211 protein-coding genes and 1 riboswitch (2 of these 212 running past the window's edge) are annotated in these 230,686 nt (G+C 54.0%); of the genes, 45 read left to right on the top strand and 166 right to left on the bottom strand.

The window, feature by feature from the left end; genetic code table 11:
* The 7 genes from C7820_RS04615 to ggt form a co-directional block, all read right to left on the bottom strand.
* A protein-coding gene (locus tag C7820_RS04615; protein WP_116229938.1) for a cysteine hydrolase family protein crosses the window boundary here: on the bottom strand, positions 1–544 show its 5' portion. It extends 239 nt beyond the left edge of the window; 544 of the gene's 783 nt are visible here — the first part of the coding sequence; the start codon lies at positions 542–544; its stop codon lies off the left edge, out of view.
* Between the two features lie 51 nt (positions 545–595).
* Positions 596–1,474: an ABC transporter permease gene (locus C7820_RS04610; protein ID WP_116229937.1), complete on the bottom strand. Its 879-nt coding sequence runs from the start codon at positions 1,472–1,474 to the stop codon at positions 596–598.
* A gap of 91 nt (positions 1,475–1,565) precedes the next feature.
* Positions 1,566–2,378 carry an ABC transporter ATP-binding protein gene (locus C7820_RS04605; RefSeq protein WP_116229936.1) on the bottom strand — a complete coding sequence of 271 codons (813 nt, stop codon included), beginning with the start codon at positions 2,376–2,378 and terminating at the stop codon, positions 1,566–1,568.
* 230 nt (positions 2,379–2,608) lie between these two features.
* On the bottom strand, positions 2,609–3,313 hold the full coding sequence (locus C7820_RS04600) for an NAD(P)H-dependent oxidoreductase (RefSeq protein ID WP_116229935.1): 705 nt from the start codon (positions 3,311–3,313) through the stop codon (positions 2,609–2,611).
* Positions 3,314–3,368: 55 nt separating this feature from the next.
* A complete protein-coding gene (locus tag C7820_RS04595; RefSeq protein ID WP_116229934.1) occupies positions 3,369–4,736 on the bottom strand; it encodes an amidohydrolase family protein in 1,368 nt (455 codons plus the stop codon).
* Between the two features lie 36 nt (positions 4,737–4,772).
* Positions 4,773–6,452: a CocE/NonD family hydrolase gene (locus C7820_RS04590; RefSeq protein WP_116229933.1), complete on the bottom strand. Its 1,680-nt coding sequence runs from the start codon at positions 6,450–6,452 to the stop codon at positions 4,773–4,775.
* A 189-nt stretch (positions 6,453–6,641) separates the two neighbouring features.
* Positions 6,642–8,222 carry a gamma-glutamyltransferase gene (gene ggt / locus C7820_RS04585; protein ID WP_116229932.1) on the bottom strand — a complete coding sequence of 527 codons (1,581 nt, stop codon included), beginning with the start codon at positions 8,220–8,222 and terminating at the stop codon, positions 6,642–6,644.
* 268 nt (positions 8,223–8,490) lie between these two features.
* On the opposite strand from ggt, the gene chrB reads away from it, so the two are divergent.
* The 3 genes from chrB to C7820_RS04570 all read left to right on the top strand — a co-directional run bounded on the left by chrB (position 8,491) and on the right by C7820_RS04570 (position 11,368).
* The gene (gene chrB, locus C7820_RS04580; RefSeq protein WP_116229931.1) at positions 8,491–9,090 is read left to right on the top strand and encodes a chromate efflux transporter ChrB; all 600 of its coding nucleotides are present in this window, start codon (positions 8,491–8,493) and stop codon (positions 9,088–9,090) included.
* Positions 9,074–9,610, top strand: a complete 537-nt coding sequence (gene chrA, locus C7820_RS04575) for a chromate efflux transporter ChrA (protein ID WP_076171446.1) — start codon at positions 9,074–9,076, stop codon at positions 9,608–9,610. Before chrB ends, chrA begins: the two co-directional genes overlap by 17 nt.
* 171 nt (positions 9,611–9,781) lie before the next feature.
* Entirely contained in the window at positions 9,782–11,368 is a 1,587-nt protein-coding gene (locus C7820_RS04570) for a PucR family transcriptional regulator (protein WP_116229930.1), read from the top strand.
* Positions 11,369–11,930: 562 nt separating this feature from the next.
* Here the strand turns inward: C7820_RS04570 and C7820_RS04565 are convergent.
* The 9 genes from C7820_RS04565 to C7820_RS04525 form a co-directional block, all read right to left on the bottom strand.
* Positions 11,931–12,599, bottom strand: a complete 669-nt coding sequence (locus tag C7820_RS04565; RefSeq protein ID WP_116229929.1) for an SGNH/GDSL hydrolase family protein — start codon at positions 12,597–12,599, stop codon at positions 11,931–11,933.
* A 42-nt stretch (positions 12,600–12,641) separates the two neighbouring features.
* Positions 12,642–15,686, bottom strand: a complete 3,045-nt coding sequence (locus C7820_RS04560) for an alpha-mannosidase (RefSeq protein WP_116229928.1) — start codon at positions 15,684–15,686, stop codon at positions 12,642–12,644.
* Positions 15,679–15,882: a hypothetical protein gene (locus C7820_RS04555; protein WP_116229927.1), complete on the bottom strand. Its 204-nt coding sequence runs from the start codon at positions 15,880–15,882 to the stop codon at positions 15,679–15,681. Before C7820_RS04555 ends, C7820_RS04560 begins: the two co-directional genes overlap by 8 nt.
* A 5-nt stretch (positions 15,883–15,887) precedes the next feature.
* Entirely contained in the window at positions 15,888–16,739 is an 852-nt protein-coding gene (locus C7820_RS04550) for a sugar phosphate isomerase/epimerase family protein (protein WP_116229926.1), read from the bottom strand.
* 72 nt (positions 16,740–16,811) lie between these two features.
* Positions 16,812–18,437 carry a hypothetical protein gene (locus C7820_RS04545; RefSeq protein ID WP_116229925.1) on the bottom strand — a complete coding sequence of 542 codons (1,626 nt, stop codon included), beginning with the start codon at positions 18,435–18,437 and terminating at the stop codon, positions 16,812–16,814.
* A 67-nt stretch (positions 18,438–18,504) separates the two neighbouring features.
* Positions 18,505–20,130, bottom strand: a complete 1,626-nt coding sequence (locus tag C7820_RS04540) for a DUF4185 domain-containing protein (RefSeq protein WP_258875115.1) — start codon at positions 20,128–20,130, stop codon at positions 18,505–18,507.
* 61 nt (positions 20,131–20,191) lie between these two features.
* Positions 20,192–21,823, bottom strand: a complete 1,632-nt coding sequence (locus C7820_RS04535) for an extracellular solute-binding protein (protein WP_116229924.1) — start codon at positions 21,821–21,823, stop codon at positions 20,192–20,194.
* Between the two features lie 81 nt (positions 21,824–21,904).
* Positions 21,905–22,801, bottom strand: a complete 897-nt coding sequence (locus tag C7820_RS04530) for a carbohydrate ABC transporter permease (RefSeq protein ID WP_089547852.1) — start codon at positions 22,799–22,801, stop codon at positions 21,905–21,907.
* An 11-nt stretch (positions 22,802–22,812) separates the two neighbouring features.
* Entirely contained in the window at positions 22,813–23,730 is a 918-nt protein-coding gene (locus tag C7820_RS04525) for an ABC transporter permease (protein ID WP_397334093.1), read from the bottom strand.
* Between the two features lie 520 nt (positions 23,731–24,250).
* Between C7820_RS04525 and C7820_RS04520 the strand changes: the two genes are divergently transcribed.
* Complete coding sequence (locus tag C7820_RS04520; protein ID WP_116229922.1) at positions 24,251–25,333, top strand: GntR family transcriptional regulator; 1,083 nt, start codon at positions 24,251–24,253, stop codon at positions 25,331–25,333.
* A gap of 174 nt (positions 25,334–25,507) precedes the next feature.
* Here the strand turns inward: C7820_RS04520 and C7820_RS04515 are convergent, their stop codons facing one another.
* The 4 genes from C7820_RS04515 to C7820_RS04500 are packed head-to-tail and all read right to left on the bottom strand — an operon-like array spanning position 25,508 to position 30,799.
* Complete coding sequence (locus C7820_RS04515) at positions 25,508–27,286, bottom strand: glycoside hydrolase family 35 protein (RefSeq protein ID WP_116229921.1); 1,779 nt, start codon at positions 27,284–27,286, stop codon at positions 25,508–25,510.
* Between the two features lie 33 nt (positions 27,287–27,319).
* Positions 27,320–28,852 carry an extracellular solute-binding protein gene (locus C7820_RS04510; protein ID WP_116229920.1) on the bottom strand — a complete coding sequence of 511 codons (1,533 nt, stop codon included), beginning with the start codon at positions 28,850–28,852 and terminating at the stop codon, positions 27,320–27,322.
* A 39-nt stretch (positions 28,853–28,891) separates the two neighbouring features.
* A complete protein-coding gene (locus C7820_RS04505; RefSeq protein ID WP_116229919.1) occupies positions 28,892–29,779 on the bottom strand; it encodes a carbohydrate ABC transporter permease in 888 nt (295 codons plus the stop codon).
* Positions 29,780–29,809: 30 nt separating this feature from the next.
* Complete coding sequence (locus C7820_RS04500) at positions 29,810–30,799, bottom strand: ABC transporter permease (protein WP_258875113.1); 990 nt, start codon at positions 30,797–30,799, stop codon at positions 29,810–29,812.
* 410 nt (positions 30,800–31,209) lie between these two features.
* Between C7820_RS04500 and C7820_RS04495 the strand changes: the two genes are divergently transcribed.
* Entirely contained in the window at positions 31,210–33,549 is a 2,340-nt protein-coding gene (locus tag C7820_RS04495) for a helix-turn-helix transcriptional regulator (protein ID WP_116229918.1), read from the top strand.
* Between the two features lie 156 nt (positions 33,550–33,705).
* On the opposite strand, the gene C7820_RS04490 is transcribed toward C7820_RS04495, so the two are convergent.
* Entirely contained in the window at positions 33,706–34,596 is an 891-nt protein-coding gene (locus C7820_RS04490) for an aldo/keto reductase (RefSeq protein ID WP_089547858.1), read from the bottom strand.
* A gap of 192 nt (positions 34,597–34,788) precedes the next feature.
* Positions 34,789–35,277, bottom strand: a complete 489-nt coding sequence (locus C7820_RS04485; RefSeq protein ID WP_076171413.1) for a GNAT family N-acetyltransferase — start codon at positions 35,275–35,277, stop codon at positions 34,789–34,791.
* 186 nt (positions 35,278–35,463) lie between these two features.
* Between C7820_RS04485 and xerS the strand changes: the two genes are divergently transcribed.
* Entirely contained in the window at positions 35,464–36,546 is a 1,083-nt protein-coding gene (gene xerS / locus C7820_RS04480) for a tyrosine recombinase XerS (protein WP_116231627.1), read from the top strand.
* A gap of 97 nt (positions 36,547–36,643) precedes the next feature.
* Here xerS and mobB read toward each other — a convergent pair whose 3' ends face one another.
* The 7 genes from mobB to C7820_RS04445 form a co-directional block, all read right to left on the bottom strand.
* A complete protein-coding gene (gene mobB, locus C7820_RS04475) occupies positions 36,644–37,183 on the bottom strand; it encodes a molybdopterin-guanine dinucleotide biosynthesis protein B (protein ID WP_116229917.1) in 540 nt (179 codons plus the stop codon).
* A complete protein-coding gene (locus C7820_RS04470; protein WP_116229916.1) occupies positions 37,180–38,454 on the bottom strand; it encodes a molybdopterin molybdotransferase MoeA in 1,275 nt (424 codons plus the stop codon). The genes mobB and C7820_RS04470 overlap by 4 nt, the downstream gene beginning before the upstream one ends.
* 129 nt (positions 38,455–38,583) lie before the next feature.
* Positions 38,584–39,345 carry a DUF4247 domain-containing protein gene (locus C7820_RS04465; protein WP_076171407.1) on the bottom strand — a complete coding sequence of 254 codons (762 nt, stop codon included), beginning with the start codon at positions 39,343–39,345 and terminating at the stop codon, positions 38,584–38,586.
* Positions 39,346–39,359: 14 nt separating this feature from the next.
* Positions 39,360–39,866: a DUF4178 domain-containing protein gene (locus tag C7820_RS04460; RefSeq protein WP_116229915.1), complete on the bottom strand. Its 507-nt coding sequence runs from the start codon at positions 39,864–39,866 to the stop codon at positions 39,360–39,362.
* Between the two features lie 49 nt (positions 39,867–39,915).
* Complete coding sequence (locus C7820_RS04455; RefSeq protein ID WP_076171403.1) at positions 39,916–40,320, bottom strand: DUF350 domain-containing protein; 405 nt, start codon at positions 40,318–40,320, stop codon at positions 39,916–39,918.
* Positions 40,321–40,430: 110 nt separating this feature from the next.
* Positions 40,431–41,099, bottom strand: a complete 669-nt coding sequence (locus C7820_RS04450; protein WP_116229914.1) for a PspA/IM30 family protein — start codon at positions 41,097–41,099, stop codon at positions 40,431–40,433.
* Positions 41,100–41,343: 244 nt separating this feature from the next.
* Positions 41,344–42,366 carry an NADH:flavin oxidoreductase/NADH oxidase gene (locus tag C7820_RS04445; protein WP_116229913.1) on the bottom strand — a complete coding sequence of 341 codons (1,023 nt, stop codon included), beginning with the start codon at positions 42,364–42,366 and terminating at the stop codon, positions 41,344–41,346.
* 271 nt (positions 42,367–42,637) lie between these two features.
* Here C7820_RS04445 and C7820_RS04440 point away from each other — a divergent pair, with 271 nt between their 5' ends.
* Positions 42,638–43,480 carry a polysaccharide deacetylase family protein gene (locus C7820_RS04440; RefSeq protein WP_116229912.1) on the top strand — a complete coding sequence of 281 codons (843 nt, stop codon included), beginning with the start codon at positions 42,638–42,640 and terminating at the stop codon, positions 43,478–43,480.
* 72 nt (positions 43,481–43,552) lie between these two features.
* On the opposite strand, the gene C7820_RS04435 is transcribed toward C7820_RS04440, so the two are convergent.
* From C7820_RS04435 to C7820_RS04420, 4 genes are all read right to left on the bottom strand, one after another.
* A complete protein-coding gene (locus tag C7820_RS04435; protein ID WP_116229911.1) occupies positions 43,553–44,212 on the bottom strand; it encodes a 3D domain-containing protein in 660 nt (219 codons plus the stop codon).
* 3 nt (positions 44,213–44,215) lie between these two features.
* Positions 44,216–44,368, bottom strand: a riboswitch (cyclic di-AMP (ydaO/yuaA leader).
* A 238-nt stretch (positions 44,369–44,606) separates the two neighbouring features.
* Complete coding sequence (locus tag C7820_RS04430) at positions 44,607–45,329, bottom strand: amino acid ABC transporter ATP-binding protein (RefSeq protein WP_076171392.1); 723 nt, start codon at positions 45,327–45,329, stop codon at positions 44,607–44,609.
* Complete coding sequence (locus C7820_RS04425) at positions 45,316–45,975, bottom strand: amino acid ABC transporter permease (protein ID WP_116229910.1); 660 nt, start codon at positions 45,973–45,975, stop codon at positions 45,316–45,318. Before C7820_RS04425 ends, C7820_RS04430 begins: the two co-directional genes overlap by 14 nt.
* Positions 45,976–46,144: 169 nt before the next feature.
* The gene (locus C7820_RS04420; protein ID WP_089547867.1) at positions 46,145–46,954 is read right to left on the bottom strand and encodes a transporter substrate-binding domain-containing protein; all 810 of its coding nucleotides are present in this window, start codon (positions 46,952–46,954) and stop codon (positions 46,145–46,147) included.
* A gap of 468 nt (positions 46,955–47,422) precedes the next feature.
* Between C7820_RS04420 and C7820_RS04415 the strand changes: the two genes are divergently transcribed.
* The gene (locus C7820_RS04415) at positions 47,423–49,171 is read left to right on the top strand and encodes an alpha-glycosidase (protein WP_116229909.1); all 1,749 of its coding nucleotides are present in this window, start codon (positions 47,423–47,425) and stop codon (positions 49,169–49,171) included.
* Positions 49,172–49,283: 112 nt separating this feature from the next.
* Here the strand turns inward: C7820_RS04415 and glgA are convergent, their stop codons facing one another.
* Complete coding sequence (glgA, locus tag C7820_RS04410) at positions 49,284–50,714, bottom strand: glycogen synthase GlgA (RefSeq protein ID WP_116229908.1); 1,431 nt, start codon at positions 50,712–50,714, stop codon at positions 49,284–49,286.
* 12 nt (positions 50,715–50,726) lie between these two features.
* The gene (gene glgB / locus C7820_RS04405) at positions 50,727–52,832 is read right to left on the bottom strand and encodes a 1,4-alpha-glucan branching protein GlgB (protein WP_116231626.1); all 2,106 of its coding nucleotides are present in this window, start codon (positions 52,830–52,832) and stop codon (positions 50,727–50,729) included.
* Positions 52,833–53,028: 196 nt separating this feature from the next.
* On the opposite strand from glgB, the gene C7820_RS04400 reads away from it, so the two are divergent.
* Complete coding sequence (locus tag C7820_RS04400) at positions 53,029–54,249, top strand: glucose-1-phosphate adenylyltransferase (RefSeq protein ID WP_116229907.1); 1,221 nt, start codon at positions 53,029–53,031, stop codon at positions 54,247–54,249.
* A 72-nt stretch (positions 54,250–54,321) separates the two neighbouring features.
* Here C7820_RS04400 and C7820_RS04395 read toward each other — a convergent pair whose 3' ends face one another.
* The 5 genes from C7820_RS04395 to C7820_RS04375 all read right to left on the bottom strand — a co-directional run bounded on the left by C7820_RS04395 (position 54,322) and on the right by C7820_RS04375 (position 59,864).
* Positions 54,322–55,770, bottom strand: coding sequence for a sensor histidine kinase (locus tag C7820_RS04395; RefSeq protein ID WP_116229906.1), 1,449 nt, complete (start codon positions 55,768–55,770; stop codon positions 54,322–54,324).
* Positions 55,767–56,465, bottom strand: a complete 699-nt coding sequence (locus C7820_RS04390) for a response regulator transcription factor (protein WP_076171376.1) — start codon at positions 56,463–56,465, stop codon at positions 55,767–55,769. The genes C7820_RS04395 and C7820_RS04390 overlap by 4 nt, the downstream gene beginning before the upstream one ends.
* Positions 56,458–57,789 carry an FG-GAP repeat domain-containing protein gene (locus tag C7820_RS04385; protein ID WP_116229905.1) on the bottom strand — a complete coding sequence of 444 codons (1,332 nt, stop codon included), beginning with the start codon at positions 57,787–57,789 and terminating at the stop codon, positions 56,458–56,460. The genes C7820_RS04390 and C7820_RS04385 overlap by 8 nt, the downstream gene beginning before the upstream one ends.
* Before the next feature lie 44 nt (positions 57,790–57,833).
* Positions 57,834–58,559, bottom strand: a complete 726-nt coding sequence (locus tag C7820_RS04380) for a phosphonate ABC transporter ATP-binding protein (protein WP_116229904.1) — start codon at positions 58,557–58,559, stop codon at positions 57,834–57,836.
* 117 nt (positions 58,560–58,676) lie between these two features.
* On the bottom strand, positions 58,677–59,864 hold the full coding sequence (locus C7820_RS04375; protein WP_181908927.1) for an MFS transporter: 1,188 nt from the start codon (positions 59,862–59,864) through the stop codon (positions 58,677–58,679).
* 121 nt (positions 59,865–59,985) lie between these two features.
* Here C7820_RS04375 and C7820_RS04370 point away from each other — a divergent pair, with 121 nt between their 5' ends.
* Positions 59,986–60,903 carry an ArsR/SmtB family transcription factor gene (locus tag C7820_RS04370; protein ID WP_116229903.1) on the top strand — a complete coding sequence of 306 codons (918 nt, stop codon included), beginning with the start codon at positions 59,986–59,988 and terminating at the stop codon, positions 60,901–60,903.
* Between the two features lie 13 nt (positions 60,904–60,916).
* Positions 60,917–61,681 (top strand): HAD family hydrolase, encoded by a 765-nt coding sequence (locus tag C7820_RS04365; RefSeq protein WP_116229902.1) that lies wholly within the window; start codon positions 60,917–60,919, stop codon positions 61,679–61,681.
* 68 nt (positions 61,682–61,749) lie between these two features.
* Here C7820_RS04365 and C7820_RS04360 read toward each other — a convergent pair whose 3' ends face one another.
* The 3 genes from C7820_RS04360 to C7820_RS04350 all read right to left on the bottom strand — a co-directional run bounded on the left by C7820_RS04360 (position 61,750) and on the right by C7820_RS04350 (position 66,054).
* Positions 61,750–64,011, bottom strand: a complete 2,262-nt coding sequence (locus C7820_RS04360; protein ID WP_116229901.1) for a type IA DNA topoisomerase — start codon at positions 64,009–64,011, stop codon at positions 61,750–61,752.
* Between the two features lie 253 nt (positions 64,012–64,264).
* Entirely contained in the window at positions 64,265–65,086 is an 822-nt protein-coding gene (locus tag C7820_RS04355) for an ABC transporter permease (RefSeq protein WP_116229900.1), read from the bottom strand.
* A complete protein-coding gene (locus tag C7820_RS04350) occupies positions 65,083–66,054 on the bottom strand; it encodes an ATP-binding cassette domain-containing protein (protein ID WP_116229899.1) in 972 nt (323 codons plus the stop codon). The genes C7820_RS04355 and C7820_RS04350 overlap by 4 nt, the downstream gene beginning before the upstream one ends.
* Before the next feature lie 214 nt (positions 66,055–66,268).
* On the opposite strand from C7820_RS04350, the gene C7820_RS04345 reads away from it, so the two are divergent.
* Positions 66,269–67,054, top strand: coding sequence for a TioE family transcriptional regulator (locus C7820_RS04345; RefSeq protein WP_116229898.1), 786 nt, complete (start codon positions 66,269–66,271; stop codon positions 67,052–67,054).
* Positions 67,055–67,175: 121 nt separating this feature from the next.
* On the opposite strand, the gene C7820_RS04340 is transcribed toward C7820_RS04345, so the two are convergent.
* The 12 genes from C7820_RS04340 to pdhA all read right to left on the bottom strand — a co-directional run bounded on the left by C7820_RS04340 (position 67,176) and on the right by pdhA (position 80,396).
* Positions 67,176–67,619, bottom strand: coding sequence for a GNAT family N-acetyltransferase (locus tag C7820_RS04340; protein WP_116229897.1), 444 nt, complete (start codon positions 67,617–67,619; stop codon positions 67,176–67,178).
* Positions 67,620–67,729: 110 nt separating this feature from the next.
* Positions 67,730–69,217: a glutamate synthase subunit beta gene (locus C7820_RS04335; RefSeq protein ID WP_116229896.1), complete on the bottom strand. Its 1,488-nt coding sequence runs from the start codon at positions 69,215–69,217 to the stop codon at positions 67,730–67,732.
* 278 nt (positions 69,218–69,495) lie between these two features.
* The gene (locus C7820_RS04330; RefSeq protein WP_076171350.1) at positions 69,496–69,984 is read right to left on the bottom strand and encodes a dihydrofolate reductase; all 489 of its coding nucleotides are present in this window, start codon (positions 69,982–69,984) and stop codon (positions 69,496–69,498) included.
* 38 nt (positions 69,985–70,022) lie between these two features.
* Positions 70,023–70,817 (bottom strand): thymidylate synthase, encoded by a 795-nt coding sequence (gene thyA, locus C7820_RS04325; protein WP_116229895.1) that lies wholly within the window; start codon positions 70,815–70,817, stop codon positions 70,023–70,025.
* A 251-nt stretch (positions 70,818–71,068) separates the two neighbouring features.
* Positions 71,069–71,944, bottom strand: coding sequence for a carbohydrate ABC transporter permease (locus C7820_RS04320; RefSeq protein WP_116229894.1), 876 nt, complete (start codon positions 71,942–71,944; stop codon positions 71,069–71,071).
* A gap of 16 nt (positions 71,945–71,960) precedes the next feature.
* On the bottom strand, positions 71,961–72,848 hold the full coding sequence (locus C7820_RS04315; protein ID WP_116229893.1) for a carbohydrate ABC transporter permease: 888 nt from the start codon (positions 72,846–72,848) through the stop codon (positions 71,961–71,963).
* Between the two features lie 63 nt (positions 72,849–72,911).
* A complete protein-coding gene (locus tag C7820_RS04310; protein ID WP_244364426.1) occupies positions 72,912–74,186 on the bottom strand; it encodes an ABC transporter substrate-binding protein in 1,275 nt (424 codons plus the stop codon).
* A 164-nt stretch (positions 74,187–74,350) separates the two neighbouring features.
* Positions 74,351–75,220 carry an AraC family transcriptional regulator gene (locus C7820_RS04305; protein WP_181908926.1) on the bottom strand — a complete coding sequence of 290 codons (870 nt, stop codon included), beginning with the start codon at positions 75,218–75,220 and terminating at the stop codon, positions 74,351–74,353.
* Between the two features lie 296 nt (positions 75,221–75,516).
* The gene (lpdA, locus tag C7820_RS04300) at positions 75,517–76,938 is read right to left on the bottom strand and encodes a dihydrolipoyl dehydrogenase (RefSeq protein ID WP_116229890.1); all 1,422 of its coding nucleotides are present in this window, start codon (positions 76,936–76,938) and stop codon (positions 75,517–75,519) included.
* 3 nt (positions 76,939–76,941) lie between these two features.
* Positions 76,942–78,261: a dihydrolipoamide acetyltransferase family protein gene (locus C7820_RS04295; protein WP_116229889.1), complete on the bottom strand. Its 1,320-nt coding sequence runs from the start codon at positions 78,259–78,261 to the stop codon at positions 76,942–76,944.
* A gap of 32 nt (positions 78,262–78,293) precedes the next feature.
* Positions 78,294–79,274 (bottom strand): alpha-ketoacid dehydrogenase subunit beta, encoded by a 981-nt coding sequence (locus tag C7820_RS04290; protein WP_116229888.1) that lies wholly within the window; start codon positions 79,272–79,274, stop codon positions 78,294–78,296.
* 54 nt (positions 79,275–79,328) lie between these two features.
* Entirely contained in the window at positions 79,329–80,396 is a 1,068-nt protein-coding gene (pdhA, locus tag C7820_RS04285) for a pyruvate dehydrogenase (acetyl-transferring) E1 component subunit alpha (RefSeq protein ID WP_116229887.1), read from the bottom strand.
* Positions 80,397–80,655: 259 nt separating this feature from the next.
* Here pdhA and C7820_RS04280 point away from each other — a divergent pair, with 259 nt between their 5' ends.
* On the top strand, positions 80,656–81,387 hold the full coding sequence (locus C7820_RS04280) for an alpha/beta hydrolase (protein WP_116229886.1): 732 nt from the start codon (positions 80,656–80,658) through the stop codon (positions 81,385–81,387).
* 196 nt (positions 81,388–81,583) lie between these two features.
* Here C7820_RS04280 and C7820_RS04275 read toward each other — a convergent pair whose 3' ends face one another.
* Positions 81,584–82,048 carry a low molecular weight protein-tyrosine-phosphatase gene (locus tag C7820_RS04275; protein ID WP_116229885.1) on the bottom strand — a complete coding sequence of 155 codons (465 nt, stop codon included), beginning with the start codon at positions 82,046–82,048 and terminating at the stop codon, positions 81,584–81,586.
* Positions 82,049–82,069: 21 nt separating this feature from the next.
* Positions 82,070–82,723, bottom strand: coding sequence for a trimeric intracellular cation channel family protein (locus C7820_RS04270; protein WP_076171771.1), 654 nt, complete (start codon positions 82,721–82,723; stop codon positions 82,070–82,072).
* Between the two features lie 178 nt (positions 82,724–82,901).
* On the opposite strand from C7820_RS04270, the gene C7820_RS04265 reads away from it, so the two are divergent.
* Positions 82,902–83,543, top strand: coding sequence for a thiamine diphosphokinase (locus tag C7820_RS04265; RefSeq protein ID WP_116229884.1), 642 nt, complete (start codon positions 82,902–82,904; stop codon positions 83,541–83,543).
* A 276-nt stretch (positions 83,544–83,819) separates the two neighbouring features.
* Complete coding sequence (locus C7820_RS04260; RefSeq protein ID WP_116229883.1) at positions 83,820–84,338, top strand: C40 family peptidase; 519 nt, start codon at positions 83,820–83,822, stop codon at positions 84,336–84,338.
* A 43-nt stretch (positions 84,339–84,381) separates the two neighbouring features.
* Here C7820_RS04260 and C7820_RS04255 read toward each other — a convergent pair whose 3' ends face one another.
* The 22 genes from C7820_RS04255 to metH form a co-directional block, all read right to left on the bottom strand.
* On the bottom strand, positions 84,382–85,071 hold the full coding sequence (locus C7820_RS04255; protein WP_116229882.1) for a response regulator transcription factor: 690 nt from the start codon (positions 85,069–85,071) through the stop codon (positions 84,382–84,384).
* A gap of 147 nt (positions 85,072–85,218) precedes the next feature.
* Positions 85,219–86,250 carry a thiazole biosynthesis adenylyltransferase ThiF gene (locus tag C7820_RS04250; RefSeq protein ID WP_116229881.1) on the bottom strand — a complete coding sequence of 344 codons (1,032 nt, stop codon included), beginning with the start codon at positions 86,248–86,250 and terminating at the stop codon, positions 85,219–85,221.
* Between the two features lie 102 nt (positions 86,251–86,352).
* The gene (locus C7820_RS04245) at positions 86,353–87,906 is read right to left on the bottom strand and encodes an ABC-F family ATP-binding cassette domain-containing protein (RefSeq protein ID WP_116229880.1); all 1,554 of its coding nucleotides are present in this window, start codon (positions 87,904–87,906) and stop codon (positions 86,353–86,355) included.
* Between the two features lie 148 nt (positions 87,907–88,054).
* Positions 88,055–89,047: a hypothetical protein gene (locus C7820_RS04240; RefSeq protein ID WP_116229879.1), complete on the bottom strand. Its 993-nt coding sequence runs from the start codon at positions 89,045–89,047 to the stop codon at positions 88,055–88,057.
* Positions 89,034–89,588 (bottom strand): hypothetical protein, encoded by a 555-nt coding sequence (locus C7820_RS04235; protein ID WP_116229878.1) that lies wholly within the window; start codon positions 89,586–89,588, stop codon positions 89,034–89,036. Before C7820_RS04235 ends, C7820_RS04240 begins: the two co-directional genes overlap by 14 nt.
* Positions 89,581–89,994: a hypothetical protein gene (locus C7820_RS04230; RefSeq protein WP_116229877.1), complete on the bottom strand. Its 414-nt coding sequence runs from the start codon at positions 89,992–89,994 to the stop codon at positions 89,581–89,583. Before C7820_RS04230 ends, C7820_RS04235 begins: the two co-directional genes overlap by 8 nt.
* A gap of 29 nt (positions 89,995–90,023) precedes the next feature.
* Complete coding sequence (locus C7820_RS04225) at positions 90,024–90,506, bottom strand: ABC transporter permease (protein ID WP_116229876.1); 483 nt, start codon at positions 90,504–90,506, stop codon at positions 90,024–90,026.
* A gap of 14 nt (positions 90,507–90,520) precedes the next feature.
* Positions 90,521–92,596 carry a hypothetical protein gene (locus C7820_RS04220; RefSeq protein ID WP_116229875.1) on the bottom strand — a complete coding sequence of 692 codons (2,076 nt, stop codon included), beginning with the start codon at positions 92,594–92,596 and terminating at the stop codon, positions 90,521–90,523.
* Positions 92,586–94,493, bottom strand: coding sequence for an ATPase, T2SS/T4P/T4SS family (locus C7820_RS04215; protein ID WP_116229874.1), 1,908 nt, complete (start codon positions 94,491–94,493; stop codon positions 92,586–92,588). Before C7820_RS04215 ends, C7820_RS04220 begins: the two co-directional genes overlap by 11 nt.
* Entirely contained in the window at positions 94,494–95,339 is an 846-nt protein-coding gene (locus C7820_RS04210) for a P-loop NTPase family protein (RefSeq protein ID WP_116229873.1), read from the bottom strand.
* The gene (locus tag C7820_RS04205) at positions 95,336–96,049 is read right to left on the bottom strand and encodes a hypothetical protein (RefSeq protein ID WP_116229872.1); all 714 of its coding nucleotides are present in this window, start codon (positions 96,047–96,049) and stop codon (positions 95,336–95,338) included. Before C7820_RS04205 ends, C7820_RS04210 begins: the two co-directional genes overlap by 4 nt.
* An 82-nt stretch (positions 96,050–96,131) precedes the next feature.
* On the bottom strand, positions 96,132–97,160 hold the full coding sequence (locus tag C7820_RS04200; protein ID WP_116229871.1) for an SAF domain-containing protein: 1,029 nt from the start codon (positions 97,158–97,160) through the stop codon (positions 96,132–96,134).
* 34 nt (positions 97,161–97,194) lie between these two features.
* Complete coding sequence (locus tag C7820_RS04195) at positions 97,195–98,679, bottom strand: serine/threonine-protein kinase (protein WP_116229870.1); 1,485 nt, start codon at positions 98,677–98,679, stop codon at positions 97,195–97,197.
* 215 nt (positions 98,680–98,894) lie between these two features.
* Positions 98,895–99,965, bottom strand: a complete 1,071-nt coding sequence (locus tag C7820_RS04190; protein ID WP_116229869.1) for an SAM-dependent methyltransferase — start codon at positions 99,963–99,965, stop codon at positions 98,895–98,897.
* A gap of 7 nt (positions 99,966–99,972) precedes the next feature.
* Positions 99,973–100,746, bottom strand: coding sequence for an ABC transporter ATP-binding protein (locus tag C7820_RS04185; protein ID WP_116229868.1), 774 nt, complete (start codon positions 100,744–100,746; stop codon positions 99,973–99,975).
* Positions 100,743–101,063 carry a thioredoxin family protein gene (locus C7820_RS04180; protein ID WP_105442235.1) on the bottom strand — a complete coding sequence of 107 codons (321 nt, stop codon included), beginning with the start codon at positions 101,061–101,063 and terminating at the stop codon, positions 100,743–100,745. The genes C7820_RS04185 and C7820_RS04180 overlap by 4 nt, the downstream gene beginning before the upstream one ends.
* The gene (locus tag C7820_RS04175) at positions 101,060–101,401 is read right to left on the bottom strand and encodes a cyclic-phosphate processing receiver domain-containing protein (protein ID WP_116229867.1); all 342 of its coding nucleotides are present in this window, start codon (positions 101,399–101,401) and stop codon (positions 101,060–101,062) included. Before C7820_RS04175 ends, C7820_RS04180 begins: the two co-directional genes overlap by 4 nt.
* Positions 101,402–101,441: 40 nt before the next feature.
* Positions 101,442–102,299: a deoxyribonuclease IV gene (locus tag C7820_RS04170; RefSeq protein WP_116229866.1), complete on the bottom strand. Its 858-nt coding sequence runs from the start codon at positions 102,297–102,299 to the stop codon at positions 101,442–101,444.
* Positions 102,289–103,104 carry an Fpg/Nei family DNA glycosylase gene (locus C7820_RS04165; RefSeq protein ID WP_116229865.1) on the bottom strand — a complete coding sequence of 272 codons (816 nt, stop codon included), beginning with the start codon at positions 103,102–103,104 and terminating at the stop codon, positions 102,289–102,291. Before C7820_RS04165 ends, C7820_RS04170 begins: the two co-directional genes overlap by 11 nt.
* 73 nt (positions 103,105–103,177) lie before the next feature.
* The gene (locus tag C7820_RS04160) at positions 103,178–103,975 is read right to left on the bottom strand and encodes a TIGR01457 family HAD-type hydrolase (RefSeq protein ID WP_397334091.1); all 798 of its coding nucleotides are present in this window, start codon (positions 103,973–103,975) and stop codon (positions 103,178–103,180) included.
* Between the two features lie 452 nt (positions 103,976–104,427).
* The gene (gene rnz / locus C7820_RS04155; RefSeq protein ID WP_116229864.1) at positions 104,428–105,360 is read right to left on the bottom strand and encodes a ribonuclease Z; all 933 of its coding nucleotides are present in this window, start codon (positions 105,358–105,360) and stop codon (positions 104,428–104,430) included.
* A gap of 102 nt (positions 105,361–105,462) precedes the next feature.
* A complete protein-coding gene (gene metH, locus C7820_RS04150; protein WP_397334150.1) occupies positions 105,463–108,879 on the bottom strand; it encodes a methionine synthase in 3,417 nt (1,138 codons plus the stop codon).
* A gap of 205 nt (positions 108,880–109,084) precedes the next feature.
* On the opposite strand from metH, the gene C7820_RS04145 reads away from it, so the two are divergent.
* The gene (locus tag C7820_RS04145) at positions 109,085–109,624 is read left to right on the top strand and encodes a 1,2-dihydroxy-3-keto-5-methylthiopentene dioxygenase (protein WP_076171258.1); all 540 of its coding nucleotides are present in this window, start codon (positions 109,085–109,087) and stop codon (positions 109,622–109,624) included.
* A 91-nt stretch (positions 109,625–109,715) separates the two neighbouring features.
* On the opposite strand, the gene C7820_RS04140 is transcribed toward C7820_RS04145, so the two are convergent.
* From C7820_RS04140 to C7820_RS04120, 5 genes are all read right to left on the bottom strand, one after another.
* Positions 109,716–110,129: a FixH family protein gene (locus tag C7820_RS04140; protein WP_116229862.1), complete on the bottom strand. Its 414-nt coding sequence runs from the start codon at positions 110,127–110,129 to the stop codon at positions 109,716–109,718.
* 230 nt (positions 110,130–110,359) lie between these two features.
* Complete coding sequence (locus C7820_RS04135; protein ID WP_116229861.1) at positions 110,360–111,154, bottom strand: HAD family hydrolase; 795 nt, start codon at positions 111,152–111,154, stop codon at positions 110,360–110,362.
* A 39-nt stretch (positions 111,155–111,193) separates the two neighbouring features.
* The gene (locus C7820_RS04130; RefSeq protein ID WP_116229860.1) at positions 111,194–111,709 is read right to left on the bottom strand and encodes a hypothetical protein; all 516 of its coding nucleotides are present in this window, start codon (positions 111,707–111,709) and stop codon (positions 111,194–111,196) included.
* A gap of 252 nt (positions 111,710–111,961) precedes the next feature.
* Entirely contained in the window at positions 111,962–112,144 is a 183-nt protein-coding gene (locus tag C7820_RS04125; RefSeq protein ID WP_076171246.1) for a DUF896 domain-containing protein, read from the bottom strand.
* Positions 112,145–112,245: 101 nt separating this feature from the next.
* A complete protein-coding gene (locus tag C7820_RS04120; protein ID WP_116229859.1) occupies positions 112,246–112,626 on the bottom strand; it encodes a LysM peptidoglycan-binding domain-containing protein in 381 nt (126 codons plus the stop codon).
* A 239-nt stretch (positions 112,627–112,865) separates the two neighbouring features.
* On the opposite strand from C7820_RS04120, the gene lexA reads away from it, so the two are divergent.
* Entirely contained in the window at positions 112,866–113,492 is a 627-nt protein-coding gene (gene lexA / locus C7820_RS04115) for a transcriptional repressor LexA (protein WP_076171240.1), read from the top strand.
* A gap of 95 nt (positions 113,493–113,587) precedes the next feature.
* Here lexA and C7820_RS04110 read toward each other — a convergent pair whose 3' ends face one another.
* From C7820_RS04110 to catA, 6 genes are all read right to left on the bottom strand, one after another.
* A complete protein-coding gene (locus tag C7820_RS04110) occupies positions 113,588–114,778 on the bottom strand; it encodes a response regulator transcription factor (RefSeq protein ID WP_116229858.1) in 1,191 nt (396 codons plus the stop codon).
* The gene (locus C7820_RS04105; protein WP_116229857.1) at positions 114,753–116,582 is read right to left on the bottom strand and encodes a sensor histidine kinase; all 1,830 of its coding nucleotides are present in this window, start codon (positions 116,580–116,582) and stop codon (positions 114,753–114,755) included. Before C7820_RS04105 ends, C7820_RS04110 begins: the two co-directional genes overlap by 26 nt.
* Before the next feature lie 67 nt (positions 116,583–116,649).
* Positions 116,650–117,528: a carbohydrate ABC transporter permease gene (locus C7820_RS04100; RefSeq protein ID WP_116229856.1), complete on the bottom strand. Its 879-nt coding sequence runs from the start codon at positions 117,526–117,528 to the stop codon at positions 116,650–116,652.
* A gap of 15 nt (positions 117,529–117,543) precedes the next feature.
* The gene (locus tag C7820_RS04095) at positions 117,544–118,434 is read right to left on the bottom strand and encodes a carbohydrate ABC transporter permease (RefSeq protein ID WP_076171233.1); all 891 of its coding nucleotides are present in this window, start codon (positions 118,432–118,434) and stop codon (positions 117,544–117,546) included.
* Between the two features lie 127 nt (positions 118,435–118,561).
* Positions 118,562–119,914: an extracellular solute-binding protein gene (locus C7820_RS04090; RefSeq protein ID WP_116229855.1), complete on the bottom strand. Its 1,353-nt coding sequence runs from the start codon at positions 119,912–119,914 to the stop codon at positions 118,562–118,564.
* A gap of 227 nt (positions 119,915–120,141) precedes the next feature.
* Positions 120,142–120,792, bottom strand: coding sequence for a type A chloramphenicol O-acetyltransferase (gene catA, locus C7820_RS04085; protein WP_116229854.1), 651 nt, complete (start codon positions 120,790–120,792; stop codon positions 120,142–120,144).
* A gap of 220 nt (positions 120,793–121,012) precedes the next feature.
* Between catA and C7820_RS04080 the strand changes: the two genes are divergently transcribed.
* On the top strand, positions 121,013–121,396 hold the full coding sequence (locus C7820_RS04080; RefSeq protein WP_116229853.1) for a DUF1259 domain-containing protein: 384 nt from the start codon (positions 121,013–121,015) through the stop codon (positions 121,394–121,396).
* Between the two features lie 86 nt (positions 121,397–121,482).
* Here C7820_RS04080 and C7820_RS04075 read toward each other — a convergent pair whose 3' ends face one another.
* The 21 genes from C7820_RS04075 to C7820_RS03975 form a co-directional block, all read right to left on the bottom strand.
* On the bottom strand, positions 121,483–121,608 hold the full coding sequence (locus tag C7820_RS04075) for a sporulation protein YjcZ (protein WP_094596460.1): 126 nt from the start codon (positions 121,606–121,608) through the stop codon (positions 121,483–121,485).
* Positions 121,609–121,763: 155 nt separating this feature from the next.
* Positions 121,764–123,092 carry a type I glutamate--ammonia ligase gene (glnA, locus tag C7820_RS04070; protein ID WP_076171222.1) on the bottom strand — a complete coding sequence of 443 codons (1,329 nt, stop codon included), beginning with the start codon at positions 123,090–123,092 and terminating at the stop codon, positions 121,764–121,766.
* A 33-nt stretch (positions 123,093–123,125) separates the two neighbouring features.
* Positions 123,126–123,539 (bottom strand): MerR family transcriptional regulator, encoded by a 414-nt coding sequence (locus C7820_RS04065; protein ID WP_076171220.1) that lies wholly within the window; start codon positions 123,537–123,539, stop codon positions 123,126–123,128.
* 87 nt (positions 123,540–123,626) lie between these two features.
* A complete protein-coding gene (locus tag C7820_RS04060; protein ID WP_116229852.1) occupies positions 123,627–124,880 on the bottom strand; it encodes a methionine gamma-lyase family protein in 1,254 nt (417 codons plus the stop codon).
* Between the two features lie 22 nt (positions 124,881–124,902).
* Positions 124,903–126,207 carry a GTPase HflX gene (hflX, locus tag C7820_RS04055; protein WP_116229851.1) on the bottom strand — a complete coding sequence of 435 codons (1,305 nt, stop codon included), beginning with the start codon at positions 126,205–126,207 and terminating at the stop codon, positions 124,903–124,905.
* Positions 126,208–126,255: 48 nt separating this feature from the next.
* Positions 126,256–127,254 carry an AAA family ATPase gene (locus C7820_RS04050; protein ID WP_116229850.1) on the bottom strand — a complete coding sequence of 333 codons (999 nt, stop codon included), beginning with the start codon at positions 127,252–127,254 and terminating at the stop codon, positions 126,256–126,258.
* An 84-nt stretch (positions 127,255–127,338) separates the two neighbouring features.
* On the bottom strand, positions 127,339–127,995 hold the full coding sequence (locus C7820_RS04045; RefSeq protein ID WP_116229849.1) for a YdcF family protein: 657 nt from the start codon (positions 127,993–127,995) through the stop codon (positions 127,339–127,341).
* Positions 127,992–128,549 (bottom strand): ribonuclease FAU-1 family protein, encoded by a 558-nt coding sequence (locus C7820_RS04040; RefSeq protein ID WP_116229848.1) that lies wholly within the window; start codon positions 128,547–128,549, stop codon positions 127,992–127,994. Before C7820_RS04040 ends, C7820_RS04045 begins: the two co-directional genes overlap by 4 nt.
* A gap of 140 nt (positions 128,550–128,689) precedes the next feature.
* Entirely contained in the window at positions 128,690–131,389 is a 2,700-nt protein-coding gene (locus tag C7820_RS04035; RefSeq protein ID WP_116229847.1) for a penicillin-binding protein 1A, read from the bottom strand.
* 190 nt (positions 131,390–131,579) lie between these two features.
* Positions 131,580–131,819: an RNA chaperone Hfq gene (gene hfq, locus C7820_RS04030; RefSeq protein ID WP_076171204.1), complete on the bottom strand. Its 240-nt coding sequence runs from the start codon at positions 131,817–131,819 to the stop codon at positions 131,580–131,582.
* A gap of 19 nt (positions 131,820–131,838) precedes the next feature.
* Positions 131,839–132,819 (bottom strand): tRNA (adenosine(37)-N6)-dimethylallyltransferase MiaA, encoded by a 981-nt coding sequence (miaA, locus tag C7820_RS04025; protein WP_116231623.1) that lies wholly within the window; start codon positions 132,817–132,819, stop codon positions 131,839–131,841.
* Positions 132,809–133,600 (bottom strand): class I SAM-dependent methyltransferase, encoded by a 792-nt coding sequence (locus C7820_RS04020; RefSeq protein ID WP_116229846.1) that lies wholly within the window; start codon positions 133,598–133,600, stop codon positions 132,809–132,811. The genes miaA and C7820_RS04020 overlap by 11 nt, the downstream gene beginning before the upstream one ends.
* 138 nt (positions 133,601–133,738) lie before the next feature.
* Complete coding sequence (gene mutL, locus C7820_RS04015) at positions 133,739–135,829, bottom strand: DNA mismatch repair endonuclease MutL (RefSeq protein WP_116229845.1); 2,091 nt, start codon at positions 135,827–135,829, stop codon at positions 133,739–133,741.
* A 57-nt stretch (positions 135,830–135,886) separates the two neighbouring features.
* Positions 135,887–138,658, bottom strand: a complete 2,772-nt coding sequence (mutS, locus tag C7820_RS04010; protein WP_116229844.1) for a DNA mismatch repair protein MutS — start codon at positions 138,656–138,658, stop codon at positions 135,887–135,889.
* Between the two features lie 63 nt (positions 138,659–138,721).
* Complete coding sequence (locus tag C7820_RS04005; protein WP_258875112.1) at positions 138,722–139,981, bottom strand: putative amidoligase domain-containing protein; 1,260 nt, start codon at positions 139,979–139,981, stop codon at positions 138,722–138,724.
* Between the two features lie 114 nt (positions 139,982–140,095).
* Positions 140,096–140,656 (bottom strand): outer spore coat protein CotE, encoded by a 561-nt coding sequence (locus C7820_RS04000; RefSeq protein WP_116229842.1) that lies wholly within the window; start codon positions 140,654–140,656, stop codon positions 140,096–140,098.
* Positions 140,657–140,921: 265 nt separating this feature from the next.
* A complete protein-coding gene (locus tag C7820_RS03995) occupies positions 140,922–141,899 on the bottom strand; it encodes an aromatic acid exporter family protein (RefSeq protein ID WP_116229841.1) in 978 nt (325 codons plus the stop codon).
* 223 nt (positions 141,900–142,122) lie between these two features.
* Positions 142,123–142,968 (bottom strand): ABC transporter permease, encoded by an 846-nt coding sequence (locus C7820_RS03990; protein ID WP_116229840.1) that lies wholly within the window; start codon positions 142,966–142,968, stop codon positions 142,123–142,125.
* 26 nt (positions 142,969–142,994) lie between these two features.
* Entirely contained in the window at positions 142,995–143,765 is a 771-nt protein-coding gene (locus tag C7820_RS03985; RefSeq protein WP_116229839.1) for an ABC transporter ATP-binding protein, read from the bottom strand.
* 25 nt (positions 143,766–143,790) lie between these two features.
* Entirely contained in the window at positions 143,791–144,801 is a 1,011-nt protein-coding gene (locus tag C7820_RS03980) for an ABC transporter substrate-binding protein (RefSeq protein ID WP_116229838.1), read from the bottom strand.
* Positions 144,802–145,010: 209 nt separating this feature from the next.
* Entirely contained in the window at positions 145,011–146,528 is a 1,518-nt protein-coding gene (locus C7820_RS03975) for a carboxypeptidase M32 (RefSeq protein ID WP_116229837.1), read from the bottom strand.
* A gap of 123 nt (positions 146,529–146,651) precedes the next feature.
* Between C7820_RS03975 and C7820_RS03970 the strand changes: the two genes are divergently transcribed.
* The 6 genes from C7820_RS03970 (at position 146,652) to C7820_RS03945 (ending at position 150,382) form a co-directional block, all read left to right on the top strand.
* A complete protein-coding gene (locus C7820_RS03970; protein ID WP_181908925.1) occupies positions 146,652–146,975 on the top strand; it encodes an iron-sulfur cluster biosynthesis family protein in 324 nt (107 codons plus the stop codon).
* Between the two features lie 48 nt (positions 146,976–147,023).
* The gene (locus C7820_RS03965; protein ID WP_076171181.1) at positions 147,024–147,587 is read left to right on the top strand and encodes a beta-class carbonic anhydrase; all 564 of its coding nucleotides are present in this window, start codon (positions 147,024–147,026) and stop codon (positions 147,585–147,587) included.
* Positions 147,588–147,830: 243 nt separating this feature from the next.
* The gene (locus C7820_RS03960; RefSeq protein ID WP_116229835.1) at positions 147,831–148,397 is read left to right on the top strand and encodes a PadR family transcriptional regulator; all 567 of its coding nucleotides are present in this window, start codon (positions 147,831–147,833) and stop codon (positions 148,395–148,397) included.
* A gap of 132 nt (positions 148,398–148,529) precedes the next feature.
* Positions 148,530–148,967 (top strand): hypothetical protein, encoded by a 438-nt coding sequence (locus tag C7820_RS03955; protein ID WP_116229834.1) that lies wholly within the window; start codon positions 148,530–148,532, stop codon positions 148,965–148,967.
* Positions 148,968–148,972: 5 nt separating this feature from the next.
* Positions 148,973–149,269, top strand: a complete 297-nt coding sequence (locus C7820_RS03950; protein ID WP_076171759.1) for a YxcD family protein — start codon at positions 148,973–148,975, stop codon at positions 149,267–149,269.
* A gap of 168 nt (positions 149,270–149,437) precedes the next feature.
* Positions 149,438–150,382: a hypothetical protein gene (locus tag C7820_RS03945; protein ID WP_116229833.1), complete on the top strand. Its 945-nt coding sequence runs from the start codon at positions 149,438–149,440 to the stop codon at positions 150,380–150,382.
* Between the two features lie 112 nt (positions 150,383–150,494).
* Here C7820_RS03945 and pdxK read toward each other — a convergent pair whose 3' ends face one another.
* Positions 150,495–151,307 (bottom strand): pyridoxine/pyridoxal/pyridoxamine kinase, encoded by an 813-nt coding sequence (gene pdxK / locus C7820_RS03940; RefSeq protein ID WP_116229832.1) that lies wholly within the window; start codon positions 151,305–151,307, stop codon positions 150,495–150,497.
* A 332-nt stretch (positions 151,308–151,639) separates the two neighbouring features.
* Here pdxK and C7820_RS03935 point away from each other — a divergent pair, with 332 nt between their 5' ends.
* Positions 151,640–151,903 (top strand): hypothetical protein, encoded by a 264-nt coding sequence (locus tag C7820_RS03935; RefSeq protein ID WP_116229831.1) that lies wholly within the window; start codon positions 151,640–151,642, stop codon positions 151,901–151,903.
* A 100-nt stretch (positions 151,904–152,003) separates the two neighbouring features.
* Here C7820_RS03935 and C7820_RS03930 read toward each other — a convergent pair whose 3' ends face one another.
* The 5 genes from C7820_RS03930 to C7820_RS03910 form a co-directional block, all read right to left on the bottom strand.
* Positions 152,004–152,957 carry an aminoglycoside phosphotransferase family protein gene (locus C7820_RS03930; RefSeq protein WP_116229830.1) on the bottom strand — a complete coding sequence of 318 codons (954 nt, stop codon included), beginning with the start codon at positions 152,955–152,957 and terminating at the stop codon, positions 152,004–152,006.
* A gap of 43 nt (positions 152,958–153,000) precedes the next feature.
* Entirely contained in the window at positions 153,001–153,405 is a 405-nt protein-coding gene (locus tag C7820_RS03925; protein ID WP_116229829.1) for a CBS domain-containing protein, read from the bottom strand.
* Positions 153,406–153,716: 311 nt separating this feature from the next.
* The gene (locus C7820_RS03920) at positions 153,717–154,901 is read right to left on the bottom strand and encodes a hypothetical protein (RefSeq protein WP_116229828.1); all 1,185 of its coding nucleotides are present in this window, start codon (positions 154,899–154,901) and stop codon (positions 153,717–153,719) included.
* 239 nt (positions 154,902–155,140) lie between these two features.
* On the bottom strand, positions 155,141–156,295 hold the full coding sequence (locus C7820_RS03915; protein ID WP_116231622.1) for a serine hydrolase domain-containing protein: 1,155 nt from the start codon (positions 156,293–156,295) through the stop codon (positions 155,141–155,143).
* 158 nt (positions 156,296–156,453) lie between these two features.
* Positions 156,454–157,263: a helix-turn-helix domain-containing protein gene (locus tag C7820_RS03910; protein WP_258875111.1), complete on the bottom strand. Its 810-nt coding sequence runs from the start codon at positions 157,261–157,263 to the stop codon at positions 156,454–156,456.
* Positions 157,264–157,397: 134 nt separating this feature from the next.
* On the opposite strand from C7820_RS03910, the gene C7820_RS03905 reads away from it, so the two are divergent.
* Positions 157,398–158,207 carry a phytanoyl-CoA dioxygenase family protein gene (locus C7820_RS03905; RefSeq protein ID WP_116229826.1) on the top strand — a complete coding sequence of 270 codons (810 nt, stop codon included), beginning with the start codon at positions 157,398–157,400 and terminating at the stop codon, positions 158,205–158,207.
* Between the two features lie 216 nt (positions 158,208–158,423).
* On the opposite strand, the gene C7820_RS03900 is transcribed toward C7820_RS03905, so the two are convergent.
* From C7820_RS03900 to C7820_RS03890, 3 genes are all read right to left on the bottom strand, one after another.
* Positions 158,424–159,239: a VOC family protein gene (locus tag C7820_RS03900; protein WP_116229825.1), complete on the bottom strand. Its 816-nt coding sequence runs from the start codon at positions 159,237–159,239 to the stop codon at positions 158,424–158,426.
* Positions 159,226–160,047, bottom strand: a complete 822-nt coding sequence (locus C7820_RS03895; protein ID WP_116229824.1) for a VOC family protein — start codon at positions 160,045–160,047, stop codon at positions 159,226–159,228. The genes C7820_RS03900 and C7820_RS03895 overlap by 14 nt, the downstream gene beginning before the upstream one ends.
* Before the next feature lie 91 nt (positions 160,048–160,138).
* Positions 160,139–160,900: a sigma-70 family RNA polymerase sigma factor gene (locus C7820_RS03890; RefSeq protein WP_181908924.1), complete on the bottom strand. Its 762-nt coding sequence runs from the start codon at positions 160,898–160,900 to the stop codon at positions 160,139–160,141.
* A 273-nt stretch (positions 160,901–161,173) separates the two neighbouring features.
* Between C7820_RS03890 and hmpA the strand changes: the two genes are divergently transcribed.
* Positions 161,174–162,394, top strand: coding sequence for an NO-inducible flavohemoprotein (gene hmpA / locus C7820_RS03885; RefSeq protein WP_116229822.1), 1,221 nt, complete (start codon positions 161,174–161,176; stop codon positions 162,392–162,394).
* Positions 162,395–162,512: 118 nt separating this feature from the next.
* Here hmpA and C7820_RS03880 read toward each other — a convergent pair whose 3' ends face one another.
* From C7820_RS03880 to C7820_RS03870, 3 genes are all read right to left on the bottom strand, one after another.
* Entirely contained in the window at positions 162,513–163,523 is a 1,011-nt protein-coding gene (locus tag C7820_RS03880; RefSeq protein ID WP_116229821.1) for a phytanoyl-CoA dioxygenase family protein, read from the bottom strand.
* 104 nt (positions 163,524–163,627) lie between these two features.
* Positions 163,628–164,521, bottom strand: a complete 894-nt coding sequence (locus tag C7820_RS03875) for a helix-turn-helix transcriptional regulator (RefSeq protein ID WP_251676839.1) — start codon at positions 164,519–164,521, stop codon at positions 163,628–163,630.
* Between the two features lie 213 nt (positions 164,522–164,734).
* The gene (locus C7820_RS03870; protein ID WP_116229820.1) at positions 164,735–166,615 is read right to left on the bottom strand and encodes a beta-L-arabinofuranosidase domain-containing protein; all 1,881 of its coding nucleotides are present in this window, start codon (positions 166,613–166,615) and stop codon (positions 164,735–164,737) included.
* A 198-nt stretch (positions 166,616–166,813) separates the two neighbouring features.
* Between C7820_RS03870 and C7820_RS03865 the strand changes: the two genes are divergently transcribed.
* Positions 166,814–167,668, top strand: a complete 855-nt coding sequence (locus tag C7820_RS03865; protein ID WP_116229819.1) for a helix-turn-helix transcriptional regulator — start codon at positions 166,814–166,816, stop codon at positions 167,666–167,668.
* Positions 167,669–167,770: 102 nt separating this feature from the next.
* On the opposite strand, the gene C7820_RS03860 is transcribed toward C7820_RS03865, so the two are convergent.
* Positions 167,771–168,595 carry a sugar phosphate isomerase/epimerase family protein gene (locus C7820_RS03860; RefSeq protein WP_116229818.1) on the bottom strand — a complete coding sequence of 275 codons (825 nt, stop codon included), beginning with the start codon at positions 168,593–168,595 and terminating at the stop codon, positions 167,771–167,773.
* A 178-nt stretch (positions 168,596–168,773) separates the two neighbouring features.
* Complete coding sequence (locus C7820_RS03855; RefSeq protein WP_116229817.1) at positions 168,774–170,081, bottom strand: ADP-ribosylglycohydrolase family protein; 1,308 nt, start codon at positions 170,079–170,081, stop codon at positions 168,774–168,776.
* A gap of 56 nt (positions 170,082–170,137) precedes the next feature.
* Between C7820_RS03855 and C7820_RS03850 the strand changes: the two genes are divergently transcribed.
* Positions 170,138–171,070: an AraC family transcriptional regulator gene (locus tag C7820_RS03850; RefSeq protein ID WP_258875110.1), complete on the top strand. Its 933-nt coding sequence runs from the start codon at positions 170,138–170,140 to the stop codon at positions 171,068–171,070.
* Between the two features lie 180 nt (positions 171,071–171,250).
* Here C7820_RS03850 and C7820_RS03845 read toward each other — a convergent pair whose 3' ends face one another.
* Positions 171,251–171,646, bottom strand: coding sequence for a MarR family winged helix-turn-helix transcriptional regulator (locus C7820_RS03845; protein ID WP_116229816.1), 396 nt, complete (start codon positions 171,644–171,646; stop codon positions 171,251–171,253).
* A 103-nt stretch (positions 171,647–171,749) separates the two neighbouring features.
* Between C7820_RS03845 and C7820_RS03840 the strand changes: the two genes are divergently transcribed.
* On the top strand, positions 171,750–171,968 hold the full coding sequence (locus C7820_RS03840) for a hypothetical protein (protein WP_116229815.1): 219 nt from the start codon (positions 171,750–171,752) through the stop codon (positions 171,966–171,968).
* 90 nt (positions 171,969–172,058) lie between these two features.
* Here C7820_RS03840 and C7820_RS03835 read toward each other — a convergent pair whose 3' ends face one another.
* Positions 172,059–172,421, bottom strand: coding sequence for a DUF488 domain-containing protein (locus C7820_RS03835; protein ID WP_251676848.1), 363 nt, complete (start codon positions 172,419–172,421; stop codon positions 172,059–172,061).
* Positions 172,422–172,500: 79 nt separating this feature from the next.
* On the opposite strand from C7820_RS03835, the gene C7820_RS03830 reads away from it, so the two are divergent.
* The 3 genes from C7820_RS03830 (at position 172,501) to C7820_RS03820 (ending at position 175,216) form a co-directional block, all read left to right on the top strand.
* Positions 172,501–173,298, top strand: coding sequence for a lipase family protein (locus C7820_RS03830; protein ID WP_309545735.1), 798 nt, complete (start codon positions 172,501–172,503; stop codon positions 173,296–173,298).
* A gap of 148 nt (positions 173,299–173,446) precedes the next feature.
* Positions 173,447–174,037, top strand: coding sequence for a YjgB family protein (locus C7820_RS03825; RefSeq protein WP_116229813.1), 591 nt, complete (start codon positions 173,447–173,449; stop codon positions 174,035–174,037).
* Positions 174,038–174,253: 216 nt separating this feature from the next.
* Complete coding sequence (locus C7820_RS03820; RefSeq protein ID WP_116229812.1) at positions 174,254–175,216, top strand: serine hydrolase domain-containing protein; 963 nt, start codon at positions 174,254–174,256, stop codon at positions 175,214–175,216.
* Positions 175,217–175,332: 116 nt separating this feature from the next.
* Here C7820_RS03820 and C7820_RS03815 read toward each other — a convergent pair whose 3' ends face one another.
* Positions 175,333–176,799, bottom strand: a complete 1,467-nt coding sequence (locus C7820_RS03815; protein ID WP_116229811.1) for a sulfatase family protein — start codon at positions 176,797–176,799, stop codon at positions 175,333–175,335.
* Between the two features lie 212 nt (positions 176,800–177,011).
* Here C7820_RS03815 and C7820_RS03810 point away from each other — a divergent pair, with 212 nt between their 5' ends.
* The 4 genes from C7820_RS03810 (at position 177,012) to C7820_RS03795 (ending at position 180,180) form a co-directional block, all read left to right on the top strand.
* A complete protein-coding gene (locus tag C7820_RS03810) occupies positions 177,012–177,824 on the top strand; it encodes a helix-turn-helix domain-containing protein (RefSeq protein WP_116229810.1) in 813 nt (270 codons plus the stop codon).
* A 118-nt stretch (positions 177,825–177,942) separates the two neighbouring features.
* A complete protein-coding gene (locus tag C7820_RS03805; RefSeq protein WP_116229809.1) occupies positions 177,943–179,013 on the top strand; it encodes a YeeE/YedE family protein in 1,071 nt (356 codons plus the stop codon).
* Positions 179,014–179,060: 47 nt separating this feature from the next.
* Positions 179,061–179,288 (top strand): sulfurtransferase TusA family protein, encoded by a 228-nt coding sequence (locus C7820_RS03800; protein ID WP_116229808.1) that lies wholly within the window; start codon positions 179,061–179,063, stop codon positions 179,286–179,288.
* Positions 179,289–179,472: 184 nt separating this feature from the next.
* A complete protein-coding gene (locus tag C7820_RS03795; protein ID WP_116229807.1) occupies positions 179,473–180,180 on the top strand; it encodes a hypothetical protein in 708 nt (235 codons plus the stop codon).
* 103 nt (positions 180,181–180,283) lie between these two features.
* On the opposite strand, the gene C7820_RS03790 is transcribed toward C7820_RS03795, so the two are convergent.
* The 3 genes from C7820_RS03790 to C7820_RS03780 are packed head-to-tail and all read right to left on the bottom strand — an operon-like array spanning position 180,284 to position 184,584.
* Positions 180,284–181,297, bottom strand: coding sequence for a phosphotransferase (locus C7820_RS03790; protein ID WP_116229806.1), 1,014 nt, complete (start codon positions 181,295–181,297; stop codon positions 180,284–180,286).
* Positions 181,298–181,299: 2 nt separating this feature from the next.
* Positions 181,300–182,298 carry an SMI1/KNR4 family protein gene (locus C7820_RS34010; protein ID WP_309545734.1) on the bottom strand — a complete coding sequence of 333 codons (999 nt, stop codon included), beginning with the start codon at positions 182,296–182,298 and terminating at the stop codon, positions 181,300–181,302.
* A 39-nt stretch (positions 182,299–182,337) separates the two neighbouring features.
* Positions 182,338–184,584 (bottom strand): hypothetical protein, encoded by a 2,247-nt coding sequence (locus C7820_RS03780; RefSeq protein WP_116229805.1) that lies wholly within the window; start codon positions 184,582–184,584, stop codon positions 182,338–182,340.
* A 294-nt stretch (positions 184,585–184,878) separates the two neighbouring features.
* Here C7820_RS03780 and C7820_RS03775 point away from each other — a divergent pair, with 294 nt between their 5' ends.
* Complete coding sequence (locus C7820_RS03775; protein WP_076171102.1) at positions 184,879–185,082, top strand: hypothetical protein; 204 nt, start codon at positions 184,879–184,881, stop codon at positions 185,080–185,082.
* A gap of 113 nt (positions 185,083–185,195) precedes the next feature.
* Here C7820_RS03775 and C7820_RS03770 read toward each other — a convergent pair whose 3' ends face one another.
* Positions 185,196–185,729, bottom strand: coding sequence for a pyrophosphohydrolase domain-containing protein (locus tag C7820_RS03770; RefSeq protein ID WP_116229804.1), 534 nt, complete (start codon positions 185,727–185,729; stop codon positions 185,196–185,198).
* Between the two features lie 157 nt (positions 185,730–185,886).
* On the opposite strand from C7820_RS03770, the gene C7820_RS03765 reads away from it, so the two are divergent.
* Entirely contained in the window at positions 185,887–186,501 is a 615-nt protein-coding gene (locus tag C7820_RS03765) for a DUF1796 family putative cysteine peptidase (RefSeq protein WP_116229803.1), read from the top strand.
* A gap of 8 nt (positions 186,502–186,509) precedes the next feature.
* Here the strand turns inward: C7820_RS03765 and C7820_RS03760 are convergent, their stop codons facing one another.
* The 24 genes from C7820_RS03760 to C7820_RS03645 all read right to left on the bottom strand — a co-directional run bounded on the left by C7820_RS03760 (position 186,510) and on the right by C7820_RS03645 (position 214,455).
* Positions 186,510–187,034, bottom strand: coding sequence for a DinB family protein (locus tag C7820_RS03760; RefSeq protein ID WP_116229802.1), 525 nt, complete (start codon positions 187,032–187,034; stop codon positions 186,510–186,512).
* A gap of 349 nt (positions 187,035–187,383) precedes the next feature.
* Positions 187,384–188,304: an N-acetylglucosamine kinase gene (locus C7820_RS03755; RefSeq protein WP_116229801.1), complete on the bottom strand. Its 921-nt coding sequence runs from the start codon at positions 188,302–188,304 to the stop codon at positions 187,384–187,386.
* A gap of 22 nt (positions 188,305–188,326) precedes the next feature.
* Positions 188,327–189,466, bottom strand: coding sequence for an exo-beta-N-acetylmuramidase NamZ family protein (locus tag C7820_RS03750; protein WP_116229800.1), 1,140 nt, complete (start codon positions 189,464–189,466; stop codon positions 188,327–188,329).
* 99 nt (positions 189,467–189,565) lie between these two features.
* Positions 189,566–190,270, bottom strand: a complete 705-nt coding sequence (locus tag C7820_RS03745; protein ID WP_116229799.1) for a PIG-L deacetylase family protein — start codon at positions 190,268–190,270, stop codon at positions 189,566–189,568.
* 4 nt (positions 190,271–190,274) lie between these two features.
* Entirely contained in the window at positions 190,275–191,240 is a 966-nt protein-coding gene (locus C7820_RS03740) for a GNAT family N-acetyltransferase (protein WP_116231617.1), read from the bottom strand.
* Between the two features lie 28 nt (positions 191,241–191,268).
* Complete coding sequence (locus tag C7820_RS03735) at positions 191,269–192,471, bottom strand: anhydro-N-acetylmuramic acid kinase (protein WP_116229798.1); 1,203 nt, start codon at positions 192,469–192,471, stop codon at positions 191,269–191,271.
* Between the two features lies 1 nt (position 192,472).
* Positions 192,473–193,333: a carbohydrate ABC transporter permease gene (locus tag C7820_RS03730; protein WP_076171078.1), complete on the bottom strand. Its 861-nt coding sequence runs from the start codon at positions 193,331–193,333 to the stop codon at positions 192,473–192,475.
* Positions 193,334–193,465: 132 nt separating this feature from the next.
* Positions 193,466–194,368, bottom strand: a complete 903-nt coding sequence (locus C7820_RS03725) for a carbohydrate ABC transporter permease (RefSeq protein ID WP_076171075.1) — start codon at positions 194,366–194,368, stop codon at positions 193,466–193,468.
* A 90-nt stretch (positions 194,369–194,458) separates the two neighbouring features.
* Positions 194,459–195,880, bottom strand: a complete 1,422-nt coding sequence (locus C7820_RS03720) for an ABC transporter substrate-binding protein (RefSeq protein ID WP_116229797.1) — start codon at positions 195,878–195,880, stop codon at positions 194,459–194,461.
* Between the two features lie 34 nt (positions 195,881–195,914).
* Positions 195,915–196,829: an N-acetylmuramic acid 6-phosphate etherase gene (murQ, locus tag C7820_RS03715; protein WP_076171070.1), complete on the bottom strand. Its 915-nt coding sequence runs from the start codon at positions 196,827–196,829 to the stop codon at positions 195,915–195,917.
* Positions 196,830–197,374: 545 nt separating this feature from the next.
* Entirely contained in the window at positions 197,375–198,814 is a 1,440-nt protein-coding gene (locus C7820_RS03710; protein WP_116229796.1) for a DUF4179 domain-containing protein, read from the bottom strand.
* Positions 198,798–199,334, bottom strand: a complete 537-nt coding sequence (locus tag C7820_RS03705) for a sigma-70 family RNA polymerase sigma factor (RefSeq protein ID WP_116229795.1) — start codon at positions 199,332–199,334, stop codon at positions 198,798–198,800. The genes C7820_RS03710 and C7820_RS03705 overlap by 17 nt, the downstream gene beginning before the upstream one ends.
* 223 nt (positions 199,335–199,557) lie before the next feature.
* Positions 199,558–200,727 (bottom strand): sn-glycerol-1-phosphate dehydrogenase, encoded by a 1,170-nt coding sequence (locus C7820_RS03700; RefSeq protein WP_116229794.1) that lies wholly within the window; start codon positions 200,725–200,727, stop codon positions 199,558–199,560.
* Positions 200,724–201,530, bottom strand: coding sequence for an HAD-IIA family hydrolase (locus tag C7820_RS03695; RefSeq protein ID WP_116229793.1), 807 nt, complete (start codon positions 201,528–201,530; stop codon positions 200,724–200,726). Before C7820_RS03695 ends, C7820_RS03700 begins: the two co-directional genes overlap by 4 nt.
* A gap of 145 nt (positions 201,531–201,675) precedes the next feature.
* Positions 201,676–202,446 (bottom strand): DeoR/GlpR family DNA-binding transcription regulator, encoded by a 771-nt coding sequence (locus tag C7820_RS03690; RefSeq protein WP_089547963.1) that lies wholly within the window; start codon positions 202,444–202,446, stop codon positions 201,676–201,678.
* Positions 202,447–202,810: 364 nt separating this feature from the next.
* Positions 202,811–203,665, bottom strand: a complete 855-nt coding sequence (locus tag C7820_RS03685) for a hypothetical protein (RefSeq protein WP_076171054.1) — start codon at positions 203,663–203,665, stop codon at positions 202,811–202,813.
* 235 nt (positions 203,666–203,900) lie between these two features.
* Entirely contained in the window at positions 203,901–204,890 is a 990-nt protein-coding gene (locus C7820_RS03680; RefSeq protein ID WP_258875109.1) for a zinc-dependent alcohol dehydrogenase family protein, read from the bottom strand.
* 36 nt (positions 204,891–204,926) lie between these two features.
* Positions 204,927–207,521 (bottom strand): beta-mannosidase, encoded by a 2,595-nt coding sequence (locus C7820_RS03675; RefSeq protein ID WP_116229791.1) that lies wholly within the window; start codon positions 207,519–207,521, stop codon positions 204,927–204,929.
* 106 nt (positions 207,522–207,627) lie between these two features.
* Complete coding sequence (locus C7820_RS03670; RefSeq protein ID WP_116229790.1) at positions 207,628–208,701, bottom strand: BtaManbiosPhlase; 1,074 nt, start codon at positions 208,699–208,701, stop codon at positions 207,628–207,630.
* A 27-nt stretch (positions 208,702–208,728) separates the two neighbouring features.
* Positions 208,729–209,628 (bottom strand): MTP-1 family protein, encoded by a 900-nt coding sequence (locus tag C7820_RS03665; RefSeq protein WP_116231616.1) that lies wholly within the window; start codon positions 209,626–209,628, stop codon positions 208,729–208,731.
* Between the two features lie 87 nt (positions 209,629–209,715).
* Positions 209,716–211,395 (bottom strand): glycoside hydrolase family 13 protein, encoded by a 1,680-nt coding sequence (locus C7820_RS03660; protein ID WP_258875108.1) that lies wholly within the window; start codon positions 211,393–211,395, stop codon positions 209,716–209,718.
* A gap of 30 nt (positions 211,396–211,425) precedes the next feature.
* Entirely contained in the window at positions 211,426–212,265 is an 840-nt protein-coding gene (locus C7820_RS03655; RefSeq protein WP_116229789.1) for a carbohydrate ABC transporter permease, read from the bottom strand.
* Entirely contained in the window at positions 212,252–213,127 is an 876-nt protein-coding gene (locus C7820_RS03650; RefSeq protein WP_076171042.1) for a carbohydrate ABC transporter permease, read from the bottom strand. The genes C7820_RS03655 and C7820_RS03650 overlap by 14 nt, the downstream gene beginning before the upstream one ends.
* Before the next feature lie 14 nt (positions 213,128–213,141).
* Positions 213,142–214,455, bottom strand: coding sequence for an ABC transporter substrate-binding protein (locus C7820_RS03645; protein WP_116229788.1), 1,314 nt, complete (start codon positions 214,453–214,455; stop codon positions 213,142–213,144).
* 321 nt (positions 214,456–214,776) lie between these two features.
* Between C7820_RS03645 and C7820_RS03640 the strand changes: the two genes are divergently transcribed.
* Positions 214,777–215,847 (top strand): LacI family DNA-binding transcriptional regulator, encoded by a 1,071-nt coding sequence (locus C7820_RS03640; RefSeq protein WP_116229787.1) that lies wholly within the window; start codon positions 214,777–214,779, stop codon positions 215,845–215,847.
* A gap of 198 nt (positions 215,848–216,045) precedes the next feature.
* Here the strand turns inward: C7820_RS03640 and C7820_RS03635 are convergent, their stop codons facing one another.
* Positions 216,046–216,885, bottom strand: coding sequence for a helix-turn-helix transcriptional regulator (locus C7820_RS03635; RefSeq protein ID WP_116229786.1), 840 nt, complete (start codon positions 216,883–216,885; stop codon positions 216,046–216,048).
* Between the two features lie 128 nt (positions 216,886–217,013).
* On the opposite strand from C7820_RS03635, the gene C7820_RS03630 reads away from it, so the two are divergent.
* On the top strand, positions 217,014–218,012 hold the full coding sequence (locus tag C7820_RS03630) for a Gfo/Idh/MocA family protein (protein WP_036715234.1): 999 nt from the start codon (positions 217,014–217,016) through the stop codon (positions 218,010–218,012).
* Positions 218,013–218,053: 41 nt separating this feature from the next.
* Positions 218,054–218,992 carry an aldo/keto reductase gene (locus C7820_RS03625; protein WP_116229785.1) on the top strand — a complete coding sequence of 313 codons (939 nt, stop codon included), beginning with the start codon at positions 218,054–218,056 and terminating at the stop codon, positions 218,990–218,992.
* Between the two features lie 141 nt (positions 218,993–219,133).
* Here the strand turns inward: C7820_RS03625 and C7820_RS03620 are convergent, their stop codons facing one another.
* Genes C7820_RS03620 through C7820_RS03595 form a run of 6 tightly spaced genes read right to left on the bottom strand, consistent with a single transcriptional unit; the run spans position 219,134 to position 225,626 of the window.
* Positions 219,134–220,099 (bottom strand): carbon-nitrogen hydrolase family protein, encoded by a 966-nt coding sequence (locus tag C7820_RS03620; protein ID WP_116229784.1) that lies wholly within the window; start codon positions 220,097–220,099, stop codon positions 219,134–219,136.
* A 16-nt stretch (positions 220,100–220,115) separates the two neighbouring features.
* Positions 220,116–221,108: an ABC transporter ATP-binding protein gene (locus tag C7820_RS03615; RefSeq protein ID WP_116229783.1), complete on the bottom strand. Its 993-nt coding sequence runs from the start codon at positions 221,106–221,108 to the stop codon at positions 220,116–220,118.
* 13 nt (positions 221,109–221,121) lie between these two features.
* Positions 221,122–222,021, bottom strand: a complete 900-nt coding sequence (locus C7820_RS03610) for an ABC transporter permease (protein WP_116229782.1) — start codon at positions 222,019–222,021, stop codon at positions 221,122–221,124.
* Positions 222,022–222,035: 14 nt separating this feature from the next.
* Positions 222,036–222,980, bottom strand: coding sequence for an ABC transporter permease (locus C7820_RS03605; protein WP_116229781.1), 945 nt, complete (start codon positions 222,978–222,980; stop codon positions 222,036–222,038).
* 18 nt (positions 222,981–222,998) lie between these two features.
* Positions 222,999–224,618, bottom strand: a complete 1,620-nt coding sequence (locus C7820_RS03600; protein WP_116229780.1) for an ABC transporter substrate-binding protein — start codon at positions 224,616–224,618, stop codon at positions 222,999–223,001.
* Positions 224,619–224,648: 30 nt separating this feature from the next.
* Positions 224,649–225,626 (bottom strand): ABC transporter ATP-binding protein, encoded by a 978-nt coding sequence (locus tag C7820_RS03595; RefSeq protein ID WP_116229779.1) that lies wholly within the window; start codon positions 225,624–225,626, stop codon positions 224,649–224,651.
* Between the two features lie 376 nt (positions 225,627–226,002).
* Between C7820_RS03595 and C7820_RS03590 the strand changes: the two genes are divergently transcribed.
* Both C7820_RS03590 and C7820_RS03585 read left to right on the top strand, forming a co-directional pair.
* The gene (locus C7820_RS03590) at positions 226,003–227,397 is read left to right on the top strand and encodes an amidase (RefSeq protein ID WP_116229778.1); all 1,395 of its coding nucleotides are present in this window, start codon (positions 226,003–226,005) and stop codon (positions 227,395–227,397) included.
* 82 nt (positions 227,398–227,479) lie between these two features.
* Positions 227,480–227,737, top strand: coding sequence for a hypothetical protein (locus tag C7820_RS03585; protein WP_036715226.1), 258 nt, complete (start codon positions 227,480–227,482; stop codon positions 227,735–227,737).
* Positions 227,738–227,842: 105 nt separating this feature from the next.
* On the opposite strand, the gene C7820_RS03580 is transcribed toward C7820_RS03585, so the two are convergent.
* On the bottom strand, positions 227,843–228,811 hold the full coding sequence (locus tag C7820_RS03580) for a LysR family transcriptional regulator (RefSeq protein WP_116229777.1): 969 nt from the start codon (positions 228,809–228,811) through the stop codon (positions 227,843–227,845).
* Between the two features lie 209 nt (positions 228,812–229,020).
* On the opposite strand from C7820_RS03580, the gene C7820_RS03575 reads away from it, so the two are divergent.
* The gene (locus C7820_RS03575) at positions 229,021–229,665 is read left to right on the top strand and encodes a cysteine hydrolase family protein (protein ID WP_116229776.1); all 645 of its coding nucleotides are present in this window, start codon (positions 229,021–229,023) and stop codon (positions 229,663–229,665) included.
* A gap of 107 nt (positions 229,666–229,772) precedes the next feature.
* Here C7820_RS03575 and C7820_RS03570 read toward each other — a convergent pair whose 3' ends face one another.
* Positions 229,773–230,087, bottom strand: coding sequence for a hypothetical protein (locus C7820_RS03570; RefSeq protein ID WP_036715223.1), 315 nt, complete (start codon positions 230,085–230,087; stop codon positions 229,773–229,775).
* A gap of 246 nt (positions 230,088–230,333) precedes the next feature.
* Positions 230,334–230,686 carry the end of a glycoside hydrolase family 2 protein gene (locus C7820_RS03565; protein WP_036715222.1) on the bottom strand. The gene runs 1,399 nt beyond the window's last position, so 353 of the gene's 1,752 nt are visible here — the last part of the coding sequence; its start codon lies beyond the right edge, outside the window; its stop codon occupies positions 230,334–230,336.

The raw sequence follows: 230,686 nt of genomic DNA, 5'->3' as shown, positions 1-230,686 counted from the left end.
CCAAATTGCGGAGAATGCTGTCCAGCGGCGTATCCCAAAAACCACTGATACGGTATTTATCCACCCGGATATCCCCGGGCTCCGGCACCATCTGATCAATCAGCGCCGCGCCCCAGCTCCCCTGTTCCAGCACCTTGGAGCCTGTATCCGGCAGCGGGCTGCCGATCCCATGGCTGACACCGTCCGGATTGTATACGTGGAGCACCGAAGGGCTTAAGTTCATCCGGTCCTCCCGATTGCCCCAGTTGACCCACAGCACCGGAACCCCCAGTTCGCGAAGGGCCGGAAGCAGCCGCTGAAGCGGCTTGGCGGGGGCCAACAGCGGGGCGGTATTGACTCCGATAGAGTCCAACCACCCGCCCGGGCTGCAAAAATCGTTCTGCATATCAATGATGACGACGGCGGTTTTGGCGAGATCCAGCGTGATCCGCTGCGGCAGCGCAGGCAGGGTCACGGTGACGAGCGGTTTGGGATCGCTTCTGGACAAATCGGCCAGCTCCTTCGACACGTTCCAGTAATTTTTCGAATTCCCCAGTTTGTGCATGGAAACTCCCCTCCTTTGTTGCAAACTTGCCGCTCGACTTGGCGGATGCAGTTAGCCGGCGATGGCCGAGTCATGCCAGGAACGCAGAAGCCGGTTCGACAGGGCATTGATCAGCAGGAAAAAGACGATGCCGACCACCGCGGCTGACAAGCCGCAGGCGAACAAATACGCCGTCTGCATCCGGGTCGCTGCGACCGTAATCGCGTAACCGAGCCCGCCGTTCAGCCCGCCGATGCCCGCGATATACTCGCCGACGATGGCCCCGACGACCGACAGGGAGCAGGAGATTTTAAAGCCTGCCAAAATGTAGGGCAGTGCTGCCGGAAGTCTGAGCCTCCAGATCGTCTGCATCTTCGTGGCGTTGTACAGATAGAACAGATTCTTCATGTTCTGCTCGGTCGAGTTTAGCCCGATCAGCGTATTGGACAAAATCGGAAAGAAACTGATCAGAAAGGCGATAATAACGATGGCGTTCATGCCGGCCCCAAACCAGATGACGATGATGGGCGCAATCGCCACGATCGGGATCGTCTGCAAAATGATCGCGTAAGGGTACACGCTCCGTTCGACGGTTTTGGACAGCGCAAGCAAAATGGCAACGGCCACGCCGAGAATGGCGCTAAGGGCAAATCCCAAGACGGCCTCCATGATGGTCGTGCTCACTGACACCACCAGATTGTGCCCGTTCTGCGACACCGCTTGAACGATATCGGACGGCTTGGGCAGCAAGTACTCTGGGGTGCCGGTCAGCCGCAGTACCATTTCCCATACAAAGACGACGAAGACGAATACGCTCAGCGGTGGTACGACCCGAGACACCATTCTCCCCCAGACATGGCTGCCGCTGCCGACACTCCTCCTGACCACAGGCGCGGCCGGCGAAGCCTGTTTCGCCGCATCGGTAACCGCGCTCACTGCTGCTTTTTCCATGACCTCAACAACTCCTTTCGTTAGTGGCATGTTTCCATGGACCTCTAAATTTCCCATTATCCAGGAAAGCAAGCACCGGCTTATGCGAGCCTCAGTGATTCAGCACTTCGGTTATGCTGCGCACATATTTGCCGAACTCGGACGTGGTCCGGAATTCATCCGTACGCGGATACGGCGCCTCAATCGGCACGATATCGGAAATCTTCCCCGGCCGCGGCGTCATGACGACAACCCGGGTTGATAGAAACACCGCTTCGAACACGTTATGGGTAATGAAAAGCACGGTCATCTTCTGATCCTGGCGCCAAATGTCCAGCAGTTCATCCTGCAGCGTCTGGCGGGTAATTTCGTCGAGTGCCCCGAACGGTTCGTCCATCAGCAGCAGCTTCGGCCGGGCTATGAGCGCACGGGCGATCGACGCCCGCATCTTCATACCTCCCGAGAGCTGTCTCGGCAGTACTTTCCGGTAATCCTTGAGCCCAACCAACTCCAGCACGCGTTCGCCTTCTTCGTTGCGAGCCTTTTTCGGAACGCCACGGAGGGTGAGCGGCATCGTCACATTGTCCAGAAGCTTTGCCCAAGGCAGCAGGGTGTGCTCCTGGAATACAAAAGCGATTTCGTTCTGCTTCCGCGCTTCGCGAGGCGTCGTACCGAGGACCGAAAGCTGGCCGGTCGACGGCTCCGTCAAGCCGGCTATCATGTTAAACATGGTCGATTTTCCGCATCCCGACGGTCCGACAAAACAGAGGAACTCCCCCTCCCCCGCTCGCAGATTAACCTGCTGAACGGCAACCGTTCCATTCGGGTATACCTTGCCGATCTGGTCCATGCCGACCAAAAGCTCGGGAGCGCCGGGACTTCCGGGCGGCTGCGGATTGGCTGCGGTTTGCTGTGCTGTATACATTTCCAGCCCTCCTCTAATCCTTTATGTAATAATAAATAACATCTATGCCTATGCCGCTCAATGAATATCCGTTGATTTTGTGGTTAATTACAATAAAACGTAATTATTTTGGGTTCATTTACGAAAGATATGATCATGAATGTCATATTACCTAACACAAAAAAGCCCGGAATTCATCCGGACTTTCATGAAATACCTCGGCGATCGATGCCACCCTCTGCCGTTAACGGTTATTTCAAAAAACCTTGGGCCTTCAGAGCCTCCGCGCACAGCGCCACGCGCCGTCCGAGCCGGCCGGCCATCACCAGTTCGCGTTCATCCGGCTTGAGGCTGCTGTCAGGACCCGCCAATGTGGAAGCTCCGTAAGGAGAGCAGCCGATCGGATCGGCGGTCAAGTATTCCGGATTTTCGGAATAGGGCAGCCCGACCATGATCATGCCAAAATGAAACAGCGGCACCATCGACGTCAGCACATTCGCTTCGTGCCCGGTATGGATCGATCCGGTGCTTGTCAGCAGACCCGCCGGTTTGCCTTCCAGGCTCCCGTCGGCGCACAGGTCCCCGGCAAATTCCAGAAACAGCTTGACCTGCGCGGGCATGGATCCGTAATACGTCGGAAATCCCCAGACGATGCCGTCCGCCCATCTTAAGTCTTCGTTCGTGGCCACCGGTATGTCCTGCTGCCGGCGCATTGTTTCTTCGTATTTGGCGAAGCGGTCAACCGTCTTAAAACGGGTCTTCAGCTGCGAAGATTCACCCGGCTCCCCGGGGCGGTGCTTATCCTGATAAGGGGTCCGGTTACGCTCTGATTCCAGCTCAGGAATACGGCAGATTCGGACATCGGCTCCCGCCCTGCGCGCTCCATCAGCGGCCGCCCGCGCCATGTCCAGGACATGGCCGTATGCGCTGTAATAAAGCACCAATGTGCGGCTCATCCTCATACCTCCTCATTGCATAGTGGAAACGGAGCATGCCTTCAAACGGATCGAATCATAGCGTGAGCGCACGTTTCTGGACAAAGTCGACTCGTTCGCACGAGTCTTCCCAATAGCCCTGTAACAATGCGGAGCTCCATTTCTCCTTCGCCGGGGCTGCTTTCAGGCAGGTGCCGCCGCGCCATACCCAGCGGCGTTCCGGCAGCATGGTCAGCAGTTCCTCCGGCGTCCTGGCATCAAGCGCCACAAAATGGGCCGGGTTCCCCGGCAGGATCCCGTAACCGTCTGTGCCCGTTACCCTGGCCGGGTACTCGGTGATCATCCGCAGCACTTCGCGCATCTCGGCAGGACTGCCCATATGGGCGGCATAGGCAGTAACCAGGCCAATCAGCAGCAGGTCCCCCCTTCCGAACGGATGAAACGGGTCATGTATATTGTCTGAAGCCGCCGCCAGCGGAATGCCGGCCGCCAGCAGCTCCTTGACTCGGGTGACCCCCCTGCGCACCGGGAAGGCGTCATGCCGACCCTGCAGGTACAGATTTGCGCCGGGAAGCGTAACGGCGCCCATGCCTGCCTCGGCCATAAGTCCAATAATCATGGCGGCATCCTCGTCCTTCATGGCGGCTAAGGAGCATAAGTGCCCTGCCGTGACCTTTCCGCTCCAGCCGTATTCCATCGTGCGCCGGGCGATATGGATTGCCGTCCGCTGGTTCGGATCGTCGCTCTCGTCCGTATGCAGATCAATCGGGCAGCCCAGCTTATCGGCCAAGGCGAACAGCCTGTCGATGTCGGGTTCCGGGTTGGGGGAAAGATGAGGGGCGCCGCCCAATCCCGTCACGCCCATCGCAACCGATTCCTCGGCTGTATCCAGCGCCGCTTCACTGAGCTCAAAATAAGGGAGCAGCGGGAACAGCTGCAGCTCCGCATACGGCTTCAGCTCCTCTTTGACTTCGAGCGCAGCTTCGATGGTGCGCATCGCGACGTCTTTTCCATGCTTGACGTGGAAATCGAGATGGCTGCGCAGCACCACCGTTCCGTAAGAAATGGACTGCAGCGCCGAGCGCATGATGCGTGCTTTGATCTCCTCCTTGGAAAACCTCGGGGCGGCTGCGGCGTAATTGATGATCGCTTCGCCAAGCGTGCCGGAGACATTCCCGACCTGCGGGAGCGAAAAAGCTTTATCCAGATGCATATGGGCGTCCACGAAACCCGGCAGAACGATTTTTCCCTTTGCGTCGAGCACCAGACGCGCATCCGCAGAGGATCCGTTCCATTTGTCCAGGCATACCGCCTCAGGAGCCTCCACTTCACCGGTTTGGGCCGTCACCGACGTCCACTTTCCGCCGCCGATGGCCAGCGTGTACAGCGTCTCCTCCGATTGCAGCGGCAGGGAGGCGTTGAAGATCACCACTTCTTGTTCCATATCAATCCCGCTCCTTTCATCCTTTCATAGTCCGCTTTATTCCGAGGTGTCACCAAGAATCGGCAGCTGGAGCCACGAGGCGCCTCCACTGGCATCCACCGCCACTGTGGCAATCTGCAGCGCATCCGGCCCTTGGCGTGCGGCTTCCAGCAGCGGAATGCCGTTGGGGTGGCGAAGCAGCAGCGGGTATGCGCTGCCGCTCAGCTCCAGCCGGAGCATTGAACCGACCGGGAGCTCGGCGGCCAGCGGCCGCATCCGGATCGTCGCCGTCTCCCAGCCGCTGATGCCGCCGGATGCGCCGATCTCCGTGCGCCCTACGGACAGAAACCTCGCTTCGCCCGCTGGTGTGACCTCCGTGAGGATGGCCGTAAGGTCGGTAGGACCGTCCATCACCTGGCAGGAGACGGTTACTTCCGGGGCGCCGAGGATCCGCAGCGGCGCGCCGACAGGCTCCCCGGTATACACCAGGATTTCGAAGCGGTCCTGCTGGGCGCTCCGGTCCTGCGGCAGCACCGAGCGAAGCGGCATCGGCAGGCGCGCGTCGTAGACAAACACGTCCGCCGCCCGGCCGGGCTCCGCGCCTGCGCTCGCAGAGAGCCGACCGCCGCCGGAGGCCCCGTTCGCAGGCAGCTGTGTTCCGGTTAAATACCACCGGCTGTCACCCTCCACTCCGGCTGGATACGCTTCGGCTTCGACCCAGACGCCGCTGCCGGCTTCATAATAACGGACCGGCTGCCGCTCCTTCAGGGCTGATCCGCCTTCGCCTTTCAGCCAATAGTCGAACCAGGCCAGCTGTTCCAGGTGGATATCGCCGTCCGCCTTCGGTCCGTAGTCCGTTCCGCCTGCTTTGCGGCCCCACGGAATATGCGTCCATGGCCCGACCACCAAACGGTGGAAGCAGTCCGGCCTGCTCTCCTGTGCTTGCAGTGCATTGTAAGACTGCAGCGTACCTTCCAGCAGAAAATCGTACCAGCCCGCGATATGCAGCGCCGGAACCGGCTGTTCCTTGAAGGCGTCCAGCCAGTTCAGCCGGGACCAATACTCATCATACGCGGGATGGCCCAACCAATCGAAATAAGCGGGGAGGTAAGCTTCGAGCAGCGGGTGCCCCTGCGCCAATGGCAGTTGGGCCAGCACACCGGAAGGATCGCTCATCATGCGGGAGCACGCCGCTTCGGCTTCCGCGTCTCCCTTACTTCTCGCCGTATCCCTGGCCAGCTGATAGGCCCAGGGCAGGCAGCTCTGCAGATCGAAGCTGCCAAATGTGTACATCCAGCCGTGGTACAGGTCGGCCGCAGTCATCGCAGGCGCGATGGCAGCCAAATGCGGCGGATGCTGCGAAGCGGCAGCCCACTGCGTCGCTCCCTGGTAGGAAAAGCCGTACATGCCGACCTTTCCGCTGGCCCCTTCCAACCCGGCGGCCCATTCGACCGTGTCGTAGCCGTCTTCGGCCTCGCTCAAGAATGGCGTGAACTCTCCCTCCGAATCCCCGCGCCCCCGTACGTCCTGAATGACGACGATATACCCCCGCGCCGCATACCAAACGGGATGGGCGTATGTAACCGTTGAGGCGATTTTCCGGCCGTACGGCTGCCGCATCAGCAGTACCGGGTATGTTCCTTCCTCCGCCGGACGGTAAACGTCGGCATACAGCGTGATGCCGTCCCGCATGACGCAGGCTGCTTTCCTCTCCACTTTCACATGTCCGAATTCCACGGCTGTCCCCCCAGTGCGATCCTGTTTTTTCGTTAGATGTTACATTTTATAACAGACAATACAGGAGTCTACAACGGTTCAGAAGGCATCTTTGTGACGAAGCACAATAAATAGGCCGATGTTTGGACATCGGCCACAAGAAACCCGTTAACTATGTCATATTTCATAACTTCTTTATGAGATGGAGAACTACCAGCCGATCGCCGCTCCGTCGGAGCGGGGGTCCGAGCCCCCGATCCGAAAACCGTGAGCGTCCAGAAGGATCGCCTGCGCATGCCCGGTCAAGGCATCCCAGTCGCCGATCTTTCGAACCTCATGCCCCATGGCGGCCAGCCCGCCGAGCACCTGCTCCCCCACCCTGGCTTCCATCTTCAGTTCCGTGGAGGCTTCGCCCCATGTCCTTCCCCACACCCAGCGAGGTTCGTTAATCGCTTCCTGAGGGTCCATTCGGTAATCGACGATCCGGGTCAGAAGCGCCGTCTGCGTCTGCGGCTGTCCTTCTCCTCCCATCGAGCCGTAGAGCAAATAAGGCTTCTCGTCCTTGAGCGCAAGGGCAGGCATCAGGGTATGAAAAGTCCGTTTCCGCGGTTCAAGCCGGTTGGCGGAAGACTCGTCCAGGGAGAAAAACGAGCCGCGGTTCTGCAGCAGAATGCCCGTTTCCCCAGCGGTCACGCCCGATCCAAATTCAAAGTACAGGCTTTGGATAAAAGAAACGGCGTTGCCGTCCCCGTCCACCACGGCGGCATACGCCGTATCGCTGCCGAGCGGTTCGGCGGTGAGCGGAGCGGCCGAATCGCGGCTTATGCGTCCCGCCAATTCCCTGCAGTAGCCCTTATCCAGAAAGCGATCCACCGGAATATTTCGGAAATCCGGATCGGTGAGCTCAAGGTTGCGGTCGCGAAAAGCCAGCTTCACCGCCTCGACCAGTACGTGGTAAAATGCTACCGAACCGTGCGGAATACTGTTAAAATCAAAATGTTCGAGCATTTGGGCGATCACGATGCCCGTAAATCCTTGCGAATTCGGAGGAAGCTGATACAGCTCCAGATCGCGATAGGAACCGGTGAGCGGGGTAACCCAATTGCCCTCATGATCGGCGAAATCGTCCGCCAGCAGCAGCCCGCCGGACTTCCGGATGTATGACGTGATGTCCCGGGCTAATCCGCCCCGGTAAAATTCGTCCCGGCCATTCGACGCGATCCGGCGCAAACTTTGGGCCAAACCGCTTTGGATCCAGCGGGTGCCTGCCGGCGGGACACCGCCGCCTCGCAAATACGCTGCAGCCGTATAGGGATTTGCTGCCAGCACCCCGGCGCACAGCTTCGTATTGGCGTACTGGCTGCGGGATACCGGATAGCCCGCTCCGGCGTAGGCAATTGCCGGTTCGAGGACGTCCCCAAGCGGCAGGGTACCATACTCCCGCAGAATGGCGTTCCAGCTGTCCACCATGCCTGGCACGGTCAGTACGCTGCGGATCCCCCGCGTCGGGATGGCCTGCTCGCCGGCATATGCCTCCGGCGATGCCTTGTACCCCGAGCGGCCGCTTCCGTTGTAACCCCGGACTGCACCCTCTCCGGGACTGTACAACAACCAGAATGAGTCGCCGCCCAGCCCGGTCATATGCGGATACACGACCGCCAGGGTACTGCTGACGGCAACCGCAGCGTCGAAAGCATTCCCGCCCCTTTCCAGTATTCGGGCACCCGCGGCCGATGCCAGTGCATGGGGGCTGACCACCATCGTTTTCGTGCCGATTGAAGCCTGCCTCATCACTCATCCCTCCTGCATCCTTAAATTGTTAACTAAATTAACATGCAGCAGGATTTTTTGGCAATAACTACTTTTCATCCGGAAGGAAAACCGTTATAGTGTAAATTTAAATAACATCAATGCCGCACGGATGATCACCAGCTTCGGAAACGGTCCAACTCCCTTTCCCACGATGCCAGAGCTTTGCCTGTAGAATGCGACCCTCGCATACTACCCGAATCCGAGATGAAATATCAGAATAGTTGACAGACAAGGAAGGAAGTGCATCATGCTGAAAACATACGCAGAATTATCCCTCGCCATGTTCCGGACCGGAATTCTCGGGTATGGCGGCGGTCCGTCGACCGTCCCCCTCATCCGGCACGAGGCCGTCTCCCGGTACAGGTGGATGGCTGATGAGGAATTCGGGGAGGTGCTGGCCATCGCCAACACGCTGCCCGGTCCGATCGCGACCAAGTTGGCCGCCTATCTCGGCTACCGCCTGAAAGGAACGCTCGGTGCGCTGGTCGGGCTGCTCGCCCATATTCTACCCACTGCGGTTGCGATGATCGCCCTAGTCTCTTTCATTGACGTATTCAGTTCGTCCCGCATCATCCATGGCATGATCGAAGCGGTCGTTCCGGTCGTGGCCGTCATGCTGGGTCAAATGTGTTACGAGTTCGGCGAAAAGGCAGTCAAAGGCCTTGGCAAATATATGGCGCTCGCCTGCGGGGTCATCGCGTTTGTCCTGCTGGAGTGGGTGCAGCTGCACCCGGCGATCCTGATTGCGATCGCGCTTGCCTATGGCTCGGTATACTTTAAAGTTATGGGCAAGCTGAAAGAAACCCGCAAGCGGAAGGAGGAACGCCGCCATGGAGACATGGATTGAACTCCTCATCGGCTTCTTTCTAGCCAACGTATTCGGCTATGGCGGCGGCCCCTCCTCCATCCCGCTCATGTACCGGGAGATCGTGCCGCATTACCACTGGCTGTCGGGCGCCGAATTTTCCAACATGCTCGCTCTCGGCAATTCGCTCCCCGGACCGATCGCGACGAAGATCGCCGCTTACGTGGGCTATGATGCTGCCGGATGGATGGGGGTGCTTGCCGCCGAAGCAGCCACCGTCGTGCCGTCCGCCGTCGCCCTGATCGTATTGATGCGAATTTTGCAGAAATACAAGCAGTCCCAGGCCGTCAAGGGCATGACGCTGCTCGTGCAGCCTGTCATCGCCGTCATGATGCTGCAGCTCACCATTCAAAGCTCCAAAGAGTCGATACTCTCCATCGGCTGGATCCAATTCGGCGCTATCGCCCTCATCTCGTACTGGCTGATGCAGCGCCGCAAAGTTCATCCCGCGCTCGTCATCGTTGGCGCTTTTGTTTACGGAGGCATCTTTCTGGGAAGATAGTCCTCCCCTCCGTAGCCCTGAGCGAACCCGGACCACCGTCCGATTCTATCCCCTGTTGCAGTAACCGCCTTTCCCGATGATTGAATTCAATCCGGTACAGCCCTTTCCCAAGGGCTTACCTTGTACGTTTCGGGTTTCGACAGAGTTCAGTTGTGAAAGGATGATGACTGTATGTATTTGACCATCGAAGATGCACTCACCATTTACCCGCTTTCTGAAGGTAAACTGACCGCAGGCCGCAGCGGTTTGAACCGTATCGTCAAATCGGTCAACGTGATGGATGCACCAGATATTTCGGACTGGGTCCGGGAAGGGGATATCTTGTTCACGACGGCTTATTTGATCAAGGACAATCCCGCGGATGGAGTCCGCCTGCTGCAGAAGCTGGTTGACAAAGGGGCGGCGGGAATCGGGATCAAGCTTGGACGGTTCTGGGCTTCGGTACCCGACGAAATGCTGCAGGAAGCAGACCGCCTCGGTTTTCCCCTCATCGAGCTTCCCTTTCCGTTTACATTCTCGGATCAAATGAAAGGCTTGTTCAATGCCGAACTGCAAAAGAATACGCTCCTCCTGCAAAACGTCCTGGACAAACAAAAGGAGCTCATCCGCTTCGCCCTATCCCCTGTTGATACGGGCCGCCTGTTTGACCGGATCCGCGAGATTCTCGGCGTGCCTCTTGCCGTCACCGGCATGCGCGGCCAAACGCTTTTCAGCACCCTGACCACAGACGAAATGCAGCTGCTCAAAAAACGTCAGCTCAAAGATACGCCGCAGTGGCTCCGCTGCGAGCAGGGAAGACTGCTGTGCGTGCCCCTGAAAAGCCCCGGCCAGGAGCATGATTTTAACAGCCGGGCGATTTTCCGGCTTCCTCCCGGCATTCCGATGAAGGAGGAAGAAGGGCTGTACCACCAGGCGGCCGAAATTATCGGCTACCATTTGAACGCGGTCGAACGCAACGATCTCACCCAATCGACCCAGAACGAATTTGCGGCTATGCTGAAAAACTACCTCAAGCAGCAAGTCTCCGCCGAAGCGCTCGTTGCCTGTGCTTCCAGCCACGGCATCCCTTTCGGCAGCGATTCTTTCCAATGCGTGCTTACCACATGTGATCCCGAATACACCGGCCGGGCCGACCATCTGCTCAAGAGCGTCAAGCAGGAATTCCATTATCATCCGATGCTCAAGGATTTATCCCCTTTGCATTTTCAACTCGAAGACACCATTCTCTCGATCTTTCCTTCTGAGCTCCCGCGAAGCTCCGGCAAGCTGCCTCAGCTGTTGACACGTGTCTTTTTCGAGCTTGCCGCCAAAGCCGGCAGGCATCTGCGCATGACGGTGAGCCATATCAAAACCCGGCCCGATCAGTTGGAAGCGGCTTACCGTGAATGCCAGAACGCCCGCGACACGGCCGCCCGGCTCAACCTGGACGCTTTTGTCGTCGAGTTTGCCAACGTGGAAATCTCTTATATTTTCCAATCCGTCCCGGTTCATAAAATGCGGCAGTTCGTCGAAATGGCATTGGCCCCGCTTCAGGACCGAGCCCCAGACTCCGCCCAAGAGCTGCTGCGAACGCTGGAGCTGTATATGGCGAACAACGGACAGATCCACGAAACCGCCAAGCAGCTGTTTATACACCGCAACACCGCCGCCTACCGGCTCGAGAAAATCAGTGAGCTGCTCCAGGTCGACTTCAAGGATTATCACCACCTGCTGCGGCTAAAATTGGTCCTGATGTTCCGGGATATGCTGCGGACGTAAACGGAAGCAGGACGGTCAGAATGTCCAGCTGTCCCACAAGCAAGCACATTATAAATTCGCAACAAAGCATCCCCTTTGACCGGCCGCTCCGGTCAGGAGGATGCTTTTGCGATAAGGCGGTAAATGTCAGGAGCAAGCCGCCTTTTTTTCCGGTATAGATCCGCAGAAATGATGGATCAGGTAGGTATGGTCTAGATATGTATTGCTCACGGTTTCCTATTGTGAATTTTTCATATGTTGATTTTTTAATACGTTTAATCCGGTTAGTCCTCAGTGCTCGTTGCGTTCATGCGTCGGATCAAGCGGCTGAGCACGTTCCCCGTTGTTTCGTATTCTTCCTTTGTGATCGGTGCCAAAGAATCATGACCGTTGTAGCCGCCAGCAAATAAACCGGAGTGTATATGCAGGAAAAAGGCAAGCGTATGAAATACGCTCGCCCCTTTAATCTGTATTTATTGTGAATTTTTCATATATTGCTATATTAACACCTTAGTCGGCTTTGATCACTCGCAGCTGCTTGTTTCTAATCTATTCCTGTTTCGTATCCTGAAAGTTATCGAAGTCATGCCTCACCGCTCATCCGCTTCCAATCGAAGTCGATTGCCTGCAGGAAGGCTCGTGCGATCAGCATGTGGCCGGTCAGGCTCGGGTGCACCCGGTCCGATGCGATTGCAGTAGGGTGCACGTAGCCCAACATCGGCTCAAACACCGCTTGCGTGTCCACGAATAGCGCACCGACGCGCTCGGCAACCCTGCGGGCCGCCCGGCCGTACTCATCCATCCGCCGTCTCATCCCGTCCTCGGCGCTGCGTTCGATATAAAACGGAGTCATGATGACAAGCCCTTTCAAACGAGGGCGAACCTGCTCCGCCAATTCGGTCAAAGTGTGCTCATACTCTTCCAACAGCACATGCGATTCCGGAATCGCCGGCTGGTCGAACTGCCGCCACACGTCGTTGATGCCGATCATAATGGACAGCCAATCCGGCTTCAGATCCAGTACGTCCGTCTGCCACCTTTCTTTCAAATCCCTGACCGTGTTGCCGCCGATTCCCATGTTCGTGACCCGCAGGTTCAGCTCCGGATACGCCGTCTGAAGCAGGGTGTCCACGAGCGACACATACCCTTTGCCTACGCCTTGAAACAACCCTTCCCCGTAAGGGAATTTACGCTCGCAGTCCGTAATCGAATCGCCGATCATGACCAGGCGCTGTCCTTTGTCCATCTTCATCTTCGCGCTTCCTCCCATCTTTTGTTCCTTTTACTCCCTCTTCTACGCATCAAGCAGCACAAGCCGAATCGTTTTCACTTCAAAAGGGCGGAAGTCCAGCTTGAGCTTCCCTTCAGCAACCGGCAGATCGGCCGTCACGTCCTCCAGCATATTGGTTTCGTACGCTGTTTTGACGGGGAGGTCAAAGGTCAATCCGCATGATACGGTGGCACCTTTGCATTCATAGGCCCGGATGATCCAGTCTCCCGATCCGTCTTCGGCAAGCTTGACCGTCTCCGTAATTACGCTGGCTTGATCCGTTTGCAGGAAAGACTTATGACCCACCTGGTTTCCGCCGTGCACGAGGCTTACCGGATAGTTGAGCTCATACGCTTCCTGAACGACGGGACTGTCCAGAAATGACCCGTTCCATACAAAGAATCCATACGTAAACTTGTGCGTTCCCTGATCCGACGTTTCGTCCGGATGCGTCGGCGAACGAAGCAGCGTCAAGCTCATCGTGTTGTCCTGCACGGCGATCCCGTACTTGCAATCGTTCAGCAGCGCAAAGCTGCGGTTCGTCTCCGCAAGCACCGCCCACTTATGATGGCATACTTCGAATTGGTCGGCATCGTGGGGCCTGGAAGCATGATTTGGCCGTTTGACGTAACCGAACTGAATTTCCTGTAACGATTCGTTCGCATGGACACGTACAGGAAAATCGACCCGCAGCATTTTGTTCTTCTCATGCCAATGTACCGTCGTATGAAACTCAACGCGGCGGCTGCCGGCCCGGATCCGGATATCCTGGATTAATTGGGATCGATGAAGCATGCGCTCAACGCGGATATTGGCAAACAAAGGCCCATCCGCGGTGACATAGACTTCGGCCTTCTCATCCAATACGACCGGAGCTGCCTGATAGCCGCGGTCGATTTCCCACGCATCGAATGCCGACGGCTGATCGCGGTACATCTTCATGGCGTTGCAATGTCCCGCCGTCCATTCCGTTCCGGTTTCCTTGTCCAGGATGCTAACGATCTCGCCGTATTCATTTATCCCAATGGCTAAGTATTCGTTCTCAAGATGCGACTTCGTAGCGGTTAGGACGGCTTGTCCCGGCGCTTCCGGCGTTACATCAGCCGCAGCAACCGTATATGCCGCCCATCCCGCAGACGGCGTCTCGACTTCGGCGTAACATTTGCCGTCATGCCGCTGCACAGGGAGCGTTTTTCCGTCCCGGTCCGCGATACCTTCTACGCCTTCGGGCAGGGCAACCAGCTCTTTTCTTACCCAGGAGAGCGAGTTAAACACCGTAACACCGGAACGTCCGCTACCCGCAAGCACCTCTCTTGCGCGGGAAGCCATCGCATCGACGAGCCCCTTCAATTCCGTCAGCTCTGCCTGCGCTTCCTCATGAACGCGGTGAATGGACGTGCCCGGCAAAATATCATGGAACTGATGCAGCAGCAGCTTCTTCCACAACCGGTCCATCTCCTCGTACGGATAGGCCCGGCGCTGAAGCAGGCTGGCTGCGGCACCCCACATTTCAGCCTCATGAAGCCCAACCTCCGCCTTCCGGTTTAGCCGCTTGATCTGAGCCTGCGTCGTATAGGTTCCCCGGTGCGCCGGATAGTAGAGCTCCCCGACATATTTGGCGTCCGGAACGCCTCTTTCGATCTGATCTTCAAAATAGTCGATCGGCGATCCGTGCGCCGTACGCGGCACCCCCTCCAAATTTCCTAGCCGGCGGAGGAATTCCAAGTCGTCCCGGTTCGCCCCGCCGCCGCCGTCTCCGTGGCCGAACTGTACGAGTCTTGTCGCAATGCCGTCCTTCTGCACCCGATCATTCCATTGCCGGATAAGAAACGACGGATTGACCCGAATCGGAAAATCGCCATAATCCAGCAGATGGGTCAGCACCTGCGAGCCGTCGATCCCTTCCCAAAGAAAGGTATTGTACGGAAACGGGTCCGACACGTTCTCGTACGTCTGGAACATTTTCACGGAAGCAAAGTACCGGAGCCCGCAGCCCTTCATTATTTGCGGCATGTTGCCGGAGTATCCGAACACGTCGGGAAGCCACAGCATTTCATTTTCCTTGCCGAACTCCTCCTTGAAGAAACGCTTGCCGTGCAGTATTTGCCGGATCAGGCTCTCCCCGCCGGGCAGATTCGTATCGGATTCCACCCACATGCCGCCTTCCGGAATGATCCGCCCTTCCTTCACCGCTTGTTGGATGCGTGCGTACAACTCGGGATACAGGTCCTTGGCAAGCCGGAACAAGTACGGCTGGCTCTGGACGTAGCGGTAATCGGGATATTCCTCCATGAGGGCAAGCTGATTAGACATCGTCCGGGCGATTTTCCGCTTCGTTTCCTCCATCGGCCACAACCAGGCGATATCGAGATGGGACTGCCCCATGAGGTACAGCAAGGGCGCCGTCGATCCGTTTACGCATTCCAGGAGCGGCGCCATCCGCTGTCGGCATTGCTTAACGTTTGCCGTCAGCGCATCCTTCGCAAGCCCCCAGTCGATCGTCCGGACGACCTCCGTTAAACCGCGGTCGATTTCCGCCGCGCGCAGCGAATCCGGATCGATATGATTTCGGACCTGAACCAAACATTCCAAATCGATATAAAATTGATAGATTTCCTCTTCAAAAAGGCAAAGCTGCGATTCGCCAAACACCGGCTGGATGCCCGAATGACCGGCATACGCCTCGGCAGCCACTTCAAACCGCTCGCCCGCCTTAGCGCTGCGTGTCAACGTCACGTCATGGTGCTGAAGATCCAGCGCGCCCCGTACGATTCCGTTCACGTAGACCGTCGCCTCTGAGCCGAAATCAGCCCGGATGACCAAGCGTTTGCCCTCGGCTTCCATGGGGACGGCAACCGTTGAGCGAAGCCATGCGTACGTCCAGTCTCCGCCCCACCGGTCGCCCGGCTCGATCGCCTCAAATCGTTTACTCTCTATTTCATCGCAGGATAGCCGCTCCTTCGTGACAAAGCAGGTAAAATCGACCGGCGAGACCACGGTATAAATGTGACGGTCTTTATCCTTCAGCAGCTTCTCAACATGGTATAGAATCTCTTTTCTCTTATCCAAATGACGGATCACATCCTATGAATTGATCTGGGTTGCAGCGGATGCCGCTGTACCGGAGCGTGGCGAGAACATACTGCAGCGACAGGTTCACACGAGAGGACGGCTGGATCACATCCGCCCAGGATCCAAGGGGCATATGCCCCTTAATCCTGCCGTGGCATCCGTCCACAAAATACGATGTTACCGCCCGCTCCATCGGACTTATCTGCCTCCCGCACCGATTCCGGCAGCGGAAAATACTTGATCGAACCCGGCTTTGGAGCGGCGAATCAGCTGTTCCGGTGTGTCTTCCGGCATGGCCGGCGTCAGCACTTCCTGCGATACGATACCGCCATATCCGATGCGCTGCAGCCCTCTTATAAAGCCCTCCAGGTCGATGACGCCTTCCCCAGGGTACAGACGCCCGTTATCCAGCACGGCCTCGACCGGCAGATCCGGTGCGTCGTTGATATGCACGTGAACGATCTGCTGCGGCTGCAGCCGCTCGATGTCGTCTATGGAGAGACCGTTCGTATACCAATGATACGCATCCAGCAGCAGGCCGACATTCGGCTCGCCGATCGCTTCGACCCAGTCCAGCGTCTCTTCCATCGTCCAGATAAAAGGGTACTTCCACGCCGTCCGCAGATGATGCGGACCGACGAATTCCAGTCCGAGCCTGATGCCATAGGCGCCGAGAATTTGGGCGCAGATGCGCAGGCGCCGGGTGGCGACCGCCATGAAGTGCGCCGGTTTGGCGTCGGTCGATGGCAGAATGTACGTGCAGCAGCGCGTACATCCCAGCGCCCGGGCCGCGGCAGCCGCTTCCGTCAGGCCGGGCAGCCCGGCGAGGAACTCATCCTCGCCCGCCCTCCATTCCACAGGCAGGCCGATCGCGCCGATGACGACTCCGTGCCGCTCAAGCTTAGCCGCAGCCCCCTCTGTTCCCAGCCGCTCGATCAATCCCCGGGCATCGATGTCAACCGCTTGAAAACCGCCCTCACCCGCCAATTCGATGAACCTCTCTTCACTTTCGACGGCTCCCAAGCCGGCAAGCGTCAATCCCTTCAGCATGTGATATTCCTCCTCACTGTTGTTTTAAAAAAATCTCCATCCCATTGCAATCTGCCAGAGCAGCCCGGCACTCTATGAACCACTCGTTCCCTGGACCAGCGTCAGCCCAAGCTTCGGATTGGCCAAGTCGAGCTTATACATGACCTGATTGTAGTTATAACGCGGCGTCGGGACATGATTGGTGAACGTATTCGTATACGTGCCCTCGAAGTAGATGATCCGGCCGCCCTCCTTATTGAAAAACTTATGCTGGGCCACATTATAAAAAGTATAGTTGTTATGCGTGACGATCTTTTTGGCCGTGGTCCAAGGACCTTGAGGCGCCGGAGCTTCCGCGTACCAGATTTCTCCGAGCACGGAGGACTTGCCTTGCGTCTGCTGCCCGATCATCACGTAACGCTGCCGGTAATCGTTCCATTCGATGGAGCTAGAAGCGATTTGAACCTCATCGCCGGTATCGGCGTCTTTTAATTGAAAGTAGGTTCGATCGTCCGCCCGGATCAGCCCGGCATTGATCAGTTCCTTCTCCTGAACCTGGGTGAGCGGCGGGGTGTTCTTTTTCCAGCCCCATACGAGCTGGCCGTCCGCGCCGCGTTCAAGGGACGTTTGAGCCCCGTTGTAAGTCGTTCCCGGCGTCAGGCACGTAAACGACTCGTATTGGCTATAGTCGGTGATGGCATCATAGCTTGCCGCCACGCGCAGGTTCGGCATCCGGTGTTCGGTAAAGAGCCAGTAGCCTTTGCCGTCCTCCTCGTAATAAGCCGCCTGGCCGCCCGGATGGCGCCAATCGTCTTTGGAAGGGAACTGGACGACCTGCTCGAACTCCTTCTTCTCGTCGTTAAAGGCAAGAATGCCGAAGGCGCTGAGCTCGGGATTGTGCGTGCTGTAACCGGCGAGCAGACGTTCCTGCCCGCTGCCGTCTTTGGCGGTCATCAAGCCGAACACCCAGGCGATGCCGGCACCGTCAGGCAGCTGGGGAACCAGGCTTTTCACGAAACCGTCCTCTTTCGTAAAGTAATCCAAATCGATGCCGGTATCGGGATCGAGACCGCCCTTTTCCGGCAGCTTCGATGTGGCACCCGTCACACGGAAGTTCCCGAGGGGATAAGCAGGTCTGTCCGTATCACCCCAGAACCAGTACAGCCGATTGCGGTACTTTATCGTTTGGACGGAGTCCTGGCCCATCACGAGCCCGTTCAGGAGCGGCTCCTTGACCGGCGGCTTCTGGCCAAGCAGGACGCTGTCCCGGTAGATGCCCTGGCCGGTGACCCGGTATAACCGCTCAGCAATGTTGACCCGGTCCATTTTCAGCGTCACGCTTCCGCCGGGCGTCACTTCAACAGCCTGGCCGCGGTAACCGAACATGTCTGTCGGCACCTCATAGCCGTCGCTCGACATATGGAAAAAGACCGTTTGATCCATCAAGCCCGGCTCATTGAAAGCCACAACACCGGCGCTGTCCGTATAGTACAAAATATTGTTCGTCGTCTTCAGCTCGACCAGCGGAATCCCCCGACCCGTCTGCGCATCCACGACTTTGATCATAAACGGCTTCTGAACCACTTTCTTAGCGCTGCTTACATCCGGCATGGCGCTATTCCCTTCCGCCTGAGCCGCCATCGCGGCGCCCGGCGCCGTCATGACCGTCAGCATGACACAGGTCCAGATGCCTGCGCTTTTCCAAGGCTTCCATTTCATTTCGTTTACCTCCTGGGCGGAGTGCCCTATTGGGATCGGCGAATAATGTCCGCTTCCGCATCAGCCGTCACTTGCGGTTCTGAACTGGCTCAAGACCAAGCCGCGGATCGTCAAGATTCAGCTTGTACATGACCTGGTTGTAGTTGTAGCGCGGTGTTGGAGTATGGTCTGTATACGTATTCGTATAGGTCGCCTCGAAGTAAATGACGCGTCCGCCGTCTTTGAAGAAGAACTTGTGCTGGGCCGGGTTATAGAAGGTATAGTTGTTATGCGTAATGATCTTCTTCGCCGTCGTCCAGGGGCCTTGGGGCGAGTCTGCTTCCGCGTACCACATTTCCCCTAACACTGACGTTTTGCCAAACAGCTGCTGTCCGATCATGACGTAGCGCTGCCGGTAATCGTTCCATTCGACGGAGCTTTGGGAGAGCGAAACCTCTTCGCCGGTATCGGCATCTTTCAGCTGATAGTAGCGTGGGTCGTCCGCCTTGATCAGGCCAAACCCGATCAATTCTTTTTCTTGATCCTGGGTCAGCACCGGGGTGTTCTTCTTCCAGCCCCATACCAGCTTGCCGTTCTGGTCGCGTTCAAGGGACGTATTCGCGCCGTCGTAAGCCGCTCCCGGCGTCAGGCACGTAAACGACTCGTATTGGGTATAGTCGGTGATAGCGTCGTAGCTGGCGGCCACACGTAGGTTCGGAATCCGATGCTCGGTAAACAGCCAGTAGCCCTTGCCGTTCTCCTCGTAATAGGTCGCCTGACCTCCCGGATGGCGCCAATCGTCCTTGGAAGGGAACTGGACAGCCTGTTCAAACTGCTCCGTCTGATCGTTGAAGACCAGGATGCCGCGCGCAACGATGTCAGGATTTAGCGTCGTGTAACCCGTTAGCAGACGCTCTTTTCCCGTGCTGTCCTTTGCCGTCATCAGACCGAAAATCCACGCCATGTTTCCTCCGTCGGGAAGCGTCGGCACCATGCTCTTGGCAAATCCGTCCTCTTTGGTAAAATACTTCAGATTCACGCCGACATCCGGGTCAAGCCCGCCGTTTTGCGGCAGCTCCGACGTAGCGCCCGTCGTGCGGAAATTTCCCAGCGGATAGGCCGGTCTGTCCGTATCGCCCCAGAACCAGTACAGCTTCCCGTTGTATTCGATCGTCTGCACGGAATCCTGGCCCATAATCAGACCGTTGATGACCGGCTGTTGAATCGGCGTATTCAAACCGAGCAGCTGACTGTCACGGTAAATGCCCTGGCCGGTCACCCGGTACAGCCGTTCGGCGATGTTGACCCGGTTCATCTGCAGCGTAACGCTGCCGCCAGGCGTAACTTCGACCGCCTGCCCGCGGTTGCCAAACATGTCGGCGGGAATTTCGTAGCCGTCGCTGGACATATGGAAGAAGACCGTCGTATCCATCAACCCCGGTTCGTCAAATGCCACGACGCCCGCACTGTCCGTATAATACAAAATGTTATTCGTCGTCTTCAGCTCAACCAGCGGAATGCCCCGGCCCGTCTCGGCATCCACGACCTTGATCATGAACGGCTCCTGTACCGTTTTCAACGTGCTGCCTGCTTTTTGCTCGGCGCTGCTTCCTGCAGCCTGGGCCGGCGTAACGCCCGGTGCCATCGTGACTAACAGTATCGCGGCGCAGGTCCATGCACCCGCCTGCTTCCACATTTTCATCTTCAATACCATCTCGGCTTCCTCCCGACTTCTTGTCGATTTGTCATTGGTGGAATGGTCTCGATGCTGTTCGTTAAGACGTTTTGGACAGGACTCTTTGGGCCGCATCGTTGTAAATTTTCAACACTTTGTCGATATCGCCCATTTTTTTAACCTGATCGATAAATTTCGGCCAGTTGTCAAAGCTCTGCTTCCCGGCGACAAACTTTGCCTGCTCTTCCGTAACAAACGTTTTGATCGGATTCATGATCTCGGATATTTCCTGGCTTTCGTCCGGTGTGAACTGGATGGCCGGCTCGCTGTACCACGAAGGTACATAATCGTTGTTCGGCATTGGCAGACTTGTCAGATAAGGCGACTTTTCAAGCGGGACTTCCTCATACTTGCCGTTAAATACGGTATAATCCGTTGCGGCAAAATCTACGAATGCTCTGGCATCGTTGACCATTTGCAAACCCGGGTTATAATTTTTGCTTGCCCGGATGCCGTACTTATCCCCTTCCAGCCATGGATCCTTCGCCGTTTTAAACGAATCCATAAAGGTCGGATTGCCGTCTTCTCCGATTTTGTAGGTCGTTCCTTCGATTCCCCAAGTCACGAGCCTGATGTTTTCGTCGGAATACTGTAAATCGATCAGCTTGATTAATTCTTCCGGATTTTTGGCTTTGGAGCTGATGCAGAACGTGGCCCAGCCCAGGTCCGGGGTATTTCCGTTCGTCGCTTCCTGCCAAGCCTTTCCGTACTTCGGATTGTCCGGGTACAGCGAAACTGCAAATATTTTGCCGTCATCCGCATTTCTCGTGTAATCTCCCGGCTCCGTAAACCACTGGGTCAGCCACATGAAAGTATCGCCATTCATCGCCTTCTTCCGGATCGTGTCGTCCGTATCGATCGTGTACTCGGGATCCAGCAGCTGCTCCGAATACAGCTTGTTCGCGAACTGAAGGGCGTCATTATATCCTTCATTAAAAATGCCGTACACGTATTTGCTGCCATCCCAGTAAATGTCGTCCTTGATGTGGTTCGCGGAGAAGAGCGATCTCAAACTGTTCCACTTCGTATCCACCGGGTACTTATCGGGATACAGCTGTTTCAGCTTTTTGGCCGCGTCATAAAATTCATCCAGCGTTTCCGGAATTTTGATGTTGTTCGCTTTGAATACATCGTATCTGTAAGCGGATACGTTTTGAATCAGCAAGCCTTTATCCTCCGGAAATCTAGGCGTCGAAGTTTCCTTGAAAGAATACATTTTCCCTTCGGAATTGGTCACACGCGACATGCCGTTCTTCACCTTGCTGAGATAGTTCATATAGTTGGGCATTAAATCCTTATACTGGCTGAGCTCAAGAATTTGGCCTTGTTCAGCCATGTCCGTGATGTCGTAAAATAATGGCGTGACGAAAAAATCCGTCAAATCGTCGCTCGCAATCATGAGCTTTACTTTTTCGTCATATTCCGATGACGGAATATAATTAAACTTGATATTCAGTTTTTTGCCCAGCTTGGCTTCCATCTGCTTCTTCCATTCCTTGCCGATCATGCTGTTCTCGTTGTCCACCCCGCTCGACGGAAGCGTTACGGAAAAAGATAACGTGTCGCCATCCGCAGAATCCTTGGAAGTCTCGTCGGACTTGGAGCAGGCCGTGACGGAAAAGGCCAGCATGCAAGCCAGGATCAGGCTGAGCATTTTTGCTTTTTTAACCATCCCAATTCCTCCTTGAAATTTGATTATTTTAATATGGCGTAAAAGAATTTTTCCTCTTACATCCATGTTGAACATATGTTGTCAGCCCTTAATCGCTCCCACTAATACGCCCTTCGTAAAGTGCTTTTGAAAGAATGGGTAAATCGCCATAATAGGGAACATCGTAATGATGATCACGCTCATTCGGATCGCCTTCGGATCAAGTGAGGATCCCGAAGAATTGATGGCCACGTTACCGGCGCCTACCCTGCCTTGGATCGCGTTGGTATCCAGCGCAAACAAATAGTTTCGCAGAATCATTTGCAGCGGATACTTATCCTGATCCTTAAGATAGATGAGCGCTTCAAACCAGCTGTTCCAGCTTCCTACCAAACCAAACAAGGCAAATGTCGCAAGCAGTGCCTTCGACAACGGCAGGACGATCCGGAACAGGACGACGACATCGTTGGCTCCATCCATGACCGCCGATTCTTTCAGCTCTGCCGGCACATTCGAAAAGAAGGTCCGGAACAAAAACACATTGTAAGCTCCAACCGCGCCGGGAAGGATCATGACCCAAACGGTGTCAAGCAGATGCAGACTGCGCATGAGCAGGTAAGTAGGAATTAAGCCCCCGCTGAAAAACATCGTGATCATCAGAAAGATAGTGATAAATTTCTTTCCCGCAAATCCGGGAATGGTCAGCGGATAAGCCAGCAGCGAAGTAAACAGCAGCATAATACCGGTAGAACCTACCGCGTAAAGGATGGAATTCAGGTACCCCTTATAAATGAGCGAGTCTTTAAATACGTCTGCGTAAGCCTGTACGGTAAAGCCTTTCGGCCAAATCGTAACGCTTCCCGATGCGATGTACTTCCCGCTGCTGAAGGAGGTAGCGATAATATTCAGAATGGGGTACAGCACAACGACAAGGATCAACAGCATGATGAAAATATTAAAGGCGTCAAACACTCTGGAACCGAAACTGATTTTTCTCAAGATTATCCCCCCTAAAACAAACTCGTCTCCGAGACTTTGCGGCTGACCCAATTGGAAATGTACAAAATGACAAAGGAGATGACCGACATAAATAATCCGATGGCCGTGGTGTACTCGTATCTAGCGCCGAGGATCCCCTGACGGTAAACATACGATCCTATGACGTCAGCCACGCTGTAAGTTTCAGGCGAATACAGCAGAATAATTTTCTGAAAATCGGATCCGAGAATTCCGCCCAAGGCGAAAATCAGCAGGATGATCGTTGTCGTTTTGATCGAGGGCCAGGTAATGTGCACGATCTTTTTCCATCGGCTCGCTCCGTCCACTTCCGCCACATCGTAATAGGTCGGATCGATCCCGCTCAAAGCGGCAAGGTAAATGATCGTTCCAAAGCCAACTCCCTGCCATATGCCGGAAGAGATGAAGATCGTCCGGAAATAACCCGGCTCCAGCAGAAACATGATCGGGGTGCCGCCAAAGTATGTAATGATTTGGTTGAAGAGGCCGTCTCTGGCCGTAAAGTCCTTCAGCATCCCCGCAACGATCACCACTGAAATAAAATGAGGAAAGTACGAAACGGTCTGGACGAATTTTTTAAAATGCTTGTTCCTCAGCTCGTTAAATAACAAGGCGAGGATAATAGGTGCGGGAAACGACCACAGCAGCGTATACAGACCTAAAAGCAGCGTGTTTTTTAACACACGGAAAGCCATCGGGTCATGAAAAAACGTGGTGAAATATTTAAAGCCGACCCAAGGGCTTCCCATAATCCCCTTTGATGCGTTGTAATCCTTGAAGGCGATGGTGATTCCATACATCGGAAAGTAGCTGAAGACCAGCACCGTGATCATACCGGGCAACACCATCAGGTACAGATATCGGTGTTTCCACAGTTTGGACCATCGCTTTTTATTGGTTGCCGCCAACATAAACACCCCTTTTCTAGTTACTTCAAGTCATCGTTTGAACTCCGGCCGTTCTTCACCGAAAAACACATCGGATACGCCCGCATGTGAAAGCGCATTCAATACTTGCTGTTAAATACCTTCTCCCCGGGATCGAAACGCTTTCAAACAGGCGTGCAAGCTTAAATCTCCGCAACGGTTAAGACGGTTAGACAAAACTTAAACGTATACATCAAGCAGATAAAACCATATGCATTTTCCCCGGAGTTGTTATGCTAAGCGAAGGATAACACATACTAATTTGGTCGTCAATATATAGATTTATGATTTTAACACAACGTTGTTAGTATACTATCCGTTCACAACGGCGCAGATTGGATATTTCAAGATAAAATCAACAATTTTCAAGATATATCGCGTAGATAACCTATCTGCTCGATCCGGATTTATACAATAAAGTTGAGTTAGACCGCATCACTTGGTATACTATTTAACAAACAACGCGTTATAAGTAAGTATATGTCCATATAAGAGGTGACCCTGCATGAGCAAGAACGATACAACATTGCCTAAGTACCAGCTGGTGAAAGATTATGTACTGTCGCAAATCGAGAATAACGAGCTTGGCAAGGATGACCGGATTCCGAGCGAATCGGAGTTCTCCAAGCTGCTGGATGTCAGCTCCATTACGGTAAGGAAAGCATTGGCGGAGCTCGTCAATGAAGGCGTTATCTACCGGATCAGGGGAAAAGGCAGCTTTGTCGCCAATCCGGCGGAGTCTGTTAATCAAACGTCCAATTACGTGACCTTTATCATTTCCGGCAATGATATGTACGACAGTTCGTATATGAAGATTATCAAAGGCGTGCAATCCTTTCTGAACCAGCAGGGATGCAAACTTATCATTGAATTTGTGGAAAATGATGTCGAACAGGAGCGGGAGCTGATCCTGAAGCTGATCCAGTCCGAGAACCGCGGGCTGCTGATTTATTCCGCCAATCCCGACGCGGCAAGGGAGTACCTCAACGAAATCCGGAAGAAGTCGATCCCGTTCGTCATGCTCGACCGCTTTCCTGCCGGTTATCCGGTCAACTGCATTACATGCAATAACCATGACGGCGCTTATGAGGCTGTTGCGTATTTAATCGCCCAGGGCCACCGGAAGATCGGTTTCGCCGCCTATGATTTTCATCTGAGCACCGAGGTCGAACGGTACAACGGATACCGCCATGCCATGGCAGACGCCTCGCTCGGGCCGGATGACGATGTCTTGTTTCTTCAGCGGGAATTAGATTATGCGAAGCTGCTGCGGCAAATTCAGAGAGGCGAGCTCACCGCCCTGTTTTGCGTCAACGACAGACGCGCGCTCGAAGTGATCGGGCAGCTTACGCAGCAAGGGGTCAGCATTCCGGAGCAAATATCGATCATGGGATTCGATGACGTAGAAAGCTCGAAATATGCCAAAGTATCGTTGAGCACCGTCAATCAGCCCTTCGAGATGCTGGGCTATGAAGGGGCAAAACTGCTGTTTGAGAGCAGCAAAGACATGTCCGGCGGATCCAAAAAAATATTGCTGTCCACGGAGCTCGTCATCCGCGAGTCGATCCGGTCCAACGTAGAGCCATGACGCTCTGCTTTTCTATTATGAATTTTTCACATAATGAACTGAGCTAACCACAAATCAAAAAGGGAACGGCCGCCTAAGGCCGTTCCCTTTTCCCGTTCAGGAGACGATGATCCTGATCTATATGATAAGTTCATGTCATGCTGCTCTTTCTTGCAGGAATTAACTTTGTCCGCTTTAACCCAGCTTTGCCTGATCCGCCAGTGTGACGGACGGCTGCCGCGTTCCGTGCAGCTCGAACAGTATGATTTCGTTCCGGCCTTCGCGCAGCAGCGGTGCCGGGATATACAGCGTGGACTGCGGCCCAACCTCCCAGTACCGGCCGAGGTTAAACCCGTTAATATAAGCGACGCCTTTTGTCCAGCCTGTGACGTCCAAGAAGGTATCGGCGGTTCCGCTTACCTCAAAGGTGCCTCTGTAAAATGTCGGGGTATTCGGGCTTGCAGCATCCAAGCCGGCGGCACCTTCTTCCTTCAGATGCGGAACAAAGGCCAGCTGGTCCAGGTTGTTCAGCGGAAGCGTGTGGATCGTCCATCCGAACAAAAACTGGTTGCCTAACCGGACCCCTTCGGTAATCCCTTTCGGGTCGTGCATGTACGGCCCGTAATTGACCCTTCCGAGGTTCTCCACCAAAATTTGCAGCTTCGCGCCGCCGGCCGGAATCGTCAGCTTCAGGCTGCGCTGCTCATCCCAGCGCTGAACGACGCCCTGATACTCCCCGTCGACAAAAATGAGTGCACGGTCCCGAACTTCCTGCAGGATCAAGTCGGCTTCTCCGCGCGGCCCGGAGACGAAGGTCGTGTACAGGATAAAGCCGTAGTCCTGATCCAGCTGCTCCATCGTTTCCGGCACAGCCCGCTCCACCGCGTCAGACAGGTCAGACAGCGAGTCGAATAAGCCGACCCGGTCGGTCAGGCGGACCTCGCCGTAGCTCTTCCGCTCGATCGGATCGGGAAGCTGCAGTTCCGGCAGGTCCACGTACTTGGCCAGAACGTCCCTGACCGCATAAAATTTCTCTGTCGGCTCACCCCATTCATTCAGCGGGGAATCGTAATCATAGCTGGTGACGGTCGGCGCGTACCCTTCTTCCCCGCAGTTCGCGCCGTTGTAAAAGCCGAAGTTCGTCCCGCCGTGGAACATATAGAAGTTGACCGAAGCGCCGGCCGCCAGCATGTCCTCGAACACGCGCGCAGCATCCGCCGCATCGCGGGTATGATGCGGCTTGCCCCAATGGTCAAACCATCCGTTCCAGAACTCCATGCACATATACGGCTTGTCCGGCTGATAGGCTTCCAGTTCCTGAAAGGCTTCAACCGCACGGGACCCGAAGTTGACCGTCTCCAGCACGCCCTCCACCATGCCGCCCTGCAGCATAAAATCTCCCGGCCCGTCCGAGGTGAACAGTAGCACGTCCACGCCGCGGGATGTAAGCCCTTTCTTCAAATGGTTCAGGTACGCCTTGTCATTGCCATAGCTGCCGTATTCGTTCTCGATCTGCATCGCGATGATCGGCCCGCCGTTCGTGCTGAGCAGCGGAACCAGCTTCGGAATCAGCACGTCATAATAAGCATCGACGTGGCCCAAATACCGGTGGTCATTGCAGCGCAGCCGGATGCCCGGTTCCTTGAGCAGCCAGGCGGGCAGACCGCCGAACTCCCATTCGGCGCAAATATACGGGCTGGGCCTTACGATGACATGCAGGCCGAGTTCACCGGCCATTTCGATGAAGCGGACGAGATCCGCCCCGTGATCGAACACGAACTCCCCTTTTCTGGGCTCATGGATATTCCAGGCCACATAGGTCTCCACCGTGTTAAAGCCGCAAGCCTTCAGCTTCGTTAACCGGTCCCGCCAATACTCGGGAACGACCCGAAAATAATGGATCGCCCCGGAAACCAGGCGGATGGGCTCGCCGTCCCACACAAACTGCTTTCCTTGAACGCTTAGTACACTCATCGTTTCGCCTCTCTCATGAATGGGATTTGGAGGTTACTGGCTTTCCATTTTTTTATGATAAGCCTCTGTCATCTCATCCGCAACCTGTTTCAGCGTCGGATCGCTGCGGAGCTGCTCGATGAGCTTGTCGTAGTTTTCGATCGTATCCTTGCCGATGATCACTTTGGTGCGCATATCGCTCACTTTTTTCGAAATTTCCGGATAGTATTTATTGTAGGCTTCGGAGTACAGCTCGTTGCCCGGGTTCGGTGTTTTGATTTGTTTGCGCTCATTGACGATTTCCACATTGCGGTTGTATACGTCGTCCGGCATGCCGACCGCTCCGATCGACATATCGTCGCTGATGAGGTGGATCAGATTGTTCATGTTGCCATCGCCCACCTGGTCCTTGGCTGCCTGCGGCGTCGGGATTTTGCGGCCGTTCTCGACCGTGTAATCGACGCCTTCAATGCCGTAAGTTGCCAGCTCATTGCCTTCCTTGCCGTACGCATAATCGAAAAATTCAAGGATTTTCTTCACCTTGGCTTCCGGCACTTTTTTCGGGATCAGGTACACGCCGTAATACGGCGATCCGGATGGCGTATATTTCTCCCCTTCCGCGTTTTGCAGATAGGTGATCGGCATGTAATCCGCCGTCGGCACCACTTCCCTGATTTTGGAGCCCGTCACCCAGGCGTGGTTCATCGACTGCGACGTGCCGCCCGATTTACCGCCCCGGATCAGGTCGACCGTCTGGGAGTACTTCAGGATTGCGAAATCTTTCGGGAACAGTCCGGCGTCATACGCTTTTTTGATCCAGAGGAGCGCATCCCGCGACGCGTCTTCCGTAATCGTCGGCACCAGCTTGTCGTCCTTCAGCTTCCAGGCACCCTGCACGCCGTTGAACACCCCATACACAAAGCCCATCGTATCGCTGTTGGCGGCATACGGAATTTCGTCCGCCTGGCCGTTTCCGTTCGGATCCTTCTCCTTGAACGCCTTCAGCACGTCGAAAAATTGGTCCATGGTGGTCGGGGTCTGCAGTCCCAACTTGTCCATCCAATCCTTGCGCAGAATCGGGAACGCCCCTCCTCCATAACTCGGGTAATAGCGGGGAATGCTGTAATTTTTGCCGTCGACCTTCGAATCCGTCCACATTTCGGCGAGCGCGGGCTGGCTCAGGTTCGGGTAATCCTTGATGAACGGGGTCAGATCCCAGAACACGCCTTGGCCTATCATTTTTTGCAGCTGCGGATTCAGCAGCGATTCCACGAACGTCACCTCCGGCAGATCGCCGGATGCCAGCATGACGTTGATCTTCTCCTCGGACGTTGTCGGCGACAGCCAGGTAATATCCAGCTGCGTGTTCGTGCGCTTCTCAAATTCCTTCCAGATCGGATTCGTATTGTCGATAAACTCTGTCGCGTAATTCAGCGTTTGCATCTGTATCTTGGTCGGGGCCGAAGAATCCGCCGAGCCGCTTTTACCCCCGCCGCCGCAGGCGGACAGCAGCAGGCTGGTGCCCACCGCCACAACGAGCGTTTTGATGAACCATTGCCTTGCTCTCTGTTCTGCTTGTCTTTTCATAGAGAATAACCTCCTTTGGATTTACCCTGTACTATATCTTCATTCCTTGACCGAGCCCACCATCGCCCCTTTGGCGAAGTGCTTCTGGAGGAACGGATATACGAGCATAATCGGGATCGTCGCAATGACCACCGCGGCCATTTTGAGCGTCTCCGTCGGCATCTGCCGGTTCATGGTAACGCTGATATTGGCGTTCTCGCCGCCGCCCATCGTCGTCGGATCGACGAGCATATTTTGCAGGAGCACCTGCAGCGGCCATTTGTTCTGCTCATTCATGAACATGATCGCGTTGAAATAGGTGTTCCAGTACCCCACCGCAAAAAACAGCCCGAAAGCGACCACCGCCGGCAGCGACAACGGAATGATAATCCGCCAGAACACGCTGATTTCGGTGCAGCCGTCGATCCGCGCGGCCTCTTCCAGGCTGTCCGGGATGCTGTCGAAAAAGCCTTTCATCAGCAGCACGTACCAGCCGCTCGTCAGCGACGGCAAAATCAGCGACCAGACGCTGTCAATCAGACCGAGGTTTCGGACCACCATGTACAGCGGCACAAGTCCCGGCGTAAACAAAAACGTAATCAGGATCATGACCATCATCGTCTTGCGGAACCGGAGCCGGCGGACCGAGATAGCATAGGCCAGTCCCCCGGTCACCAGCAGGCTCAGCAGCGTACCCACGGTCGCCAGAAACAGGCTGATCAGCACCGAATTGACGAACAAGCCGTTGCCGAGCAGATAGCGGTACGCGTCCAGCGACCAGTGATGCGGCCACAAAATCAAATCCCTCGTATAATACTCCGTCGGGTCCGTAAACGAAAGCACAATCGTATAATAAATCGGAAACACCATGGCCAGGCTGAACAAAATCAGCAGCCCGCCGTTGGACAGGCTGAACAGGCGGTCTTTCCAGGTCAGGGACAGTTCCATCCGCTGCAACTCTCCTTTCGAAGTTTTACCTTAATACAAGCTGTCTTGACCCAGGCGTTTAGCCGCCTTGTTCGCAAGGACGACCAGGACGACGCCGACGACCGATTTGAACAGGCCGATGGCCGTGCTGTAGCTGAACTCGCCTTGGCGGATGCCGACCCGGTATACATAGGTATCGAACACTTCGGCCACCTCCGTTACCGCCACGTTCATCATCAGGTACACCTGCTCGAAGCCGGTATCCATAATCGTGCCGAGGCGCAAAATGAACAGGATCATAATGACATTGCGCATCGCGGGCAGCGTAATATGCCACATCCGGCGGAACCGCCCGGCACCGTCCATGACAGCTGCTTCATACTGCTGGGGATCGACGCCCGCGATCGCCGCGAGGAAGATGATCGTACCCCACCCTACTTCCTTCCAAATGGACTGAACCGTCAGCATGCCCCAGAAATAATGCGGATTCGATAAAATATCGACGGTGCTCCTCCCGCTTGCCTCCAGCAGCTTGTTGATCAGCCCTTCTGACTGGGAGAACATCAAGTACGTCAGCCCGTAAATCAGCACCCAGGACAGAAAATGCGGAATATAGATCAGCGACTGAACCGACCGCTTCATGATCTGATTTCTCACTTCGTTCATCATCAGGGCCAGAATAATCGGAGCCGGGAAGAAGAACACCAGATTCATCAGACTGATGCCCAGCGTATTGCGGAGCAGCATCCAGAAATCGGGGTTGGAGAAAAAGCGGACAAAGTGCTCAAATCCGACCCACTTGCTGCCCATGATCCCAAGGTAAGGAGAATAATCCTGGAAGCCAATGACCAGATTCGTAATGGGGATGTACTTAAAAATAATGAAAAACAGCAGCCCCGGCATGGCCAGTAAATACAAATACTTGTCGCGCCGAAGATCCGGCCACAGCCTCCGCTTCTTCAGCGTGATCTCCTTTAGCGGGGCAGAATTTCCCGGGGCGGATCGCCGTTCGGACTGCCCGCCCATCGATGTTTCGCTCATCGCGCTCCCTCTCTTTCGTAAAAAATGTTGGTCCCCTGCTAGCTGGTCCGTGGCAATCGGGATGGTTGGCTGCTGCCCGGGTTGATATCCATCCGGTGGTTGTGAGCCTGCCGCCCTGCTGCCGCTTATGTGAATCATGTTAGGGGGCGGCCGGATTTCCGGCAATTCGATTTTCTTTCCCGTCAGAACGGGCGCCACACCCTTGGTCATGTCCAATTCTTTAAGCGAAGCGGCTGAGGCCGCATTTGATCAATCATTTCAGCGTGTCCGTTTCTGGGGATTGCACTTTTTTGACTGGCGGAAATTCATGGGTTACAGGTCTATTCAACCCCGCTGCCGTTCGTTATGATAGACATACTATCGTTATGATCAAGATTCAAAGCGGAAGCAAACGAGCGGGAGTGGATACCATGTTGAGAGACTACTTGGCGAAAAGGTTCGCATCGAAAGGGACCGTATACTGGAGAAGCATCGCGCTTGCGATCCTGCTGACCTGTATTCCGATCACGATCGTCAGCTGCATTGGCGGGTATGTCGGCAACCGGTACCTGATCCAGCAGTATCAGCAAAATAACGAGATCATGTTGCGGGAATCGGTACGCAGAATCGACGGCCAGTTCGCCCAGCTGGTACAGTACGCCCTGCACATGATGGCCAACCCCATCTTTAAGCCTGCGATCGCGGACATGAACTATGTCGATGAGTTCGAAAAGACCCAGGAACTGCTGGACACGATGTCGCTGATCGAAAACGGGGAATCGCTGATCGATCAGGCTTATTTGTACATACCGAAGCAGAATGTGCTGCTGCAGCCGGTCCTCGGCCTGCGCACGCTGGACGATCCGGCGGATCGTGCCGTTTGGAACAGTCTCATGAACGGGGATACGGGTATTTTCTGGACGAATCATCTCACCCGGCCGTTTGGGCGCAGCGGCTCCAAGCATGCGATCGTCATGAAGCTGCCTTTTAACGGCCAAACCTCTTACGGGGCGCTCGTCCTGTACGTCAACCCGTCCATGCTCCAATTGAACGTGACCCCCGACCAGGCCGCCTATGTTCTTGATGGCAGCGACGTGGTCATTGGTCAGTCGGATGCCGCCAAGTCGTATCCCGAGCTGCTGCCTCGGATCATGGAACAGCTCAGCTCGACCAAGCGCACGTATGACAGCCAGTCGCGCTTTCAAATCCGTGCGGATCATGAGCAGTTCCTCATGAATGCGGTTTCTTTTGAGAAAATGAACCGGATCTGGACCTTTGTGACGGGTACCCCGTCATCCAAAGTCACCGCGCCCAACAGTGCCTATACGCATGTGGTGGTCGTCTACTGGGTTCTGTCTCTCATCGCCGCGCTCGGGCTGAGCTGGTTTGCGTCCAACCGCTTCTACCAGCCGTTCCGCAAAGTGATGGATCTGGTCAGGGACGGCAAAACGGATGAAGACGCCGACCCGTCCGACGAAATGGCCTACATTGAGGCAAAATGGCAGCAGTACCGGTTCGCCAACGAGTCGCTGCAGAGCCGGCTGGATCAATCCACTCCCAAAGTCAGGGAAGCGCTGATCAACCAGTTTGTGCTGGGACAAGCCGCCCATTTATCGGAGACGGAAATGATCGAAAAGCTTCGCGCCCTGCAGCTCGACGTGACAGGCTGCCTGTTTTCGGTCGTGGTCTGCCAGCTGCACGGACTTGACGGTCACAAGGCCCCCCTGACAGAAAAGGACAGCCAGCTCATCACCTACGCGGCCATCAACATCGTCGGCGAAATGTCGGAGGCGTCGGCAACCTATGTGCATACGCTCGATTTGCTCGACGGTTCGATTGCCGCGGTGCTGATATTTCCGGAAACCTCCGCCATGGATGCGCGGGATGAACTGCTTCGGCTTGGCGGGGATATGCTCCGTGCGCTGGAGCATGTGCTGCGCATGCCGTCGACGATCGTCGTGAACGGCCCGGCGTCGCTGTGGATGGACATTCCTTACCTGCTGGAACAGTCGCGCAAAGCGCTCAGCTACCGTACGTTTACGTCGGAGAGCCAGCTGCTGGATGCAACCGCCGTGCTGGAGCAGGCGAATCCCGAAGTCGATTTTCCGTACGATCTGGAGCAGGAATTTACGCATACACTGAACCTCGGGCTGGAACGCGAGGCAGCGGACATCCTGGAGCGGTTCGTGACCGCGCTGAAAAATGAAGGCGCGCCCGAATGGGTCGTCCACCAGGGACTGATGCGCCTGAAGAGCAGCCTGTACCGGTCCATGCTGCAGTCGGGACATAACCCGTACGCCCTCTTTGACGGCGTCCAGCTGGAAGAAGAACTGAGGACGCTGAGGGACGCTGAGGCGTGTATCCAGTGGTTCGGCAAACGGGTAATTCGGCCGTACATCGACATGCTGTCCAAGAGCTACCAGCATGCCATGAAGGATATCGTCGATCAGGTGCTGTCAACCATTCACGACAATTACATGTGCGATATCTCCCTCGAGACGTTCGCCATGGAAGCCGGAGTCAGCGTGTCGCATCTCAGCAAGGCGTTCCGCCAAATGACCGGCTCGAATTACATTGATTATTTAACGGCGCTCAAAATCGGCCGCTGCAAAAAGCTTCTGCTGACGACCGACCTCAAAATGAACGAAATCGCCAAATCGGTAGGCTATCAGCCGCCGTATTTCAACCGGATGTTTAAAAAGCTTGAGGGGATGACGCCAGGGCAGTACCGTCTTCAATTTAGCGAAACGAAGCTCGGAAAGGCCGAATAAAGGGTGGTTCTCCCGGTCTTCGCGCATGCAAAAAGGCTCCTTACCGGAACTTGAAGTGTTCCAGAGGGAGCCTTCTCTATCGTGCAATTCATTAAGGTTAAATGCGCTTCGTCATGAGCCGTTTAGCCCCGGGACGCCTTACGTCAGGCCGATCTCTTACGTCAGACCCACCCAGTCCCGCGGGGCCACTTCCTTCCAGCGCGCCCGGATCTCCTGGTACTTGTCATGGCTCAGGCTCGTGCTTGCAAGCATCTCAGCGTTCTGCGACCAGCGCCCGGGCTTGTTCGTTCCCACGATCGCGGTATCCACCCCGGGCGTATCCAGCGTAAAATGAAGGGCATCCGCCACCGCCTGCTCGTTGTCCCGCAGAAAGTCATACTGCAGCTCCTTCAGCCGCTGCCAGTATTTATACGGGTAGGCGTTCTCGGGGAGCTTGTCGTAAGTCCAGGCTACGTTGGCGATCGGCCGCTTGGCGATGATCCCCATTCCCCGCTTGCGCGCTTCGGGCAGCGTCAGGTCGATCACTTCCTGGTCGGCGATATTGAGCGACACCATCAAGCTGTCAAACACGCCGGTTTGCACCGCATACAATGCGTCAATCGAATCGCCGCTGTATCCGATAAACCGCGTCTTTCCCTGCTGCTTGGCCTTTTGCAGCACTTCGATCACCGCGCCCTGTCTCAGCACATCCTCCGAGCAGCTGTGCAGATGGATGCAGTCGACATAATCGGTCTGCAGCCGCTTCAGGCTGCGGTCGATGCTTTTCTCCAGCAGCTCAGGGTCCCAATCTTTATAATCCAAGCCGGAGGCATGTCCGCACTTGGTGAATAAATAATATTCGCTGCGGCGGTTCGCCATCGTTTTGCCGATCAGCTCCTCGCTGTCGCCGTAGCACTCCGCCGTATCGATCATGTTCAGGCCCGCATCAAGCGCGCTGCCCAGCAGCTGCTCGACTTTGGAAAGATCCGTTTCCTTGCCGATCTCCGCGCCGCCAAAGCCCAAAATACTCACTTCCATGCCTGTCTTGCCGAATGCCCGTCTTTCCATAATGAAATCCTCCCTGGTTTCATAATTGGATACGTTCATAGATACGAAGTGACTTTTACGCAGTATATGAGATGTTTACCCAAAACGGAGGACCGCCAAACCGCTGGCATGGACGGTTCTTCCTCCCCGGCCCGCTCCGATTCAAGAAATGCTCGCTTCCCAGTCAACGAGAGCCTATGTATTCAGTTCCATCTATAAACTGCTAAAATATTGGCTGATATTGCCATACTGCGGGTGAACCTTTTCCGAATACCGCTCGTTCGTGTAGCTGCCGATCACTTTCCGCCAGAAGGCCTGAGCCGGCAGATTGTTTTTGATCTGGGTCACTTTCCATCTGCCCTTGAACCGATCGAACAGCGACTGCGCAGCCCAGGTTCCCATGCCGGTGCGGCGGTATTTTTGCATAATAAAAAACTCCGTCATGTAAAAGTCGCCTTCGATCGGGTCGTACAGCCGGTCTACCAGCGCAAAACCGGCCGGCACCTTATCGTACGAAATCAAAAAAGCATGCTTGCCGGTTCCCCTGCGCCAGTACTCGTCGATTCCTGGGTACTCGGGAAATTTGCCGTTATCGTCCACTACGATATCCTGGTAGCGGGAAAAATCGTACATATACAGCTGCATCAAATTGTAGATCACTTGCCTGCGCTTGTGCGGAACCAGGTCCAGCCTGAACTCCATTAACTTCACCTTCCTATTTTCCTGTTCACGATCCTAAACTTCATTTCCACTATATAACTTTGTCAACGGACGGGCAAGGTTATACACGGACGGATTTCCTGACATATACGTAATTGAAGCGGACATCTGTTCGCCCATTGTGTTAATATAAAAAGATATGAAGAAAAGGAAAGATGAGGGATGACGATGAATGTTCAAAAGGAACAAGACCGGAAAAAGCTCGACGACAAAGTGCTGACCATGCCTTGGTACGTCCAGCAATTTATCGATTACAAGCTGCCTGATCTGTCGCCGTCCACTTTGCTTGAATATATCCGGGATTACGAAACGTTCTTCAACTGGCTCCGGGCCGAAGGATTGTCCGCTGCGCCGGACAACGGCAAGGTAACGCTGGAAGAGCTGGAGGTGCTGCGGATGGAAGACGTCGTCAGCTACCGCTTGTATTTAACGACCCGCCGGGAGAGTGCCAACTCCAAAATTACCGTCTCTCGCAAGCTTTCTTCCATGCGCTCCCTGTTTCATTACTTAAGCCAAATTGCCGAGGATGACAACTTTTATCCGCTCCTGAAGCGCAACATTATGGCGAAGGTGGAGATCAAACGGATCCACAAACCGAAAGACACGGCCGCCAAACTAAAAGGGAAGATCCTCGAGGAAGACGAGCTCCTGGAGTTTATTGGTTATATTATGGACGGCTACGCCAAGGATGTCGCCAATAACAAGCAGGCGCTCTACGCCCATGAGCTGAATAAGGAACGCGACGCCTGCATTGCCAGCCTGATTTTGAATTCGGGGCTTCGGGTGTCCGAGGTCGTTAACCTGAATGTCGATGATCTGGACATGAACAACAAGATGCTGTATGTGTACCGGAAGGGCAATAACGACGAGACGTTCAAGACCCCGGTCTATTTCCGCGAGCAGGCAAGGGATGATTTGGCCCAGTACCTTAACCTGCGTCAGTCCAGATACAAGGTGCCCAAGCGGGAAAAAGCGCTGTTTGCAGCGCTTCCGAACGGGCATCAGGAAGGCGGACGCATGACCAAGCGGGCGATCCAGGCGATGATCATCAAGTATGCCAAGCGTTTCGGCAAGCCTTATCTCACCGTACATAAGCTCCGGCATTCCTTCGCCACCGACTATTATTTGCAAAACGATATTTACAAAACGAAGGAACAGCTCGGCCACGCCTCAACCGAAACGACGGAGGTGTACGCCCATCTCACGGACAAAACGATGTCCGAGGCGATTGAGCGTAGGCTTGAACCGTAACGGATTTAGGCGAGGTCACAATAAAAAACAGCACTGCCGCATCCGGTATATTCAGGATGGGCGTGCTGTTTTTTATTGCAAAACGGTTAGTTTCCGTTCATTCCGTCGTACCGTGCTTACTATGGTGAAGCAGCCATTCTGTGATCCGGCCGGTGTCATTGACGCCAAATACCGGAACGGAGCCCGGATGCACATCCATGCTCCCCTTCACCTTGTCATCGGTAAGCCAGGAGACGATCGCATTCACGGATGTTAATCGGGAAACGAGCGAATGGTCTTCCTGGCTGCGGACCATCACGAGTTTGGGGTACTCCGCCTGCTTGAAGCCCTCCACTAATATCATGTCGTATCCGGAAAACCGCGCTATGAGCTCGTCCAGCCCGGTTTCCGCTTCCTCGATCACGGCCGTACGCCGCGAGGACACAAGGGCGACTGCACCTGCACCAGATTTCCGGTGCCGGTACGAGTCCGTTCCCGGATGATCGATGTCGAAATCGTGGGCGTCGTGCTTAATCACCGCTGTCCGTACGCCTTTGGCAGCGAGCCTCTCGACGAGACTGCAGACGAGCGTCGTCTTGCCGCTGTTCTTATACCCGACGATTTGCCAGACGGGCGGTTTCGCTTCTTGCCGGCTCATCTCGATCCCTCTTTAAGCAGCAAAATTTGCACCTTGGATCCGGCCGGTGTGACTGCCTTGGCGGGCTGGATAACGATCAGGCAGTCGCTGTCCTTGATCGTTACCATGACGCTCGATTCGTCCACCGCTGCCGGAACGGCATACACCAACCCATCGCGGACTTCCATTCTTCCGCGAACGTAGCGGGTAAAGGCGTTCACTTTGGTATAGTCGACGTCCAAGACGGCTGTCCACTCCTTAAGGTAGGCATCCTTTCTCCCCATCATGCCCTGAATGGTCGGCCGGACGAACAGCTCAAAGCCGACGAAGCAGGCGCCGGGATTGCCGGACAGCGCAAAGAGCAGCTTGCCTTCCTTCACGGCCGCCGTCGTGACGCTGCCGGGACGCATGGCGATTTTGTTATACAGCATCTCCACCCCGCCGCCGCGGACGAGATCGCCCATAATGTCGTAGTCGCCGACCGACACACCGCCGCTGGTCACGACTGCATCGTATTCCCGCAGCGCCTCCTCGACCCGAGCTTGTGCCAGCTGCAAATCGTCCATAATGGCTTCCAGGATAAAGGGCTCGCCCCCCGCTTCCCGCACCTGGGCCGCGAGCATGTACGTGTTGCTGTTGCGGATTTTACCCGGCTGCAGCGGCTCTTCGACGGACAGCAGCTCCGACCCCGTCGAGAAAATCGCGATCCGCGGCTTGCGGTACACCGGGACACGATGAATGCCGAACGTCGCCAGCACCGAGATTTCCCCGGCCGAAATACGGGTCCCCGGGCTAAGCAGCAGCTGTCCTTCCTGAACCTCCAGGCCGATCGGGGTTATGTTTTGCCCCTCCTGGATTTTTCGCTTCAGTCCGACCCGGACACGTCCGTCCTTTTCCTGCTGCTCCGTCATCTCCAGCATGACGACGGCGTCCGCGCCGTCCGGCACTTCGGCGCCTGTCATGATCCGCGCAGCCGTCCCCGGCCGGATCACTTGGCTGGACACGCTGCCGCAAGGAATCTCGTCGATGACTTCCAGCCAGACCGGATCGTCCGAGCTGCAAGAAGCCGTGTCGGCAGACCGAATCGCGTACCCGTCCATTCCGGAGCGGCGGAACCGCGGAAACGGATGCGGGGCGGTAACGGGCTCGGCCAGAAAGCGCCCGACGCTCTCCGCCAGTGGTACCGTTTCTACAGCGCCTGCCTCGACATACCCGGCGATCAGCCTTTGGGCATCCTTGACCTGCATCGGTTTCCGGTGAAATTTATCGTAATCGGTTCGTGTCTGATCCATTATGTATCATCCTTCCGTAACTGAATATCTCCACTGTCTATCATGACACAAAAAAACGCACGAATCCATGCTTCGTGCGTTTTCATCTGCCGTGAACACGGCATCAGGATATTCGCTTGCGGCCAGCCGTCACCTGCGCCTTGTGATCTTGCCTGATCCGACGCGGGTTTTCGGCTTCGTATACGACCGCTTCGGTGCATCAAACAGGCCGGAGCCGCTGCTGCCGCCCCTTGAAATGCTGCCCCTGCTCGGAGTCTTGGTATCTTTCTTCCGGTCAAAAATGCTGCCTCCGGAACCGACGCTCGGATTCGTGTCGCTGTTTTTGCCGCGGCGGAGAATCGAGCCCTTCTTCTCAACCGTCAGCGGCGGCGCGACCTTTTTATCGTTGGTCGTCGGCTTGTGGTACGTTCCCTGCTTCGGCTGATAAATGTCTCTGCTCGTATACCCCCGGTAAGAGCCTCCGCCGCCGAACGAATCAAAGAGTTGTCCGATGAGCGCAGCCGTCAGATATCCCTGAAGAAAGCTTGAATCGTAATTCCGCTGCACATACTGCTGCGAGTCGATTTCGATCAGCGTATCGCTTGGCTTGGCGGTATCTTTCTGCAGATGGTACCATTCGTTACCGTACACCAGAAACATCCGGTCGGCATCTTCCGGCGACATCTGGTCGGGCTTCTTCTCGTCCGTCAGCTCCTTCGCAACCTCGGGAACCGTCTTGTCCGCGGCCCGGTACACATACGACGTAGCGTTACCGTCGCGGTTCACCGACTCCAGCGGATATGTCTCCTTGACGTTTGGCGAGCCGATGCCGCATCCGGTCAGCAGAGACAGCACAAGGCTGGCGACAAGCAGAAGCTTCAGGCCGAGAAACCTGCTTCTCTTCTTACCCATCATGTGCCCCACCTCTAATTGGCCCGGATGACTTTCACATCACCTGGGATTACTTTCTCTCCTTCATACAGCATAAAGCGTCCGTTCTGCCACTCGATCCGCAGCAGATGATAATCGTCGGATTGGTACTGCCATACGTGCTGCTCTCCCCCTTGCGTAAACGGGGTTTTGCCTTGAATCAACACATGACCGATGTATTCTTCTTCCATATAGTAAACCCGGTCGTCCAGTTCGATTTCGGTTGGTACTTCGGCAGGATTGTCAAGCCGGCCGTCGATGGGAGCGTACAATTCATACTCCAAGGTCTCGCGCTCTTCAATATGAAGGTAAGCGATCGTGTTCCCGTCCCGGAGCGTGAGCAGAACGGCGTTTCTTCCGCGGTTGTGCACGCGTCCGATGACTTCGTATGTGACCAGCGATACCTCGCAAATATCTCCCGGCATCAGCGCCAGCATGCTTTTCTCCGGTTTCGGCGGTTCAGGCTTGGCAAACAGGTTGCCGATTCTTTTAAATACACTCATATGCTATAACTCCTTAGGTAATCAAACTTTAATATATATTGGGGTCATGCTACAGGCAGGCGGTAATGATGAGGGCGCCCACCAAATGGATCGTACCGGCAAACAGGCCGTAACCCACTTTGCCCTGCTGTGTACCTGTATCCAGGTCAAGCTTTGCCCACCATCTCATCAAGACGCGCACGATCGCTTCCAGCACGAGTAAGATCAAGAAGGAGACGATCGATACGACAAGCGCTTCCAGCAGGTTATTCGAAGTCCGAATCGAAACGGACAGAATGTAACCCTGGGACAGCAGCTTGATGACCAGGCGCGAGGTGACCGCCATGTTGCCCGCCTTCACTTCTTCAAAATCTTTGTACTTGGTAAACAGCGAATCCACAAACATCAAAATAAAGAGCAGGATCGCCCCGGAACCTGTCCATACCAGAATCCCTTTAATGATATTAAAATCCATCCACCTTAGCCTCCACATCTTCTCAACGTCTCACTCATACATAATAAAAGCGAAGGAGAAATATGACAAATGTTCCCCTTCGCTATTCATCATACCCGGTTTATGGCAGATTATTTGTTCTCGTACTGCTTCAAGAGCGCTGCCAGCTCATCTTCAACTTCTTTGTCCTTACCGAGCTGTTCGAACTCGTCGTCGAGCGATTTGCCTTTGGCGGACATTTCGTTGCTGGCTTCGGCTTGCGCCTCCATCTGCAGCATCTTCTCTTCCATCCGCTTCATGCCGTTCGTCGCAGAATGGGTGCTGAAACCGTTCATCGCCTTGTTGATTTCGGTTTGCGCTTTGGCCGCATTATAGCGGGCTACCAGCGTCTCTCTTTTGTTCTTCATTTCGGTGAGCTGCTTGCGCATTTCCTCAAGCTTAGCACGGAGATTGTCGGCGGAAGCCTTGTTCTGGTCGTAGCTTGCTTTGTATTCGTTCATTTTCTGCTCAGCCGATTTTTTCTCTTCCAGCGCACGGCGGGCCAGCTCAACGTTCTGTGCCTGGGCTGCGGTGTGTGCCTGCTGGGTACGCTTCTCAACGAGCGCCTGCTGCTCTTCGTACAACTGCTTGAATTTTTTCTCGATGGCGATTTGAGCGGCTACAGCCTTCTCCGCGTCTTCCAAATCTTCGGTCATATCACGGATGTATTGGTCCGTCATCTTGATCGGGTCTTCTGCCTTATCGATAATCGCATTAATATTGGACATTGTTAAATCGCGCAGTCTTTTGAAAATAGCCATGGTTTCTTGTTCCTCCTGAAAGGTTAATGTGTTCTTCTTGATACTCTTTTACGCAGCAGTTTTAGGACCGTTTCAAAAATCGCCAAAATTTTTTTCGGCTTTGTTCATCTTCCATAATATAGCAGCAACGAGCCTTCATTCAAGGCTATGTTTACCGTTTAAAAAAACGCGGGAGCGATCCAACCGATCTGACTCCAGCGTTTTGTTATGAATGTTTGATTAGCTTCATTTCCGCAATGCCTCGTTAAAAAGCGCGCAAGTACTGTTTCGGGATCTTCTGTTCTCCGTTCAGCTCTTGAGCCGCATGGAGCGCCCAGTAAGGATCCTTCAGCATGCCTCTGCCGACTGCGACCAGATCCGCCTTTCCTTCCAGCACCACCTGCTGCGCTTCCTCGTAATTTTCCAAGCGGCCGACAGCAATTACCGGCACATCCAGCTTTGCCTTCATTTGCTCCGCCAATTCCACCTGGTACCCCGAGCCGGCCTTCGGTCCGCCGTTCGATCCGATATGACCTTCACCGCCGGAGGAAATATGGAATACGTCTACACCCGCATCCCGGTATCGTCGGCAGATTTCCGCGCAGTAATCGACGTCATAACCGCCGTCCACGTACTCCTTGGCTGACACTCTCATCAGAACAGGCATGTCTTCAGGGACCGCCTTCTTGACGGCTTTCACGACTTCTTCTCCGAACAAAGCCAGGTCTTTTCCATACGCGTCGTCTCTTCGGTTGGTCAGCGGTGAATGGAACTGATGGATTAAATAGCCGTGAGCACCGTGTATTTCCACCGTATCAAAGCCGGCTTCCACAGCGCGCCGGGCCGCTTCCCCATAGGCGGTAACCAGACTCTGGACCTCTTCGGTGGACAAAGCTCTCGGAATTTTATATTTTTCGTCAAAACGGATAGCCGATGGGGCTACAGGCGGGTTCGCGTCTTCCGCCTTGCGGCCGGCATGGCCCAGCTGGATGCCGATCCTTGCGCCATAGGCGTGCACTTCGTCGACGATTTTGCGGTAAGCAGGGATCTGCCCGTCATCCCATATTCCCGTATCCCGGTTCGTAATCCGTCCGTCCGGGTGAACCCCCGTCATCTCTACGATAATCAATCCGGCACCGCCGACTGCGCGGGATACATAATGGACATAATGCCAATTGTTAGGGATCCCGTCCTCAGCCTGTACCGAATATTGGCACATCGGAGGCATAACAATCCGGTTTTTCAGAGATAATCCTTTAAGTACATAAGGTGTAAATAGATCTGCCATTGCTTCGTGTCTCCTTTATGTTGTATGTGATTAAGCCTATATGACAACAGGGTTATATGATTGCAGCGCCGCCGCTCATTGTCCATACCTCGCGGTTACGGCCAATGTGCAGCGACCGTAATCCATCAGTTCTATTATACACGCTTTGCCGAACGATATGAAAATGTGGCCCAGCATCTGATTTAAAGCAACATAATTGCATCAACTTATGGACATAACAAGGATAATCATGTTTTCGCTGTTTGTCCGCGGTGGAAAGGAGTCGAGACGGATGAAAAAGAAGCTGTTATGCGTATTGCTGTCTTCCCTGCTGATCTTGTTGTTGATCTGTCCTTGGCAGTCCGGGCGGCCGGCAGCCGCCGCTCAAGGCGGTGAACCCCCGGAACATCCGTCAGGTTCCGAACCTGCACGGGAAACCAGCAGCCGGGAGGCGAAAGAAAAGCGGAAGGAACAGCAGATCCTTACGCTCGGCCAGTTGATCAAAAAATATCCCGAAACGTTCAAAATTCACGGTCCGCGCGTCAAAGAGGTGGCCCTAACCTTTGATGACGTGCCGGATCCCAGGTTTACTCCTCAGATCCTGGATGTGCTCAAAGCCCATCATATTAAAGCCACCTTTTTTGTGATGGGCAGCCGGGCGAAGAAGCATCCCGAGCTGGTCGAGCGCATCGTCCGTGAAGGACATGTGATCGGAAACCACTCTTATAATCATCCCGTGTTTCACAAATTGGAGATGGACGAATATGTAGCCGAGATTAAGCGGACGGAGAACACGCTCTACGGCATCGTCGGCTATAAGCCCAAGCTGATCAGGCCCCCTTATGGAGACATCACGGAACGCCAACTACGCTGGGCCAAGCAGCAGGGCTACAAAATCGTAAACTGGAACGTCGATTCGCTGGATTGGAAAGGAATCGGCAAGGAAGCGGTCAAGCGCAACGTGCTGTCCACCGTTGGGCAAGGCTCGATCATTCTTCAGCATGCGGGAGGCGGAACCACATCCAATCTCAGCGGTACGATCGATGCCCTTCCGGACATTATTCGGACCTTGAAAAATAAAGGCTATTCATTCGTCACGCTGCCGAGGTTACTTCACGTTCCAAAAGACAAGTAACGCGCTGAGCGTACAAAAAAACCGGCTTGAGTACAAAAGCCGGTTTTTCCGTGTTGTTATGAATAGCATTGACTATTTAATGAAGTACAGCTCAACGTCCTGGAATCCGAAGGCACTGACGCTTTCCGGGCTGCCCGGCACGAAAATGTCGATGCGTTTCCCCTTAATCGCGCTGCCGGTATCCTTAGCTGTCGCTACGAAGGCTTTCTTCGGAAGGCCCGGGAAGCTGTGACCGGTAACGAGCACTTTCGTTCCCAATGGAATAACGGACGGGTCAACCGCGATCGTGCCCAGCTTCAGCGGGTTGCCGAAGTAATCCACTGCGCCCCACTTGCCGTTTTCGCTAGCTGCGGAAGAATATGCCGTGGCTCGGACGTCCAGCGTTTTGGAGTAATCGAAGGTTTTACCCCATGCTTCCACGACTTTGTCATTGCCGTTGACGTTCAGGGAAGCAGCCGTGATGATGGAGCCGCTGTCCTCTGCGGCAAATGCCTTGGCTGTGCTTGCTCCGGGAACGTTTAATTTCAGGCCCGGATAAATATTGGTTGCTTGTACATTCGGATTTGCATTCATCAGTTGATTCAAATTAACGCCATATTGTTTAGATAGTGTATAGAAGGTGTCTCCATCCTTCGCTACATGGACCGAGTCCGCAAACGTGGGTACCGACTGTACCGCCAGAGAAATGCCGATGATGGCTGCAAGTGTCTTGATTCCTTTAAATCTTTTCATGGTTCCTCCTTAAGTCGTGATGCCTGCGAAGTTAGCTGTCGGATTCGGATTGAGGAGACAACCCTACGCCCTGTTGGTGCGATTCACCCCAAGCGTACTATGTACACAAATTACATCCCCCGCACTTTACCTTAAAAGTTTCGGCTCAACAAATATATCACAATTTTGTAACCAGTGCTCATGAAAATGTTACCAATCCAAAACCTTTGAATGATCAGGCTTTATTTAGAGTTGTTAGCTGACTTAAGCAAGGGAGCAACGGCTCAATTCCTTTCAAAAAAGTTACAACTTCTTCATTCATTTTAACGATTTATTCATAAAAAGGTACAAAAAAAGCCCTGGATGAGTAATATTCTCGTCCAGGGCTTTATCATTTGTAGATGCAGGCTCTTGGTCAAAGGACCTTGCTCAGAAAATCTTTCGTGCGGCTGTTTTGCGGGTTACCGAACACTTCTGCAGGCGTCCCTTGCTCGACGATTTGTCCGCCGTCCATAAAGACGATCCGGTCGCCGACTTCCCGGGCAAACCCCATTTCATGGGTTACGATGACCATCGTCATGCCGCCCTCCGCGAGCTTCTTCATGACCTCCAGCACTTCGCCGACCATTTCAGGGTCCAGCGCCGAAGTCGGCTCGTCAAAGAGCATGACGTGGGGCTGCATGGCCAGCGCCCGCGCGATGGCGATCCGCTGCTTCTGTCCGCCTGACAGCTGGGAAGGATACGCATCCTTCTTGTCGGATAATCCGACCGTGCGCAGCAGGTCAAGGGCAATCCGTTCCGCCTCGGCCGGCGGCTGCTTTTTCACCTTAACCGGCGCCAGCATGAGGTTCTGCAGCACCGATTTATGCGGGAACAGGTTAAAATGCTGGAACACCATGCCCATTTTTTCGCGTGTGGCATTGATGTTATGGCGTTTGTCCGTAATCGGCTCGCCTTCAAACGTGATCTGTCCCCCTGTCGGGGTTTCGAGCAGATTCAAACAGCGGAGAAAGGTACTTTTTCCCGAGCCGCTGGGGCCGATCACGACGACGACCTCGCCTTTGGCGATGTCGATGTCGATCCCTTTCAGAATCTCCAGCTTGCCGAACGATTTGCGCAAATCTTTAACGCTGATCATCGGTATTCAGCCTCCTTTCAAATGCCCCCAGCAGCTTGGACAAGGTAAACGTCATAATGAAGTAGATGGCTGCAATGACCAGCAGCGGACTGAGGTAATCATACGTAATCCCTTGGATAGCCCCCGACTGGTACATCAAGTCGGTGACGCCGATAAACGATACGATGGATGATTCCTTGATAATCGTAATAAACTCATTGCCAATGGCCGGCAGCACGCTTTTTACAGCTTGGGGCAGCACGATGTACCGCATCGTCATGCTGCGCGGCATTCCGAGGGAACGGGCCGCTTCCGACTGCCCCCGGTCCACCCCCTGGATTCCGGCACGGAACACTTCCGCAAGGTACGCGGAGCTGTTAATGGACAGCGTAATTGCACCGGACTCGATTGGCGTAAATTTGACCCCGAAGGCCACGAGGCCGTAGTGAATAATAAACAGCTGAACAACCATCGGGGTACCGCGGAGAACTTCCACCCATACCGAACCGATCAGCTTCGGCAGCCACAAGCGGGACATCCGCAGCAAGGATATAATAATGCCCAGCACGAAGCCGCAGATGACGCCGATGGCCGCCAGGAGCAGTGTATACTGGATACCTGTCGCAAAATACGTCCGGTATTCCCAAAAAACGGAGAATATATTCATAAAGACCCAAGAACCTCCTTTGTCATCATACCTGCCTGTCCCATCCTTTCCCTGTATACAACAGATCGCGACATTTTTGAAACAAGGTACCCATCATTGAACAGAAAAAATAGCGAATTCGCTTCGCTATTTTATCCGACGTATAAAATGAGAACAGACAGCTTAACCTCTATTTCTGTGCAGCCAAATCGCTCGCTTCGGCAACGTACTGCTCAATCTTGTTTTCGGATTTCAGACGGTCCAGCGTTTTGTTGATTTGGTTCACGAGCTCGGTGTTGCCTTTTTTGATCCCGATCGCGTAGCCGTCTTCCTTATAATCAGGAACCGCATCCGCAATTACCAGACCTTTGACGTTCTTGATGTATGCCTCGGCAACCGGCTTCTCCATGATGGAGGCATCCACGCGGCTCGAGTTCAGCTGCAGCACGATGTCGGAAATTTTGCCCAGACCGGTGATCTTCGCGCCCGGAATCGTCTTGGCGATGTCCTCCTGGATGGAACCCTTCTGAATGCCGAGCGAAGCTCCTTCAAGAGCTTTCATCGTGCTGTATTTGTCTTTGTCAGCCTCTCTGACGACAACGGCCTGCTCCGCCTTATAGTAGTTGTTCGAAAAATCGATTTGTTTTTTGCGTTCTTCGTTTGGTGTAAGCCCGGAAATGACAAAATCTACACGGCCGGTGGACAGCTCGCCGAGAAGCGCATCAAAGCTCATGTCCTTGACTTCAAGCTGCGCCCCCATGTCTTTGGCGATTTCCTTGGCGATTTCGATATCGAAGCCGACGATTTGGTCCTTGCCGTTCACCATTTTATGAAATTCGTACGGCGGGAAGTCCGCGCTTGTTCCAAGCACGATCGTCTTGCCGCTGGCCGGCTGTTCGCCCGCTGCCGTGCCGCCCTCAGTCGAAGGTTTGCTTCCGCATCCGGCAAGCAGGGAGCCTGCCAGCAGAATGCATGCCGTTAGAATACCCCATTTTTTCATATCTATCTCTCCTGTCCATTTCAATGATACTTATTGTTGTTCAAAGGCATGATCCGTATCCGGCTCAGCCCGAAAAACCACGGTTCTAATCATACAATAAAAATGCATGATTATGCAATGACATTTTCATACAGTGGTCAATACATTTCAAAATAGCCAGAATAAGGCGGATTACAGCTTTTTAATCCCATTTATTCCTAGTTCTATTGTTTCTTTTAGTCACCTTCACCTCTTTTTCGGAATAAATATGTATTTACCGTTTCAAAGCCCTTCTCCTTCCTCATATCGATGCATAAATCCCTTCAAAAACCTGCACCCTTTGAAAGAAACGCTTCTTATTATTTAATTACACGCAATGGGGACTCCTACGCAAAAGGTTTACCGAAACGTCAGAATACGGCGGCAGCCATGGTTCATCATTCCGGGAATGAGGTATTAAATAGCTAGATATTTAGTGGAGGTGTAGTCATGCTGCTGGAAGCTTTATACCATGTCCCTCGGGACAAATGGGCCTATGCATACGATCCGAAGACGATACATCTGCGTGTCCGCACCAAACGAAACGACGTGGATACGGTAGTTGCGATGACCGGAGACAAATACGACTGGGATTCGACCTATTTTGAAATTACGATGGAAAAAGCCGCGACCGACGATATGTTCGATTATTGGGAAGCTGCCGTACTGCCTAAATACAAACGCCTTAGCTATGCGTTCCGGATCACTTCCGGCAAGGAAACGATTTACATGCTCGACAACGGGCTGTACCGAAATTGTCCGGCGCCGACGGGCGGCTATTACGAATTTTCTTACATACATGAGATCGACGTGTTTAAGGTGCCGGATTGGGCAAAGGATGCAATTTTTTACCAAATTATGCCCGAACGTTTTGCGAACGGGGATCCAAGCAATGATCCGAAAGGGACACAGCCTTGGGGAGGACAGCCGACAACGGACAATTTCTTCGGCGGCGACCTGCAGGGCGTCCTGGATCATCTGGACGACCTGCTCGATCTGGGCATCAATGCGATATATTTCACACCTTTGTTCACGTCGCCGTCGAACCATAAATACGACATCGTCGATTATAAGCAGGTTGATCCGCATTTTGGGGATAACGAGCTGCTCAAGCAGGTCGTGGAAGCCTGTCACAGCAAAGGGATCCGCGTCATGCTCGATGCCGTGTTCAACCACTGCAGCGAACAGTTTCCACCGTTCCAGGACGTCCTTAAGCATGGGGAAAAGTCCAAATATGCCGATTGGTTTCATATCAACCAGTTTCCGGCACGGGTTGAGAACGGGATCGCCACGTATGACACGTTCGGCTTCTTCGGCAATATGCCAAAGTTCAACACGGCCAATCCCGAGGTGAAGCAGTATTTGCTGGACGTTGCCGAGTACTGGATCAAGGAAATCAAACTGGACGGCTGGAGGCTGGACGTGGCGAACGAGGTCGATCACCATTTTTGGCGGGACTTCCGCATGGTCGTCAAAAACGCCAATCCGGACGCATATATCGTCGGGGAAGTGTGGAGCGATTCCTTGGCCTGGCTGGTGGGCGACCAGTTCGACTCTGTCATGAACTACCCTTTTGCCGACAAGGTGCTGGAGTTTTTCAACGGAGGCATGGACGGACTGACGTTCGCCAACAAAATGGGCACCATCCTGATGCGCTATCCGCAGCAGACGAACGAAGTGGTGTTCAACATGCTGTGCAGCCATGATACACCGCGGCTCTTGACGCGCGTCGGCAACGACAAGCGCCGGATGAAGCTGGCGGTCGTCTTCCTGTTCACGTTCATGGGGACGCCATGCATCTTCTACGGCGATGAGGTGGGCCTCACCGGAGGCGGCGATCCGGACTGCCGTAAATGCATGGAGTGGGATCCGAAGAAGCAGGACCGCGAGCTGTACGATTTTTACAAGCTGCTCATCGGTCTGCGCAAAAAAAACAAGGCGCTTCGCGAAGGCCGCTTCCGCTTTTTGAAGGCGGAACCGGGTAATCCCAACATCATTTACGAGCGCATGGACAGCCGGGTTCATTTCACCATCTGGATGAACAACACCGACAAACCGCAAGTGCTATCCCACCCGATGGTTACGAACGACTGGAAGGACGCCTTATCGGGCGACAAGGTGCCTACCCAGAACGGAACGATGAACGTCAGTCTGGACCCTTACGGGTATCGGATTTTGTACCGAAATCTCACCAAATAAATCGGTTTCTTCATAACGAAAAGCCTTCCGGAGTTCCGGAAGGCTTTTTCCAAATGGATTCTTGGCAGCTGTGGATATTACCACGGAGCCGGCCTGGACCAGCTCCTTTTGCTCAAACGGTGACGCGTTCATAAATGTCCATATACTCCTTGGCGGACATGTTCCAGCTGTAATCCCCGGCAAAGGCGTTCTTCACGATTTTGCTCCAATGCTCCGGCTGTTGGTAAAACGAAGCCGCACGGCGGATCGTATGCATCATGTCGTGGGCGTTGAACGCCGTGAAGCTGAAACCATTGCCCTCGCCCGTAAACTCGTTGTAAGACTGCACGGTGTCGTTCAGCCCCCCGGTCTCACGAACGATCGGGATGCTCCCGTACCGCAGCGCCAGCAGCTGGCTGATGCCGCATGGCTCGAACTTCGACGGCATGAGGAACATGTCGCTGCCTGCATATATTTTGCGTGACAGAGCGTCGCTGAACGTAATCTGCGCCGACATGTTGTCCGGATGCCGCCCTGCCGCTTCGCGGAACCAATGCTCGTAGGAGGAGTCGCCCGTGCCGAGCAAGACGAACTGGAAGTCGTCGTGATCCAGCATTTCGTCCAGCACCCGCGTCACGAGGTCCAGTCCCTTGGACTCGACCAGCCGGGTCACCATCGCGATGAGCGGCACGTCCGGCTTAACCGGCAAGCCGAGCTCCTGCTGGAGACCCGCTTTGTTTTCCCTCTTTTTCGCCAGGTTCGACCGGTATTTTACGTAGAGGCTCGCATCGTTAGCGGGATTGTAGCTCTTCGTATCCACACCGTTTACGATCCCGCTAAGCCGGTCACCGAGCGAATACAGCAGCCCTTCCAGCCCATATCCGTAGTGGGCCGTCTGAATCTCCCTGGCATAGGTCGGACTCACCGTCGTCACGTGATCGGCGTAGACGATCCCTCCTTTCATAAAGTTGACGTTTCCGTAAAACTCAAGGCCTTCCGGCGTAAAATATTGGTGTCCCAGCTCCAGCAGTTCGCCAAGTACCTCGTAAGGATAAATTCCCTGGTACAGCAAATTATGTATCGTAAACACGGTACGGATGTGCTGGTAGTACTCGTTATGGCGGTAGTGCGCCTGCAGCAGCACCGGAATAAGCGCCGTATGCCAGTCATGGCAGTGGAGCACGTCCGGCTCGGAACCGATCAGCGGAAGCACTTCAAGCACGGCCCGGTTGAAAAAGGCAAAGCGTTCGCCGTCGTCCATGTATCCGTACACGCCGTCCCGTCCGAAATAGTATTCGTTATCGAGAAAATATACGGGAATGCCGTCGTACACGAGCTTTTCGATACCGCAGTATTGATTTCTCCAGCCGACCGGCACTTTTATTTCCGTGAGATGCTGCATTTCATCCTTAAATTGCTGTGGTATCCCTTTATGTTTGGGCAAAATGACCTGGACATCCGCGCCGCTTCGTTTGAGCGCTTTGGGCAGGGCGCCGATTACATCGGCAAGTCCCCCTGTTTTAATAAACGGTGTCGATTCCGCTGCTGCAAATATGACTTTCATCTCTCCTGCCTCCTATTCATTGATCCGCGGGCCGTCTTCCGTCACCGGTTTTCTTCCGGTGCCTCTGCCCGATCTTTTCTTTGTCTCTGCAGTAGGCATTTCTAACCCTTCCTTGCCTTTGGACGCCGACACACGGCTGGATTCACCGGATTTGCCGGACCTTGCCGCGGCACTTCGCTTGCTTGGCTTACTCTCTTTACCCGGAACCGCTTTTTTCGTACGAGGCTGCTCCCTTTTATATATCAGCATACTGAGCGGCGGCAGCGTTAATTCCAGACTGCAGGTTTGTTCATGCCAAGGGATCTTCTCCGTCTGCACGGGTTCGGCGCTAAACTCGCCGCTTCCACCATATCGGGAATCCTCGCTGCAGAACACAGGCACGTACGTGCCGGACTTGGCAATCCCGATCCGGTAATGCTCTCGCCGCACCGGTTGAAAATTAATAATGACGACAAGGGTGTCACCGGCTTTCTTCCCTTTTCTGAGGTACGAAATGACGCTTTGCGTGTTGTCATGCGGCGTGATCCATTGGTACCCTTCAAGCTCATGATCCCGCTCCCACAGCGCCGGTTCGTTCAGATACAGCCGGTTTAATTCCGCGGTATACCGCTGCATGCTGCGGTGGCTCTCGTAGTCCAGCAGCAGCCAGTCGAGCTGCTCCTGGTCCTTCCATTCGATAAACTGGCCAAACTCCCCGCCCATGAACAGCAGCTTTTTCCCGGGATGGGTCATCTGGTATCCAAGCAGCAGCCGAAGCCCGGCGAACTTCTGCCCGTAATCCCCGGGCATTTTGCTGAGCAGCGATTTTTTGCCGTGAACAACTTCATCATGGGATAAAGGCAGCGCATAATTCTCAGAATAAGCATAAGCAATCGGGAATGTCAGCAGATGATGACGCCCGGGCCGCTGGTCAAACGGCGTTTCTACATAATCCAGCGTGTCGTTCATCCAGCCCATGTTCCATTTGTAATTAAAGCCCAGCCCGCCTTCGTGCACGGGTGCGGTAACCCCGGGCCAAGCGCTGGATTCTTCGGCCATCATCAGCGTATTTGGGAAATAGCTGAACACCACGGTGTTCAGCTGCTGCAGGAAAGCAATCGCCTCGGTGTTCTCGAGACCACCGTTTTCGTTGCGCTGGAACTGTCCTTCCTGCTTCTCGAAATCAAGCCGCAGCATGCTGGTGACCGCGTCGACCCGAAGCCCGTCAATGTGGAACATATCCAGCCAGAACAACGCGTTGGAAATCAGAAACGAGCGGACCTCCGGTTTGCCGAAGTCGAAGCTGAGCGTGCCCCAGCCGGGTTTTTCAGCCTTATAGGCATCGCTGTATTCAAACAGCGGCGTCCCGTCAAACCGGCGGAGTCCGTGGGCGTCCTTGGCGAAATGGGATGGCACCCAGTCCAGGATGACGCCGATATCGGCCTGGTGCAGGGCGTCCACCAAATACATAAAGTCATGCGGCGTCCCATAACGGCTCGTCACGGCGAAATAGCCCGTTCCCTGATATCCCCAAGATAAATCGTATGGATGCTCCGCAAGCGGCATAAACTCGACATGGGTATAATGCATTTCCTTCAAATATGGAATAAGAAGATCAGCCATTTCCCGGTATGTATAAAAAGTCCCGTCCTCTTTCTGCCGCCACGTACCGAAATGGATCTCATATATATTCAGCGGCTTGCGGTAAGGTGCTTTTCTCTTTCTACGCCAGGGGCCGTCATTCCATACATATCCGGCAAGATCTGTGACCACCGATGCGGTGGCCGGGCGAAGCTCCGACTGAAACGCATAAGGATCGGCCTTCAGGAACCGTTCTCCGCCAGGTCCGGTCATGTCATATTTGTAAAAAGTACCTGAACGGATTCCGGGGAAAAAGCGAGTCCAAAAGCCTGAATCGGGTATCTTATATAACGAATCCTTTTCTCCGTTCCAGTTGTTCCAGTCTGCCGCCAAGCCTACAGCCTGGGCATGGGGCGCCCAGACGGTGAACCGGACGCCTTCCTCGCCTTCTTCCACAGCAGGATGAGCGCCCAACATCCTGTGACTGTGATAGGAGGTCCCTTCATGAAACAAATAGATGTCTTCCGCGGACAGCGGCTGACCCGGCGCCTTATTCATGTTCTCCAAATGATCACCTGCTTTAGGAATATAGTGCATGTAAACCATTACCCCATTGTAGCCAAAATGAAAATAAAAATGACCGCTGAAAGATAAAATTGTAATTTTTCAGTGATATTTCAATATAATCGTTTCAGATGGGCGATAGTCGTTTATTTATGTACTACATTGACAATTTTGAATGGGAGGAAACGACATGAAGAGAAAAGAATGCATCGCCATGTTGCTTGCCGGAGGTGAAGGGCGCAGATTATCACCTCTGACATCGAAACTGGCAAAGCCCGCTGTTCCGTTCGGCGGCCGTTACCGTATTATCGATTTTCCTCTCAGTAACTGCGTAAACTCAGGCATTGACACCATCGGTGTGCTGACGCAGTACGAGGCTGAATCGCTTCATCTGCATATCGGGGAAGGCGAACCATGGGGCCTCCAAAAAAATGGAGAGGACGGAATCACCCTGCTGCCTTCTTACAACACAGGATCTTCTGAATATTTGGGAACTGCTGATGCCATTTATAAAAATATCGAATATATTGACCGTCACCAGCCGGAGCACGTACTGGTTTTGTCCGGTGACCATATTTACCACATGGATTATAAACAAATGCTTCAATTTCACCAAAAGAACGGCGCCAAAGCCACCATCTCTGTCATGGAGGTGCCTTGGGAGGAAGCCAGCCGTTTCGGGGTCATGAGCGTGGACGAATCGCTTCGTATCTCGGACTTTGCCGAGAAACCGGCTGAACCCGAAAGTAACCTGGCTTCCATGGGCATCTATTTGTTTGAATGGGCGTACCTCCGCAGACATTTGATGGAGGACGCCGCAAATGATGCCTCAAGCCATGACTTCGGCAAGGATATTATTCCGAAGATGCTGGCGGATCAGGATGAGCTGTTCGCGTACCGCTTTGACGGGTATTGGAGAGATGTCGGTACTGTTGCCAGCCTTTGGGAAGCACACATGGACCTCTTGTCCGACGATCTGGACTGGAAGCTGCATAACAGTGAATGGCCCATGTACACCCGTCCATGGCGTACGAAGCTCGGATCGACACGGAACCGCAGCGTGATGGCGACCAACTGCCTGATCTCCGAAACGTGCACGTTGGACGGCATAGCACATCAATCCGTCATGTTCTGTGGTGTCGAAGTCGGCAAAATGTCCGAGATTAAGGACAGTGTCGTGATGCCGAACGTCCGGATCGGACGCAACGTGCAGATCGAGCATGCCATTATTGGCGAAGGAGCGATCATTAAAGACGGCGCGGTCATCAAAGGAACGCCGGGTCAGGTAACGGTAGTCGGCCCTTACGAAACCGTTTTGCCGAAACCAAGCATTCGTACCCAGCCTTCCCGACTGCTGCAGGATGTATACGAGAAAACCGGACGCCTGCGTGCCGAAGGCTTATCCTCTTAATACAATATGTGTGAAGATACAAAGAGCGAACCCCTTTTTTTCCGGGAGTTCGCTCTTTGATGTGTATGGACTTCATGAAAGTTTCTCGTCTGCGGGAGGAAGCTCGGGTGCACCGTCCGTTTGAGCGGTATTCTCCGGCAGCCGAGGCAGGGACACGACGATCGTCGTCCCCTCCCCCAACGTGCTCTGGATGAGCAAAATTCCTTTATGAAGCTCAACCAGCTGCTGGGAGATGGCTAGCCCAAGACCGGTGCCGCCGTTGAGCGGATCCACCTGAAAGAACCGGTCGCGCACTTTGACCAAGTGATCCTCGCTGATCCCGATTCCCGTATCCCTCACTTCGGTTACGACATTGTCGCCTTCGAAGTACACAACCAGATCAATTGCCGAATGCTCATGCGAAAATTTGATCGCATTGTCCACCAGGTTCAGGAACACCTGTTTCAAGCGGTTCGCGTCCCCGGCCACGAGCGCTCTGTCCTCGGACTTCAGCCGGAGCTCGATTTGCCTGCTCTCCGCCTTCGTCCACAGGTTCAGCATGATTTCCTGAAGCAGCTCTTTGATGTCGACCCGGCCAATCGCAATCTTCATCTCATTCTGCTGCAGCTTGGAGAAGTCGAGAATTTCCTCAACGAGGCCAATCAGGCGCTCGGTCTCCTTCGTAATGATCTCCATGCCGATCCGGGTCTCCTCGGGGTCGTAGCCTCCCGAATTGATCGTTTCGCTCCACCCTTTAATACTCGTCAGTGGCGTCCGCAGCTCGTGCGAAATCGACGAAATGAAATCGTCCTTGACCTGATTGCTTCGGACGATCTCCTGGGCCATATAGTTCAGCGTGGATGCCAGCTCGCCAAGCTCGTACTTGTAGTCGCCCTTGATCCGCTGGTTGAACTTGCCGCGGGCCATCTCGGCGGAGACGGCCGTAATCGTGTTCAGCGGCTGCACGATTGAGTTGGCAAGACCCATACTGAATACGAGCACGATGGCAAGGACAGCCGCTCCTACGCCCGTGGCCAGCATAGTTAGATTAAACAATTTATCGTTGACCGTTTCCAGCGAGGTGACATAACGGACGATATAGCCATCCTGCCCACTGCTCTGCTCCAGCTTCGATACGGCCATGACATTCTCGCCGGTGCTGGCCTGACGCCCGACCCAACGGCCGACGTTGCCGGACAGCGCCTGGGAAATATCGGCCGTCTTCACAGACATATCGGGCTGAAACTCGGAAGAGTTGATCAGCACGTTGCCCTGGGTATCCAGAATTTGCACGTTGGCCGAGTTCAGATCGTAGTAGGTCAGCATGGAAGCCAGGTCACGGTTTCCGTCAAGTCCCGGGTTGATCCGCTGGTAATAATAATCCTCCACATTGTCGATATGGTTTTTAATATGACTATAAATGCTGTCATAGTAATACGTTCTTATGGCTAATAAAAAAATGACTTCCGCCAGCAGAAGCGCCGAGAACACCACGATAAAGTAGTGCAGGACGATCTGCCTGCGTATGCCTTTCTTGATCATTGTCCCTGACCCTTCCATTTATAACCGTGGCCCCATACGGTCTGTAAAAATTCGGGGTCCGACGGATTCTCCTCGATTTTTTGGCGGAGACGGCGGATATTCACGTCCACGATCTTAGGATCACCCATATATTCTTTGCCCCATACATGATCGAGCAGTACGTCCCTGCTGAGAGGCGTATTTTCTTTTTCGAGGAAAAATTGGATCAGCGAAAATTCCGTCGGTGTCAGTTCGATCGCATGCCCGTTCTTCTTGAACTGCTTGGAGATCAGGTCCAGGCTGAACGGACCGGAGTGAAAGCTGACCTTCGCCGTCGTTTCGCGGTGAACGTTCACCCGGCGCAGCAGCGATTGAATCCGTGCGATGAGTTCGGTCGGACTGAACGGCTTGCTCACATGGTCGTCCGCCCCGACGGACAGAGCGTACACCTTGTCCTGCTCCTGCACTTTCGCTGTCAAAAAGATAATACCGATCCGTTCGTTCGTTTCCCGGATGCGGCGGCATACCTCAAAACCGTCGATCCCCGGAACCATAACGTCCAGCAGTGCGATATCGATATCGGGATTGGACGTCAGTTTATCGAGCGCCTCGTTCCCGTTTGCCGCCTCCAGCACATCGAAGCCGTTGCGTTTCAAGTTGATCACAATAAAACTGCGGATGGAATCCTCGTCTTCCAAAATTAAAACTTTACTCACTGATCTTTTCCTTCCTTTCAATCGGGGGTACCTCGTTCTTCAGCTGCTTCTTGCTGTTATCGATATCAAAGTCCCCGTATTTCTTGTAGCCGATCACCTTGTCGTTCGTCCGGTACAGGTACTTCCATTCATCATGCTGTTTATCCCACTCGGCCAGGGTGAAAAATTTGATCTCGGCCACCGTTTTGCCGGTATCGACCATCACGAAGCGCAAATACTGGTTCTTGATGGACTTGGTGTCCACCGTCACCTTATTATGCCACTCCGGCGGGAAGAAGCCCAGCTCGAAGCCGTTCTGTAAATCACGATATTGCTCGGCGACGAATTTTAGTCCTTGTTTGCCGTCCCACTGCGAATATACGAAGAAGTTCGGAATTTCATCCGGCTTGAAATAGTTCCAGCCGATCGGCGGCTCTACGGTGCCGATTTCGATGATCCCGTCGTTGTTCACGTCGCCGCTCTTGACTGGCAGATCCTTGAATGTGGTGTCCTGATTGCCTCCGAACACGGACTTCAGCTTCCCGTCCTCCATCACGATGATGTTGGAATAAGAGGCGTCTCCCCCGCCGATCGAGGTGTCGATCACAATGCCTTCCCTGGCTTTACCTTCTGGATCCTTATAGACATTACCTGCGACAATATTGTAATAATTCGAAACGTACGGATCCATATCCAGCTTGTCAATTTCGACATAGCTGCCTTCTTCATACTGGTATGTCGCCACAAACGCCTGATCATTCTGCTTCAGGCTAATAATCGTCAGGTCGTTCTTTTTGTCCCCGTTCAGGTCCATAATGACGAAATTGGTGTAATCCTGCATCAGGTCTTTCTTGATGCTGCCCTCCGTGTACGTATAGACGTACAAACGGTTCACAGGGTTTTCGTCCCTTCTGGAATATCCGGCGATAATATCCGGTTTGCCGTCATTGTTCAGGTCCTTGAACTGTAGAGATTCCAATACCCTGCCCTCTCCGTCGAAAGATGTTACCTTCGTCCACGTTCCGTTAACCAGCTTGAAAATCATGCAGTGGATGACCACCTGCTGATCCGGCGTTTCGTAGAATACGACCGCTTCGTTGACCTTATCTCCGTCCAGATCGACGAAATGGATCAGGTTTGTGTCGGTTTCTTCCCTCGAGCGGATGAGATCCGCTCCATCGGGAAGCTGCGCGTGGATGATCGAGCTCAGCGTCTCTTTATCCGCAGACAGCATCGGCGTCTTCATCAAGCTGACCGGGTCGCTGATAAACGTGCAGCCGCCCAGCACAAACGTCAGCAGGACCGCAGCTGCAGCACGTATCCAGTTTGTCTTCAACAAATGCATTGCATCACTCTTTTCTATACCAAGCCCGCAAGCGGGCGCAAAGTCTAAATCATATTCTTTTCCCGCATCGTCAGACGGCGGCCGCGGATGTCGAATGCGACCTCCCCGCCAGACAGCCCGACGATACGGGTGGCAAATTTCTCGGCGAGCTCAATCGGAAGCACGGAAATGACGGTGACGCGCTCCTCCTCGCACAGATTTTTCAGCGTATCCATGACGCTTTCCGCCGATTTCGGGTCCAGCCCGACCACCGGCTCATCGGCGAGAATAACCTTGGCCCCATGAACCAAGGCCCTTGCGATGGCTATGCGCTGCTTTTCACCGCCGCTCAGCGTGCCCGCCTTCATACGGGCTTTATCCAAGAGACCCATCTGCTCGATGACGTCCATCGCGCCCATATAATCGTCCGAGCGGACCATCCCCGTCACCATGCGCCAAAGCGGCGTCTGACTGGCTTGGCCGATCAGCACGTTCTTCAGTCCGGTCCGGTTCGGATAGAGCTGGGGATTCTGCTCTAAGTATGCCCATTCGCGTCTAATTTTTCGTTTTCCGCCGAGAGGTTCCTTCAGCACATCCTGGCCGTCGATGACAAACGTCCCTCCGTCCCATTTTTCCTTCAGCGCCAGGCACCGCAGCAGCATGCTCTTGCCGCTTCCACTGGCACCGACAACGGCGATAAGCTCGCCCTTCTGGATATCGAGGGATACCCCTTTGAGTATCGGAATTCTGTCCACACCGACTGACTTGGTTAAATGCTGAATTCGTATCATGACATTTCTCCTCTTGTCCTGTGATCTCTATCTCTTCTTGGGTTTGAACAATACGTTTCTATTATATCGATTATATAGAGTTTTCGCACATTATTGAACCTTTTGGGAAAAACTATTCTATAGCGGCTCCTGACTGCGTCCACCCGAAGTCCGAAAGGCGGTGCCGACGGCGCCGAATAAGGCGAAGGCGAGGCCCATCACGATGAACACGCCTCCGTTCCACCCATACTGCATCAGGGTCCCCCCGATGTTCGGCCCGGCGATGCTGCCTATATTAAAATGAAAGGATGCGACGACATTCGCTGCGGGAAGCAGCGCCTTCGGGAGAATATCCGCCGCGTAGGCCAGGCCAAGCGAAAAAAACGAGCCGACCATGCCCCCCGCCAGGCACAGGAGCAGAACGAGCCAGGCTGTCGCTGTTCCTGCCAGCGGCACGGCCATAAAGGCTGCGCCGCCGATGAGGCCGCAGGCGATGAGCACGTTTTTGCGGCCGAAGCGGTCACTCAGCATGCCGAGCGGCAGCTGCAGAACCAGTCCGCCGATGCCGATGAACGGAAGCAGGAACGCGATCTGGGACTCGCCCATCCCTGTTCTTAGCCCGTAGACCGGAAAATTGCTGTTAATCCCGGCTTCCATGTACCCGTACAGCAATGCGGGCAGAAGGGCGTACCAGGCGAGTGCATAGCTTCGGCGGAAGCGCCGCGGAGGTTGCGCCTCCCCTTCCGTCCGCTCCGGGCGGAAATCGGGCAGCTTCGCCCAGACCAGCACAAGCACAAGCAGCATCAGCAGCGCCAGCACGATAAAGGGCACTGCATTTCCGAACTTCAGCAGCTGGATGCCCAGCGGCCCGAAGCTGAAGCCCAGGCCATACGACATGCCGTACAGCGAAAGGTTTCGGCCCCGGTATTCGGCCGGCGTGACCATCAGCACCCATAATTGGGCAGCATAATGAACGGCGCTATCTCCGATGCCGACGAGCAGCCTTAAGACAAACCACACTTTCACGCTCGGCATGAGCGGAAACAATATGACGGAGACGAGCACGAGCACGAGGCCGACGCTCACCAGCTTCTTAAAGCCAAGCGCGCCCAGCGTCCGCTCGGCGACAAGCGTCATGGCGAACGATCCGACGTACAGGGCGGCTGCGTTTAATCCGTTGACGGAAGACGATACGCCCATTTGTTCCAAAAATATGGACAGGACCGGCAGCAGCAGCCCCTGACTGAGCCCTGCCGCAACGATCACGGTGATCAGAATGAGGTAATGAATAGATAATCCGCGATTGCTGTCGTTCTGTGTTGACAATGAAAATATCCTCCTTGAGTGCAAATCCGTTCAAACTCCCTGAACATTATAGTGGACAACCCTGCTATCAACAAGCCATAATGGAATGAGCGCACAGATTTCATAGGAGGTTATTGGTTTCATGAACTATGAAGTAAAGGTTGACGTTTCACCGATATACGAGCTGCTCAGCAGCTTTATGGTGTACATTTCGAAGAAATGGATTCGCAACCTCGACATCGGGCCCGAATGGATCGGTGAAGTGAGCGGCAAGCTTCCACCTGAAGTGACGTCCGCCTTAGGCCCGGCCGCAGCTTGGCCATTCGACGATTACGACGTGCTGTATGCCTGGGCGATTCACCGCGCAAACGGCGATACCGTCCGCGCCTTTTTGGATTGCCTGCATGAAACGCCGGCAGAGGTGCTGTACCAAGCCGCCTCCCCTTACCTGCCTTCTTTAACCGTAAAGGAAGCTGAACGAATTCGTGATTCATATACACCGCTGCTCGAGTTATGGTATGAGCATTATTTCAAGCATGAGGAACCCGCCATTATCCCGCTGATCGAAGAGGATGCGGAGGAGAAGCGCATGCTGCTGACCAAGATGGAGCCCCATAGCCTGGTGGAGTACGCTTCCGGCGGGCTCGTGGTTGAAGACGTTCCCGGGCTGGAGACCATCGTGTTGTTCCCGACCGTGCACAACCGCCCGATCAACGTTTACTGCTTTTACCGGAAAATGATGCTGATCCAGTATCCTGTCGACGTCCCTGAAGAACAGGAGGATGAGCCGCCGACCTGCCTGCTGCGCATGACGCATGCGCTGGCTGATCCGCAGCGGCTGCGCCTGCTGCGGTATGCGGCGGAGAAGCCGCGTTCCCTGGACGATATGATGCGGGATCTGAACCAGACCCAGGAGCTGCTTAAGCACCATTTGATGATCCTCAGGGTAGCCGGTCTGCTGCGCATCCATTTGGGTTCCTACAACACCGAGAAATTCAGCATTCGTCCGGACGGAGCGGCGGAGCTTCAGATGTTTCTGGAGTCCTACATCCGTCTTTAAGGAGTGACCTAACGTGAAAGCACCTGAGCAGCATATTCTGTTCGATCTGGATGACACGCTGATCCACTGCAACAAGTATTTCGGCATCGTCCTCGGGGAGTTTTTTGAATGGGTACAACAATGGTTTGAGCCCCACCAGATCAAGACAGAAGAGATTCGCAGCAAGCAAATCGAAATCGACGTCGCGGCCGTCAGCCAAGCTGGCTTCAGCAGCGGCATCTTCCCCAAATCGCTGATCGAAACATACCGCTTCTTCAGCCGCAAGTTTAACCGCCCCGTTCAGCCGGACGAAGAAAAACAGCTGATGGAGCTCGGCTTGAGCGTGTACGAGCAGGAAGTGGAGCCCTATCCGGGCATGGTAGAGACGCTGGAGTCGCTGAAATCACAGGGACATCACCTGTATCTGTATACCGGCGGGGAAACGGCGATACAACAGCGGAAGATTGACCAGATGAAGCTGAGCCAGTACTTTGACGACCGGATCTACATTACGCAGCACAAAAACGAAGCGACGCTGGAGAACATCCTGAAGCAGGGCGGCTTCTACCGCCCTTGCACCTGGATGATCGGCAACTCCCTGCGCACCGATGTGATGCCGGCATTATCGGCAGGAATCCACAGCATCTATATCAAACAGCAGAACGAATGGATTTATAACATGGTGGAGCTGCAGAAGAAGCCGGACAGCTCCCTTTACACGGTCACAAGCATCGAGGAAGTTCCGGAGGTCATCCACAGCAAGAGCATCGTAACTTCCGCGAACGCCTTGAGACAGTGAATGTGCCGCCTCGATAAAAAAGGCAAAAAAAGAGCGGGCCCGCCAGGGTCCGTTCTTTTTGGTTTGATTTATGTCGAACGCTCGAGGCTCAGCTTACCGGAATTTCGGTCCTGCAGCACAATCCGCGCTTTATACGGTTCCCCGGTTCCGCTGAAGGACAGCAGCTGCGTACGGCCGGAAGCCAGCAGCGATTTCAGCATGTTGGCGCTGATTTTTTTGCCGGAGAACTCCTTCCAGATCACAAAGCCGCAGCCGTCTTTGAATGCGGTACAGCCGTAACCCTTTTTGCCTTCGATAATTTGGCCGTGGCAGCCCGGCCGCGGACATGGACCATGTGTCAGCCGTTCCCCCGGCGGTGCGGGGGCCGCGGCAGCAGCGGCCGTTTCCGTGCGGGCCGTTCGCGAAGCGGTCCCTGTACCGCGCCTGCCCTTCCCTGCTGCCGACCTTGAGCGCGACTTCCCCCGGCCCTGTTCCTGATCCGTACCGAAGAGCGAAGATGGCGCCGCCTGCTGGACACCAACCTTCTCGATGATGGAGACCGTAAATTTGCGGACATTGTCCATAAATTTAACCGAGGCTGCCTCGCCCTTGGATATTTGATGCAGACGCCGCTCCCACTGCCCGGTCATCTCGGGAGAAGTCAATAGCTCAACGCCTGCCTGGCGAATGAGCTCGACCGCCGTCCGGCCCTTCTGGGTAATCGTGATCTTTTTGCCCTGCATGGCGATATACCCGACCTTCTTCAGCCGTTCGATCGTCGCCGCCCGGGTGGCCGGCGTGCCGAGACCGCTGTCCTTCATCGCGTCCCGCAGCTCGTCGTTCTCAATCGAGCGGCCCGCGCTTTCCATCGCCTTCAGCAGGGTGCCCTCCGTATAGCTCTTCGGCGGCTGCGTAGCTTTCTCTTTGGCTTCGCTCTTGCCGCATTTCACCGGCTTCTCAGGATCCAGATCGAAAGCCCGGTCATTCCACTCCAGATTTTCTTCCTCTTCCTCCTGCTTTGCGGATTTCGTTTTCTTCCCGCTCTTATCGGTGCTCGGCATCAGCACCTTCCATCCCAGCGACAGCAGCTCCTTCACGTTCGTTTTGAACAGGTCCCCCTCTACTTCGGTCAGGACGGTATGCTGCTTGTACAAGGCGGGCGGATAGAACTGGGACAAAAACCGCAGAATGATCAGGTCGTACAGCTGCTGTTCCTCCTTGCCCAGCTGGCCGGGCCGCTTAAGCGTCGGCAGGATGGCATGGTGATCCTCGACCTTCTCCGGATTGCAGATCGCCTTGTTGTTCTTGTGTACCAGGGATGCGTTAGCCCCTTCAGCCTGTTCCTGATATGAAGTGGATTTCAGCATATGCAGCGCCTTATGCATCCCCTCAATATTTTGCTCGTTGACGTAATTCGAGTTGGTCCGCGGATATGAAATCACCTTATGCCGTTCATACAATGCCTGCGCGATGTCCAGCGTCTTCTTGGCGGAGAAGCCGAACTTGGCGTTTGCGTCCCGCTGCAGCAGCGTCAGGTCATACAGCTTAAAAGGGTACTCCTTCGTATCTTTGACTTCGTATTTGGCGATTTTGCCTTCCTTCCCTTTGACCCTGGCGGCGATCGCCTCGGCCTTCTCCTTGGAGGTCAGCCGGTCTCCCTGCCACGTTCCCGTGTACTCCAGCGCCTCTTGGCGAAAATGAGCCTTAACCTCGTAATATGTCAGCGATTCAAACGACTCGATTTCCTTCTGACGGTCATAAATGAGCGCCAGCACGGGCGTCTGAACCCGTCCGACGGACAGCAGGGTGTTATGCTTGGTCGTAAACGCCCGGGTCGCGTTCATGCCGATAAGCCAGTCGGCCTCGCTGCGGGCCCTTGCGGCCTGCGTCAAATTTTCGAATTCCTCGGCGGCGCGCAGCTCCCTGAAGCCCTTGGCGATGCTCTCCGCGGTCAGGTCCGAAATCCACAGCCGCCGGACGGGCTGCTTCAGCTTCAGCTGCTGCTGAATCAGCGCAAAGATGTACTGCCCCTCCCGTCCCGCATCGCAGGCATTCACGATCCGGTCGCAGCGTTTGGCCAGCTCCCCGATCGTTTTCAGCTGGTCTTTCGTTTTATAATGCGGCACGATTTTGAATTGGTCGGGCATGATCGGCAGATCACGAAAGTTCCATTTCTTGTACCGGTCATCATAGGCATCCGGCTCTGCCAAACCGACGAGATGCCCTATGGCCCAGGTAATGATATAATGCTCCCCCTCCAGATAGGAGCGGGCATTCTTCGCCCTCGGCTCAATGACCGCGGCAATGTTGCGCCCCATATCCGGTTTTTCTGCTATGACTAGAGTTTTCAACAATCATTCGCTCCCCGCATGGAAAAAGGCCGAGAATAGCTGCTCCCGGCCGGTTTATTCATGGATAACTTCCACGTTCTGATAGAGTTGACTCTAAATTATGATAGCATACGAGAGGCCCGTTTTTCAATGCAAGCGGGAAAGCCTTTGGAGAGTCATCTCTTGGCGGCAGGGCCTCCCGCTCCATGGATCAGGAAAGGTTACAATCAAAGCGGTGCCAGTCCCTGACGACGATGTTTCCATCTGGTTTCGGTCACTTGCTTTTTTTGCGGTAAAGCTGAAATGCAAGCGGCATAAACACGGCAATGATACATCCCAAGCTTATCAGCGTGGTGGTTAGGGCAGCCGTACCCGCCGTACCGTGTATCAATGCCCGGGCGGATGCGGAAGCCAGGCTGACGGGGTTGTAAGCAACGACCGGACCCAGCCAATCCGGCATGGTGGACGTGTCGGCAAACACATTGCTCGTAAACATGAGCGGATACAGCACGAGATAGGACATCGTTGTGAGCGATTCGGTTTTCCGTACGGTCAGCCCCAGGCAGGCAAAGATCCAGCTGAAACTGAAAGCATAGAGCACCACGAGCAGCATTGACAACAGCACTCCAAACCATCCCGCTTCCGGACGGAATCCGAGCAGCATTCCGAGCCCTAACGTCGTAATGAGTCCCATGGCGAAGGATATGAGGTTGATGGCCATCGTGCCGATGATCGCAGCGGGCTGCCAGAACGGCAGCGTTCGGAATCGGTTGAAGACACCGCGTTCGATATCCGTTTTGAGGTTGATGCCAATGTACACCGTCATGGTGGAGACGGTATACACCATCATGCCTGGCAGCAGATACTGCAGGTAATTTCCCGTTGAACCCGAGATGGCCCCGCCGAACAAATACGTAAAGATCAGCAGAAAGACCGCCGGGAAAAGGATCGAATCGATCGCTAAATAAGCCGCGTTACTGCTCGTTTTCCGCCATGAGCGCCAAATAAAGGTCATTACCGCCTGCGGCGCGCTCGGCCGCGGCGGACGCTCCCTCAAGTTCAGGGCGGCCACCATGTTGGACTGTGGTTCGCTCATCGGTTCTCCTCCTTCAAAATTTCTGCTTGAGCGCTTCTGCCGGTCAGCGTGAGAAAAACCTCGTCAAGACTAGGCTTTCCAAGCGAATATTGGTGCGTATAAATACCTGCCTCAATGAGTTCCGTCAGCGCCAGCGCAGCCTGCCGCGGATCGGAGACTTGAGCCGACAGTTCGGCGGGGTTCGCATGAAGCCTGGCTTCTGTTTGAAGTACACGCCGCAGGATCTGCTCGGCTTCCCCACGCTGCTTCGGATCGGCCAGCCGGATTTGAATCGAGCCTGAACCGATGGAAGCCTTTAGTTCGGCGGGCGTCCCTTCGGCGATGACGGCGCCCTCGCCGATCACTGCCACGCGGTCCGCAAGCTGGTCCGCCTCCTCCAGATACTGGGTCGTCAAAACCACGGTTGTGCCATGGTCCACCAAAGTGCGTACGATATCCCACACTTCGCTGCGGCTCCGCGGATCCAGACCGGTCGTCGGTTCGTCCAAAAAGAGAAGGTCCGGAGCGACGAGCATCGCCGCAGCAATATCGAGCCTCCTCCGCATGCCCCCGGAATACTTTCCGGCCGAACGCCCGGCCGCATCGGTCAGGCCAAATGCATCCAACAGCTGTTCGGACCGGACTTTGGCCGTTTTGGCGGAATAACCCGCCAGCCTGCCGAAGAGAATCAAATTATCGCGGCCGCTCATCCCCTCGTCCACCGCGGCGAATTGTCCGGTGAGCCCGATCCTTCGGCGCACGGCATCGGCTTCCCGCACGACGTCGAGTCCAAAGATCCGGACCGAACCGGAATCCGGTGCGAGCAGCGTGGACAAAATGCCGATCAGCGTCGTCTTGCCTGCCCCGTTGGGGCCGAGTACGCCGTACACGGTTCCCTGCTCAACCCGCAGGTCCAATCCCTTCAGAACATCCTCCTTGCCGTAAGCTTTCTTTAGCCCGCGCACGTCAACGGCTGCTTCTTGTTTCATGTTCTACCTCCTACCTAGCGCTTGAAATTCAACTTACACCCAAATTTTATAACACTCATGCAAATGGGAAAGCTGGCTTAAATTTTCACTGGAATTCACAGTAACTCTGTGACGGAACATTATCATGTCACTTAAAGCTTTTTGTGCAGTGTTTGCCGGCATGTTATCCTTGGGGGGAGTGAAAATCGTCCAAGCGCAAAAGGGGGAAAGGAAAATGCGTTATTATAAGCCGATCGAAATCGCCAGGGAATTGTATATCAGCACAAGCGCCCTGCGCCATTATGAATCTTGGGGGGTAGTCCCCGAGCCGGAGCGGTCGGATAACGGCTACCGCCTGTACACCCAGCTGCACCTGGCTTATTTCCGCTGCCTGCGGGCTATGTTTTCAGGATTCGGGGTCGGGATTACCTCTGAAGTGCTTCGCTTGATTCAACAGCGTGACATGGACGGAGCCTTCTGGCTCGTCAATCAGGAGCAGGCTCGTCTGCAGCATGAAAAAATGGTTGCCGAACAGACCCTGGCTTTACTCCAAAATCCCGAACTGCCGCTTGTCTCGGGCAAACGATTGAAGGGCCGCATGACGATCGGCGAAGCAGCTGAGCTTACGGATGTGCAGCCCTCGGCGATCCGGCATTGGGAAAAAGAAGGGCTGATCCAGCCGGAACGGGATCCCGAAAACGGGTACAGGCTGTTTACCCCCACGCATGTCCGGCAAATTTTGCTGATTCGCACACTAAGGAAGACGGTTTATGTGCTGGAAAACATGAAAGAAATTGTGCATGGCGTCGAGCAGCACAGCGTTGAAAAAGCGAAGAAGGTGACGCTGGAGGCGTTATCGAGTATCCATGACCGGAACCGGCGGCAGTTCTTCGGCGTTCACTTGCTGGTCGAGCTGTGCATCGAAGAAGGACTGATCGATCCGGCAGAATACATTAAAGGCTTGTGGTTTGATTATTTCCAAAAAGCCAAAGCGGAAAAAGCACCCGGCGAAGCTCCATGAAAAGGGGCTCTTGCTTCGGATGCATTTTTCAACTTAACTATGTATCAGCAGCTCTCCCTTTGATAATCCCAGACCTTGGGAGAGCATGATGTTTTTAAAGAGGCAGGTTGAGCCTGCCCGCTTACCGTTTCAGCTCCAAATGCAGAAGCGGGAACGGCCGTCCGGAGCCGTCCAGCTCGGACCGTCCCGTTCGTACAAATCCATACCGCTGATAAAATGCGTATGCCCCGTCGTTCTGCTCGTTGACGTCGACCCGTAGCCGGCTTCCCTTCAGCTGCTCCGCATACCGGAGTAAACGGGTGCCAATGCCTTGTCCATGCCGGTCGGGATCGACGAACAGCATTTCCACCATACTGCCGTCCAGCCCGACGAAGCCCAAGGGGACGCCGCTGTCATCCTTTTCCACCCATACCTCCACGTGCTTCAGCGCCTGCTCGTCTACAATCCGTCGGTAAAACGCGATATCTGCCTCAGTTAAAAAAGCATGTGTCTCCCGAACCGCCCGGTACCACAACTCTACCAAATGATCGTGATCCTCTTCCCGATAAGCCGTTATTTGTCCCATCGATTTGCTGCCTCCTTACATCGTTATTTGACCTGATACAGAAAAAACAACAGCCCCGCCAACAATGCGGAGCTGCTGTTCTATCATACCCGGGTCATGAGCCGGCGATCTTATACCAGCACTGTCGAGCCCATCAAATATTTGTCCACTTCACGGGCAGCTTCGCGGCCTTCGTTAATGGCCCACACGACCAAGCTTTGGCCGCGGCGCATGTCGCCGGCTGCGAAAACTTTGTCCACGTTTGTGTTGTATTTACCCTTCCGCGCTTTTACGTTCGAGCGGCGGTCCGTTTCTAGGCCGAGCTGTTCGGTAATTGTCTGCTCCGGTCCGTCGAAACCGATGGCGATCAGCGCCATTTGCGCTTTGAATACCCGCTCCGTTCCCGGAATCGGCTGGTAGATTTTACGCCCGGTTTCGTCCACCATCCGCTGAATTTGAACGGTGTGCAGCTCTTGGAGGTTTCCTTCGTCATCACCCACAAATTTGGTGGTCATGATGGAAAATTCGCGCGGATCGCTGCCGAAGACCGCTTTCGCCTCTTCCTGGGCGTAATCCAGCGTGTATACGTTCGGGAACTGCGGCCAAGGGTTGTTGATCGGATCGCGCTCCAGCGGCGCCTTCTCATGCGTACCAAACTGCGTTACGCTTGCACAGCCATGACGGAGTGCTGTTGCGACGCAGTCCGAACCGGTGTCGCCGCCGCCGATCACGATGACGTCTTTCCCTTCGGCGGAAATGTAGTTCCCGTCGGCAAGACCCGAGTCCAGGAAGCTCTTGATCGTACCGTTCAAGTACGTCATGGCATAATGAACCCCGTTCAGATCGCTGCCTTCAATGTTGAATTCGCGCGGCTTGGTGGCTCCGCCGCACAACACGACGGCATCATAGTCGTCAACGAGCTGCTGTGCAGGAATGTCCTTGCCGATTTCGGTATTCGTAATAAACTGGATGCCTTCCGCTGCGAGCAGGTCCACACGGCGCTGAACAACGGATTTGTCGAGCTTCATCGACGGGATGCCGTACATCAGCAGGCCGCCGATGCGGTCCGCACGCTCGTACACCGTCACGCTGTGGCCCGCTTTGTTCAGCTGTGCCGCCGCGGCCAGTCCTGCCGGGCCCGAGCCCACGACCGCCACGCGTTTGCCTGTACGTTTCTCCGGTGGGTTCGGCACGACCCATCCTTCTTCAAATCCTTTATCAATAATAGCCTGCTCGATCGTCTTGATCGTTACCGGCTGGCCGATCAGGCCGACGGTACAAGAGCCTTCGCATGGAGCAGGACAAATCCGGCCGGTGAACTCCGGAAAGTTGTTCGTTTTATGCAGGCGCTCCAGCGCTTCTCTCCACAAGCCGCGGTAGATGAGGTTGTTCCATTCCGGAATCAGATTGTTGACCGGGCAGCCCGAGGTGCCTCCAGCCAAATCAATTCCCGTATGACAGTAAGGTGTTCCGCAATCCATACAGCGTGCGCCCTGGGTGCGCAGTTCTTCTTCGGACATATGTTTATGGAACTCTTCCCAATCCTTAATCCGCTCTGCAGGATCGCGATCCGCCGGAAGCTGGCGGCTGTACTCCATAAAGCCTGTTGGTGTTGACATGACGCATTTTCCCCCATCCGTTCTTTTCTATCTTGTTGAAAGTTACTTCCTATCTATCACATTAACGACACGTAGATAGATTGAACCCGAGCCTGTGCATGTATTATCCCCTGACCACGGCGCAGCTTTCGTGTTAGAGCATGATACGCTCAAGTTCATTCTACATAGATATTTCAATTATAGTATCATTTGAAACTTTGAATATTAAATGGATTATCCGCATAATTATTTGTACTATTTCACATCGAGATCACATGTCATGATAACATGAATTTCGGTTAACTTTTTCGGATATAGGTGCAGAAACGGTAGGAATACGGGTTTTTCTCATCCGTGATCCCTTCGATCTCTTCTTGCAGAATCCAGTCCCCGAAGTCTACTTCAGGGAAGTAGGTGTCGCCTTCAAACGTCTCGTCGATCCGGGTGACGATCAGGCAGTCCGCTACCGGAAGCAGCTTATAGTAAATCTCCGCTCCTCCGATCACCATGATCTCTTTATTTTTGCCGAGCTCAACCGCTTCTTCTATCGTATGAATGATCTGGGCTCCCGGTGCCTCGTAATCCGGATCGCGGGTCAGGACGACGTTGTCGCGTCCAGGCAGCGGCTTACCGCCGAAGGATTCCCACGTTTTGCGGCCCATGAGGACCGTTTTGCCCATCGTCTTTTCCTTGAAAAAAGCCATATCCCGCGGAAGCCGCCAAGGAAGCTTGTTGTCCCGCCCTATTACTCCGTTTGAGCCCATGGCCCAGATAAACGTCATTGTCATGGTCAAAAAGCTCCCTTCAACATAAAATTGAATGCCGGCTAGATGGCGACCGGCGCCTTAATGCCTGGATGATGCTGATAATTCACGAACTCGAAATCCTCGAACTTATAGTCGAAAATCGATTCGGGCTTCCGTTTGATCACAAGCTGAGGCAGTTCGAATGGCTCGCGCTCCAGCTGGGTTTTGACCTGTTCCAAATGGTTTGAATAAATATGCACGTCGCCGCCGGACCAAATGAATTCGCCGACTTCTAGACCGCATTGCTGGGCTACCATGTGCGTTAGCAGCGCGTAGCTGGCAATATTAAACGGCAGTCCGAGGAACGTGTCGACCGAACGCATCGTCAGCATGCAGGACAATTTGCCCCCGGCCACATAGAATTGGAATACGAAATGGCAAGGAGGAAGCTTCATGTTCTCAATCTCCGCCACGTTCCATGCGCTCACGATATGTCTGCGTGAATCCGGATTCCGCTTGATCGATTCGATCACATTCGCAATCTGGTCGATATGGGTGCCGTCCGGTGCCTCCCAGTTCCGCCACTGAGAGCCGTACACCGGTCCCAAATCCCCGTTCTCGTCAGCCCACTCGTCCCATATGGAAACACCGTTTTCTTTCAGGTACCGGATATTCGTATCACCGCTCAAAAACCACAGCAGCTCATGGACGACCGATTTCAAATGGATGCGCTTCGTCGTCACGAGCGGGAAGCCCTGGGACAGATCGAACCGCAGCTGTCGTCCGAAGACAGAAATCGTGCCGGTTCCGGTCCGGTCCTCCTTGGGGGTACCGTGTTCCAGTATGTCCTTCAGCAGCTCCAAATAGTTTCGCACTTTGTATCCTTCCTCTCCATGCCGAATGTCTATATATCTCTTGATTGTGTATATTCTAGTTTACCATGTGGGGGCATGGTTGATAAACACCTAAAAAAGTCCATCCCCAATGACCAGAATCCGCCCGCTTAACGCATACCGGGACTAACTGCAAAAAAACGGTTCCCGGGGTCTTCCCCCAAGAACCGTCCCATGCCAAAGCCTTGTTGCCGTTACATCATCCCGAGATTTTTCGTATGACAGATGCAGCGTTACCCTTTAACGGCTCCAATCGCCACGCTCCCGATGATCTGCTTGGAAAAGACCGCAAACACGATGATGATCGGCACGATGGAAATTGCCACACCCAGGTACAACAGGCCGTAGTCCATCCCGTAATAACCCTGCACGAGCGCGACCAGAACCGGCAGCGGATATTTGCTCTGCGAGAAGAACAGGACGAGCGGGCCGAGGAAGTTGTTCCAGGAGCCGATGAACGTAAAAATGCCGAGTGCGGAAACCGCAGGACCCAGAATCGGCAGGATGATCTGGTTGAACGTCCGGAACTCGCCCGCACCGTCGACCCGCGACGACTCGATGATTTCGTCCGGAACGCTTCCGTCGATAAACTGCTTGATGAAAAAGACGTTGAAGGCGTTCGCCGCCGCCGGCAGAATGATAGCCGCGTAGCTGTCGAGCAGGCCGAATGTGCTGAACAGCCGGTATACCCCGATCAGGGCCAGCTGTCCGGGCACCATCATCGTGGCCAGCAGGGCGAAGAACAGCTGCTTGTTGCCTTTAAACCGGAATTTGGCGAAGCCGTAGGCCGTAAGTGCCCCGATGTACAGGGACAGCACCGTCGTGGACCCCGCAATGAAGAAGCTGTTCATGAATCCCCGCCAAATGTTGATTTTTGCGGCCATGTTGCTGTAGTTCGCCCACAGATCCTTCCCCGGCAGAAAGATGAACGATGAGGCGATGTCGGCATTGCTGTGGCTGGAGTAGATCAGCATGAGATAAAACGGGATGATACAGATGATGGCAAACCCGACCAGAAAAATATACAGCAGCACCATGCCGGCGGACAGGCGGCGTTTGGGCTTGGCGGCAAACGGAAGTTCCCGCCGGATCGGTCTAATCGCTTCCATGTTATCGACTCCTTCCTCAAGCCTTCTTCCGGTTCGTCAGCACAAACGACAGGACGGAGAACAGAATAATGATGATGAACAGGCAAAACGCGATGGCGGCTCCGTAGCCAAACCGCGTGCTCTGAAACGCGACGTTGTACAGGTACATGATGCTGGTCATGGATGCGCGGTCCGGCGCTCCCGTGCCATTGGTAAGGGTAAAGGGCTGATCGAAGATCTGCATCCCGCCGATGATCGAGGTGATAACCTGGAACAGAATGATCGGCTTCAGCATCGGAACAGTGATGTGCAGGAAAATGTGTTTTTTCGTGGCCCCGTCGATTTGGGCGGCCTCGGTCAGCGAAGGATCGATTCCCTGCAGTCCGGCCAAATAAATGATCATGGAGTAGCCGAAGTATTGAAAGAACAAAATCGAGGACACGATCAGCCGCATGAACCAGGCGTTGTTTTTCCAGTTGATCGGATCGTGGATGATTCCGCTCTCGACGAGAAAGTGGTTCAGCCCGCCCGACTGCCAGTCGAAGATCAGGCTTACCAGCAGCCCCAGCGAAGCGGCGGTGACGATATGCGGGAAGAAGTAGACGGCACGGAATATGTTTCTTCCCTTGACGAACTTCTCGTTTAAAATAAAGGCGAGCACAAGCGAAACGGTCAGCTGAGGGATGACGGACACGCCCCAAATAAACAGCGTGTTGAGAAAGGTTTTGTAAAATATCGGGTCATGGAATACCGCAATGTAGTTACCCAGCCCCACGAATTCCGGCGTCCGGATCCCGTCCCAGTTCGTAAAGCTGATATACAGCGAGTATAGAATCGGATACAGTCCGAACAGCAGAAAGATAATAAAGAACGGTGCAATGAAAAAATAACCGTAATGGTCCTTCCGTATCGATTTGGCAAACATGGACGCACCTCCTGGTATAGGTTGTTCCAACGTTGTCGCAGCCGAATAATCAACCGCTAAGCGTTAATCCACCTCCAGCTCGGGGTACCTGAGCTTGACGTCCCGTTTAATTCTTTGGATAGCTTCTTCTTTCGTCTTCATCTTGTTGTTCAGGTACAGCTGCAGCACGTTTTTGTAAATGTCATTGTTGATCACCGTATCAAAAGGCGTCCGCTGATAGCTCGGCACGTTTTTCGCTTCCTCGGAAAAGAACTCGAAGTGCTTCTGGTTCCCCAGGTAAGCGGAGGTCAGCGTCGGAGCCAGCTGGTCGTCCACGACCCGATTGCTCGTAAAGTAGTCCTGGTCATGGGCCAGCTCGGTCAAAAACTCGTGGTCGAAATTGTAGAAGTGGATAAATTTCCACGCCAGATCCTTGTTTTTGCTTTTGCTGTACATAGCGATATACGTTCCCCCGGAGCTGAACGAGGCCGGGCCGTGCGCAAGTCCCCATTTTCCCGACGTATCCGGTGCATTCGCCTTGAACGTGTACTGCAGCGCCCAGCTTGCGCCCGGATAGAACATCACCTCGCCCTTTTGCATGGAAGCGGCATATCCGGCGCTCCCGTCGTCAAATTCGGCCAGCACATGCCGCTGCCGCGCTTCCCTCACCATATCGAGCACCTTCAGGTAAGCGTCATTGATGACAAGCTTGTTGTCCTTGACCCATGGAATGCCTTCATAGGAGACGGAAATGGCGTTCCAATTCGCCAGGGCGTGCACTTTGCCCCCGCTTTCTTTGGCAACCCTTTCGCCGATGTCGAAAATTTTGTCCCAGGAGTCAATCTGCTTGCTGACTTCCTCCGGATCGTCTGTGCCCAAATATTGTTTGGCCAGGTCCCGGCGGTAATAAATGCCTCCAGGTGTCGCCTGGTAACCCAGTGCCTTGACGTTCCCTTCAGAGTCCTTTTCGTTGGCTTGAACGAAGGGATACTGCTCCGGAATGAGCTTGTTTGCATCGTACGGAGCCGCAGACAGGTTCTCCAGGTAAGGAACGTCGATCAGCTCACGGATATTCCCGTTTTCGAGCATGAACACGTCCGGTGCCTTGGAAGCCGTCTGCAAGGCGGATTTCAGCTTGGTGATGTAAAAGTTGCCCGGGATGTTGACGAAGTTCACCTTGACCCCGGGGTACTTCTTCTCAAACTTGTCAATGGCGTAATTCGCCTCATCGGTAAAGCTCCATACGGTTATTTCCTGGCTTGAGCCCGTTCCTTTGCCCGAGACCGTACACCCGGCCAGCAGGATGGACAAGCCCAGCAGACTCAGCATAAAGGTATATCCCCAATGATTTCTTCTCATGAGCACCCGTCCTTTGCTTTTCGCTTGATGTTGGTCAATCCCAGGATAACAACTAGTCCCCCCTCATCCACGATTAAAAAAGGAAACGCTTACATCTAAGTTTGTTATCATTTTATGGGATTTTTGCCGGCCGGGCTCATCGGATATTGGTCTGGATTGTTCATTTATTGCGCAGTCCTGCCGCTTCGCTTGCGAAATTCGGAAGGCGTGCAGCCATTGTACTTTTTAAAAATGCGGTTGAACGAGTTCAGATTGTTAAATCCGTTCCGCACAGCGATCTGCAGAATGGATTCCGAACCGCCGAGCAGCTCCCATTTAGCTTGTGCAATCCGGTATTGATTCAAGTAATCCATTACCGTCATGCCGCGGGCTTCCTTAAACAGCTTGCATAAATAAAATTTGTTAAAGTTCGTATGGTCGGCAATGTCATCCAGCTTCAGCGGCTGGTCGTAGTGCCTTTCCAGATACTCGCACACCGCCTCAATAAAGGCGAATTTCTTGCTCTCGGAGCAAGCGCCCCCTGGATAATCATCCTCCATTTGCCCCGGCTTGAGCCGGATCAAGCGAACGATCAGGTCGTACAGCCTTGCTTTCATGGACCATTTATAACCGGGCTGCCTGCCCGATTCTTCTTCAGCAATCGCTTTCATCATCAGCGCCAAATTGGCCTTCTGCACTTGATGTGCCGGAATGACGGTATTGTGCGAAACGAGCGACTTTAAGCTCTGCTCATCCGGGCCGCATGGGTTCGTTCCTGTTAAAAAATGCATGCGAAATACGATAATCAGCAGCTTGCCGGTGCCGGGCAGAAAAGAATGGACTTCACCCGGCTTGATCATCAAAATCTCCCCTTTCTTCAGCTCACATAAGTGATGGTTCAGTTCGATGCGCGCCCCGCTTTCGGCTACATATACAATTTCGACTTCTTCATGCCAATGCGGCGCAAAAAGAAACGTTTCTTCTGTCTGAACTACACGAATCGGAAAATCTTCGTCCATCAGTCCTCTTTCCAGAAATGAGGTCATCGTTCCCATAACATCCCCCACCTTCCCTAGAATGAAACGTTCTGCTCTTTCCATTGTAGCAAAATCCTCAACCCGTCAGCATCATCACCCAGATGATCCCAATAATTAGAAAAACAACCTATCCTCTTTTATTATGATATGGGTGGATTGCAAAACTGTCCTTTCAGGATGGTTACTTCAGAGGTTAATGGATCCGGCTCCTTTGGCGCTAACGCCTGAAATGACGAAGTCCCTTCAATAATCAAAAAAGAAAGAGCCGCATGAGACGGCTCTTTCCTTGAGTTACTTCTATATATGATGATAACTTAGCGGCGTGGTGCGATCACGTGAATCGGATTGCCCAGCGCAAGCTCGGCAGTTTCCATAACGATTTCGCCCAGCGTTGGATGCGCATGGATCGTCAAAGCGATATCTTCCAGCGTGGCGCCCATTTCGATAGCGAGGCCCAGCTCAGCGATCAGGTTGGAAGCTTCAACCCCGGCGATGTGGCATCCCAGCACGAGCTGAGTTTCCTCGTCAAACACCAGCTTCACGAAGCCGTCCGCTGCATTGAGGGACAAGGCGCGTCCGTTGCCCGCAAACGGGAACTTCGCTGCTTTTGCTTTGTAGCCTTTTTCTTTTGCTTCTTTTTCAGTGTAACCTACGCTCGCGCATTCAGGATCGACGAATGCTACGGCAGGAACGACTTTGTAGTCCACGACGGAAGGATGTCCGGCGATGGCTTCAGCCGCTACTTTACCTTCGTAAGAAGCTTTGTGTGCCAGCGCAGGGCCTTTAACGATGTCGCCGATTGCAAAGATATGCGGCTTGTTCGTACGTCCCTGATGATCGACTTTGATCAGGCCGCGGTCATCCAATTCGATACCGATCAGGTCGAGTCCAAGCTCTCCGTCGGTGTTTGGACGGCGACCAACCGTAACGAGCAGGTAGTCGGCAGTCACTTCTTTCGTTTCGCCGTTCACGGAGTATTTCACCGTAACTTCGTTGTCGGTTTGAGTCGCGCTTTCCGCTTTGGCGTTTGTGATGATTTCCACGCCGGTTTTGGTCATGCTCTTCACAACGAGCTTCGTCATGTCCGGATCGAATCCGTTCAGGATGGAATCCAGTCCTTCGATGATCGTTACTTTTGTTCCGAATTTGGAGTACATTTGGCCAAGCTCGGCACCGATGTATCCGCCGCCGATGACAACCATGCTCTTCGGAATTTCAGGCAGGCTCAGCGCTTCTGTCGAAGACAGGATGCGGCCGCCGAACGGGAACGCTTTGAGCTCGATCGGACGGGAGCCTGTAGCGATAATGCAGTTTTTGAAGCGGTAGCGAGGGGACTCGTGTTCGTTGAACACGCGCGCCTCGTTTTCGTTGATGAACATGCACTCGCCGTTGAAAATTTCAACCTTGTTGCCTTTGAGCAGGCCGGCAACGCCGCCGGTCAGCTTTTTCACAACGCCGTTTTTGAATTCCTGGGTTTTGCCAAAGTCCACTTTCACATTTTCAGCAGTTACGCCGAAAGATTCGCCGTGAACGGCAGACTCATATTGATGAGCCGCCGCAATCAGGGCTTTGGAAGGGATACATCCGCGGTTCAAGCACACGCCGCCCACTTCGGATTTATCCACAATCAGAACCTTTTGTCCTAGCTGTGCAGCACGGATGGCTGCCACGTAACCGCCGGGACCAGCACCAATCACTAATGTATCGATATCGAGAGAAGCGTCACCTACTACCATATCTTACACCTCCATAACCAGCAGCTCAGGGTTGCTGAGCAGTGATTTAATATAGTTCATAAAGTTTTGGGCTGTAGCACCATCGATGATGCGGTGGTCAAAGCTCAGGGACAAGGCCATAACTGGAGCTGCCACGATTTCGCCGTTCTTCACGACAGGTTTTTCGGTAATGCGTCCGGTACCCAGGATCGCCACTTCAGGGAAGTTGATGATCGGAGTAAAGAACATGCCGCCGGCGGAACCGATATTGGTGATGGAGATCGTGCTGCCTTTCATTTCTGCCGGAGCCAGTTTGCCGTCACGGCCGCGTGCCGCGAGGTCGCGGATCGCGTCAGCGATCATCCAGATGCTCTTACGGTCGGCATCTTTGATGACCGGTACGATCAGGCCGTTATCCGTATCGGTTGCGATACCGATGTTGTAGTACTTCTTGTAGACGATTTCGTTGTTTTCTTCGTCGATCGTCGCGTTCAAAGCAGGGAATTGACGGCTGGCCGCCACAAGCGCTTTGACGATGAACGGCAGATAAGTGACCTTCGTGCCTTTCTTCTCGGCGATCGGTTTCATGCGGGTACGGAATGCCACCAGCTCGGTTACGTCCACTTCGTCCATGATCGTAACGTGCGGAGCTGTATACGCCGATTTCACCATGGCGTTAGCGATCGCTTTACGGATTCCTTTGAACGGTACGCGCTCTTCTTCCGCCCGCGGATCCGCAGCTGCTGCTGCCGCTGCAGGTGCAGCTGCCTTGTCTTCAGCCTTAGCTGCTGCAGGCGCTGCCGCTTGACCGCCGCCGTTCTTGAAGGCTTCGACGTCTTCTTTCGTCACTTTACCGTTGTTGCCTGTTCCGCTCACTTGCGTGATGTCAACGCCTTGCTCACGCGCAAACTTGCGCACGCTTGGCGTAGCCAGCACTTCTTTGTTCGGAGCTGCAGGAGCCGGAGCTTGGTCAGCACCGCCTTCTTTGGCATCAGCAGGGCTGCTTGCCGCAGGAGAAGATGTTGTATCCGCGCTGCCTTTTGCTGCGTCTGCTTCTTGGGCGCCGTGATCGCCGGCAGGAGCTTCCTGCTCAGGCACTTCGCCTTCCGCATCGATAATGGCGACTACTTCGCCCACACGGCACACCTGTCCGTCCTTCGTGAATACTTCCTGTACTGTGCCGTTAACCGGACAAGGCACTTCTACAACCGCCTTGTCGTTCTGCACTTCCATAATGATGTCGTCGTCTGTTACTTTATCGCCGGGCTTGATATGCATTTTGATAATTTCGCCTTCATGCAAGCCCTCTCCCAGTTCGGGGAACCGATATTCAAATTTTGCCACGTTACTACCTCCCTATTGAATGACTGCGATTCTTAGAATTCCATGACTTTGTTGACTGCAGCGATGATTCGAGCCGGTGTAGGAAGCCATGTATCTTCGATTTGGGCAAAAGGATATACCGTGTCAGGTCCAGCTACGCGCAGTACTGGAGCTTCCAGGTGAAGAATCGCTTTTTCGTTGATTTGAGCAATGACCTCAGCCGCAACGCCGGAAGTTTTTTGAGCTTCCTGTACGACGATGGCACGGTTAGTTTTCTGGATCGATGTAACGATCGTATCGATATCCAAAGGATTCAGCGTACGCAGGTCGATGATTTCGGCTTTGATGCCTTTCGTTTTCTCAAGCTCTTCCGCTGCTTTCGTAGCGGTATGAACCATCATGCCGTAGGCGATGATCGTCACGTCGGAACCTTCGCGGACCACGTTAGCCTTACCCAGCTCAACGACGTAGTCCTCTTCAGGAACTTCGGCGCGGAACGCGTGGTACAGGTTCAAGTGCTCCATGAAGAACACCGGATCGTTGTCGCGGATCGCCGCAATCATCAGACCTTTGGCGTCGTAAGGGTTCGACGGCACTACCACTTTAATACCCGGTGTTTGAACGGCCAAACCTTCCAGGGAATCGGTGTGAAGCTCAGCCGCTTTAACCCCGCCGCCAAACGGTGTGCGGAATACGATCGGCGCGTTGTAGCGTCCGCCGGAACGGAAACGCATGCGGGCCGCCTGTACAAACATTTGGTCGAGCGCTTCAAAGATAAAGCCGACAAACTGAATTTCGGCTACCGGACGGAAGCCTTGGATCCCGAGGCCTACAGCCAGGCCGCCGATCGCGGATTCAGCCAGAGGCGTGTCAAACACGCGTTCCTCTCCGAATTCTTTTTGCAGCCCTTCCGTCGCACGGAATACGCCGCCGACATTACCTACGTCCTCACCAAACACAATCACGTTCGGGTCACGCTTGAGTTCCACGCGCAGCGCATCGCGGATTGCTTCCTTCATATTCATTTGTGCCATTGCTTCATTTCCTCCTTAAACATTCGTTAAACTACGCAAAACGGATCAAACGATTTATTGGAAATCGGCCTTTTGTTCTTCCAAATGTTTCGGTGTTTGTTCGAACATGCTGTCGATCAGGCCAGGAACGGTCATTTTTTGCGTCTGTTCCGCTTTTTTGATCTCTTCGTTTACTTTCGCTTTGGCTTCCTCTTTCACGCGGGCTGTGTCTTCTTCCGACCACAGGCCTTTCTTCTCCAGGTACTTGCCAAGGCGCGTAATCGGATCCTTCGCGTTCCATTCGCCTTCTTCGTCCTTCGTGCGGTATTTGGTTGCATCGTCGGACAAGGAGTGCGGACGGTACCGGTAAGTTACACCTTCGATCAAAGTTGCACCTTCGCCGTTGCGCGCGAGCTCAGCAGCTTCTTGAACAGCACTAATAACGGCAAGCACGTCCATACCGTCGACTTTTACGCCGCGGATACCGGCTGCAACCGCTTTGTGAGCGATCGACAAGGATGCCGTTTGTTTTGCGAAAGGAGTCGTAATGGCGTAGCCGTTGTTTTGTACAAAGAAAATGACAGGAAGTTTGAAGCGTCCGGCATAGTTCAGGCCTTCGTAGAAGTCGCCCTCGGAAGATCCGCCGTCACCTGTGTACGTAATAACCACTTGCTTCTGCTTCTTCAGCTTGTAGCCCATGGCAATACCCATCGCGTGCAAAATTTGCGCACCGATAATAATTTGTGGCATCAAGACGTTAACGCCCTCAGGAATGCGGCCGCCTTCTTGATGTCCGCGGGAGTACAGGAATGCTTGGTATAGCGGAAGTCCGTGCCATACGATCTGCGGCATGTCGCGGTAGCCCGGGCAGATAAAGTCATCTTTCTCCAGCGCGAATTCACTGCCGACCATCGTCGCTTCCTGACCGGAAACCGGTGCATAGAAGCCGAGACGGCCCTGACGTCCAAGGTTAACAGCACGGTCATCCCAAGTACGTGTAAATACCATACGGTACATAATTTCTTTTAACTGATCATCAGTAAGTTTAGGCATTTTCGCTTCATTAACAATTTCACCGTCCGGAGAAAGCACGGAAAGCGCTTCGACTTCCTCGGTGTACACTTCATAAGGAACCTTGCTCATTCTCTTCACCTCAACAAAAAAATTTGAATATCAAGTTCCGCTGTTATAGAATTATTATACACCTGTTTTATTCGTTTCGTCAAAGCTATTGCGGATTAAATTTCAAGATATTTGCGCTTTGTATGTATAACAGGCGAATATATTTTGTATAACAGACAGAGTGCTTTGACGGAAACAGGTACAAAATCGGCAAACATGGGTTATAGTAACTTATTGTTTTCCCGATTGCAAAAATTAACCGCACGAAAGGTGATCATGAATGACGGATTCAAAATACTTGAAACGAACCATTCACAAGGAACAACTGGAGAGCCGCTTTTTGAATGAAAGCCGTAACCTGCGCGTATATCTGCCGCCCGGTTACCACGAGGTCGTCAGCTATCCGGTCGTCTACTGCCAGGATGGCGAGGAATTTTTTAATTTCGGCCGGATCGCGACCATCGCCAATCAGCTGATTCTGGACGATCTCGCCGAACCCTTCATCGTCGTAGGCGTCGAGGTCGACACCTCCGTGCGAACCGAAGAATATGCGCCGTTCGGCAGCCGGTTCGAGGCCTATACCCGGTGCTTTGCCGAAGAAATTATTCCCTTCATCGAGCAAAAATATCCCGTGCGGCAAGACCCCGGGCAGCGCGTGCTGGCCGGCGACTCACTGGGAGGATGCGTTTCGCTCCACCTGGCTATGAACTATCCGCAGATGTTTCACCGGATTATCAGCTTGTCCGGCGCTTACTATACGGACACCCAGGAAATCGTAGCCGAAAGCGATGACTTGTCCTGGCTCGATATCTACATGATCGTCGGCCTGCAGGAAACCCATTTCGAGAGCGACCTCGGAGTCTACAACTTCGTCGAGATTAACCGAAGCATGAAAGAGCTGCTGTTGGACCGCGGCGCAACCGTTCATTATACCGAGAAAGACGGCAAGCATATTTGGGGCTTCTGGCAAAAAGAACTGCCGGATGCACTGCTCTATTTTCTTCGCGCCTGACCCATTACCCTCTATTGAACAGCACAAAGGTGAACATGTTCCGGTATGAATGCTAATGCAGCAGCCACAGCTCAGCCGACGTTCACCTTTTTTTATCCCCGCAAGTGGTTACGCTTTCAATTCCAGCCTGAAAAAACGGCAGTGCGCCTGCCGCTTTCCTTTTTGATCATTGCCTCGTTCGGGCGTGTCTTATCTATTATAGCTTTTCTTGGCATATTTTGTCCAAAAGTACCTGGCAGCCCGCGTCCATCAATTCGTAAACCTGTTCGAAATTCCCTGTATAATAAGGGTCCGGCACTTCGCGAAGCTCATGATCCGGCAGCAGGTCCATGAACTTCAGGACGGTCGCCTGTTCTCCCCCCGGAAGCTTGCGCAGGTTCGCCGCGTTGCTGTCATCCATGCAGACGATATAGTCGAAGGTTTCGAAATCGCTGCTCGCGACCTGTCTCGCCTTCATTCCCGCATAACTGATCTTGTACTGATCCAGCATCCGCCGGGTTCCTTCATGCGGAATCTTGCCAAGGTGCCAGTCTCCCGTGCCTGCAGAATCCACGCTGATCTTTCCTTCCAGCCCTGCCTCGCCCACTTTATGTCTCAAGATGGCCTCAGCCATCGGTGAGCGGCAAATGTTGCCCAAACAAACAAATAAAACGGAAATCATGTAAGTCTCGTCCTCCTAGCTTTATGCTGATTCCTTGTGCCGTTCGTCGCGGATGACGGGCTGTAGGGCAGATGGCTGCAGCGAACGCCGCGGGAGCTTCCATTTATAAAAAACAGACAGCATCCGGAACACCACCACCGCCGCAAACAAAACGATCACTTCCAGTGTAGTCTGGATCCAATGCAGTCCGATGGCTACCCCGGCCAGCATCGCCCACACGGCATAGATTTCATCTCGAAGCACAAGCGGCTTCCTTCCGGCGAGCAGGTCCCGGATAATTCCTCCCCCAATGCCCGTCAACACGGCGGCAACAACGACCGCGCTTAGCGGATGATGCATGTTGGCCGCATACAATGCGCCTTGGATCGCGAAGGCTGACAATCCCACCGCATCCAGCAGCGCCTCCGCTCTCTTCCAATGCCTGATCCAGTTTACAGGCAGCAGGAAAGCGACGATCACCGCCACGATCGCCAATTTGATCAGCAGTCCCTGGCTCCAGAGCGTCGTCACCGGCACTCCGATCAGCACATTGCGGATGACCCCGCCCCCGAAGGCAGTCACCAGGCCGAGAACCAAGATCCCCAAAATGTCGTACTCTTCCTCCATGGCAACGAGCGCACCGGACATGGCGAAAGCAATGGTTCCGATCATGCTGAATAGTTCAAAAACGTGCATGTCCACTTTCTTTCTGACCTCTCCCTAACATATGCTGTCATCCATTGTAGCCGCTGCCGGCCGAATTGTGCAACCATCTATTCTGATTTATACTAGAATAACTTCCAAGCCCTTTCGATAAACAGCGAATTAAAGGGCTTGCCAAGAGCCGTCAATGCGACAATCGGAGGTAAACAGGATGGAACAGAAACGGGTATTGATCTTTTCCGGAGGCGATCTGCACAAGCAGTATTTGAAGGAAATCAGGCCTTCCGACTTTTTGATCGGTGCCGACCGGGGAGCGTTATTTTTAATAGAAAACAATTATAAGCCTGATCTGGCTGTAGGCGATTTTGACTCCATATCTCCGGCAGATTTGCAGAAGGTTAGAAGCGGCAGCAAGCAGCTCATTGATTGCGATCCCATCGACAAGGATTTGACCGATACGGAGCTTGCGCTGGACCTTGCCATAAAAGAACAGCCGGATATCATTTTGCTGATGGGGGTTACAGGATCGAGGCTCGACCACACGTTAGCCAATATCCAGATGATGAACCGGGTTTTGCAGCACCACATCTCCTGCGCTCTGCTGGACCGTAACAATTATATGACACTTACCGGCTCTTCCATTGAGGTCCAGGATAGAGGGTACAAGTATGTTTCCCTGCTGCCTATGACCCCCGAAGTGACCGGAATTACATTAACAGGATTCCAGTACCCCTTGGACAACGCCACGCTTAAAATGGGAGAATCCCTCGGCATCAGCAACCAATTAACCGGTTCCCAAGGCACAATCAATGTGGAAGGCGGGCTCCTGCTTGTCATCCAAAGCAATGATTAAGACAGCCGCAGCTTTGCTTTGACAACAATTTTGTAACCGAAATGAAAATTGCAAAAAACAATGAAAACCCTTGATACATCAAGGGTTTTTTATTTGCTTCAAAGGTAGGTATATGTATTTCTTAATTTTTTGTAACTTTTAATCGTTTTTTAATAAAAGCCCATTTCTCTTACAGCCCCAACGTTTTGTTACACCACATCCAGAATTTAGGCTGTTACAAAGCTGTTATACTCGGAGACGAGCCTGAAAGAAAACGAAATTTGGAGGTAATACAACATGAACAAACAAATGATCCAAAAATTAGTAACCGTAGGGTTATGTGCATCTATAGGATTTGGTGGAATGATCGCAACGAGCGCACAGGTAACGGAAGCCTCTGCCGCTAATACTCAAGTTGCAACGACATCGACAACGACTGGACAAAAAGTCGTAAATTACGGTAAACAATATATGGGTACTCCATACAAGTTCGGCGCTTCGACCAGCACAACAAGAAATTTTGACTGCTCTTCTTTTATGAAGCATATCTTTAAGAAGTACGGCGTAAACCTGCCGCGTACTTCTGTGGCGCAATCCAAAGTCGGAAAAGCCGTATCGAAAGCAAACCTGAAGCCCGGCGATCTTGTGTTCTTCTCCAGCGGCAGCAGAGCCAACGGACATAACGTAACTCACGTGGCGGTGTATGCCGGCAACGGTAAAATCCTGCACACGTACGGTTCTCCCGGCGTAACGATCTCCAATCTGAACTCCGGCAACTGGAAGAGAACTTATCTCAAAGCACGCCGCGTACTGTAGGTTATAATAGACATCAACGTGGAAGGCTGGTAGTCCAGTAGGACTATTGGCCTTCTTTTATTATATAACCCACTCCGCGCACGGTGTGAATCAGTTTTTTCTTAAATCCGCGGTCAACCTTTTTCCTCAAATGCCGGATATATACATCCACGACATTGGTCACCATATGAAATTCGAATTCCCATACATACTTTAAGATGTCCTCGCGGCTGCACACTTGGTTGACGTGCCTGGCCAGGTATAGCAGCAGGTCATATTCTTTTGCGGTCAGTTCAATAGGGATTCCACCGCGCGTTACTGTCCGGCTCTTGGGGTCGATGTCCAGGTCGGCAATCGTGACCGTCTGTCCGTACTGCTCTTCAATCAGCCCGAACAGCGACAGCAAATTGCGGATCCGGGCCAGAAGTTCGTCGGTGTCGGCAGGCTTCTTCAGCACGTCGTTTGCGCCTGCACGGAAAAGCTTGGACACTGGCTGGTCCATATCGGACGGCGTCAAAACGACGGTGGGGAACCGCCGGCCCTTCTGCTCACGCAGGACGGTGCGAATGAGCCGGGTTAAAGGCACAGCGGAATCGGTCAAATCCATGAGCAGCAGGTCGACCGGATGGCTGCGCGCGTATTGAGCAGCTTCTTCTTCGTCCCCGGCAATATATAGTTCGAACCGCTCTTCCAGAAGAGCGTCAACGACCTCACTGTCCCTCGCCAGTCCTAATGCCAGGATGCTTTCGTGCATGTCAGCCCACCGACTTTTTTAGTAATGATGACGTGCGGTCAGTACCGCTTGCTCCGGCGTGCACGCCGATTGTTTCCCTTTATGGTGGCCACAAAATAAAAAACCATTCCGCAGCACGGAATGGTTTGAATTTGAAAATGATGCCTTTTACCCAAAATATCGATGATACAGCGACCTGGCCTCGGGAATATCCTTGGTGCCGTGCACCAGCACCCTCCCATCGGCAAAAATAACCATCCGCTTCGATTCCAATTGATACGAGACCAGAAAAGGGTTGGCGTCGACGATGCCCTCTCCGAGCTTGGTCAGCCGGTCAGCCGTTTCCGCCAAATCTAGGGAACGCTTGCTTCCGGGACGGATCTGGACGGTGTCGCGCCCGCAGAGCACGTCGGTTTTCTCCAAATTTGAGGCTGACAGGTAGGGGTATGTCCGCTGATGTCCACAGGTCGGGCAATCCTCCATTTTCGCATGGTCTACGCCGATCGTGATCCACTCGTTGCGCCACAGGTCAAAAGACACCAGTTTGTTCGATAGCGCCTCAGGATGCCCGCTCAACAGCTTCATAGCCTCCGTGGTCTGGTGGGCCGTTACCATCTGCACGGCTTGTGGAATGATGCCGGCTGTATCGCAGGTGTCTCCACCGAGCGGGACTGTGCCCAGCAAGCAGTTCAGACAGGGCGTCTTGCCGGGAAGAATGGTGTAGGTGATGCCATAGCTGCCGACACAGCCCCCATATATCCAGGGAAGGTCATGCTTGTGGGCGAGATCGTTGATCAGTAGACGGGTATCGAAGTTATCGGTACCGTCCATGATCAGATCCACTCCGCGGACCAGCTCCTCCAGCTCATCGACGCGCACGTCCATAATGTGGCTGTCGATGACAATTTCCGAATTGATCGCCTCCAGGCGCTGCTTGGCTGCTACCGCCTTCGGCAGCCGCCGCCGGGCGTCTTCCTCGGAAAACAGCTGCTGCCGCTGAAGATTGCTCCATTCCACGTAGTCCCTGTCGGCGATCGTCAGATGCCCAACCCCGGAACGGGCCAGCGTCTCGGCAATCGAAGTGCCGAGCGCCCCCGCGCCGATAATGAGAACGTGGCTGCCTGCCAGCCTCTGCTGGCCTTCCCTGCCCAAAGGGGCAAACCGCTCCTGCCGGGAGTAACGGTCTTCTGTATATTGCATCGCTCATCGTTCCTTTCATAAAAAGCCGCCATCCCGAGGGAAAGCGGCTATGATATGCTTTTGGTTATTGTTTGTTGCGAGTGCTCAATATTTACAAGGCAGTTAAGCCCGCTGCGCGGACCACTCTTCTACGTTCCAAATTTTGGTGACCCAATCTTCATAAAAATCCGGTTCGTGGGAAACGAGCAGCACCGTCCCCTTAAATTCTTGAAGGGCGCGCTTCAGCTCGGCTTTGGCTACGACGTCGAGATGGTTTGTCGGCTCGTCAAAGAGGATCCAGTTCGCTTCACGCATCATCAGCTTGCACAGACGCACCTTCGCCTGCTCGCCGCCGCTGAGCATATTGAGCGGACGCGTAATGTGCTCGTTCTTCAGGCCGCAGCGGGCCAAGTGAGCACGCACTTCGTGCTGGTTCAAAGACGAGAACTCATTCCATACGTCGTCAATCGGCGTGATGTTGCCGGGGCGGACCTCCTGCTCAAAGTAGGCCGGATAGAGAAAATCGCCAAGGTACGTTTTGCCGCTGATCGGCGGGATTTTACCCATGATCGTCTTCAGGAGCGTCGATTTGCCGACGCCGTTGCAGCCGACGATAGCGATCTTTTCTCCGCGCTCAATCGTCATGCTCATTTTGGGAAGCAGGGCGTGGGTATAACCGATCTCGAAATCGATCCCTTCAAACACCGTCTTGCCGCTAGCCCGTGCCTCTTTAAAGTTAAACACCGGCTTGGCCGCTTCTTCCGGACGATCGATCCGCTCGATGCGCTCCAGCTGCTTCTCACGGCTCTTCGCCCGGCCGGAGGTCGAATAACGCGCCTTATTCCGCTGGATAAAGTCTTCCTGCTTCTTGATAAATTCCTGCTGCTTCTCATAGGCGTCGATATGCTGATTTTTTGAAATATCCGCCATCTCCAAAAACTTCTCGTAATTGGCCGAGTACCGGGTCAGTTTAGCGAATTCCAGATGGTAAATCACATCAACGACCTGGTTCATGAATTCCGTATCGTGGGAGATCAAGATAAAGGCATGCGGATAATCTTTCAGATACTGGGTCAGCCACTCGATATGCTCCACGTCCAAATAGTTGGTAGGCTCGTCGAGAAGAAGAACGGTCGGTTTCTCGAGCAGCAGCTTGGCCAGCAGCACCTTAGTGCGCTGACCACCGCTGAGGGCGGCCACGTCCCGGTCCAGCCCAATCGCATTAAGGCCAAGACCGTTTGCCATCTCTTCCACTTTAACGTCGAGCATGTAGAAATCGCCGATATCCAGTTGTTCCTGAATATCGCCCATCTGCTCAAGCAGCAGCTCCAGCTCTTCGGGAGACGCATCGGCCATTTTCTCGGTGATCTCCATCATCTCTTTTTCCAGCTCGAGCAGCGGCAGGAAGGCATCCTTAAGCACATCGCGGATCGTCTTGCCCGGCGTCAGCTTCGTATGCTGGTCCAGATAGCCGTAGCGGATCTTCGGCGTCCATTCCACCTTGCCGCTGTCCTTCAACAGCTGCCCCGTCAAAATATTCATCAAGGTTGACTTTCCGACACCGTTGGCACCGACGAGACCTACATGTTCGCCGGCCAGGAGGCGGAAGGATACGTTTTTAAACAACGTGCGTTCCCCGAAATTGTGGGAGACGTTTTCGACTGTCAATAAGCTCATAGCTGCTTTTTGCGCTCCTATCTATGATAAAAATTCATTTTTAGCATCAAGTCATTGAAATGACATTCAAGTCATCATTTTATCATAAGAAGGAGCCGGCCGTAAAACAGAAATCCACGAAATCATTGTTTCTTATTTGTAGAAATCATTACGGCTCGAAAGCCCGTGTGCACGGTTTCTCAAAATAGCCGTTTGCAGCCGCTTCTTTGGCGCTCGTAAAGGTCTCCGCAGCGTCCAAATCATCGGCACAATCACCTCTGGAATAATAACGGATACCTGTTCGGTGATCCACCCCCGCCTTGATCACGGTCGACTTGACCAATCTCCCGCTGCCCAGTGCGTAATTGTTCAATGCTTGTTCGCCGATAGGGATGCCTTGGATAAACGCCAAGATGCCGATATCGTCGATCGAGTTATTCCACTCCTCCTGCGAAATGAGCGGAAGCGTAAACACGTACGATGTGCCGTTTCGGACTGCCTTTTCATTATGCCTGTTAATGACATTGGCCAGGTCGTCCTCGATCGCCTGAACGATAGTCGTTCTTCTTACCTGCTCATACCGGACCCCATCTTGCAGCAAAGGAATGGACGCAGTCGGTCCGAGCTCCCTTTGAAGTCCCTTGATCCATGTGCCCGAGCCGGCTTGATAAGCTTCTACGACATTATCGAGCGTAAAATGGACCAGATTGCCTGCCCGGTCGCTGTAACTATACGGCTTTTTCGGAAGCCATAGATGCTTGGCATATGCCATGCCGTCAGCTCCCTTATATTCCTCCTCCGCGTACACCCAGTATCCGTCATAATCAATCACAACTACGGCCGGAATGTAACGGTCCAGCACCTGCTGCGCAGCCGCATCCTCTTCGATCCCCAAATTGGCATACAGTGTATGGTAAAACGTATCAAGGGCCTGCTCCTTATCCGCTTTAAAAAATTTCGCCGAGCCGTAGCCTGACTCAAACTCCTGCCGCTCATTGACGTTCAGCATGCTCCCCGCGTCCTGAACGGCTGTTCTCAAGGCTGTAACGTACTTCAGCTCGGTAAAACGAACATTCCGCTGATCCTGAACGTGGTAACCCACGATCAAAAAGACCGGAAAGAATATGACGATGAATACGAGGCAAAAATCAGTAATCTTCATTAAGTACCATGCCTCCATACGGAAAAGCGATCACTGCGGCCTCACCGGTCAGTGCCCCTGTAACGAAATCGAACATCACCGTTCCCGCCGTCCGGTTCACATTTTTGACCGTAACTTTAAAAAAGTCTCCGACCATGAGCTTGTAGACTCTCGATTCATCGTCTTTGGGAACCGTAGTGTTGGGAAATATATGATCCATAATGTCAGAGGTGTAATATCCGTCATAAACGGTGCTGAACTTGTTTTGAAACGTACCCGGGTCAGCCGCGTCGGTATATTCCGGATGATATTTCTTGTGAAGATGCTCCATCTGCACGTCGAACTCGTTGCCCGTCGCCTGAATTTCTTCCAGAAATTGCTCATACATCACCGGACTGATATAGCCCTTGTTCCTTACGGCATCCACGAACTGCGTCACTGCATTATAAACGACGATGCGGGAAAGGTCGTCCTGCCGCTGCGAAGCTTCCGCTGCCGGATAAATATACATGACGACCACGGCCAGCAGCACCGCCGCAAACTTCGAGATGGCGTTACTCATGGCTGGTCTTCTCCCTTTTCTCCGACTTCGCAAAATGGATGCCGGTCAGGACGCCGGAGCCGTCCCACTCATAAGCAACGGAGTAGAGCGCGGCGGTCTCGATCATTGAGAAATCAAACCCATCCTCCCATGGACCTCCGGGAACAATTGCACCGTCTACCGAAATCCGGACACCCGGATCGTTAAGCCCCATCATACTGAACACAACTTGAGAGCCGCTTACCCAATCCTCATGCGATGCTTCCATAACGGACTGTACGCTTCTCAACTGTCCTTGGGCGGCGCTCCCTGCCCCGTTCACGGTACGGTTCAGTTCTCCGGTTAAGCCTAGAGCGAAGATGCAGGCGCTGATAAACAAAATGAAGGCTAAACTGACGGAAATCATGCTTTCTGCATGCTGATTCATAACCTAAGCCACTCCTTCACCGTCCCTGCCTACTGCTCAAATATAAGTCCCCGTACTACATTGGAGCTGTCCTTCACGATGCTTGCCTTAAACTTTCCGCTCGGATTGACATACTCATTGCTGGACTCGTTGGCGGTTTGCGTCAAGTTTCCTACACGCTGCCCTGTATTGATCACCGAGCCGTAATTGTCGCTCGCAATATCGGCGCTGATGTTGAGCTGATTGCCGTACCACTGCCCCTGCCTGTTTTTGCCCGTTTTCACCAAAATGCCGAATTGGTCCTTATCCTTGAACTTTCGCAGTGCATTTGTCACCTGGGAACCACTGATGCTTGTTCCGTCATAAACCGTAAACGAAGCCTGGGACAGCTCGGTCTGGATGTCCGAGAAATTGTTTTGCGCGGTTTTTGTAGCTTCCTGCGCCGATATAAACAGAATGACGACAATCGTAATGAGGGCGATCGTCAGAAAGATGCCTGCGGCTACTTTTAATGCACTGGACGCGTTGTTCATAGGTTTACATCTCCTTATATTTTTTGAATTTGCTCGTAATAGATGTTCATCTGCATGAAGCTTATCGCAATCAGCGGGATGACCAAATAGATGAAAATCAAGGAGTACATGGGCGCAAAGCCGATCAGCCTGCCAAGACCCGCTTTTGTATCAATGATCCGCTCATAATCCTGTTTTCGCTGCTCAAAATAGAAGGACATCTCACCTTCCAAATCGTCGAAAGCCTGGCTGATCGGTATTTTCTCCACGGAAAGAAGCAGCTTGTCCACGATTCTTTGAAACTCGGTGAACCGCACCTCCTCCTTCAATTGCTGGAGAGCCATTTCCCCGCCGTGGTCATAATGGATGAGGCACTTTTGAATCGGAATTTTAAATATGACGGCAAAACGGTCCATCCACTCCAAAATTTCCTCCACCGAAATCCGGTCCATCTCCCTCAGCATCGAAATGACGGTCTGGTACTGGTAGACTTCATGCCGCATGTCCATATAGCGAAGCTTTCTCTGGAACAGAAGCAGCCAGAAAGGCCATTCGTATCCAAGCATGCCGGCGAAGAGGCACAACACCAGCTCCCACCATTTAAAATACTCGTTGTGATAAGCCTGAAGCTTGCCGAGGATCCGGTTAGCCGAGTCTACAAGCTCGTCCTTGCCGAGACCTTTGCTGTCAGCCTGCTGCAGCTGTTCGGCAATCTCCGCATAGGTAGCTTCCGGCGACATGTTCACCCTTCTCATGACCTCTAGGTCCCGGCTGCTGAGACGCTTGCCTTCCTCTTGCTGGGTGATGGTCGTCTGCCCGAAAAAGCTGTCCTGAACCACCGGATCGTACATGATGTGATGCCTGGACATCTGATGAAGATACAATGTCATCGTCAGCGTAACCGCAAACACAATGAGGCTGTAGACGACCCGCCGGATGTAAAACCATTCATAGGTCAGCTCGGTTCCGGTTTCCTTCATCAAGCGGACCACTTTGGAATAATCAGCGCTTCCCGGATGGGGGGCGGCCCATGCGGCCATTACCCGGAATAACGGAACACGCGATATTGCTTTCTCCCATGGGCGGCTGTTTCTTCCCGCCCGGTATGTAGTTTCATCATTCTGTTGAAGCTTTTGCAGTAAAACAAACGAAAGGATAATCACGATATAAATGAGAATTTTGGCCGCATACCCAAGCTTGCTCATATAAAATTCATCCATCGCCGGAAAGCTGCTTCTGGCCCATCGCTCGATCGGCTTGGTAAAAAACAGAGGAACTAACGCGATCACGTTGAGGCCTTTTAACAGATAATCGAGCTTGCTTCGCCGCAAAATTTCCAGATGGATTTCCTTCGTCAGCCCGCTAAGTCCCTGCAAATAGATGGAGCCCTGCTCCTTCACCTTGTCGCCAAACTCCATGATCATGTAAGAAATGCCGGCAAATGCTTTTAGAAAACGGTTGGGTGCAGCTTCATAGTACTTCTCCAATTCTTCAGAAGGGTTGTTGCTGATCAGCGCCTCGGCAATTTTTCGGGTATGAAGGCCTGCCTCGTCCTCTGCCGATTCAGCCGCCTCCTGCAGCGCTTCATCCACCATCCCGTGCTGGTGATACCGGTGGCGGATGTCCGAGAACAGATCAAGCATTTGGACGAGCAGCCGCCGCTCCAGCCGGTTAACCACCATGTCGATCAACAGGCTGTTGATCACCACCGCAGTAAGCAGAACCAGCAGAAGGAAACTTAAGCTGGGGTTTAGCAGAAACAGCACCACAACTGAAATGCCCAGTGTCCCCAGTATGGAAAGCGTAACCTTCATGACCTCATGGCGCAGATAAAATTCCTCATACGCATGAACGCTGCTTACCCGTTTCCTTACTTTTCGGATATAGGCTGATAGAAGCGGTGCAGAAAAACCTACGATATAAGCGGTTTGAAGAAATTGCTGCCATCGTTTGCGCAGCATCCATTCATCCTTCGGAGGGGCAGGATCGCTCAGCAGCTCCAGCCGGTTCCGCCGCGATCTGTTATTCAGCCACATTATGACGGCATAGACCACCGCAAACAACGCAAGAGAAATGATCAGGACCAGGAACAGCAGACGCCTAACTCCCATATCCATTCCCCCAATTCGTCTGAGCAAATTCCTTGAACATGACCGCATCTTCCACGCTCATCTGCTCGGCCATTTCCCTGATGTTCCTCTCGGAAATGGGTTCTGCGGCTACATATCCTCCGTCGCGAAACTCGATGATATTCCGGGAGGAAAAGGAGCTCTGGTCATGAACGCGGCGGTAATATTCCGCCTGCAGTTGCATGAATTGGCCTAGCATCTTCCTGACACTCCCGTGGGTGCCATCTTCAATCATGCCCAGCGGCTCCTTCTCCTTTGGGATGCATTCGGTAATCCGTTCGATGTACCGTCTGCCGGCAGCATCCCGTTTCAGATGAATGTCAAAGTTGATGACTTGAACCACCTGCTGTTCAGCAACGGCTTCATGGTGAAACACTCCGCTCTTCAGCAGGGAATTCCGCAGGGAGAAGATCAAATCGCGGAACGTCTTGGCGTGATGCGTAAATACGGTAAACAAGCTGGCGACCTGGGACATTTGGATCATCCAGGAGGAAACCCCGTCGCTGGCCACCTCGCCCAATATATTGACCGTGCCGTCCGTCTTTTTCTGAAGGTCCAATCCTTCCTGTCCGGTAATGCGATCCGTCTCCCGGAACGATAAAATGTTTCTGCGGCTGTAAATCTTCCGGAGGTGGAGCTCGAACGCCATTTCCTGCACCCGGAGTGTATAGGTCGGGTAGATATGCTCGATCATCGCCATCAGCAGCGTCGTTTTACCCGAGCCCTGGGCCCCCGTGATGGCCGTAATTCTGCTCCCTTTCATGAGATAGCGCAGCATTTGGATCGGAAGCTGGGCGTTGTCCCCGGTGACCAGCTGCTCCAGCGTTGCGCTGCGGATGTCAAACTTGCGGACGAAAAAAGCCCATGACTCCGAAAACGGCGGCCTGACCACCACGACGCGCGACCCGTCCTTCATTTCGTTTACTTTGTAGCCGTTTGCTTCCGACAGCTGGCCGGGGTGATTGTATTTATAAATGTTCTGGCAGACACGCTTCAGCTCAAGCTCTGTCCCGAAGGACAGACAGGCCATATGAATCGTTTTGCCCCTGTAAAATATCCACACGCTTTCCGTCATTCTGGCTTTACGATCCGGCTGAACCGAAGCTTGCAGCATACGCAGCGGGTCCAGTCCATAGGAGGCGGCGAATGACTCGTCAGCCAAAATACCGCTCACACCGCCGCTGACGCCGTCAATCCGCTGATCCCTGAGCTCATCGATGACCGAAAACCCTTTAAACTGCTGGTAAATACGCTGAACGACAATCTCCAGCTTCTCCGAAAACGTCAGGCTTCGGGATTCATTGGCATACATTTGTTCCACATCGCTGGCGGTTACAGCATAAACTGGCTCATCGCCATAACCAGGAAGCACGCGCAGTTCGGCTAAACCGTGCAGTTCGAGCATCATCGACAGCGCGTCCTGGCCATACTGCAGTTTGTATAAATAAAAGATAATTTCGAATTGATCCTGTATGTTTAAAAGCCTCGGATTCGCAAACGGAATCGCCTGGTCTATGTTGCCCTCCGTCACGCCATAACTTTTGACCAGCAAATCGGCCATAAATTGCTTCACATATTGCTTTTCATGAACATCTCCGGAAATGCAGTTCTTAAGCGCTTTGCGCAGCTCGCTGCGCTGATTCAGCCTGCGCTTGTATTCTTCTTCATGCAGTCCCAGGTCGGTTAGCTGACTGTGGGTCAGCTCATGAAGGGTCTGTTTGACGAAGGATGTCATCGCTTCGATCGTAAATTCAACGCCGGTTGTCCCGGCTACAGGGGGCCGTTTGCGCAGATCAAGCCATCTCAAGTAAATGAAAAGAGCTGCAAATAATAGAATGATTGCCATAAACAAAATGTTGAACAGCGGTCCGGAAAACATTCAAGCTCCCCTTCCCACCATCTTCAAAGCGGGTATTTCAAGCCTATTCATCAGGTCTTTGGCCAGCTGCCTGATGCTGCCGTAGAAGTGTGCCGATGGGTGCCGCTCGTTTAGATTGCGGCTGCGCTGCATATAGTTCATGACACCATGCATGTTCCACGCATCCATGAAATCCGTATTGTAAGGAACTCCGTGAAGAATGCCCTTATACCCGAACCTGCGTTTAATGTTGTGAAGCGTGCAGTGGGATTCTTTGTCGTAGCGCCCAAGGACAAGGATAACCGGCTTATCCTTTAACTGGTCGGGATAGTGTCTCCCGCTGAAAAAGTGCTCCAATCCCTGAACGCTCTGCGTCAGGCTGACGACGATCAAATCCGCCTGCTCCAGCATCGCCCCGTCCCCCGGATCCCCGGCTGCCCCCATCCCGGACCCGGCATCCAGCAGCACCAGATCATAACATTGGTTGGCGATCGTTACGATGGACTGCACCGATTGCGCGCGATAACCCGGCAGCGTTCCTCCCCGACGGTCATTTCCCTGGATGAAGTCGAGACGCTCAGGCAGCACTGGGATCGTGTAATCCCGGAAATTGTCCCTGAATAAACGCCGGTTAACCGCAAGCCTTTCCAGCGCGTCCATACCGTGATCGTGAAACGACACGAGGGAATGGTCGAGCACCAGCCTGCTGCTTCGGAACGCCCCTTCCACACGTTCCCCCGCCGTACCACCGTGACCGAGAAGGATGCGCAGGCGATATTCCAAACCGAGGCAAGCCGCAGCCGCTGCTGCGTGCGCCGAACTTCCGCTTCCTCCCTCTAGCGGGCTCCAAAATGCTACTGTACTCATACTTTGCTCCTTTCTGCGCTCCGTAAGGCGCGATGGATTGTTTTCGGTTCCATATCTGTCAGAAGTCTCATCAGCAGGCATAGATTTTTTTTATATATTCGGCTTAGGCGTCTGATCCGTACCTTCCGGGTATGATCGTTCTGCAGCTTCAAGGCATAATCCGTCTCGATCCACGGGATGACGACAGATGCTTCCTTCCATAGCACAGGGAGGCTGCCGAAATATCCTTCCGCGTACCCTTCGTCAAAAAAATCATCCACTGCCCGGACGTACACTTTATAGAATTCCTGCTGGGTACTGCCGAGATGCCCGCGTAACAGGTCTTCCAACCAATCCCTTCCCTGTTCCAGCGTCCAAATCTCATAATCGCTGACCCATATCAACGCAGCTGCGCTCTCCCAGGAATCACGGGGGCAAAATTCCGCCTGCTCCATATCAAACACAACCACGTCGTATTGCTCTATCGATGTCCCGACTAACGCTAGATGTTCCCTCAGTTCGAATTCATCCGCAAAACCCGAAGCGACATCAAAGCCGGAAAATTCCGTTACAGACAGCGGTTTGTCCAGCTGTCCGATATACAGCGGATATTTATGCTTCTCGGTCGCATCCACCAGCAATACCTTTTGCCCTGCCGCACGAAGCAGCATGCACACATAGAGCAGAAGCTCGCTCTTGTCGCATATTCCGGCAAAGATCCACGTCTTCACCTCATCACCCCTGGCCTGTCGATTTCTTCAAAAATCCACGCATCGTGTTGCTATGCTTACATACAGCTCCGGCTGCTCTTAACTATGGTTGATCCGTTGAACTCCCACCCTCTTTCACTGCCTGTTCCAGCAGCTTGTTCTGCTGCGGATGGTCCAACGTAAACGAGTCCTCTGACTCCCCGGCAGGGCTTGAACCGTCCGTCTGGAACGAGCTTGGCGTGCTGGAAGAAGATCCTGAGGGCTGACCATACCCTGAAGAGTATTCTGACGCCGAAAATGAGCCGTTCCCTGGAGATTGTGCATCCGCGCGGGCAAGGTCGCTCTCCAGCGCTGTGCGCACGGCCTCAGCCAGCGTCTGCTCCGCTTTGTTTACGATGTTAGGGTCGCTTGCAATCAGTTTCATCACGGCTTTATTTACCGGATAGGTCGGGACCGCCCTGCTCTGCATTTCCGGTTCAACGTAAGTGAGCGCATATAATGCGGCATCATGCAAATAGGCATCTACCATGGCGCTCGACAAAGACAAGATCTCCTGCTCGTTCATCTTGATCCACATCGTTGGCGAAGCAAGCTTATCTATCTTCTTCTTGGACAACACGATGTAGTCCTGACCGGAAGGAAACTGGATCCGTACGTCGACGGAATCCCCTTGCCTCAGGTTGGAGGGCAGTGAGACCGCCTTCATCTCCCGGTTTCTTAAATCCGGTGCGGTCGGCTGGCCTTCATACAGCATCGCTTCGGTTAGCGGCGTACCTTTGCCCAGCTCGATCTTGGCAGTCCTTCCCGCAGCTCCGTCCTTGTCCGTGATCAGGTTGCCAGGGGCAGCCTCGAGCGGAAGCTTGATCTGAATCAGATCGCCCTGCTTGATCGTCTCTCCGGGAGCAACATCGCGGGAGATGGTCCACCCGGATGCCATTGACTTCTGCGACTGGAGCTGAGCCTGCTCCAAATCGGCGATTTGCCGCTGGTAGTGGCGCTCTATCACTCCTTCCCGTTTGTTGTGCTCCATCGTGTTCCAAACCGCATAGCCTGCAAACAGCAGCCCCATCGCCGAAGCGCCTGCCAGGCCTGCATAAATCAAGTGTTTCGTTCGCTGCCTTAACTTTGACATACTTCCCGATTACTCCCTCCTTCATAGTCGCATCTCAGCTTAAGCCAAACCTGAACTTTCGTCTGCGCTCCGCGACCGGCAGCAGCCCTTGGAATATCCGGACAAATGCCCGGTCCATCTCATCGCATTGGTCAAAAGGATCCACCTGTAGCGGGATGGAAAATACCCGGGATGTGCCCAGCGTACGCCGCAGCCTGTGCACAGCGTCCTGCGGTGCGAGCGGAAGAAAGTACATCCACTTATGCTGCGGATGACTGGACAATTGCTGGACCAGCCCGACCAAATCCTGGTGCTTCCACTCCGCTCCCGATCCGACAATAATGGGAATATCCGCACGCAGAAATTCCTCCAGCCGGTCATTACCGAAATAAGCTCCCAGATCCATCACCACAAAGCTGTAGCTTCCACCAAGAAGGGAGATCACGTCTGCCCTCCCGGTTTGCCTCCAGTAATCCACGCCCTGCACCTCAAACTTGCGCTCACCCGTTTGCACGTTATCTGTCCTGCCGGCCGCGATTCTCTGAATCCGGCCGAACGCCGGCGAATGCAGGTTCATCTCGACAAGGGCTACTTTGCCGTAGCTTCGGGCTAAATAATGCGCGACGGCAATCGCCGTATGGGTTGTCCCCGTGCCGCTGCCGGCCCCCATGACCGCGATCGTCAGCGTTCCCGGAAATCCCGGCTTCCTCCCCGCTTTCAGTCCCACCGGTCCTGTACCCAGCATCCCGATGGAATCCAGGACCGAGCGTACCTCCTTGGCCGATTGGTACCTGTCTTCGGGTTCAATGCTCAGCAAGCGGCGGATAATAGGGATCATGCCTTTCGGAATATCGGGGCGGATCAGTTCCTGTACCCCTTCCTTCCATTCGCTGCATTTGCCGCCGGTGGACAAATACAGCATCAAGGCGCCCAAGCCGTACAAGTCCGACCTTGCGTCGCTTTGCCCCAATCCATACTGCTCCGGGGCCGCAAATCCGACCGTACCAAGCTTAACGGTGTCCTGATATTGATCCTGCTTGTAATTTCTGGCGATCCCAAAATCGATCAATCGGACTTCCAGCTGGCGGGCAAGCATGATGTTGGATGGCTTCAAGTCGCGAAAAATGACCGCGGGTTTATGCTCATGCAGATACTCCAGCACTTCCAGCAGCTGATTCGCGATCTGCAGAATCGTTCCAGCCGGGAGCCTGTATTGGTTCTCCTTAAAATACTTCTCGAGCGTGACACCCTGAATGAAGTCCATGACCAAATAAGCGAACCCTTCTTCATCCGATGTGAAAAAATCGACGATTCGCGGGAGACGGGGATGGTTCAATGAGATGAGAAGCTCAGCCTCATCCTGCAAGCCCTGAAGCAGCTCAGGCCTCGACGGTGTCTCCTTGACGGCCCACTGCTTGCCTGGAAGCTTCAGGTCCGCTGCCAGGTATACCCGGCTCATGCCCCCTTCACCAATGCTGGCGATTACTTCATACCTCCCTCCAATCCTTTGTCCGGGACGCAGCCTGGAAGGATGACTCATCGTATACACAACCTTTCTGAACGACAAAAAAAGGAAAGCACCCTCTGGATGACGACGTGGCCTGGGCCACAATCGTACTCCGGGATGCTTTCCCTATATTATCGTTTGGTTAATTTTGGTACTAGTATAAAATAAATTGTCGGATCTCGCAAGAAATATTTTCCAAACCCATTCGCTTCGTCAATTCAGCAAATGAGCACATAGTTTTAATGGTCTTAATATTTAATCATATAAAGTGTGATCTCGTCCCGATTGTGAAACAGCTGCTTGGCTCTCTGAACCTGCATCTCAGCCTGCTCAAACGACGAAATGACATCATCAATTAATGCCATCGGTTTCTTATGCATCAGCTTCACCGTTACAACCGCCGTTCCTCCCGCAGCCAGGCTTGGCAGCAGCTCCTTCACCAGCTTCACCATCTGTTTCGGACTCCAGCTCATATCGCAGACAAGAAGATCAAATTCCTCATCCTTGAATTGTACCTCTGAGGCATTTTTCCGGAGGATCCGCAGCGCGGGATACCCCTGCAGCGACTCATGGATGACAGCAGGGTCCACGGCTGTAACCTGTAAACCACGCTCCAGCAAAAAGGACGTCCAGCCTCCAGGCGCCGCTCCGATATCAAGCGCCTTGTGAAAAGCGGTGAAATCGATGCCAAAGCTCTGCTCGGCTTCGAGCAGCTTGAATTTGGCTCTGGAGATCTGTCCTTCCTCACGCTGAAAGCGGATTGCTCCGCCGCTCCAGTCCGACAAGTTGTCGGATGGCCGTGAAACCCCGGCGTACAACATGCTTCCGGCGGCAAAAATAGAAATGATCCACTCCGGATCCTGCACGACGAAATCCGCCCCAAGGTCGCTCAGCATCTCGGCCAGCGTTTCGCGCAGTTTGCCCGCACTGTCCTGCCACAGGCTGTCGTCGGCTTTCCGAACCTGAAGCGACACAGCTGCGCCATGAAGCTCCCTTCGGTTCCGCAGGAAGGCGCTGACCTCACGGACCGCCTGATCCATGTCTTCTGCATTTTGCTCCAGCTGCACAGGCTGGATGTGACGCAGAAAGATCGGCGGGCTGCTGATAATCATGTCTACGGCCCGGCCGGCTTCTTCATTTAGCGTTAACAGGAACACTTCTCCCGACACGAGCACTCGGCTTTTCAGGCTCCCGAATTTGCGGCGCAGCTCTTCCTGGGCATAAGGAGCGAAGCCATGGTTTGCCGTGCATATAAATCTTGAGATGGAATCTGCCGATTCCTTGCTGTTTTCATTATTCGATAAGTTATGATCAGTCAAAATGGGTTTACCCTCCAGAAATCACTTTAATCCATGGACGTCCTTCATCCCATTCCAGTTTGGCAGGAATGTCGTAAGTCCGCTTGATCAATTCGTTAGTCAGCACCTCTTGCTTTGGACCGGAACCAGCGATTTTGCCATCACGGATCAGCGCCGCATGGGTGAACAGAGGCACGATCTCTTCCACATGGTGAGTCACATACACCACGGTCATATTCCGCTGGCGAAGCCTGTCGACTTCGGCCAGCATCTTTTCCCGCTCATATAAGTCCAGGCCAGCACATGGCTCGTCCATGATCAGCAGCTTGGGGTCTGCCATCAAGCAGCGTGCCAGCAGTACCTTTTTCCGTTCGCCCTGAGAGAGCGTGCCGAAGGGATGCTCCGCATGTCCTCCCAAGTGCATATCCTTCAGCAGACTATAAGCCTTCTCTTTTACGTCCGCCGGAATCTCCTGATAAAACCGCAAAAAAGCGTACGCTCCGGTCGCCACTACTTCCCAAACCGGGTCGCTGAGCGACAGCCTTTCGATCAGCGATGGGCTGATATAGCCGATTTCTTTGCGCACTTCCCGGACATCGCACTCGCCATATACGTTACCCAGTACTTCAATTGTACCCGAGCTGGGAAAAAGATAACCCGTCATCATTTCCAGCATCGTCGTTTTACCCGAGCCGTTTCTCCCGAGAATCGCCCAATGCTCCCCGGGTTTTATTTCGAGAGACACATGATCAAGAATGAGGTTGTCCTCTCTTCTCAGCGTCACGTCCTTCATCGAAATCATGAAATCACTCCCCTAATTTCCTGCAGCAGGTCCTCCACGGAGCCCATGCTGTACCGGATGGACGGCTTGGCACTGCGGTTCGCGTCAGTGACGAGGAGCGCAGGCACGCTGCGGATTTGATACTGCTGAACGACCTGCGGCAGCATGTTCACGTCCGCATCCGCCACGATGCCCTCCGGCAGCAGGTGCTCCGCCACTTCAAGCATTCGTCTGGCCGCTTTACACGTGCCGCAGAAAGGAGTATACAAAAAGACGGCCAGCGGCTGCCCCTTGGTCCAAAGCTCCTTCAGCAGCTCCTGCTCGCTTAGATGCCTCATTGCGTTTCCCCTCCCGCAACCCGCTCAAGCACATCCGAAGGCATTGGGCCATTATGAAGCACGACATGCTCCGGCTTATGATGATAGAGCAGCTCATACATTTCCTTTTTCCCCCACATACTCGACGTATGCAAATAAATCTCCTGCGGGAATAAGGCGTCCGTAATCATATGCTTGACCACGTCCTTGCCGGTCATTTCACCGGGTCCCAGGTCAAAATCAAGCGATAATATGCCAACCTCGCACTCCTTAAGCATCAGAAGGCATTCCTCCGCATTGCGAGCGAGGGTAAAGCCTTGCGGACAACGGCGATAGTCATCCAAAAACAGATGGATCACGCTCGGGTCCCTCCTTCCCTAAAAAAACAAAACGAAACGGCTAATCGATCGGCCAGCTTTTCACCTTGGCGATATCGCCGCGGTGCGTACCGTCTTCGCCTGCGTCCGTCTCCAGTACGAGCGCCTTGCCATGGAATTCCGGATATGACAGCAGCGCCTGAAAGGCTTCTTCGCCAATATACCCCTGACCAATCCGCTCATGGCGGTCTTTTCCCGACCCGAGCGGGTATTTGGAATCGTTCAGGTGGACTGCGGCCAGATCGCTCCAGTATCCAAGCTCTCGGCCCCGCTCAACGAGGGCATCCGTCGTCCGCGGATCCCACACGCCTGATGCGTATGCATGGCAAGTATCCAGGCAAAAGCCGATTTTCTCCGGGTAATCGCTCAGCCGCCTGATGTTTACCAGCTCATCAAGCGTAATGCCCATTGAGCCCGGGGTGCCGGCCTGGTTTTCCAGCAAAATCTTCGCGCTGCCCTGCCAGCCTGACAGCGTCTCGTTTAAACATTGTATTATATTTTTGTAGCCTTGTAATGCATCGCGTCCTTTGAAGTGTCCGAAATGGACCACGATGCCGACCGTACCGCAAGCCTCGGCGATGATCAGATCGTTCTGCAACGACTTGACGGTCAGCTCGTACAGCTCGCGGCCCCGGCTGTCGCCGATTGCGATATTGATCGGATACGGGGTGTGGGCGATGCTTGGCATGCCGTGCTCCCGGCAAAAGGTAAGGCAGTCCGCAGCAGCAGATGCATCCAGCGTTTTGATCGACATGCTGCGGGGATTTTTCGGAAAATATTGAAACGATCTCGCTCCGATCTCCCATGCCCTCCGGGCAGCTCTCCCATAACCGCCGCGCGTGCTGACATGGCAGCCGATGAGCAGCTGGTTACTGCTCATGCTGGCAGGACGGACAATAAAAGACCTTCCGCCCGTTTAATTCGGATTTGTTGATCGTACCGCCGCAGCGGTAGCATGCTTCCCCTTCACGGTCATACACTTTGCACTGATCGTCATAGCCGCCGGTTAACTGGTCCCCCACCATAAACGGAGTATCCATATAGCCCCCGCCTTCAAGGGCTTCCCGCAGCACTTTCTGCATGGCAGCATACAGCCTCGCAACCGATGTTTCCGCCAAGTCCTGAACCTTCACCGAAGGCAGAAGACCGGCTTCATACGCGATTTCATCCGCATAGCAGTTCCCGATGCCGGCAATGACATGCTGGTTGACCAGCAGCGATTTTAAAGATCCGCGCCGCCCCTGCAATATTCCTGCAAACTTTTCCGGGGTCATCCGGCGGTCCAGCGGTTCCGGTCCAAGGGGAGCGAACAGCTCATCGACTTCTTTTGCCGAATGCAGATGAAGATGGCCCAACCGAAGGCCGATAAAATACAGCGTCCGGTCCCCAAACGAAATTTCAATCTGGGTAGAACGTTTCGGGCGATCCTCTTCGGTTCCGTAATACATCAAGCCGCCCAGCATCAGATGCAGGAGCAGCCTGCGGCCGTTGTTCAGGTGGAAAATGAGATGCTTTCCGCGCCGCTCCACAAAAATCGTTCTCTTGCCAAGCAGCTCCTCCTTGAAGCTTTCAACGGGTACATTAATGGATTTCTCCCGGTTGACGACCACGTTCGTAATCGGAGCATTGATAATCAGTTCTGACAGCAATCTTCGGTAATTTTCCATTTCCGGCAGTTCCGGCATCTTGTTCATCTATCCTTTCAAAATCCATCACGGATGTTCATGTAAATGTATATAAAACGGCCCCTGAAAGGTGTCAAGGACACAACAGCTGAGTCAGCTCGGTCAGATCACGGCAAATGATGTCCGGAGAGATGCCGGCTGCATCGACGTGCATCTGCAAGTTGCTCTCCGTCGTCAGCCCCGTCAGGACCAAAATCGTCTGACATCCCGCGGCAGCCCCTGCCGCAATGTCCGTACGCATATTATCACCGATCACAGTGGCTTCGGTCGGGGACAGCTGCAGCCGATCCGTAGCATATTTCATCAAGTGGCTCGAAGGCTTCCCGATAATCACCGGTTTGACACCGGAAGCCGCTTCAATTGCTGCTCCAAGCGATCCGGCCCCCGGGACGAGCCCGTGATCGGAAGGAAGCAGAAGGTCGGGATTGGTCAGCACAGAGCGGGCGCCTTCACGGATCCAGCGAACGGCCTGGGCGAGCGTATCGTAAGTAAAAGAGCGGTCGATGCCTTGCACGACAAATTCAGGCACATCGTCGACGAGCTTGAGCCCTTCTTCAATCAAAGCCTGCCGAAGCCCATCTTCCCCTAGCATAGCCACTCTGGCCCCAGGAGATTCTTCAGCGATATACCGCGCGGCGGCCAGTGACGAGGTGCAAACCTTCTCTTTGTCGGCGGGAACACCCATCTCGTTCAAATGAGCAGCCACCATTTCCGGCGTTTTCGAAGAATTGTTTGTCACGAATAAATAAGGGATTTCCCGCGATTGCAGCGTTCGAATCAGAATGTCCGCTCCGGGTATCATATGTTTCCCATGATATAACGTTCCGTCCAGGTCAATCAGCAGACCGCGGGTAGTTCTCAGCGTGTTCAATGGACATACCTCGTTTCATCTAGTAAAACTTATGGCTGCGAAAAGCCTGGCTCCCGCTGCAACGGTCGATTTCCAGGCTTCCTGTAACCCACCTTGTTCCATTGTAAAAGAAAACGGAGGAATGTGGCAACCGAAAGCACGACGGCAGGGACGTTTATCTCCATTATTTCGTCAAGCGTTTCCTCTGAAACCTATCAGGGGAAGTCCAATTGTGCAAAGTTGTGTCATTTCCTGCGCTTTCCCGGAAAATAATGATTATCCGGGCAATAAACCGCTGCAGTAAGAAAAACGTCTATCGAAGTACTTTCAAAGAAGACAGACCGCGTTTAGCTGAAGTTTTTCTTGCGATTATAGAATGATTCAGCTTCGCTGAAATTTATAAATTCTATAATCTTAAAGAAAAAAGGCTCGCCCGGAGCCTTCATTCCATTATCGCCTGCCCTATGTCTTCCCTATTCTTCGTGGCGGGTCACCGGAAACAGCACCAATTCTTCGGCCAGCAGCGTTTTTGGAAAGAGTGACCTGGCTTCTGCCAATAGAGGCTGCAGGTGCTCCATATCCTTGTAACGTGAGCTGAAGTGCGTAATAATAAGCTCCTTGGCCCCCGCGTCGCGGGCAGCTTCTGCGGCTTGAAGCGCCGTGCTGTGATGATAGTTGTGTGCGGTCTCATGAAGCTCATGCAGAAACGTGGCCTCATGAACGAGCAGATCCGCCTGTTCGGCCAGCGGCAGAACGTTGGCACAAGGGCGGGTATCGCCCAAGATCGTAACGACGCGCCCCTTCTTCGGCGCACCAAGCACGTCTGCCGGTGTCAGTACCCGGCCGTCTTCCAGGTCGATGCTCTCCCCGCGCTTCAAACGGCCGTAAATCGGCCCCGGCTTTAACCCGTACTCGGCCATCCGCTTCAAGTCCAAGCTGCCTGGCTTGTCTTTTTCCATGATCCGGTATCCATAGCTGTCAATGCGGTGCTCCAGCAGACGGGATTCAACCCGGACCTCCCCGTCTTCAAAAATGACTCCCCCCGTGTGCTCATTCACCTCAAGTTCAAACTCGATTCGCGACTGGCTGAGGGTAAGCGACGTGTCTATGTATTTTTTGATCCCCGGCGGTCCGTACAGCTGCAAGGGCGTGGTGCCGCCCTGGTTGGACCTGCTGGAGAGCAGCCCGGGAAGACCGAATATATGATCACCGTGCAGGTGGGTAATGAAAATTTTCTCCAGCTTGCTCAGCTTTAATGAAGACCGCAGAATTTGATGCTGCGTGCCTTCGCCGCAATCGAACATCCAGAAGCTTCGCCGCTCCTCGTACATCCGAAGCGCCATCGATGTCACGTTCCGCTGCAGGGAAGGAACCCCCGCATTGGTACCCAAAAACTCCAGTTCCATAACGCTATACCTTCTTTCCAAGAATGCGCCAGCAAAAAACCCCCGAACAATCGGAGGGTTTTGCTGACATTTGCTTCGGTTCGGCTATGAACCGAATATATATTATTTTACCTTGTCGACATTAAAATACCGTGCTTCCGGATGGGCAAACACCATCGCCGACACCGAAGCTTCAGGCTCCATCATAAAGCCTTCGGTCAGATGTACGCCGATATCCTCCGGCTGCATCAGCTTGAAGAGCGGCTCCTGATCCTCCAGATCCGGACATGCCGGATATCCGAAGGAGACGCGGATGCCTTGATACCTTGCCCCGTGACGCTGCTTCATCGTCATATCGGCCGGGTCAGGGAAGCCCCACGTATCGCGCATCATATGGTGAACGCGCTCGGCCAGCGCTTCGGCGGTCTCAAGCGCTACCGATTGCAGGACATGGGACTTCAGATAGTCCCCTTTATCCTTCCACTCCGAAGACAGCTTCGAAATGCCTTGTCCCGCGGTGACGACCAGGAAGCCGACATAATCCATCTTGCCGCTGTCGACCGATTTCAGGAAATCGGCGAGGCAGAGGAACGGTGCCACGTTCTGGCGCGGGAACGTAAACGTATGCAGCACCTTGGTGTGGTCCTCCGGATCGTAAATGACGATGTCGTTGCCCCTCGACTGCGCAGGGAAAAAGCGGTACATCGCATGCGCCTGGATAATCCCCTCGCGGGCGGCCTGATCCAGTACGTCATCGACAGTTGCTTTCAAATCCAGCGCTTTTTCGTCACCTTTCTCCAGCAGCTGCTCGACCTGACCGCGCAGCCCCAAATGATGGCCAAGCAGCATCTGCATGTTCATGTATGGGATGATGTGGCCGATCGGATAGTTGCGGATGATGTGCCGCTCCAAATCGGGCGGATTAAATACCGGGACATCCGTCGACACGTTGGACTTGGCCGCACGGGTCAGTTCCGGCAGCTCAACCGGCTTTTCAGCTTCCGCCAAAAGCGCTTCGAGCTCCGCGTCCATTTCAGCCTGCATCAGACTGCGCTGCTCGGGATCCATCAGCTTGTTTGCCAGGTCAAGCCCGTCCATGGCGTCCTTCGCATACACGACCATGCCTTCATACTCCGGCCGGATCCGCGTTTTGGTAAACCTGCGGGTTAATGCTGCTCCGCCAACCATAATCGGCACCTTCACGCCGGCATTTTTCAAATCCTGCGCGGTCACGACCATTTGCTGTGCGGACTTCACCAGCAGACCGGATAGTCCGATCAAATCGGCCTGCTCCTTCCGGTAAGCCTCGATGATCGTCTCCGGTGGTACTTTTATACCCAAATTGACGATTTGGTAACCATTATTCGAGAGGATAATCTCGACCAGGTTTTTACCGATGTCATGCACGTCGCCTTTAACGGTGGCCAGCAGCATCTTCCCTTTGACGGACGTTTCGTTCTTTTCCATAAAAGGCTCCAGATAGGACACGGACGCTTTCATCACTTCGGCGCTCTGCAGCACCTCCGCCACGATCAGCTCGTTGTTGTTGAACAGACGACCGACTTCGGACATGCCGTCCATGAGCGGCCCGTTGATGATCTCCAAGGCACCGTACTTCTGCAGCGCAGCATCCAGGTCGGGAATCAGCCCTTCCTTGGTGCCTTCTACAATATAGGTTGCCAGCCGTTCTTCCAGCGACAAGTTCGAAATTTTCTCTTTCTTCTCGACCTTTTTATTCCGGAACGCCGCCACAAACGCGGCCAGCGTCTCGTCGTTCGTATTGTAAATCAGCTCTTCGGCCAGCTTCCGATCCGCTTCGGGAATCGAGGCATAGCGCTCCAGCTTCTCGGTATTCACGATGGCATAGTCCAGGCCCGCTTTTGTACACTCGTACAGGAAGACGGAGTTCAATACTTCGCGGCCCGCTTCCGGCAAACCGAACGAGACGTTGCTGATGCCGAGGATCGTATGGCACTCCGGCATCGCTTCCTTGATCAAACGGATCCCTTCAATCGTTTCCTTGGCAGAACCGATGTACTGCTCATCACCGGTACCGACCGGGAACACGAGCGTGTCGAAAATGAGGTCCTCAGCGGGAATGCCGTATTTATGAACGAGCAGATCGTAGGATCGCTTGGCCACATTCAGCTTGTCGTATCGGTCAATGGCCTGTCCGCTCTCATCGATGGTCCCCACCACGACGGCAGCCCCGTATTTGTGGATGAGCGGAGCCACATGTTCGAACTTTTCTTCACCGTCTTCAAGGTTAATGGAGTTAATAATCGCTTTGCCCTGGGAATACTTGAGCGCAAGGTCGATGACCTTCGGATCGGTCGTGTCGATCATGAGCGGCACTTTGACCTTTTTCACCACCAGCTCCAGGAACTGTTTGATATCCTCCGCTTCATCCCGGTCCGGATCCTGCACGCACACGTCGATGACATGCGCTCCGTTTTTGACCTGGGCCCGGGCGATCTCCGAAGCTTCTTCGTACTTCCCTTCCACGATCAGGCGCTTGAATTTGCGGGAGCCGAGCACGTTGGTCCGCTCTCCCACCATATATGGCCGGTTGTCCGACTCAATGTACACGGGCTCAATCCCGGACAGCGCCGGCGGATGGCTCCCTTCCATTTGACGGGGCTGGTAACCCTTCATGACCTCGTTCAGCGCCCGGATATGATCCGGGGTCGTTCCGCAGCAGCCGCCGGCAATATTGAGCCAGCCCTGCTCCGCAAAGTCTTCCATCTTCCGGGCCAGAGACTCCGGAGATTCATGGTAATGCCCGTTCTCATCCGGAAGGCCGGCATTCGGATAGCAGCTGACCGCCGTTTTGGCCATGGAGGCGAGCGAACGGATGTGATCGCGCATGAATTCCGGACCTGTCGCACAGTTAAGGCCGACCGAAATCGGATTCAGGTGCTCCAGCGAAATGTAGAACGCTTCAATGTTCTGCCCGGCCAAGGTCGTCCCCATCGGTTCGATCGTACCGGAAATCATGATCGGCAGCGTGATCCCAGTGCTTGCAAAAGCATTCCGGATTCCGATGCTGCCAGCCTTAACATTCAGTGTATCCTGGCTCGTTTCAAGTAAGAGGGCGTCGACCTTGCCCTCGATCAGGGCAACCGCCTGCTCCTCATAGCTGCTCACGAGCTCTTCAAAAGTTACGCCCCCGGTCACCGACAGCGTCTTCGTCGTCGGGCCAATCGCGCCGATTACGTACCTAGGCTTGTCCGGCGTGCTGAATTTATCCGCCGCTCTGCGGGCAATTTCCGCAGCAAGCAGATTAATCTCCCGCGCCTTCTCGGGAATGTCGTATTCAGACAATACGACCGAGGTAGCGCCGAACGTATTCGTCTCTATGAGATCCGCCCCGGCTTCCAGATACTTCTCGTGGATCTGTTCGATCACATCGGGACGGGTAATGACCAGCATTTCATTACAGCCTTCCAGCTCTTCTCCACCAAAATCCTGAGGGCCAAGGTCGACCTGCTGGATCATGGTACCCATGGCACCGTCCAATATCAATATTCGTTCTTTCATTAATTCCTTCAAGTCAGGTCTGTTCACTGTATGTCCCCCCTGCCAAACGTTAAATCTTAGTTTATCAGAATAGCCCTTATTAGAAAAGTGCAAGAAATGCCTTAAGAGAGGGTTTTGCACCTGATTTTCGTGTAATATATAATCGACAACAAAAGTATGGTTCGCTATAATATGAATTAATCCAAGTGGAAAAGAGGGTTTAGAGATGGCTGAAATCGTGATTCGCAATACGAACGAACGGATTACCGGCGACGATAATGTTCGTGAGTTCCTCAACAATCAAAACGTTCTTTATGAAAAATGGGATGCTTCCAAGCTGCCTCTGGAGCTTCAAACCAATTTTCAACTGAACGACGAGCAGAAAAAGCAAATTCTGGACACCTACGATGAGGAGATCCGTGATCTGGCGGCCCGCCGCGGCTACAAGATCTGGGACGTCATCACGCTGTCCGACGCTACGCCGAACCTTGAAGACCTGCTGAATAAATTCGAAGAGGTTCATACCCACACCGAAGACGAAATCCGGGCAATCGTGGGCGGCAAAGGAATTTTCGTAATCAAGGGAGCAGGCGACATCGGCTACTTCAATGTAGAGCTCGAAGCCGGTGATGTCATCTCCGTTCCGGAAAATACAAACCACTTCTTTACGCTGATGGACAATCGTAAAATTATCGCCGTCCGCCTCTTTATCGAAGAAAACGGCTGGGTCGCCCATCCGGTTCAGGACCCAAGCTTTCAGTCCTAATCCATAAATATAGCGATATACGCAGCAACCCCCGCCTTCGACCAGGAAGGACGGGGGTTGCTTGTCGTTATCAAACGAATCATGATGCTGATTATTCCGTCACGTTCAGCTTTTTCGTCGGCATCGTATGCTGTGGTCCTACCGTAACATGTGACGTGATGCTGTAGGTGCCCGCCTGATCGAAGGTTTTATCGAGCGTATACTTCCCTCCGCCGGCGTTCTGAGCGGCCACCTTTTCATGGCTGCTGCTGTCGACTTCCTTCGAGATTTCAATCATAACCTCATCGGCCTTATCGACTGGTTTATCCTTTTGCGTTACGTTCACTTCAATGGTAACTTGGTTACCTACCTTGGCCTGCTCCGGCGTCCAGCTTAGATCCACTTGCACCGGATCCATCATGCTCTCGCTCATGTCCATGCCCGCATGACCACCGCCGCCGCTGCCGCAGCCTGCTATGCTCCATACCGCCAGCAGCAGCAGAGCAACAAAACCGTACTTTCTCAAGCGAAGTCACTCCCTATACGTCTATCTATGTATGCTGTTTGTCCATATTCTTCATCATTATACATAATTATCGCCTCACCCAAACAATCCAACTGTTAACAAAATGGAACAAATTGACCGGAGAGCGGTCGAGGCTGCTCAGCAAACGGGGCATTCATATGCACAAGGTATAATAAAAGCCTGCCGGACGAAGGGATTCCCCTCTGGGCAGGCTAACGTATAAAACCAACTTAAGACCGTTCGGCAATGATGCGATGCAGCTCGGACAGATGCTTAATTTCGTAATCAGGCTCAATGGACGGATCTTTCACTTTTCCGGTGCGGTTGATCCATACCGTGGTCAGTCCGGCGCTGTTTCCGCCTTTGATGTCGGTTGTCTGCTTGTCGCCGACCATGAGCGTCTGTTCCGGTGTTAATCCAAGTAAAGAAAGCGCATGTTCGAAGATGGTCGGATCCGGTTTGCCTTTGCCGTATGTGCCGGAAATGACGATCTCGTCAAAATATGGGGCAAGTTCGGGAACGCCGGCGATCTTCTCCTGCTGGAGTGCAGGACAGCCGTTCGTCAGAAGAAGCAGCTTCTTGTTTCCTTTCAATTCGTCCAGCACCTGGAAGGTCTCTTCATATACATGGGGGCGGGAACGACGCTCGGCGGCAAATTGCTCGGCCAATTCTCCGGCCAGCTGTTCATCGTCAACCCGAAGCTTCAGCAGTCCGCGCCGCCATGATTCCTTGCGGTAGCCTGGAGCGAGCTCCTCAAGTCTGCGAAATTCAGGTTGTTCGCCTGCGCTGAAGTTGGCCCAGAGCCCTTCAAATGGGTTAATTCCAATCATTTGGGTAAAGGCAAACGTGTCATAGGATTGATATAACGCCCTTGCCTCATTGCGGACCGCTTCCTCCAGCTCTTTGGCATCAATGCCCTTCGCCTTGGCGGCCGTCTCGCATACCGCTTCAAAGGATTCCTTCACGCTGCGCTCATCCCACAACAGCGTATCGTCCAAATCGAAAAAAACAGCTTGTACCGGCATCCTCTTCCATCCTCTCCATCAGCTATCTCTTATAATTGTTTATTTTTCCAAAGGGATATTGTGGGTCTGCGCAAAACGCTCCAGACGTTCCCCTATGGCATCGGTATCGTAGCGGTTGATCAGGCGCGTGAACACCCAATTGCCGCCTTTACCCTTCGGCTCAATCACGACAGAGCCTTTGGCCAGCTTGATCTTGGCGATATTGTCTGCGGTCAGGCGCCGATCCCGGTTGAACTTGATCGTCGATACGGCGTTTTTCTCCACACGCAGGAAAGGCCTGCGCAAAAAGATCATCAAGCCCAGGAACACGTACATGGCCATAATGATCCAGGTCATGCTGCTGTTTCCCGCCGTACCCTCCTGTCCGATCATCCCGAGCAGAAAGTAGACCGCAGCCAGAGCGACCATCGTAATCGGAAGCACATAGTTTCTTCCTTTATAAATGTCAGCTGATGGCCCCCCCGCGCTGTATATGGAAGGCTTCCCTTGCTTCTTTCTCTGCTTATCCAGCTGCGCTGTATTTTTTCTTACCTGTCTTTCCCATGAACGGGCCATTCACGAACCTCCTAAAAAAGTTTTCGGCTATATAGTTTTAACGAAAGTTTTGCTATTTACTTCGTAATATATAACGGCCCCATACTGCTTACAGCATTTATTCCTGTAGTTTCATATTCTATATAATAGAACAAATGAAGGAAACCTGGTGCGCTTACTATAGAAGCATTCTGTTATCGGTAATGAGCCGTACAAAACCTTGAACCATTCTATACCATGATCAAATGTATGAGTCTAATCCAGCCGCTGGTGTTATTTCTTCTCTTCATCCACCCATTCAATCGAGTCCAGCTGCTGTCTGAAATTTCTGCGGACATTCTGAAGGTATCTCTCACGAAGCTTGGCCCGTTCTTCGATCTCCTCTTCGGTTAAACCGGATTCCTTTTGCTTGCGTGCAAGCTCATTAATTCTCTCTACAACGCTGTCGATATCCATACAATTACTCCTCCAATATTCAAGTCATACCTAACTTTGCCATGATAAAAAGAGCTTGTCAAGGTTCACACCTTTCCAAGCTCTTGATCATTTATCTTCTATTAATATTGTGGGAGTGCCAATACTTCTCCGGCTTGAATTTCGCTGCTGGTTAAATCGTTATACTTCTTCACCGCCATAATGTATGCGCGGATATCCATGTCTTCCGGCTTATGGGCAGAAGCGATTCCCCACAACGTATCGCCTTGCTGAACGATGACATTTTTCTCTAACCGAACATCATCCGAGGTTCCCGCGAATACGCGAACGACACCTGTGCATCCGACCAAAATAATCAGGGCCGCCAGGATCAGTTTGATCAAGGCAGGGCCTGGCACGAAGGACTGGACTTTCTTCAACCAAGGAGTTGCTATAGCTTCATTGATGGATGGGTTAACGGATGGGTTATTATAAATACTTTGGTATGTAGTGTGTTTCAGCATAAATATTACGCCTCCAAACGTTTGTTCTTGTTTTATGAGAACAATATAACACGAACATTTGTTTTGTTCAATACTTTTTTCGAACAATTGTTCCTATGTTTTTAGAGGCTGGTTTCCTTCATTCAGAAACCGCAAAAATCCCGCTCCATCAAAGCAAAATCATTTAGAACTTATGTTTGTACGAACGGCAGTTCTATGTTATAATTTTACCAAACGTTACTAAATGGGGTTGATGGGGAATGTCAAAGATATCTAGCCGGCAGCAAGCGATATTGGAATTTATCAGAAATGAAGTCCGCGCCAAGGGTTATCCTCCATCCGTCCGAGAGATCGGTGAGGCGGTAGGGTTGGCTTCCAGCTCGACCGTACACGGCCATTTGGACCGACTGGAGAAGAAAGGCTTGATCCGCAGAGACCCTACGAAGCCTCGTGCCATTGAACTGTTGGGACAAGAAGAATCCGAGAGCAGCAATCTGTTCACGCATACGATCGCCAGAGTTCCCGTAGTAGGCAAGGTCACAGCGGGGGTGCCGATCACGGCAACGGAGAACATTGAAGATTACTTCCCTCTGCCGCAGCACTATGTCGGAGATGAGAAAGTATTTATGCTTTCCGTCGTTGGGGACAGTATGATCGAGGCGGGCATTCATAACGGTGACTACGTCATCGTGAGACAACAGCAGACAGCCGATAACGGGGACATCGTCGTTGCCATGACGGATGAGGATGAGGCAACCGTGAAGACGTTTTACAAGGAGAAGGACCATATCCGGCTTCAACCGGAGAACCCGGCTTACGAACCTTTGCGTCTGAACCATGTCACCATTCTGGGCAAAGTCGTCGGGCTGTTCCGCGATATTCACTAGCAGATGGTGCTGGACAAGCAGCAATAGAGCCCTTGCTCTTCCTTACTCAGGAAGGTCAAGGGCTCTTTTCGGCGTTGGGATCAAGGCAGGTTGATTCAGGTGGGACACGCCTCACGGGAATCCGCCGTTTGCTCCAGACGGTACTCCGTCGGCGTTTTTCCCGTTTTTTTGCGAAATACCTGGGTAAAATGCTTGACGTCCACATATCCGACTTTGTCCGAAATATCGGCCAGCTTCAAATGCGTTTGCAGCAGCAGCTTGCAGGCTTGTTCGATCCGCAGATTGGTGACGTATTCCTTGAAGCCGTTTCCCGTCTTCTGCTTAAACAGCTGGCTGAAGTAGACCGGATTCAGAAACACGACCGAAGCTACCTTTTCCAGGGACAGATCCGTATGATAGTGCGCTTTGATGTACTGCACCGCGACCTCGATCGCGCGGTTACCGCCCGGGTTGTTGTATTCGTACTCCAGTGATGCTGATTCCTGGCGCATCCGCCGCACTTCCTCCGGCACCCGGTGAATATCTGTGATGAGTCCCGTCGACTGAATTTGGAAAGGCACCTTGACGCATCGTTTCAAGTTAGCGCGCAGCTCATCCGTCAGGCGTTTCATCCCTCCCTCTTCCTCCAGCGAGACGAGGCCGATCAGGCTCGTTTCGTCCATGCTTGTCACAAATCCGCAGCCGTGCGCTTCAATCAGCTCACCAAGCACATTTTCAATAATAAAATGCTCCAGATGCACCGGCGCGTCGCTCTCCATCTTAACCATCACCAGTTGGAATGCGGGGTAGCTCTCAATTATAGACGCGACGTCAAGGCGCCCGGTATCGAGTCCGCTCGCCCAGCGCTGAAATACAGCCTCGCGTAAATACTTCAGGTTAGACTTCAGCAGCTCCGCCTCGCGCACGATTTCGTTCTCCCGATCCATCTCCTGAGCAAGTCCGGATATCATGGAGAGCAGCAGCTCTTTCCCGATCGGCTTGAGCATATAGTCCTTAGCTCCAAGCTTGACAGCTTCCTGGGCGTAGGAAAACTCGGAATAAGCCGAAATAATGACCCATTTGATATGCGGATAACTGCCTTGGCACAGCTGCATCAATTCAAGGCCCGTCATTCCCGGCATGAGGATATCGGTCAGCACCAGGTCAATCCGGTGTCTGCGCAGCTGCTGAACCGCTTCCTCCGGATTCGCCGCCAGGTGAACATAATGCTGCGGATAGGACCGGTGGATGGTGCGCTTAATTCCGTCACGGATCACATGCTCATCGTCCACGACTAAAATGTTCATCTTCCATTCCTCCTTGGTGCCGGATTGGTAAACGGATGGTTACCGTCGTTCCTTCCCCTTCTTGACTGTCCAAGTATAAACCGTACGGACTGCCGAACATCATTCGGATCCGCTCATGCACATTGCTCAAACCGATGCCACGGCGAAGCACGGGGCCGTCTCTGTCCTCCGCTTTGGGCGACGTGCGGTTCCCGCCCTCCAGCAAGCTTCTGACCCGCATCAGCGTGTCTTCGTCCATTCCCTTCCCGTTATCCCGAACGACGACATGCAGGTCGTCCATGACCTGCTCCGCCGTAACGAGCAGCACGCCCTGCCGATCCAGCGGCTCCAGTCCGTATTTTACAGCGTTTTCAATAATCGGCTGAATCGTCATTTTCGGCAGCGTGACGTCCATCCACTGCGGATCCACATCGATCTTCGGTACGAGCCTGTCCTCAAGACGGTTCTCGATAATCGTCAAATAATGCCGGATCTGCTCCAATTCCTGACGCAGCGTCGTCCGGGAGGCCTCCTCCCAGTTGCTGCTGTAACGGAACATTTGCGACAGCGACAGAATGACCCTGCTGAGGCGTTCATTCCCCTTTTCATCCAGCATCCAGTAGATCATGTCCAGCGTGTTGTACAAAAAATGCGGATTCACCTGGGACTGCAGCGCCTGCAGCTGCGCGTTTTTCTCGCTAACGGTCGTGACCTTGATCGTCTCGATCAGCTCATCCATCCGGTGCACCATCCGGTTAAAGGAAGACACCAGGCTGTTGATTTCATCAAACGAGTCGACATTAACCGAACCGCTGAAATTGCCCATCTCCACCTTTTTCATTTCCCGGATCAGCAGCTTCAGCGGGGAAGCAATGTTGCGCGATACCAGCGTGGCCAGAACCGTCGAGACGATAATCAGCACGATCAGGACGATAACGAGATATTGGGTCGTCTGGTTCACTTCCGCCTGAATGTCGTGCTTCGGGGTAAAACCGTAGATCGTCCAGCCCGCCATGGGCGTATTGGCAGCAACCACCAGCTGGCTTGAGCTGTCATCCACAAGAATACCGTCCTCGGCACCCGGCTTCGGAATGCTGGCAAAGTTTGGCGCCTCCGTCCCTTTTTTACCGGTCGAAGCGATGATGTTGTTGTTCTGGTCGATCAGGTACACGCGGCTGCCCGGGCTGATCGTCACATTGGACATCGCCTCCATGATGGACGAAGGATTCGCTTCGATGACCATGATGCCAAGCTGCTTGTGTGTGTTCAGATCGTACAGCTTCCGTCCGAACACAAAGACGTTCTCTTTCTGCTGCAGCGTGTTGATCGGCGATCCCGGCATCATCCCGAGCCAGACCATATTGCCTGACGAGGCGTTCAGCTCGTTGTACCATGACGTCTGGGCGTAATTGTTGTCGATGACCCCGGCGAACTGGCGCTCATAGCTGTACACTTTGCCCCTGTCGGTCAGAATATGGATACCCGTAATATCGTTCCTTGAATAGTAAGCTGCTCCGATAATATTCGTAATCGTTCGTTCGTTTTCGATGGCGACGGTCTCTTTCACATGGGTCTCCTGAAGCAGCCGGGTCAGCTCGTAGTTGCTGTTGAGCGACTTGGAGAGACTGTTGTAGCCTTGAAGCAGCGAGTTGAACAGTCCGGCGGTCTGCGAAATGTTCTTCTCGGCGATATCATTCACCTTAGTATGAATAATGGAAATCGTGCGGTAATAATACACGACGCTGATCAATATCAATATGCCGGTCATGCAGCATAGAAACAGCAGAAAAAGACGGCTGTGAATCGAACGAAAATGTCGCCCCACAGATACATTCCCCTTTCGTATCCGGTCATCCATTTGTCATTCTATCACAGAAGCCGTCTTTGCCCTACTAACCTTTTACTGCACCAGCTACCATACCTTGGGTGATCTTGTCCGCCAGCAGGAAGTAGATAATGATGACCGGAAGCGCGCCCAGCACGAGAAATGCGCCGATGGCCCCATAGTTGACCGAGTATTGGCTGACGAAGCTGTTGACGCCGAACGGCAGTGTTTTCAGCTTTTCCGATGAGATAAACGTCGCTGCCAAAATATATTCGTTCCAGATGTTGATGAATGTCAGGATGCACACCGTCATCACCGGCGGAACCGAGATCGGCAGGATGATGCTCGAGAATATGCGTCCGATCCCCGCACCGTCCACCACCGCGGATTCTTCGATTTCGTGCGGAATGGTTTTCATAAACCCGCTCAGAATAAAGATGGCGATCGGCATGGAAAATGCTACGTACGGCAAAATGATCGACAGATGCGTATTCAGAATATGCATGTTTTTGAAAATGATCATGAGCGGCAGCAGCGTCGCCTGCATCGGGATCATCATTCCGATCAAGAATACGACCATGACCGCCCCGCCAAAGCGCCACCGGAAACGGCTGATCGCATAGGCGCACAGGGAGCTGAGAATAATGACCGCAATCATCGTCACGGATGTGACAAAGATGCTGTTCAATAAATAGCGGAAATAGTTGCCCTCCAGCGCAGCGCTGTAATTGGCCCACTGCGGCGAATGCGGAAGGGCAAAGAAGCTGCCCGACAAAATTTCTTCATTGGATTTCAAGGAATACAGGAGCAGCCACAACAGTGGATACACCTGGGTTACAAACAGAATGCCCAGCACCAGAAACACGATGGCCTTCGTAACGGAAAACCGTTTGCGTCTGGTTGCGGCCACCTGCTTGTTCAAAGCGACGGCAGTGCTTGTGTTCATCGGCGGTTTCCTCCTTTACGAGTATCGTTTCTCCAGCTTGTTGAAAATGAAGTTGATGCAGAACGTGGCGGCCAGACAGAGCACCACCAGGAATGCGGCGATCGAGCTGCCGTAACCGTATTTCATGGACGTGAACGACATATTGTACATGTGTGTGGAAATGACGTCCGTGGCATGCGCCGGTCCGCCGCCCGTCATGACCATGATCATGTCGAAAGCCTGCAGCGAGCCGATGAAGGCCAGCACGATGGAAATTTTGAAAATCGGGACAATCAGCGGAAACGTAATGTGCCAATCCGCTTTAAAGCCTTCGGCACCGTCGATACGGGCCGCTTCGTAAACATCGTCAGGGACATTCGAAATGCCTGTAAATTGAATGAGGGTGTGGTAACCCAGGTACTGCCACAGGGCGACGAAATACAGCGAGTACATGGCGACCGAAGGATCGGTGAGCCAGGCTTTGCCCCATGAATGCAGTCCGACTGCATCCAGGATTTGATTCAGCATACCGCCCATCGAAGCCGGATTATAGATCGTTTTCCACAGCTGGCCGACGACGACGACGGACAAGATGACCGGTAAAAAGTAGCTGGAAACCAAAAAATTCGGTTTTCGCACGTAACGCTTCAGCAGTATGGCTACAAGCAGTGCGATCGGAATCTCGGCCATGGAGAACACCGCAAACATCAGCGTTCTCCGCACCGACGGCCAAAATACCGAGTCGTGGAACAGCAGCTTTTTGAAATTGGCCAGACCCACAAACGTCGATTCTCCGATCCCGTTCCAGTCCAGCATACCGCTGTACATGGATACGAGGATGGGAACAAACACAATACCGATATAGATGATTAAGCAAGGAAGCACAAACGCGGCAATCGTCCAGCGGGAGACCTTCAGCACGTTCACGACTTACCTCTCCTCCTTCTCCTTCTTGGCTGCAATATTCCTCATGGGAATTGAAGGGAACGGCATCCGAAATGCGTCCCCTTCATGTTTAATCCCTGTTCTCTCTATAACTAGCTGTATCCGTTGTTTATTGATTGTTATCTTCGAACCCGGCTTGATGCTCTTTCGCCACGTCCGCCGAATTTTTCTTCTGAGCGAACAGGTTTTGAATGCTGGAGAGGTGAACCTGGGCCGTGCCCGGATTCATTGTGTTATCAAACGCCAGGTCTCCGCCTTTGACTTCCTTGAACATGTTCAGCACGTCCATCGCCATGTCGGAATATCCTGCAGCCTTGAAGTCGCCGTCCACTTTCTGGCCGATTCCGACAGCGCCTTTAGCTTCAAAGGCTTCTTTCGGGAAGTTCAGCATGAAGTAATTGAGGAATTCCTTCGTTTCTGCAAGATGCTTGCTGTCTGCTGCAATCGCGAACGCGCTGCCCGGTGCCAGCATGAATTCGTCCGGGTTGCCTTTGCCGCCGATCGTCGGGAATTTGAAGACGCCGACTTTGCCGTTTACGGAAGACGATTCAATGCCGCCGGTGGCCCAGGTTCCCATGTAGTACATGGCTGCTTTACCGGTTTTGAACAGGTTCTCGCCGGCGTTGTAATCGAAGGAGGTTGCGCCTTCCTGGAAAGCTCCGGCTTGAACGAGGTTTTGGAATGCGTCAACCGCCTCAACGAAGGCCGGATCTTCAAACGTCTTTTTCTTGTCGAGGACATCCTTCAGGAATCCAGGGCCGTTGTTCGTGCGAAGCAGCATGTTCATGAACAGGAACGAACCGGTCCAGGTGTCTTTCTCGCCGATTGCCATCGGCTGAATGCCTTTGGATTTGAGCGTTTTGACGACGTCGACCATTTCCTCAAACGTGCTTGGAACCTTCACGCCGCCTTTTTCAAACAGTTCTTTATTGTAGTACACCACGCCGATGTTGTTGCCGTCGGGTACCGCATAAGTACTGCCGTCAAAGCTGTACCAGTCCAGCAGCCCGTCCTGGAACGTGTCCTTCAGACCGTTCTCGGCCAGCATGTCATCAAGCGGAGCCAGCAGCTTGGCATCAACAAAAGGCTGCATTTGCGCCGCAGGGTTCACGACCGTAATGTCCGGAATTTCCTTGGAGGCCGCCTGCGTTTTCAGCTTCAGCTTCTGCTGGTCGGTGTTGAGCGAGTCCAGTTCGATTTTGATATTCGGATGATCCTTCTCATACTGATCCACAATCTTGTTCATGATCTTGTTCTTTGGATCCGTCGGGTCCGGATAGATGTTTTGGAAAGTAATCGTAATGTTCTTGTCCTTCGATGTGTCGGATGTGCTGCTGTTGGATCCGGCCGCGCCCGATGCGCTGCTGCCAGAATCCTCCTTGTTACCGCTTCCACAAGCCGTAAGACTAAGCGCCAAGGTGCCTGTAAGCACGATGCTTAATAATTTCGACATCTTTGCCATCTTGTTATCCCCTTTTTGTTTGGTATGGGTTCATTATGCCGCGATTCGACTCGAAAAGGGAGGTGAGAAATTCAGGAAATAGGTTTAATTTCTAAAGGTCCCTTAAATGATTGACCCAGACAATGTAATATTACAAAACGAAGCATTGCTGAACAATCGACAAAAAAAGGAACCCTGTAAGGGTCCCCTGAGAATCCTTTCATCCTCATTTAGAGCGTGTACATCCCTCAATCCATCCAATCGGTGCAGGTGTCGGCGAGCTGCTGCAGCTCTTGCAGAAACATCCCGGCATGGTACCCGTCACAGACGGCATGATGCACCTGCAGCGAAACCGGGAGCAGCACGTGCTTCCCTTCCCGAAAATACTTGCCCCCCGTGATGATCGGCAGCAGGTAGCTTCCGCCATGATCCAGATTCAGGTTAAAGCCGGTAAAACTGACCCATGGAATCATGGATACGGAGAAGGTATGAGGCGGCATGTCTTTTTTCGTAAACAGCCCCATGCTCTCCCCATAACGGAGCTGATCCTCCCGGTAAAGTTCCATAAAGCTCCGGCAGCTGCTGCTGTACTCCGTCCAGATCGCGGAGAAGGTATGGTTTTCCGGGTGAAAAATCGTATAACACGGACTCATCTGCTCCCAGTAGCCCACCTGCTCCTCCCGAATATCCATCCGAAACTCCACATGCGCATTTACGATTCTGGACAGCATGTACAAAAAGGCGGGGTACAGCTTCATCCCCCTCTTCTTCAGCTCGCCCAGCAGCAAGGTGATCTCGATGTTGGCTGTCATGCTGAAGGTGCACCGGTTCTGTTTGAAATAGTGGTCAAAATAAGGCTGTCTGTCCCACTGCCCGGTTTGGATCGGAATAAATTTCATGTATGAACCCTCCTAAAATGTGTATTTCGCGATTTTAGGAGGGTAAATCAACGGATTTCACCACGACGCTCACTCCATGTACAGGATTGGTTACTATGCCATTGTATCCAATTTCGCTGGACAACAAAACAATTTTATAGAGTTATAGACTCCTGCTTTCCCTTTCTAGCACGGTTTCACATAAGTTAGATCATCAAGAGATGAAAGGAGAAGTCAGGTTATGAACATCTCCAAATCGCTGTGCGACCGATTGGCCGCCATTCTCGGGGGCAAAGGCACGTCGGACGGAAAAAGCTGCTCCATCATGATCGAAAGAAAGCTGAATGCCAAAATCCTCGGCAGAAACTATGAAACCGAGCACGAAATCACGATCCAATCTTTGAAAAACGGCACAACGCTCAACACAGCGGAAATCACGCTGCTTCAGTCGGAAGTCCAGCGCTTTACCAGTGCCGCCCGCAAGCAAGGTTTTAAAGTGACCGCTATCCACAATCACTGGCTCTTTGAAAAGCCGAGGTTGATGTACCTTCATTTGGAAACCGTCGAGAACCCCGTTACGTTTGCCAGAAAATTAAGAGCGGCTTTAAATGTGCTGAAAAAGTGATCTGTGTGCATCGCTGAAAGGATGATGCCAGTTCCGAGAAGAAAAGCCCGCCGGCAGATGCCAACGGGCTTTCAGAACCCTTTATTTTAGTAAATAAAGGCTCTCGTGATGATGACCAGCAGGATGAAGAGGACCAGGATTGCTCCTACGCCTCCGCCCCACAAACCACCATAACCGTATCCTACTCCAACGCCTCCAACGCCATCGCTCATGTGATAACCTCCTTGATTTATAAGGTACACCATATTCATATGGCGAAAAGCATATAGAGGTATAGGCTAAATGGCAAGAACCGTGAGATTGGGCAGCTGCCGGGCAGCCTTAAAAAAATCCCCCGCACCGGTCAGGTGCAGGGGATTGTCCATTCTTAGTACAGCGTGATGTATTGATCACGTTCCCATTGATGAACTTGTGTGCGGTACATATCCCATTCGATTTCCTTCAGCTCGTAGAAATGAGCCAGGGCATGCTCGCCGAGCGCGTCGATGATGACTTCATCGCGGATGAGTTCGCCGAGGGCTTCCTTCAGGTCGGCCGGCAGGCTTGGGATGCCTTCTTCAATGCGCTCTTCTTCGGACATCACGTAGATGTTGCGGTCGATCGGCGCCGGGAGCTTCAGCTCGTTGCTGATGCCGTCAAGGCCGGCTCTCAGCATAACGGCAAGCGCCAGGTACGGGTTCGCTGCAGGATCCGGGTTACGAACTTCAACGCGTGTGCTCAAACCGCGGGAAGCCGGAATCCGGATCATCGGGCTGCGGTTGCTGCCGGACCAAGCCACGTAGCACGGAGCTTCATAACCTGGAACGAGGCGCTTGTAAGAATTGACCGTCGGGTTCGTGATGGCTGCCATGGCGCGGGCATGCTTCAGCACGCCTGCCATGTAATAGCGGGCGGTGGCGCTCAGGCCCAGCTCGTCGGACTCGTCGTAGAAGGCGTTCTCGTTGCCTTTAAACAGCGACTGGTGGCAGTGCATACCGGAACCGTTCACGCCGAACAGCGGCTTCGGCATAAAGGTCGCATGCAGACCATGCTGACGGGCAATCGTTTTAACGACCAGTTTGAACGTTTGGATCTGGTCCGCTGCCTTCACGGCGTTCTCGTATTTAAAGTCGATCTCGTGCTGTCCCGGCGCCACTTCGTGGTGGGAAGCCTCGATTTCAAATCCCATTTCTTCCAGCGTCAATACGATCTCGCGGCGGCAGTTCTCGCCGAGGTCAGTCGGGGCCAGGTCAAAATATCCACCCTGGTCGTTCAGTTCCGTCGTCGGATTGCCTTTCTCGTCGGTCTTGAACAGGAAAAATTCCGGCTCCGGACCTACGTTCATGGACGTGTAGCCCATCGCTTCCGCTTCTTTCAGGTTGCGTTTCAGAATACCGCGAGGGTCTCCGGCAAACGGAGTGCCGTCCGGCATATAAATGTCACAGATGAGACGCGCAACGCGGTCTTCCGTCACCCAAGGGAAAATGACCCAAGTGTCCAAATCCGGATACAGGTACATATCGGATTCCTCGATGCGCACATACCCTTCGATGGAAGATCCATCGAACATCATTTTATTGTCGAGCGCCTTCTTCAGCTGGCTGACGGGAATTTCCACATTTTTGATCGTTCCCAGCAAGTCCGTGAATTGAAGACGGATAAAACGGACGTTCTCTTCCTCCGCAATACGCAGAATATCCTCTTTAGTATAACTCACGATATCCTCTCCCTTTCTCACATGTGATTCCTGTTATTTTTTATTAAAAAACCGGGACAGCTCGCCTTGAATCAATGAGACCTGACCCGGTCTCTTACCAGATACCAGCTGCTGCTTCAGCAATCGGTGCAGCTGAGATTCCGACAGTTCTCTGCGCTTTACCTCGGTGTCGGCATTAAGGACAGTGGCTTCCTCAGACTCTTTGGACACAGGATTCATGACCTGCTTGATTCCCGCGATGTTGACGCCCTTCTCAATGAGCGCCTTAATCTCCAGCAATCTCTCCACATCGTTAAACGAGAACAACCGCTGGTTGCCGGAGGTGCGCGCAGGCACGATCAAATTGTGCTGTTCGTAATACCGGATCTGCCGCGCGGACAAATCGGTCAGCTTCATGACGATACCTATCGGGAATAATGCCATGTTTCTGCGAATTTCATCACCCATGACTCATCTCAACCTTCCACATGAACTATTTCTCATGTTCCATTGTACATTTCATGATATCACACGTCAATAACGTGTCAGATAAACTTACAATAATTTTCGATTTTTCATCGTCTGTAACGCCATCATTACGCCATATTTGACGTGTGAATAGGTGAGTCCGCCCTGCATGTATCCGATATAAGGCTCCCGGATCGGCGCGTCTGCAGACAACTCCAGGCTTCCCCCTTGAATGAACGTCCCGGCAGCCATAATGACCGGATGCTCGTAGCCGGGCATGTCCCACGGCTCCGGAACGACGTGGCTGTCGACCGCTGCCGCGCGCTGGATCCCCTGGACGAAAGCGATCAAATGATCCGGTCCGGTAAAGGAAATGGCCTGGATCAGGTCGGTGCGCTTCTCGTTCCATGCCGGCTTGCTCTCGAACCCCGCCTGCTCAAACATCGCGGCTGCGAAAATGCTGCCCTTGACCGCTTGTCCCACGAGCGTCGGCGCCAGGAAGAGACCCTGGTAAATCCCCCGGGTCGCTCCCAGCATCGCTCCCACCTCACCGCCGATGCCCGGGGCGGTCAGCCGATAGGCTGCAAGATCAACGAGGGCTTGTCTGCCGCAAATATAGCCGCCGGTTTCGGCAATACCCCCGCCGGGGTTTTTGATCAGCGAGCCCGCCATCAGATCTACTCCGACCTGCGTCGGCTCTATTTCCTCCGTAAATTCGCCGTAGCAGTTGTCCACGAACACGATCACATCCGGCTTGATTTGCTTCACGCGCCGGACCATTTCGCCAATCTGCTCCACCGTGAACGAGGAACGCCAGTCATACCCGCGCGACCGCTGGATGCCGATCACCTTCGTTGAGCCGGAAATGCCGGCTTCTACAGCCTCCCAGTCTACGTCTCCTGACGCAGTCAAGGCAGCTTCGCGGTAAGTAATCCCGAAATCGGCCAGGGAGCCCGTACCATCCCCTTTGCGGCCGATCACCTTATGTAATGTATCGTACGGCCGTCCGGTAATGTAGAACAGCTCGTCGCCAGGGCGGAGCATCCCGAACAAGGCTGTTGAAATCGTATGGGTCCCGGAAGCAAAATGCGGGCGTACCAGAGCGGCTTCGGCTCCGAATACGTCCGCATACACCAAGTCAAGCACTTCTCTTCCTCGGTCGTTATAGGCATAACCGGTTGAGCCGGCGAAATGAAAATCGCTCACCTGATGGCGCTGGAACGCTTCGATGACCTTCCACTGATTATGGTCCACGATTCCGTCCACCATCCGGAGCTGATCTTCGATCCGCCGCTCGGCTGTATCTTTCCACTGTATTAGTTCGTCTGCAAATGTTACCATGTTCCCGGTTTCTCCTCACTTCTCATTGGTCAGAAGGTCTGACCTGTTCTTTAAAGCTCTCTACGATGTAACCGTACTTCTCATAGTCAGGCTTGTGCACCTGCACCGTATAAATCATATCATCATTGTCGGCATCCTGGCCAATCACTTCGCCGACCCGGTGCAGCTGGGACAATATATCACCGCGTCCGGCAGGTACGCGGAAGGTTAATGTATCTCCCGTCAGCCTCGTCTGTACTGCTTCGCGAACGGCCAGCAGATCTCCTTCCGCAAAAGCGCTGATTTTTAAATAACCCGTCCCGGATGGCAGCATCTCCAGCTGCTCCCGGGTGCAGGCGTCTTTTTTGTTAAAAAGGATCAGCTGCGGCTTGTCAGCCGCCCCCAGCTCTTCCAGAATGGAATCCACCACCCGCATTTGTTCATCGCGCATCTCCGACGATGCGTCTACGACGTGCAGCACGAGATCGGCCTCATTCACTTCCTCCAGCGTGGCGCGGAACGCGGCGACGAGGTCATGCGGGAGGTTCTGGATGAAGCCGACCGTGTCGGTCAGGATCACTTCGCTGCCGCCGGGCAGCTTCATGATGCGCGAGGTCGGATCCAGCGTCGCAAACAGCTGGTTTTCGATATAGACGTCAGCGTTGGTCAGCTGTTTGAGCAGCGTTGACTTGCCCGCGTTCGTGTAGCCCACCAGCGCGACCTGGACCACCCCGCTCTTCTGCCTGCGGCCGCGGTGCAGCTTCCGGTGCTTGGTAACCTCTTCAAGCTGGCGTTTCAGGTCGCCGATCCGACCGCGGATGTGCCGGCGGTCGGTTTCCAGCTTGCTTTCCCCCGGTCCCCGCGTCCCGATACCCCCGCCGAGACGGGAAAGGTTTTTGCCGTGTCCGGACAGCCGTGGCAGCAGGTACGTCAGCTGAGCCAGCTCCACCTGGATAATCCCTTCGCGCGTTTTGGCGCGCTGGGCGAAGATATCCAGGATAAGCTGGGTGCGGTCGATGATTTTGGCATCGAGGGCCTCCTCCAGATTCCGGACCTGGGCGCCGGAGAGCTCCTGATCAAAGATGGCCGTATTGCCGCCATGCATTTCCAGAACCTGCTTCAGCTCTTCCACCTTGCCCTTGCCGATAAACCATCTCGCATCCGGTACATCCCGGTTCTGCACTAGCATTTCCAGCACTTCCACGCCGGCCGTCTCGGCCAGCCGGACGAGCTCTTGAAGCGAGTGCTCCGTATTCATGCCGGATCTCTTCACCTCGTCGGTCACCAGGCTGACCAGTACGGCCCGGTCCGGAATTTCATGATTCGTGTCATACGTTTGGTTTGCCATGATGATCTGCTCCTTTTCGCTTCAGCGTCCATTGCTGCAAAATAAAGATCAGTTCAAACTGCCGGGCGCGCCTTTGGCTTCCAGCTTAAAATCCTCGGTCCGGAGCGTCATCAGCTCCAGCTTACCCGGGTTGCTGTGCGCATAATGATTCAGCAGCCGCACAGCCTGATTCCGGATGGACTTCTCGATCGTGTTGCGTACGTACCTCGCATTGCTGAAGGCGTGCTCGCTTTCGCCTTTCTCCTGAATCAGGTGCTGCCTCAATTTTAGTATCGCCTGCGGCATCAGGATGTAGTCCCGCTCCTTGGCCATCAGCTCGGAGATCTGGATCAGCTGATCGATCGTATAATCGGGGAAATCGACCTGAATCGGAAAACGCGACGGCAGCCCCGGATTCGTTTGCAGAAAAAAGTCAATCTCCTCGGAATATCCGGCAAGAATCAGAATGAACTGATTTTTGTGGTCTTCCATCGCCTTGACCAGCGTATCGATTGCCTCTTTGCCGAAATCCTTCTCGCCGCCTCTGGCCAGACTGTACGCTTCATCGATAAAAAGAATGCCGCCAAGGGCTTTCTTGACCAAGTCCCTGGTTTTCTGCGCGGTATGTCCAATATACTCACCGACGAGGTCGGCGCGTTCCACTTCGATCAGGTGGCCTTTGCTCAGCACCCCCATTTTTTGAAACAGCTTGGCGATGATTCGTGCTACTGTGGTTTTACCCGTGCCGGGGTTCCCTTTAAACACCATATGATATACATGTCCGCCGCTGGCCAGCCCCGCTTCCTGACGCATATGGGCGATTTGGAGCATGGCGTAAATTTCAAACACGAAATCCTTGATGCTGTCCAGCCCTACCAGCTGATCCAGCTCTTTTTGAATTTCCTGATACAGGCTGTGCTGAGCTGTATTCTTCTGGGCAGAGACCGGTTCCTTCTCCGGAACGGCACTGCTGACGACAGGAGGCTCCTGGCTGCGCAAAATCACATTGATTTGTCTGGATGGCCTGCCCTCCGGCCGGCCGTTCGCGGCCGCTATACGCCCGTTCATGCATCCATCACCTCATTTATCTACAGAGATGTATTCTCTATTCAATGTATTCTACTTGCCCAGGCGTTATTAGCAGTTTCCCATCTATTTCAGGCCTGTCAGCAGCAGCAGCTCATCCAGCTTCCATTTGGTGTAGGCCAGCACTTCCCGGGGCTTGTGATACTTCATCTGCAGCGTTCTGGACTCTGTTAAACCAAGGGCAGGTCGGGTGTAGTCCAAAAATTTCGCAATGTCCAATGAGCGCATGCCATGGTATTGATGCGTAACGATGACAGCGCTTTGCCAACCCCGCTCTCTCATAATCTCCCGGCTGAACAGCAAATTCTCATAGGTACTCGTCGCCTTGTTTTCCAGAATAATAGCCGATGCCGGCACGCCGTGGTCCACCAGGTAATTCCGCATGCCTTCGGCTTCGGTATACTTGTAATCCGCCCGGTCCAGGCCGCCGGTGACGATAATATACGGAAACTTGCCTTCCTGATAGAGGCGGAGCCCTTCGTCCAAGCGTTCCCGGAGACCGGGGCTCGGCGAGTCCCCCCACATCGATGCGCCGAGAATAATGCCGACATCGCTTGCCGATGCCGGTACGGAGCTGTGGGCCCCGTTCATGAGCCGCCATGCATACCCGACCCACAGCAGTCCGAGCAGGACCAGAACGGCGAAGGTAATCAGCAGCTTCCGAAGCACGGACACTCTCTTACGCTTGGTTACGACCACCGATCCCCCGCTGCGGGCGTTCATGACTTCCTCCGGAATTCACCGTTGTCAAATAGTCGCTTCCGGTCCTCAAGGGACATGAGGAAGTACGGAAACTGATGCGCATCAATGGCTTTCATCACGTTCTTCGCCGTTGAGATTGCCAATTGGTAGTCTTCCTTGGTGATATCCCCTCGGGTCAGCGCATCATCCAGTTCGTCCTCATCCAGCAGGAACACCTCTCCGTTTCGAAGGACGACCACATCCAGATACAAATCGTCAAACCAAGGCACGCCTTGTTCCGTGACCCCCTGCGTTTTGCAGGTGTCGATGTACCATTGGATGATTTCGTTCCGTTCATCGAACATTGCCGTGACAATATAATGGCTGTTATGGGGAAAGTACTGCAGCCACGAGTATCCTTTATCCGCGATGCGGTAGGTGTGATTTCCGTAGTTTTTCCAGAGCGGCTCTTTCAGGTTGTAAATCGTGTACAGCGTAATATAGCCTGTGAATGCGTCGCTCTCAACATAACGGCAGGCGAAGCGGCGGCGGGAAATCCGGCGCCAGTTCGCTCGATCTCCAAATTTTCGTTTCATGGAAAATTCCCTCTCCAATATGGTGTCTTCAGCTTATCACATTTGGGAATCACACTCAAAATATTGCCAGACAGATGTGCGGACAGCAAAAAAAAGACCCCTAAATGAAAGGGGTCTAAAACAAAACTTATTCGATTCGGTTACGGAGTGGTCACGGTTCCTGTGCTGCCGGAACTGGAATCACCCGGGTTTTGGAAGGTCGTTCCGTCGGTGCTTCCGGTTCCGTCGCTGCTGCCGTTGTCGGTCGTTCCGCCGTTCTCAGGCGGGGTTATCGTACCTGTGCCGCTATCGCCGGTTGTATCCCCGCTAGAGCCGTCGCTGCCGCTATTGGCGCCGCCTCCATGGCCATTGCCGTTGTTGCCATTGGAACCGCCGTTCCCGTTGCCGTTTCCATTGCCGTTATTGCCCGGGCCGCCGTCATTCCAATTTCCATTGTTGCCGTTATCGCTCCCATTTCCGTTACCCATATCGCCGTTGTCTCCGCCCTGGCCGTTGTCGGTATTGCCGTTATCCGGATTACCGTTTCCGTCCTGACCGTTATCTCCGTTGTTCTGATCAGGCGGGGTTTGTTCGTCAGGCGGTGTATCGATCGTGATCTGCACCGTATTGGACGGATCCGACTCGGTACCCGAATCCGGGAAGTATGCCGTGACATAGTATTCGTACGTCATACCCGGCAGTGCTCCCATATCCTGGGCCGTCGTGCCTGCTACGCCATCCAGAATCAGCGAGTAGTTCGCTTCGGACGATTCTTTACGATAGATACGATACTGGGCGTTACCGGAATCCACGCCATTCCAGCCCAGCGTGACCGTCTGGGTGTCGATGTTGTAATCGGCGCTCAAGCCGCTTACGTGGCCCTGGTTCTGATCCTGCTCCGGTTCCTTCACCGGCTCCTGATCTTTGACGTTATCCGGAACCGGGAACTCCTTCTGAGGGAAGTCCTTCACGACCTGGTCCATGACCTTACCCCAGAAGGCCGCCGCCAGCGGACTGCTGTTGTGCAGCAGATGCGTTTTGTCCGGCTTGTCATAGCCCATCCAAACCGCAGCGGTCAGTTCCGGCGTGTAGCCGACGAACCATACGTCGCGGTTCGATTTGACACCGGTATAACCGCTTTGCGTTGTGCCTGTCTTACCTGCTACCGGACGGTCGATTCTGGCTTTCCGGCCCGTACCGTCTTCAACGACCTTTTTCATCATTTCGGTCATTTGGTATGCGGTATTTTCGCTCATGACTTTCTTGGCGCTGTCTTTATGCTCATAAACCGGCTTTTCGTCGCTGTCGACGATCTTCTTGATCGAATACGCCTCGTTCATCTTGCCGCCGTTGGCAAAGGCGCTGTACGCCTGAGCCATTTCCAGCGTGTTCGTTCCCTTGCTGATACCGCCGAGCGCCATCGCCAGGTTCTTGTCATCTTCGGTCAGCTGAATGCCTAGGGATTCTGCGAATTTGAAGCCGGTATTTACCCCGATTTGGTTCAGCAGCCATACAGCCGGAATGTTCTCGGATTTCTGGATCGCTTCGGCCATGCCGATCGTATCCGAATATCCGTGCAGGTTGCCTGGGCAGTAGCTGCCGAAGCACTGCTTCTTGTTGCTGAGCGATGAGTACATATCGAACTTGCCGCTTTCCAGCGCAGGCGCGTACGATACGATCGGCTTAAAGGCCGACCCCGGCTGCCTGCGGCTGTTCGTGACGCGGCTGTAGCCGCCGCGCGTATAATCCCGTCCGCCTAGCAAGGCGACGAGCGCACCAGACTCCTGGTTCATGATGACCATGGAGCCCTGCACCGGCTGGTCATCCGGGCTTTTCTCGAAGTTCGATTCGTCCGCAAACTCTTTCTCCAGCACTTTCTGGGCGTTCGCGTCCATCGTCGTATAAATTTTATAGCCACCGATGTTCAGATCGTCTTCGCTGAGCCCGGTGACTTCTTCCGCCTCATTCATGACGTAGTCCATGAAGTTCTGGTACTGCTGCTGTTTTTTCGGCGGTTTATACGTATATTCGACTTTTTTCGCGGCGTCGGCCTCTTCCTGCGTGATGTACCCTTCTTGGGCCATCAGGTTCAGCACGACGGCGCGGCGCTGCATGGACAAGTCCGGATTGCGCACCGGGTTGTATTTCGAAGGACCCTTCGGCATGGCCGCCAAGGTGGCCATCTCCCACAATTTCAAATCATTCAAATTGCTTTTGCCGAAATAATACTTTGACGCTTCTTTAATGCCATAAATCTGCCCGCCGAACGGAATACGGTTCAAATACATCGTAATGATTTCGTCTTTTGTCTTGTTCCGTTCCAGCGCCATGGCGATGGACACTTCAGTCGCCTTCCGGAAGAAGGTTTTGTCCCGGGTCAGAAAAATGTTTTTGGCGAGCTGCTGCGTAATGGTACTGCCGCCTTCGACCTTGGATCTGGCAATGATGTCCTTGACGGCCGCCCGGCCGATCGACCACAGATCGACGCCGCTGTGCTCATAGAAGCGTTTGTCCTCTGTCGCCACAAAAGCCTCCTTCAGCAGCTTCGGAATATCCTCGCTCTGGACCGGATCGCTCTTCTGCAGGGACAGCTCACCCATCAGATTGCCGTTGCGGTCGAATACCTTGGATGTTTCGTGTACGGTCAGCTTATCCTTGTTCGCCTGCAGCAGGCGCTCCCCGTTGACCGTAATATACAAATATCCGGCAAGCGCACAGAAGATAGCAAATGCACAGGTGAAAAATAACGTCCAAAACACGCGCTTTCCGGATATTTTTTTCTTCTTATTCTTGGTTGTCTTTTTCATTGTCTTGGGCTGTTCTTTGTTTCTATCAGACCTCGACAGCTTGTTGTTGTCCATGGTACCCTCCTGACTCCCTTTTGATTTCTAAGCTCGGAATGAAAAGAACAACCCTTGCAGGTTGCTCCGCTCCATTTCCTATGCTTACAGAATGAACGTCTATAACGGATTTATCCGCATCCCCGCCATCCTATACTCTTTAACGAAAGTCATTTGAAAAAGTTTCAGCTATGAGGCTTGTCCTGTTAAATTATACCTCGTTCTGGGTTTCCTGCATCAGGGATACATTGCGTTGAGGCGTAACCGTTGAAATCGCATGCTTGAACAGCATTTGCTGCTTGCCGTCCGTATCCACCACGACGGTGAAGTTGTCAAACGCCTTGATTAAGCCTCTGATTTGAAATCCGTTCACAAGAAAAATGGTGACAGGGATGTTTTCTTTGCGAAGCTGGTTTAAAAATGTATCTTGGATATTGATGGATTTGTTCATTAGCCGTACCCCCAACGATTCAATTAGATTGTTTTGAAGTATATTCAAGATTTAAGAGAAACTTTCCTGCTATTATATCACGGATTGCGGCGAAATTCGCGAGAAAATTTCCCGTGTCCGTGACGTCCACCCACTGAATTTCCTTCATGTGGCGGAACCAGGACAGCTGGCGTTTGGCAAACCTGCGCGTATCTCTCTTCAAAATGGCAACAGCCTCTTCCAGGGTAGCTTCACCCTGCAAATATGAGATGATCTGTTTGTAACCCAGTCCCTGCATCGAGACCAGATCCGGTCCGTAGCCCTTATCCAGCAGAGAAGAAACCTCTTCTACCAAACCCTGCTCCAGCATCTCATCGATACGGGCTTCAATACGTTTATATAGCATTTGCCTATCCATTGTCAAACCGACCAGGCATAATTGATACGGTGATTCCCGGGTTTGGCTCTTCAACTGGGCCGAAAGAGGGATACCCGTCAAATGATAGATCTCAAGCGCCCGGATAATGCGCCTTTGGTCATGGGGATGCAGCCTCAGGGCGCTCTCCGGGTCGACTTCCGCCAGCCTGGCATGAAGTGCCTCGGCACCGTAACGCTCCGCATAGTCGGCCTGTTCCTGCCTGAACGCCTTGTCCTCCCCCGCTTCGGCAAACTGAAAACCATAGCAGACCGATTCGACGTACAGACCTGTTCCCCCGACGATAAAAGGCAGCTTGCCCCTGGAATGGATATCTGCGATCAGCCGGGAGCATTCTTCCTGAAACTCGGCGACCGAGTAGGCTTCGTCCGGCTCGTGTATGTCGATCAGGTGATGCGGGATGCCCTGCATCTCTTCTTTGGTAATTTTGGCGGTCCCGATGTCCATCTGGCGGTAGACCTGCATGGAATCCCCGGAGATGATCTCGCAGCCCAGCGCCTTGGCGATCTCAATGCTCATTTTGGTTTTGCCGACGGCGGTGGGGCCGATCAGCACCAGCAGTCGCGGCTTCGTCTCAGTTGTCAAGCGGTCGGTCAACACATATCACTCCATACGAAATTTTTGAATGCGGCCGGTCGATCGGCACGAAGCCGAGACGGGCAAATTCGCCGCTGCCTTTTTTCTCCTTCAGCACAACGGTCTTGCGAGCAACCCGGACGGCTTCGCGGATGCTCTCCGGCTGCAGCGGGTCGCTGTTGGCAAACGCGCGCAGCGGGCTGATGGACGAAGAATCCATCAGCGGCTCGCGGAACATCGGGTCGAAGTATACGATGTCCACGCTGTTGTCCGGCTGCTTGCGCAGCACGTCCAGATGATGGCCGCAGGCCACCCGGATCCGGCGCATGGCGTCATCCACCTCAGCCAGGCCGGAACGGTAGTGAGCCAGCCCTTCGGCAAGCATCGCCGCCAGTGCCGGCGAGCTTTCAACCACTGTGACATGTGCACCGGGCCCTCCGTGGACCGCAAAGACGAGCGAATCCGACCCGAGGCCGGCCGTACAGTCGAGCACCGTGTCCCCCGCAGTCATCGACGCCGCGTCCAGCATCGGGTCGCTCTCGCCCTTGAGCAGCCGCTTGGCGCGGACAAAGCCCATGCTGGGATGAAACTCCATCGGCGGACTTCCCGGCCTGACAAGCCTCGCTCCGCCGTCCAGCACGACGATGATTTCGTCATCGCCGTGCATTTTGGCCATTCTTGTTAATGGGGTGTGGCTTCTCGGGACATATTTGCCCCCCGTCTCGTTGGCCAGGGCGACCGCCCTGCCTACGATCGATTCAGCCGCTTTATCCCCCGTCGTAATAATCATGACAATCTCCAATCCTGTATAAAATCGGGCACCAGCCAAGCAAATGCGCTGTTGGTTTAGTTATACACCTTAATTCGTTTTATGAACCGTCCCTCTCCGTCACTTTCCGCTGCCCGCTGTGTTGAACCGCCTGCCGCGTTACATAACGCGCTTAAACAGCTTTTCCAGGTCATAGGTCGAAAAGGAAACGACGATCGGCCGCCCGTGAGGGCAGGTATAAGGCTGCCGGCATGCCGCAAGGCGGTCCAGCAGCGTCGTCGCTTCCTGCTCGGTCAGCTTCTGGTTCGCCTTGATCGAAGCTTTGCAGGAGCAAAGAATGGACGACGTCTCGCGGAGCTTGGCCAAGTCGATGCTGCGCTCGCTGAGGACCCATTCGGCCATCTCTTCGATCAGCGCTTTCTCCTCCCCTTTAGGGAACCAGTATGGATGGGAAACCACGCGGAAGGTCTGCCCGCCGAAATGCTCCAGATATACGCCGACCTGCTCGAACCAGTGCAGTTTCTGTGTCAGCTGCTCCGACTCCGACGGCGTAAACTCCAGCGTGATCGGCAGCAGCAGCTCCTGGGAAGCATCGGCTGGACGGCCGAATTTCTCGTAATAGAATTCGTAATTGATCCGCTCATGCGCTGCGTGCTGGTCGATCAGGAACAGCCCGTCCGCGTTTTGGGCGATCAGGTACGTCCCGTGATGCTGGCCGATCAGCGTCAGCTCCGGAAAAGGCGGAATTTCGGGCGGCGCCTCTGTGCCCGCCAGCAGCCGACTCGCGAGCGCCGGATTCGAGCTCTGCGATACCCGCCCGCTCTGCGACAAATTCAGCCGGTAGCCGGGAACCGTGTTTTCGCGAACCGTTTCACGCGCAGAATACGAAAGCTTTTGCTGCGCGTAGGCAGCTTCACCGGGCTTGCGCACGCTTCCTGCATTCGGGCTGCTTTGACCGGAATACCCTTGCTGCGCCGGCGCCTGTGCACGCGGGCCGGAGAAGCCCGTGCCGGCGGCCAGAGGCGACTTCACCGGCTGGCTGCCGGATGCGCTCACCGGATTGAGGGAGCCGCTAGCGTCCGAATTTCCGGTGTGGCCGGCTGGGCCGGGGTCCTGCGGCAGCGGGGCTTCCCGGCCGTCCATGAGCCCGTCCATCGGTCCGGCCTGCGAGGCAGGGCTTTTGGAGAAGTGAAACTGCTCCTGGATAAACGATCCTTTATCCTTATCGCCGATGCTCTGCTTAACCGGCTGCGGAATGAGCACTTCCTGCCGGAGCACCTGATGGATGCTGCTCTCCACGAACGGGAACAGCTCCTGCTCTTTGCTGAAGCGCACCTCCAGCTTGGCCGGATGCACGTTGACGTCCACCAGGGACGGATGCATCTTGACTTCCAGGACGGCGAGCGGGTAGCGGTTGATCGGCAGCAGCGTATGGTACGCCCGTTGAATGGCCTGATTCAGGCCGTAGCTGCGGATGTATCGCCCGTTGACGATGATCGAGATCCCGTTCCGGTTCGAACGGGTCCAATCCGGACGGCTGACGTACCCGTCGATCGTAAAATCCAGGTTCTCCGCATGAATCGGCAGCAGCGCCTTGGCGGCCTGCCGGCCGTATATGGCGGCGACCACCTGCAGCAGATCCCCGTTCCCGACGGTCTGCAGCAGCACGTTTCCGTTATGCCGCAGCGTAATCGCGATCCCCGGATGCGACAGGGCAATGCGGTACATGTAATCGGAAATATGCCCCAGCTCCGTCTGGATCGTCTTCATATATTTCAACCGGGCCGGCGTGTTGTAGAAGAGCTCCCGGACCGTCAAGTCGGTTCCCTTCGGCGCCGCCGTGTCCTCTTCGGTCACGAGCCTGCCGCCTTCGATGACGATTCGCCGCCCAAGTCCGTTATCGGCGCTCGCCGTGACCAATTCCACTTTGGCCACGGCGGCGATGCTCGGCAGCGCCTCGCCGCGGAACCCGAGGCTCGTGATGTTGAACAGATCCCTGCTGTTTTCGATTTTGCTCGTCGCATGGCGGTAAAAGGCGGTGCTAACGTCTTCCGGTTCGATCCCCGAGCCGTCGTCGGTTACGCGTATGCTTTCAAGCCCGCCCTCCTCTACCGTGACCTCAATCCGAGAGCTTCCGGCATCAATGGCGTTCTCCACCAGTTCTTTGACAACCGAGGCGGGACGCTCAACCACTTCACCGGCCGCTATCTGGTTGGCTATGTGCTCGTCTAAAACACGAATTTTCGCCATACCGTTCCCCCCATTTCAAAAAAGATATGAACGGACAATCGGCCTTGTCCCACTTGTTTACAGATCCTTTGCCTTCATTTTCAGCTCGTTCAGCAGCTGCATGGCCTGCAGCGGCGTCATGTTCATGACGTCGGCGCTTTTCACCGATTCCAAAATTTGCGTTACCGCTGGATGAACCGGCTGCGGTTCAGGAGCGGCAGCGCTTCGCTTCACCGGCTCCAGCTCCTCATCCCCGAAGATCGAGAGCTGTACGACTTCCGCAACGTTTGACTCTCCCCGGCCTGAAGCCGGCTCCTGAACGGAAGCTCCGACGGCCGGTTCGGCGTGCCCTGCTTCCGTATCCGTCAGCGAACGTTCCCATTCGCCAGCATCCGCCCGCTCCCTGAGCTGTACCGGCGGTTCAGCCTTGGTCGCTTCTGCGGCCGCAGCCGTCTGGGCTGCGCTTTCCTCAAGGCCCTGCAGCAGCGTGTATGCCCGTCCTATAATGGACGACGGCAATCCGGCCAGCCGGGCGCAGTAGATGCCGTAGCTGCTGCCGGCAGGCCCGGCGATCAGCTTCCGCAGGAAGTGAACCTTGTCGCCGCTCTCCTGCACCGCCATGGAGTAATTGCGCAGGCTCTGCAGGCTGTCCTCCAAATGCGCAAGCTCGTGAAAATGGGTCGATACGAGCGCCTTGCAGCCGATCGTATCGTGGACATATTCGATCACCGCCTGGGCGATGGCCATGCCTTCGCTGGTCGACGTGCCCCGGCCCAGCTCGTCGATAATGATCAAGCTGCGCGGCGTCGCTTTTTCGGTCATGACCTGAATGTCGGCCATTTCCACCATGAACGTGCTCTGGCCGCCGATCAGGTCATCCGCCGCTCCGATCCGGGTAAAGATCCGGTCAACGAGCGGAATTTCCGCCGCCTTGGCCGGCACGAAACACCCGATTTGCGCCATGATCGAGATCAGCGCCACCTGCCGCATATACGTACTCTTTCCGGCCATATTCGGCCCGGTAATGAGCAGAATCGCCGCTTCCTCCCGGGTCAGCCGGGTCCCGTTGGCAATGAAGGAGGCATCCTTCATCACCGCCTCGACCACCGGATGACGCCCGTTCTCTACGACCAGGTCATAACCTTCGGTCAGCTTGGGCTTCACAAAGCCCTGCTCCGCGCTGACGGCTGCCAGCGACTGATAGACGTCGGTGACGGCGACCTTCTCGGCGAGTGCCTGCAGCCGCGGGATTTCCGCGCTCAGCCGGTCCCTTAGTCCGCTGAAGAGGGAATATTCGAGGTCCACCATTTTGTCCTGGGCTTCGAGAATGAGCCCCTCCTTCTCCTTCAATTCCGGCGTGACGAACCGCTCGGCATTGGCCAGCGTCTGCTTCCGTTCGTACCGGCCTTCCGGCAGGGTGCCCAGGTTGGATTTGGTCACTTCAATGTAATACCCGAACACTTTGTTGAATCCGACCTTCAGTGAGCGGATACCCGTCGCTTCACGCTCCTTGGCCTCAAGCTCGGCGATCCAGCGTTTGCCGTTCACGCTGGCTTCTCTGAGCTCGTCCAGATGATCGTGATAGCCCGGCTTGATCAAGCCGCCGTCCCTCACAGATACGGGCGGATCGTCGACGATCGCCGCGTCGATCGCTTCATAAAGATCGCGGCATTCGTCCATCTCCGCCGCCAGCTTCCGCAGGGTGGAAGACGCCGACGACGCGCACAGTTCCTTCAAGGAAGGAATTTGCGCCAGCGACAGCTTGAGGGCGTTCAGATCCCGCCCGTTCGCATTGCCGAAAGCGATTCTTGCGACCAGCCGCTCCAGATCGTAAATGTCTTTCAGCGCAGCCCGCAGGTCTTCCCGCAGGATAAACTGGTTGTAGAGATGCTCCACGGCTTCCAGGCGCTCTTCGATCGGCCCGCGGTGCAGAAGGGGCTTGTCGATCCATCTGCGCAGCAGCCGGGCCCCCATCGACGTTTCGGTCCGGTCCAGCAGCCAGAGCAGCGACCCTTTCTTGGATCGGTCGCGCACCGTCTCGACGAGCTCCAGGTTTCGCCGCGTGAACGGATCGAGAATCATGTAATGGCCGGGTTCATAGGGCGAAATTTGCGTCAGCTGGCCGAGCGAACGCCGCTGCGTCTCGCTCAGGTACGAAATAAGCACGGCCACGCATGCCTGCCGCTCCGGATCGAGCCGGGCCCAGGCCGATTCGCCGAACTGCGCGCGGACCGTCTGCTCCTCCCTTTTTTCCCATGACGTGTAGACGACCGGCCGGCTCCACTGGAGCTGTTCCGCCTTGATCAAATCCAGCATCTTCGGGTCGCCGATCACTTCCGCCGGTTCGTAGATGCCGATTTCGTCGCGCAGCCACTCCACGGATGCGGGCATGGAAGTGACGTACAGCTCGCCTGTCGTCAGATCGCAGGCCGCCAGCGACATCATGCGGTCGGTCTCGGTCACGCATACCAAATAGTTGTTGGATTTGTCGGCTACGTTTTTGCCTTCCATGATCGTCCCCGGCGTCACGACGCGGACGATGCCGCGCTTGACCATGCCTTTGGTCACCGCCGGGTCTTCCAGCTGCTCGCAAATGGCCACTTTGTAGCCCTTCTCGATCAGCCGCTGTATGTAACTCTCAGCCGAATGGTAGGGAACCCCGCACATCGGGATTTTTTCGTCCCCGCCGCCTTCCCGGCCGGTTAACGTAATTTCCAGTTCCCGGGAGGCTTTTAAGGCGTCCTCGAAAAACATTTCGTAAAAATCGCCCAGGCGGAAAAACAAAAACGCATCCTGGGCTTGCTGCTTGATTTCCAAATATTGTTCAATCATTGGCGTATACTTGGCCATGAGGTACCTCCAGACTTCACTTGTGCTCACGCCCTATTATAACAGAAAGTAAGTGGGCGGGAATCAAGGTTCGACCGGAATGTTCCACAGCGGCCGGATATCCCTGCTCTCGTTCCATGTTGTTCCCCGCTCGATATGTGCCAGGAGCGGTTCGATAGAGCCGGCGTAATTGCCGTAATCCGGCAGCTGCCGGATCTCTCTGAGCAGCGGCCGAACAGCTGGCTTCATCACCTCGCGGTCACCCCGGTAATACGCCCGGTGCACCCGCTCGCTCGCGTCCAGCGGCCGCATCTTCAGCTCTCTGTAATGGCTGACGATCAAATAGGAGAGGTACACCACCCCTTTGGCCAGCAGGGGGGACACGAGAAAACTCGGCAGTGTGCGGTATTCGAAGCCGCCGTGCGGCTGGCGGCGAAAGTCGCCCAAATAGCCGTATTTGGGCCGCCGCGCCCGGCTGTTCTCGTCTTCGAGCAGCGAGACGGGCAGCGTCAAATAGTTATCCAGCGCCCGCAGCAGCTCCGGGGTAAGCACAATGCCGCTGAAATGCAGATGCCCGCCGAGCGGCAAACCGGGTCTGGGCATGCCCCCCGCCTGCCAGATGAGCGACCGGTCCCCGATCATCCGGCCGGCGGCCTGCATCGTGAACATCAGGCGCTTGAGCAGACCGGTGGGGTCCCCGCTTGGATCCGGGCGAAGCTCGGCGATGGGGAAGGTCGTAAAGCCCTCGCCGTGGACGGCGTCGCAGCCGACCTCCCCCTCCCGGTCCAAAAACCGGGATGCGGGAACCATCTCGTTGCTGCCCGCATCCACAAGCACAAACTCCGGATCCATGCCCATCACGAGGCGGATCCCTTCCTCCTCTTCCCGCCGCAGCCGGCGGGCAAGCTCCGTCTCCGCCCGGTCATAACGCGCCTTGATGCGCGGATCTTTGATTCCGGAGGAAGGCGTGACACGCTCAACGCCGAACTTCCGCTCTCCGGAGGAAGCCAGCACGACTTCGCCCGAGTCCAGACCAAGCGTATAAAGGGCCCGCACCGCCGCCTTCTCCAGGCGGGCATACAGCCCGATGAGCGGTGCCTCACCCGCGTGGGCCGAACCGACGGGAACACGCAAGCCGTCTGCGCTTCCCTCGACGCGCTTCAAGTCGACGGCCTGCAGGCAAGCGACGTTAACGGCGTATCTTCGACGGAATCGGGCGGATTCCCGGGCAGCCGCGTCCTCTTCCGGCAGCAGGAGGGAGCTGATGCCGGAGCGGACCAGACGGGCATGTTTGACCCGGTCGGGCCAGCTTGCATACCGGGCTTCTTTTTCCTCCTCTGTCACCCTCATCCCCACCTCACCCGCTGAAAATAAAATAAAAAAAGGAGGGCATCCGCCCTCTTCGCCGCCGCTCTCCCGGCATATAGTACATCATACCTCTTTTCCTTGCTCTACGAATTACAGCTCATCATCAAGGGAATCGGGATCGAGATCCTCATAGTCCCCATCGTCGCCGGCGAACTCGAACTCTTTGTCGTCATAGTCGCCATGGCCGCGGCTGCACACCAAAACACGCACCTTGGTCTCGGCGACGAGCTCGACCGCGAATTCCCGCTCCACGCGGATGATGACATTGCCGCCTCCCGAAGAGACACTGGCTTCAACGCAGCTCGGCTCCTGCGTGGCCTCCGCAGAGACTTCGACGGTTGAAGCCCGGTGTTTCGGATCCAGGTAAGACAGCGGTACGAATTCTACATAAGATACCGTTTCTTTGGCAACGTCAGTTTGGGAGTTTTTGTCGTAGGAATACCAGATGTTGCAATCGTAAGTACCAATAACTTCAATTCCGTCGCCTGCGGCAACCGCTTCGTACTGATGGTTTATAATCCATGCCCCCAAAATACTGGTAGGATTATGAGGCGGAGTCACGGTATGTGTTACGGTAGAGAACTTACGACCCTTGCCGCAGATCGCTTTCGTGATGATCTCTCTACATTGATGTTTATCGCTTAATGACATCTTTGAACCTCCTCCATACAATCATTCACTTAAGTGTATGCAGGACATAGGCATTTGTTGATTAAACGAGCATAAATGAATGAAATATTATTGTGATCGCCCGGCTAGAATAGGAATAATGCTATGACGCGAGCGCCGAAATACCTTGGCTGGCCTGGATTTTACGGCCCTTTTAATCTAGTCTGAAACTTTACGTCACTCTACTTTATGCGGCTTTCATTGTATAAAAACCCCTTGGCAGCTGCCAAGGGGTTTCTTTGCGTTTTCAGGACCCGGCAGAGGGTTTTCGTAACTTGCCCGGTGCCGGCGTCTTATTTTTTTTCGCGATTTTCAAATATTGTCCCAGCTCACGTATCAGCTGCAAAATGGCCGATCTGACTTCAAACTCCTCCCGCGTCGCCGGAAGCTCCATTTCCTTAAATTTCTTCTCGAGGGCGACCAGCAGCTTCTCCGTGCGTCCCGTGTAGTTTTCCTCCGTAACGTCCCGGCTGAGCTGTTCGAACAGCTCGGCTACGTCATCCGCCTGCGGCAGCTTCTGATAGACGTGGGAAATGAGCTGCAGCATATTTTGGATCGACTCCAGCTGCTCTTTTCTCATATAAAAATAGATGGTCCACGACTCGTCAGGGTGCAGCACCTGGTTTTCCATCTCCCTGCTCGCGGCTTCCTTGCCGCTCTGAATCGCTTTTCCCGCGGCGATGAGTTCATGCCCGTCCCATACGTAGGAAGGGTCGCGAAGGGTTAGTGCGATCTGTCTGAAGATTTTCGAAAACTGCTCATCCACCCGCCTGCGGATCGACGTCATTTGCTCTGAAGCCGGGGGCATGTACACCATATTGACGAGCATGGCCGAGCCAAGCCCGATCACGAGCAGCTCAATTTGCGTCACAATGACATCCGTGCTGACTTCCGCACTGCCAAACACCCGGAACACTACGACCGAGCTGGTAACGATGCCTTCCTTGAAGTTCGCCCGGGTGATGGCCGGAAAGGCGATCAGAATATATATCGCGAGCACCCAGTAATGGAAACCAAGCAGTTCAAATAAAATGCAGGCAAAAAACAGTCCCAGCAGCGAGGCGAAAAAACGTGCGGATACCGTCTTCAGGCTCCTTTTTCGCGTCACATCGACCCCGAGCACGGCCAGAATCCCCGCCGACAGCGGTCCCGTCACGCCGCAGGCATCCGAGACCAGAATCGCCATCAGCGTTGCAATAGCCGTTTTAATAATACGAAAACCCATGAAACCGCCTCTCTCTATACATGTTGACGTATTTCATGGTACTTGATTTTGATGCTTCACACAACGTGACATGGATATGAAATTTTCAGAAATACATTCAATGTTAATCAAAAGCCGGTGAGGCTGGGTCCGGGAAAGCGCAAAGACTCTATGCCACAGCAAGTATATCCGCACCTATCTTCTCTTTCCCGTCCCCGCAGTTCCGGCCCTTCAAGGCTGCTCCCTATTGCCGATGCGCAAGCAGCTTTCTTTCAATATAAACGACCAGCTGGTACATAGCCGTGGCGACGACCGCGATGATCATCAGGCTGGCAAGTACCAGCGTAAAGTTGAACACCTGGAACCCGTAAATGATCAAATAACCGAGACCTATTTTTGCGACAAGAAACTCGCCGACGATCACGCCGACCCATGCCATGCCCACATTGACCTTCAGCGTGGAAATGATGGTTGGAAACGACGCCGGGAGGATGACCTGGTTGAATATCTGCCTCCGGGTTCCGCCAAACGTGCGGACGACCTTGACCAGATTCGGGTCCACTTCCTTGAATGCGTTATAAACGACCAGCGTTGTCACAATAACGGTAATCGACAGCGTCGTAATGGTGATGGCCATAAAGCCTGCGCCGAACATCACGATGAAGATCGGACCGAGCGCCACCTTCGGCATGCTGTTGAACACGACCATATACGGATCCAGCACTTTTGAAAGAAACGGCGACCACCAGATCAGAACAGCCAGCAGCGTCCCCACGATCGTTCCCAGCAAAAATCCGACGACCGTCTCGCCCACTGTCACGCCCAAATGTCCCCACAGCTCACCGCTGACCGCATCCTTCCAAATTTGCGCGAACACCTTGCTTGGATAGCTGAACAGCAGCACGTCGATCCATTTCAAACGTCCGGCAACTTCCCATAAGGCAAAGAACAGCACAAGAATGGCCATCTGCACAGATAGTACCTGTGCCCGCAGCTTGCGCCGGCGGCGCAAATGAGCTGTATGCAGAGCATCGAGGCTGGAACCCCGGTTCCTCCGGATCACTTCATCCGATCTAAGCACGCTGTTCATACGCGCCGCCTCCCTTCTTCCGTTTATCAGTCTTCCTCCGACTCCATCTCGCGCCAGATTTCGTGAAACAATTCATTGAAACCTTCCTCCTTTCTGGCATAGAAAGGCTGTGTCTCCCGGATGTGCACGGGCACTTCAAAGGTACGGCGGATTCGGCCGGGATTTTTGCCCAGCAGAACGACCCGGTCGCTGACGGCCACGGCCTCGGATAAATCGTGCGTGACCAGAATGGCCGTCTTGTTCTTTTCCCGCAGCGTCCCGGCAATTAAATCTTCAAGCTGCAGTTTGGTCTGATAGTCAAGCGCCGAGAAGGGCTCATCGAGCAGCAGCAGTCCGGGATCGGTTGACAGCGTCCGTACCAGGGCAACCCGCTGCCTCATCCCGCCCGACAGCTGCTGCGGGTACAGGCTCCCCGTTCCTTCCAGTCCCATCTCGTCAAGCAGCTGCGTCAGGTGATCCATCGATTCCCGCTGCAGGCGCCCGGTTACCTCAAGCCCGATGGCCGCGTTCTGAAGGATCGTGCGCCAAGGGAACAAATAATCCTGCTGCAGCATATACCCGACATCCGGGGAAGGCCCCTCCACCTTCCGCCCATAGACAAGCACCTCGCCGTTCGTCGGATGCAAGAGCCCGGCGATCATGGACAGAATCGTCGTTTTTCCGCATCCGCTCGGTCCGACCAGGCTGATGAACTCTCCGGGATGTACCGTCAGATTCAATCCTTCGACAGCAAGCGAAGCTTCCCGGTCGTTAACGTATACATGCGTCAAATTTTTAAGTTCGACTACCGGCTCCATGCGCACGATCTCCTTTCCATAACCATTATTTCACGGACGATTTGGCCTTTTCGGCAAAACTGTTGTCCACGATGGCGGATGCAGGCACCTTCTCTTTCAGTTCGCCAGCCTGATCCATGACATCCAGCAGGTTGTTCCACTCCGTCTCATCCACGACGGGATCCGCCGCGTACGTTCCCTGATCCTTATACCGTTTGACCGCCGAGACGACGATATCCTTATCGGTGTCCTTAAAATAAGGAAGAATGACGTCGGCGATCTCCTCGGGGGTGTGCTGCTGCACCCAATTTTGGGCTTTCTGGAGCGCGTTCGTAAATTTCTGAACAGTCTCGCCGTTCTTCTTGATATAGCTCTGCTTGCTCATAAAGACCGTATAGGGCAGATGTCCGCTCTCCACTCCGAATGAGGCGACGACATGCCCTTTGCCTTCTTTTTCAAAAATCGAGGCCTGCGGCTCAAACAGCTGCACGTATTCACCCGTTCCGGACAAAAACGCCGAAGCGATATTGGCAAAATCGATGTTTTGGATCAGGTTCAGATCCTGATGCGGATCGATGCCATGCTTTCTCAGCGTAAACTCGCCGGCCATCTGCGGCATGCCGCCCTTGCGCTGCCCGAGGAAGGTTTTCCCTTTCAGCTGATTCCAGTCCAGCTCTCCTTCATCCTGCCTCGAGACGAGGAACGTGCCGTCCGTCTGCGTCACCTGACCGAAGTTGATCACCGGATCGTCCGAACCTTGCTGATATACGTAAATCGACGTCTCGGATCCGACCAGGGCCACATCGATGGCACCTGAGAGCAGCGCCGTCATCGTCTTATCACCGCCGGGAATCGTCTGCAGCTCCACATCCAGTCCTTCTTCCTTAAAAAAGCCTTTCCCAAGCGCCACATATTCCGGAGCGTAAAATACCGAGCGCGTCACTTCGCCGATTTTGACCTTCACGTCGCCCTTGCTTCCGGAGCAACCGGACAGCACGGCTGCGCAAAGGAGAACCGCCGCAAGCACCAGGGCGAATCCACGTTTACCCTTTCTCATTGTCATTGTCCTCCATCCTTCTTCGCGTTCCAGCCATATGCCATCTTATGCATGCGCCCAGCAAAGGGTTAAACATGGCCACAGACGAACACAAAAATCCCCCCGCCATTTCCTCAAGTAGCCTCGGGGCTTCTTTACGGAAGTGACAGGGGTGCTTCTGTGCTTACGCTTGAATGGTTGGATCTGAGGTCAAGCGTTCCTGCGCTGCATTACAATTGATAAATTTCCTTATATTTCGTTTCGAGGTAATCGGCCAAATAGTCCGGATTCAGTTCTTCACCGGTCACCTGCAAAATGATCTCGGACGGCTTGCGGCTCTTGCCGTAGCGGTAAATCTTCTCCGTGAGCCATTCGCGGATCGGCGCCAGATTGCCTTCCTTAATATGCTGATCCAGCTCTGGCATCTCCTTGCGCAGCGTGTTCATGATTTGCGCAGCATACATGTTGCCAAGGGAATAGGAGGCGAAGTAACCGAAATCCCCGCCGGACCAGTGCACGTCTTGAAGGACGCCCAGGCTGTCGCTTGGCGGTGTAATGCCGAGGTACTGCTCGTATTTCTCGTTCCATACCTTAGGCAGATCCTTGACCTCAAGCCCCTCGTTAAACAGCATCTTCTCGATTTCATAGCGGATAATAATGTGCAGGTTATACGTCAGCTCATCAGATTCGATCCGGATCAGGGAGTTCTCCACGCGGTTGACCGCCCGGTAGAAATCATCCAGCTGCACGTCCTTCAGCTGCTGCGGGAAATGCTGCTGCAGATCGGCATAGTAGCGTTCCCAGAAGGCGCGGCTGCGTCCGATCATATTTTCCCACAGGCGGGACTGCGATTCGTGAATGCCCATGGACGTTCCTTGGGCGAGCGGCGTTCCGGCAAGCTCCTTGCTCACGTTTTGCTCGTACAGGGCATGGCCGCCTTCATGCAGGGAGCTGAACAGCGCGCTCGTCACGTCGTCCTGCAAATAATGGGTCGTAATCCGCACATCTCCCGGGTTCAAGCCGGTGGCAAACGGGTGTACGCTCTCATCGAGGCGCCCGGCTTCGAAATCGTACCCCATTTCACCCAGAATGAAGCGGCTCATCTTCGCCTGCTGCTCCTGCTCGAACAGCTGGTCCAGGAACGACGTATCCGGTTTGTTCGGAGATGCCGCAATCGCCTCCACAAGCGGCACCAGCCGGTCACGAAGCTTGCTGAACACCTGGTCCAGCTTCTCAACCGTCATATCCGGCTCATAACGGTCCAGCAGCGTGTCATATGGCGTTCCCTTGACTCCCCAATATCCGATGAATTCCTTCAGCATGCCCACCAGCTTCGTCAAGTTCGGCTCCAGCATGGCAAAGTCGCTCTTCGCCTTCGCCTCCTCCCAAATCGTCTGGGAATGGGATGACAGCACCATAAATTCCTGAAACTTTTCCGCCGGGATGCTTTTGTTCTCGTCATATTCTTTTTTACACTCGTCAACGATCCTTCTGGAAATATCGTCCAGCGCCTCATATGTATCAGGACGGGTCAACGCCTCCAGATACGAGCCCATTTCATCCGAAATTCGGAGTTTGAAATCTTCCGCCGACAGCATCCCGATCACCTCGGAACGCTGCTCTGCTCCTTTACGAGGTGCACCCGTCCGCAAGTCCCAGTGCATCAAGCCGATGGCCTCGTCATAGCTTCTGATTTTGCGGACCAGCCCGAGAAATGAGTCCAATGTCGCTTTTGCTTCTTTTTCCATAATTAGGTTCACCTCACGCCGAATTTTTTCTTCCTTCTTGATGATACTTTTACTGGAAAGTATAATCAATATTTAATAGACGCTATTATCCTTTTTACATAGGGAAGGAGCCTGAAACCCGCCGTGGTTATCCAAGTTACCGAAACTGCCAAAAAGCATATCGAGTCGCTTGCCGGGTCGGAGCCTGCCATAATTCGGCTTGCCTACGATTCCGAAGGCTGCGGCTGCGGCGTCAACGGGCTGCCGGCACTCTGGATCGTTTCCGCCAAAGAAGCCGATGATGTGGAAATACAGAGTCATCATCTGCATTTTATTATTCACCGCCTGCAGGCGGTTTTTTTCGAAGAGCATCTATACCTGGACTCCGAAAAAAACTATCCATCGTTCCGGCTTACCGGAGACGGGCAGCTGTACGGTCAAAATATCAGGCTAGTGGATAAGCGTTGACGCCTTACATCATGCATCATTACCCAACAATGGAAGGAGCAATTCATTATGACAACCGTTTCGCAGATTTTGGAGTTCAACCAGCAGTTCGTAGAAAGTAAAGAGTACGAAAAATACATTACCGGCAAGTTCCCGGAGAAAAAGCTCGTCATCGTCACCTGCATGGATACACGCCTCGTAGAGCTGCTGCCCAAAGCGATGAACGTCCGCAACGGCGACGTGAAGCTCATCAAAAACGCCGGTGCGATCATCTCGCATCCGTTCGGCAGCGTCATGCGGAGCGTTCTCGTCGCTCTGTATGAACTGAAAGCTGACGAAGTCATCGTCGTCGGGCATCTGGACTGCGGCATGGCGGCGCTTAACGCAGACGTCATGATCGAGCATATGAAGGAGCGCGGCATCTCCGATGAGGTGCTGTCGACGCTGGAGAACTCCGGCATCAATCTGAACGATTGGCTGCGCGGATTCGATAACGTACAGGAAGGCGTAAAAGGAACCGTGGGCCTGATCAAAAATCACCCGCTTCTCCCGCCGGGCTGCAGCGTTCACGGCATGGTCATCGATCCGAAAACAGGCCACCTCGAGCTGGTTGTCGACGGTTACGATAAGTAGAATACGCTTGGATTTGCAAAAACACGGATGATCATCATCCGTGTTTTTTCTATTTTGTGAACAGCGGGCAGCCGTCCAGCGCCGAACCGGCGCCTCAAAACTCGATTTATCATTGTTAGACGAACATCATTTTCTTTTTCCGTTCCGATCCATGCTTTTCAGTAATGAGCTCAGGTTGAAAACCATACAGTTTAAGTGTACACTTTGGATGAAAAGACCATCTCACGTATAGGAGATATGCTAATGAATACACTTTCCTATGGACTACTAGCTTTCCTTGCACGGGAACCCGGATCTGGATATGATGTAATGCTCAAGATTCAGCCGTTCTGGCAGGCCAAGCACAGCCAAATCTATCCGCTGCTGGCCCAGATGGAAGAGAACGAGCTGCTGAGCTCCCATTGGGTGAAACAATGCGACAAGCCGGATAAAAAGGTATACTCCATTACGGACAGCGGCATCCGCAAGCTCAAGGAATGGATGTACAAACCGCTTCCCGATCCGGTGACCCGCGACGAATTATCGATGAAAACCTTCTGCATGTGGATGACCGACAGGGATAACGCCATCGATATCGTGGAATCCCGCAAATCTTACTTCATCCGCCGGCTGGAATCGTTCCAATCGATGCAGGGCAAAGTGACGGAGGAACATAAGAAATTCGGTACCCGGGAGTTTTACGATCACCTGCTGATCCAGAAAGGCATCTTTAATGCGGCAGCCGGTTTGGAATGGTGCAACTGGGTTCTGGGCATATTGAGAGAATGCGATTATTCCGAGCCTCCGGTTTTAGTCAAACCGTCAAATTGAATGATCAGACATAATTCATCTTTTATCGGCAAAAATTAATTTAATTAATTTTGAAACCTTAAGATATTTGGTACGTAATGTATTATGAGATAGACATGCTTTCACCATTCTCAGGGAGGTATATTTCAAACCATGAAAAAATCTTTACAGAAGTGGATGCTGATTGCTTTGGCGTTTACGTTCTTCTTCGCTGTTACCGTACCGGATAACGCGGACGCCAGACGTGGAGGCGGCGGATTTAAATCTGGCACAAGATCCTACACGAACACGCCGAGCAAGTCGACGCCGAACAGCAACGTCAAAAAGTCGACCAACAACACCTCGAGTACAGCCGGCACAACGGCAAAACGCGGCTTCTTCAGCGGCGGCAGCTTTATGAAGGGACTCATGATCGGCGGATTGGCCGGACTTCTGTTCGGCGGCATGTTCAGCAACATGGGATTCATGGGCGATCTCTTCGGATTGATCATCAACCTGCTGGCCATTTACGTTCTCTTCTCGCTCATCCGGGCCGGATACAGAGCGTTCCGCAACCGGAAGCGACCGAATCCGAATGACGGACGGTATTAATCATGTTGATTCTGACCATGGATGAAATCGTGAACGCGATTTGTCTTCATACCGCCGAGCGTAAGCAGATCCGTCCGACGGATGTGCAGGTGGAGCTGAGCTGGGACGAGGAAACGGGATATTCCGCAGAGGTTTGGGCACAGGGACGGAGCCAGTATTTGGTCGAGTCCAACATGATTGAAGCCATCCTGCGTTACCTCTACAGCGAATATAACATTCGGGCTTACCGGGAGCAGGTGACGCTGGATTTGGATGAAGAAATCACGGCTCACGTTGATGTTGAGGTTGAACAGGCGTATTAATTTATAGCGAAGGCTGGGTGTCCGTTTTGGATGCCCGGCCTTCTTTTTGATGTCCCGATTCTTCTTGGCCGCTACATTGCCTTGACACGGGGTCCACCCACTGCCTATAATCCCCCTAATTAGGGGCTGCTGCCTTCTGTGCAGTTTGGCTCAGGGGAGGGATCAGGGATGCCAGATGAAACCAACCAAAGAATTCATACGGAACATACAATGGATCAAGGGACGTTATCGGAAACATTAAGCAGGCGGCTGTCGGGTTCGGAGCTGAACACGCTGCTGCTGAAGGTATTCAGGGAACGGACCCGAGCGGGGAATGCCTCCGATTTGCTGAAAAGGTACCATGACAACCGGTTTGTCAAACCGGCCGAAGTGTCCGCGCTTGATTTAAAAAGGCTGGAGCTGGACGTGCTCGAAATCGCCGATGCGCACGCTTTTGAGCCTATTCAGCTCTCTCCTGCCGCCCCGCTCGGGTCGTGCTCGGTCGTCGCCACCGTCGACCAGAACAAGGTCATATCCGCCTTAAGGGGCACCGAGCTTGTGGCGGATGCGACCAATATGCTCGCATTGCATATCAGCGACGGGTTAAAGAGCGGTGAGCTGGATAACCGGAGCCGCCACGTCCGGCTCAGTACGACACATCGTCACGTGCGGGCTCAACAGTTTCATGCCCCCGGGATGGTACCCCACTTTCATGTCTTTTGCATGGTTTCTTCCGGCATGGACCAAGGAGCGTACAGCTTTGAAATCCCTTCCTTTTGGGAGCATATCCGGGTATATCGGGACATTTTCGACCGGCTGTTCCACAGTTCCATCAGCGTTGAAATCCAAGTCCGTCAAGGGTATGCGGATCCCGAAGGGCTGGTGCGCCGGGTGGCCGGGGCCGGCAAAACGGAATCGGTTGACGTGATCGTTTCCCATCACTCAGTCAAACCAGAAAACGCGTATTACGAGGGTCTCCAGTTCACTTTGGTGACCGAAATTCAAGGAAACACCTATGCCATCGGCGACGGCGGATTCGTAAACTGGACGCAGCAGCTGATCGGGAATAAAAAACAGCGGATGCTGATCAGCGCGATCGGACTGGAGCGGCTCACGCCTTTCTATCGGCGGTGAATAATCCCCCCCGCTGCCTAAAAACGAATGAAAAAGGATGCACATTCCGGGAATGTGCATCCTTTTTTTTCTTTATGGCTCCACAGCAGCCTACTGCCCATTGGCTTCGAAATTACCGGTTCAGACGATACCCGCCGTGAAAGACCGGCCCCACGTATTCGTTGAACTGGTATCCGCTGCGAATGGCCGCCGACACAAAATCTTTGGCTTTGGCCACCGCCTCTGAGACAGATAGTCCGTTCGCCAGTCCGCCCGTAATCGCCGCGGCGAAAGTACAACCGGCACCGTGGTTGTAGGCCGGTTCGATCTTGTCCGTCTCCAGGACGGTAAAGTCCTTGCCGTCGAAGAATACGTCGATCGCACGGTCCCCACCGAGTGCCTTGCCGCCTTTGACAACGACGTTTTGGGCACCGAGGCCGTGAATTTTGCGGGCCGCCTCCTTCATTTCCTCGATGCTGGTCAGCTTGCCCAGGCCGGACAGCACGCCGGCTTCAAACAGATTGGGCGTAACCACCGTGGCCAGCGGAAGAAGCAGGTCGCGAATCGCCTCTGCGCTTTCGGGATTCAGCACTTCGTCTTCGCCTTTGCAGACCATAACCGGGTCAATGACCACGTTTTTCTGCTGATTGCTTTTGATCGCCTGTTCTGCTACGCGGACGATGTCCACGCTGCCAAGCATGCCTGTCTTCATGGCGTCCACCGGTCCACCGGCAAAGACCGTCTTCAGCTGCTCCGCAACCAAAGCCGAATCCACCGGATATACGTTATGGTGCCAGCCGTTGTCCGGGTCCATTGTCACGATCGTGGTCAGCGCGCTGAAACCGTAAGTGCCGTACTCTTCGAAAGTTTTCAAATCCGCCTGAATGCCTGCGCCCCCGCTGGAGTCGCTGCCGGCAATGGTTAACGTCTTCATAATCTTCGGCATGTGAATTTCCCCTTTGTTCTGCGTGAATGCTTATTTTCTGAAACTGAGTTGATTATACCAGAAAATTGTCGAATGCGTTATTCCAGCGACCTCCATTTTAGGATGCACCCAAAGCATTCAAAATAGCCGGATCGTTGGCATCGCCTCAACAATGGCTGTATGGAACTGATGAGCCTACTCCTGAAAACTTAAAACAATGCCAATCTATTGCAGCTATTATCCTTTATAAGCAAGCGATAGGGATCCCCGTGTCTTGTGAGGTTCCTGTCTAGCACGTTTTCTATCTCCACTGCATTGAATATAGCGAACTACTAGAAAAGAGGTGAGACGCTATGCCCCGTCGTGTGAAGGCTGTCCGGCAGCCGGACCTTGTACTGATCAGCTGGTCCAGAAACCCGCTGATTCCCGGTTCTGCACGCAGAATCGTCGCTGCTCGTGTCATTGGCAGCGCTGCTCCCTGCAGGCAAGACTTAAGACCCAATGCGCTGCTCAGCACTGCATTGGCTTGTCTACAGGATCATGATGTAGGTTTTAAAATCGTATTCCGCAAAATGACTTCCGATATCAGCGGGTACCTGCTGCTGCAGCGCAATTAATCTTTTATGAAAAGAGGAGGACGCCGGTTGGCTTCCCCCTCTTTTCAGCTCGTGTATGAATATATCAACATCCAAGATGAAATTTCCAGTCATCGATGGATCATTTTATTTCCAACAGTTCCTTCTCTAGACTCTGAAGGGTCGATGTTCGTTCTGACGGTGATTGACGGTCAAATAACAGCTGTTCCATAAACTCCCATACATCCTCCAGCTTCCGTCTGATTTGGTAGAACAGCAGCGTCCTGCCATTCAGCGTGAAATCGGGATGAAATTGCCGATAAATCTGCATAAAATCATTAAAGTAGGGTTGGTCAACCACAAACATCAGGTCAGCTTCCACAGGAGCTAGCTTAAGGCCCTCCCAGTCAATCAGCATCAGTTGACGGCGGCTTTGAGGCTGCATTAAATTCCATGGATGGATATCCGTATGGCACAGCGCAAGCGGAAGGTTGCTCTGTTTTAGCTCGGCAGATATTTCATCGGCATTGATGATCATCCGGTTTAACGCTTCAAGGTATGGCCCCAGCAGATCATATACATCCCCTGGAAGACCGGCACCCTTAGTCATCAGAATATTTTTCAAGCTTAATGCAAACGGCAGCTCGAAATTTTCCACGATATTTCCGGACTGAACAGGCATCTCTTTACCACAGCTATGCAGTTCGGCCACGATTGCCGCGAGCTGGCAAATTTGTTCCTGTGTCAGCGGTTTGTCCCCAATGGTCTCACCATCAATATAGTCATAGAGGAGATAGATGCCATAATCATCTTCACAACGGTAATGACCATGGGTCGTCATTATCGGAACAGGTATTTTCCCATGCAGCCCTGTAGACCGCTCAAGCCAGCTCGTGATGGGTACATATTGATCAATCCGCGCGGTCCATTTGGGCGTGGACGATCTGTCTTTTTCATATACCTTCAAAAAGTAGGAGCGGCGGCTTTCCGGTTCTGTCACCTTATAGGCGAGCGCGGCCCATCCGCCCTTCTGCCGGAGAACCTCCACCTGCTCCAGTCCGTAATACTTGCTCAGGATGGCTGTGAACTTGTTCATAACATTCATTCCCCGTTGTTCCGGTCTAGATCTGACCGAATGATCAATCACTAATGTTGCTTGTGTAATACTCTATAATGACCTTGCGGCGGATGATGCCGATAAAGATCTCGTTTTCATCCACGACGGGTACAAAGTTTTGGTCGGCGGCCAATTCCAGCATATCTTCCAGATGCGCATGGATTGAAACGCATTCATTTTTAATCCGGCGCTTAATCTCATGGACCTTGACGGTATCCAAATTTTGAAAGCTCAGCCCGGGGGTATTCTTCATTTTCCACAATAGATCCCCTTCGGCCAGCGTGCCTGCATATTTCCCCTCTTCATCGATGACGGGGATCGCCGAATACTGGCTTTGCTCCAGCTTGTCCATAGCCTCCTGCATCGTGGAAGAAGAATGGATGTAAGCCACCTTGTCTTTGGGGTAGAGAAAATCGGATATTTCCATCGAACAAAAGCTCCCTTCTCATTCAATTTGCGCCGCTGCTAGTGCGTCTGTAGTGGACAGGAGCGATTTGCCGCTCGCTCTGTGCCTTTGTTGTAAGTGTAGCATACTCGAAATAAAGAAAAAACTTTCGAATCATGCGAAACAGATATGAAGCCGCTGTCCGTGGACATCAGAGCGGGAAGTGAACGCCTGTAAAAAGCAGAGAGAGTTCGCATAAGCAAAAAGCCCATTCGGCGTCGATAACGCCATGGATGGGCACTTTGTTTTGATCATTTTTTTTCGTATACATCGTCAAACTTCAATGGATTTCACTAGTTCTGAAGGGCGGCGGCACCAAGCTTTATTAGCTTGTAAGCTCCGTCTGCAGTGCCGATGAGCAGCGTCTGCCCGTTCTGTAGAGGCTGAACGAATTCACCGGCATTGTAGCTGGCACGGTTAATCACTTTCGTCCAAGACGTATCCCCGTCAGGAGCGATTCCCCAAACCCCTTGTCGGGATACCGTCCCGTGCCAATCCTCATTCACTTTACCCGTCGCGATAAATCCGCCGTCAGATGCAGGCTGGATATCGTTCACCATGCTGCGGTCAAACGCAGAATCAAGTATCGTTGTCCATTGCAGCGTGCCGCTGCGATCCACCGACAGCGCAAAGCCTGTAGTCAAATACCGGATCGGATCGATCGGGTTCGGATGGTTATAATAGCCGGCGGCCACGATACTGCCGTCATGTCCTTCGGCGAGCGACAAAACTTCAACGTTTTGGGAATCGTCTGCCACGGCGATCGATTGCTTCCACTTGACTTGACCCGATGGAGCGAATTTGGCCAGCACCACATGCCCCTTCTCCCCGTCCCGGTACTCACTGCCGGATATGAGAAACCCTCCATCCGACGTGTGCTGCACGGAATGAATCCGTTCGAAGGCAACGTCGACCAGATCTCCTTCATGCAAGGCTTTTCCCGCTTCGGAAAATACGATCCAATGCAGCGTATGACTATTGGAGGTGCTTCCAGGTGTATCTACTGCAGTGGCATACTTTCCGTTTTTCAGTTGATCCACCGAAACGATATAACTGTCCGCCTTCTCCAGTGTATAAGCCCACTGCTTTTGCCCTTTTTCGCCTACCTTTAAAATCTGTGATCCACCTCCAGCGATATACCCCTGATCCTGGGTGTGGTGGAACTCCGCAATATATTCAAGCTCATGTTTGGGAAAGCTGATTTCCTTCTTGATTTGACCATAAGCGCCGATCGAATGGACGACAACCTCATCCCCTTCAATTCCGGCATAGGAGATCGCGTTGGTCCCGTGTTCAAATACATCACCAGCATGAACATTCAAGTCCGAATAAGAAAGCATCTCCGGGGGGTTCAGGGTGGACGGCTCCGCAAATACATTGCTGCCGGCGATCATGCCCCATAGGCCAACAGCTGCCCCAAACAGCCATTTGCGGACATTCGATGGTTTACTGGATCGTTTGGTGATCGTCATCATCATTTCATCAGCTCCTTGTCAGAATTGGGACCCGTTTCCATTATGGGCGGCGATTCGCTCTCCAACAAGCGGCAAAAGGGCTGGATCGCCCCCCTGCCAAACTGACCAGTACACAAGTACATTTAGACTAATATAAGGTACCTACTATGCCATCTCCCGGAAATAGAAACGGCTTACGTCCAGTAGATGACGTAAGCCGCAGTAAAGATATAAAAAAAGCCGATGACGTATCTCTAGTTTGTTTAATCCAACGCGCTGTAAACGACGTTGCGGATCCGGTTCGCAATATAAGGCTCACGGCTCGGCAGCATCTGCTGCATATACACGAGGGTCAAGTCTTCCTGCGGGTCGATCATAACCCAGGAACCGGCCATGCCGGCCCAGCCGTATTCCCCGATCGAGCTGCCTGTGCCGCCCGCCGCCGGATCGATCATCACCCGAACGCCAAGCCCGTAACCGTATCCGTTTAAATGCCCCCAATTGTAATCATTCATCTGTTGTGGGGTTAAATGATTACTCGCCATCAATTGAACGGTCCTTGGGCTCAACAGCCGGTAGCCGTCCAATTCCCCGCCACGAACGAGAGCTTGTGCGAATCGGGCGTAATCACCAATCGTCGACAACAGCCCGCCCCCGCCGCTCTCGAACCGGCACTCCGGTTGATAAGGAGTTTCGAGCGAGTTGTTGGGCGATAGCGTTCCGTCTTCCGCAAGATTGTACATCACGGCAAGACGATCCCGCTTGTCTTCGCTAATCCGGAAAGAAGTGTCCTTCATACCCAGCGGGTCGAATATTTCCTGCTTCAAGTATTGTTCGAACGTCTGTCCGGACAGCACTTCAATCAGCGCCCCGAGCACATCATGGCTCAGGCCGTATTGCCAGCGTGTTCCGGGATCGAAAGCGAGCGGAACTTCCGCCAGCGCGCGGGTGAAAGAACGCACGTCCATCGACGCCGTCGCTTTTTGATAAATCGGCCCCGTTAACCGCTCCGTTTCCGATCCGCTGCCGCCATAGGTGAGACCGGACGTCATCGTAAAGAGATCCCTGATGCGAATCGGACCCGCCGCTGGGCCGGCCACCATGTTACCGCTTTCATCTTGACGAAATACCGACGGGTTCTTGAACTCGGGCAAATATTCCTCCAGCGGATCATCAAGCAGGTACAATCCACGTTCATACAGCTGGAGAGCTGCTGCGCATGTGATGACTTTCGTCATGGAATATATGCGATAGATGGTGTCCGATTGGATAAGCTGCTTTGTTTCCAAATTCGCATATCCGAATTTCTCATCATAGACCGTTTCACCACTGCGCATCACCAAGCAGGCGCAACCAGCCGGTCCTCCCTGTTCCATATACCTTTTGAACAGCGGGGTCAAACGTTCGAAACTGCTCATAGCCATTTCCCCTTTCACAAATGTCGCGCTCCGCATGTGTCATCATGCCGCCCTCCCGCATTGCTGGGTCAAGAACGCCGACTTGCGGTCGCCTGTCTCGTTCATATATACCACTATTTAACAGTCCGGTTCAACCACAGTTCCTCCGCTTAAAGGCTCTATTCTGTATTAGGGGACGGATTGCGGTATTCACGGGGTGTAACTCCGTAATATTTGCGAAATTGATCGGCAAAGTGGTTATAGTTGCCGAAGCCGACCTCTATGGCGGCTTCTACCGCCAGCCTTCCGGAATGCTTCATCAGCAGAGCCGCTTGACGGATGCGCATTTGATTGACATGCTGCACAATGGTGCGACCCGTCTCTGCCTTAAACAAATGAGCCAAACGTGAAGGGGACAGCCCGACCTCCCGGGCCAACAGATCAACCCTGATCTCCTCCTTCATCCGGCTGGAGAGGATACCCAGCGTCTGTTCGATTCTGGGATCAAATCGTTTCTTCGTCCGCTGCGCAAGCAGAAGCAGCACTTCACGAATCGCGTTCTCGCACAAGGGCTTCCACAAAACGGATCGGTCGCGCGAATCCTGAAGGACGTTGCGAAACGCCCGCTCGATCCGGTCTTTGATGCGATCTTCGGACAGCGCTTCAATCAGGATGTCATCTTCGGGCAGATAAGCGTTTTCCGGGAGTCCGGGATAATGGATCCATAAAAAATTCCACCATGATCCGCGGACCGTCCCGTATTCGTGCGGCACGCCTGACCGGAGCAGGCCAAGCTGCCCGGCTCCGCACCCCTTCTTTCCGCTGGGTGTCAGGAAGTAACCCTCGCCGCTGAGCGTATAGACCAGCAGCCAGTCCCGCATCCCGTTTGGCCGGTGAAGCCTGTAGGTGTCATCTTTTTCAAAATGGTCACCGAATATCGCTGCGCCACTTCCTTCAAGGACGTCGGGTTGACGAATAAACCCTGACACATTCGCACCTCCCCTCATTTCGGATGATAGCAGGATTCCGTGACTTAATAGCAGATTTCAGTCTTCTCCTTAACATAGAGTTACCGTATGCTATTGTCAATCAGTATCCATTACGAATCAGGGAGGGACCCCCCATGCAGACGAATCCGCAAGTTTTGACGGAAGAACAGCTGCGAATGTTTGAAACGGAAGGGTATTTAATCGTAAAGGGGCTTTTTCAGCCGGAAGAATTGAGAGACATTGACGCTACCTTCGAAGAGATCGGCAACACCGTCGTACCCGGACACTTCGAGCCGGTGCTCGATCAGGAAGCAGGCGATCCGCTGAAGCGATATCCTCGCGTCATGCATCCCCACCGGTTCAACGCTACCGCAAAAAAGTATATGCTGCATAAACCCGTGATGGATGTGCTCGCCGATTTGTACGGCGAGGAGGCATTGGCGGCACAAAGCATGTTTTATTACAAACCGCCGGGCTCACGCGGGCAAGCGCTGCATCAGGACAACTTCTACTTGCAGGTTGAACCGGGTAACTGCATTGCGGCCTGGACCGCAATCGACCCGGCGGATGAAGAAAACGGCGGAATGCTCATCGTTCCCAAAACGAGCGATTATGCGCTGGTTTGTCCGGAGGAAGCAGATTCCAGCGAGTCGTTCACGACTCATCTGGTCAAGCCGCCCAAAGACAGGAAAGCCGTGCCTGCCATCATGGACCGGGGAGACGTTCTGTTCTTCAACGGTAATCTGATCCACGGGTCTTACCGCAATAAATCGCACAATCGTTTCCGGCGTGCTTTTATTTGCCATTATGCCAATGCTTCCGCTACCCAGATCAGTTCATTTTATCGGCCGTTGTTCCGCAGGGACGGAAGTGAGGTCGATCTCGATGTCAATCCGGACGGCGGTCCTTGCGGCATCGAATTCGGCACCGCCTACCCGCATTAATGAATCAATGAAATCCGGAGGGTGGCAAACAAGCGTGCAGGATGAATTACCGTGATTTGCAGCCATTCTGGCCAGGCTGACAGGGGCGGTATTCACAGCGGATCCCCCAAGCAAACGCTTGGGGGAGTCTGCTCCGACGCCATCACGTACATCCCTTTCATAAGACCCTTGCTCAAACCAGCTGAACAACGCGCCGTACGCTTCTCCCTCATTCTTTCAATGTCCTTCTCCGTTCATTTGTGCAATGACGATCCGGTTCCCATCCGGGTCCAGAAGCCCAAATTCGCTCAGGTCAGGAAAGATTTGAGGTTCACCGGCCAACTCAAAGCCGTTAGACTCTACAAATTGGAGTGCCCCGTCAAAATCCTCTGTTTCGAAATAAAACAGCTCCGAAAACGACTCCCCGTTCAGATGACGGTTATGGTCAAGCAGAAGCGCGGCACCGGATGCCGTCGGAACGGAATAAATCCGCTGCTCGGCAGCCGCTTCATCATATTCCGCACCAAGCAGACCCGAGTACCACCGGGCAGCCGCCGGCATATGCTTCACGTCAACAAATACGCCGCCGATTCTCGGCAAAATCGGACTTCGGCTTAATCCTGCCAAAGAGAGGTCTTCCTCACGGTTCTCTGCCCAGCATGCCATCTGTACGTTCCCTTCCGGGTCGCGGAAGTTAAAGTATGCCATCGGCCCGTGTCTTTCCGGTTCAGATAGAGGCGTGCCTTGCTCCCGAATAAAAAGGTATGCCTCGTCAATATCCTTGGCAGGGAACATCATACGCGGCATCATGTCTTCCCTCCAATCCGGATTTTCCCTGTTCCCCGAATTGGAATCCAGGATAAGGTGCGTTCCTTGAAAATCAAACCAATACACCGGTCCGCCGTTTAACCGTTCTTCCTTGATCGGAAGACCCAGCAGGCGGCTGTACCACTCGGCGGATTCCCGAAGATTCGTGACATGCACAAACACGCTTGCGACCCGGTTCTCGAACGGGATCGTGGTGGTGTGGTTCATTTCTTCATGTTGAGACAATTTGAATCAGCTCCTTTTCCGATATACGGATGATTAAACCTTCCGGAGAACAAATGTGGAACCTGTTGACTCCATCCTGTTCCCTGCATGCCTCGGCTGGGACGCCTAATTGGGACAGCTGCCGGTAAGCATCGTGAATGCTGGGCGTTTGCAGCGAATAATAAGCCTGGCCGTTCAGCCTCAGCAACGCTTGACGGTGCAGCTCTTCGTCCATAACAATCATCGTGACAATCGTTTCTCCCTTGCCGATTTTGAGATCGGCCCCCTGCCCCCAATGGTTTACCAGCTCAAAGCCAAGCATATCCGAGTACCATCGGATCGAGGAATCCAAATCTATAACGGGAAGGAAAACGGCGAGAATCCGGTGAAACATCGGGGGAACCGGTCCGGGAGCCGGCGTGTAGAAGAGCGAATTGCTTTTTTCATGGCAGATCCCGGTCACGTTTCCGTATGGATCGGTCATCTCACAAACGTTCATGTGAGCCATCTGCATCGTTGACGTGACCGAAATGTTCCTGGAACGAAGCCAGCCGCTGTGCAGATCGTCCCAATGACTATAAAAGTTGAAGCATGGAACGTGGCCGGGGGCGTCCAGGTGGATAAGCGGCTGATAACGCTGGTTTCCGGAATGTTCCGTCAGCGTAAGCAATGTTTCCCCATCATGTATCCGCAAGTCGATCTCCTTACTGCCTCTGCGCCCGATCCGGAATTCAAACTCGTTGATGTACCATTCCGCAGCCGCCTTGGCATCAGGGACCGGCAGAATGACTCTGTCGATGCATACAAATGAAGCGCCGTCTGATGGCATGAAACTTTACCTCCTCTCTAGCTTAAATGCCCTCACATGTAAATAACGATGATTCTGCCTACAACCATACACAATCACCTTAAAGTGATGATTAAAATGTTTCGCTCACCATAAAAACATTGCCGTCCGGATCCTGAAAAGTAAAATAAAATCGACCATCGCGGGTCCGGATGTCCGCAATGCGGCAGCCGTTCTCGTACACCCGGAGATAAGCTTCATAAATCAAGTGGGGATCATGGCGGATAAAAGCAGTGGCAACCGCTTCCAGAAGCTTGGCGGCCGACATGGGGTCTCCCGGTCGGCTCCGCGGCACGCATGCATCGTTCCCGATCCCTTCCGGCTTATGGAGCGCCAGCAGGCGCAGCCGTTTGCGCGCCCGGGAAAGGGCGACCTGAACGGCCCCCTCCGCCATGTTGATGCAGCTTCCCGCTTCCTTGGCGGTAAACCCGAATACGTCGCACAGGAGGACCATGACGAAAGCCTTCGGCTTCAGCCGGTACATCAGCTCTTCCAGCAGACCACGTGTGATCAGGGAGTCCGCGAAGGGTTCCGTTTCACTTCCGTATGCCGATTCAAAATGTTCGACCGGTATGGTGACCAGCCTCCGGCTGGACCTGCAGCGGTCGATCCAAAGATTGCGGGCCGTGCGAAACACATACGGCTTGCTCAGGGTCATCTCCGGCATTTGTATACACCGGTTCATCAATCTGACCATGGTATCCTGAACCAGGTCCTCGGCTTCCCATTCCCGATGGGTCAGCGATCGGCAGTACTGCAGCAGCTGGGGTCTCACTTCGGCCAAGAATCCGGCAAATTCCCCCGGGAAGGAAGAATTAAGGGTTGTTTCCGTCATATAACTCACCTCACTCCCTTGTACCATCATCGCATAAGATCTGCCCCTCGGGATTGTGAATAAAAAACAAAACACAAACAAATGTTCCCATCCAAGTTATTCTGCCTTTGTTTTGATTTTTCCTCTTTTTCTCAAAAAAAAATAATCTGTTCTTGCCCCCTCCCTGTACCGCATATCATAGAGCCCCATCATTTGGATAAATTTTGACTAATGCAAAATGAAATCGGTCAAGATAATGGTTGGTAATGAAATATGGATGGAGGCTCAACAGACATGCTTGACTCTAAAACGATCGAAATCGTTCAATCGACAGCGCCTGTTCTTAAGCAGCACAGCGAACAAATCGGAAAAAAGTTTTACGAATTGTTGTTTGCCAAGGCTCCGGATCTGTATAACCTATTTAACCAGACCAACCAGAAGCGCGGGCTGCAGCAGGAGGCACTGGGTTATGCGGTATACTCTGCGGGTGAACATATTACGAATCTGGATGCCATCATGCCGGTCATTACCAGGGTCACCCAAAAGCACCGGGCCATCGGCGTAAAACCGGAGCAATACCCGTTGGTCGGTGAGACGCTTCTCGAGGCGGTCAAGGAGGTGCTTGGAAGTGCAGCAACCGATGACATTATCGGGGCGTGGGGTAAGGCATACGAATATATTGCCGATGCCTTTATTCAAATTGAACAGGATCTTTATAAAGAAGCCAAAGAACAAGCCGGAGGGTGGGAAGGTTTCCGCAGCTTTACGGTTACCCGGAAAGTAGCGGAAAGCGACGATGTGACCTCCTTCTACCTCGAGCCTTCGGACACACAGGCCCTTGCTGGCTTTGAACCCGGCCAATATCTAACGATCAAAGCGGAAGTTCCGGGCGAAAAGTATAAGCACATTCGGCATTACAGCCTTTCGGACGCCCCGGGCAAAAGCTATTACCGGATCAGCGTGAAGCAGGAGCGTTCGAACGAGGGGAAACCGGCCGGGATCGTATCGAACGATCTGCATGACCGCGTTCAAGAAGGGGATTCCCTCCTCTTTTCAGCGCCGGCAGGTGATTTCACCCTAGACCATACCAACGACCATCTGGTCCTCATCGGCGGAGGAATCGGAGTTACTCCCTTGATGAGCATGATCAATACCGTTGCCGATCAATCTTCAGGCCGCGAAGTAACCTTTGTGCAAGCGGCCGCGAACGGGAACAACCATCCGTTCAAGGAGCATCTTGCCGGGCTGGCCAACAGCCATCCGAACCTCCGCTGCTTCACGGCGTATTCTTCTCCAACCGAGCAAGACCTGGGCTCAGAAAGCTTTTCACACAAGGGCTTTGTTGATGCAGAGTGGCTGCGCTCCATTCTTCCGTCCGGGCCGACGGTGTATTATTTTTGCGGATCCGTCTCCTTCATGAAAGCAATCAATCAAGCATTGAAAGAGCTGGAAATTCCTAAGGAGCGCATTCATTATGAAGCCTTCAGTCCGATCGCCATACTGGATGAAGAATAGCGTGATTGGGGGCATACGCCTTCAAAACAAAGAAGAGCGCGGCACAGGTGCCGGGCTCTTTTTATGAAAGATACAAAAGGCTGGATTCATGACTCCAAAAAAGTCCAGGTACCGCGATTCAGTCCTGTTCGTCTTTCTCCTGAACGACCGGCATCATCATGCCGTCGTCCATCCCCATCATCGTCACGCTGGTGGACTCGGGAATCTCATCATGCTGCGTAATATCAACCGGCGTATCGAATAGCGGTTCGGCATAAGCCAGATGCGTCCGTCCGCGCGCCAGGATTTGGCGGTAATTCCCGCTGTCACCTTCGTAGCCGTCATGGTCCCATGGAACAAACGAACGGGCATTGCAGTAATGGCACACATACGATCGGCGGTAACGGTCCGTCGTTCGATTCGGGTAGGAGCGGTGAAACAGGTGGGAATGGAAGAACAGCACGTCCCCGGGCCTCAACGGAACCGGAATCGGGTCCGGATAACGGGATACCACCTTCGACAGCGTGTTGATTTCGTCATCCAGGTGACTGACATGCTCCACGGAATGGAGATCGGAAAACGCCTCCCTGGCGTGAACGTTTCCGCCATGATCTCCCGGCGGCGGATAAATCGGCTCATGGTTGGAGCCGGGAACCACCCACAGGCAGCCGTTCTCTTCATCGGCGTCCTCAAGCGCGATCCAGGCTCCGATCAGCGTGTCGGGATGGGTTTTGATGTAATATGCGTCCTGATGCCATCCCTGTCCCCCTTTTCCCGGAGGATTAAAAAAGATCATGGACTGCAGGGCATACACATCCGGACCCGTCAGCGCTTCAAGTACATCGAGGATTCGGGGATGCAGCATCAGCTGCTCCCCTTCCGGGTAGAGGCGTGAGATCATATGAACCCGCGTTTTTTCGGCGAACTCCGCTTTGAGCGGGTCGGTATCCTCCTCGGATGCCTGCTCGCGCTTTCCTTCATTCTCGATCCGCAGCCTTTCTGCCCAAGCGGCGTACTGCCCGATCTCTTTCGGATCCAGCAGCCCCCGGACGATGACGAATCCGTCCTTATGATATTGCTTATACTCTTCCACCGTTACATAATAACGGTCCTCTCTTAATTTGGCTTTCGGCACATAAGTCTGCCCCATGGCTGATCCCCTCCACACGCATTGATTACCTTAAGTGTGCAGGATTACGTAAGCGTTCTCAATGGAGAGGACACGGAAAACGGTGGACGGATTTGATATCCGCTTTATCGGGAATCCCCGTGATCCAGTACGACAAAATGCCGGTTCAAAGGATACGCGGCCTCCTCCTCCTCGATGACGGCCAAATGCCGGAACAACGGATCCGCGAACCGGTCGCGAAACTCCAGGGCCGTCATTCCACGGGTTCGCTTGAACATGCGTGAGAAATAATGCTCATCGGTGAAGCCGACGTCGTAAGCGATCTGCTTGATGGTCCGCTCCGCCTGAATCAGGAGCTGCTCAGCTCTCCGGAGACGGCGTTCCAGCAGCGCCTTCTGAGGCGGAATGCCCATCCAGCGGACGAACATTCGGGTGAAATGCTCATGGGTCCAGCCCGAGCTGGCCGCGATTTCTTCAATGGTAATCTGGCGGTGAAGCTGCTGCTCCATATAATCCATGGCCCGCATGATGGGAGCGGGCAGCGAAGCGGCCGACATCGACTCGTCTTCCTCAATCGCCTGCCATTCCTCTAGGACGCCCATCAGCAAAACGGACGCCCTTCGCTGCCAGCCGGCCGGCTTCATATGCGCGATCTTCAGCATCTGCTTAAGCATGGAGGGAATCAGGCTCCCTCCGGCAATGACCGACCAGTCACGGAAATTTTCCCGATCGTGGTCCGGCCTGCAGAAGGCTTCCCGAAATGCAGCAAATTCGAAGTGAACGAATAAGTGCCTTGTGGGAAGGCTGGGATCAAACCGGTACCGGTGCGGTTCTCCGGGGCAGGTGAACACAACTCCCGGACGGTCCAGCGCAAACGGCCCCCGGTCGATTTCGTAAACGGATCGGGTCCCTGCCGGAAAGTACACCAATTCGAAATCGTCGATCGTACGCATCCCGAGAACGGATCCCGGCTTCACGGCGATGTCCCCCATGGCATGAATGGCGGGTAATGTAAGCAACGATGCACAACCTCCCTAGTCTCTGGCCCTCTCGCTGCCGGATCGGAACCGCTCGTTTTAATAGCATGATACACTATTAAACCGCGCCCTGCAGCCCAAAAAAAAGAGAGATAACCGCATGCCCTGCGGCATCTCTCTCTTTAGAGCGAACCCGGGACGGATTCCGCACGCCTTGCCGTGCAGGGTGAGAAGCCCTGCCTGACCCAGCTTATCTTATTGCTCCTTGAACCGCTTCCGGCTGCCGATGAGCGGGAACTCACCGATCCGCAGCCGCGCGCTTCCGTAAGGGATCAGCTCAAGCTCCGCCACAGGCTGACCGTTACAGTCGGGATGAATGGGCGGTGTGCCTGCATTGTTGCCTTCCATCTTCCAGTCCTTTACCAGCTGTCCCGATGCTTTGATCCGCACGGGGGCTCCATCCGCGGAGAACGGCTGGCTTGGAATATCCGCCTCGGTTACCTCAAAGCCGGTATCGGCCAACAGGCCGTATTTCCAGGCCGATCCCGGATACAGCTCCCAATCATGGAACATTTCACGCTCCCGCACCATCTGCCATTGCTCCCGGACCGGCAGCACATAGACAAGCGGTCCCCTCTCTACGCTGACCGCATAAAGGTTGCGCGACGTCGTGCTGACGGCCATCGGCAGCGTCAGTTCGATCCCGTCTCCGCTCGCCCACTCGCGGTTGATTTTGGCATAGCCGTTCTCGGTCTGAACGTTCACCGGCGTACCGTTGACCTGGATTTCAGGCTGTGTACACCAGGACGGGATCCGCAAGGAAACCGTAAATGTTTCCGGACGCTCCAAAGTGATTGAGATGGAGACATGGTCCCGGAAGGGATATTCTCCGCTGACGGCCAGCTTGGCCAAGGAGCCGTTCCCAACCGGGGTCTCGACAGTACACGGCGCATAGGAGACGGCTGCAAGCCCGCCCTCATGGTCCTTCATCCACAAATGCGACGTCAGCTTCGGCCATCCTTGGTGCATATTCGCGGTGCAGCAGCCGAAATGCGGCTCCAGGCCGAAAAGGTTCGCGTCAGGCCCGTTCACCCAGCTGCGGGGAGCGACGTTGCACAAAATCTGGTTCACCTGCTGATCGTACTGATGGGAAGTCCAATCCGGAGAGATTGCCGCCGGCAGCGCATTAAACGCCACTTTCTCAAGAATGTCGCCGAACCTGCCGTCGCCGAATATCCGCGTCAGCTGCTCCATCGAAAACATGTATTCCACCACGGCGCACAGCTCGACACCCTGACTCGGGTGCGTGCCGGAGAGCCACTCGTCACCCGAAAACATGCCATGTGCCTGACCGTGGTATGTCATCAGCGAATCGATTCCGCGGTGCACAGCCTCCCTCAAGACGGCATCTCCGGTCAGTTCGTACAAAACCCCCGGCGTCTTGATCCCCATCGCCACATTGACCACATGCGTCGTCCAGTCCCATTCCTCCACCTTGCGCCAGAACGGGAAATCGTAAAAAATATCGGACCAGTCCGTCGTCTGCTTGGCAAAAATCTCCGCCACTTCCAGCAGCAAAGGATCCTGCGTCCGTTTATACAGCCATACCAGGCAGAGCAGCATTTCTGCTCCCCGGGTTTTCGCCCAGCCTTGCAGCGGATTCTCTTCAATGGTGCTTCGGACATAGCCGAAAAATTTCGTCAGAAAGGGAACGATCCGTTCATCTTTCGTCGCTTCTTCATGCTGCATCATAACCTTTAGCATGATCATGTAATGCCACCAATCGTGCTTTTTATCGACCTCACGGTTGACGGTTTCGATCCGTTTCGGACCGAAGTGGCCGTCGTCCTGCTGACTGGCAAGCGACCATTCAACCCACCGGTTGGCTTTGGCGATCAACCTTTCATCTTCGAGCAAATAGGCCAGCGGAAGGAGCCCGTCCAAGTAGTACGGTCCGCGTTCCCAGCTTTCTCCGCTGCCTCCGATCCACCCGTTTTCGGGCCCGACATCCGCCCAATGCTCCTCCAAATGCCCGGTAAGACCTTTTGCTTGAATCATCAGTTGATCCTTAAGCCAACCGGAAGGTTTAACCGCGCCAAGCGGCAGTTGTTCAAAAGCGGTTTTAACGAATTTCATAGCTCGCCACTCCCTTTTCATCTTCGGTTTACTTTGGCTAACGCTATGAAATATACCATGTCCCCCGCTATTTACCGATACCGGATATCAACATGTTTTTGTCCAATCACAACCTCATCATGCAGGCAAAACATATGGCTTCGCCATGTGTAATCCTTTATGATAGAAGCAATTCGATTCGAAGGAAGGAGGATCGCCATGTTTCAATTCATCGCTCCGCCTCTGCCCCATTACATTACCTGCGGGGAGGACACCTACCCGATTGGCGGAATCCATCCGGACCGCAGCGGCATCGGCGTCTTTGACCTGATCTTCGTGACGAGGGGTTGCCTGTTTCTGGAGGAAGAGCTTACGATGCTGACCATCCCGGCGGGACATTACGCCATCCTTCGGCCTGACCGGTCGCACCGGACCGCCCGGCCCTGTTTGGAAGAAACGCATTTTTACTGGCTGCATTTTCAAACCTTGGGCAGCTGGAACGAAGTTTCCGAGCAGGATTCCTCTTTACCGGCATTTGAAGGCCATCCGCTCTATCAGATCGAGAAATTCTCAATCTATATTTCCCAGCAAGGAGCCCCGCTTCTCCCAAGTCAAGTGGAAGAGCTCCTCCGCAGGCTGATGCTGCTGCACCCGGAACAGACTGTATCCGCCCGCTGGAAGCAGCAGATCTGCTTTCAGGACCTACTGTCCATGCTGCAGCAGACGGAAGGAGGAGAAGTACAAAATCCACATCTGAAGGTGGCGGAACTGGCGGGCGAATATCTTCGCCGGCATTACCGGGAGCCCATCAGCTATAAACGGATGTCGGAAGCCCTGCACTTTCATTCCAACTACATCGCCATATGTATGAAAAAGACGTTCGGCTGTACGCCGCTGGAGTATTTAACGAGGCACAGGATCGAGCAGGCCAAGCAAACTCTGATCCATACCGACGATCCGATCGGACGTGTCGCCGAGCAGACGGGTTTCGGATCCTTTCCTTATTTCGTTAGGAGCTTTGCGAGATATACCGGTCATACCCCGAAGTCTTTCCGGCAGCTCTACCGAAATTAATCGCCCTCCGTATCCGCATTGATAAAAAAAGGCTGCCCGCATGCTGTTGAAGCACTGCGTCAGCCTTTTTTGCATTCTTTTACATAGGTTCACTCATGTTTGTCAGGTGGCTCTCACGGATTGGGTTCGTTCGAAGTTTTCACGGTATTGGTCTACCGTCCACTTACATACCTGCCACAAATCCGTAACCGGCTGATTGGTAAAAGGCAGCGTGTGAAGATAACCCGGCGGACCGTATTCCGGCGTAAAGGTCAATTCGGAGGCACCGGCATGTTGCCTCGCATCGGCGATCCGGTTCCACCAGTCAAAATGCCGAGCGACTTCATGCGCGTACTCGGGTGCCCGCGGATCCGGAACTTGAGGGCCCTGCGCATAACCGACACGCCCATGGATATGTACGGTGCGGGCGATAGCCAGGTCCAGCTCGCTTTCGAAATGTTCCAGCGTCGACTCGGTAACGCAGCACCAATGGCTAAAATCGGCCGTCAGTCCGAGTCCAGGGACCGCATTCAGCACCTTCCCCGTATCCCAGGGATTAAATAAAGCTCTGCCCCGGTGGGTTTCATGGCCCACCTTGACGCCAAGCTGCTGCTCAAGCTGAACGGCCCGCCGGAAATAATCGATCTGCTCCTCCAGCGGAACATAGTCCTTTAGGGAATGCGCAGTAACATGGATCGGCCCAAACGACGTTGCCCGTTCCAATTGTGCTTCGAAAGAAGCATAGTGGTCCGGCCCTTCGGTAAAAATCATCCCTACGTAATCAAGCTTATGGCTTGCGAGGAGCTCCTTAAACCGCTGTTCGTCGTCAGGTCCCGGCAGGGGCGCCTCTACGCCATCATAACCGGCGGAAGCGATACGCGCCACCTGCTCTTCCAATGTGCCCGTTCCCTCCATGCCCCACAACGCCTTGATCAATTTGAGTTTCATCCTTTTCCACCTCTCCCGGTTGATTGGACACCGTTTCCCCCATTGTTTCCGATCCTCCGCCCGTTGTCCATGGATCCAAGGGCATGATTCGTGGATGGATTTGACATGTCTTTTGTTCGATCACATACGGATTCACGCTGGGTCGTTCTTAAAAAGAACTACGGCCGACGTCGCCAAGTTACGCTTCGTGATGCGTTTTGCCGGCAAGGATGGTAAATCGGTCGACCAGGTCGCTGATCTGAAACTTCTCCGCGTTCGTCATATACGTTGTGACCGTATCGTGAAACGGCTTAACCCAATGCTCCGGCACGCCGGATTTCCCGGCAATCGCGCCAACGATGCTGCCGGCCGTCGCAGCCGTACAGTCGTTGTCCAGTCCCATGGCAACCGTCTCTGAGATCACCTTGGACACATCGGTCCCCCCGATCATCAGGCCGAACACCGTCAAGCAGGCGTTATTGTTGGTGTGCACGCCCGACATTCCCTTGAAGCGCTCATCAACCGCCGCTCTGGCTTCCTTGTAATCATGGATTTCACCGCTAACGGCAAGCGCCCACTCCACATCCTTGTAAAGGCTGCATTCCTTCGGAATTTCGGTTAAGCCGATACGAAGCGCCTGCTCGGGATGATCGACGGCGAACGCCGCGGACTGCGCAGCACTGAAAAACATCTCCCCGTAAATCCCGTTCCGCCGATGGCTCAAATAAGCGTCCCGATAGGCATATTCCGCCGCTTTCGCCGGGTACGCCGGAGCCAGGTAAGCCCACGGATCCGAGCGGATATCCGCACCGATCCACTGGCAGAACGGATTGTTTACGTCAGCTGCTTGCAGCGCCGGGATGCCCGCCTTCAAATTGTTGAGCGCAGCCTCCTCCGCAGTACAAGCAACCGGCAGGTACTTGAGCCAGCTCTTACCCACATCCTCTGTCGTGAAGTTGAGGCCGTGCTCTTCGGCAATGAGCAGACCGAGGATCGTATAAGTAATGTCGTCATCGACAGGGACTTGGGTCAAGCCTTCCAAGGTATATTCATAAAAGGTGCTTTTGCCGTAACGGAGATCGTTCGGATTTTTGATTTTGGACCAATAATGCTGTGGAGGAAAGGCATCCCCGATATATGCGGCCCATTTCTCCATGTCGCTCACTTCCCAGAATTCCACCGGCGCCCCCAGCGTACATCCGGCAAAACGGGCGAGCATCGCCCCTTCGAGCTTTTCCTTGTAGACCGCCTTGTCAAACGATGCCCACAGCCTTCTTGGTCCTTCAGTACGCTGCGCTCGAATGGACGGCAGATCGTCCGGCTCCCGCTCCTTAAGCTCGGCGTCAATGGGTAATCCCTGCAGTTTCTCCAACGTTTCTTTCATCTTCTCTTCCATGTCGATCCAGGCATCGGCCACGCCCCGTCCTCCGTATTCGTGCGCGAGCCGCCCGTACTCAATAATTTTGCCTGCCAGTTCGTGGATCCTCGGTTCCTTAGGATAAGCCATATTGATAAACTCCTTTCCCAAGATCAATGAATTTCGTTCAAGGATAGTTTATTATAATGAAAACAATGACTTCCGCCGATAAAGGACTGAAAGCTGTGCAGAATCGACCATTTGATTATAAAGTCGTATCCCAGCCTTATATGCTTCCTTCCGATTTCCCTGTGGATTGGCTCAGCAATTATATCCAGGGAGACAACGAGATTACGTATTTGCACTTTCACAACTGCCTTGAGATCGGCTACTGTCTGGAAGGCTCAGGCGTCTTTTTCGTTGAAGACAAAATCCTGCCCTACACCCAAGGAGATGTGAGCATCATCTTTCCGAATCAGCTGCATCTTGCTCAAAGCTTAAAGGGAAAAGAGAGCAGGTGGCATTTCTGCTTTATTGATCCGGACGCCCTCTTTTCGTCTGACCCGGTGTCTTCCGGATTCTGGGACCGGGTCGGAACGGATGCGTATCCCCGGTTCAACAACATCGTCACCCCGGATGATCACGCTGAGGTCGTCTGGCTGACAGATCATGCGATGAAGGAGCTGGAGAAACACGTGCCGGGATATGAATCGGCTGTAAAAGGATACATCTGGACGCTCCTGACGTTGATCGGCAGGCAGCTGCTGCTTCAAGAGAACGGCACAGCTGAAACTGCGGCTGGCGGGGCCGACCGGCGGGCGATGCAGCAAATTTCAAAAGCGCTCGAGTACATTTCCCAGCACTATATGGAACCGGTCCCGATCCACCGGTTAGCCGAGCTATGCTGCCTCAGCGTCACCCATTTCCGGCGCGTTTTCCACAAGTGCATGGGCATGGCTCCGCTGGACTATATCAACAACGTGCGCATTCAGGTTGCGGCTGCCCTGCTGTGCCATAGCGGCAGCAGCATTTTGGCTATTTCCGAGGAGGTCGGCTATGCGACCTTATCCAGCTTCAACCGGCACTTCAAGCGGCTGATGGGCGAAGCCCCGAGCCAATGGCGGTCCAAAAACAGATGACAGAGGCAGCAAATATTTTGTGCTGCGGCAAAATCATTTGTGATTAGGCTGGCAATTAGAGGCGCGGCTCAACCAAATCAAAATGGCGCCTCCTGCAGCCTTTAGGCTTAAGGAGGCGCCTATCCGGTTAACCTGTTTTACGATTCTTGGCGGCACCGGAATGATGTTACAGAGGGTAAACTACAGATTAGGAAACTTAAAATCAAGGCTTTCCAGCTGCATCAGATGTACAGCGGACAGCCTCCGGAGACAATCCATTCCTTTCTCCGTCAGGGCGATATGAACACTGCGGGCGTCTTCCGGGTTGGCCCGCCGGACGATAAGACCTGCCCGAACACAGCGGGAGACGAGGCCGACGCAGGCATGATGGGTGATCTGCAGCTTTTCCGCCGCTTCGGCGATCGTTGCATAATCCCGGCCCGGGTACCCCTGAATCGCAAGCATCAGCTGATGCTGCTGCGGAGTCAGGCCGACGTCCCTTGCCGCGTTTTCGCTGAAATGGATAAACTTCCGCAGCCTGTACCGAAATTCGGCCAACTGCTCGTACACGGCTTTCGGCAAATGTTCATCAGTCATGAAGAGGGTCTCCTTCACATATTTATATCGCAATACGATATGTTTTGGGATGGTCGTCCCCTATGCAGGCATCCCATACATGATGAAAGCGAGGCGTTGTAAGTTGATCAAATCCGGATCGATCTGGCAATCCGTCACGTTTGGACTGTTGTTTGCCGTATTGGCCATCGGCCTGCTCCCCTTCGTCGTCATTTACAGCCTGACTGAGTTGTACGGCATCTCCGAGGCCTATGAATGGGTGGGAATCGCTCCGCTTCATATTTTTCCCCGCCACAAAAAATCCGGAGATAAAGGGAGCAGTCATCATGACTCGGGACAGTAACCGGCAATACCCGGTTTCTCCCCCCTTTTATCAAAATATGGGGCAGGCCTTCCATCTTAGAACCGAAATATCCGGTCGCGCCCGCGGTGCTTACGACGTTTCAATGATTTCTTTGAGCACGACCGCCTGATTCATGGTGGTATCCTTCGCGGCATATAACAGCGTAACCGTGCAATCCTCCGCCATCTCCCGGATTTGCCGTAAAAGCTGGGAAGGCTTGTCCTGCTGCAGCTCCTGTAGGTAGAGCTCTTTGAACTTCTCGTAATGCTCCAGCCGATGCGCGTACCATTTTCTCAGCTCATGACTGGGCGCGATCTCTTTCATCCATTCGTCGACCGCAGCCTGCTCTTTCGTGAGTCCCCTCGGCCAGAGACGGTCAACCAGAATTCGTTTGCCGTCTGATGCTTCAGGCTTTTCATAGACCCGTTTGATATGAATCGGAATGGTGGACACCTCCTTATTAGACTATTCATGCCCAAGCACCCGATCCTTATCCTCTTAATATAGTGTAGGAGTGAAAGGCGGGATGCGTATGAGCAAGGCAGACGATTTGCAGCAGCGCACCATTTTTCTGGCGGCCGTCTGCGGACAGACCTATGCTCAATTTGAGAATGCAGACGGGTCGTTTGTCGTCCCTTCTCCGTACACACGGCTTGAGACGATTGAGGCCAGGTCCATTACGAACGATTGGGAACGCTTCGGTTTTATTCTCGATTCGGATCAAGAGGTCATCATTGCATTCCGGGGAACCAGCACGACGACCAACTGGATCGCGGATCTGATCGCCTCTCAGAAGAAATACAAATACATTAAAGAAGACTGTATGGCGCATCGGGGCTTCACGGACATTTATGCCTCCGCAAGGACCCGCATTATCTCGACACTGGCTAAGGTCTCCCGCGGAAAGACGCTGTTTATTACCGGTCACAGCCTGGGTGCAGCGCTGGCGACCTTATGCGCGGTCGATGTTGCGGCCAATACCGGGTTCCGCTCCCCTTACCTGTTCACATTCGGTTCACCGCGGGTAGGCGATCCGGCCTTTGCCAAGGCTTGTGCCAGCTATGTCCCCAACAGCTTTCGCATCGCCAATCTGTTTGATGTCGTGACCCATGCGCCCCCGGCCGTATACAAACTGCCGAAACGGTCCAAAACATTTTATTACAGCCATGTAAAGAACTTGTCACCCCGGCATTTTCAGCTCGGATCCTTTGGAGGGAACCACGTCATCTCCAGCTATTTCAACGAGTTATCCAAGCTTCAGCCGGAATATACCAAGATGCTGTCATCAGCCAATCCTGGCTTCTGTCCGTTCCCTGAACGCGTCCTTTAACGCCATCCGTGTCAAAATTGACATATTCTTTCACGGAATCGTAACCCAATCTCCTTCGGGTTCTACTATGCTGTAGAAGAATTGAATCTTACGCAGAATGGGTAATACAAACATAGAGACCCCAGAAGTTACAAGGAGAGGATACAGCATGAACATCACAAAACCGGCAAAAAAAGCAATCATGGCCATGACCGTGGCCGGCATGGTAGGCCTGGGAGCCGTAGGCGCAGGCACGACATATTCCGTACATCAAGCAAACGCTGCTGCGGCAACCGATGCGGGTTACGCATCCAAGCAGGCACTCCAGACGCTGAACAGTTTCTACAAACCGGCGCTGAAAGGCCAGTTCCCGGGGGCAGTTAGCGGCCTCACCGTTGGTAAAAGCACCCGACAGGACGTCCTGCACAAGATCGGGGAACCCGAAAATCCGATGAAGGATGCCGATGGGTTCGATGTATACAGCGCGAATATGGGCAATCCCGGCTACGCTATCCATTATAAGCTCGGGAAAATCCGTGAGATGCGTTACTTCGGCACTAACGTTGAACGCCAGACCAATATCGGCGGCATTACGATGAAGATGCTGAAGCAGAACTGGTATGCACCAAGTTCGGTGTCCACCTTCAAAACCGGGAACAAGACGCAAACCAAGCTGACGTACAACCGCGGCAACTATAAGCTCGAGTTTATTTTCAACAGCAGCACGGAGCTTGATCATATTAACCTTTTAACTAAATAGCAGCCTTCGCCGAAGACAGTGGTTAACCTTGAGCCGCTGTCTTTTTACGTGTACAGATGAGGTTCAAGCGGACTATGTATTCATTATACGTGCTGGTCCTTCGATCGAAAATAACCATTGGAGCATCGTCCGAACCTTGTCCGGGAGGCGTCAGTTTGCCATAATGTATAGGCGGCGTCATGCCACAAAAGCCATACTTAACAAAGGAAGATTCCGATGAATATATCTGCACTCGATTCAATGATCGCACCGGTCGACCTTAGAAGCTGCCTGATCAGCCAAAACGGCAGGCTGGTGTTTGAGCACTACCGCCATCCCCGCATCCCTGACGAGAAGGCGAAGGTCAATTCCTGCACCAAAAGCTTTCTGTCAGCCCTGATCTGCGTCGCAATGGACCAAGGCATCCTGCCGGGTGCGGAGACACCGATCACCGAATTTTTCCCGCAGCTACGTTCCGCTTCTGATCCACGCAAGCGGGAGATCACGCTGGAGCATCTGCTGACGATGTCAGCCGGCTTTGAATGGAGCGAATTCGGCGGGATCAAATCGTTTCCGCGCATGACCAGAACCGGCAATTGGGTCGAATTTGTGCTCGAGCAGCCGATTTCCGATACACCTGGGACCCGGATGGAGTACAGCTCGGGATGCTCCCAGCTTCTGTCCGCGATCCTGGTACAAGCCGCCGGCAAGTCAACGGCCCGGTACGCCGAAGAAAATCTGTTTGGACCGCTGGGCATCCAAGACTATCGTTGGGAGTCCGACCCGCAGGGCATCCACACCGGAGGCTACGGCTTATGGCTCCGTCCCGGGGATTTGCTGAGGTTCGGGCAGCTGTATCTGCAGCAAGGACGCTGGGAGCAGCGGCAGCTGATCACCCGTGAGCTTGTAAACCGGTCCGTACAGCCGTTCATCCCCGCTGGCTCGCCAAACCGCGGCTTTTATGGCTGGCATTGGTGGACGGATACTTTTGGAGCCGAGTTTGGTGGTCATTCCGCTGCAGCATCCCCGCTTTCATTTGACTATTTTTACGCCCGCGGATATGCGGGACAGTTCATCTATATCGTCCCCGTCCTGAAGACGGTAGTGGTCCTGACCGATGACAAGCGTAAAAAAGAGCGGCATCCGGCGAATGTGTTCCGCGATTTCATCGCACCGCTGCTGCTCGAAGCTTTGAAATAAGCTGCGCCGATGCATGGTAAACCGCCGTTGCCAGCATGGTCAGCGCCGACGGGTAATAAAGAAAGGGGCTATCGCCAATCGATAGCCCCTTTGTCTTCATTCCCGCAACATACCGCTTATTTCTGTGCAAACTCCCGCGGATGGCGGCGCTTCAGCTCATCCACGGCATGCCCTCTCCCGGTCTGCTCCAGCCGCTCGATGTACATCGGCAGATGCCCTTTCGCATGATACGGCCCGCCTTCCTGAATGACCGTCCACAGCGGATCGACGTCAAACTTCATCGACATCATCATCTCGTCATGCCACTCGTTCAGCAAGTAGACCGCTTCCCTGCACAGGTCTCTCCGTTCCTGAGCCAGATTGTTCTGCTCGTGGGCATCCTCAGTAATATTGAACAGCATTTCCTTGTCAAAAAGATGATATCCGTCATGGTACGTGCGGGTATACAGCCAGTCCCCGAACCGTACGCTGCGCTGGCATACGTGGGCGCACTGCGAGACGACGAGGTACTCCCTCCCGCCGTCCTCTCCGCTGCGGAGCGTACCGGCGTAGCTGCGGCCATCCCAGCTAGGCGCAGGTTGAACGCCGAGCAGTTCCGCGACGGTCGGCACCAGATCGAGATGATAGTGCAGGGAATCATCGGAAATCCCCTTCTGCATCCCCGGCCACCGGATGATCATCGGGATCCGGCAGGTGCCCTGGTCAGCGGTGCCGTGCTCGCCGTAAATGCCGAGCTCGCCCATGTTTTCGCCATGGTCGGCGGTAATGATGATCACCAGGTCGTCCATAATCCCCTTCTCCGTCAAACGATCGAAAATCATCCCGATGTTGTCGTCCATATGGCGGATGCCGCAGTCATACCCATCGATCATCCTCCGCAAATCGTCCATGTTCTGAATGTCGCCGGGATGGCGGGGATACTGAGGCGACGTGCTGCTGTTATACATATTGATTTCGTTCGCGCCGTGCGGGCCAACCTTTTGCTTGTGGCGCTCCAGCACTTCTTCCGTGATCCACTCCGGAAGCGGTTCGTCCTGAAACGGATTACCGAACGATGCCGGCGCCCGGTAAGGGGTGTGCGGATCCCAGTAGTTCACGTACAGCAGCCAGTCTTCCTGGTCTGCGTTCCGCTCGATCCAATCCAGCACAACGGGGGTGACCTCCTCGGCCGACTCCATGCCGCCCTTGCCCGTATTGTAAATTTCGTTGAATCCCGCATAGAAGGTCCAGGCGGAATGCCGCTCCCCAAATGGGCTGACTAGGGCCGTCCGCATGCCCGCGCGGCGGAAGACCGCCGGGAAGCTCTCTGACGCGAGCTTATCGTGGAAATCGCGGTCAGCTCCTTCGTACCGGACGTCCGCCGCCGTCCCGCCGTGTCCCACGACGCCGTTATGTATGCCGAAACGGCCCGTCATCAATGCCGTACGCGACGGGAAGCACGGGGCGTCCGATGTATAGTAGTTATCAAAGCGTACGCCTTCGGCCGCGACCCGGTCGATATGCGGCGACGTATTGCGGTGGTATCCATAGCAGCCAAGGTGATCCGGTCTCGTTGAATCCAAATCCAGCAGTAACACTCTCATCGTTCATCCGTCCTCTCCGGATAATATGAAATGCCTATGCAGCTGAATTATAGGCGTGACGCTCCATTTGCGTCCATGTACATTTCATTGATCCGATGTACATTTCTATTGCAATTTGTAAGATTTATGCCGATTGCAAGGAAGCATAATTTACGAGAAGTCTGCATTATGATAGGGTTTTATTAAGTTATGGGATAAAGAGGTGCAGCTGCATGCTTCAAATCATGAGTGTAAATTTCGACAATGAAATCCCCCAATGGAGGACCAACCTTGAGACGATTCCGTACAACGTTCTGGTCGTCGTCCGGCAGGGCCAGGTCCGGTACGAGATTAATGGCAGTGTTGTAATCGCCGAAGCGGAGGACGTGCTCTTTATCCCCCGTGGAGCCCGCCGTTCAGGAGAGAACAAGGACGGTATTCCCCACCAAAAGCATACCGTTTTATTTACATGCGAGCCCGGGGCTGAGACGGGAATTCCGTTCGTGGATCAAGGACATTTCATCAAGTTCAGGCTCTCCCCAATCCAGTACGCCTATCACCGCTGCGACAGGCTGTACGAAGAGATGCGGGGCGGGAAAAGCTACCGTTCCATCATCTGTCTCGGTATATTGCAGGAGCTCCTGGGCATGATGGCCCGGGAACTCGAACAGCCCGCACTGACACCGAGCAAGCTAAAATATGCCGAAGCGGTCAAAGCCTATCTGCTGGAGCATTACCGGGAGCAGATCGAGATTGCCCGGCTGGCCGCTTTGATCGGCCGCTCCCCCAATTACGTAACCGCCGTCTTCAAGGAGGTTTACGGCCGGTCCCCGATCCGGTATATGCATGAGCTGCGCATGCAGGAGGCCTGCAGCCTGCTGCTGGGCTCAAATATGACAGTCGCGGGCATATCGCAGTACCTCGGTTATTACGATACTTCGTATTTCCACCGGGTGTTCAAAAAGTACTGCGGCCTCTCCCCGACCGAATACGTTGTGCAGGCGCAGCGGTCAGGCATGCCTCCGCTCATCAACACGATCACATGATATGACAGCTTCATTGGAACATTTCTCCATTGACTTCTCCTGCCCGTTTGTTAGAATCATAAATACCGATAAAACAAAGTGAATTACTTGTATATAAGCAAAGGAGGAGAATGACGTCATGTTGATGTTAACAGGCCTGCTGTGCGGCGCCCTGCTCGGCTTCGTCATGCAGCGTGGACGCTTCTGCCTGACAGGCGGATTCAGGGACATGTATCTGACCAAGGACAACCGCATGTTTTATGCCCTGCTGATCGCCATTTCGATTCAGAGCATCGGCGTGTTTGCGCTGATCCAGCTTGGACTCATCGAATTCAGCGCCGGCACGTTCCCTTGGGTGGCTACCGTGGTCGGCTCGTTTATATTTGGGATTGGTATTATTTTAGCCGGGGGATGTGCGACTGGAACCTGGTACCGGGCCGGTGAAGGACTGATCGGCAGCTGGATCGCACTGTTCGGCTATATGGCGATGAGCGCCACGATGAAATCGGGTGCCTTGGCGCCGCTCAATAACGGAATCAAGAAAGTAGAAGCTCCGGCCAACTCCATTCCGGACACCTTCGGCATTTCGGTTTGGCCGTTTATCGCCCTTTTAGCTGTCATTACGATCGTGATGGTCATCCGTACACTGCGCAAACCGAAGGTGGCCATTCCGGCGATGAAGCCAAAGCGTACCGGGCTCAGCCATCTGCTGTTCGAAAAACGCTGGCATCCGTTCTTTACCGCCATTCTTGTCGGCCTGATCGCCCTGCTGGCCTGGCCGCTGAGCGAGGCGACCGGACGCATGTCGGGTCTTGGGATCACTACGCCTTCCGCTAACATTTTGCAGTACCTGGTTACGGGAGACAGCGATAAGTATGTGAACTGGGGCATGTTCCTGGTGCTGGGTATCCTTGTCGGATCCTTTATCGCCGCCAAAGGCAGCCGGGAATTCCGCTTCCGCGCCCCGGATGCAAAGACGGCGGTTTCGAGCTTCGCCGGCGGCATCCTGATGGGCTTCGGCGCCAGCTGGGCGGGCGGCTGCTCGATCGGTAACGGTCTCGTCATGACCGCCATGATGACATGGCAGGGCTGGGTATCCCTCGTGTTTATGATTTTGGGCACATGGACGGCTTCTTATTTCGTGTACGTCCGCCCTCGCACCAAAGCCAAGCTGAAGCAGTCCGCTTCGCTGCAAACTACGACAACCTAATTAGGGACTTTACGTTAGACTAGTCACATCTTAAGGAGGTTACTTCTATGAAACAACAAAAACTAGCCGTTCTGGGCATGGTCTGTCCGTTCCCGTTAATTGAAGCCAAGCAGGCGATCGAAGATCTGAACAGCGGCGACGAGCTGGTCATCGACTTCGACTGCACGCAGGCCACCGAAGCCATACCGCGCTGGGCTGCAGAAGCCGGCCACACCGTCACGAATTTCGAACAGATCGACGATGCATCCTGGACGATTACTGTGCAAAAGAAATAATGTAGCGCATAAGCAGGCGACCTTCCGTCATATTGGGGAGGTCGCCTTTTGCATGTATTGGATTGTTGAACCGCAAACATCGCAGCGACCACGCCCGGTGTTCTTTTTTTCAATAAATTGACCGTAACCGGCCTACCTTATATACTCTACTCATTGGAAGAAATAGGAATGCCAGGAGGACGCCATGGACGATTGCGCAAATGATGGAGATATGAATTTGGATACGGCCGTAGCCGCCTTGAACAACGCCTATTCATTAGAAAATTGGACACTTCTGATTCGGCGATCGGATCAGCTCTATAACGACGCGTATCAATCATTTATTCAAAATAAACAGGCACAAAAACCGATGATTTATTATATAGGATATAGTCTGCTGATGAAGGGAATCGGCTATCAAAAAGACAAGCAATACGGGGAATCGCTGAAGTGTATTGATCAGTATAAAGATCTTGGCCGGTTTTTGGACGGAAGCGAACGCAGCCAGCGGATACTCGACCAATATGCTTTTTATGCTTATGCCAATTTACTGTCTGTACATCTTCTAGCGGGAAATCTCACAAAACTCGAGGAGTACGCCCAATTTCTAAATCAGCATCCATCCGAAACGTTATCCGGATTGCTGACCCTTTTAGAATGCGCCCTTTCCCAGGATCTTAACGTCGATAAGTATATCGCGCCTTTGACGGAGCGCTTTGATGCTTATCAGCATGACGATATGCGTCCGGAAGAGCAGACCATCTACCTTTCGATTCTCATGATGCTTTCCCGCTACTGCAGAAACAGGAAGAGATTTGAAGAAGCACAGAAATACACGCAACAATTTCTATCCCTATCGTTCGATAGAGACCCTGGTCAACAAGCATCAACCTCTGCTGCTCCGCATGAATAGAAAACGACCCATTCGTAAAAATAGCAAAGGGTTCTCTAGGCAGGTAACATATTTTTGAAAATAAAGGCGAACTTCCCGTTGTAAGGGAAGTTCGCCTTTGATGTCATTCCTGGCACAGGTATCGTTCGAGCATAGCTTCGACCGCTGTTCTGTCCCGTTCCAGCCGCGCGAGCTCGGCACCAATGGCCGGAATCTGTTCGCGCAGCACCTCGGGGCCGTCCGTACCTTCTCCGTACCGGGTCATAAAATGCAGGAACACGTCCACGTTCCGCAGCTTCATCAGCACCGGAATCGCCCGGATTTCATCCGGGGCCAGACGGACGCGGCTGCCGAAGCCGCGGCAAAACTGAACGGCCGCCTCCATGCCGGTATCGGGATCGTCCCCCAGCAGCCCGGGAAGGATGACAGCGGGCTCCATTGCCCGTACATCACGGGTGCAAAATTCAAAGTCGAGCAGCGCCGTGACCTGCTCAGGCTGATCTGCATCCACCAGCAGATTGGAGGCATTCAGGTCCCCGTGTACAAGCTGCTGCGGCAGGCGCTCCAGCCCTTCAAGTTCGCGCATGACCTCCCTATGAGCTTCCCCGATCCTGCGAAGCGGGCCTTCCAATCCGCGAAAGGGCTCAGGCGGCGCGATGCAGAACTGCCCGACCCGCTCCGGGCTGCACCCCGGATACGAATGGGCCAGCTCATAGTAAGGCCGGTAGGCGGGTGACGGAGCAACCACGAGCCGGCTGAGCGCATCGGAGAGGCTGCCCGCCGCTTCGCCAAAGGAATACGCGGCCCGAAAACCGGTGGATTCGGGACGGATGCCGTCAATATATTTGAACAGGCAGGCATAACGCCCGCTCCCGTCATCCAGCTGGACGATCGTATCGCCCGTCAGGGCAGGTATAGGTACAGGGGTGCGGAAGTCCAGTTCGTCCCGGGCAAGCGATGCCAGCACGGCGTGCTCAAACCGGATTTTATCGATGTCCCGATGCGTTTCGTAAATTCGCAGGACGCCGCGCCCCTCCGCTCCTTCGATAAACCGGGTCGTATTGTTCCAGCCGCTTGCCCCCTGTGTAATCTCACCTCTCCAGGAAGAATGATATTGGTTTAATATCGATGTCAGCATGATCAGTATTCGATTGCCTCCAATTGGGCCAGATTGCGGTTGGACTCCCGCAGCAATGACGTGAACGAGTCGGCCGTGTAATACACGAAATCCGGATCATGGATGTAGCTGATGATTTGCCCATACGTCCCCTCCTCGCTCGGATCCAGGTCCAGCATCAGATACAGCGACCCTCCGGCCATGCTCGCGAACGGATACCACTGTCGGTGGAACAGGTAAGGCTTGAGTTCGCGATCCAGCTTGGCGATCTCCTCCGGTGAATAATATTCCTCCAGCAGTTCATCCCTCTCGCAGAAATATCGCTTGACGTCCTCCATTTCGGCGAGGGACATGAGATAAAAAGGAGCCGCCTCTTCCGCGTCCTCACCCGGATACAGGATATGAAAGGCATAGCCGCTCCCGTCTTTTTGTTCATAAAAGGCGCGAAAATCCTCCGGCAGAAGGATGCCGAATTTCTTCTCAAACTCATCCAGACGCGAAGGTGCCGCCCCGCCATGATCCCTATATTGATCGTACAGACCGCGGATTTCCTCGTCCTGGATTTTGCCGGGGAGCAGTGCTTCCAGCTCCTCCTTCAGGGGAAGAACCCGGCTGCGCACGTATTCCCGGTAACCGTGGAACGCTTCCTCCCCGCCGCCATTTTCCAGCAGGATCATGACGGCATAGGATATCAGGTTCAGCCACGTTTCCATCGTTTCGATCTGTTCCTTCGAAAGCAGGCCGTTCGAACGCAGCATGCCTTCCGGCTCCAAAGCCCAGGCCCTTGCCAAATGGTAGATGCCCCACAGGCTGGATATCAGTTCCCGGTTCACCTGGTCCCGGCCCAGCTCATCCGACAGCGCCCGCAGGGCGGCCATAACCTCATGGAGGTTGCCCTCGCGCAGCTCCCCGCGGAAGGGACGGAGGCTGCCCAGAAAGCCGTTTTCCATTTTCCAATGCTCTATGCGGTCATGGGTAAAAGCATGGCATTTCAGCAGCAGCTGTGCATCTTCAATATTCATCGTCGTTCTCTCTCCTCTCCCAACACCGGCGATGTATACTTACGCAGAAGCGTACTGTACGATCACGGCTTCCCTCGTCTCGTCATCATAAGCGATCCAAAGGTCATCGCCGACTTCCACACCGTATACCGGTTCGATGGACTGCTCGATTCGGTACGAAATTCCGTTTCTTGTAGCGGTAATGCGGGCAAATGGCCGTTCGCCGACAGTGCCATCAAACTGTACTGCCGTCACGTTGGCGCTGCCCTGCTTGCCTTGAAGGAGGCGAAGCTCTTGTTCATACTCCGCCTTGTTCACCGACACCGGGATGACCGCACCTACCGCAACCGGCAGGCGAACCGGCACGAACTGGCTGTTAACCTTGCGCGACCTTTGATCGCCATGGGAAAGCAGCAGCTCGAACAGCATCAGCTGTCTGTTCACGATCTCCACGGGAATGTGCTCGATCCGGATCACCTCACCTTCCAGCGTCAGCGGGTCCGCCCCTCTCGTGTCACGTGTCCTGTTGTAATTGTACAGCCGGGTGACGCCGCCGATTTGCATGAGATCCGCCTTATCCCCGGTCCGGTAGGCAAACCCGTTCGCCTGCACTACCGGGATGGCATAAGTTTGTCCGCCGGAATCAAAATGAAGCAATAACGCTTCACCGCGGCCTGCCTTGCCATAGCTGTCGATCCGCGTCAGGACGGCGTCCCGGATGACCTCGGGCGCGGTTTGCGGCAGATCGTCACCGGTCACGAATACCGCGCGATTTTTCTTGCGGTTGTAGCTGATCAGCACAGGATCGCCCACGCGCGGGGCATGAAGGTATGATGCCACTTTCTTAATGCTCGTTTCCTTCATCATTCCTTCATCCTCAAAACGGATGTCAAAGCGGATCATCGGTTGTTCGTTTACATAGGTTCCGGTCTCTTGCAGTCGGGTTACCGTCCCCTGCACAATCGTTCCTTCGGCCGTAAACTTCTTCTGTCTGGCTGTCATGATCCGGATCAGCAGTCCGAGACCGCCAAACAGCACCAGCGGGATCAGCAGCCAAATCGCCCAGTTGATGACAAGCGCATTGCCGCGCTTCAAATAATGAGCGAAGCTTGTCCAGGAGATCCGGTCGGCGCCTTCAGCAATTTGCCAGGTTTGCAGCGTTTCGCCGGTCATGCGGGTGAGCGTGCCCCCCTTGACGTTCAGCCAGCCGGCCGACTTTTCTGCGTCGGTAAAGTACAGCGTCGCATCTCCGGTTTCCTTGAAAAAGGACAGCGTGCCGCTGCTTACATCCTCCGGTTCCAGGCTAGACAATGGCTGGGACAAATCTGTAAACGATCGGGTCTGCCGGTCGTAGAGATATCCGGTGACTTGGCCTTTCCTTTCGTCCTTTGCCGTCGAGCCGAAGATGAGCGTCTCGCGGTCGTTCAGCGGAAAGACGGCAGCCTGATATACCGGAGCAGGGGTCTTAACGACATTCCCCCAATTCCCCTTGACCGCATCGTAGGTCCGCACCTGCTTCGGTTCACCGGATTCGGTCCTCCACAGCCGGGCAGGATCCACACCGGCAAGTGCGGCAAACTGCTGCTCCGCTAGATCCTCTGCATCAAAGCCAGATCCTCCCACCGGACTGATCCGTATGGCTGCTTTGTGCTGTGCATTCAATAGGCCGCTGACGTATGCGGTGCTGCCATCTTTCAGATCCAGTTCATAGAGGGGGACGGCGCGGCTGTCGTTAAAACTGCCCATGACTTCGGATATTGACGTCGGCCTTGCGGGCAGTCCCGTATCTTCGTTGAGATATGCCGTTTGGAATACTCCGTCCTTCACCTCGCCGACGACGTAGGTGTCATTTGCCGTTTCCCCTCCGACCAGCATGCGGCCATTCCAATGATGAACGGCCGATGTTAAAAAGCCGTCAAATTCCAGCGTACCTTTAACAAGCTCCTCCACATGGCCGCCGGGGCCAATGACGTTTAGCTGCAGCCCCGAACTGTCATCCGTCGTAGCGATCACAAGATTTCCTTTCTGGTAGGTGCCTACAAACTGATTATGTATGTTGGAGCGCAAATGGATCGTGGTTACTTCCTGATGCGTCGCCGCATCGTAAAGAATGGCATCCATACCGTCAGAGCCATCCGTCAGGCTGATGACCTTGCTTCCCCCATCCAGGTAAAACAAACCCTCCACCGTCTGCAGACGGTCCTCAACACGGGCTACGTCCTGCTTGTAATCGTTCCAAACCGCGAAGCTTAAAATGACCGCAGGCACAAAAAATACGAGATTCAGCAGGTTGATCCTTTTCTTCATCGATTCCTCCCCTTTATCCATTCCCTATGAACTTATCATAGACGCGGCTGCGAATGCCAGGTAATGACAATATTTTTACCGCACTACCGGACAATTTCCGGCTTCTTTTGCAGCTGTCCGAAGCATTCTTCTTGTTATACGAATTGCGAAAAGAAAAAGTTGAATTTTTTTGTCGATAACCCTTTACAGACTTTTACATTTTCTGATAATATTGTCGTAGACAAGCTAATCAGAGGTTTGCAGATTTGACTACACCGTTGTCTAAAAAAATTACCTATGGGAGTGAATTAAAAGATGAAAAAAACGATTCTCTCGACAGTAATCTTGCTTGGACTTCTTAGCGGACTCTTAGCGGCGGTGGCTTCGGCGGACGCAATCAAGCCGTTCAATCACGGTGCAAACTACGGCACACAGGATGCAATCAAGCCGTTTAATCACGGCGCTAATTACGACACGAAGGACGCAATCAAGCCGTTCAATCACGGCGCAAACTACTAAGTCTTACTTTCATAATTGGTGGTCATACTTAGATAAAAGGAAACGGCTCATGAACGGATATTCCATCCGCCATGAGCCGTTTTTCTTTTGGTTCCCTCCCATCCCCTGCAGCTTTACTTGAACCGCTTCGGACCGAGCTCGATCTGCCGGGTGATCTCCGCCGCGATTTTCGGTTCCGGAGCGAAGTCCCGCTCCCAATGGTCCGGCTTGATCACTTTGCCCACTTCGTTATAGTGCGGCTTTCCGTCCGGAAAGAGCTTGCCCATGTTGGCGGTATGGACATGCTCAAAAATCTTGTCCGGCTCCACGCCCGCTTCGACGAATCCGCCGTTCGCAAAGTAGAGAATGTCGGTGAACGCATCGATCTGGCCGATCAGCTTGTCCTCCGGATAGGCTTTTTGCTGCTGCTTGCGGTATGTATCCTGCGCCCGTTCCATCAGTTCGGCAAAAAATGCCTTGAACCTGTCGTCATTGCCGGCCGTGGCATGCAGCAGTTCAATCACTTCCTCCATAATAAAGGCGGCGCGGTTCATCGCCAGCTTGTCGTTCAAAGCCTGCGGCTCTTCCGGAGCGGGGCAGTCAAAGCCCAAATGGAACTCGCGGACCTGCTGAAATTGGGTTTTTCCCAACGTTTTGGATTCCGTCATGTTAATTTCTCTGGCTCCTTTATCGGTGTAATCTCTAGTATTATAGCAAATTTATCGTCACAGCATTTTGGTAGAAAATAGATTCATGCCGTTTCCGATAAAGAGCGCCGCGAATATCATAGGTTCAGTCCTGGTAATAGAAAGGGGGGAATTGACCATGACCATGGCAACATCCTTCAATGCCATATTCAGTCTTGGCAGCAGCTGCCAGGTCGCCTCCCAGCTGCGGAGGAACGGGCTGCGCACGGCAGCAGGTCCTTTCGACTGGTTCAACTTCGCCTCAACCCCGGGCTTCTGCCAGGTGCTTGAATCGCGATTTGAACGGTTTATGCGGCTGCCGAACCTGGAGGTCTACAGCCATTCGGTCAACTGCTACTATGTTCGGGATAAGGCCAGCACCTGCCTGTCCTTTCACGATTTTAAATACGATCCAAAGCGGCCCCCGCTCTTCGATTATCCCGAATTCCGCGACAGGCTGGAACGCCGGATCGGACGCTTCAACCGCTGCCTCTCATCCGTTCAAGACGTGCTGCTGATCCGGACGGTCAAGCATACCGAAGATGCCTTCCGCATATTCGAGACGATCGAGAACAGCTACTCAAATCCACAGCTCCGATATTTATTTGTATTACACAGCGGTGATCCGGATACAGCCGAGATCGATTCGGGACACCCGCGGATCCGCATCGTTCGGATGCCCGCCGGAGCGACCTGGGAAGGGGACGCCGAAGCTTGGAAAAAGGTGCTTGCTCCCTATTCGATTCGCAGCTGACCCGGCAATCATTCTACTTGAATTTCCCCGGGATGCTCTGGCAGCCGCTCTTCCAGCTCTGCTTGCTGCCGCAAATGGTGGCGGAAGTGCATGCCGATCAGCCGGTACCATTCCTGTGCATTCAGCCAGCCGAAGCCGCCGTGCCGGACTTTGCCGTCCGGATGAACCTCCTCCAATTTCGGCTCCCACTCCCGCATTCTTGCCATCACCTTCACGAGCCCCTCGTCCAGTTCTTCGCTGCTTAACGCGTTATTCGGACTGGCGGCCTGCGCTCCTTCCAGCTTGATCTTGACCGGCGGAAAGCCGCCGCGCCGGAACACGTCATCTCCAGCCGGCGTTTTGCCCAGTGGCTGCTCCTCCGTACTCTCTGCACAAATTTGGACAAAGTCCAGGTACTCCGTGGCAACGGCGATCAGATGATCGTACATTTGGCCGATCGACCAGATCTCCGGTCCGGGAATGTACCGCAGCTGCCAGGCGGAATACTTTTGCAAATCAAGGCGGTATCGTTCAATCAACTCGAAGTCATCCATATGTAATGCGCACCTCATTCCAATTTTCCTATGCATTATACGCCCCTCTGTGCCTACCTATTTCTTCCGTATTGCTGAAATATCCTGCTTCTGTGGATCGTTCAGGTGTCCATCGGTGATGGTTCGTACTGACATGGAACCCGTACTGACATGGAACCCGTACTGCCATGGAGCCCGGCTGGCATGACGATTCATTTCCAAGCGACGGTATGAAAAATTCATCCTTATCTTATGGGGTACAACGAAAAAACCTCCTTTTATCATGCCGGCATATGCCGCAAGGAAAGGAGGTTTTGCTATTGGCCGCCAGTTGGCGGTCGTCTTCACGGTTCACCTGTTGGTCATGCGGCTATTTTGCTCCCCGCAGACGATTCAGCGCCATCAGCACCGCACCGTTGGCCGCGTCTTTTTTGGGCGTGAGGCAGGTGATTTCCGGATAGCGTTCCTGCAGCCGCTCCAGAAAAGCGTCCCGGATATACACGTTGTTAAGCAGCACGCTTCCGGCCATGGCCAGCGCCCCTGTCTGCAGCGCCAGCTTCTCGGCAACGGGCGTTACCAGCTCGGCGAGCGAATCCGCGCTGCGCTGCGCAATGCCCAGAGCAGCAGGGTCACCGAGCTCGCATGCCCGGCTCAGCAGCGGCGCCAACGAGGCGATGTCCTTTTTGCTTCGGGCTGGATCGTACACGTAGCCGATGATGTCGCGTACCGTTTTCAGTCCCAGCTTCGCGTAGACCAGGTCCGTAATGACCGTTTCCGGCAGCCGGCCGTCATAGGCCCGGACCAGAACGGACAGCAGATCCCGGCCGATCGCGTACCCGCTGCCCTCATCATCGATCAGGTGACCGCATCCGCCGGTGCGATGGGTCTCGCCGCGTTCGTTGCGGCCGTAACAGATCGACCCTGTGCCCGCGATCAGGATCATGCCGTACTCGCTTTCATGTGCGCCGCTCAATGCCGTTTCCTGATCACCGGTGATCAGGAGGCCGCCCGCATAACCGCTTTCCCTGACCTTGGCGGTCAGGCGGGCGCTCACGGCGGGGTTGCTGACCCCCGCGGCACCGATGCACAGATAGGCGCAGCGGTCCAATCCGCCGGCGGCCTCGCCGATCCGCCCAAGCATGTCGCGCAGGCTGGCTTCGATGCTGGCCTCGTCCTGCCCGTTGTAATTAATGCCGCCGGATTCGAAGGTGGCGACCACTGCGCCGCTCTCATCGGCGACGGCGACCGCCGTTTTCGTTCCGCCGCCGTCCAGTCCGGCTACGTACCGCATCGTCATCCCTTCCTTCGTCTGTCTAATAAATATGATACTGCTGCTTCATGTCAGCAAACGAGCGAGCTTCCTCACGGAACTGTTCCAGCAAGGCCGGCAGATCCAGCGGCTCGCTCCGGTACAGATCATCCCCGCCCAGAAGATCAATGAACGGCAGCTTGTTGCCCTTATGCGGCGGCAAAAATTCGAATGCTTCATAGTTCCGCTTCAGCGTATACATCAGCCGGATTCCCGTCTCGAGCGGCTGCAGCGCCCGCTGGTCGGTAATATGCAGCTGCACGCCGCCGCACTGCTCACCCTCATGCTTGGAGAACGTCGGCTTGAAATAAACCGGTCGAAACATGACGCCGGGCAGCTTCATGCCGTTCATCTCGTCCGCCAGCTTTTCCGCCTCAACAAACGGTGCGCCAACGATTTCAAAAGGTGCCGTCGTTCCCCGTCCTTCGGACAGGTTCGTGCCCTCGAACAAACAAGTTCCCGGATAGAGGAGCGCGCTGTCAAAGCGCGGCAGCCCGAGCGACGGCATGACCCAGAGGTTTCCCGTTTCGGGAAACAGCATGTTCCGGTCCCAGCCGCCGCATGGAACGACATGCAGTTGGGCGTTCCAGCCCATTTGCTCGTTCGCCATCGACGCCACCTCGCCGGCTGTCAAGCCATAACGGACGGCGAGCGGGTAATTGCCGACGAACGATTCAAAGCCGGGCTTCAGGACGTTGCCTTCCACCGTCACCCCGTCCAGCGGGTTGATCCGGTCGAGGACGATGAACTCTTTTCCCGCCTTGGCACAATCCTCCAGGGCGTACAGCATCGTATAAATGAACGTATAGTAGCGCACGCCTACATCCTGGATATCGTAAACGACGGCGTCCACTTCGTCCAGCATTTCCGCGCTCAGCCGCTTGGAGTCCTTGCGGTACAGGCTGTACACCGGTACGCCGGTAATCGGGTCCCGGTAGGTTTCAACCTGCGCCCCTGCTGCCTGATCCCCCCGTACCCCGTGTTCCGGCGAAAACAGCGCCGTCAGCTGGAACCGCTCATGCAGGATTTGAATGGTGGATTCAAATTGACGGTTTAATCCCGTCGGTGAGGTGATCAGCCCGAGCCGCTTCCCCTGGAGCAGATGGGCATAATCTTCGATCCGGTCAATTCCGTTAGCGATCATGGCGACCTCCTGGTAGTGAAATTAGTGTACACCCCTAAAAAAATGACTGTAACAGAGGTATCGTCACAGTCACAACGCGCATGAAATGCCTGGCTCCGCTTACAGTTCGCTTTGGCGCAGGCGCATCGTTTCCGCCGGAATCATAAACGTTTCCGCGTACTCCTTACGCGCTTCGATTCCGCGCACGCGTGCCAGATGCTTATAGTACTCGAGATATGGGAAGGACTTGCTGTTCGTGACGAACCAGTGCTGCGATACCGCTTTCACCCACAAATCAAAAGCCTCCTGTGAAAAGTCCACGTATACGTACGGCTTGTAATCAACCGCATCCTCCCAGTTTTCCGCATAGTAGAGCTTGGAAGCGAAAAACGCAGGCAGTTCCCGCTCAAAGGACGCCAGGCCGGCAAAAAAGCGAGCATCGTTCACGATGTTATGCGTCGTCGCGTGGTCCTTGTGCATGCTGTTCTTCCAGTGGGTAATGATGATGTTCGGCTTCACGCGCCGGATTTCGTCGCATACTCTCAGCCGCATGTCCTCGGTATCCTTCAGCTCGCCGTCGGGAATGTCGAACACGATGGACTCACCCCCTAGCATGTCGGCAAACGCCTTGGCCTCGTGCACCTTTTGCTGGCGGTACTCCGCCATATCCTGACCCGCGGGCACGCCGCGTTCCCCTGCCGTCAGTGCCAGCGTGACGATGCGGTCGCCCTTCAGGGAATGGCTGGCAAGCACGCCGCCCGCCGTCAGTTCCGCATCCCCAACATGGCCGCCAATCGCCATAATCGTCAATTTCTGTTCGCTCATCGCTTTAAAACTCCCTTCTCATGATCGAAAATGTCCGGACCGTCTTAAACCCTGCCTTCTCGTAAATCCGGATGGCCGGATTGGTGCTGCCGGTATACAAGGACATATAATCCGTCCCGATCTGCTGAAATGCTTCGCACAGCTTAAAAAAAAGGATACTGCCGAGTCCGTGTCCCTCATGCTCGGGGTGAACGCCGATGCCGGCAAAATAGCCGCGCCCGCTCTCCTGGCGGATAACCGGACCGGCAAATCCGACCACCTTACCGTGGTGCGCCGCCACGACGACAGGCACCCCGTCCTCGGTCGATTGGGCGATTTCCTTCTGCCACAGCGGATTGTCGAAGCCCTGCAGCATGTCCGTAACGCCGTGATGCTTGCCTTGGTCAAACAGCTCCACCGTGTATCCCTCGGCATTGGCCTTCTCTTCTTTCCCGCGAATCTCTTGCGGGATGGAGAACGAAGACAGGTTCAGGTACATCGCGCATTCCTGCGCCCTCTCCACGTATCCCTGGCCCAGCAAAAATGATTGGAGCCTGCTGCCTGTCGGCACACCGGGCGCGTTGTTATGCTCGTGGCGCGGCGTATCCGGTATGTACCAGGGCAGCATCATCGGATTGAAAAACAGTACGTCGGCCTGCTTTTTGCCCAGCGCCTGAAAGCGCCCTTCCAGATGCTCCAGCATCATCTTGTAGTTGTCATCCGTGCAGACTTCGTCGGCAAGCACGATACAGGTGATGTACCCCGCATGATCTCCAAGCGGCAGATCGCCGCCGGTGCAGCCGCAGGCAAAGCCCTTCACTTCGCCTTCTTCCACGAGAACAAACGTGTTCTCCGGATCGAAATAGCGATTATCCGTAAATATGCCGCTGAAGCTTGCCTCCGTCATCTCTTTGTAGCCGTCCCGCACAGCTACCGTGTTCCACAAGCCGATAACAGCACCGGTATATTGGTCACTCCAAGTTACAACCATCATCTCCGTACTTCGTCCCTCCATCCCTTTAATAGCTGATTTTGCCCATGACGACAGGTCTGGAAGCACCGGTCACATGCGGAAGGTTATTCGGCCGGTTGGTGATCGCGTAATCCGCCAGAACGGCAAACGCTACGGCTTCCTTCGCATCACTGTTATGGCCGATGGCCTCCTGCGTCAGCACTTGAACGCCTGCCTTCGCCATCTCCTTGCGGATCCATTCCATGAGCACCGGATTGTAGCTGCCTCCTCCGCCAACGATCATCGCATCGGCGGGATGGCCTGCCATCACATATCTGCGATAGGCATCGCCGATCGACCAGGCGGTCAGCATCGTCACCGTGGCGACAATGTCCTCCGCCTGCATCCCGAGCGCTTCGGCATCATGCAGAAGCTTATCTATATAAGAGGAACCGAACAGCTCGCGCCCCGTCGATTTCGGCAGCGGCTGCGAATAGTAAGCCTCCTGCTGCAGCCGGCCAAGCAGACGCGGATCGGCGGTGCCCGACCGAGCGATCGCTCCTCCAATATCCATCGTTAATTGTCCCGGATACAGCCGCTCCACGACCCCGTCGATGATCATGTTTCCCGGGCCTGTGTCGAAAGCGTATACCTCGCCGGGGCTGCATCCGGCCGGAATCACCGTCATGTTCCCGATGCCGCCGATGTTCTGCAGCAGCAGTGTCCGGTGTTCCTCCCGGTACAGCAAATATTCGGTAAAGGGAACCAGCGGCGCTCCCTGACCGCCGACAGCCATGTCCGCCGGCCGGAAGTCCGACACGCAAGGAATCCCTGTTCTTGCCGCGATGACCGCACCTTCTCCGATCTGAACGGTGTAATGCACGTTACGGCCATGGTACGGCTCCATGCTTGGAGCATGGTAGATCGTCTGACCGTGTGAACCGATCACTGAAACGTCCTCGGCGGACAGCCCCGCCTTTCCAATCACGGACAAAGCCGCCTCGGCGTACAGTTCTCCCAAAAGCACATTCATTTTTCCAACTCGGTCAACGGTTGCGTTGCATGGATCGAATAATGCAAAAATGTCTTCCCTGACACCCGCCGGGTAAGGCGAATTTTCAAAAGCGACCAGACGCACGCCTGGAGGCTCCTCCTGATTGCCGTTAATTTCTACGACTGCCGCATCGATGCCGTCCACCGACGTCCCGGACATCAAACCAACGGCATACCGGGGACGACGGAGCTCCGCTTTTTCTCCCTTTGTCCCCATATCAGCCCTTCACGGCTCCCACCGTGACTCCTTCCAGGAAGTACTTTTGCAGGCTGAAGAAGAGGATGAACATCGGCAGCGCGGAAATGGTGGCACCCGCCATCATCGGCGCAAAATAGGTCGTATTCGCAAACCGGAAGTTTTTCAGACCGACCTGAATCGTCTGCATATCCATCGTGTTTGTCACGAGGAACGGCCAGAAGAACGTGTTCCAGCTGTCCATAAAGGTCAGGATGGCCATGACCGCCAGCACCGTTTTGGACAATGGCAGAATGATCCGGAAATAAATCTGGAACTGGTTGCAGCCTTCGATTTTGGCACATTCAAGGATTTCCCCCGGAATGCTGCCCATGAACTGTTTGGCCAAGAAAATGTTGTAGACCGTGACCAGGCCCGGCAAAATCAAGGCGCTGTACGTGTTTTGAATATTGAAAATGTTGACGATCAAAATGTAGAGCGGAACCTGAGTCACCTGATAAGGGATCATCATGGCGATCAGCAGGATCGTAAACAGAACCGTTCTCCCCTTAAACTTGATTTTGGAAAACGCGTAACCCGCCAGGCTGGCGAAAAACACATTCGATACCATAACCGTCGTCGCCACGATCAGCGAGTTCAGCAGCCAGCGGTACGAATATTCGCTGTAATCAAAAAAGAATTTATAGGAGTCCAGCGTGAATTTGGTCGGAAACAGGGAATAGTTCGCCGCCCCCGCTTCGATCGGATCGCCAAAGGACGACATGATCATGAAATAAATGGGGAAAATCGTTGCTAATGCAAATAGGATCAAAATGATAATGATCACACCGTTTCTGGCGCGCTTTGCCGCCGGCTTTCCGGTATGTTCGCTGTAAAGTGCCATGTTCGGATCTTCCTCCTTACTTAAGAGATCAGAAAGTATAACTTCTTTCGCTTAAGCATCCTGATCTCGCAAGAAAAACTTCCGCGAAGCGCGGTCTGTCTTCTGTGAAATGACGCCTTAGCGACGTATTTCTTAATATTCCACGTCTTTGCCCATAAACTTGAACTGCACCAGCGAGATCAGGGCGATAATCGCCGCGAGCACGAGGGACTGGGCTGCCGCTTTGCCGAATTCGAAGTACTTGAAGGCGTTGTTAAAGATCAGGAGACCTACCATCGTCGTCGAGTTGTCCGGGCCGCCGCCTGTCATGAGGTACGCATTCTGGAACACCTGGAAGGAACCGATAACCCCGGTAACCAGCAGGAACAACGTCGTCGGCTTCAGGCTCGGAATGACGATGTACCACAGCTTCTGAAAAAAGTTGGCGCCATCCAAATCGGCGGCTTCATAATAGCTGGAATCGATGCCGAGCAGCGCGGCCAAATAAATGATAATGCTGGTGCCGTGGCTGGACAGCCAGGCCATCAGGACCAGCGAGAACATCGACGTGGCGCTGGAGCCAAGCCAGTTCTGGTTGCTGATGCCGAACAAGCTGATCAGCTTGTTGAAAATGCCTTCCGGCATCGGATCGAAGATCCACAGCCATACCACCGACAGCGCAACACCTGAAGCGACTGCAGGCAGGTAATAGACCGCCTTGAACGTCGTCTGCAGCTTTTTCTTCAGCGGCAGGATCAGAATCGCAATGGCGAAGGAGATAATTAACGATACGGGGACGGTTAGAATCGTGTACACGACTGTGTTGACCACTGATTTCCAAAACAAGGAATCCTTGAATGTGGCGATGTAGTTATCGAACCCCACATACTCCGAGCCGATCGGCTTGTATTTCTGGAAGCTGATAATAAACGCGCTCACGACCGGATAAGCGGTAAACATGGCGAAGACCACCAAAGCAACGGCGATAAAAGCATACGCCCAGGCTCCGTCTCCCCTAATTCTGCGTCTTTTGGCCGGTTTAGCTAGTTGAGCCATCTTTTGCGAAACTCCTTTCCTATCCCTTCTTACAGCCTATATATCGGATAGCCGCGTGACCCGCACACGGCTATCCGCTTGATTCAGGGATTAGTCTTTCACTACTCCGTCTTCACCGAACGCGGAAACCGCGGCGGATTTGACGGCATCGTACATCTCTTCCGGCTTGATCTCGCCGGCAATGAGTGCCTGCAGCTTCGGAACGATCACTTCGTCCTCCAGCTTGATGGCTTTGGCTTCCAGCTCAGCCGGGATGTCCGGGCGGGCCGGTGCCGCGTTCTTCAGCATCGTTTCAACGGCTGCCTTGTTGTCCGCGTCGCGTTCAACCGGCATGCTTTCCGCCGCTTTTCTGCCGCTTTCCGTAATTTGAGCGACGAACAGATCGTTGTTCGTGGTTGCGGCTACTTTGCCGCTGGCCAGGAAGTACAGCGCCTTCACGACGTTTTGCTTATGGGCTTCGCTTGGTTCCTTTTTGCCGCGGAATGCGACGTAACCGTCGACCGCTACGCTGGAAACGGCTTTTTCACCAAGGAAGGATGGAACCGGGAGAACCGTGTAAGTCACAGGAATGCTGCCTTTGACCGCGCTGCCGTCGTTGGCTTTGATTTTCTCATTGTTCGTATTTGCGGATTTTTCGAAGGTCGCCATCCCTTTACCGGTAATCATCGTTTGGCCGGTCAGGAACATGTTCCAACGTTTACCCGCGTCAATGGAGCTCAATTCCTTCGGCATGGAGCCGTCGTCGATCAATGCGCGGATATCCTTAAGTACTTCAAGATAGTTTTTGCTGGTGTACGCGTATTTCAAATCTTGCGTAAATGCGGAAGGCATGCCTGCATTTTTGATCAGAATGCCCAAGTAGTCTTTCGAAGTGACGCCGGCGGTAGCAAATACGAAGCCGTAACGGGACGTTTTGCCGCCTTCGGAAACGACGCCTTTCTTGATGGCTTCACGGAACTCATCGAAGGTCCATCCTTGCTGCTGTACCTTTTTCCAGTCGATGCCCGCCTTCTCGAGGAACTCGCGGTTACCGCCCAGCGCGTGGACTTCCATATAAGCCGGGAAGCCGTACAGGCCGTCGCCCTTCTTCATGTATTCCAGCGGTCCTTTGTCGTAATCGTTGATCATTTCCTGTGTGGCGATGTCCTTGATGTCAAGCGCCATGCCTTGGTCAACGTATTTGGAGATGCCGTCGGAACCGATAAACGCAATGTCCGGAGGGCTGCCGGCGTTCACCTGGGTATCAAGCTTCTGCGTCATGTCCTCCCAGCTGGCCGGTTCGATTTTCAGCGTCAGGTTCGGATATTTCTCCGTAAATTCCTTTTGAATGTCCGCAAAGGTGTCCTGGAAATTGCCAGATACCGGCGGCAGCAGCGCCGTAATGGTATCTTTCGCGTTCGGATCGGACGCTTCGGCCGATTTGGAATCGCCTTTGCCGCCGCAGGCCGTCAGTGTGGTCAGCGCCATGCTTACGGCAAATACGGATGCTAATACACGCATTCTTTTCTTCATGAACAACATGCCTCCTCAAGGATATCCTCTGGTATTAGACCACTTTTGAAAAATTGCGGATCGCCCTCTTCAGGCTCCCCTCGGCTTGATCCAGCGCTTGTTCCGCCGCCTTGGCGTCCAAGCCGGTTTTGATCATCATAATAGCCAGCTTGCAATTCATGGAAGCGCTTTCCAAATAGGAAAGTGCCGTCTTGTCATCGACCCCGGTTGCTGTCTTTATGATACGCACCGATCGGTCCCGCAGCTTGATATTGCTTGCTTTCAAGTCCACCATGAGATTGTTGTAGGTCTTGCCCAGCTTCACCATCGTACAGGTGGTCAGCATGTTCAGGACCATTTTCTGTGCAGTCCCCGCTTTTAATCTGGTTGATCCCATGATCACTTCCGGCCCTACGACAGGTGCTATGCATACGTCGCAGACGTGCTCCACTTTGGAATTTTTGTTATTGACGACGCCGATCGTAGCGGCTCCGATTTCCCCTGCCTTCTTCAAGGCAGCGATGACGAATGTCGCGCTTCCGCTGGCGCTGATGCCGATAACCGCATCCTTGTCTGTCACGCCGCACCTTTCAATTAAAGCGACCCCCTCCTCAGCATTGTCTTCATAACCCTCAACAGCAGTTCTCAGTGCTCCGTCTCCTCCGGCAATATGTCCTTGTACCAGCAAGGGATCCACGCCGAACGTGGGAGGACATTCAGAAGCGTCCAGCACACCGAGCCTGCCGGAAGATCCAGCCCCAACGTAAAACATTCTTCCACCATTCTTCAGCACATGATGGAGTGTGTCCACCGCCCTTACAATTTGCGGTATCTCTGCAGCGACTGCAGCCGGAACCTTGGAATCCTGTTCATTCATCAGGCGAACCATCTCTTCGGTTGAACATTCATCTATACTCAATGTTTTATCGTTGATCCCTTCTGTCGTTAACCCCGCCAGATACTCATCCATAGCCATCCCCCTATCCGTGTTGACTTCTATTTCTTGATTTCATAATAACGATAAATTTCATTCCGGTCAACGGTTTTTGAAATAATATTTTATTTCGGAAGTAATAATATTCTTTTATGGTAATTGTAAAAAAGTGCAGGCTGCTCCTGTTTGGGGGCTGCTCCTGTTTGGGGCTGCTCCTGTTTGGCCGGTCTCGCTTTCTTGTTTTGTGCTTCGCACAAAGCCAAAGGCGCTCGACCCTCCAAACACTCGCAGCTGTAGGGGGAAGGCAATTCTTCTGTACAATCGCTTTGCTCTGTACAGTAAAAACATAAGGCCTACTCACTGCCTGGCAACACAACTGCCTTAGGTTCAGCAGTAAACACTACCTCGTCCTTTCCTCAAACTGAGTGAATACAACACATACGCTCCTAGGTCCGTGAAATAATATTTCACTATAGAAAGGGCCCCTTTCTCTATTAGAAAGGAGCCCCTCACATCTTAGATTAAAGAAGATTACACGCCTAGCCAATACACTTTGGAATGAAATGCACAGAAATATACAGTCACCGTATACGCTGTTCTTCGGCTTCCTTCATTTGAACAACATTACCCTCATATTTTCGAATGACGAAGCGGTAAGGTCCGGGATACTCCCTGTAGTTCGGAATCGAGAGGTAGGTGCCTTTTCCCGCCTGATATTCCTGAACCAAGGGATGACTTTGTCCCGCCGCATCGGTAAAAGTATCCTTCAGTTCGAAGTATCCGTCTTCAATCGGTTGTTTCGATCCGTACAGCAGGCGCAGTTCCAAGGATTGCTCAGAGCTTTTCTCCGCCACTTGCTTGATCAAAATCTTGGCATCCGGGGAGTCGCTTATTGTCCCCTTGTCCGGATCGACGGTAATCTCCACCTCATGGTCGGGTTGAAAGCTCGCATAATAAAAGTTCAGCCATAATTCCCGATGCTCTGAGTAGTAGTTGCTCGTCAGGTAAATCGTTCCTCCATTAGGTGTCAGCTGCGTACGATCGTACCTGAGCATGGTATGGAAATCCAAGCGCTGCTTTGAGCTGATTTGTTTGGAGACGAGCTCCAGCGTGGCCTCGATCTTGTCCATCGGTGTGCCGGTATCGCTCTTGTAATTGAATACGAGGTCCGTGCGCAAGGGACTCTGCACCATTTTAGTAAAGGTGACCTGCTGTTCGCCCTGATTGATTTCGACATGGATCGGCCGCTCCTCCAAATCCGCTGCATGCAAACTCTGTTGAAGGGTAACTGGGGCCACAAGCGTTTCGGTTCTTGTCTGTTCCTTGCTTCCCTCAGGTTTCAGCTGTGACCACGTCGTTTCAATCTGGAAACTCACCGGCAGCTGTCCGGGCGTATCGAAATCAAAAACCATCACGCCCTGAGTCAGAGGCTGATCCTTCGGCAGCTTGGCATAGGTATCCCAAGTGAAGGTTCCTTGCAATGCTCTTCCCTGCCCGTCGAGAAGCTTCGGAGGATGGTTATAGCTCAGGCGTAAAGGGAGGTTCCCGTTCCCGTTCTCTGCGGTGTAGAACATAATGATTCTGCGGCTGTCTGCTGCGATCCCTTCGATTTTGAGCGTATATCCTCCTGCGTTTACGGATTGGTTCAGCTCATGGTAGAGCCCGTGTTCGGCGGCTTGCTTGACCATCTGCAGAAAATTATCGGGTTCCTGAAAAATGCGTTCTGTATAGGAGGGAAGCTGATTTTGACTCCATTCCTGTTCCTTGGCAGGCGTCAGATGCAGCATACGGCTGCCCGCAGCGCTTGCCCCGCCTGCCACAACAACCGCCAAGATCGCAGCGGTGATCCATAACTTTTTTGCAGTCCGGTGCTTGGACAAGCGGTGCGCCCGTTCGGTGGAGGCTTTTCGGACGCCTTGCCAAAGTACCTCGTCCAGCCTTTGATCGGATACTTTTCCTGTTTCCCGCCGCATTTCCTGCCACTCTTGCTCCAGCATCCATTCCTCATGATTGTTGGTCATACCGAAGTTCACCTCCGTAATTGATTTTGCCGCGAAGCTGTTTCAAACCTTGATGCAGCCACGTCTTGACCGTTCCTTCGGCCTTCCCAAGGGCCTTGGCAATCTCCGGTATAGTCATATCATTGTAGTATCTAAGAATAATCACGTGCCGGTACTTCGGCTTGAGACGATTCAGCGCATGTTCCATATCGAGCTTTGCTACGCTCACCATCTCAGGGCTGTTTCGATACGCTTGCTCCATCACGATCGGCGGCCTGCGTTTTCGCCGCCTGATTTCTTCGATGCAGCAGCGGATCAAGATGCGGATAAGCCAGGGCAGCATGGCTGCCGGGTCTTTCAGCGTATGGCACTTCAACCACCCTTTATAAGCTCCTTCCTGAAGCATATCTAGCGCATCGGATTCGTTGTGCATGTAGCTGTATGCGATGCCGTAGAGCTTGCGCTTATGAATGGATAAGAAGCTGAAGAAAGCTTCTTCGTCTCCTGCGCAAGCCGCTGCGGCCAGCTCTTGTTCTGTCATGACGCCCTCCCTGGAATCATTTTTGTTGTCTGACTTATAGACGGGAGGTTGTCCTCCAAACGTTTTATTTTTTTCGGTCCAGAGCTAAAAACAAATGAACAAACAGACCATGGTCAATGAAATCGCAAAAAAGCCGCCATACCGGCGGCTCTCATTTAAGTATAGTCAATTATTCACGCGTTTTTTTCGCCCGACCGTGATCACTGCTACGTTTCCCAACAAATCACTTTCGCCGCTGATCATTCACCGCCCGCAGCAGGGTATGGCGGTTCGGACGGATCTGGTCGGCCTCCGCGAGGCTTCGCTTCAGCAGCTCCGGATCGATGTCCAGCTCCTGTATGGAAGCGGGACCGCCCACCTTGCGCAGCCAGGCCCGCAGCGTCTCAGGTGACGGCACCTTGGCCAGTTCCGCGCGGACGCGCTCCAACTGCTCCTCAGCTACCGGAAGGGAATTTTCCGCGTCCAGCCGGTGGTACAGCTGCGAAATTTCCGCACAGGCGACGCCGACCTTGGCCCCATGCAGTACCGCCCTTCTGCCTTCACGTAAAAACGCCATTTCCCAATAATGGGATAAATGGTGTTCCGCTCCGGAAGCCGGGTGCGACTGGCCGAACAGCAGCATGGCAAAACCGGACTCGATCAGCGCCTGCGTCAGCACCCGGATTCCTTCCGGCGTGCGGTCCGCGATCGCATCGATGTGATCCACACACTGCTGCAGCGCTTTGGTCGTCATCTCCGCCACAATTTCGGAATAAGGCTCATCGGCCGTCAGACTCCCGAATTTCCAATCGAACAGCGACGTGCATTTGCCCAGCATGTCCCCGAAGCCGGCGGCGACCATCGTCCGCGGCGCAGCCGTCAAAATATCCAGATCGGCGAAAATCGCCGCCGGGCCGATCGATTGAATCGTAATTTTCTCGCCGCGGATAATGAGCGGCGCTCCCTTGGAATTAAATCCGTCCACCGACGGGGCGGTCGGCACGGATACAAACGGGATACCTGCCGAGTATGCGGCAAATCTGGATACGTCGTGCAGCGTTCCTGATCCGAGCGCAACCACCGCATCCGCCTTAGTGGATTTCACGTCAAGCAGCAGCTGCACAATTGACCGCTCGTCGGCGATGACATCACCCTGCTCATCAGGGGAAATGAACGTAACGCTTGCGTTAACCCCTGCTTCCGTAACGGATTCCATCAGCTGTTCGCCGGCGGCTGCAAAGATATTCTTGTCAGCCGTGACGATTACGCGGCGGTAATCCTGATCTTGTAAAAAAGCGCCCGCCTTCCGGATCGCACCGCTTTCCAGCACGACCGGACAAATGTCGGCGAGTCGCTCATCAGCGTCATCCATACGTCCCGCCGCTTCCCTGATATCCTTCAACCAATCCGTCATTTGATTCCTTCCTTTCCCTTCAAGAGATGCTGAAGCTCGGCCAGCGACTCCCAGACCATGTCCGGGCCTTCTGCGGCCGTCTCCGCATCCAGCCTTGTTGCCGATCCGCTCAGCACCAGCGCGGTGCGGATGCCTGCACGGCGGCCGAGCTGGATGTCCGAGCCCAGGCTGTCCCCGATCACCAAGCACTGCTGCGGCGGCAGTCCCAGCACCTGTAAAGCCGCTTCGGCCATCAAGGCCGACGGCTTGCCGATGACCACTTCGACCTCTTGACCCGCCGTGGCTACGATGGCGGCGACCATGCCGCCGACGTCGATGCACTCCCCGTCATCCCCTGGGAACGATTTATCGTCATTGGTCGCGATGATGCGGGCGCCGTTCCGCACGGCCCGGAACGCCTGATTCAGCTCCGCATAAGTCAGCTCCTCGTGCAGCGTGATGACGAGCCAGTCGGCATTCTCGGGTTTCTCAGCCAGCCCGATGCCGGCCAGTACCAGTTCATCCCGCAGTCCGTCCGGCCCCAGCACCCAAGCCTGGCTTCCAGGGTGGTGCTGCTGAAGGTACCGGGCTGTTACCGTGGAAGTAAGCAGGATCTCTTCCGCAGGCACGTCGATACCCATGGAAAGCAGCTTCTGATGGCACATCGCCCGTGAAATGTTCCCCCGGTTGCTGAGGAAAACCATCCGTTTGCCCTGCGATCGGAGCAGCGCAATGCTCTCCTTGGCCCCCGGAATGGCTTGCGCCCCCCGGTATACCGTCCCGTCCAAATCAATAATAAAACCGTCCACCGTCTCAAAACTCATTTTTAGATCCTCCCGCCGTGTTCTTATATGTTCATTCTCCCTGTGATTGTCAGCGTTTGTCAACGATTGTTTGCTTTTATGAACGTTTTTAAATGGCAATAAATGACGATATAAATTCAGTCAGACACGATCACGGACCGCCGTATTATAAATAGGGAGCGATCAACACTTCCGTCGTACCCAGCTGACGCAGAAACTCCGGGTCTGCCCCTTCATCGGTGATGAGCACGTCGATGTCCTCCATTTTGGCGGATGTGGCGATCGACCGCCGGCCCAGCTTGGTGTGGTCCACCAGCGCAACCGTTTTGCTCGAGCTTGCAATCATCAGCTTCTTCAGCTCCGCCTCGTACAGGCTGAAATCGGTCATGCCCTCCCTGACGCTCAGCCCCTCCGCAGAAGTAAAGAACAGGTCGGAATGAATCCCTTCCAAAATGCTTTTTCCCAGAACCCCCTCGATCGTTTTGGAGCCGGAGCGGAGGATCCCGCCGATCAAAATGACGTTGATCCGCGGATTCTGGTTCAGGATGGTGGCAGCCTCCAGTCCATTCGTTACGACGGTGAGATAATCATGCTCCACCAGCGCCTTCGCCAGCTCCAGCACGCTGGAGCTGGCATCCAGAATAATGCATTGGCCCCGGGTTACGAGTTCGGCAGCCTTTGTCCCGATCGCCCGCTTCTCCTCGTAGTTCAGCTCGCTGCGGCTCGGATACCGGGGCTCGGCCGGCACCGGCTTGGTCCTCGCCGGAACCGCTCCGCCGTGAGTACGCTCCAGGACGCCCTCTTCTTCCAGCATCCGCAAATCCGTCCGCAGGGTCCCCTCAGACACCTGCAGCTCGCGAGCCAGCTGCTTCACCACAATTTGCTTATCGCGCTGAAGCGCCTCCAGTATTTTTTCTCTTCGCTGGGTTGCAAACATAGTAACCTCCAACCGTTTTCCTTCATTATAAATACAAATGACAAGATATAACAACAAACGTCAATTCAAACAGAAGTATAAGACCATCAGGCCATCAGACCGTCTGCATTCGATGACCTCCATGGTTCAACAGCTCGGGGGCCACATTCGACACAAACAGGCATAAGGGGAACAAAAAAACAGCCCAACAAGCTGTCGGGCTGTTCTTCTAAATCGTCTATAAAGTATCTTAACCTCCGCTAGCAAAACCGATTAATAGTTTGCACCGTGGTTCTGGATCGAATAGTTGGCTCCATGGTTGGCCGTATCATAATTGGCACCGTGGTTCAGCGTCGTAAAGGCGGATGCCGTCAGCAGACTAACACTAAATAGTCCTAATGCTACTACCGTCGAAAACAATACCTTCTTCATCTTCAATCGCTCCTTTGAGAATGTTTTTTTGGATAGACGAGTACGATTCTAGTTGAGACTGTGAAGCATAAGATCTGAAAGATTCGAATAAGGCGACGCATTTTTTGAAAATTTTGTCATCTTCAAGTTTATCAGATAATGTCAAAGCTTGTAAAGTCCTATCGAGCGCTTCTGCGTGATTTTCTTTTTTAAATCTATAAACCGCCAGCAAATACAAAAAAGAAATATAATAGGAGAGATCTACGGGATTTTGGTCAATCGGAATGAGCTGCGAATCTTCGACGACAAGAATATCCAGGATATGATCGACGTCATAGTTATGTATATTTGCTGCCTCTAAAATCGTGATTAGTCCAGGGAGAGTTTCGGATGGATTTTCCTGTATAAACGCTGAATAATCCTCCAGGCAGTCCAAATTCCCTGAAAGAATGTTAAGCGTAAACATATTGGCTCTTGCGAAAAAACGGAAGTTTTCGACAGCCTGATTGTTGGCAGGAGATCCGTCAGACATGTAGCTTAGATCTTCATAGTTGGCTATGCACTGTTTAGCCTCTTGGTACATTTTCTTCTTTTGGTAGGCAAGCCCCTTCATGAGATGGCTGTACCCGAAATAATAGACGATCGGGCGTTCCGTAACCTGAAGCCGTCGATTCCGTTCCTTTTGTTCGACATACATCTCGTAAGCGGACTCATAAAGTTCGGTAGAAATTTTAATCATGTTATCCCAATTCTCAAAGGAGAAGGCCATTTTCAGCATCGTTACCAGCGTATCTATCTCAATCTTTACGGTCATGGATCTGTCTTCCAATCCGATTTCCTCCTTCGCTAATCTTTATATTATAAGAAGTATATAGTTAAATTAACGGACGGTCAATTATGTTAGTTCGTGAAAAAATGACCAAAAATGCTTGGTCAAAGCTGGTAATCTTTCTTTTTTCAGTCAATAAATCAATTTTAGACGATAACAATCATAGATTACCCAAAAATGGAAAAATAGACACCGATTCTATCAGTGTCTATTCCGGCTAACCCGCTTTCATCTTTTAGATTTGAACGATGCCTTTGCTGACCCCCAGCTGAGGGTAATTCCGCATCGCATCCGGCAGCTGCTCCAGTGTGAAGCGGTGGCTGATGAGAGGCGCGAGCCGGACCTTGCCGCGGGATACCAGCTGGATCGCATCCGTGTGGGTAAACGGATTGATGAACGAACCCATGATCCGCAGCTCCTTCGAAAAAATGTCGAAAGGACGGATGGCGGCCTCCGCATCCGGAGCGGCCACGCCAAACAGCAGCACCTGCCCTCCCTTGCGGGCGGCGCGAACGGCAGTCTGTACGGAATCCGGCCGGCCGACGCATTCGATCACGACATCGGAACTGGAAGCCAGCACGTCCGCGGTATCCGGATCGAGAGGCGATACGACCGCATCCGCACCCAAGCCGCGCAGCGTCTCATGCTTGTAGGACGCCGGTTCGCTGACCGTAATCCGCGAAACCCCGCGCTCGCGAACGAGCTGCAGAAAGATCTGCCCGATAAATCCGCCGCCAATGATCAGCACCTGATGCTGCGGCCGGATATCGAGCTTGCGAAACCCGTGCAGCACGCAGCCGAGCGGTTCAAGCAGGGCCGCTTCTTCATAGCTCATCGCGTCCGGGATGATGTAACAATTTTCCGCAGGGACAAGACAGAATTCAGCCATGCCGCCGTCCCGCGTTACGCCAACCGCCTGCAGCCGGTCGCATAAGTGAAGCCTGCCGCTGCGGCAGTATTCGCAGCTTCCGCAGTATATATTCGGATCGACCGAAACCCGGTCCCCTTCCTTTAAGCTGCTTACGCCCTGCCCGACCGCCACCACCTCGCCGGACAGCTCATGCCCGAGTACGATCGGCGGATGCACTTCCGCCGAACCCGGATGGCCGTGGTAAATGTGCTGGTCCGTTCCACAAATGCCGCAGCTGCGCACCCGAATCAGCACCTCGCCGGTGCCGGCCTCCGGGGTCTTCTGTTCCTTAACATCCATTACTTCCTGGTCCATAAGCACTGCCGCCCTCATCGCCAATTCTCCCCTTCCTCATTCCGTAACCGGCTGTCGTCTATTCAACGCGACCGACGCGCCGTTTAATGCCGATACCCTCAATGTATTCCACGGAATCTCCTTGCCTTCCTTCTGTCCGACATGGATGACTCGCGTCTGTCCCGGCAGCAGGTCGAAATAATTATCCTCCCAATCCAGCCAGGCTTCGTCCATCTCAAGCCTTACCATTCGGGCGGCATAGTCGGAGGATACCGTTACGCTCCCTTCCTCGGGGTTCACTTGAACATTCAAGTTAACGGGCCGGAAGTTCATATCTTTATGGTCGCAAAAATAATAAAAGTTGTCTTCCCCGCAGCCGTCCATCCAGCGAACAACGCAGACGGCTTCAGCGGCGTCGAGACCTTGAAGCAGGTCGTCCAGCTTCACCACTGCGATGCGCTGTTTCCCGCATGCCTCAATCTCGGCAGCGAACGTCCGGGCATATACCTGACGGCCGTCCATGCCGTAGACAACCAGCTCCGCCGTCTTGGATACAGTTTCCCGCGCATCGTTCACGCCCCACAGCACGAGTTCCGCATCCCCGGGCGTATACTCTGCCGTCAACAGCAGCGGATGATAAAACTTGCGGGCGTAATGGTAAGCCGCTTTCGGCAGACCGTAATAGTCGATGACAGACCAGCTGGTGCCGGGCCAGCAGTCGTTGAACTGCCAGAACAACGCCCCGCTCGTCTCCGGCTTGTTTCTTCGGTAATGCTCGATACCGTATTTAAGGCCTTCGGCCTGTGTCAGCATGGAAAAATCGATGTATTCCTCCAAGTTGCCCGGAATCCCGGTGTATCCCTCCATCAGCATAACGCCCTTGAGATGATTGATATCCTTGTTGCGGTTCATCATTTCCGCACTGCCAAGCACCAGCTCCGTCTGCGGCACGTTCCGCTGCAGCGTGTACAAATTGGCGGAAGCATGCATGCCGAACTCGCTGGCGAACTTCGTGCGGTCCTCCTTGAATTTCTTGAACGACAACCCTTCGACGCTGTAGTCCTGAAGCTGGGGCTCGCCGAATACCCTCGGCTCGATATTGCCGTGCCAGACCTGCCAGTTATGCGTGTCCCCTTCCTCACGGGAATTGTGGTCGTTCCCTCCGTAAGGAGAGCTCGGCCAGAATGTCCGGGAAGGATCCAGCTGCTCCAGAAGCGCAGGCATCAGTTCATGATTGATTTTCTCGCCGTAAAAAGGATGCGGGATGTCTCCGCTCGCATGCAGCGCCTCATACAGCCAGTCATTTTCGTTATTGCCGCACCACAGGGCCAGGCATGTCCGGCTGCGCAGCCGCTTGACGACCTGCTGCACTTCTTTCGCGACGTTGTCCATAAAATTGCGGTTATAGTCGGGATACAGGGCACAGGCAAACATAAAGTCCTGCCATACCAAAATTCCCAGGCGGTCACACTCATCATAGAAAATATCCCGTTCGTAAATGCCCCCTCCCCAGACCCGGAGCATATTCATGTTCGCTGCCTTCGCCATGTCAATCAGGCGGGAATAACGGACATCCGGCACCGCGCCGATAAAGCTGTCGATCGGGATCCAGTTAGCTCCCTTGGCAAATACAGGAACGCCGTTGAGCATAAAAGTAAAGGCAGGTTTGCCATCGGCATCCCGCTGCTTCAGCTCCAGCGTGCGAATCCCCAGCTTCTGGCTGCGCTTGTCCAGGGTGATCCCGTCCGCGTGCACCGAAATCCGCAGCTCATATAAATGGGGCGTGCCGAGATCATGGGTCCACCACAGTTTGGGCTTCGATACGCGAAGTTTCGTTCCGCCCGTCAGGCTCATGCCGAAGGCCAATCCGGACAGCCCGCTGCCGGCGGTTCCGCTGATCTCCAACGTTTCTACAGCCGCCACCTCCCCGCTCTCCCCGTCGAGGAGCTCAACAAGAACACTGTATGTTTTCCGGCGGTCCCATGAAGTCAATTCCACCGAAATATCAACCAGCGCCTCCATCTCGCCAACCTCCGCCGTCCGAGCATAGACATGCTCTATTCGGGCAGCATCGTATTTCTCGAGCCGGACTTCCTTCCAGATTCCCGCGCACAGGAGCGGTGGCCCCCAATCCCAGCCGAAATGGCTTTGGTTTTTACGGGTCCAGACCCGTTCCTTGCTAAAACCGGACCAGAATGTGGAGACGGCCTTTCCGCCCACTTTCGCATGGACAGGGTCAAATTTGACGGCGATGACATTTTTGCCCGGCTTCAGCTCGCGGCTGACTTCGAACGTATGGCTGATAAACATGTTATCCGTCGATCCCAGCTCCGCACCGTTTAAATACACGGTCGCAAAGGTGTCCAGCCCTTCGAACACCAGCAGCATTTTGTCGTCCGGCCGCGGTGCCTCGTCCAGTGTAAAGACGGTCCGGTACCACCAGATCCGCTCCTCCACCCACCGGCACTTCTGGTCGTTGTGCCCATAGAACGGATCGTCGATCAGCCCGTGGCGCATCAGCGTCGTATGGACGTCACCCGGTACCTCCGCCGACATCCAGAAGTAGTCGTCATACAGCGGCGAAGCCACTTCAAGATCCTTCGCCTCCCCTTCCCTAAAGTCCCGCAGCTTCCAATGGTCTTTGATGATCATGCTGTTCCCCTCACTTCGCCCTTGCTGCAAGCCGAGCCGGCTCGTCCGGGCCTGATGTAATAGAACGCCAAAACAATGGTTTGTTTTGGCGTTCCGTGTCCCGATCTTAAACTTTGGCCACGAGGTATTCGAGGCTGTCCAATATTTCCTTCACGCTGAGCTCCGCACAGGCCATGGAGGTGTCCGCAACGCCATAGAACATTTTCACCGTGTCACCGTCAATGACGGCACCGCAGGAAAACACCACGTCCCCAAAAAAGCCCTGCTTTTCATATTCCGCCTCAGGCTCCATCACCGGCTTCCCGGAACGGGCGATCACCCGCGTCGGATCGTTCAGATCGAGAAGCACGGCGCCCATGCAGTAGCGGTGATCCGATGTCGCTCCGTGATACAGCTCAAGCCAGCCTTTGTCGGTCTTGAACGGCACGGCGCCGCCGCCGATCCGGCCGCTGTCCCACATCCCGTCCCGGAGGCCGAGCAGATGCTTATGATTGCCCCAATAGAGCAGATTGTCGGATTCCGCGATCCAAATTTCCGGATTTCCGATGCTTTTCATAGTCGGACGATGGAGAGCGTAGTATTTGCCGTTGATCTTTTCCGGGAAAATGAGCACGTCCTTATTGTCCGGACCGAAGATCATACCGTGATGCCGGGTCGTCACAAAGTCGGTGGTCGACACGAGCGATTCTCCGATCCCAACGGGAGATACGACGGAAAAATAAATGTAGTAAGTATCGCCGATCTGCGTGACCCGCGGATCCTCGATGCCGAACGCTTCCTGTTCGTTGGACGGATAAATGAACGGCTGATCGTCCACCGTGAAGTGGTGGCCGTCCCTGCTGCGGGCGATTCGGATATAGGAAAGGGACGTCAAATACTCAAACGTGCCGTTTTTGGATTTATTGCGGATCACCCGCGGGTCGGAAAAATCGTACCGGTCATCGTCTTTGCGGAAAGGAATCAGTTCAAGATCACCACGCTTCGCATTGAATACAGGGGCGATGACGACGTTCGGATCACCGCTGACCGGACGCTCCGCCACACGCAGCAGCATCAGCGTTTCCCCTTGATACTCGGCGATGCCGGCATTAAATGCACCGATCACCTCAAATCCCTCGCGGTGAGGCTTGACGTCGGCAGGGGTGATTAAAGGATTTTCAGGATATCGATATATGTTCATTCGGATCAAGCTCCTTCATTGTATTAACTAGGATTCGAATCTCGCAAAAGGATCGGCTATGATCAGACGCTGTGCCTCCGCATCGCTTGTTCCCGCATACAGCACCGCCGTTCCGTCGCCCCGGCGCAGGATGCCGCCGCTGAATACGACGTCCTGAAGGTCTTCGCGCTTGGCAGGACCCGGCAGAAAATCGGCCCGCACCGCAATCAGCATCATATCGGAAAACGCAGCCGTCTGCGGATCGAGTACAAAAATCATGGGATAATAATGACGATCGCCTTCGGCATCGTAACAGGCCGTATGTCCCAGCACGCCGAGAAGGCCGTTGCTCAGCACGTGGATTTCATTGGCCCCTCCCCATTCTTCGGGGATAAACTGGCCTTCCAGGAGCGGGGCTTCCTCAATCGCCTGTACAGTCAAGTCGTCCAGTGATGCGGCCTGGAAATAACCGATCTGGCCGCGCCCGCCTTTATCGCCTTGCGGGCGGGTGAACACGCCGATCCCGCCGTCCGGAAGTCCGGTGAGCCGCAGATCCTTCATACCGTCCGGACCGGTGAAAAACAGCTTTAAATCCGCGATGCGGCCGCCCCGGTAAATCGCCGTGCGCCACATGAGCGCTCCCTCTTTCTCCGGGTGCGGGTAAATCTGAACTCCGCCCATGATCAGCTCTCCGCCGATCCGGGTATGAAACGGGTCCTGCAGTTCGAGTACCGGCGCTCCTTCAAGCGGCACCCAGGCACCGTCGTTTTCCACGAAGAACACGACCTGGGAATGCTCACTGTCCCGGGATTCCACCCGGCCCGCGATGACGGTCCGCCCATCATCCTCGAACGGAGCTGTGATGTTGTATACATCCCGGTCTCCGACGCCTGCAAAAACCAGCTTCTCCGCCTTGTGAGCAGGAGCGGTTCTCTCCCGCCCCGCCATGTACTGTTCCAGCAGCACGCGGCATGTTTTTACTTCCGTTTTGTTCACGTTTAACACGATGATCCCCCTACCTGGTCGAAGTTAAATTCATTGCATGTTATAGTTCGTGTTCGTTGCCCAGACCGCAGCCTCAAAGGGATCAATAACCAGTGAATGACGGCGATTCGGATCCGCGGACGTTTCTTTGCTGGTCAGCAGTAAGCGGTACGAAGCCGCCTCGGCAGCCAAATGGTTCAAATCGCACGGTCGGTTCCCGAAATTAAGCGCAACCCAAATCTCTTCCTCCTCCGATTGACGGCCGTAGTAAATACACTCCCCTTTCCGCTTCAAAAAGGTGTACTTCCCGGTTTGGAGAGCCTTATACTTACCACGCAGCCGGATGAGGGAGCGGTAGAATTCCAGCAGGGAGTGCTTGCTCCCCCACTGCTTCTGGACATGAACCTGCCGGGACGACGGGCCGAGGGGTATCCACGATCCGTGAAGTGAAAATCCGCCGTAACGGCTCCCATCCCACTGCATCGGCGTTCTGGAGTGATCCCGGCTTCGGAGGATTGCGGAGCCAAGCGCATCGGCCTCGGGCATCCCCGATTCTTTTGCCATCCGGTATGCGGTCAGCCCCTGAATATCGCGCATTTGCCCGATGTCCGCCGGCACGAAGTCCCGCATGCCGATTTCATCACCGTAATAAATGAAGGGAACGCCTTTGGCGGTCAGCATCAATGCCGCCATCAGCTTGGCGGTGCACAGGTCCAGGGAATCGTCTCCAGAAGAAAAGCGGCTATAATGCCGCGGCATGTCATGGCTGCTGAAGAAAATCGTCGGCACCTGCTCCGGCCGGTGAAGCTCCTCCATCCGAACAAGCTCGGCAAACATCTCTTGGACCTTCAGTTCCTTGCGGCTGCCCAGATTAAAATTAAACACCACGTCCAGCAGGTCCCCGCCGCTGTATCGGCGCAGCACCTCCATATCCTCGGAACCGACTTCGCCTACCATAAATACATCTTTGTTCTGAGACCGTACGAACTCGCAAATATCGCGGATGGCCTCCACAATGCCCTCCTGATTTTGGTCGAACCGGTGATCCTGTTCGCCATCCGCCGTGACCGGGTTTTCCTTAAACTGCCCGGACACCTTCAGGAAATTAATGACGTCCAGCCGGAAACCGTCAATCCCGCGGCCGAGCCAAAACGACATCACTTCCTTCATGGCCTCCCTGACCTCGGGATTCGCCCAGTTGAGATCTACCTGCTCTTTGGCGAAGGCATGGTAATAATACTGTCCGGTTGCCTCATCCCATTCCCATGCCGTCCCTCCGAAAAAGGACTCCCAATTGTTCGGTGTGCCGCCGTCCACGGCATCCTTCCAGATATACCAATCCCGCTTTGGACTCGTCCGTGATGACCGGGACTCTATGAACCAGGGATGCTCGGCGGAAGTATGATTCAGCACCAGATCCGCAATCACGCGAATGCCGCGGCGGTGAGCTCCCCGTACGAAACGGTCAAAGTCAGCCAGCGTCCCAAACACCGGATCCACCCCATAATAATCCGAGATGTCATAGCCGTTATCTACGCGCGGCGAGGGATAAAACGGGGTCAGCCAGACGCCCCCGATTCCAAGTTCCCGCAAGTAATCCAGCTTGGAGGTCAATCCCTGGAAATCGCCGGTGCCATCCCCGTTTCCGTCACAAAAGCTTGGCATGTAAATTTCATAAAAAACGCTGCTTTTCCACCAGGGTGTCTCTGCAGCCACCGTCTTCTCCCCCATGGAGATCCGCTCCTTCCTATCGCGCAGGACCTATTTCAAGCTGACCTGCATGCCCTTCTGGAAGTTTTTGCCGAAGATGATGAACAGGATGATGATCGGCAGGGACAGCAGTACCGATCCCGCGTACAGCGGACCCGGATACGTTCCGTACGGACCGAACATCTGCGAAAGCAGGACGTTCAGCGTCAGCATCCCGTCGCTGCGGACCATGATCATATCCCACAGCAGCTCGGTCCAGCGCTCCATCAGCAGGAACAGGAAGACGACGCTGGTGATGGACTTAGACATCGGCATCATGATTTTGTACAAAATTTGAAAATCCCTTGCTCCGTCCAGCTTGGCCGCTTCAATAAATACGGATGGCACCGCCTTGAAGAAGTTCGTGTACATGAAGATCGCCCACAGGCTGACCCCTTTCGGAATGATCAGCGCCCAGTAGGTGTCGTACCAGCCCAGCTTTTGAATAATGAGAAAGCTCGGAATCAGCAGAATGATGGCCGGAAAAAACATATGGAACAAAATGAAGTTGTTGACGGTATCCCTGCCGCGCCATTTCAGCTTCGAAAGGGCATAAGCGACCATCACCCCGAACATCATCATGAGGAAGGTCGATAGCAAAGACACGATGATACTGTTTACAAAAGCGCCCAGCCAGGGCCGCGTGATTCCCGTCTCCCCGCCGGTAAACAGCCAGGTGTAGGACTTCAGCGTATACGAACTCGGAATCAGCTTTCGATCCACCTGTGTCCAGTCGGCAAACGAATTCAGCACCATGTACAAATACGGATACACCATCACGAGCAGCAATACTCCCGCGATGATATAGCGGATGGCCAGACTGGACTTGCGGCTGCGTTTAGACCCAACCATTTCGCGCACCCCACTTTTCTAGCAGTTTCCGGATGATAAATATCGAGATAAAGGTAGCTACCGAGGCGAGCAGCGCCACCGCAGACGCATAACCGGCCTGCAGATTTTTGAACGCCTGGCTGTAAATTTCCATCTGCCACGTATTGGTGGCATTGTTCGGACCTCCGCCTGTCAGCTGGTATACCTCGGTGAAGATGCCGAAGGTGACGCCGAAAGCGAGAATCAGCGTCGTATAGAGCGCAGGGTACAGCAGCGGAAGCGTAATTTTCCAGAAGCGCTGCCGGCCGGTAACTCCGTCGATGGCAGCCGCCTCGTATACTTCGTGATCTATGCTTTCCAGGCCCGACGTCAGAATGAGCGCGTAGTACCCGGTAAATTTCCAAGCCATAATCATGCCGACGATCAGAAGTGCCGACCATGATGTCCCCAGCCAGTCGATGTTAATGCCGATTTTGCGCAGCGCCGTGTTGACCGGGCTGTTGAAAGACAGCAAACCTTTCACAATCAGCGCCGATACGACGCCGGAAGACAGGTACGGCAGGAAAAAGCCGATGAGAAACAAGCTTTTCAAACGTGGAAGACTGTGCACCAGAACCGAAACGACGAGCGACAGCACGATCACCAGCGGCACAAACACCATCATGAATTTATATGTCACCCAGAACGCGGCGTGCACGCCGGGCGATTTAAGCGCCTTCGCAAAATTGTCAAAGCCGACAAAGTCATATTCGGGAGCGATCAGATCCCAGTTCGTAAAAGACAAATAAAAAGACCAAACGAGCGGAATCAGGAAAAACACGAGCGAGTAAATCAGGTAGGGACTGGCGAACAGCCAGCCCAACCGGTTATTGTTTTCTTTCATTTAGAAGACTCCTTTTATTGAAGTTCCCCTTCAATGGCTTTCTTCATGTTCGCCCATCCGGCTGCCGGATCGATCTCCCCGCGGACGACTTTATTCCAGGCTTCTTGTCCAATAAAGGTCTGCAGGTCGTTATATTTCGGATTATCCATTGGCGGCACCGCATTCGGCACATTTTCGGCATAAGGCTTCAGTTCCGGGTTTTTGTCCAAAATCGCCTTGAAGGATTCGTTGGTGGTCAGGTCGTCGCGAGCCGGCGGCAGCTTCGTTTCATCAAACCACTGGGCGTCGTTTTTCGCATCCGAATAAACCCACTTCACAAAATCCATCGCCGCCTGCTGCTGCTCCTTGGTGGCCGACGCATAGATCACAAGCCCTTTTGTATCGGCAAACGTTTTGGAATCTTTCGGGTTTACGCCGTCAGGTACCGGAGGCATGCTCAGCGTGTAATTCTGGTTGTATTTCATATCCGGGAATTTCTCGGCCCAGTTCGTAAAGGTCCAAGGACCAAGGTCGATAAACAGGCTTGTGCCGGTCTCGAACGGATCCTGTACGTTCTGCGCCAGGATGCCCTTGTCCTTGCGGAGATCGTCAATAAACTTCAGCGTTTCGACGCCAGCTTTCTCATCCCCGACAAACTTGTTGCCTTCAATGAATTTGTTGCCGCCGGAAGCTGCGTTATACAGCATGAAGAAGTCAAACCATCTCTTCCATGCCGTCGGATCGGCGAGGTCCGCTTTGGCCCAGAAGTATTTGTCCGGATATTTCGCTTTCAGCTTCTTATTCACTTCAAGTGCTTCGCTGTAAGTTTTAGGCGGCTCGTTATACCCCAGTTCCTTCAGCAGGTCCAGGCGCCAGCCGAACAGCATCGCATTGGAGTAAATCGGGAGCACGTATTGATGCCCGTCGGCGAACTTCCATGGTTCAATCGTATTTTTCATATTACGGGTGGTGACGATATCGTTAAATCCGCTTAGCGTATCAAGCGGCACCAGCGCCTTGCTGTTTGCAAGCTGGGCGGCAAAACCGCGGTTGATGTTTTCCGAAATGGTCGGAGCGCTTCCCCCGGCAATCGCAGCCTGAATGCTCGCCTCGGAGCTTGGAGATTCCTTGATGACGCTGACGTTGATTTTCACTTTGGAATTGGTCTGTTCGTACGCCTTGGCCATCTTCTCCCAGAAGGCTTGCTGCGTCGGATTGGCTGCCGCCCAAAACTCAATGGTCGTCACACCATCCGCCGTCGTTGCGCTTTGCTTTTTGGAACCGCAGGCGGCGAGCATGGAGGATAACACCAACACCAAAGCCAGAAGTCCGAGCATTTTTCTTTTCATCGAATCGTTGACCTCCTCAAAAAATTGTCTCGAAAGATTTGAAACCATCATTCCAATGACTCGAAACATTATTTTGTAACGTTACAAATTAAGATTACTTAATATTTTGTAAGCGTTTGTGTAACCCTATTATTGTGCATTACAAAAACCTTGTCAACACTTTATTAAAGACAGAATAATCTTTTTATATAAAGGCTCTTTACTTATAGAACTTGTAACGTTACAATTTATCGTAATGTGATTTATTGAAAGGCAGGCTTCTTTTTAAGTTTCTTAGAAAGAACTCCAATTATGCAGGCAAAACAAAGATTGAGGTGTCATATGAAGGATAAAGTAACCATGCAGGATATTGCGGAGCAGCTGAATATATCGAAGAATTCCGTGTCCCAGGCGCTGTCGGGAAAAGACGGGGTCAGCGAAGATACGCGGAAGCTGATCCTCGAAACGGCACACCGGATGGGATATGTGTATTCGCAAAGTCGTAAGCGCCGCTCCGGCGAGCTGGAACAGACCGGAAATATAGCGCTGATCGCTTCTGATTTTGCCTTTTCTATGAAAAGTTTCTTTGGTGAAATTTATTTGAGCATTGAACGGGAAACGGTGCGCAGGGGAAAAAATCTTCTGATCCAATCGGTCAGCAAACAGTCGGCTGATAAGCTGGCTCTCCCATCGTTTCTGCTCAATCAATCCGTGGACGGCATCCTCATTCTGTCTCACATTACAACTGACTATATAAATACCATTACAAATATGGGTAAACCGACGGTCCTCATCGACCATCACCACCCTTCTATCCAAGCTGACTGCATTTTAACCAATAACCGGTTTAGTGCTTATGAGGCCGTCCGTCACTTGACAGAGCTGGGACATCGAAAGATCGGCCTGTTGGCCAACACTTCGTTTTCGCCAAGTTATTACGAGCGCTGGGAAGGATACGTACTGGCGATGAACGACTTCGGACTGGAGATCCACGAGCCATGGGTCATCAAGGATGCTGTAGAGAACACGGATTACATTTTGCAAAAAATTAAAACGCTGCAACAGCTGCCGACAGCTTGGTTCTGCGTCAACGACGGACTCGGCTTTTACCTGAATTCGGCCCTGCAGCAATCGGGTTACAGCGTGCCGGAGGACGTCTCCGTCGTCAGCTTCGACAACGGCTATTTGTCCCAGGTGTCCACGCCTCAAATTACGACGATGGATGTGGACCTGAAGCTGTACGGACGCAAGGCCGTGGAGCAGCTGTTCTGGCGGATGGATCATCCCGAGCATCCGTATACCGAACTGCTCTTGCCCACCAAGCTGCTGAAGCGGGGGTCCAGCGGTCCAGCGCCCAGCGCCGGTATGGAGATACAGGAAGGTCACGAAACAGCGAACAGGAACGGGAAATAACCGTAAAAAGACAGCGAATAACTGAAATCAAAGAAAAAAAGCCGGTCCCTCAACTTGCGAGGGACCGGCTTTTTTGCTGTACTTTTTAAAATTGCTAGGAGTAAGGGTGGTATTCGGTCAGGTGGCAGGAGGGATCTCAATTATAGGACAAATGATATCTGATATCCCCGCGGATTACCGCTGAACGATCCCTTACGCTTACGCCCCTCCGTATAACCGCCGGTAAGCCGAGGGCGTCATCCCCTCATGCTCCATAAAACGCTTGTTGAAATAGCTCACGCTTGGATAACCCGCGTCCTCTGCGATCTGCCCGATCGTCGCACTCTTTCGCTCGAGCAGCCACTGCTTCGCCATCTGCAGGCGGCAGCGCGTGATGAACTCCATCGGCGTCATCTCGGTTACGCTGCGGAACAGCTTGCAGAAGTAGTAGGTGGATATGCCAAGTCTGCCCGCCCAATCCTCCAGGATGAACGGCTTGACCGCCTCCTGCTGCATGACCGGAAGCAGCTCCAGGATCCGGCTGCCCGAATTGTTCGATTTGACCGGAGACAACGGGGTGGCATGCTCGATAAATTCGGCCAGCAGCGCGTAAGTAAGTGTCGAGAGGCGGACCGGGTGGAGCATCCGGTGCTCTTCCGCCTCCTGCAGCAGATTTTCGTGCGCCTGCTCAAACGAAGCCGATTGGCGGATCGTCCAAAGAAGGCTGTGATGCAGACCGCGTTCGATCAAATAATCCTGCAGACCGCTCCCGTAGAAGTGAAACCAGCGGATATCCCACGGGTCTTCCTCGCTGCTGTAGTACCGCTGGCGCTGCATGGGAAAATACAGCACCGCCTCTCCCGGCCCCAGCTCATAGACCACATCCTCCACTTCCACGTACCCTCTGCCTCCAGCCACGTAATGAATGTTGAAATTGTTCAAGGCCCCCGCCTCCCGGAATACGCTGTGACCCGGATCGTTCCGGTAAAAGCCGACCGATTCGGGAAAACAGAAAAACGGCATCGACGGAAGGGTCAGCAAATGGCTTTGCCGCTTCACCTGTCCTCACCCCAAATGACAATATTGTTATAATGCATTGCAAAATCGTATTATATTAATTTTAAATACAATCTTTTATAATCGCAATATAATCATAAATAAGCTTCTTGAGGAGATGATACACGAACATGAGCCAGAAATTGAAATGGGGCGTGCTGGGCTGCGCGGGCATCGCCAAGCGCTCGGTCATTCCAGGGGTGCAGCAGTCCGAGCTGAATGAAGTCGCCGCCATCGCCAGCCGGAACGAGGAGAAAGCAAAGCAGACGGCGGCGGACCTGAATATTCCGGTCGCTTACGGAAGCTACGAGGCGCTGCTTGAGGATCCGTCCATCGACGTCGTATACATTCCTTTGCCGAATCATCTTCATAAAGAGTGGACAATCCGCGCGGCGGAAGCCGGCAAGCATATCCTGTGCGAGAAGCCGCTGGCCTTGACCGAAAGCGAAGCAGCCGAAATGGCTGAAGCCGCCGCCAAAGCGGGCGTGTATTTGTCCGAAGCCTTCATGTACCGTTACCACCCCCGCTACGACAAGATCAAGCAGATTATCGACTCGGGCCAAATCGGCGAAGTCCGCGGCATCCGCAGCGCCTTTACTTTTAACAACGCCGGCGACAAAACGAACGTCCGCTACCGCAAGGATTGGGGCGGCGGCTCGATCTACGACGTCGGATGCTATCCGATCAACGCGGCTCGGCTGCTGCTCGGCAAGGAACCGATCGCCGTCACGGTGAACGCCTTCTTCTCGCCGGAGCATGACGATGTCGATATGATGGCCTCCGGCCTCATCGAATTTGACGGCTCCGTCGCACTGACCTTCGACTGCGCCATGTGGGCCGCGTCGCGCAATCCGCTGGAAATCCTCGGCACGGACGGCATCATCGAGGTGCCTTCAGCCTACGTTACACCGACGCCGGGCAGCGGCAACTTCTACTTGACCGTACGCGGGGAACGGAGCGAAATCGAGGTTCCTCATGTAAACGCATACAGCCTGCAGGCCGATCAGCTCGCCCGGGCCATTATGAACAAGACGCCGCTGCAGTTCCAGCCCGATGATGCGATTCACAACATGAAGGTGATTGACGCATGCTTGCTGTCTGCTCGCGAGCATACCCGGGTTGCGCTGTAACGAGCCATAAAAAACCATAATAGCTTAGGAGGGTATTATCCATGGAATACATTTCCGTCAAAGGTCTGGATAAAAAGGTTTCCCGTTTGATGAAAGGCACGGACTACTTTTTCCACAATTCGTACGATAAAGCCGCTGCCAACATGGACGCGTATCTGGCCATCGGCGGCAATTCCGTCGACTCCGCCCACATCTACTGCGGCGGCGAAAGCGAAGAAGTGCTGGGCCGTTACATGAAGGAGCGCGGCAACCGGGATCAGATCGTCATCCTGACCAAGGGCGCCCATCACGACCAGAACGGTCCGCGCGTCAACAAGGAAGCCATCCGGCACGATATTACGACCAGCCTGAAGCGGCTGCAGACCGATTTTATCGATCTGTACGCGCTGCACCGGGACGATCCGAACGTGCCTGCCGGCGAAGTGATCGAAATTTTGAACGAATATGTCAAGTCAGGTACCGTCGGCGCCATCGGCTGTTCCAACTGGACGTGGCAGCGGATCAAGGAAGCCAACGATTACGCGGCCGAGAAAGGCTTGACCGGCTTTACCTTCAGCAGCCCGAACCTCAGCCTTGCCAAACCGAACGAGCCGTTCTGGAAAGGCTGCGTCTCGGCCGATGCCGAAACCTGCGCCTGGCATGAAGCCGAGCAGTTTCCGCTCTTCTCCTGGTCTTCCCAGGCAAGAGGCTTCTTTACCGGCCGGTTTACGCCGGAAGTCCGCGACAACGCCGACCTGGTCCGCGTGTTCTACAGCGACGCCAACTGGGAGCGCCTGGAGCGTGCGAAGCAGCTCGGCGAGGAGCGCGGCGTGACCGCCATCCAAATCGCCCTCGCATACGTGCTGAACCAGCCGTTCCCGACCTGCGCCCTGATTGGCGCCCAGTCGGCAGAAGAACTGCGTTCCTGCGACGAGGGCTCCCGGATTCAGCTGAGCCGCGCGGAGCTCGACTGGCTGGACCTGACCTCGGACGAACGCTAAGCTATACAGCAGCGGTAAGCTGCATTCCCTGACCTCTAGTCGTTCCGACGCCGAGGATGTCAAGCATAACAACAAGCCGCCTTCTCCCTAGTCCAACAGACCAGGCAGAGGGCGGCTTTTGTTCGTTATCGGCAGACGAGTTTACACGATGACGGCGGCCGACGGCTTAGGGAGCAGCTTATTTTCCGAGCTGCCGGCCCACTTGCCGTTCCGGGTGATGCCGCTCAGCATGTGCAGATATATGTCAGGCCTCCAGTCCGGTACACCGGTCAGCGGATTGTGCTCAAACAACGGGAGCCGGCCTCCCGCCTGGCTCAAATCGAGGGTCGCCAGCACGACCGCCTCCTTATCCTCGACCGGCGCCCCCTTGTATTCCGAGCCGATGTGGCTTGCAGGACCGACGATCATGCTGCCACCGGGAAAATACGAATCGTAATCCTGGCCGACAAGGTTCGAGCTGACGATAAACGTGCCGTTCTCCAGCGATCTCGATTTGAGCGTCGTGTAATACAGGTCCTGCCATCCCTCCACATTGTGGATCGCCGTCAGATTCAAATATATCCGCGAACCGAGCGCGGTATAATGCCGGACCAGTTCAGGGAAGCAGTAGGAATCGTAACAGATGCCGACCCCCACCGGTCCCCATGGCGTGTCGAACATGAGCGGCTCGCTGCCCTTTGTCGCCCATAGTGACTCCTTGGCCGCCGGATGGATTTTGCGGTAGGCGCCGATTACGCCTTCCGGACCGATCACCGCCGCGGAATTGTAGATGATATCCGGGTTCGCCGCATCCCGCTCCGGCATCCCAAGCACGACATACACACCGTACTCCTTGGACAGATCAGCAAGGGCCAGCGTCGATTCACCGGGCACCGTTTCGGCATTCTGCCTCTGCATTTCAGGGTCGTCATCCTTGACACCGTAGCCGGTTAGCGCGGTTTCCGGGAATAATATCAAATCCGCGCCCTGCTTCGCCGCCGTCCGCACATAGCCTTTGATGCGCTTCAAATTATCCGCCTTATCCCCCCATGTGGGATGAAAATTTATCGCAGCTACCGTAACGATATCCTGAACCTCGCTAGAGCCGAACTTTGGATTTGTCATCATATATTCACACACCCTTCTACAAATTTTGAACGGCCGCCATTCCTTCGTGTACCAGCAAGCACGCCGTGTGATGACCCTCACCTACCTCAACGAGAGCTGGCACATTCTGTGCGCAGCGCGCTTCGGCGAACATGCACCGCGTCCGGAAGCGGCAGCCGGACGGCGGATTCAGCGGACTCGGGAGGTCACCCTTCAGCAGCACGGTTTCCGGCGCCTTGCGAACGGCCAGGTCCACCGAGGGCACCGACTTTAGCAGCGCCTGCGTGTAAGGATGCCGTGGATTCGCGAAAACTTCTTCCTTCGGCCCCTTCTCCACGACGCCGCCCAAATACATCACCATGACATCGTCGCTCATATATTCCACCACGTGCAGATCGTGGGAAATAAAGATCAGCGACAGGTCGAACTCCTTTTTGAGATCTTGAAACAGGTTGAGCACCTGGGCCTGCACCGATTTGTCCAGAGCCGACACCGCCTCGTCGGCAATGACGATGTCCGGTTCGAGCACGAGCGCCCTGGCAATGGCCACGCGCTGCCTCTGCCCGCCGCTTAAATGATGCGGATACTTCGCGGCATAGGATTTGGGCAAGCCTACCGCATCCAAATAACGGTATGCCTGCGTACTGGCCGCAGCCCGCCCGGTTCCATTGGCCCACAGCGGGAACGCCACATTGTCCAGAATGGTCAGCTTCGGATTCAGCGAAGAATAAGGATTTTGAAACACCATTTGAATCCGTTTCCTCATTTTCTTCAAATCGGAACCGCCGAGCTTCAGCAAATCCTCGTTCTTGTATCGGACCTGCCCTTGGTCAGGCTCAATCAGTCTCATGATCAGCCGGGCCAAAGTAGACTTGCCGCATCCGGACTCGCCGACGATGCCGAGCGTACCCTTGGATTTCAGCGTGAAGGATACCCCGTTGACGGCGGACACCCCTCCCTTGCTCTTTCCGAATATTCCCCGCAGGGGAAAGGTCTTGCTGACATTGGTCACTTCAAGAATGTGCTCCATCCGTTATCCCTCCTTAACCTTTGCTGTCCAGTACATCCGACAAGGCGTCGGATACGATGTTAAGCACAAGCGATGTGACGAATATAAAGATGCCCGGGACGATCGTAACGATGGGGTCAATAAATATGACTTGCTTCAAATTGTTCAGCATAAATCCCCACTCCGGCGTCGGCGGCGATACGCCGAGTCCCAGAAAGCTCAGACCGGACGCGAGCATGAGGCAGATGCCGATCTGGGTCGTGCTGTAGACAAACAGTCGAGAAAAAATGTTGTTTACGACATGAAAACGGATGATGAGCCCCGTTCCGGCCCCGCTGGACAGCGCGGCTTCGATATACTCCTCCTTCTTCACCTCCTTCACGGCCGTTTCGGCAATGCGGGCAATCGGCGGAATGAAGACGATTGTCGCCGAGATCATGATGTTGCTGATGCCCGGACCGAGCGAAGCGGAGATGCCGATGGCCAGCAGAATCGCCGGGAACGAGAACAAAATATCCAGCGTGCGCATGATGAGCGTATTGACGATACCTTTAAAATATCCGGCGATGATTCCAAGCCCGCCACCTAGGATAACGGCGATCATGACCGGGACGATGCCTGACAGCAGGCTCAGCCGTCCCCCGTACAAGATCCGGGTAAGCAAATCCCGGCCTTGTTCATCCGTGCCAAGAAGGTGTCCCGCCGACCCGACAGGGAGAAGCCTCTCTTTGACGTTACCCGCGTAAGGATCATACGGGGACAGCCACGGGGCGGCGATGCAGGCGAGGACGATCGCGGCGAGAATGACCAGTGCGACCAGCGCCGCTCTCCGCCTGCAGAACGCCCGCCATCGTTCGGCAGCCTGTGAGGGCTGTTTTGGCAAACTTGCGGCCGAAGCCGCATCGGGAACAATGGATTGAACATTGGTAGCCATGCTGCCCACTCCTTTCAAGAATGCCTTACTCTTGGATCAAGAACCGCATGCAGTGAGTCGACTGCCAGATTGATGAGAACAAAAGCGACAGCTACCACAAGAACGCCCGATTGCACGATGGGAAAGTCCCGCTGCCCGATCGCCTGGTAGATCAACTGGCCGATGCCGGGCCAGGCAAAGACCGTTTCCACGAGGACGGAGCCGCCGATCAAATAGCCGAATTGGAGCCCGGCCACCGTCAAAATGGTCGGCATGCCGTTCTTGAGCACATGGCGCAGCACTTTGCCTGCCGGCGCACCTTTGGCCTGCAGCGCGAACACGAAGTCCTGCTGGAGCAAACCCGCGATCGTACTGCGCACCATCCGGGTCATAACGCCAAGCGTCGTCAGGGAAGCCGCAATCGTCGGGAGGATCAGGTGTCTGAAGGTATCCAGCAGCCCTCCACCCCCGATACTCTGCATCCCGGAGGAAGGGAGCCAGCCGAGACTGACGGAGAATATCCCGATCAGAATCAGCGCGGCCCAGAAATTCGGCATGCCGATTCCCGCGAGTCCCAGCAAGTTGAACAGGGCAGCCGCCCACGATTTGGGACGGTATGCGCTGTAAACGCCAATGGCCAGGCCGAGGCCGAACGATAAGACGGCTGAAGCCGCCGCCAGCAGCAGCGTATTTCCTACAGCCGGGAGCAGCAGTTCGCTGACCGGCAGCCGCTTGATGATAGATGTCCCCATATCCCCTTGGAACATATGGATTAGCCAAAAGATGAACTGCACATAAATCGGCTTGTCGAGCCCAAGCTCGCGTGTTACCCGCATCCGCTCTTCCTCGGTCGCATCCGCAGGAACGATCGTGTTGACGGGATCGCCGGGGACCATTTGGAGCATCAGAAACACGATGACGGATACGCCAAACAGCGTGGGAATGAACAGAAGCAGACGTTTACTGATAAAAGCAACCATGCGCGTAACCCCCCTTTTTTACTCGATGGAGATGCCCGTCAGATCCGCAAACCAGGACTGAGGCTGAACGAAGCCGTGAATATCCGGAGCGAGCACCCTCAAGTTCAGGTCATGGACGACGAAGATCCAAGGGGCGTCCTCCGCAATGATCGCCGAGGCCTGCTTCAGCAGCGCATCCCGCTTACCGGCGTCGAAGCTGGTCTGCGTCTCGTTCAATATCCGATCCAGCTCCGGATTGGAGTATCCGCCGATATTCAAGCCTTTCGGAAACAGAGCCGCCGACGAGAAGAAGTTCGGGAAGGAGTTCGGGGCAATGGTCGGAAGGGAAATATTTATTGCGCCCACTTCCTTGTCTTTGGGGAACCCTTGAAGATACTGGGTCAGCAGCGACTGCCACTCGATAGATTCGATTTTCACGTCGATCCCCACAGCCTTCAGGTCCTTCTGAACGTATTCGTTCATCTGCACCGGCCACATGTTGCCGGATCCGCTTGTCGGGACCAGGAAGGTGGTTGAGAAACCATTGGGATAACCCGCTTCCGCCAGCAGCTTCTTGGCTTTGTCCGGGTCATAGGCATACGGCTCCGCATCGGAACTGTACCAAGCATGCCCTTTGTACATGAGCTGCGTCGCCGGGATGGAGGCGCCGCCCAGCAAGTCGGCGCTCATGCCCTCTCGGTCGAGGGCGTAATTCGCCGCCTGCCGCACCTTTTTGTCTTTCCACGGGCCATCGGCCGTGTTCAGGACATACGGCCAAATGTGCGGGTACGTATTGGTCAGCACCTGGAATCCCATGCTTTTCAGCTGCTCAATCGATTCGGTAGGCGGAATCTCGGCCCAGTTGACCTCCCCGGACTGAATTGCCGCGAGCCGGGCGGACGGATCACTGATCGGCCGGAGCACCACCCGATCCAGTTTCGGGACCGTGCCCCAGTACTTGTCGTTCTTATCCATAACCAATTCCTGCCCCTGCTTCATGCTCACGAATTTGAAGGGCCCTGTTCCGGTAGGATGATTCGCATAATCCCCGCCGTACTTCTTGACCGCTTCCGGGCTTGGTATCAGGATGCTGGCCAAGTCGTACAGCAGAAAGCTGTATGGTCCGTTGGTATAGATTCGAACCGTGTTTTCGTCAGCCTTGGCGTACTTCGCGATAAAACGAAGCGAGCTGCCGGTGGAACCGGCAATTTTTGCATCGTAATACGGGGAATCCGGTTTCAGCAGACGGTCGAGGGCAAAGATGACGGAATCCGCATTAAACGGCGTTCCGTCATGGAACTTAACCCCTTGGCGCAGATGAAAGGTCCACTCGGTCGGATCGCTGTTCGAATGTTCCCATGATTCGGCCAGGCCGCCCGTGAGTTCGGCCGGCTTGTCGCCCTGCGTCAAATCCCATTTCACCAGAGCATCGTACAGCTGATAGCCGACAAAGCGCATCCCTTCATAGCCTTCGGTCGGCATCGTGTCCGGTACCGGGATGTTCGCGGCGGACATGGCAATCACCAAGGTCCCTTTCGCCGCCGAGCCTTCGGCGGCCGCTCCGCCTCTGCCGCACCCGCTAAGAACCATTGAGAGGCACAGGATAAGCAGCAGTAGAGTGATGGCGTACGTTTTTTTCAAGCTTGAGTATGGTTTCATCTCCGGCACCTCCACAGGGTTCCATTATTTTTATTGGGCGTATCTTTCCCGGCCGGCAAGCTGGAAGCAGGCCGCCTGCTGCGATCGTCCCGCCCTTACGTAATCCGGGACACTCTCCGTGCACCGGCTCTCGGCATTAGGACAGCGCTGTGCAAAAGCGCATCCCGGCGGCATTTCCGTAATGAGCGGCGGCTGTCCGGGGATGGTGGACAGCCTTCCCGTTTGCTTGCTCTGAGGCGTCGCCGCAATCAGCCCGGCCGTGTAGGGATGCATCGGTCTGGTCAGAACCTCCTCCGCCGATCCATACTCGACGATTTTGCCGGCATACATGACGGCGACCTCGTCGGCCATTTCGGCGGCCACGCCGATATCATGGGTGACCAGCACGATCGACATCCCGAACTCGGCCTGAAGCTCCTTGAACAGCCGAAGGATTTGCGCCTGAATGGTAACGTCCAGAGCGGTGGTCGGTTCATCGGCGAGAAGCAGATCGGGACGGCAGCCGAGCGCCATCGCTATGACCGCCCTCTGCCGCATGCCGCCGCTCATCTCATGGGGGTAGGCGCGCACCCTTTCTTCCGGCGAAGGAATGCCGACCTTACGGAACAGCTCGATGACCCTGTCCTTCGCTTCCCTTCTCCCCACTTTATGGTGCGCCCTGATCGTTTCCTTCAGCTGGTCGCCGACCCGGTACAGCGGGTCGAGCGCCGAGAGGGCGTCCTGGAATATCATCGCCACCCGGTTCCCGCGAATCGCCACCATTTCTTTCGGCGATTTGCCCAGCAAGTCTTCCCCTTCGAGCCGGACGCTGCCGGCAACATTCGAACCGCGCTGCGTCAGCCGCAGAATGGAACGGAGCATAACGCTCTTCCCCGAACCCGATTCCCCGAGAATAACCGTCGTCTTGCCTTTTTTGACCCGCAGGGTGACTCCCCTGACGGCATCCACCATCCCTTTCTTGGTCGAAAATGAGGTGACAAGGCTGTCGATTTCCAAAAGATTTGACATCATATTCCCTCCTTCACAGCTTCTGAAAAATGGATCTCCCCGGCCTATGATCAATCGGCTTTTTTGCAGCATGCCAGGAATGCTGTTTGTGTGATAAATACTAACATAAATTCTGTAATGTTAGGATATCGAAACATTCTATACCTTGTTTCAGCCCCTTTTCAGCGAAAATATGTTATGTTTCTTAACAATTACCTCCATATATACAAAAAACGATTGGATTTTTGCGTTCAAGGAGCATTTTTCTCCCATAGAAATGACACAGCTTGAAGGTAAATCAACTATGGGGGGATGTCCTTAAAGAATCCATTTGTTCAAGTCATTCGAGAGGTAGAGCACTCATCCACAATCTTTCTTAGCAAAGGAGATGTTATCTATGACCACCCTGCATCAGGAGCTGCTGTATGATACGATCGCCGGCTTATCGGAACGGATCCGCAGCCGCCGCATTTCACCCGTCGAAATTACGCAGATGCTTCTCGAACGGATTGAAACGCTCAATCCCCGGCTGAATGCGTACGTAACGGTTACGGCCGATCTCGCGCTCGCCCAGGCCAAAGCGGCCGAAGTTGAAATCATGAAAGGAGAGTACAGAGGTCCGCTTCACGGAATTCCTATCGCCCACAAAGATATTTACAATACCCAGGGAATCCGGACGGCTGTCGGCTCCAAAATTCTCGAAACATTCGTGCCGGATACGGATGCCACCGTCGTCCGTAAGCTGGGAGAAGCAGGCGCGGTCCTGCTCGGCAAAGTGCAGACCCATGAGTTTGCTGCCGGGACGCTGACGAACAGCCCTCATTTCGCTCCCTGCCGCAATCCGTGGAACCTGGAGAAATCGCCGGGCGGCTCAAGCGGTGGCTCGGGATCGGCCGTAGCGGCCGGACTTGCCTACATGGGCACAGGCACGGACACCGGCGGATCAGTCCGCATTCCCGCAGCAGCCTGCGGCATCGTCGGCCTGAAGCCGACATACGGCAGGGTCAGCCGCCATGGCATATTTCCGCTGTCGTGGTCGCTGGACCACGCCGGCCCGCTGACCCGCTCGACCCAAGACGCCGCCATCTGCCTTCAGGCTATGGCGGGGTATGACCCGCTGGACGATACGTCGGCCGACGTATCGGTCCCGAATTTCACCGGCATGCTGCGCGGCGATCTGTACGGCATCACCATCGGGATTCCCTCGTCCTTTTACTACGACGGCATTGATCCGGAGGTGGAGGCCGCCCTCCAGGCAGCCATGGGGCAGTTCAAGCTGCTTGGAGCGAATGTCATTGAAGTGGAAATCCCGCTGCTAAGCCGTGTCAACGCGATCGGCAACGGCATTTGCATGGGCGAAGTCGCCTCCATTCACGAGAAGTGGTACCGGGAACAGCCGGAGCAGTACGGACCGGATGTCCGGGGAATGATCGAAGGCGCCCGCCTGATCCCGGCCGTCCACTATTTGCAGGCACAGCGGGCGCGCCGGCTCCTGCAGCAGGAGTATATGCAGGCGCTATCTGCAGCCGACGTCCTGCTTACCCCGACCCTCCCGGCAACTGCGCCCGGCATCCACGACGTCGAAATCAGCATGCGCTTCGCTGAACTGACCATGCCGACGAACGTAACCGGCCTGCCGAGCCTCGCCATGCCCTGCGGCTTTTCAGCTGCAGGGATGCCGATCAGCATGCAGCTCATCGGCAAACCGTTTGCCGAAGCGGAGCTCATCGGCATCGGCCATGCGTATGAACAAAGCACCGATTGGCATTTCCGTCATCCGGAGCTGGACTAATCGAAAAACCGGTTTCCGCACATCACCTGATCAGTGGACAGACGAACCAGCCCGCTACATACCATACCAGAGGAGGAATACCATGGATAACGAATACAAGCTAACAGCCACTACCCGGCAAGAAAGGGATGCGGAAGAAAGCACCGCCGAGGCACTGCAGGCAGCGATCATCGGCATCCCGATGGCCAAAGAGCGTATAGAAGCGGCAGCGTCTGCCGCCATTCCGCTCCTTTCTCTTCTGGGAACTTTGTATGACATCGATGTCGAGGGCATCGAGCCCGTCATCCAGCCGATGTTTAGAAACGGCATGACAACTGCACCCGCTGCACCCGCATCATGATGAATCCGTGCCCGATCGACTTCTTCGTTTGAATCCGCACAGGCAAAAAAGCACCCTCCCGGCTCATTTCATCCAGGAGGGTGCTCCTATCTTGTATTTGTCTCCTTATCCATTCAAACCGCCGGAAGCGGCGGTGTGCCCTGCGCCCGGCTTGTATCTGGCAAGCAGCCTGCGCTGCAATTCGCCGATCGGCACGTCGAGCTGGGCGGTTTCCGAGTATGCCATGTATACCGGCAGAGCCGGCAGCATGGAACCAAAAGGGATCATTCGGATGGGATAGGCCTCCAGGTACAACTCAGGGACGTAGCATTTGGGTACGAACGTGTATCCCTGGCCGTTGGCTACGACCCCCAGCATCATATCACTGCTGTCCACGATTTGGAACTTGTCTGGCGTGGACCCAAACAGTTTGGACAGCACCTCCCATACATTCACGTAGGTGGCGATCGGATTTTCGAACAGCACGAACATGTCATGCTTGAGCACGTTGATAAGGTCATCATCCTTGCGGATCACGCCCCGATAGGCTTCTTCCGAACACAGCAGCACCCATTCGTCGTCCAGAAGATGCACTGGCTGCAAATGACGGCATTCCTTCACATCATAAAACAGCCCGATATCAATGACCCCGTACTCGATCAGATCAATGAGCAGCATGGACGAACGGGAAACATACTTACACTTCAGATCGGGGCGAATGCGCTGCAATTCGGCAACCAGAGGGTACACGAACCTGCCGGACAGTCCGGTGTCGACGCCGATCACCATCCGGTCCATGCGGGTCACTTCGGCAAGGGAACGATCGAACTTCAGCAGGTCTGCTTTGTTCAGCATCGCAGAGGCATTGTTGAACTGGCTTACCATTTGGATCGCATAATACAGAAAATAATGCCCTTCCTGCGTCAGCTTCACTCCGTCCCACCCCCGGTCCAGCAACTTGACGCCCATCCCCTCCTCCAGCTTGCGTATTCTCGCGCTCAGCGTCGGCTGGGTGACATGCAGCGTCTGGGCAGCCTTGGAAATGCTCTTCTCTTTGGCGATCGTTGCAAATGAATGCAGACCTTCCAGATCCATTCCATCCCCACCTTCCACAAAAATTGGTTTGACCGATCATCAGGTCGGAGGAATTCACGTTAGTGTAAGATTAAATAACATATATTATCCTATTTATATCATATTTCTTGTCATTCAGGGTATAAAAAAGTGCGATATCCTGTAATCGGGGTTTTTATGTTATATTATTTGACATAAACACAACAATATTTATTTTGGAGGGATTTCATTTGAGTACCCATGCATGGCTTCATCCGGAGGATACCGCCCTGATCATTATCGACATGCAAAACGATTTTTGCCACGAAAACGGAGCCTGCGGCCGCGCGGGAATCGTTGATATCCCGGCGTTCCAGGCTTGTGTGCGGCCCATCCATGACCTTACCGGTCAAGCAAGGGCAAGCGGGGTGCCGGTCATCTTCGTTCAAATGACGCTGGATGCGGGCACTACCTCCCAGGCATGGGAGCTTCAGCATACGGCCAACGGCAACCCGCTTCGGATCGTCGAGAAGGGAAGTTGGGGCACGGAGCTGTACGGGCTGGAGCCCAAGGAGGGCGATTATGTGGTAGAAAAGCATCGGTACAGCGCATTTATCGGCACCAACCTCGATTTGATGCTGCGCTCTCTGGGGTGCAAATCTGTTGTCCTGACCGGCGTCCTCACAAACGTCTGCGTGGAGTCGACTGCCAGGGACGCATTCATGCTCGACTATAACGTGACGCTCGTCGAGGACGCCTGCGCTGGTTCCTCTGCCGAGGCCCACGAAATGACCTTGTCGAACATTGCGCAGTACTTCGGGAAAGTGATGAAAGCCGGAGACGTGAAGGCCGTCTGGTCGGAATTAACAGTCGGTGCTGCAGTCGTGAACGGATGAATTTCCGCTCTAAAAGGCTAAATTGTTATTTATGTGGTTCCGCTCGATCATCAAAAAAAAGGGAGCCCGCCGGCTCCCTTTTCTTCATTAACGATTATTCTAGTGCCTTATTTGACCAGTTCCGCCTTAAACACGCCATCCAGCGTCTCGCCGGCGTCCAGCCGTTTCTTTAACGGAACCTTCACATCTCTGGCCAGTTCCTTGAAGAACGTTTGAACATCGCATTTGACGTCGTTCAGTTGCACATTGATGGTACCGTCGGCCGTAATGTCACGGTTATCTTCAGAGGGAACCGACACGACAAGATCGTACTTTTTCATCAATGTCTTACTGTACCTCGTGAACACTTCGATCAGCTCATCGTTTTCGAAGTTTCCGATGGCATTTTTGCCTTTGTTTGTAAAAATCAGCTTCATTTCCATTTCTCATTCCCCTTTTCCTGTATCACCATGGTTTTATTCGGACTCGGGTTCCATTGGTCACGCGATGGTTCTAAACAAAGAAAGGGCCCACTTTATCCTGATCAATCATATCTTTGTCTTTTGTATTATAACAGTCTTTATACCGATTAACTAGGCGATGCCACCATTTACAAAAAAAGAAAGCCCCGAAACGGGGCCCTCTTCACTCTTTATTTACATATTAGCCACTCTATTTTAAAAGCTGTATCAACGTCCCTGCACAATCTCACGGATCTTCTCCAGCGGAATCTTTGGCTGCCGGTCGTACGTCAGCAAACCGTTAATTTCCTGTTCGACGTCCGTCAGCTGCGTATAGCAGAAGCCTTGAAGCACGGGCGAAGCGAGAGCGCCCTGAACCACGTCGGCCAGGCGCCGTTCGAAATCTTCCTCATTCGACGCTCCGGAGTAACCCCATCCTTCCTGGTTCCCCTTCTGGAATGAGATTCCGCCGAATTCGGTAAGCAGCAGCGGCTGTCCTTCATAAGGATACCCCGGCACCAGAATCCAGCGGTTGCCCGGTTTTGCCTGAAGCGCCTGCTCCACGGTCGAATAGCGGTCTG

The organism is Paenibacillus sp. VMFN-D1, assembly GCF_003386155.1.
GTDB lineage: Bacteria > Bacillota > Bacilli > Paenibacillales > Paenibacillaceae > Paenibacillus_AQ > Paenibacillus_AQ favisporus.
This window is presented reverse-complemented; position numbering and strand designations above follow the sequence as displayed.

What these genes read in the sequence shown, in the direction of transcription:
- C7820_RS04610 (WP_116229937.1), bottom strand. Translation starts at nt 1,474, where the DNA reads ATGGAAAAAGCAGCAGTGAGCGCGGTTACCGATGCGGCGAAACAGGCT.
- C7820_RS04605 (WP_116229936.1), bottom strand. Translation starts at nt 2,378, where the DNA reads ATGTATACAGCACAGCAAACCGCAGCCAATCCGCAGCCGCCCGGAAGT.
- C7820_RS04600 (WP_116229935.1), bottom strand. Translation starts at nt 3,313, where the DNA reads ATGAGCCGCACATTGGTGCTTTATTACAGCGCATACGGCCATGTCCTG.
- C7820_RS04595 (WP_116229934.1), bottom strand. Translation starts at nt 4,736, where the DNA reads ATGGAACAAGAAGTGGTGATCTTCAACGCCTCCCTGCCGCTGCAATCG.
- ggt (WP_116229932.1), bottom strand. Translation starts at nt 8,222, where the DNA reads ATGAGGCAGGCTTCAATCGGCACGAAAACGATGGTGGTCAGCCCCCAT.
- chrB (WP_116229931.1), top strand. Translation starts at nt 8,491, where the DNA reads ATGCTGAAAACATACGCAGAATTATCCCTCGCCATGTTCCGGACCGGA.
- chrA (WP_076171446.1), top strand. Translation starts at nt 9,074, where the DNA reads ATGGAGACATGGATTGAACTCCTCATCGGCTTCTTTCTAGCCAACGTA.
- C7820_RS04570 (WP_116229930.1), top strand. Translation starts at nt 9,782, where the DNA reads ATGTATTTGACCATCGAAGATGCACTCACCATTTACCCGCTTTCTGAA.
- C7820_RS04565 (WP_116229929.1), bottom strand. Translation starts at nt 12,599, where the DNA reads ATGAAGATGGACAAAGGACAGCGCCTGGTCATGATCGGCGATTCGATT.
- C7820_RS04555 (WP_116229927.1), bottom strand. Translation starts at nt 15,882, where the DNA reads ATGGAGCGGGCGGTAACATCGTATTTTGTGGACGGATGCCACGGCAGG.
- C7820_RS04550 (WP_116229926.1), bottom strand. Translation starts at nt 16,739, where the DNA reads ATGCTGAAGGGATTGACGCTTGCCGGCTTGGGAGCCGTCGAAAGTGAA.
- C7820_RS04545 (WP_116229925.1), bottom strand. Translation starts at nt 18,437, where the DNA reads ATGAAATGGAAGCCTTGGAAAAGCGCAGGCATCTGGACCTGTGTCATG.
- C7820_RS04540 (WP_258875115.1), bottom strand. Translation starts at nt 20,130, where the DNA reads ATGGTATTGAAGATGAAAATGTGGAAGCAGGCGGGTGCATGGACCTGC.
- C7820_RS04535 (WP_116229924.1), bottom strand. Translation starts at nt 21,823, where the DNA reads ATGGTTAAAAAAGCAAAAATGCTCAGCCTGATCCTGGCTTGCATGCTG.
- C7820_RS04525 (WP_397334093.1), bottom strand. Translation starts at nt 23,730, where the DNA reads ATGTTGGCGGCAACCAATAAAAAGCGATGGTCCAAACTGTGGAAACAC.
- C7820_RS04520 (WP_116229922.1), top strand. Translation starts at nt 24,251, where the DNA reads ATGAGCAAGAACGATACAACATTGCCTAAGTACCAGCTGGTGAAAGAT.
- C7820_RS04515 (WP_116229921.1), bottom strand. Translation starts at nt 27,286, where the DNA reads ATGAGTGTACTAAGCGTTCAAGGAAAGCAGTTTGTGTGGGACGGCGAG.
- C7820_RS04510 (WP_116229920.1), bottom strand. Translation starts at nt 28,852, where the DNA reads ATGAAAAGACAAGCAGAACAGAGAGCAAGGCAATGGTTCATCAAAACG.
- C7820_RS04505 (WP_116229919.1), bottom strand. Translation starts at nt 29,779, where the DNA reads ATGGAACTGTCCCTGACCTGGAAAGACCGCCTGTTCAGCCTGTCCAAC.
- C7820_RS04500 (WP_258875113.1), bottom strand. Translation starts at nt 30,799, where the DNA reads ATGAGCGAAACATCGATGGGCGGGCAGTCCGAACGGCGATCCGCCCCG.
- C7820_RS04495 (WP_116229918.1), top strand. Translation starts at nt 31,210, where the DNA reads ATGTTGAGAGACTACTTGGCGAAAAGGTTCGCATCGAAAGGGACCGTA.
- C7820_RS04490 (WP_089547858.1), bottom strand. Translation starts at nt 34,596, where the DNA reads ATGGAAAGACGGGCATTCGGCAAGACAGGCATGGAAGTGAGTATTTTG.
- C7820_RS04485 (WP_076171413.1), bottom strand. Translation starts at nt 35,277, where the DNA reads ATGGAGTTCAGGCTGGACCTGGTTCCGCACAAGCGCAGGCAAGTGATC.
- xerS (WP_116231627.1), top strand. Translation starts at nt 35,464, where the DNA reads ATGAATGTTCAAAAGGAACAAGACCGGAAAAAGCTCGACGACAAAGTG.
- mobB (WP_116229917.1), bottom strand. Translation starts at nt 37,183, where the DNA reads ATGAGCCGGCAAGAAGCGAAACCGCCCGTCTGGCAAATCGTCGGGTAT.
- C7820_RS04470 (WP_116229916.1), bottom strand. Translation starts at nt 38,454, where the DNA reads ATGGATCAGACACGAACCGATTACGATAAATTTCACCGGAAACCGATG.
- C7820_RS04465 (WP_076171407.1), bottom strand. Translation starts at nt 39,345, where the DNA reads ATGGGTAAGAAGAGAAGCAGGTTTCTCGGCCTGAAGCTTCTGCTTGTC.
- C7820_RS04460 (WP_116229915.1), bottom strand. Translation starts at nt 39,866, where the DNA reads ATGAGTGTATTTAAAAGAATCGGCAACCTGTTTGCCAAGCCTGAACCG.
- C7820_RS04455 (WP_076171403.1), bottom strand. Translation starts at nt 40,320, where the DNA reads ATGGATTTTAATATCATTAAAGGGATTCTGGTATGGACAGGTTCCGGG.
- C7820_RS04450 (WP_116229914.1), bottom strand. Translation starts at nt 41,099, where the DNA reads ATGGCTATTTTCAAAAGACTGCGCGATTTAACAATGTCCAATATTAAT.
- C7820_RS04445 (WP_116229913.1), bottom strand. Translation starts at nt 42,366, where the DNA reads ATGGCAGATCTATTTACACCTTATGTACTTAAAGGATTATCTCTGAAA.
- C7820_RS04440 (WP_116229912.1), top strand. Translation starts at nt 42,638, where the DNA reads ATGAAAAAGAAGCTGTTATGCGTATTGCTGTCTTCCCTGCTGATCTTG.
- C7820_RS04435 (WP_116229911.1), bottom strand. Translation starts at nt 44,212, where the DNA reads ATGAAAAGATTTAAAGGAATCAAGACACTTGCAGCCATCATCGGCATT.
- C7820_RS04430 (WP_076171392.1), bottom strand. Translation starts at nt 45,329, where the DNA reads ATGATCAGCGTTAAAGATTTGCGCAAATCGTTCGGCAAGCTGGAGATT.
- C7820_RS04425 (WP_116229910.1), bottom strand. Translation starts at nt 45,975, where the DNA reads ATGAATATATTCTCCGTTTTTTGGGAATACCGGACGTATTTTGCGACA.
- C7820_RS04420 (WP_089547867.1), bottom strand. Translation starts at nt 46,954, where the DNA reads ATGAAAAAATGGGGTATTCTAACGGCATGCATTCTGCTGGCAGGCTCC.
- C7820_RS04415 (WP_116229909.1), top strand. Translation starts at nt 47,423, where the DNA reads ATGCTGCTGGAAGCTTTATACCATGTCCCTCGGGACAAATGGGCCTAT.
- glgA (WP_116229908.1), bottom strand. Translation starts at nt 50,714, where the DNA reads ATGAAAGTCATATTTGCAGCAGCGGAATCGACACCGTTTATTAAAACA.
- glgB (WP_116231626.1), bottom strand. Translation starts at nt 52,832, where the DNA reads ATGAATAAGGCGCCGGGTCAGCCGCTGTCCGCGGAAGACATCTATTTG.
- C7820_RS04400 (WP_116229907.1), top strand. Translation starts at nt 53,029, where the DNA reads ATGAAGAGAAAAGAATGCATCGCCATGTTGCTTGCCGGAGGTGAAGGG.
- C7820_RS04395 (WP_116229906.1), bottom strand. Translation starts at nt 55,770, where the DNA reads ATGATCAAGAAAGGCATACGCAGGCAGATCGTCCTGCACTACTTTATC.
- C7820_RS04385 (WP_116229905.1), bottom strand. Translation starts at nt 57,789, where the DNA reads ATGCATTTGTTGAAGACAAACTGGATACGTGCTGCAGCTGCGGTCCTG.
- C7820_RS04380 (WP_116229904.1), bottom strand. Translation starts at nt 58,559, where the DNA reads ATGATACGAATTCAGCATTTAACCAAGTCAGTCGGTGTGGACAGAATT.
- C7820_RS04370 (WP_116229903.1), top strand. Translation starts at nt 59,986, where the DNA reads ATGAACTATGAAGTAAAGGTTGACGTTTCACCGATATACGAGCTGCTC.
- C7820_RS04355 (WP_116229900.1), bottom strand. Translation starts at nt 65,086, where the DNA reads ATGAGCGAACCACAGTCCAACATGGTGGCCGCCCTGAACTTGAGGGAG.
- C7820_RS04350 (WP_116229899.1), bottom strand. Translation starts at nt 66,054, where the DNA reads ATGAAACAAGAAGCAGCCGTTGACGTGCGCGGGCTAAAGAAAGCTTAC.
- C7820_RS04345 (WP_116229898.1), top strand. Translation starts at nt 66,269, where the DNA reads ATGCGTTATTATAAGCCGATCGAAATCGCCAGGGAATTGTATATCAGC.
- C7820_RS04340 (WP_116229897.1), bottom strand. Translation starts at nt 67,619, where the DNA reads ATGGGACAAATAACGGCTTATCGGGAAGAGGATCACGATCATTTGGTA.
- C7820_RS04335 (WP_116229896.1), bottom strand. Translation starts at nt 69,217, where the DNA reads ATGTCAACACCAACAGGCTTTATGGAGTACAGCCGCCAGCTTCCGGCG.
- C7820_RS04330 (WP_076171350.1), bottom strand. Translation starts at nt 69,984, where the DNA reads ATGACAATGACGTTTATCTGGGCCATGGGCTCAAACGGAGTAATAGGG.
- C7820_RS04320 (WP_116229894.1), bottom strand. Translation starts at nt 71,944, where the DNA reads ATGGAAGCGATTAGACCGATCCGGCGGGAACTTCCGTTTGCCGCCAAG.
- C7820_RS04315 (WP_116229893.1), bottom strand. Translation starts at nt 72,848, where the DNA reads ATGTTTGCCAAATCGATACGGAAGGACCATTACGGTTATTTTTTCATT.
- C7820_RS04310 (WP_244364426.1), bottom strand. Translation starts at nt 74,186, where the DNA reads ATGAGAAGAAATCATTGGGGATATACCTTTATGCTGAGTCTGCTGGGC.
- C7820_RS04305 (WP_181908926.1), bottom strand. Translation starts at nt 75,220, where the DNA reads ATGGGAACGATGACCTCATTTCTGGAAAGAGGACTGATGGACGAAGAT.
- lpdA (WP_116229890.1), bottom strand. Translation starts at nt 76,938, where the DNA reads ATGGTAGTAGGTGACGCTTCTCTCGATATCGATACATTAGTGATTGGT.
- C7820_RS04290 (WP_116229888.1), bottom strand. Translation starts at nt 79,274, where the DNA reads ATGGCACAAATGAATATGAAGGAAGCAATCCGCGATGCGCTGCGCGTG.
- pdhA (WP_116229887.1), bottom strand. Translation starts at nt 80,396, where the DNA reads ATGAGCAAGGTTCCTTATGAAGTGTACACCGAGGAAGTCGAAGCGCTT.
- C7820_RS04280 (WP_116229886.1), top strand. Translation starts at nt 80,656, where the DNA reads ATGACGGATTCAAAATACTTGAAACGAACCATTCACAAGGAACAACTG.
- C7820_RS04275 (WP_116229885.1), bottom strand. Translation starts at nt 82,048, where the DNA reads ATGATTTCCGTTTTATTTGTTTGTTTGGGCAACATTTGCCGCTCACCG.
- C7820_RS04270 (WP_076171771.1), bottom strand. Translation starts at nt 82,723, where the DNA reads ATGCACGTTTTTGAACTATTCAGCATGATCGGAACCATTGCTTTCGCC.
- C7820_RS04265 (WP_116229884.1), top strand. Translation starts at nt 82,902, where the DNA reads ATGGAACAGAAACGGGTATTGATCTTTTCCGGAGGCGATCTGCACAAG.
- C7820_RS04260 (WP_116229883.1), top strand. Translation starts at nt 83,820, where the DNA reads ATGAACAAACAAATGATCCAAAAATTAGTAACCGTAGGGTTATGTGCA.
- C7820_RS04255 (WP_116229882.1), bottom strand. Translation starts at nt 85,071, where the DNA reads ATGCACGAAAGCATCCTGGCATTAGGACTGGCGAGGGACAGTGAGGTC.
- C7820_RS04250 (WP_116229881.1), bottom strand. Translation starts at nt 86,250, where the DNA reads ATGCAATATACAGAAGACCGTTACTCCCGGCAGGAGCGGTTTGCCCCT.
- C7820_RS04245 (WP_116229880.1), bottom strand. Translation starts at nt 87,906, where the DNA reads ATGAGCTTATTGACAGTCGAAAACGTCTCCCACAATTTCGGGGAACGC.
- C7820_RS04240 (WP_116229879.1), bottom strand. Translation starts at nt 89,047, where the DNA reads ATGAAGATTACTGATTTTTGCCTCGTATTCATCGTCATATTCTTTCCG.
- C7820_RS04235 (WP_116229878.1), bottom strand. Translation starts at nt 89,588, where the DNA reads ATGAGTAACGCCATCTCGAAGTTTGCGGCGGTGCTGCTGGCCGTGGTC.
- C7820_RS04230 (WP_116229877.1), bottom strand. Translation starts at nt 89,994, where the DNA reads ATGAATCAGCATGCAGAAAGCATGATTTCCGTCAGTTTAGCCTTCATT.
- C7820_RS04225 (WP_116229876.1), bottom strand. Translation starts at nt 90,506, where the DNA reads ATGAACAACGCGTCCAGTGCATTAAAAGTAGCCGCAGGCATCTTTCTG.
- C7820_RS04220 (WP_116229875.1), bottom strand. Translation starts at nt 92,596, where the DNA reads ATGGGAGTTAGGCGTCTGCTGTTCCTGGTCCTGATCATTTCTCTTGCG.
- C7820_RS04215 (WP_116229874.1), bottom strand. Translation starts at nt 94,493, where the DNA reads ATGTTTTCCGGACCGCTGTTCAACATTTTGTTTATGGCAATCATTCTA.
- C7820_RS04210 (WP_116229873.1), bottom strand. Translation starts at nt 95,339, where the DNA reads ATGAGTACAGTAGCATTTTGGAGCCCGCTAGAGGGAGGAAGCGGAAGT.
- C7820_RS04200 (WP_116229871.1), bottom strand. Translation starts at nt 97,160, where the DNA reads ATGTCAAAGTTAAGGCAGCGAACGAAACACTTGATTTATGCAGGCCTG.
- C7820_RS04195 (WP_116229870.1), bottom strand. Translation starts at nt 98,679, where the DNA reads ATGAGTCATCCTTCCAGGCTGCGTCCCGGACAAAGGATTGGAGGGAGG.
- C7820_RS04185 (WP_116229868.1), bottom strand. Translation starts at nt 100,746, where the DNA reads ATGATTTCGATGAAGGACGTGACGCTGAGAAGAGAGGACAACCTCATT.
- C7820_RS04180 (WP_105442235.1), bottom strand. Translation starts at nt 101,063, where the DNA reads ATGAGGCATCTAAGCGAGCAGGAGCTGCTGAAGGAGCTTTGGACCAAG.
- C7820_RS04170 (WP_116229866.1), bottom strand. Translation starts at nt 102,299, where the DNA reads ATGAGCAGTAACCAGCTGCTCATCGGCTGCCATGTCAGCACGCGCGGC.
- C7820_RS04165 (WP_116229865.1), bottom strand. Translation starts at nt 103,104, where the DNA reads ATGCCGGAACTGCCGGAAATGGAAAATTACCGAAGATTGCTGTCAGAA.
- rnz (WP_116229864.1), bottom strand. Translation starts at nt 105,360, where the DNA reads ATGGAACTGGAGTTTTTGGGTACCAATGCGGGGGTTCCTTCCCTGCAG.
- metH (WP_397334150.1), bottom strand. Translation starts at nt 108,879, where the DNA reads ATGAAAGAACGAATATTGATATTGGACGGTGCCATGGGTACCATGATC.
- C7820_RS04145 (WP_076171258.1), top strand. Translation starts at nt 109,085, where the DNA reads ATGGCTGAAATCGTGATTCGCAATACGAACGAACGGATTACCGGCGAC.
- C7820_RS04135 (WP_116229861.1), bottom strand. Translation starts at nt 111,154, where the DNA reads ATGCCGGTACAAGCTGTTTTTTTCGATTTGGACGATACGCTGTTGTGG.
- C7820_RS04130 (WP_116229860.1), bottom strand. Translation starts at nt 111,709, where the DNA reads ATGGCCCGTTCATGGGAAAGACAGGTAAGAAAAAATACAGCGCAGCTG.
- C7820_RS04125 (WP_076171246.1), bottom strand. Translation starts at nt 112,144, where the DNA reads ATGGATATCGACAGCGTTGTAGAGAGAATTAATGAGCTTGCACGCAAG.
- C7820_RS04120 (WP_116229859.1), bottom strand. Translation starts at nt 112,626, where the DNA reads ATGCTGAAACACACTACATACCAAAGTATTTATAATAACCCATCCGTT.
- lexA (WP_076171240.1), top strand. Translation starts at nt 112,866, where the DNA reads ATGTCAAAGATATCTAGCCGGCAGCAAGCGATATTGGAATTTATCAGA.
- C7820_RS04110 (WP_116229858.1), bottom strand. Translation starts at nt 114,778, where the DNA reads ATGAACATTTTAGTCGTGGACGATGAGCATGTGATCCGTGACGGAATT.
- C7820_RS04100 (WP_116229856.1), bottom strand. Translation starts at nt 117,528, where the DNA reads ATGAACACAAGCACTGCCGTCGCTTTGAACAAGCAGGTGGCCGCAACC.
- C7820_RS04090 (WP_116229855.1), bottom strand. Translation starts at nt 119,914, where the DNA reads ATGGCAAAGATGTCGAAATTATTAAGCATCGTGCTTACAGGCACCTTG.
- catA (WP_116229854.1), bottom strand. Translation starts at nt 120,792, where the DNA reads ATGAAATTTATTCCGATCCAAACCGGGCAGTGGGACAGACAGCCTTAT.
- C7820_RS04080 (WP_116229853.1), top strand. Translation starts at nt 121,013, where the DNA reads ATGAACATCTCCAAATCGCTGTGCGACCGATTGGCCGCCATTCTCGGG.
- C7820_RS04075 (WP_094596460.1), bottom strand. Translation starts at nt 121,608, where the DNA reads ATGAGCGATGGCGTTGGAGGCGTTGGAGTAGGATACGGTTATGGTGGT.
- C7820_RS04065 (WP_076171220.1), bottom strand. Translation starts at nt 123,539, where the DNA reads ATGGGTGATGAAATTCGCAGAAACATGGCATTATTCCCGATAGGTATC.
- C7820_RS04060 (WP_116229852.1), bottom strand. Translation starts at nt 124,880, where the DNA reads ATGGTAACATTTGCAGACGAACTAATACAGTGGAAAGATACAGCCGAG.
- hflX (WP_116229851.1), bottom strand. Translation starts at nt 126,207, where the DNA reads ATGGCAAACCAAACGTATGACACGAATCATGAAATTCCGGACCGGGCC.
- C7820_RS04050 (WP_116229850.1), bottom strand. Translation starts at nt 127,254, where the DNA reads ATGAACGGGCGTATAGCGGCCGCGAACGGCCGGCCGGAGGGCAGGCCA.
- C7820_RS04045 (WP_116229849.1), bottom strand. Translation starts at nt 127,995, where the DNA reads ATGAACGCCCGCAGCGGGGGATCGGTGGTCGTAACCAAGCGTAAGAGA.
- C7820_RS04040 (WP_116229848.1), bottom strand. Translation starts at nt 128,549, where the DNA reads ATGAAACGAAAATTTGGAGATCGAGCGAACTGGCGCCGGATTTCCCGC.
- C7820_RS04035 (WP_116229847.1), bottom strand. Translation starts at nt 131,389, where the DNA reads ATGGACAACAACAAGCTGTCGAGGTCTGATAGAAACAAAGAACAGCCC.
- hfq (WP_076171204.1), bottom strand. Translation starts at nt 131,819, where the DNA reads ATGAACAAATCCATCAATATCCAAGATACATTTTTAAACCAGCTTCGC.
- C7820_RS04020 (WP_116229846.1), bottom strand. Translation starts at nt 133,600, where the DNA reads ATGATTATTACGACGGGGGATAAAGCGGCTGAATCGATCGTAGGCAGG.
- mutL (WP_116229845.1), bottom strand. Translation starts at nt 135,829, where the DNA reads ATGGCGAAAATTCGTGTTTTAGACGAGCACATAGCCAACCAGATAGCG.
- mutS (WP_116229844.1), bottom strand. Translation starts at nt 138,658, where the DNA reads ATGGCCAAGTATACGCCAATGATTGAACAATATTTGGAAATCAAGCAG.
- C7820_RS04000 (WP_116229842.1), bottom strand. Translation starts at nt 140,656, where the DNA reads ATGTCATTAAGCGATAAACATCAATGTAGAGAGATCATCACGAAAGCG.
- C7820_RS03995 (WP_116229841.1), bottom strand. Translation starts at nt 141,899, where the DNA reads ATGGGTTTTCGTATTATTAAAACGGCTATTGCAACGCTGATGGCGATT.
- C7820_RS03990 (WP_116229840.1), bottom strand. Translation starts at nt 142,968, where the DNA reads ATGAACAGCGTGCTTAGATCGGATGAAGTGATCCGGAGGAACCGGGGT.
- C7820_RS03985 (WP_116229839.1), bottom strand. Translation starts at nt 143,765, where the DNA reads ATGGAGCCGGTAGTCGAACTTAAAAATTTGACGCATGTATACGTTAAC.
- C7820_RS03980 (WP_116229838.1), bottom strand. Translation starts at nt 144,801, where the DNA reads ATGAGAAAGGGTAAACGTGGATTCGCCCTGGTGCTTGCGGCGGTTCTC.
- C7820_RS03975 (WP_116229837.1), bottom strand. Translation starts at nt 146,528, where the DNA reads ATGGAAAAAGAAGCAAAAGCGACATTGGACTCATTTCTCGGGCTGGTC.
- C7820_RS03965 (WP_076171181.1), top strand. Translation starts at nt 147,024, where the DNA reads ATGACAACCGTTTCGCAGATTTTGGAGTTCAACCAGCAGTTCGTAGAA.
- C7820_RS03960 (WP_116229835.1), top strand. Translation starts at nt 147,831, where the DNA reads ATGAATACACTTTCCTATGGACTACTAGCTTTCCTTGCACGGGAACCC.
- C7820_RS03955 (WP_116229834.1), top strand. Translation starts at nt 148,530, where the DNA reads ATGAAAAAATCTTTACAGAAGTGGATGCTGATTGCTTTGGCGTTTACG.
- C7820_RS03945 (WP_116229833.1), top strand. Translation starts at nt 149,438, where the DNA reads ATGCCAGATGAAACCAACCAAAGAATTCATACGGAACATACAATGGAT.
- pdxK (WP_116229832.1), bottom strand. Translation starts at nt 151,307, where the DNA reads ATGCCGAAGATTATGAAGACGTTAACCATTGCCGGCAGCGACTCCAGC.
- C7820_RS03935 (WP_116229831.1), top strand. Translation starts at nt 151,640, where the DNA reads ATGCCCCGTCGTGTGAAGGCTGTCCGGCAGCCGGACCTTGTACTGATC.
- C7820_RS03930 (WP_116229830.1), bottom strand. Translation starts at nt 152,957, where the DNA reads ATGAACAAGTTCACAGCCATCCTGAGCAAGTATTACGGACTGGAGCAG.
- C7820_RS03925 (WP_116229829.1), bottom strand. Translation starts at nt 153,405, where the DNA reads ATGGAAATATCCGATTTTCTCTACCCCAAAGACAAGGTGGCTTACATC.
- C7820_RS03920 (WP_116229828.1), bottom strand. Translation starts at nt 154,901, where the DNA reads ATGATGATGACGATCACCAAACGATCCAGTAAACCATCGAATGTCCGC.
- C7820_RS03915 (WP_116231622.1), bottom strand. Translation starts at nt 156,295, where the DNA reads ATGAGCAGTTTCGAACGTTTGACCCCGCTGTTCAAAAGGTATATGGAA.
- C7820_RS03905 (WP_116229826.1), top strand. Translation starts at nt 157,398, where the DNA reads ATGCAGACGAATCCGCAAGTTTTGACGGAAGAACAGCTGCGAATGTTT.
- C7820_RS03895 (WP_116229824.1), bottom strand. Translation starts at nt 160,047, where the DNA reads ATGCCATCAGACGGCGCTTCATTTGTATGCATCGACAGAGTCATTCTG.
- C7820_RS03890 (WP_181908924.1), bottom strand. Translation starts at nt 160,900, where the DNA reads ATGACGGAAACAACCCTTAATTCTTCCTTCCCGGGGGAATTTGCCGGA.
- hmpA (WP_116229822.1), top strand. Translation starts at nt 161,174, where the DNA reads ATGCTTGACTCTAAAACGATCGAAATCGTTCAATCGACAGCGCCTGTT.
- C7820_RS03880 (WP_116229821.1), bottom strand. Translation starts at nt 163,523, where the DNA reads ATGGGGCAGACTTATGTGCCGAAAGCCAAATTAAGAGAGGACCGTTAT.
- C7820_RS03870 (WP_116229820.1), bottom strand. Translation starts at nt 166,615, where the DNA reads ATGAAATTCGTTAAAACCGCTTTTGAACAACTGCCGCTTGGCGCGGTT.
- C7820_RS03865 (WP_116229819.1), top strand. Translation starts at nt 166,814, where the DNA reads ATGTTTCAATTCATCGCTCCGCCTCTGCCCCATTACATTACCTGCGGG.
- C7820_RS03860 (WP_116229818.1), bottom strand. Translation starts at nt 168,595, where the DNA reads ATGAAACTCAAATTGATCAAGGCGTTGTGGGGCATGGAGGGAACGGGC.
- C7820_RS03855 (WP_116229817.1), bottom strand. Translation starts at nt 170,081, where the DNA reads ATGGCTTATCCTAAGGAACCGAGGATCCACGAACTGGCAGGCAAAATT.
- C7820_RS03850 (WP_258875110.1), top strand. Translation starts at nt 170,138, where the DNA reads ATGAAAACAATGACTTCCGCCGATAAAGGACTGAAAGCTGTGCAGAAT.
- C7820_RS03845 (WP_116229816.1), bottom strand. Translation starts at nt 171,646, where the DNA reads ATGACTGATGAACATTTGCCGAAAGCCGTGTACGAGCAGTTGGCCGAA.
- C7820_RS03830 (WP_309545735.1), top strand. Translation starts at nt 172,501, where the DNA reads ATGAGCAAGGCAGACGATTTGCAGCAGCGCACCATTTTTCTGGCGGCC.
- C7820_RS03825 (WP_116229813.1), top strand. Translation starts at nt 173,447, where the DNA reads ATGAACATCACAAAACCGGCAAAAAAAGCAATCATGGCCATGACCGTG.
- C7820_RS03820 (WP_116229812.1), top strand. Translation starts at nt 174,254, where the DNA reads ATGAATATATCTGCACTCGATTCAATGATCGCACCGGTCGACCTTAGA.
- C7820_RS03815 (WP_116229811.1), bottom strand. Translation starts at nt 176,799, where the DNA reads ATGAGAGTGTTACTGCTGGATTTGGATTCAACGAGACCGGATCACCTT.
- C7820_RS03810 (WP_116229810.1), top strand. Translation starts at nt 177,012, where the DNA reads ATGCTTCAAATCATGAGTGTAAATTTCGACAATGAAATCCCCCAATGG.
- C7820_RS03805 (WP_116229809.1), top strand. Translation starts at nt 177,943, where the DNA reads ATGTTGATGTTAACAGGCCTGCTGTGCGGCGCCCTGCTCGGCTTCGTC.
- C7820_RS03800 (WP_116229808.1), top strand. Translation starts at nt 179,061, where the DNA reads ATGAAACAACAAAAACTAGCCGTTCTGGGCATGGTCTGTCCGTTCCCG.
- C7820_RS03795 (WP_116229807.1), top strand. Translation starts at nt 179,473, where the DNA reads ATGGACGATTGCGCAAATGATGGAGATATGAATTTGGATACGGCCGTA.
- C7820_RS03790 (WP_116229806.1), bottom strand. Translation starts at nt 181,297, where the DNA reads ATGCTGACATCGATATTAAACCAATATCATTCTTCCTGGAGAGGTGAG.
- C7820_RS34010 (WP_309545734.1), bottom strand. Translation starts at nt 182,298, where the DNA reads ATGAATATTGAAGATGCACAGCTGCTGCTGAAATGCCATGCTTTTACC.
- C7820_RS03780 (WP_116229805.1), bottom strand. Translation starts at nt 184,584, where the DNA reads ATGAAGAAAAGGATCAACCTGCTGAATCTCGTATTTTTTGTGCCTGCG.
- C7820_RS03775 (WP_076171102.1), top strand. Translation starts at nt 184,879, where the DNA reads ATGAAAAAAACGATTCTCTCGACAGTAATCTTGCTTGGACTTCTTAGC.
- C7820_RS03770 (WP_116229804.1), bottom strand. Translation starts at nt 185,729, where the DNA reads ATGACGGAATCCAAAACGTTGGGAAAAACCCAATTTCAGCAGGTCCGC.
- C7820_RS03765 (WP_116229803.1), top strand. Translation starts at nt 185,887, where the DNA reads ATGACCATGGCAACATCCTTCAATGCCATATTCAGTCTTGGCAGCAGC.
- C7820_RS03760 (WP_116229802.1), bottom strand. Translation starts at nt 187,034, where the DNA reads ATGGATGACTTCGAGTTGATTGAACGATACCGCCTTGATTTGCAAAAG.
- C7820_RS03755 (WP_116229801.1), bottom strand. Translation starts at nt 188,304, where the DNA reads ATGCGGTACGTAGCCGGACTGGACGGCGGCGGAACGAAAACGGCGGTC.
- C7820_RS03750 (WP_116229800.1), bottom strand. Translation starts at nt 189,466, where the DNA reads ATGATCGCTAACGGAATTGACCGGATCGAAGATTATGCCCATCTGCTC.
- C7820_RS03745 (WP_116229799.1), bottom strand. Translation starts at nt 190,270, where the DNA reads ATGAGCGAACAGAAATTGACGATTATGGCGATTGGCGGCCATGTTGGG.
- C7820_RS03740 (WP_116231617.1), bottom strand. Translation starts at nt 191,240, where the DNA reads ATGGTTGTAACTTGGAGTGACCAATATACCGGTGCTGTTATCGGCTTG.
- C7820_RS03735 (WP_116229798.1), bottom strand. Translation starts at nt 192,471, where the DNA reads ATGGGGACAAAGGGAGAAAAAGCGGAGCTCCGTCGTCCCCGGTATGCC.
- C7820_RS03730 (WP_076171078.1), bottom strand. Translation starts at nt 193,333, where the DNA reads ATGGCACTTTACAGCGAACATACCGGAAAGCCGGCGGCAAAGCGCGCC.
- C7820_RS03725 (WP_076171075.1), bottom strand. Translation starts at nt 194,368, where the DNA reads ATGGCTCAACTAGCTAAACCGGCCAAAAGACGCAGAATTAGGGGAGAC.
- C7820_RS03720 (WP_116229797.1), bottom strand. Translation starts at nt 195,880, where the DNA reads ATGAAGAAAAGAATGCGTGTATTAGCATCCGTATTTGCCGTAAGCATG.
- murQ (WP_076171070.1), bottom strand. Translation starts at nt 196,829, where the DNA reads ATGGATGAGTATCTGGCGGGGTTAACGACAGAAGGGATCAACGATAAA.
- C7820_RS03710 (WP_116229796.1), bottom strand. Translation starts at nt 198,814, where the DNA reads ATGACCAACAATCATGAGGAATGGATGCTGGAGCAAGAGTGGCAGGAA.
- C7820_RS03705 (WP_116229795.1), bottom strand. Translation starts at nt 199,334, where the DNA reads ATGACAGAACAAGAGCTGGCCGCAGCGGCTTGCGCAGGAGACGAAGAA.
- C7820_RS03700 (WP_116229794.1), bottom strand. Translation starts at nt 200,727, where the DNA reads ATGACGGATTGGTTGAAGGATATCAGGGAAGCGGCGGGACGTATGGAT.
- C7820_RS03695 (WP_116229793.1), bottom strand. Translation starts at nt 201,530, where the DNA reads ATGAGTTTTGAGACGGTGGACGGTTTTATTATTGATTTGGACGGGACG.
- C7820_RS03690 (WP_089547963.1), bottom strand. Translation starts at nt 202,446, where the DNA reads ATGTTTGCAACCCAGCGAAGAGAAAAAATACTGGAGGCGCTTCAGCGC.
- C7820_RS03680 (WP_258875109.1), bottom strand. Translation starts at nt 204,890, where the DNA reads ATGGACCAGGAAGTAATGGATGTTAAGGAACAGAAGACCCCGGAGGCC.
- C7820_RS03675 (WP_116229791.1), bottom strand. Translation starts at nt 207,521, where the DNA reads ATGATCATCAAAGACCATTGGAAGCTGCGGGACTTTAGGGAAGGGGAG.
- C7820_RS03670 (WP_116229790.1), bottom strand. Translation starts at nt 208,701, where the DNA reads ATGAACATATATCGATATCCTGAAAATCCTTTAATCACCCCTGCCGAC.
- C7820_RS03665 (WP_116231616.1), bottom strand. Translation starts at nt 209,628, where the DNA reads ATGGCGGGGCGGGAGAGAACCGCTCCTGCTCACAAGGCGGAGAAGCTG.
- C7820_RS03660 (WP_258875108.1), bottom strand. Translation starts at nt 211,395, where the DNA reads ATGGGGGAGAAGACGGTGGCTGCAGAGACACCCTGGTGGAAAAGCAGC.
- C7820_RS03655 (WP_116229789.1), bottom strand. Translation starts at nt 212,265, where the DNA reads ATGGTTGGGTCTAAACGCAGCCGCAAGTCCAGTCTGGCCATCCGCTAT.
- C7820_RS03650 (WP_076171042.1), bottom strand. Translation starts at nt 213,127, where the DNA reads ATGAAAGAAAACAATAACCGGTTGGGCTGGCTGTTCGCCAGTCCCTAC.
- C7820_RS03645 (WP_116229788.1), bottom strand. Translation starts at nt 214,455, where the DNA reads ATGAAAAGAAAAATGCTCGGACTTCTGGCTTTGGTGTTGGTGTTATCC.
- C7820_RS03640 (WP_116229787.1), top strand. Translation starts at nt 214,777, where the DNA reads ATGAAGGATAAAGTAACCATGCAGGATATTGCGGAGCAGCTGAATATA.
- C7820_RS03630 (WP_036715234.1), top strand. Translation starts at nt 217,014, where the DNA reads ATGAGCCAGAAATTGAAATGGGGCGTGCTGGGCTGCGCGGGCATCGCC.
- C7820_RS03625 (WP_116229785.1), top strand. Translation starts at nt 218,054, where the DNA reads ATGGAATACATTTCCGTCAAAGGTCTGGATAAAAAGGTTTCCCGTTTG.
- C7820_RS03620 (WP_116229784.1), bottom strand. Translation starts at nt 220,099, where the DNA reads ATGATGACAAATCCAAAGTTCGGCTCTAGCGAGGTTCAGGATATCGTT.
- C7820_RS03615 (WP_116229783.1), bottom strand. Translation starts at nt 221,108, where the DNA reads ATGGAGCACATTCTTGAAGTGACCAATGTCAGCAAGACCTTTCCCCTG.
- C7820_RS03610 (WP_116229782.1), bottom strand. Translation starts at nt 222,021, where the DNA reads ATGGCTACCAATGTTCAATCCATTGTTCCCGATGCGGCTTCGGCCGCA.
- C7820_RS03605 (WP_116229781.1), bottom strand. Translation starts at nt 222,980, where the DNA reads ATGGTTGCTTTTATCAGTAAACGTCTGCTTCTGTTCATTCCCACGCTG.
- C7820_RS03600 (WP_116229780.1), bottom strand. Translation starts at nt 224,618, where the DNA reads ATGAAACCATACTCAAGCTTGAAAAAAACGTACGCCATCACTCTACTG.
- C7820_RS03595 (WP_116229779.1), bottom strand. Translation starts at nt 225,626, where the DNA reads ATGTCAAATCTTTTGGAAATCGACAGCCTTGTCACCTCATTTTCGACC.
- C7820_RS03590 (WP_116229778.1), top strand. Translation starts at nt 226,003, where the DNA reads ATGACCACCCTGCATCAGGAGCTGCTGTATGATACGATCGCCGGCTTA.
- C7820_RS03585 (WP_036715226.1), top strand. Translation starts at nt 227,480, where the DNA reads ATGGATAACGAATACAAGCTAACAGCCACTACCCGGCAAGAAAGGGAT.
- C7820_RS03580 (WP_116229777.1), bottom strand. Translation starts at nt 228,811, where the DNA reads ATGGATCTGGAAGGTCTGCATTCATTTGCAACGATCGCCAAAGAGAAG.
- C7820_RS03570 (WP_036715223.1), bottom strand. Translation starts at nt 230,087, where the DNA reads ATGGAAATGAAGCTGATTTTTACAAACAAAGGCAAAAATGCCATCGGA.